Origin of the sequence: Paenibacillus sp. FSL H8-0260, from assembly GCF_045040625.1 — a bacterium.
GTDB lineage: Bacteria > Bacillota > Bacilli > Paenibacillales > Paenibacillaceae > Paenibacillus_AQ > Paenibacillus_AQ odorifer.
The window spans coordinates 692,056-922,741 of the sequence record NZ_CP150298.1 but is presented as its reverse complement, the minus strand read 5'-3'; the positions used below and the strand labels follow the sequence as shown (position 1 = coordinate 922,741).

General features: G+C 44.6%; 183 protein-coding genes, 3 rRNA genes, 5 pseudogenes and 4 riboswitches (2 of these 195 running past the window's edge). Of the genes and pseudogenes, 48 read left to right on the top strand and 143 right to left on the bottom strand.

What is annotated here, in order from left to right; all coding sequences use genetic code 11:
* Together MHI51_RS04000 and MHI51_RS03995 are read right to left on the bottom strand one after the other, a co-directional pair.
* A protein-coding gene (locus MHI51_RS04000; protein ID WP_076276979.1) for a hypothetical protein crosses the window boundary here: on the bottom strand, positions 1-146 show its 5' portion. 1,552 nt of this gene lie to the left of the window's left edge; the window shows 146 of its 1,698 coding nt (coding positions 1-146); the start codon lies at positions 144-146; its stop codon lies beyond the left edge, outside the window.
* Positions 147-386: 240 nt separating this feature from the next.
* Positions 387-836 carry a VOC family protein gene (locus MHI51_RS03995; protein ID WP_076128596.1) on the bottom strand — a complete coding sequence of 150 codons (450 nt, stop codon included), beginning with the start codon at positions 834-836 and terminating at the stop codon, positions 387-389.
* Between the two features lie 99 nt (positions 837-935).
* Between MHI51_RS03995 and MHI51_RS03990 the strand changes: the two genes are divergently transcribed.
* Positions 936-1,874: a YafY family protein gene (locus MHI51_RS03990; protein ID WP_076220760.1), complete on the top strand. Its 939-nt coding sequence runs from the start codon at positions 936-938 to the stop codon at positions 1,872-1,874.
* 2 nt (positions 1,875-1,876) lie between these two features.
* On the opposite strand, the gene MHI51_RS03985 is transcribed toward MHI51_RS03990, so the two are convergent.
* The gene (locus MHI51_RS03985) at positions 1,877-2,170 is read right to left on the bottom strand and encodes a hypothetical protein (protein ID WP_143763932.1); all 294 of its coding nucleotides are present in this window, start codon (positions 2,168-2,170) and stop codon (positions 1,877-1,879) included.
* 110 nt (positions 2,171-2,280) lie between these two features.
* Here MHI51_RS03985 and MHI51_RS03980 point away from each other — a divergent pair, with 110 nt between their 5' ends.
* Entirely contained in the window at positions 2,281-2,733 is a 453-nt protein-coding gene (locus MHI51_RS03980) for an NAD(P)H-dependent oxidoreductase (RefSeq protein WP_081387515.1), read from the top strand.
* Between the two features lie 20 nt (positions 2,734-2,753).
* Here MHI51_RS03980 and MHI51_RS03975 read toward each other — a convergent pair whose 3' ends face one another.
* The 3 genes from MHI51_RS03975 to lpdA are packed head-to-tail and all read right to left on the bottom strand — an operon-like array spanning position 2,754 to position 5,909.
* Positions 2,754-3,905: an ABC transporter permease gene (locus MHI51_RS03975; protein WP_076276978.1), complete on the bottom strand. Its 1,152-nt coding sequence runs from the start codon at positions 3,903-3,905 to the stop codon at positions 2,754-2,756.
* The gene (locus MHI51_RS03970) at positions 3,889-4,518 is read right to left on the bottom strand and encodes an HlyD family efflux transporter periplasmic adaptor subunit (protein ID WP_076276977.1); all 630 of its coding nucleotides are present in this window, start codon (positions 4,516-4,518) and stop codon (positions 3,889-3,891) included. The genes MHI51_RS03975 and MHI51_RS03970 overlap by 17 nt, the downstream gene beginning before the upstream one ends.
* The gene (lpdA, locus tag MHI51_RS03965; protein ID WP_342410409.1) at positions 4,515-5,909 is read right to left on the bottom strand and encodes a dihydrolipoyl dehydrogenase; all 1,395 of its coding nucleotides are present in this window, start codon (positions 5,907-5,909) and stop codon (positions 4,515-4,517) included. Before lpdA ends, MHI51_RS03970 begins: the two co-directional genes overlap by 4 nt.
* A 194-nt stretch (positions 5,910-6,103) precedes the next feature.
* On the opposite strand from lpdA, the gene MHI51_RS03960 reads away from it, so the two are divergent.
* Positions 6,104-6,670, top strand: a complete 567-nt coding sequence (locus tag MHI51_RS03960) for a TetR/AcrR family transcriptional regulator (protein ID WP_076128582.1) — start codon at positions 6,104-6,106, stop codon at positions 6,668-6,670.
* A 44-nt stretch (positions 6,671-6,714) separates the two neighbouring features.
* On the opposite strand, the pseudogene MHI51_RS03955 reads toward MHI51_RS03960, so the two are convergent.
* Positions 6,715-7,561, bottom strand: a pseudogene (locus MHI51_RS03955) (aldo/keto reductase).
* A gap of 223 nt (positions 7,562-7,784) precedes the next feature.
* On the opposite strand from MHI51_RS03955, the gene MHI51_RS03950 reads away from it, so the two are divergent.
* Positions 7,785-8,774: a DUF4003 family protein gene (locus MHI51_RS03950; protein ID WP_076276974.1), complete on the top strand. Its 990-nt coding sequence runs from the start codon at positions 7,785-7,787 to the stop codon at positions 8,772-8,774.
* A 21-nt stretch (positions 8,775-8,795) separates the two neighbouring features.
* Positions 8,796-9,242: a GNAT family N-acetyltransferase gene (locus tag MHI51_RS03945; protein ID WP_076190108.1), complete on the top strand. Its 447-nt coding sequence runs from the start codon at positions 8,796-8,798 to the stop codon at positions 9,240-9,242.
* A 1,481-nt stretch (positions 9,243-10,723) separates the two neighbouring features.
* Here MHI51_RS03945 and MHI51_RS03940 read toward each other — a convergent pair.
* Together MHI51_RS03940 and MHI51_RS03935 are read right to left on the bottom strand one after the other, a co-directional pair.
* On the bottom strand, positions 10,724-13,369 hold the full coding sequence (locus tag MHI51_RS03940) for an FtsX-like permease family protein (RefSeq protein ID WP_405173616.1): 2,646 nt from the start codon (positions 13,367-13,369) through the stop codon (positions 10,724-10,726).
* A 13-nt stretch (positions 13,370-13,382) separates the two neighbouring features.
* On the bottom strand, positions 13,383-14,084 hold the full coding sequence (locus tag MHI51_RS03935) for an ABC transporter ATP-binding protein (protein WP_076279445.1): 702 nt from the start codon (positions 14,082-14,084) through the stop codon (positions 13,383-13,385).
* 274 nt (positions 14,085-14,358) lie between these two features.
* Here MHI51_RS03935 and MHI51_RS03930 point away from each other — a divergent pair, with 274 nt between their 5' ends.
* Together MHI51_RS03930 and MHI51_RS03925 are read left to right on the top strand one after the other, a co-directional pair.
* Positions 14,359-16,134, top strand: a complete 1,776-nt coding sequence (locus MHI51_RS03930) for an ABC transporter ATP-binding protein (protein ID WP_076098706.1) — start codon at positions 14,359-14,361, stop codon at positions 16,132-16,134.
* Positions 16,121-17,896, top strand: coding sequence for an ABC transporter ATP-binding protein (locus MHI51_RS03925; RefSeq protein WP_405168958.1), 1,776 nt, complete (start codon positions 16,121-16,123; stop codon positions 17,894-17,896). Before MHI51_RS03930 ends, MHI51_RS03925 begins: the two co-directional genes overlap by 14 nt.
* An 81-nt stretch (positions 17,897-17,977) precedes the next feature.
* Here the strand turns inward: MHI51_RS03925 and MHI51_RS03920 are convergent, their stop codons facing one another.
* The 4 genes from MHI51_RS03920 to MHI51_RS03905 form a co-directional block, all read right to left on the bottom strand.
* On the bottom strand, positions 17,978-21,343 hold the full coding sequence (locus tag MHI51_RS03920; protein WP_405173615.1) for a HEAT repeat domain-containing protein: 3,366 nt from the start codon (positions 21,341-21,343) through the stop codon (positions 17,978-17,980).
* Between the two features lie 175 nt (positions 21,344-21,518).
* On the bottom strand, positions 21,519-22,271 hold the full coding sequence (gene yaaA / locus MHI51_RS03915; RefSeq protein ID WP_076185122.1) for a peroxide stress protein YaaA: 753 nt from the start codon (positions 22,269-22,271) through the stop codon (positions 21,519-21,521).
* Between the two features lie 96 nt (positions 22,272-22,367).
* Positions 22,368-22,616, bottom strand: coding sequence for a hypothetical protein (locus tag MHI51_RS03910; protein WP_076190102.1), 249 nt, complete (start codon positions 22,614-22,616; stop codon positions 22,368-22,370).
* A gap of 31 nt (positions 22,617-22,647) precedes the next feature.
* Positions 22,648-24,204 (bottom strand): glycosyltransferase family 39 protein, encoded by a 1,557-nt coding sequence (locus MHI51_RS03905; RefSeq protein WP_405168956.1) that lies wholly within the window; start codon positions 24,202-24,204, stop codon positions 22,648-22,650.
* 365 nt (positions 24,205-24,569) lie between these two features.
* On the opposite strand from MHI51_RS03905, the gene MHI51_RS03900 reads away from it, so the two are divergent.
* The gene (locus tag MHI51_RS03900; protein WP_367946913.1) at positions 24,570-24,650 is read left to right on the top strand and encodes a putative holin-like toxin; all 81 of its coding nucleotides are present in this window, start codon (positions 24,570-24,572) and stop codon (positions 24,648-24,650) included.
* A gap of 226 nt (positions 24,651-24,876) precedes the next feature.
* On the opposite strand, the gene MHI51_RS03895 is transcribed toward MHI51_RS03900, so the two are convergent.
* Positions 24,877-25,746: an aminoglycoside phosphotransferase family protein gene (locus MHI51_RS03895; RefSeq protein ID WP_076190100.1), complete on the bottom strand. Its 870-nt coding sequence runs from the start codon at positions 25,744-25,746 to the stop codon at positions 24,877-24,879.
* Positions 25,747-25,797: 51 nt separating this feature from the next.
* On the bottom strand, positions 25,798-26,685 hold the full coding sequence (locus tag MHI51_RS03890; protein ID WP_254857080.1) for a hypothetical protein: 888 nt from the start codon (positions 26,683-26,685) through the stop codon (positions 25,798-25,800).
* 483 nt (positions 26,686-27,168) lie between these two features.
* Here MHI51_RS03890 and MHI51_RS03885 point away from each other — a divergent pair, with 483 nt between their 5' ends.
* Positions 27,169-28,692 carry a flavocytochrome c gene (locus MHI51_RS03885; RefSeq protein ID WP_340916459.1) on the top strand — a complete coding sequence of 508 codons (1,524 nt, stop codon included), beginning with the start codon at positions 27,169-27,171 and terminating at the stop codon, positions 28,690-28,692.
* 83 nt (positions 28,693-28,775) lie between these two features.
* Here MHI51_RS03885 and gnpA read toward each other — a convergent pair whose 3' ends face one another.
* Entirely contained in the window at positions 28,776-30,938 is a 2,163-nt protein-coding gene (gene gnpA / locus MHI51_RS03880) for a 1,3-beta-galactosyl-N-acetylhexosamine phosphorylase (RefSeq protein ID WP_076276968.1), read from the bottom strand.
* 12 nt (positions 30,939-30,950) lie between these two features.
* The gene (locus tag MHI51_RS03875; protein WP_076128555.1) at positions 30,951-31,970 is read right to left on the bottom strand and encodes a glycoside hydrolase family 88 protein; all 1,020 of its coding nucleotides are present in this window, start codon (positions 31,968-31,970) and stop codon (positions 30,951-30,953) included.
* Positions 31,971-32,395: 425 nt separating this feature from the next.
* On the opposite strand from MHI51_RS03875, the gene MHI51_RS03870 reads away from it, so the two are divergent.
* Positions 32,396-33,337: an AraC family transcriptional regulator gene (locus MHI51_RS03870; RefSeq protein WP_076276967.1), complete on the top strand. Its 942-nt coding sequence runs from the start codon at positions 32,396-32,398 to the stop codon at positions 33,335-33,337.
* A gap of 22 nt (positions 33,338-33,359) precedes the next feature.
* Here MHI51_RS03870 and MHI51_RS03865 read toward each other — a convergent pair whose 3' ends face one another.
* From MHI51_RS03865 to MHI51_RS03850, 4 genes are all read right to left on the bottom strand, one after another.
* On the bottom strand, positions 33,360-34,118 hold the full coding sequence (locus MHI51_RS03865) for a hypothetical protein (RefSeq protein ID WP_076276966.1): 759 nt from the start codon (positions 34,116-34,118) through the stop codon (positions 33,360-33,362).
* A 253-nt stretch (positions 34,119-34,371) separates the two neighbouring features.
* Positions 34,372-35,094, bottom strand: a complete 723-nt coding sequence (locus tag MHI51_RS03860; protein ID WP_076276965.1) for an MBL fold metallo-hydrolase — start codon at positions 35,092-35,094, stop codon at positions 34,372-34,374.
* Positions 35,095-35,207: 113 nt separating this feature from the next.
* A complete protein-coding gene (locus MHI51_RS03855) occupies positions 35,208-35,777 on the bottom strand; it encodes a hypothetical protein (RefSeq protein WP_076276964.1) in 570 nt (189 codons plus the stop codon).
* Positions 35,759-36,124, bottom strand: coding sequence for a helix-turn-helix domain-containing protein (locus tag MHI51_RS03850; RefSeq protein WP_076128545.1), 366 nt, complete (start codon positions 36,122-36,124; stop codon positions 35,759-35,761). Before MHI51_RS03850 ends, MHI51_RS03855 begins: the two co-directional genes overlap by 19 nt.
* A 191-nt stretch (positions 36,125-36,315) precedes the next feature.
* On the opposite strand from MHI51_RS03850, the gene MHI51_RS03845 reads away from it, so the two are divergent.
* Positions 36,316-36,849 carry an NAD(P)H-dependent oxidoreductase gene (locus tag MHI51_RS03845; RefSeq protein ID WP_405173614.1) on the top strand — a complete coding sequence of 178 codons (534 nt, stop codon included), beginning with the start codon at positions 36,316-36,318 and terminating at the stop codon, positions 36,847-36,849.
* Positions 36,850-36,922: 73 nt separating this feature from the next.
* Here MHI51_RS03845 and MHI51_RS03840 read toward each other — a convergent pair whose 3' ends face one another.
* Both MHI51_RS03840 and MHI51_RS03835 read right to left on the bottom strand, forming a co-directional pair.
* A complete protein-coding gene (locus tag MHI51_RS03840) occupies positions 36,923-38,089 on the bottom strand; it encodes a DUF4317 domain-containing protein (RefSeq protein ID WP_076185135.1) in 1,167 nt (388 codons plus the stop codon).
* Positions 38,090-38,305: 216 nt separating this feature from the next.
* Complete coding sequence (locus tag MHI51_RS03835) at positions 38,306-39,436, bottom strand: NAD(P)/FAD-dependent oxidoreductase (protein ID WP_405173613.1); 1,131 nt, start codon at positions 39,434-39,436, stop codon at positions 38,306-38,308.
* Between the two features lie 169 nt (positions 39,437-39,605).
* Between MHI51_RS03835 and MHI51_RS03830 the strand changes: the two genes are divergently transcribed.
* Both MHI51_RS03830 and MHI51_RS03825 read left to right on the top strand, forming a co-directional pair.
* Positions 39,606-40,793, top strand: coding sequence for a YhgE/Pip domain-containing protein (locus MHI51_RS03830; RefSeq protein ID WP_405173612.1), 1,188 nt, complete (start codon positions 39,606-39,608; stop codon positions 40,791-40,793).
* A gap of 46 nt (positions 40,794-40,839) precedes the next feature.
* Entirely contained in the window at positions 40,840-41,379 is a 540-nt protein-coding gene (locus tag MHI51_RS03825) for a PadR family transcriptional regulator (protein ID WP_076128531.1), read from the top strand.
* Positions 41,380-41,459: 80 nt separating this feature from the next.
* Here MHI51_RS03825 and MHI51_RS03820 read toward each other — a convergent pair whose 3' ends face one another.
* From MHI51_RS03820 to MHI51_RS03735, 18 genes are all read right to left on the bottom strand, one after another.
* Positions 41,460-42,446 (bottom strand): iron ABC transporter permease, encoded by a 987-nt coding sequence (locus MHI51_RS03820; protein ID WP_170914305.1) that lies wholly within the window; start codon positions 42,444-42,446, stop codon positions 41,460-41,462.
* Positions 42,446-43,486, bottom strand: a complete 1,041-nt coding sequence (locus MHI51_RS03815; RefSeq protein WP_036684813.1) for an iron ABC transporter permease — start codon at positions 43,484-43,486, stop codon at positions 42,446-42,448. Before MHI51_RS03815 ends, MHI51_RS03820 begins: the two co-directional genes overlap by 1 nt.
* Before the next feature lie 70 nt (positions 43,487-43,556).
* Positions 43,557-44,378, bottom strand: a complete 822-nt coding sequence (locus MHI51_RS03810) for an alpha/beta hydrolase-fold protein (RefSeq protein ID WP_341001162.1) — start codon at positions 44,376-44,378, stop codon at positions 43,557-43,559.
* A complete protein-coding gene (locus MHI51_RS03805; protein ID WP_076219492.1) occupies positions 44,375-45,391 on the bottom strand; it encodes an ABC transporter substrate-binding protein in 1,017 nt (338 codons plus the stop codon). The genes MHI51_RS03810 and MHI51_RS03805 overlap by 4 nt, the downstream gene beginning before the upstream one ends.
* A 112-nt stretch (positions 45,392-45,503) precedes the next feature.
* Entirely contained in the window at positions 45,504-46,616 is a 1,113-nt protein-coding gene (locus MHI51_RS03800) for a helix-turn-helix domain-containing protein (RefSeq protein ID WP_405173611.1), read from the bottom strand.
* Between the two features lie 213 nt (positions 46,617-46,829).
* Positions 46,830-47,693, bottom strand: a complete 864-nt coding sequence (locus MHI51_RS03795) for a hypothetical protein (protein ID WP_405173610.1) — start codon at positions 47,691-47,693, stop codon at positions 46,830-46,832.
* Positions 47,686-48,264, bottom strand: coding sequence for a sigma-70 family RNA polymerase sigma factor (locus tag MHI51_RS03790; RefSeq protein ID WP_081383426.1), 579 nt, complete (start codon positions 48,262-48,264; stop codon positions 47,686-47,688). Before MHI51_RS03790 ends, MHI51_RS03795 begins: the two co-directional genes overlap by 8 nt.
* Before the next feature lie 283 nt (positions 48,265-48,547).
* Positions 48,548-49,081 carry an NADPH-dependent FMN reductase gene (gene ssuE, locus MHI51_RS03785; protein WP_076185145.1) on the bottom strand — a complete coding sequence of 178 codons (534 nt, stop codon included), beginning with the start codon at positions 49,079-49,081 and terminating at the stop codon, positions 48,548-48,550.
* Complete coding sequence (locus MHI51_RS03780; RefSeq protein ID WP_076128519.1) at positions 49,081-50,439, bottom strand: LLM class flavin-dependent oxidoreductase; 1,359 nt, start codon at positions 50,437-50,439, stop codon at positions 49,081-49,083. The genes ssuE and MHI51_RS03780 overlap by 1 nt, the downstream gene beginning before the upstream one ends.
* 137 nt (positions 50,440-50,576) lie before the next feature.
* Positions 50,577-51,584 carry an ABC transporter substrate-binding protein gene (locus tag MHI51_RS03775; protein ID WP_076128516.1) on the bottom strand — a complete coding sequence of 336 codons (1,008 nt, stop codon included), beginning with the start codon at positions 51,582-51,584 and terminating at the stop codon, positions 50,577-50,579.
* Between the two features lie 153 nt (positions 51,585-51,737).
* Entirely contained in the window at positions 51,738-52,508 is a 771-nt protein-coding gene (locus MHI51_RS03770; protein ID WP_254857081.1) for an ABC transporter permease, read from the bottom strand.
* A 75-nt stretch (positions 52,509-52,583) separates the two neighbouring features.
* Positions 52,584-53,393 (bottom strand): ABC transporter ATP-binding protein, encoded by an 810-nt coding sequence (locus MHI51_RS03765; protein WP_081387204.1) that lies wholly within the window; start codon positions 53,391-53,393, stop codon positions 52,584-52,586.
* 263 nt (positions 53,394-53,656) lie between these two features.
* A complete protein-coding gene (locus MHI51_RS03760) occupies positions 53,657-56,071 on the bottom strand; it encodes a DUF2357 domain-containing protein (protein WP_405173609.1) in 2,415 nt (804 codons plus the stop codon).
* Positions 56,043-58,283, bottom strand: a complete 2,241-nt coding sequence (locus MHI51_RS03755) for an MrcB family domain-containing protein (RefSeq protein WP_405173608.1) — start codon at positions 58,281-58,283, stop codon at positions 56,043-56,045. The genes MHI51_RS03760 and MHI51_RS03755 overlap by 29 nt, the downstream gene beginning before the upstream one ends.
* Before the next feature lie 98 nt (positions 58,284-58,381).
* Positions 58,382-58,501, bottom strand: a complete 120-nt coding sequence (locus MHI51_RS03750) for an NERD domain-containing protein (RefSeq protein WP_081387522.1) — start codon at positions 58,499-58,501, stop codon at positions 58,382-58,384.
* Between the two features lie 400 nt (positions 58,502-58,901).
* Positions 58,902-59,924, bottom strand: a complete 1,023-nt coding sequence (locus MHI51_RS03745) for a restriction endonuclease (RefSeq protein ID WP_076098730.1) — start codon at positions 59,922-59,924, stop codon at positions 58,902-58,904.
* Positions 59,921-60,610, bottom strand: coding sequence for a nuclease-related domain-containing protein (locus MHI51_RS03740; protein WP_076302883.1), 690 nt, complete (start codon positions 60,608-60,610; stop codon positions 59,921-59,923). Before MHI51_RS03740 ends, MHI51_RS03745 begins: the two co-directional genes overlap by 4 nt.
* A gap of 246 nt (positions 60,611-60,856) precedes the next feature.
* Positions 60,857-61,354 carry a hypothetical protein gene (locus tag MHI51_RS03735; protein ID WP_076302882.1) on the bottom strand — a complete coding sequence of 166 codons (498 nt, stop codon included), beginning with the start codon at positions 61,352-61,354 and terminating at the stop codon, positions 60,857-60,859.
* A 151-nt stretch (positions 61,355-61,505) separates the two neighbouring features.
* On the opposite strand from MHI51_RS03735, the gene MHI51_RS03730 reads away from it, so the two are divergent.
* Positions 61,506-61,751 carry a helix-turn-helix domain-containing protein gene (locus MHI51_RS03730; protein ID WP_076185152.1) on the top strand — a complete coding sequence of 82 codons (246 nt, stop codon included), beginning with the start codon at positions 61,506-61,508 and terminating at the stop codon, positions 61,749-61,751.
* 454 nt (positions 61,752-62,205) lie between these two features.
* Here MHI51_RS03730 and scfB read toward each other — a convergent pair whose 3' ends face one another.
* The 5 genes and pseudogenes from scfB to MHI51_RS03705 form a co-directional block, all read right to left on the bottom strand.
* Positions 62,206-63,600 (bottom strand): thioether cross-link-forming SCIFF peptide maturase, encoded by a 1,395-nt coding sequence (scfB, locus tag MHI51_RS03725; protein WP_076302881.1) that lies wholly within the window; start codon positions 63,598-63,600, stop codon positions 62,206-62,208.
* Between the two features lie 122 nt (positions 63,601-63,722).
* Entirely contained in the window at positions 63,723-63,872 is a 150-nt protein-coding gene (gene scfA, locus MHI51_RS03720; protein WP_076098734.1) for a six-cysteine ranthipeptide SCIFF, read from the bottom strand.
* Between the two features lie 390 nt (positions 63,873-64,262).
* Positions 64,263-64,637 (bottom strand): annotated as a pseudogene (locus tag MHI51_RS03715) (hypothetical protein); the annotation flags it as partial.
* Positions 64,638-64,692: 55 nt separating this feature from the next.
* Complete coding sequence (locus MHI51_RS03710) at positions 64,693-65,475, bottom strand: response regulator (protein ID WP_341160484.1); 783 nt, start codon at positions 65,473-65,475, stop codon at positions 64,693-64,695.
* On the bottom strand, positions 65,450-67,036 hold the full coding sequence (locus tag MHI51_RS03705) for a histidine kinase (protein WP_339171260.1): 1,587 nt from the start codon (positions 67,034-67,036) through the stop codon (positions 65,450-65,452). Before MHI51_RS03705 ends, MHI51_RS03710 begins: the two co-directional genes overlap by 26 nt.
* A gap of 272 nt (positions 67,037-67,308) precedes the next feature.
* Here MHI51_RS03705 and MHI51_RS03700 point away from each other — a divergent pair, with 272 nt between their 5' ends.
* From MHI51_RS03700 to MHI51_RS03685, 4 genes and pseudogenes are all read left to right on the top strand, one after another.
* Entirely contained in the window at positions 67,309-69,099 is a 1,791-nt protein-coding gene (locus MHI51_RS03700; protein WP_405173607.1) for a flavocytochrome c, read from the top strand.
* 191 nt (positions 69,100-69,290) lie between these two features.
* Positions 69,291-70,646 (top strand): annotated as a pseudogene (locus MHI51_RS03695) (IS3 family transposase).
* Between the two features lie 1,382 nt (positions 70,647-72,028).
* Positions 72,029-74,602 (top strand): SNF2-related protein, encoded by a 2,574-nt coding sequence (locus tag MHI51_RS03690; RefSeq protein WP_405173606.1) that lies wholly within the window; start codon positions 72,029-72,031, stop codon positions 74,600-74,602.
* Positions 74,599-77,937, top strand: a complete 3,339-nt coding sequence (locus MHI51_RS03685; protein ID WP_405173605.1) for a hypothetical protein — start codon at positions 74,599-74,601, stop codon at positions 77,935-77,937. The genes MHI51_RS03690 and MHI51_RS03685 overlap by 4 nt, the downstream gene beginning before the upstream one ends.
* Positions 77,938-78,238: 301 nt before the next feature.
* Here the strand turns inward: MHI51_RS03685 and MHI51_RS03680 are convergent, their stop codons facing one another.
* The 6 genes from MHI51_RS03680 to MHI51_RS03655 form a co-directional block, all read right to left on the bottom strand.
* The gene (locus tag MHI51_RS03680; RefSeq protein WP_405173604.1) at positions 78,239-79,993 is read right to left on the bottom strand and encodes a UvrD-helicase domain-containing protein; all 1,755 of its coding nucleotides are present in this window, start codon (positions 79,991-79,993) and stop codon (positions 78,239-78,241) included.
* On the bottom strand, positions 79,986-81,995 hold the full coding sequence (locus MHI51_RS03675; protein ID WP_405173603.1) for an ATP-dependent nuclease: 2,010 nt from the start codon (positions 81,993-81,995) through the stop codon (positions 79,986-79,988). Before MHI51_RS03675 ends, MHI51_RS03680 begins: the two co-directional genes overlap by 8 nt.
* Positions 81,996-82,709: 714 nt before the next feature.
* Entirely contained in the window at positions 82,710-83,195 is a 486-nt protein-coding gene (locus MHI51_RS03670) for a hypothetical protein (protein WP_405173602.1), read from the bottom strand.
* 491 nt (positions 83,196-83,686) lie between these two features.
* Complete coding sequence (locus MHI51_RS03665) at positions 83,687-84,823, bottom strand: PIN domain-containing protein (RefSeq protein ID WP_405173601.1); 1,137 nt, start codon at positions 84,821-84,823, stop codon at positions 83,687-83,689.
* 797 nt (positions 84,824-85,620) lie between these two features.
* On the bottom strand, positions 85,621-86,172 hold the full coding sequence (locus tag MHI51_RS03660) for a hypothetical protein (protein WP_405173600.1): 552 nt from the start codon (positions 86,170-86,172) through the stop codon (positions 85,621-85,623).
* Between the two features lie 182 nt (positions 86,173-86,354).
* Complete coding sequence (locus MHI51_RS03655; RefSeq protein ID WP_405174037.1) at positions 86,355-86,528, bottom strand: excisionase family DNA-binding protein; 174 nt, start codon at positions 86,526-86,528, stop codon at positions 86,355-86,357.
* Positions 86,529-87,137: 609 nt separating this feature from the next.
* Between MHI51_RS03655 and MHI51_RS03650 the strand changes: the two genes are divergently transcribed.
* The 6 genes from MHI51_RS03650 to MHI51_RS03625 all read left to right on the top strand — a co-directional run bounded on the left by MHI51_RS03650 (position 87,138) and on the right by MHI51_RS03625 (position 92,940).
* Positions 87,138-87,995, top strand: coding sequence for a hypothetical protein (locus MHI51_RS03650; protein WP_405173599.1), 858 nt, complete (start codon positions 87,138-87,140; stop codon positions 87,993-87,995).
* Between the two features lie 114 nt (positions 87,996-88,109).
* Positions 88,110-89,156, top strand: coding sequence for a hypothetical protein (locus MHI51_RS03645; protein ID WP_405173598.1), 1,047 nt, complete (start codon positions 88,110-88,112; stop codon positions 89,154-89,156).
* Positions 89,156-89,599, top strand: coding sequence for a tyrosine-type recombinase/integrase (locus tag MHI51_RS03640; RefSeq protein WP_405174036.1), 444 nt, complete (start codon positions 89,156-89,158; stop codon positions 89,597-89,599). Before MHI51_RS03645 ends, MHI51_RS03640 begins: the two co-directional genes overlap by 1 nt.
* A 14-nt stretch (positions 89,600-89,613) precedes the next feature.
* On the top strand, positions 89,614-90,714 hold the full coding sequence (locus MHI51_RS03635; RefSeq protein ID WP_405173597.1) for a tyrosine-type recombinase/integrase: 1,101 nt from the start codon (positions 89,614-89,616) through the stop codon (positions 90,712-90,714).
* 17 nt (positions 90,715-90,731) lie between these two features.
* Positions 90,732-91,661, top strand: coding sequence for a tyrosine-type recombinase/integrase (locus tag MHI51_RS03630; protein ID WP_405173596.1), 930 nt, complete (start codon positions 90,732-90,734; stop codon positions 91,659-91,661).
* A 100-nt stretch (positions 91,662-91,761) separates the two neighbouring features.
* Positions 91,762-92,940, top strand: a complete 1,179-nt coding sequence (locus MHI51_RS03625) for a tyrosine-type recombinase/integrase (RefSeq protein ID WP_405173595.1) — start codon at positions 91,762-91,764, stop codon at positions 92,938-92,940.
* Positions 92,941-93,182: 242 nt separating this feature from the next.
* Here the strand turns inward: MHI51_RS03625 and MHI51_RS03620 are convergent, their stop codons facing one another.
* The 8 genes from MHI51_RS03620 to MHI51_RS03585 form a co-directional block, all read right to left on the bottom strand.
* Positions 93,183-96,533, bottom strand: coding sequence for a DEAD/DEAH box helicase family protein (locus MHI51_RS03620; RefSeq protein ID WP_405173594.1), 3,351 nt, complete (start codon positions 96,531-96,533; stop codon positions 93,183-93,185).
* Between the two features lie 13 nt (positions 96,534-96,546).
* Complete coding sequence (locus tag MHI51_RS03615) at positions 96,547-97,725, bottom strand: restriction endonuclease subunit S (protein ID WP_405173593.1); 1,179 nt, start codon at positions 97,723-97,725, stop codon at positions 96,547-96,549.
* Positions 97,722-99,236 carry an N-6 DNA methylase gene (locus MHI51_RS03610; RefSeq protein WP_405173592.1) on the bottom strand — a complete coding sequence of 505 codons (1,515 nt, stop codon included), beginning with the start codon at positions 99,234-99,236 and terminating at the stop codon, positions 97,722-97,724. Before MHI51_RS03610 ends, MHI51_RS03615 begins: the two co-directional genes overlap by 4 nt.
* A 70-nt stretch (positions 99,237-99,306) precedes the next feature.
* Positions 99,307-101,241 (bottom strand): N-6 DNA methylase, encoded by a 1,935-nt coding sequence (locus MHI51_RS03605; RefSeq protein WP_405173591.1) that lies wholly within the window; start codon positions 101,239-101,241, stop codon positions 99,307-99,309.
* A gap of 481 nt (positions 101,242-101,722) precedes the next feature.
* The gene (gene rlmD, locus MHI51_RS03600) at positions 101,723-103,282 is read right to left on the bottom strand and encodes a 23S rRNA (uracil(1939)-C(5))-methyltransferase RlmD (RefSeq protein WP_405173590.1); all 1,560 of its coding nucleotides are present in this window, start codon (positions 103,280-103,282) and stop codon (positions 101,723-101,725) included.
* A 65-nt stretch (positions 103,283-103,347) separates the two neighbouring features.
* Positions 103,348-104,238 carry a diacylglycerol kinase gene (locus MHI51_RS03595; RefSeq protein ID WP_036680719.1) on the bottom strand — a complete coding sequence of 297 codons (891 nt, stop codon included), beginning with the start codon at positions 104,236-104,238 and terminating at the stop codon, positions 103,348-103,350.
* A gap of 230 nt (positions 104,239-104,468) precedes the next feature.
* Entirely contained in the window at positions 104,469-105,239 is a 771-nt protein-coding gene (locus MHI51_RS03590; protein ID WP_405173589.1) for a sirohydrochlorin chelatase, read from the bottom strand.
* A 3-nt stretch (positions 105,240-105,242) separates the two neighbouring features.
* Positions 105,243-105,533 carry a YerC/YecD family TrpR-related protein gene (locus MHI51_RS03585; RefSeq protein WP_019913624.1) on the bottom strand — a complete coding sequence of 97 codons (291 nt, stop codon included), beginning with the start codon at positions 105,531-105,533 and terminating at the stop codon, positions 105,243-105,245.
* A gap of 429 nt (positions 105,534-105,962) precedes the next feature.
* On the opposite strand from MHI51_RS03585, the gene MHI51_RS03580 reads away from it, so the two are divergent.
* A complete protein-coding gene (locus tag MHI51_RS03580; protein ID WP_038568686.1) occupies positions 105,963-106,523 on the top strand; it encodes a hypothetical protein in 561 nt (186 codons plus the stop codon).
* A gap of 82 nt (positions 106,524-106,605) precedes the next feature.
* Here MHI51_RS03580 and corA read toward each other — a convergent pair whose 3' ends face one another.
* Entirely contained in the window at positions 106,606-107,565 is a 960-nt protein-coding gene (gene corA, locus MHI51_RS03575; protein ID WP_076136897.1) for a magnesium/cobalt transporter CorA, read from the bottom strand.
* A 429-nt stretch (positions 107,566-107,994) separates the two neighbouring features.
* Here corA and MHI51_RS03570 point away from each other — a divergent pair, with 429 nt between their 5' ends.
* Complete coding sequence (locus tag MHI51_RS03570; protein WP_405173588.1) at positions 107,995-108,258, top strand: hypothetical protein; 264 nt, start codon at positions 107,995-107,997, stop codon at positions 108,256-108,258.
* 129 nt (positions 108,259-108,387) lie between these two features.
* On the opposite strand, the gene MHI51_RS03565 is transcribed toward MHI51_RS03570, so the two are convergent.
* The 7 genes and pseudogenes from MHI51_RS03565 to MHI51_RS03535 form a co-directional block, all read right to left on the bottom strand.
* Positions 108,388-108,831 carry a hypothetical protein gene (locus MHI51_RS03565; RefSeq protein WP_405173587.1) on the bottom strand — a complete coding sequence of 148 codons (444 nt, stop codon included), beginning with the start codon at positions 108,829-108,831 and terminating at the stop codon, positions 108,388-108,390.
* A gap of 81 nt (positions 108,832-108,912) precedes the next feature.
* On the bottom strand, positions 108,913-109,905 hold the full coding sequence (locus MHI51_RS03560; RefSeq protein ID WP_076220322.1) for an inorganic phosphate transporter: 993 nt from the start codon (positions 109,903-109,905) through the stop codon (positions 108,913-108,915).
* 13 nt (positions 109,906-109,918) lie between these two features.
* Positions 109,919-110,536 (bottom strand): DUF47 domain-containing protein, encoded by a 618-nt coding sequence (locus tag MHI51_RS03555; RefSeq protein WP_036686871.1) that lies wholly within the window; start codon positions 110,534-110,536, stop codon positions 109,919-109,921.
* A 202-nt stretch (positions 110,537-110,738) separates the two neighbouring features.
* Positions 110,739-111,836: a DUF3048 domain-containing protein gene (locus MHI51_RS03550; protein ID WP_076220323.1), complete on the bottom strand. Its 1,098-nt coding sequence runs from the start codon at positions 111,834-111,836 to the stop codon at positions 110,739-110,741.
* Between the two features lie 204 nt (positions 111,837-112,040).
* A complete protein-coding gene (locus MHI51_RS03545; RefSeq protein WP_076220324.1) occupies positions 112,041-112,817 on the bottom strand; it encodes a class III extradiol ring-cleavage dioxygenase in 777 nt (258 codons plus the stop codon).
* 85 nt (positions 112,818-112,902) lie between these two features.
* A pseudogene (locus MHI51_RS03540) lies at positions 112,903-113,732 on the bottom strand (alpha/beta hydrolase family protein).
* A gap of 108 nt (positions 113,733-113,840) precedes the next feature.
* Positions 113,841-114,233 carry a hypothetical protein gene (locus MHI51_RS03535; protein ID WP_405173586.1) on the bottom strand — a complete coding sequence of 131 codons (393 nt, stop codon included), beginning with the start codon at positions 114,231-114,233 and terminating at the stop codon, positions 113,841-113,843.
* Positions 114,234-114,416: 183 nt separating this feature from the next.
* Here MHI51_RS03535 and MHI51_RS03530 point away from each other — a divergent pair, with 183 nt between their 5' ends.
* Complete coding sequence (locus tag MHI51_RS03530) at positions 114,417-114,707, top strand: hypothetical protein (RefSeq protein ID WP_405173585.1); 291 nt, start codon at positions 114,417-114,419, stop codon at positions 114,705-114,707.
* Between the two features lie 17 nt (positions 114,708-114,724).
* Here MHI51_RS03530 and MHI51_RS03525 read toward each other — a convergent pair whose 3' ends face one another.
* Both MHI51_RS03525 and MHI51_RS03520 read right to left on the bottom strand, forming a co-directional pair.
* Positions 114,725-114,964 (bottom strand): hypothetical protein, encoded by a 240-nt coding sequence (locus MHI51_RS03525; RefSeq protein ID WP_405173584.1) that lies wholly within the window; start codon positions 114,962-114,964, stop codon positions 114,725-114,727.
* Positions 114,965-115,615: 651 nt separating this feature from the next.
* Positions 115,616-115,816: a hypothetical protein gene (locus MHI51_RS03520; RefSeq protein WP_036680885.1), complete on the bottom strand. Its 201-nt coding sequence runs from the start codon at positions 115,814-115,816 to the stop codon at positions 115,616-115,618.
* A 183-nt stretch (positions 115,817-115,999) separates the two neighbouring features.
* Between MHI51_RS03520 and MHI51_RS03515 the strand changes: the two genes are divergently transcribed.
* Together MHI51_RS03515 and MHI51_RS03510 are read left to right on the top strand one after the other, a co-directional pair.
* Entirely contained in the window at positions 116,000-116,662 is a 663-nt protein-coding gene (locus MHI51_RS03515) for a DUF1129 family protein (RefSeq protein ID WP_405173583.1), read from the top strand.
* Between the two features lie 50 nt (positions 116,663-116,712).
* The gene (locus MHI51_RS03510; RefSeq protein WP_405173582.1) at positions 116,713-117,651 is read left to right on the top strand and encodes a hypothetical protein; all 939 of its coding nucleotides are present in this window, start codon (positions 116,713-116,715) and stop codon (positions 117,649-117,651) included.
* Between the two features lie 87 nt (positions 117,652-117,738).
* Here MHI51_RS03510 and ilvA read toward each other — a convergent pair whose 3' ends face one another.
* The 18 genes from ilvA to MHI51_RS03420 all read right to left on the bottom strand — a co-directional run bounded on the left by ilvA (position 117,739) and on the right by MHI51_RS03420 (position 139,949).
* Entirely contained in the window at positions 117,739-119,001 is a 1,263-nt protein-coding gene (gene ilvA / locus MHI51_RS03505) for a threonine ammonia-lyase IlvA (protein ID WP_076104158.1), read from the bottom strand.
* A gap of 158 nt (positions 119,002-119,159) precedes the next feature.
* Complete coding sequence (locus MHI51_RS03500) at positions 119,160-120,455, bottom strand: SEC-C metal-binding domain-containing protein (protein ID WP_076128473.1); 1,296 nt, start codon at positions 120,453-120,455, stop codon at positions 119,160-119,162.
* Positions 120,456-120,742: 287 nt separating this feature from the next.
* Positions 120,743-122,008 carry a phosphoribosylamine--glycine ligase gene (gene purD, locus MHI51_RS03495; RefSeq protein WP_076220676.1) on the bottom strand — a complete coding sequence of 422 codons (1,266 nt, stop codon included), beginning with the start codon at positions 122,006-122,008 and terminating at the stop codon, positions 120,743-120,745.
* Positions 122,009-122,031: 23 nt separating this feature from the next.
* A complete protein-coding gene (gene purH / locus MHI51_RS03490) occupies positions 122,032-123,579 on the bottom strand; it encodes a bifunctional phosphoribosylaminoimidazolecarboxamide formyltransferase/IMP cyclohydrolase (protein ID WP_076279485.1) in 1,548 nt (515 codons plus the stop codon).
* Positions 123,580-123,785: 206 nt separating this feature from the next.
* Positions 123,786-124,403 (bottom strand): phosphoribosylglycinamide formyltransferase, encoded by a 618-nt coding sequence (gene purN, locus MHI51_RS03485; RefSeq protein ID WP_341001126.1) that lies wholly within the window; start codon positions 124,401-124,403, stop codon positions 123,786-123,788.
* Positions 124,403-125,443, bottom strand: a complete 1,041-nt coding sequence (gene purM, locus MHI51_RS03480; protein WP_341001124.1) for a phosphoribosylformylglycinamidine cyclo-ligase — start codon at positions 125,441-125,443, stop codon at positions 124,403-124,405. Before purM ends, purN begins: the two co-directional genes overlap by 1 nt.
* Before the next feature lie 562 nt (positions 125,444-126,005).
* A complete protein-coding gene (gene purF / locus MHI51_RS03475; RefSeq protein WP_036680905.1) occupies positions 126,006-127,502 on the bottom strand; it encodes an amidophosphoribosyltransferase in 1,497 nt (498 codons plus the stop codon).
* A complete protein-coding gene (purL, locus tag MHI51_RS03470) occupies positions 127,487-129,733 on the bottom strand; it encodes a phosphoribosylformylglycinamidine synthase subunit PurL (protein ID WP_038568661.1) in 2,247 nt (748 codons plus the stop codon). Before purL ends, purF begins: the two co-directional genes overlap by 16 nt.
* Complete coding sequence (purQ, locus tag MHI51_RS03465; RefSeq protein WP_036680909.1) at positions 129,711-130,400, bottom strand: phosphoribosylformylglycinamidine synthase subunit PurQ; 690 nt, start codon at positions 130,398-130,400, stop codon at positions 129,711-129,713. Before purQ ends, purL begins: the two co-directional genes overlap by 23 nt.
* Positions 130,401-130,405: 5 nt before the next feature.
* Positions 130,406-130,651, bottom strand: a complete 246-nt coding sequence (gene purS / locus MHI51_RS03460; protein WP_036680912.1) for a phosphoribosylformylglycinamidine synthase subunit PurS — start codon at positions 130,649-130,651, stop codon at positions 130,406-130,408.
* Positions 130,652-130,775: 124 nt separating this feature from the next.
* On the bottom strand, positions 130,776-131,666 hold the full coding sequence (locus MHI51_RS03455; protein WP_076279486.1) for a phosphoribosylaminoimidazolesuccinocarboxamide synthase: 891 nt from the start codon (positions 131,664-131,666) through the stop codon (positions 130,776-130,778).
* Between the two features lie 276 nt (positions 131,667-131,942).
* Positions 131,943-133,238, bottom strand: a complete 1,296-nt coding sequence (gene purB / locus MHI51_RS03450) for an adenylosuccinate lyase (RefSeq protein ID WP_036680917.1) — start codon at positions 133,236-133,238, stop codon at positions 131,943-131,945.
* A 5-nt stretch (positions 133,239-133,243) separates the two neighbouring features.
* The gene (gene purK, locus MHI51_RS03445) at positions 133,244-134,476 is read right to left on the bottom strand and encodes a 5-(carboxyamino)imidazole ribonucleotide synthase (RefSeq protein ID WP_405173581.1); all 1,233 of its coding nucleotides are present in this window, start codon (positions 134,474-134,476) and stop codon (positions 133,244-133,246) included.
* Positions 134,473-134,958 (bottom strand): 5-(carboxyamino)imidazole ribonucleotide mutase, encoded by a 486-nt coding sequence (purE, locus tag MHI51_RS03440; RefSeq protein ID WP_036680920.1) that lies wholly within the window; start codon positions 134,956-134,958, stop codon positions 134,473-134,475. Before purE ends, purK begins: the two co-directional genes overlap by 4 nt.
* A 305-nt stretch (positions 134,959-135,263) precedes the next feature.
* A riboswitch (purine riboswitch) is annotated at positions 135,264-135,365 on the bottom strand.
* A 233-nt stretch (positions 135,366-135,598) separates the two neighbouring features.
* Positions 135,599-136,033 carry a universal stress protein gene (locus MHI51_RS03435; RefSeq protein WP_036680923.1) on the bottom strand — a complete coding sequence of 145 codons (435 nt, stop codon included), beginning with the start codon at positions 136,031-136,033 and terminating at the stop codon, positions 135,599-135,601.
* Between the two features lie 40 nt (positions 136,034-136,073).
* On the bottom strand, positions 136,074-136,337 hold the full coding sequence (locus tag MHI51_RS03430; RefSeq protein ID WP_036680925.1) for a DUF1294 domain-containing protein: 264 nt from the start codon (positions 136,335-136,337) through the stop codon (positions 136,074-136,076).
* Between the two features lie 91 nt (positions 136,338-136,428).
* A complete protein-coding gene (locus MHI51_RS03425) occupies positions 136,429-137,652 on the bottom strand; it encodes an MFS transporter (protein ID WP_341143807.1) in 1,224 nt (407 codons plus the stop codon).
* A 161-nt stretch (positions 137,653-137,813) separates the two neighbouring features.
* Positions 137,814-139,949: a DNA topoisomerase III gene (locus tag MHI51_RS03420; RefSeq protein ID WP_405173580.1), complete on the bottom strand. Its 2,136-nt coding sequence runs from the start codon at positions 139,947-139,949 to the stop codon at positions 137,814-137,816.
* 127 nt (positions 139,950-140,076) lie between these two features.
* On the opposite strand from MHI51_RS03420, the gene tsaA reads away from it, so the two are divergent.
* Both tsaA and MHI51_RS03410 read left to right on the top strand, forming a co-directional pair.
* Positions 140,077-140,523, top strand: a complete 447-nt coding sequence (gene tsaA, locus MHI51_RS03415) for a tRNA (N6-threonylcarbamoyladenosine(37)-N6)-methyltransferase TrmO (protein ID WP_076128454.1) — start codon at positions 140,077-140,079, stop codon at positions 140,521-140,523.
* Between the two features lie 50 nt (positions 140,524-140,573).
* On the top strand, positions 140,574-141,491 hold the full coding sequence (locus MHI51_RS03410; RefSeq protein ID WP_405173579.1) for an AraC family transcriptional regulator: 918 nt from the start codon (positions 140,574-140,576) through the stop codon (positions 141,489-141,491).
* A 105-nt stretch (positions 141,492-141,596) separates the two neighbouring features.
* Here MHI51_RS03410 and MHI51_RS03405 read toward each other — a convergent pair whose 3' ends face one another.
* The 18 genes from MHI51_RS03405 to MHI51_RS03320 all read right to left on the bottom strand — a co-directional run bounded on the left by MHI51_RS03405 (position 141,597) and on the right by MHI51_RS03320 (position 167,035).
* Positions 141,597-142,784 (bottom strand): DUF4179 domain-containing protein, encoded by a 1,188-nt coding sequence (locus tag MHI51_RS03405; protein ID WP_076128451.1) that lies wholly within the window; start codon positions 142,782-142,784, stop codon positions 141,597-141,599.
* Positions 142,759-143,346 (bottom strand): RNA polymerase sigma factor, encoded by a 588-nt coding sequence (locus MHI51_RS03400; protein WP_076128449.1) that lies wholly within the window; start codon positions 143,344-143,346, stop codon positions 142,759-142,761. The genes MHI51_RS03405 and MHI51_RS03400 overlap by 26 nt, the downstream gene beginning before the upstream one ends.
* Positions 143,347-143,542: 196 nt before the next feature.
* Positions 143,543-144,295 (bottom strand): acyl-[acyl-carrier-protein] thioesterase, encoded by a 753-nt coding sequence (locus MHI51_RS03395; protein WP_405173578.1) that lies wholly within the window; start codon positions 144,293-144,295, stop codon positions 143,543-143,545.
* A gap of 238 nt (positions 144,296-144,533) precedes the next feature.
* Positions 144,534-144,650: ribosomal RNA gene (gene rrf / locus MHI51_RS03390) — 5S ribosomal RNA — on the bottom strand.
* Positions 144,651-144,778: 128 nt separating this feature from the next.
* A 23S ribosomal RNA gene (locus tag MHI51_RS03385) occupies positions 144,779-147,705 on the bottom strand.
* A 262-nt stretch (positions 147,706-147,967) separates the two neighbouring features.
* Positions 147,968-149,525: ribosomal RNA gene (locus MHI51_RS03380) — 16S ribosomal RNA — on the bottom strand.
* Together the 16S, 23S and 5S rRNA genes form the textbook arrangement of a ribosomal RNA operon.
* Positions 149,526-149,892: 367 nt before the next feature.
* A complete protein-coding gene (locus MHI51_RS03375; protein WP_038568647.1) occupies positions 149,893-150,702 on the bottom strand; it encodes a transglutaminase family protein in 810 nt (269 codons plus the stop codon).
* A gap of 13 nt (positions 150,703-150,715) precedes the next feature.
* Positions 150,716-150,796: riboswitch (cyclic di-GMP riboswitch) on the bottom strand.
* Positions 150,797-150,870: 74 nt separating this feature from the next.
* Positions 150,871-150,953, bottom strand: a riboswitch (cyclic di-GMP riboswitch).
* A 115-nt stretch (positions 150,954-151,068) separates the two neighbouring features.
* Positions 151,069-151,728 (bottom strand): class D sortase, encoded by a 660-nt coding sequence (locus MHI51_RS03370; protein ID WP_256716649.1) that lies wholly within the window; start codon positions 151,726-151,728, stop codon positions 151,069-151,071.
* A gap of 102 nt (positions 151,729-151,830) precedes the next feature.
* Positions 151,831-152,238 (bottom strand): GtrA family protein, encoded by a 408-nt coding sequence (locus MHI51_RS03365; RefSeq protein WP_339281643.1) that lies wholly within the window; start codon positions 152,236-152,238, stop codon positions 151,831-151,833.
* Positions 152,225-153,205 (bottom strand): glycosyltransferase family 2 protein, encoded by a 981-nt coding sequence (locus MHI51_RS03360; RefSeq protein ID WP_038568643.1) that lies wholly within the window; start codon positions 153,203-153,205, stop codon positions 152,225-152,227. The genes MHI51_RS03365 and MHI51_RS03360 overlap by 14 nt, the downstream gene beginning before the upstream one ends.
* A 97-nt stretch (positions 153,206-153,302) precedes the next feature.
* Positions 153,303-155,081 carry a phospholipid carrier-dependent glycosyltransferase gene (locus MHI51_RS03355; RefSeq protein WP_076195064.1) on the bottom strand — a complete coding sequence of 593 codons (1,779 nt, stop codon included), beginning with the start codon at positions 155,079-155,081 and terminating at the stop codon, positions 153,303-153,305.
* On the bottom strand, positions 155,071-157,326 hold the full coding sequence (locus MHI51_RS03350; protein ID WP_405173577.1) for a glycosyltransferase 87 family protein: 2,256 nt from the start codon (positions 157,324-157,326) through the stop codon (positions 155,071-155,073). The genes MHI51_RS03355 and MHI51_RS03350 overlap by 11 nt, the downstream gene beginning before the upstream one ends.
* Before the next feature lie 400 nt (positions 157,327-157,726).
* The gene (locus MHI51_RS03345) at positions 157,727-159,127 is read right to left on the bottom strand and encodes an NCS2 family permease (protein ID WP_036679893.1); all 1,401 of its coding nucleotides are present in this window, start codon (positions 159,125-159,127) and stop codon (positions 157,727-157,729) included.
* Positions 159,128-159,249: 122 nt separating this feature from the next.
* A riboswitch (purine riboswitch) is annotated at positions 159,250-159,349 on the bottom strand.
* A 202-nt stretch (positions 159,350-159,551) separates the two neighbouring features.
* On the bottom strand, positions 159,552-160,016 hold the full coding sequence (locus tag MHI51_RS03340; protein WP_076130535.1) for a hypothetical protein: 465 nt from the start codon (positions 160,014-160,016) through the stop codon (positions 159,552-159,554).
* Positions 160,017-160,161: 145 nt separating this feature from the next.
* Entirely contained in the window at positions 160,162-161,700 is a 1,539-nt protein-coding gene (guaA, locus tag MHI51_RS03335; RefSeq protein WP_036679874.1) for a glutamine-hydrolyzing GMP synthase, read from the bottom strand.
* Between the two features lie 162 nt (positions 161,701-161,862).
* Positions 161,863-164,202 (bottom strand): transglutaminase domain-containing protein, encoded by a 2,340-nt coding sequence (locus MHI51_RS03330; protein WP_405173576.1) that lies wholly within the window; start codon positions 164,200-164,202, stop codon positions 161,863-161,865.
* Positions 164,171-165,529, bottom strand: coding sequence for a DUF58 domain-containing protein (locus tag MHI51_RS03325; RefSeq protein ID WP_076305524.1), 1,359 nt, complete (start codon positions 165,527-165,529; stop codon positions 164,171-164,173). Before MHI51_RS03325 ends, MHI51_RS03330 begins: the two co-directional genes overlap by 32 nt.
* A 132-nt stretch (positions 165,530-165,661) precedes the next feature.
* Positions 165,662-167,035 carry a polysaccharide deacetylase family protein gene (locus tag MHI51_RS03320; protein ID WP_341001102.1) on the bottom strand — a complete coding sequence of 458 codons (1,374 nt, stop codon included), beginning with the start codon at positions 167,033-167,035 and terminating at the stop codon, positions 165,662-165,664.
* 107 nt (positions 167,036-167,142) lie between these two features.
* On the opposite strand from MHI51_RS03320, the gene MHI51_RS03315 reads away from it, so the two are divergent.
* Positions 167,143-167,811: a DedA family protein gene (locus tag MHI51_RS03315; protein ID WP_076106058.1), complete on the top strand. Its 669-nt coding sequence runs from the start codon at positions 167,143-167,145 to the stop codon at positions 167,809-167,811.
* A gap of 14 nt (positions 167,812-167,825) precedes the next feature.
* Here MHI51_RS03315 and MHI51_RS03310 read toward each other — a convergent pair whose 3' ends face one another.
* On the bottom strand, positions 167,826-169,088 hold the full coding sequence (locus tag MHI51_RS03310; protein ID WP_405173575.1) for an MFS transporter: 1,263 nt from the start codon (positions 169,086-169,088) through the stop codon (positions 167,826-167,828).
* A gap of 150 nt (positions 169,089-169,238) precedes the next feature.
* Here MHI51_RS03310 and MHI51_RS03305 point away from each other — a divergent pair, with 150 nt between their 5' ends.
* On the top strand, positions 169,239-170,180 hold the full coding sequence (locus tag MHI51_RS03305; RefSeq protein ID WP_405173574.1) for a helix-turn-helix transcriptional regulator: 942 nt from the start codon (positions 169,239-169,241) through the stop codon (positions 170,178-170,180).
* 95 nt (positions 170,181-170,275) lie between these two features.
* A complete protein-coding gene (locus MHI51_RS03300; protein ID WP_052096752.1) occupies positions 170,276-170,581 on the top strand; it encodes a zinc ribbon domain-containing protein in 306 nt (101 codons plus the stop codon).
* An 84-nt stretch (positions 170,582-170,665) separates the two neighbouring features.
* Here the strand turns inward: MHI51_RS03300 and MHI51_RS03295 are convergent, their stop codons facing one another.
* The 4 genes from MHI51_RS03295 to bcp form a co-directional block, all read right to left on the bottom strand.
* Positions 170,666-172,177 (bottom strand): DHA2 family efflux MFS transporter permease subunit, encoded by a 1,512-nt coding sequence (locus tag MHI51_RS03295; RefSeq protein WP_076106051.1) that lies wholly within the window; start codon positions 172,175-172,177, stop codon positions 170,666-170,668.
* Positions 172,174-172,626: a MarR family winged helix-turn-helix transcriptional regulator gene (locus tag MHI51_RS03290; RefSeq protein WP_076130529.1), complete on the bottom strand. Its 453-nt coding sequence runs from the start codon at positions 172,624-172,626 to the stop codon at positions 172,174-172,176. Before MHI51_RS03290 ends, MHI51_RS03295 begins: the two co-directional genes overlap by 4 nt.
* Before the next feature lie 216 nt (positions 172,627-172,842).
* Positions 172,843-177,126 carry an acyl-CoA dehydratase activase-related protein gene (locus tag MHI51_RS03285; RefSeq protein ID WP_405174035.1) on the bottom strand — a complete coding sequence of 1,428 codons (4,284 nt, stop codon included), beginning with the start codon at positions 177,124-177,126 and terminating at the stop codon, positions 172,843-172,845.
* A gap of 123 nt (positions 177,127-177,249) precedes the next feature.
* Positions 177,250-177,717, bottom strand: coding sequence for a thioredoxin-dependent thiol peroxidase (gene bcp / locus MHI51_RS03280; RefSeq protein ID WP_341001098.1), 468 nt, complete (start codon positions 177,715-177,717; stop codon positions 177,250-177,252).
* A 105-nt stretch (positions 177,718-177,822) separates the two neighbouring features.
* Between bcp and MHI51_RS03275 the strand changes: the two genes are divergently transcribed.
* Both MHI51_RS03275 and MHI51_RS03270 read left to right on the top strand, forming a co-directional pair.
* A complete protein-coding gene (locus MHI51_RS03275; RefSeq protein WP_076220096.1) occupies positions 177,823-178,869 on the top strand; it encodes an LCP family protein in 1,047 nt (348 codons plus the stop codon).
* Between the two features lie 124 nt (positions 178,870-178,993).
* Complete coding sequence (locus MHI51_RS03270) at positions 178,994-180,310, top strand: glutamate-1-semialdehyde 2,1-aminomutase (RefSeq protein ID WP_076207520.1); 1,317 nt, start codon at positions 178,994-178,996, stop codon at positions 180,308-180,310.
* Between the two features lie 363 nt (positions 180,311-180,673).
* Here the strand turns inward: MHI51_RS03270 and MHI51_RS03265 are convergent, their stop codons facing one another.
* From MHI51_RS03265 to MHI51_RS03225, 9 genes are all read right to left on the bottom strand, one after another.
* Positions 180,674-181,294, bottom strand: coding sequence for a hypothetical protein (locus MHI51_RS03265; protein ID WP_076220196.1), 621 nt, complete (start codon positions 181,292-181,294; stop codon positions 180,674-180,676).
* Positions 181,295-181,463: 169 nt separating this feature from the next.
* Positions 181,464-182,015, bottom strand: coding sequence for a peptide deformylase (def, locus tag MHI51_RS03260; RefSeq protein WP_036679906.1), 552 nt, complete (start codon positions 182,013-182,015; stop codon positions 181,464-181,466).
* 101 nt (positions 182,016-182,116) lie between these two features.
* Complete coding sequence (locus MHI51_RS03255; protein ID WP_405173573.1) at positions 182,117-183,409, bottom strand: stalk domain-containing protein; 1,293 nt, start codon at positions 183,407-183,409, stop codon at positions 182,117-182,119.
* A 95-nt stretch (positions 183,410-183,504) separates the two neighbouring features.
* Positions 183,505-183,771, bottom strand: a complete 267-nt coding sequence (locus tag MHI51_RS03250) for a hypothetical protein (RefSeq protein ID WP_076220195.1) — start codon at positions 183,769-183,771, stop codon at positions 183,505-183,507.
* A gap of 15 nt (positions 183,772-183,786) precedes the next feature.
* The gene (locus MHI51_RS03245; protein ID WP_036679857.1) at positions 183,787-184,671 is read right to left on the bottom strand and encodes an inositol monophosphatase family protein; all 885 of its coding nucleotides are present in this window, start codon (positions 184,669-184,671) and stop codon (positions 183,787-183,789) included.
* Positions 184,672-184,939: 268 nt separating this feature from the next.
* Positions 184,940-185,947 carry a UV DNA damage repair endonuclease UvsE gene (uvsE, locus tag MHI51_RS03240; protein WP_036679855.1) on the bottom strand — a complete coding sequence of 336 codons (1,008 nt, stop codon included), beginning with the start codon at positions 185,945-185,947 and terminating at the stop codon, positions 184,940-184,942.
* Positions 185,944-186,261, bottom strand: a complete 318-nt coding sequence (locus MHI51_RS03235) for a hypothetical protein (RefSeq protein ID WP_036679853.1) — start codon at positions 186,259-186,261, stop codon at positions 185,944-185,946. The genes uvsE and MHI51_RS03235 overlap by 4 nt, the downstream gene beginning before the upstream one ends.
* Positions 186,262-186,306: 45 nt before the next feature.
* Complete coding sequence (locus tag MHI51_RS03230; protein ID WP_076220194.1) at positions 186,307-187,398, bottom strand: D-alanine--D-alanine ligase; 1,092 nt, start codon at positions 187,396-187,398, stop codon at positions 186,307-186,309.
* 20 nt (positions 187,399-187,418) lie between these two features.
* Positions 187,419-188,450: an amidase domain-containing protein gene (locus tag MHI51_RS03225; RefSeq protein ID WP_405173572.1), complete on the bottom strand. Its 1,032-nt coding sequence runs from the start codon at positions 188,448-188,450 to the stop codon at positions 187,419-187,421.
* A gap of 452 nt (positions 188,451-188,902) precedes the next feature.
* Here MHI51_RS03225 and acnA point away from each other — a divergent pair, with 452 nt between their 5' ends.
* A complete protein-coding gene (gene acnA, locus MHI51_RS03220; protein ID WP_038568617.1) occupies positions 188,903-191,644 on the top strand; it encodes an aconitate hydratase AcnA in 2,742 nt (913 codons plus the stop codon).
* Between the two features lie 1,544 nt (positions 191,645-193,188).
* Here the strand turns inward: acnA and MHI51_RS03215 are convergent.
* Positions 193,189-193,932 (bottom strand): IclR family transcriptional regulator, encoded by a 744-nt coding sequence (locus MHI51_RS03215; protein ID WP_036676839.1) that lies wholly within the window; start codon positions 193,930-193,932, stop codon positions 193,189-193,191.
* A 295-nt stretch (positions 193,933-194,227) separates the two neighbouring features.
* Here MHI51_RS03215 and MHI51_RS03210 point away from each other — a divergent pair, with 295 nt between their 5' ends.
* On the top strand, positions 194,228-195,268 hold the full coding sequence (locus MHI51_RS03210) for an alpha/beta hydrolase (protein WP_139329954.1): 1,041 nt from the start codon (positions 194,228-194,230) through the stop codon (positions 195,266-195,268).
* On the opposite strand, the gene MHI51_RS03205 is transcribed toward MHI51_RS03210, so the two are convergent.
* Positions 195,269-196,645: an MATE family efflux transporter gene (locus MHI51_RS03205; RefSeq protein WP_341001086.1), complete on the bottom strand. Its 1,377-nt coding sequence runs from the start codon at positions 196,643-196,645 to the stop codon at positions 195,269-195,271.
* A 256-nt stretch (positions 196,646-196,901) separates the two neighbouring features.
* On the opposite strand from MHI51_RS03205, the gene MHI51_RS03200 reads away from it, so the two are divergent.
* Entirely contained in the window at positions 196,902-198,080 is a 1,179-nt protein-coding gene (locus MHI51_RS03200; RefSeq protein WP_076105973.1) for a Fe-Mn family superoxide dismutase, read from the top strand.
* Between the two features lie 118 nt (positions 198,081-198,198).
* Here the strand turns inward: MHI51_RS03200 and folE are convergent, their stop codons facing one another.
* From folE to MHI51_RS03175, 5 genes and pseudogenes are all read right to left on the bottom strand, one after another.
* Positions 198,199-198,792, bottom strand: a complete 594-nt coding sequence (gene folE, locus MHI51_RS03195; RefSeq protein ID WP_036676830.1) for a GTP cyclohydrolase I FolE — start codon at positions 198,790-198,792, stop codon at positions 198,199-198,201.
* A gap of 45 nt (positions 198,793-198,837) precedes the next feature.
* The gene (locus tag MHI51_RS03190; RefSeq protein WP_036676828.1) at positions 198,838-199,089 is read right to left on the bottom strand and encodes a YneF family protein; all 252 of its coding nucleotides are present in this window, start codon (positions 199,087-199,089) and stop codon (positions 198,838-198,840) included.
* Between the two features lie 129 nt (positions 199,090-199,218).
* A pseudogene (queG, locus tag MHI51_RS03185) lies at positions 199,219-200,415 on the bottom strand (tRNA epoxyqueuosine(34) reductase QueG); the annotation flags it as partial.
* A 35-nt stretch (positions 200,416-200,450) separates the two neighbouring features.
* On the bottom strand, positions 200,451-201,059 hold the full coding sequence (lepB, locus tag MHI51_RS03180; RefSeq protein WP_076220026.1) for a signal peptidase I: 609 nt from the start codon (positions 201,057-201,059) through the stop codon (positions 200,451-200,453).
* Between the two features lie 190 nt (positions 201,060-201,249).
* Positions 201,250-201,669 carry a GNAT family N-acetyltransferase gene (locus MHI51_RS03175; RefSeq protein WP_036676822.1) on the bottom strand — a complete coding sequence of 140 codons (420 nt, stop codon included), beginning with the start codon at positions 201,667-201,669 and terminating at the stop codon, positions 201,250-201,252.
* A gap of 482 nt (positions 201,670-202,151) precedes the next feature.
* On the opposite strand from MHI51_RS03175, the gene MHI51_RS03170 reads away from it, so the two are divergent.
* Positions 202,152-202,760 carry a superoxide dismutase gene (locus MHI51_RS03170; RefSeq protein ID WP_036676820.1) on the top strand — a complete coding sequence of 203 codons (609 nt, stop codon included), beginning with the start codon at positions 202,152-202,154 and terminating at the stop codon, positions 202,758-202,760.
* 871 nt (positions 202,761-203,631) lie between these two features.
* Here MHI51_RS03170 and mutY read toward each other — a convergent pair.
* Both mutY and acpS read right to left on the bottom strand, forming a co-directional pair.
* Positions 203,632-204,915, bottom strand: a complete 1,284-nt coding sequence (gene mutY, locus MHI51_RS03165) for an A/G-specific adenine glycosylase (protein ID WP_405173571.1) — start codon at positions 204,913-204,915, stop codon at positions 203,632-203,634.
* Positions 204,916-204,952: 37 nt separating this feature from the next.
* The gene (gene acpS, locus MHI51_RS03160) at positions 204,953-205,351 is read right to left on the bottom strand and encodes a holo-ACP synthase (protein WP_076124398.1); all 399 of its coding nucleotides are present in this window, start codon (positions 205,349-205,351) and stop codon (positions 204,953-204,955) included.
* 209 nt (positions 205,352-205,560) lie between these two features.
* Between acpS and MHI51_RS03155 the strand changes: the two genes are divergently transcribed.
* Positions 205,561-206,388 carry an alpha/beta hydrolase gene (locus MHI51_RS03155; protein ID WP_076124399.1) on the top strand — a complete coding sequence of 276 codons (828 nt, stop codon included), beginning with the start codon at positions 205,561-205,563 and terminating at the stop codon, positions 206,386-206,388.
* Between the two features lie 95 nt (positions 206,389-206,483).
* Here MHI51_RS03155 and nadE read toward each other — a convergent pair whose 3' ends face one another.
* The 3 genes from nadE to MHI51_RS03140 all read right to left on the bottom strand — a co-directional run bounded on the left by nadE (position 206,484) and on the right by MHI51_RS03140 (position 209,519).
* Positions 206,484-207,293 carry an ammonia-dependent NAD(+) synthetase gene (nadE, locus tag MHI51_RS03150; protein ID WP_076124401.1) on the bottom strand — a complete coding sequence of 270 codons (810 nt, stop codon included), beginning with the start codon at positions 207,291-207,293 and terminating at the stop codon, positions 206,484-206,486.
* 168 nt (positions 207,294-207,461) lie between these two features.
* Positions 207,462-207,896: a BrxA/BrxB family bacilliredoxin gene (locus tag MHI51_RS03145; RefSeq protein WP_036676813.1), complete on the bottom strand. Its 435-nt coding sequence runs from the start codon at positions 207,894-207,896 to the stop codon at positions 207,462-207,464.
* Positions 207,897-208,016: 120 nt separating this feature from the next.
* Positions 208,017-209,519: an ATP-binding protein gene (locus MHI51_RS03140; protein ID WP_081393520.1), complete on the bottom strand. Its 1,503-nt coding sequence runs from the start codon at positions 209,517-209,519 to the stop codon at positions 208,017-208,019.
* 394 nt (positions 209,520-209,913) lie between these two features.
* Between MHI51_RS03140 and MHI51_RS03135 the strand changes: the two genes are divergently transcribed.
* The gene (locus tag MHI51_RS03135; protein ID WP_076219358.1) at positions 209,914-211,182 is read left to right on the top strand and encodes an NAD(P)/FAD-dependent oxidoreductase; all 1,269 of its coding nucleotides are present in this window, start codon (positions 209,914-209,916) and stop codon (positions 211,180-211,182) included.
* 449 nt (positions 211,183-211,631) lie between these two features.
* Here the strand turns inward: MHI51_RS03135 and MHI51_RS03130 are convergent, their stop codons facing one another.
* The 3 genes from MHI51_RS03130 to MHI51_RS03120 all read right to left on the bottom strand — a co-directional run bounded on the left by MHI51_RS03130 (position 211,632) and on the right by MHI51_RS03120 (position 215,132).
* Positions 211,632-212,909 (bottom strand): ABC transporter permease, encoded by a 1,278-nt coding sequence (locus tag MHI51_RS03130; RefSeq protein ID WP_139329953.1) that lies wholly within the window; start codon positions 212,907-212,909, stop codon positions 211,632-211,634.
* Entirely contained in the window at positions 212,888-213,628 is a 741-nt protein-coding gene (locus MHI51_RS03125; RefSeq protein ID WP_036676805.1) for an ABC transporter ATP-binding protein, read from the bottom strand. The genes MHI51_RS03130 and MHI51_RS03125 overlap by 22 nt, the downstream gene beginning before the upstream one ends.
* Positions 213,629-213,788: 160 nt before the next feature.
* Positions 213,789-215,132, bottom strand: coding sequence for an MFS transporter (locus MHI51_RS03120; protein WP_076278143.1), 1,344 nt, complete (start codon positions 215,130-215,132; stop codon positions 213,789-213,791).
* Positions 215,133-215,481: 349 nt separating this feature from the next.
* Between MHI51_RS03120 and MHI51_RS03115 the strand changes: the two genes are divergently transcribed.
* The gene (locus MHI51_RS03115; protein ID WP_036676802.1) at positions 215,482-215,949 is read left to right on the top strand and encodes a MarR family winged helix-turn-helix transcriptional regulator; all 468 of its coding nucleotides are present in this window, start codon (positions 215,482-215,484) and stop codon (positions 215,947-215,949) included.
* A gap of 243 nt (positions 215,950-216,192) precedes the next feature.
* Positions 216,193-216,504: a hypothetical protein gene (locus MHI51_RS03110; protein WP_144024664.1), complete on the top strand. Its 312-nt coding sequence runs from the start codon at positions 216,193-216,195 to the stop codon at positions 216,502-216,504.
* A gap of 634 nt (positions 216,505-217,138) precedes the next feature.
* Here MHI51_RS03110 and MHI51_RS03105 read toward each other — a convergent pair.
* From MHI51_RS03105 to MHI51_RS03095, 3 genes are all read right to left on the bottom strand, one after another.
* Complete coding sequence (locus MHI51_RS03105) at positions 217,139-218,647, bottom strand: MDR family MFS transporter (protein WP_076219361.1); 1,509 nt, start codon at positions 218,645-218,647, stop codon at positions 217,139-217,141.
* Between the two features lie 30 nt (positions 218,648-218,677).
* The gene (locus MHI51_RS03100; RefSeq protein ID WP_076219362.1) at positions 218,678-219,232 is read right to left on the bottom strand and encodes a GNAT family N-acetyltransferase; all 555 of its coding nucleotides are present in this window, start codon (positions 219,230-219,232) and stop codon (positions 218,678-218,680) included.
* Positions 219,233-219,416: 184 nt separating this feature from the next.
* On the bottom strand, positions 219,417-219,698 hold the full coding sequence (locus MHI51_RS03095; RefSeq protein WP_036676794.1) for a hypothetical protein: 282 nt from the start codon (positions 219,696-219,698) through the stop codon (positions 219,417-219,419).
* A 228-nt stretch (positions 219,699-219,926) separates the two neighbouring features.
* Between MHI51_RS03095 and MHI51_RS03090 the strand changes: the two genes are divergently transcribed.
* Positions 219,927-220,406: a GAF domain-containing protein gene (locus MHI51_RS03090; protein WP_036676791.1), complete on the top strand. Its 480-nt coding sequence runs from the start codon at positions 219,927-219,929 to the stop codon at positions 220,404-220,406.
* A gap of 79 nt (positions 220,407-220,485) precedes the next feature.
* Here the strand turns inward: MHI51_RS03090 and MHI51_RS03085 are convergent, their stop codons facing one another.
* The 3 genes from MHI51_RS03085 to MHI51_RS03075 form a co-directional block, all read right to left on the bottom strand.
* A complete protein-coding gene (locus MHI51_RS03085; RefSeq protein ID WP_036676789.1) occupies positions 220,486-222,918 on the bottom strand; it encodes a glycogen/starch/alpha-glucan phosphorylase in 2,433 nt (810 codons plus the stop codon).
* A 99-nt stretch (positions 222,919-223,017) separates the two neighbouring features.
* Complete coding sequence (gene glgD / locus MHI51_RS03080; protein ID WP_036676786.1) at positions 223,018-224,121, bottom strand: glucose-1-phosphate adenylyltransferase subunit GlgD; 1,104 nt, start codon at positions 224,119-224,121, stop codon at positions 223,018-223,020.
* A gap of 122 nt (positions 224,122-224,243) precedes the next feature.
* Complete coding sequence (locus MHI51_RS03075) at positions 224,244-225,407, bottom strand: glucose-1-phosphate adenylyltransferase (protein ID WP_076278140.1); 1,164 nt, start codon at positions 225,405-225,407, stop codon at positions 224,244-224,246.
* Between the two features lie 475 nt (positions 225,408-225,882).
* Between MHI51_RS03075 and MHI51_RS03070 the strand changes: the two genes are divergently transcribed.
* The 3 genes from MHI51_RS03070 (at position 225,883) to MHI51_RS03060 (ending at position 228,880) form a co-directional block, all read left to right on the top strand.
* On the top strand, positions 225,883-226,566 hold the full coding sequence (locus tag MHI51_RS03070) for a response regulator transcription factor (RefSeq protein WP_076220407.1): 684 nt from the start codon (positions 225,883-225,885) through the stop codon (positions 226,564-226,566).
* The gene (locus MHI51_RS03065) at positions 226,563-228,146 is read left to right on the top strand and encodes a cell wall metabolism sensor histidine kinase WalK (protein WP_076278139.1); all 1,584 of its coding nucleotides are present in this window, start codon (positions 226,563-226,565) and stop codon (positions 228,144-228,146) included. Before MHI51_RS03070 ends, MHI51_RS03065 begins: the two co-directional genes overlap by 4 nt.
* A 167-nt stretch (positions 228,147-228,313) precedes the next feature.
* Positions 228,314-228,880 (top strand): FAD-dependent oxidoreductase, encoded by a 567-nt coding sequence (locus MHI51_RS03060; RefSeq protein ID WP_076278138.1) that lies wholly within the window; start codon positions 228,314-228,316, stop codon positions 228,878-228,880.
* A gap of 389 nt (positions 228,881-229,269) precedes the next feature.
* Here the strand turns inward: MHI51_RS03060 and galU are convergent, their stop codons facing one another.
* Together galU and MHI51_RS03050 are read right to left on the bottom strand one after the other, a co-directional pair.
* The gene (gene galU / locus MHI51_RS03055) at positions 229,270-230,190 is read right to left on the bottom strand and encodes a UTP--glucose-1-phosphate uridylyltransferase GalU (RefSeq protein ID WP_341001067.1); all 921 of its coding nucleotides are present in this window, start codon (positions 230,188-230,190) and stop codon (positions 229,270-229,272) included.
* A gap of 18 nt (positions 230,191-230,208) precedes the next feature.
* On the bottom strand, positions 230,209-230,686 hold the end of the coding sequence (locus tag MHI51_RS03050; protein ID WP_076138397.1) for a glycosyltransferase family 2 protein. The gene runs 509 nt beyond the window's last position; the window shows 478 of its 987 coding nt (coding positions 510-987); the start codon falls outside the window, past its right edge; the stop codon is at positions 230,209-230,211.

Here is a 230,686-nt window from a genome sequence, read left to right as displayed (position 1 = left end):
AACCCATTCAGGTTCCGCTGTTCTCCATCAAAATATGTACTGCTCTCGGTTACCTTAGCCTTCACCGTATTGCTCGCAAAGGTTGTAGTGCCGAGTGCTGGTGTAACCAGTAATAACATCAGCAATATACTAAAAATCCTCTTCATCCGTCTTTCCTCCATTAGATATAATCATTAGCTATTATATTTATCGGTAATTTGCTGTGCCGCCTTAATTTTGAAATGAACGTAAAAAGCACAATCTGCACAGTCTCGCGATCTGCGTTCTATCGTTTGGTTGGGACAACCCGTCTCTCAAGAAAAAAGCCGGCCAAACTCAGGACAATACACCTGAAATTTAGTCGGCTGAATATTAAACTAAGTTTGTTTTAGAAGCAGGAAGCTTTTTTAATGTAATCTTTCATCAAACATGAGTTGGATTTGAATACCAAAGGGATCTTCAATGATACCGTAGGCTTTGCTAAACACATTGCTGGATAAAGGAGCAATAATTTTCACGCGCTCGTCTGTGATTAAGCTTTTATAAAAACCTTCAATCCCCTCTAAGTCAGCACTTTGAATACATAATGAGGTGTTATTGCCCACTGTATATTTCTCATTCGTATTCATTGTATCTTCTGCTATCATTATTTTTGTTTTTCCGATTAACAGGACAGAGTGAGTAATATAATCCTTATTTTCATCCGTAAGCTGTATGGAGCTGTCACGCTCTGCTAGTTGTTGATAGGTGACACGTAGCAATTCCTCTGCGTTAAAATGTTCTTTGTAAAATTCTATAGCTTCCTTAGCTCTTCCATTCATCGATAAAAAAATAGCTACTTCTAGTGTTGTACTCATAGTATAACTCTCTCCTTTTATATATTTGATATCTGGCCTTAAACTTATTATCCTATATAAAGGTATCAAAACATGACACCTTTATAAGGAGTTTTATATATGAAAAAATCAGAACGATTAAATGACATGATGAGGTACTTAAACAGTCGAGAATTCTTTAATTTAAGTGATCTCATGGATAAATACGCTATTTCAAAAAGCACAGCTCTACGCGATATTAGTTCATTAGAACAATTAGGTATGCCTATTTTCGCAGAACATGGAAGACACGGACGTTATGGTATTCTAAAAAACAGATTGTTATCCCCTATTATTTTCACGATAGATGAAGTCTATGCGCTGTATTTTGCCATGCTGACGTTAGAATCTTATCAATCTACACCCTTTCATCTGAGTGTTAACAAGCTAAACGAAAAGTTCGAGCACTGTCTTTCGAGTACACAAATCAACCAAATTCACAAAATGAAAAAGGTCCTGCAATTCGAAATGTATCAGCATAAGCATGTCAGCCGTTTTTTAGATAAAATCCTAGCAAGTATTCTAAATGAGAGTGCCTGTAACATTGCATATACAAAAGAAAACCAAACAAAAAGCTACCCTGTTCAATTCTTTAGGATTTCCGCTAAGTTTGGTCAATGGTATGCCACTGGAATAGAGCTTACGACGAATACATATAGAGTTTTTAGATGTGATCGAATAACCTTCATTGAAGAAGAGGAAAGCAAAGCTCGTTATTCTATAGAAGAACTTCTTAGTCGTTCATTAGAAATCTATCAGTCTGCGAAGAGTATTGACTTTGAAGTTGAGATTGCGGAACAAGCAAAGGATATTTTTTATAAAGAGCATTATCCTTCTATGAAAATAGAAGTTGGTCCGAAAACAGTCATTAAGGGATTCTATAATCCAGGTGAAGAGGATTTCTTGGCTAATTATTTTATGCGATATGGTCATGCTGTTACATCCGTGAAACCTGAAGCCTTAAAACAAATAATCAAAGATAAATTAGAGCAACTCGTAAATCACTATCAAAAAATATAAAGCTAAGCAAAAGGGGTGAAAAACATAGCTTGGAGAACTGCCTTAGCCTTTTTGAGGTTGCGCGTATCCAGTTGGTTCAGCATGTCTACGATTTGACTCATTTCATCGTTTTCCACTGGCTCAAGAGATGCTCCGGCAGTTAATGGTTCTTTTTCAGCAACCGATTCCGAATGAACCCATGACGCTTCCAAAGTATCCTCGAAGGCTTGGATTATAAATAACAATTCATCTGGGTTATATCTCTGTAGAAACCGGTTTATCCCTTTATTCATCTGCTTATGTAGGGCTAAATGCAAATCGAATATTTCTTTCCCTAGAGGTGTTGTAAGAAAAAGCACTTCTTTTTTATTATCGGGGAGAAACTCCGTGCGAATACGATCTGCATGCCGATGGATTTGATCCCGTCATGTCGCACGAAGAACTCACTGCTTGGCGGCAAAAGAGAACCCCCGACCCGCTAGTCGCCAATTATCAGCAGCGTCTTATAGCAGCGGATCATATTGTCTTCATTTTCCCTATATGGTGGGAAGCCATGCCCGCTCTTACCAAAGGTTTTCTTGATAAGGTTTTCGCAAAAGGCATTGTCTACGAAGAAACTAAACCTGGGCGGCCCTTCAAATGCTTGCTCCCGAATATTAAAGGAGTGTCCCTGCTGACCGTAATGAACACGCCCGACTTCTTTTATCGCTGGATTTTTGGCAACCCCATCACCAAAATTCTATTTAGAGGCACCTTCCGCAAAATGGGAATACGAAAGAACCTCCGTTGGTATAATTATGCCGGGATGTCAGATCGCAGCTTAGAAGAGCGGGTGAAGCATCTTGATAAAACAGAACAACGGTTTGCACGACTGGACTAAACTAGACTAGATCAAATTACTCAAGCGCTGACTGATTCTGAGAACTGAATCTCTGGTTTCTTCATTTCCCTAAGCACCAGCAATCCAATGAATAAGGATACAACGCCGATAATAATCAGCAGCGCCCCCAGCTCCTGACTGTAGGCTGTTAGCGCCCCATCCCGAAAAGCCATTCCACGTATGAGGCGATTAAGCCAGTTCATAGGTAATACCCATGCGGAAATTTGAAAGAACTCTGGAAAGGCAAGTGGACTCAGCTGGATTCCAGTAGCAAGAAACGACGGATACAACACGAAATTGGTTCGTAAATTAACTTTGGATACGTCTTTGGCAGTATAACCAATCAACAGGCCCATAAGCGACAAGGCAAAGGCATATACAAACAGCGGAATAATAAACAGATAAGGCTCCGCTTCAAAGCGCATTCCCCCCACCTGCTTTAATAAGCCGTAACATAGGAGCAGCGAAATAGTGGTCAAAACAGCGTAAGGTACACTGCGAACCCAAATCTGCCAAGGAGACTTCCCGTTTGCAAAGAGTTTCCCCTCCTGTCGCAACCGAGGGACAATTGAACCCGCTGCGCTTGTTGTAATCATCAGCACCACAATATTCACAAATCCAATGACCATAAAGCCCACATAACTTGTGGTAGGGTTAAATAACATCCGCTGCTGGAGAGATAACGGAGAAGCAAGCCCTTTAGAGGTTTCGGCGTCCATCCCCTTTTGGAGGAGCCGGGTCATAGAAAGAGTCACATTTTCCGTCTGGATGACTTCCTGAATCGCAGTCCGGATGCCGGTTAACCCTGATGGCATTGTATTATCCATTAAGATGCCAATATTCGTTGATATCCCCTGCTGCTGATGTTGCCCCAGCTCTTTGGGAAGCATGATGACCGCTACAGCCTGCTCATTTGCCAGTAACGTCTCTGGGTTCAAGCGGCTGGAGTACACATTTGTTACGTTCATATATGGAGAGGCATTTATCTTAGAGATCAGCTGTCGTGAATACGAACTGTGATCCTCATCAATGACAATAACATGCGATTCGCTGATTTGGTTCTTCGAGAACATTAAGCCAAAAAACAGGGCCGCAATAAGCGGACCTATAAAAATCAGGCGTAAATACTTACTACCCGCCACGTACTTCCATTCGTCAATCAGTGACTTCATCGAGCTTCACCTCCGCTGTCATCCCCGGAAGCAAATCAGCATTCCCATCCATAGTTACACGGACAAGAAACATGCTTAAATCGGCTTGCCCTTTTTCACGTGACATACGTAAGCTCGCAAATTGAGGGGCGGCTGCGATAGATGTAATTACACCTGTCACCTCCGTTGGGTGCTCCAAATATGGAAAATGAACGCCAATACTTTGATTCACCTCTAGCTTTTGGATTTCACTTTCTTGTATGTAGAGATCTGTATAAAAGCTGTTTTTTTGCAAAACCGCCATTGGCATTCCTAGCTGGACTAGATCCCCCGGCTTTACAATAATCTTGTTGACTGATCCGTCCTCCGGCGCAACTACATCTGTTTCTCCTTCAGCAGATTTAACCTTAAACAGCACCTCTCCCTGTTTTATAGAATCACCTACAGCCACACCGACCTCGACAATTGACCCTGGACTATTCTGATAAAATATTGTCTTCTGCTCCGCATCCAGAATCCCTTGTTTCCTGCTCTCAGCCTGACTGACTGCATCCTTTCCTTTTACAGCAAGAAGCGCCCCACCAACAATCAGCACAATCGCAATTCCTATATATAGCCCTGCTTTTATCTTCATTTTCCACTCTCTTTCATCACCATTTTTTTAACTGCATTTTCAGCAGCCTCCATAATTACTTCTCCCAATGTGGGATGAGGGTGAATGGTCATCGCCAAGTCCTCCACAGTGGCTCCCATCTCAATAGCAAGAGCAAGCTCCGACACGAGTGTGGATGCCTCTACTCCAACGATTTGTGCCCCCATCACGACTCCTGAATTTAGGTCCGCTACAAGCTTGACGAAACCTTCCGTCTCCCTCAAGGCCAAGGCTCTCCCGTTAATCCCAAAGGAGGATTTGCCAATAACCAGCAAAATGCCTCTTGCCTTTGCTTCTGTTTCACTTAAGCCTACACTGGCCAGCTCTGGGTGCGAAAAAACAACGAGCGGGATGGCTCGATAATCAACTTCGGAGGAGAGACCTGCAATGACCTCTGCCGCAATCTTGGCTTCGTAGGATGCCTTATGAGCGAGAGTCGGGCCTGCCGTAATATCTCCAATTGCAAAAATATGCGGGATAGCCGTTCTGCACTGTTCGTCCGTCGCAATCAATCCCCTACTCGTCACTGGCAAGCCTATGCGATCTAGTCCTAAATTGCCGTCTGTATTTGGTTTTCTGCCCACAGTAACTAACACATATTCCGCTGTAACATGCTGCTGTTCCTGATTTTTTAAATAATGCAGGGTAATGGTATCTGCACTCTCCACTACGTTCACAGCTGTCGCTCCGGTAATAATTTTCATGCCATCGGCTTTCAGCTGCTTTCCAACAGGGCTCACAAGCTCCGCCTCAAATCCAGGCAGCACTTGTTCTCCCCCTTCCAGAATCGTTACCTTTGTTCCGAATTTGGCATACATCTGCCCCAGCTCGACACCAATATAGCCCCCACCTATAACTACTAGGCTAGTTGGAATCTCAGGGAGCGACAGCGCTTCTGTGGAAGACAAAATACGTCCGCCAACAGGAAAGGCTGGCAGCTCAATCGGACGAGATCCTGTAGCCAGGATAGCGTTTTTAAAGGATAAGGTTTGCTCCTGTCCAGACTGACTGATGATAACTGTATGTTCATCAACCAAGCTAGCCTCTCCTTCGAAAATGCTCACCCCAGCAGTCTTTAATAAATAACTGACTCCACCTGCCTGCTTATTCACAACTCCTTGTTTAAAATCCTGAGCATTTTTAAAAGATGCTGACGCATCTACAAAATTGAAAGGACTGAGCAAATCATAGCGATGTGATTCAGCAATTAATGCTTTGGATGGGATACATCCAACATGCGTGCAGACTCCGCCAAGCTGGTTGCGTTCAACAATTGCTGTTTTCATCCCAAGCTGTGCAGATCGCAGCGCCGCCACATAACCTCCCGGACCTGATCCAATGACCAATGTTTCTACGGCTTCAAGCTTACTCATCTCCTGATACCTCCTGTTGAACTTTTTTAAAATATGATGATCGTAATATATTATTACCATCATATTTTAAAACAGTCAATAACCTTGCCTCGCCTTTCACAAGCTAACTTTCTCAGAATCGCTAAATTGACAGGCTTTATTATGACGCATATAATATTTTAAAAGTAGAACTATGAAGCTGTGGAGTGATTACAATGCCATATCCCAAAGGTCATAAAATAAAAGTTCGAAATAAAATCGTTGAAAGTGCTGCTCAGGCTTTTCGCACCAACGGTATTCACGATGTAAGCGTTCCGTTCATTATGAAGGGGGCCGGATTAACTCATGGCGGGTTTTATTCCCATTTTGACAACAAAGAACAGCTTGTCGCGGAAGCCTGCCGGTATGCCATCAGCGATACCATCGCACTTCTGCAGAAGGTCGCTGACCAGGAAGAGCAGAACCCCAAAATCAATGCTGTCATTGATTATTATTTAAGTCCGTATCACCGCGACAAAATGGAGATGGGCTGCATTATTCCTGCCCTTTCTAGCGAAATATCCCGTTCCTCAGAAGAAGTTCGGCAGGTATTCACGCAGGAACTGGAGCGGATGATTGCTTTTATCTCTAATCTGGCGGGAATTGACGCGTCCAAAGGTAGTGCACTGTTCAGTACTATGGTTGGCTCCCTTGTTCTTGCACGGACGGTTAAAGATCCTGAACTAAGCGACAACCTACTCTCGTCTGGCAAACAGTATGCCAAAGCGCTAGTAAGAGCCTAATATAAAAAAACACGCCAATAAATGGCGTGTTGTAGTTAAATTTATTAAAATTCTTCATACGATGCGGGATCTTGATCAGCTATGCGACCTGTTGGCGAGGTTAATGCGGAAATAACGGTCATCTCCGCTTCCGATAATTCAAAATCAAAAATATTCAGATTATCACGCTGATGCTCTAGAGAAGAAGCCTTTGGAATGGGAATAGCCCCAAGCTGTATATGCCAACGTAAGATAACTTGCGATATCGATTTATTATGAACCTTGCCTATTTCCGCTATTTCCTCATTTTCCAGTACACTGCTAGCCCGTCCCAATGGACTCCACGATTCAATCACTATCCCATGCTCTTTGTTCCATGCACGTTGCTCTTCCTGATTAAAATGAGGATGCAGCTCAATCTGATTCATACTCGGCGCTACACCAGTTTCTTGTATCAAACGTTCAATATGCTCCGGCAAAAAGTTACATACACCGATGGAGCGAATCAAACCTTGCTTACGTGCCTCGATCATCGCCTGCCAGGCCTCAACATATAAATTCACTCTAGGGTTAGGCCAGTGGATGAGATAGAAAGAAATCATAATAATCCAATCCGGCTCTGAATAAAGACTCCTGTATAGTAGACAACGCTTCTTTATAAGAGTGATGGCGTCCTGGCAGTTTGGAAGTAATGAGTAGCTCTTCCCTAGGCACAGAACTTTGCCGAACAGCCTGGCCTACAGCACCTTCGTTCTCATAATTAAACGCAGTGTCGATCAGACGATAGCCAACATCAATCGCCTTAGTGATGTTTTGTGCTCCCTCAGTTCCGTTTAACGCGTAGGTACCAAAACCAATCGCAGGCACCTTCACTCCATCGTTCAATACGATTTCAGGTATTCTCTCAGTCATCGTCGCTCTTCTCCTTTGTTGTCATTTAAACCCCAGTCGATCCATCTTATAATTATTATAACATCCTCATAGTAAACTCAATCATCGGGTCACCTGAACAACCTCTAGCCTATTAGTAAGCCGCTTTCGTGGGCATCCGATTTATTTTTTATAGTAAAATGAATCTACAACACAGGATTTTCGTAATGTTATGAATTAAAAGTAGAGATAAGAGGTGTATCCAATGAAGGAGCAATATCCTGCTAGGCTTGAATTGTTCGCAGACAACGCTCAGAGGATCAAAAAAGCTTTCCCATGGCAAAATGCAATGGTTAATCGGTTAGCGGCACTATTGTATGCTGTAGAAGACAAAGTTGCAGATGACGAAGCCATCCGTGCCAGCTATGAGCTAATTAAGGAGAGTACCGGGATTTTCTCTCAATTTAGAGGGACTTCGGTGATCAGCATTGCTGCCCTGCTCTCTCTTTCTGACGAGAAGGAAACTCTGCTTGCAAACACACTTGCCGTGTATGATTTAATGAAGGAAGCCAAATTCAGAGCCTCTGATTATCTCGTCGTTGCTGCCTATCAAATCGCTGCTAATGAAACATCGGATCAATATCAGCGTACGGTAGAACGGGCAAAGCTATTTTACGATAGTATGAAGGCAAAACATCGTTTCCTTACCGGACAGGACGATTATATCTTCTCCGCGATGCTTGGTCTTTCCGATATCGATGTTGAGAGTGGCGTGGACCGCATGGAGCAGCTCTATGTAACGCTTAAGCCCGAGTTTATGTCAGGCAACAGTGTGCAAGCCCTGACCCAGGTATTGGTTCTTGGGGAAGAAGCCCCTCAAGCAGCGGACCGTGTATTGGCATTAAGAGAGGCATTTCGTGCACAGGGTATCCGGCTAGACAAGGAATATACCCTCTCCTCACTGGGCGTGTTATCCCTGCTCCCTTGCAACAAGGAGGACATCGTTACTGATGTCTCGGAGACTTACGAATTTTTGCGTACAAAAAAGGGCTTCGGGAACTGGTCTATTGGCAAGCAGGAATTACTGCTCTTGTCTTCTGCACTGGTAGCCTTCAGATCTGTGGAGGATGTGCAAAACGGCGTATTAACTACGATGCTTTCTACCAACATTACCAATATTATAATTGCGCAACAGGCTGCTCTTGCCGGGGCAGCGGCTGCATCAGCTGCGGCTGCAGCTTCTTCTTCGAATTAGATTGAATCGTGAGGGAAAGATATGGACTCAATAAAAATCTTCACAACTAGAAATGAAGAATTGTTAAACCGTCTACTGAACATTTGGGAATCATCCGTGCGGCATACTCATCTTTTTCTATCCGAGCAGGATATTGATGCTTTGCGGCCGCTGGTCACGCAGGCGCTTGAGGGCATAAGCGATTTGTTTGCTTTTACAGATGATGAGGAACAGTTGCTTGGCTTCATAGGGGTTCAGAATAAAAAGATTGAAATGCTGTTCGTAGAACCTGCTGCAATGGGAAAAGGGGTTGGAAAAGCGCTAGTAGCTTATGTCATGCAGAAACTCGCCGTACACCTCGTGGATGTGAATGAGCAAAATCCCCAAGCTTTAGGTTTCTATGAGCATATGGGATTTCAGGTTTTTGAGCGTTCAGCACTCGACGAACAAGGTAATCCTTTTCCTATCCTGCACATGTCGCTTAAGTAGCTTTTTCCTATGCAGGAGACAGTTCAATGCATTTTAATATTGTAAAAAAGACAACAGAGCAGCGATTCTCTCGTTTGAGAACGCAGCTCTGTTGTTTAGTTGTCTGCAGTTTAGGTTGGCGAAGCTAGGAGCGGATAGGAGAAGCTAGGCGTAGATAGGCGTAGCGGCTCCGAGTATTCGGTTCAGCTGTATCTACTTCTACTTCCACTTCTACTTCTACTTCTACTTCTAAATTCACTTCTAAATCTACGCATATACCCTCATGCACATCGCCAAATCAAAGCTCTCTGTTGCTTCCGGACTCAGATGACGCTATTTGCTCATTTATCACCTTTGAGGCATAGTTTCGGACTCCAGTGTCGCTATTCTATAGAAAAAGCATCATTTCTGGCGTTTTTTATGCCAATAGCTGCTATGGAGTCCGATATCATTCCAAATGGCGGATAATCCGGCGTTTAAGGTCATCTGGGTCCGTTAGCGTACAATATCGTCAGAAATCGTCCAATAGCGTCCGATAGCTTCGGGTCCTAACCATCCCCTGTTCCTTACGGACTCAGATGACGCTATTTGCTCATTTATCGCCTTTGAGGCATAGTTTCGGACTCCAGTGTCGCTATTCTATAGAAAGAGCCTCACATCTGGCATTTTTTATGCCAATAGCTGCTGTGGAGTCCGATAACATTCCAAATGGCGGATAATCCGGCGTTTAAGGTCATCTGGGTCCGATAGCGTCAGGCATAGTTTCAGATAGCATCCAATATCGTTAGAAATCATCGGATGGCAGCGATAACGAACGATAGCGTCGGGTCCTAACTATCCCCTGTTCCTTACGGACCCAGAGGACGCTATTTGCTCATTTATCGCCTTTGAGGCATAGTTTCGGACTCCAGTGTCGCTATTCTATAGAAGGAGCCTCATTTCTGGCGTTTTTTATGCCAATAGCTGCTATGGAGTCCGATAACATTCCAAATGGCGGATAATCCGGCGTTTAAGGTCATCTGGGTCCGATAGCGTCAGGCATAGTTTCAGATAGCATCCAATATCGTCAGAAATCATCGGATGGCATCGATAGCGTCGTTTCCTAACCATCCCCAGTTACTTACGGACCCAGATGACGCTATTTGCTCATTTATCACCTTTGAGGCATAGTTTCGGACTCCAGTGTCGCTATTCTATAGAAAGTGCATCATTTCTGGCGTTTTTTATGCCAATAGCTGCCATGGAGTCCGATAACATTGAAATTGGCGGATAATCCGGCGTTTAAGGTCATCTGGGTCCGTTAGGGTCCGATAGCGTCCAATAGCGTCCAATATCGTCCGATATCGTCGGTTGGCATCTGATAGCGTCAGTTCCTAACCATCCCCAGTTACTTACGGACCCAGATGGCGCTATTTGCTCATTTATCGCCTTTGAGGCATACTTTCGGACTCCAGTGAAGCTATATTCCATAGAAAGAGCCGTAGCTCTGGCATTTTTAGATGCTATTCCACCGACTTCAAAGCCTCTATCATATGGATTCGTTTGAGCTTAATATGCATGAACGCCATGACTATACCGGAGAACAATAGGGTTAGGAGCGCCGCATAAATATAACTTGGCCACTTGATGATCGGAGCGAACATCGTCGCATCCAGCTCGGCCGTCTTCAGGACGAAGCTATGCAGCACTATGCCGAGACCCGATCCAGCCACAATACCGAGTAGGCTAAGCAGCATATTTTCGCGGTAAATATACATGGTTACTTCCTTGTCGTAGAAGCCCAGTACCTTAATGGTTGACAGCTCCCGGATCCGCTCGGACACATTGATATTGGTCAAATTGTAGAGGACGACAAAAGCCAACGCCGCCGCTGAAACAATGAGCACCAAAGTTACAACGTCCATACTCTTCATAGTCTCATCGAAGGCGGAACCTACACTGCTGGAAAAGCTGATAGCAGCGACGCCCTCATTAGCCGTCAGCTTCTCACCAAATTTGTCTTCCCATGTTTTATCATGTGCGGTGTAGTTCAGAAGTTCTGTGTTGAATACTGGTTTTTCTCCGAACACAGAAGCATAATATGCCGGTGTCATATAAACATAGTGCATTACATAATTCTCTGTAATCGCCGCGACCTCAATCTCGAATGTTTCATTATCTTTGTCCACCACGGTCAATTTATCGCCAGACTCCAGCCCATACAGCTTAGCCAGCTTCTCTGAGATAATAGCCCCATCATCCGTAAGCATCCGTCCTTCTCCACTTTTTCGATCACGCAACTCCACGAAATCGGATAAAGAGTTAACGGAGGTAGGAACGAACAGATGAACCTCTTGGTCATTTACACCACTAGCATGTGCGGTCATCCGTTCTTGCGCCACACTCAGCGTCCCAGTTACTGCAGATTCACCAGTGATTAGTTGGTCGTAGGCTTTTAGCACATCGGCAGACACATCTTCATGCAGCGCCACAAGTGCATCATATTTCATAATCGTGCCGAACTGCGACCCGGCGATGCTGCCAATTGAATCCTTGAGACCAAATCCCGTCAGGATCAGCGCTGTACAGCCAGCCACGCCGAATACAGTCATGAACATCCGCTGCTTATAGCGGAATAGATTCCGTGCGGTAACCTTTTGGACAAAGCTCAATCTCTTCCATATAAAAGTGATCCGCTCCAGTAAAATACGCTGGCCACTCTTCGGTGCCTTCGGACGCATCAATACGGAAGCATTGCTGCGTAATTCTACCCGTGAAGCAATCCACGCCGTCAACGTAGTACATATTAACGCTACGATAACGGATATGATCGAATACGAAAGATAGAAGTTCTTCGTGATATCCGGTAAATTATAGATTGCACTATACGCATCGTAGATAATACCCGGAAACAGGGTAAAACCAACCGCAAGACCCGCAATTGAAGCCGCCAGACTGGCAAGCGTACCATAGACCAGAAATTTGGCCATAATGTCGCGGTTGCCATAACCAAGTGCTTTCAGTGTCCCAATCTGCAGGCGATGCTCCTCAACCATCCGTGTCATGGTCGTCAAGCTGACCAGCGCAGCTATCAGGAAAAAGAACACAGGAAACGCACTGGCAATCGCCGATAACCGATCAGCGTTATCTTTATATTCGGCATATCCCGGATTAGCGCTTCGGTCAGTAACGTAGACCTTAAGCTGCTCCAGCTCTGCAAGCTTTTGCTCCCCTGCCGCCAATTCCTCCTTGGCAGAAGCAAGTCCGGCAGCAATTGCCGTCATACTTGCAGCCTGTTCCTGCTGCACTTCCTCCGGCTGGCGCTGCAAATCCGCAAGCTGCTGCTCGGCGGCGGCCACCTTTGCGCGGCCACCAGAAAGCTCTTTCTCGCCTTCCGCACGCAGTTCAGCAAGCCGTGCTTCCGGCACGCCGGACATCGCCTGCTCTACAGCATGGGTATGCTGTTCGATCAGATCTTCATACTCCGGCGAATAAGCCTTCACTCCGGCTGTATCCTTAAAGGACAGATAGGCTTCCGTATACACCGGAAGCTTGAAATCTGACTCCGGGATCGCGGCGAACGCATCCGCCGTACCTTTGCCGATCCCACTGGTGCCCCGGGTACTTTGCTCAATAAACTGTGGACTTCTAACAAAGCCAACTACAGTATACTCCAGTCTTTCGAAGCTGTTCGACAGCTCCGCATCCGTACCGTTTCCACTAAAAGATACCTTGTCACCCAACGCATATTCTTCCGCTAGCTTATCGTCCAGCACGATTTCACCGGAATGCTCCGGTAGATGGCCTTCAATAATACGGTATTGATTAAGTGGTTTATCCGTGTTGTAAGAATTGACTTTAAGTATTAAGGCATTATCACCTATGAATACATCTGCACTATAGCTCGGCTGAATCTCATCGATCCCCTGTACATTTCTGAGTAACCCGATGTTGTCTTCGGTCAGGCCGTAGTTAGTCTGCACCTTCAGATCCATCAAGCGCTGCTCTTTGTAAAAGGTTCCAGCTGTATTCAACATATCTGGCCCAGTAGCCTTGATTCCGGCAAAAAAGCTGACGCCTAACATAATAATTGCAAAAATCGAAATAAACCGGGCTTTGGTATGCCCAATTTCACGAAAAATATCTTTCCACAATGCTCGCTTTTTCATAGATGCCTTCTCCTTACCATTCAATATCGTCAACGGATACCGGCGAAGGATTGATCACCATCTTCCGTACCTTAGCGTTGTTAATCTCTATAACCCTGTCAGCCATCGGAGCGATCGCCAGATTATGTGTAATTACGATGACCGTTGTCCCGGTGTTACGACAAGTATCCTGCAGCAGCTTCAGCACCTGCTTGCCGGTGTTATAATCAAGCGCCCCTGTCGGCTCGTCGCAGAGCAGCAGCTTCGGCTGTTTAGCCAACGCTCTGGCGATAGCGACACGTTGTTGCTCACCACCGGACAACTGAGCCGGGAAATTATCTAACCGCGCGCCCAGACCCACATCCTCCAGCACCTTACGTGCATCTAGTGCACGCGGGGAAATCTGCGAAGCAAGCTCAACATTTTCCAGTGTGGTCAGATTAGGTACTAGATTATAGAACTGAAATACAAAACCTACGTCATTTCGGCGGTAGCCTGTCAGCTCCATGGCACTAAACTTGGCGATATCAATGCCATCCACAATGACCTGACCTTCATCGGCGGAATCCATGCCACCCAGAATATTAAGCACCGTAGATTTACCCGCACCACTTGGGCCGACGATCACGGCAAATTCACCTTTTTTTATCTCAAAATCAATCCCGTCATTCGCGACAATTACATTCTCGCCCATCTTGTAACGCTTGTACTCCCCTTTTACAGCAACAAAACTCATTCCTCTTCCTCCTGTCCCTATCCGAACTAAGTCTAATTACTCTACATTGTCTCAGTTTATCATAATTAGAACGCCCAAGCCCGAATGGCAAACCCTCATTACACAAGGTGAAATTCACATCATTAATAAGTTCATTTTTTTGTAACAATAATGTAACAAGGAAATTTTACCGTAAACGATACTTAGTCATTTGATAATGTTATAATCACTTTGTTTTATTTACTCTTTTCAGGCAAGAGTGAAAGAACAAGAACAATCAGAAACAGGTGATCAGATGTTCGAACTGAAATGGCTATGGCAGAACCTAGAGGGAAACCGGACGCGATATATTCTGGCACTCTGCCTTTCGGTGGTGGGCTCAAGTCTTACAATCGTGAATCCGTACATCAGTCAGCGCATTGTCGATACGTTTATAGCCGGTGACAACGCCCTGCAGAATCTTACACAAGAACGGCAATTATTGATTATGCTCTGTCTGGGCATGATCGGATTTTCTCTACTGCGCACAGGTCTCGCATATTTCACGACCATGCAGTACGAGATATCCTCGCAAAATATGATGTACAATGTCCGCATTTATTTGTACAACAAAATTCAGGGACAGGACAGAAAATACTACGATCATAATCGCACCGGCGATCTCATGACCAAGATGACAGGCGATCTGGACATGGTCCGTCACTCTATGGCCTGGATTTTTAAGACGATCATTGAATCGCTAACGATCTTCCTTGCCGCCGTTATCTATTTTTTCACCATAGATGCGGAACTGACGCTGTGGATGCTTATCCTGTCACCGCCCATTTTTATCGTGGCTTACATATTCGCTAAACGCGTCCGTCCTATGTATATTGACCTGCGTGAACGGCTGTCCCAGCTTAACACGACTACACAGGAGAATATCTCAGGCAACCGTGTGGTCAAGGCTTTTGCCCGTGAGGAATTCGAGGTCGAAAAATTCACAGAGAAGAATGTCAACTATTCTACAGCGAACAAAAAGGCCGCCCTTGTATGGCTTGATTATTTTCCTTATCTGGAATCCTTCGCTCAGGGCTTCAACGTAATCCTTATGTTGGTTGGTGGTTTGTTCCTTATGAACGGCCGGATCACCTTCGGTGAGTTTATGGCCTTCTCTTCGCTTATTTGGGCTATATCCAACCCTATGCGCAACATCGGTATCATTATCAACGACATTCAGCGCTTTTTTGCGAGCTTGTCCAAAATCGTAGATATCTATTATGCCCGGCCAAATATTGTTAATGAGCATACTGTCACTGACAAACGCCGTTATGAAGGCCGTATTGAATTCGATCATGTCCGCTTCAAATATGATAGCGCTATCGTACTGGACGATATTAGCTTTACCGTTGAACCCGGTGAAACTGTAGCAATCATGGGCGCGACAGGATCAGGCAAAACAACAATCATCAACCTCATCCCTCGCTTCTACGATGTAGCTGAAGGGCGCGTACTCGTAGACGGTGTTGATGTTCGGCAGCTGGAGCTTGATGAACTTCGTGGAAATATCGGCATGGCGACCCAAGATGTACTCTTGTTCTCTGATACCATTGATGGAAACATCGCCTATGGCGATCCTGATCTTCCGGAAGAAGATGCAATGGGTTATGCAGAGCTCGCAGCCGCACACGACTTCATTACCAAAATGCCTGAAGGTTATGATACCGTTGTCGGGGAACGCGGAGTCGGACTGTCGGGGGGGCAAAAGCAGCGTATTGCCTTAGCGCGTGCTTTGGCGGTACACCGTCCTATCCTGATTCTCGATGATACGACCTCTGCGGTCGACCTTGAGACGGAGGAGCATATCCAAAAAAGTCTACGTGAACTGGACTATCCTTGTACGAAAATTATTATTGCGCAGCGTGTATCTACTACCTCGCAAGCCGACCGTATTCTCATTCTGGATGGCGGGAAGCTAGTTGAGGAAGGGACACACACTGAACTGCTGGCGAAACGTGGTTACTATTACGAAGTGTTTAAACTGCAGAACGAGGGTATTGGAAGGCAGGTGACCGCAAGTGGCAAGGAATAAATTTGACGTCGATGAAAATCTTGAATCGCCGTTTAATATAAAACACTTCCGGCGTGCGATGGTATATATCAAACGAAAGAAAACCCCAATGATTGTTGCGTTCGTGCTCAGTGCACTTTCAGCAGCCATTTCACTGTCGGCTCCGCTGATCATGCAACATGTCATCGACGTGACCATTCCGGCAAAAGAGAAGCTTGCACTGCTGGGTTGGGCTGCACTGATGCTTGTGACCATCGTGGTCAGCGTTTATCTGGCTACGATACGCTCGCGCATCATGACGAGTGTTGGGCAGGATATTATTTTTGACATCCGAACGGATTTGTTTAAGCATCTGCAAGAATTGCCTTTCAAATATTATGACGACCGCCCACAGGGCAAGATCCTTATCCGGGTCGTAAACTACGTCAACGCCGTTTCAGATGTGTTGTCCAACGGGATTATCAACTTTATTCTAGAAATCGTGAATTTGCTCTTTATCGCAGCCTTCATGTTCGCTGTCGATGTACGACTCTCATTTGTCATCCTTGCCGGACTGCCAGTCTTCCTTGGCATCATGCTGCTGATCAAAACCCGGCAACGCCGGGCATGGCAAGCAGTGTCCAACAAAAGCTCCAACCTGAACGCCTATCTGCAAGAGAGCATTAGCGGTATTGGTGTGACACAAATGTTCTCCCGGGAACAACGTAACGAAGGAATCTTCACACGTCTCGCGGGTAATTTCCGTAAAGAATGGATGAAGGCTCAACGTTACAACTTACTTATTCCGTTCTCTGTAGACAACTTGTCTACGATCGTTACATCATTAATTTTCCTTGTAGGCCTACTAACACTGAGTCCTCAAGACATGACCCTCGGTGTCATTCTGGCGATGAGCAGCTACGCTGCCCGCTTCTGGCAGCCGATTCTGAATCTTTCGAACCTGTACAATAACTTCATCAACGCCGTTGCCTATCTTGAGCGTATCTTCGAAACGCTGGATGAACCGGTTACCGTCAGTGATATCCCGGATGCAAAAACACTGCCATCTGTACAGGGCCATGTCACCTTCGACGATGTAACTTTCGCCTATGACCCGGGGCTTAATATTCTGGAGAATATCTCCTTCAAGGTCAAAGCGGGAGATAGCATCGCGCTGGTAGGACCCACAGGTGCGGGCAAAACAACCGTCGTCAATCTGATCTCACGCTTTTATAACATTTCCAGTGGTCAGATTCTGATCGACGGCCAGGATATCTCGCAGGTGACGTTAAAATCTCTTCGCAGCCAGATGGGGATTATGTTACAGGATAGCTTCATCTTCTCCGGTACCATTCTGGACAATATTCGGTACGGCCGACTGGATGCGACCGAAGAAGAAGTAATCGCCGCTGCAAAGGCCGTTTGCGCCGACGAATTCATCCGTGAATTCGATCAAGGCTACATGACAGAGGTCAATGAACGTGGCTCCAAGCTGTCTCAAGGACAGCGGCAGCTCATTTCGTTCGCAAGAACACTTTTGGCAGATCCGCGCATTCTCATCTTGGATGAAGCCACTTCTTCCATTGATGCGAAGACTGAGCGCTTATTGCAAAAAGGGCTGAATGAACTGCTTAAGGGACGCACCTCGTTCATTATCGCGCATCGCCTCTCCACCGTAAAAAACTGCGATCGTATTATGTACGTATCTAACAAAGGCATCGCGGAAAGCGGCTCACATGATGAGCTTATCGCACAGCGGGGCCTTTACTACCGCCTCTACACAGCACAGAAGATGGAAGCTTAATTGAATAAACACCATAAGAGCTCAGGCCGATTTGCAGCCTGAGCTCTTATGGTGCTTTATATTTTCAAAAAATATCAAAAACTAATCTATCGCCGTCCAAATATTTAGCGCAAGTGAGCGAACCGCAAGGTTCGTGTGATTTCTGTACAACCGCAGACGCTCTGCAGGCTCTGGACTCCACAATAGAGCACTTCCGGCAACTTCAAGCAACGAAAGTCCAATATACTGAGATTCATAACGGCTCTCAGACCCTAGAACATCTACAATTTCCAATAAAATTTCCGGACTCCAGTATCCCGTGCTCACTTCTAAATTATACGCGACCTGCTTATAGACATCGCTTAATAGCTGGGGTTGATTTGAAATAGTGGTAACGATCCGATTCAGATAATTGGCGGATTCCTCCACGTTATTCCAGTCTATTGCTGCTATATACAATTTCATCACAGTTTGCTGTAAGGTCTCATCAGATGCCAGACAGTCAATCAGGTCCGTATACAAAGGGATAAGGTGCATCCGGGTGATTTTTGGCAAAGCTATCAGCTGGTTGACTAATTTCAGTAGACGTTGCCGATGAGGCAAATCTCTTTTGGCAGTGGCGTTCCATTCATCACTTATCGCTGCACTAACCAGTCTCTGACATACACCAACTACAACCTCATTGATCTTACCATCGCGACAGGTTTCTACCAGCGTGTTCATAGCAGTTTCCCATCTAGTGCTGTCTTCCAAATCCGTAATAGACCGAGCGGTGGCAGCTGCAACAATCCCTTCATTTCCATTTGTCCACCGCATCATAGAAATGAAAGCATATCTGCCAATATACGCATCTTGGTGCCTTACAATTTCAAGGATTAATCCTAGATAACGTGGTCTAAAGTCTAGCGGAAGAGCATTAGGCTGTTGAGATAATAAACTTCCTGCGATGTCATTTTCTGATGAAGAAGCCATTGTACTTAACATATCCCAAGCGCGTTCATCATCTAAAAGCTGTTTGGCAGCATGCCCTATGGCTATGATTACATCCTTGTGTGCATTGGGTTTCTCGAACTCATTCATCAATAGCGGAAGGCTGTCATCGCTTCTATAAGCGCCCAGTAAGCGGATGGCTTCTTTTCTGACAGTGATCTTCAGCTTATCCCGATTCAGAAGCTCTTTCAGCATGGTAACCAGTAACACCGGATTCACCCTGCGGATGCATCTGGGTATCGAGTACATGGCTACACGGGCCCGGTCCCCATCCAGATTCTCCAGCAGAACGGGAAGTGCCTTCTCCGGTTCTTCCATAAGCGAAAAGGCATGAAGTGCAGCTTCTACTACAGTTACTTCCTTATCCTGCATAAGCCCAAGTAACCTATCCGAACCGAGATCAGGCATGCTTGCCATGATCTTAATAACGCTTGCACGCTCCCAAAGATTACGTTTGGCATCGTATGCAATTTTTTCTAATAAGGCACTTAAAGCTTGTTGCTGACGTGGCAGCCATCTGTAGAATCCATCCGCGGCCGGCACAAGATAGATAGTTTTGCCTGATAGGAACTTGCCCTTAATGACAGCTCCTGAAATAAAAGGATCGAGCCATTCCTGACGCTTCAGATGCAGATGCTGGAACACTTCATGGATCGTAATATACGATTTATCTAAAACTAATAATTCCTTAACTCTGGCATCACGCGTTGTACGAGGCGCAAGCCAGTATCTGGCCGCTTGTATGGCTGTAGAATCCGCCTTTGCCCTCGTTGCTTCCTTTAACAGATTCTGAAGTTTTATGATGCCGTAACCTCTTTTACCGAAAGAGCTAGCTAGGCTTAACACCAGATTGTAATCTTCTCTTTTGTTGGCCTGTACAGCTAATGTATAAATTTCGTCGAAGATAATCTCTTCTACTCCCCGGGGTAAATTCTTCTCCAAGGATGGAAGGGAAAGCTGCCCATTCTGCTTGGCCAATTTCTGAATCGTATTTAAAGAAAACTTAAACAGCTCACCGTGAGGATGTAATGCGTTATGCCGGAGAATAGCAAACGCCAGTTGTTGAACGGAAAATTTTGTACCATATGAAGTATCTCTGGCCTCTATAACACTATCAACAAGCAAAGTAAGCTCTTGTACATGGGCATCCGTGAACACAGACGCAGGACTTTCCGATAGCTCTTTAAACACAGCGCCCCGGACAGGATCCTGATCATTTTTAATCCGGCCCAGGTACACCAAAGTTTCATTCATGTCCTGTCTCGACAGAACGGTACTTCTGATCAGCTGCATAAGCGCCGTGGCACGTTCGTCTGCACTGGATACCTGTGTTGCTTGTTCAAGTCCCGCTCTTGAATGAAGAATAGAACGGCAAGCAGTAAATCTGACTGTTCTCTCCCGGTCATCATTGATTTCACGAAGGCCAAGCATCCGGGTGGCTTCCTTGTCACGCAAGACATGTGGTAATACATATAGTAATCTTTCCGGAAAAATGCGTTCATTGCGTTTATCTTCTTCATACACAGCATCGAAAATGACCTTGCGGTTAGAGGGTGCAATATTCTGAAGCAGCTTTGCTATGTGCATAGGGTGATCTGCGAGTAGTTTCGCTATCTCCATCCATTGATCCATGGATAAATATTTTTTCCTTTTAAGAACAGCTTCAGGAACACCATAAGAAATCAGATCGCTCCGCGACTCCGTTCGTGTTAACAGTTGATATACCTTATTAGGATTTTGGCGTACAAGCGTGCCAAGCTGTTCTTTTAACGCAGGATGTATGATGCCCATAGGTCCATGGTTCAGCGCACACTCCAGCACCAAATCTGCCTGCAGATTGCATAGGATCTCCAGAGCTGATGAGAATCTCCACCAGACATAGCCTTTTTCCCTAAGTGGTGTGCTTTCCAGTGTTGTTGCAAAGTATTCTGCTACTACGTCAATATGTCGGCTGGATAATTTCTTCCAGTCTTTTATGGCATATCCGATATCAGCAAGCCATTTACTTACCGTTGCCGAATAACAGGCCGGCAATATAATCGCGGCTTCCTCCGCCCCCCACCGGGCGTACACCATAGGCAATAAACGTTCCGCCAATTCCTGACGGTTAATCTGTGAAATACTGTGCAGCAGCTTACGGCGGCAATCATGGGATAAATGAGGGAGCTCATGTTCAATATCAGCATCCAAAGCCACCTTTGCCAAAAGACCCGCAGCCGTATTTCTGATACTTGCCTTGGGATGCCGCAGTGCTGATAGAATAATAGCAGCATCTTGTGTTGCAATGGCGCCGATTAAGGCAAGTCGTGCTTCATAAACGCCATCCTCCAGCAAAGAGGCTAGTAATTGGGAGTACTGGACAGATCCGAGATGATCACGGCCTAGGATTGCTACTTTCTTGATTCTGTCGGAATAACCTAGCGAATCCAATTCTTTAAGTAAGCTCTGTTTATCCAATGGATCTCTTTTGAAAATCATAAGTCCTCCTCGTTAACCTGTTCTTATTCCACCCGAACTTTATTCTCTATACCCTAATCTATCCCCTTTAAAAAAACTAGAATTCAGCATCTGGTTTCGTTGACCAAAAAATAAAGGTAACCCTGAAGCAGGTTATTCAACCCCCTTCAGAATTACCCATCATGTACTGCTTGCTCTAGTCATTCTTTTTCTGAATAAACACATACGTACGCTCATCCGACAGCTCATCAGCAAAGCTGAAATCAAATCCGTCGAAGCCTTTGATATCCTCCACACAGCTGATTTGCCGCTCAGCCATGAAGCGTACCATTTCACCTCTGGCCATCTTGACCAGGGTCGCTCTCTCTACTACCTTACCGCCGATCTCCTGCCCGAATACACAACTAACCATTCGAACATTCCCGCCAATGTAAGGGGAGATGCACTTGCTGTATTCCTTAGAGGCCAGATTCAGAATGATGTCAGTCTCCGAAAACAGCTGATCTGCCAGCTTCCTGTTCCAGAACTCGTAGATAGACTTGAAACCAGGTCCGCTAAGCTTTGCCTGCATCTCCAGCCTGTACGGCACAACGCCGTCAAATGGCCGGACGATTCCATAGAATCCGGATAATATCCGTAAATGCTGCTGAAGATATTCCAGCTCCTCCATTTGAAGTACCCCTGGTGCCATGTACTGGTACTGGATACCCTCATAAGAAAAGATAGCCGGTGTAAGATCCCGTGTTACATCCATATCCCGAATCCGCTCCACATTCAGCGTGGCGATGGCATCATTGCATTTCCATAACGATTTGGCTTCTTCATAATTCAACTTTTGTAATAAGGCCAGAAGAGTCTGCGACTCGCTTATGAATTGCGGCATCTGGCGGCAATCCAAGAAATCCGTATCCATCTTCATCTTCTTGGCAGGCGATATAATGATTCTCATGGTGCTCCCTTTTCTTACCCCCGCGGGGAATTTAAATGTAACCTTATCCTATCACACTTAATCTTCGTAGGCTTGGGGCAAGTTCATGAAATTTGTTCACTGCCGCCCACCTTGTGCGCCACCGCCATCTGTACCTGGGTTGCCGTTTCTCCTTGTCCCACCATTCATGTTGGGAGATCCGCCCCCATCTTTCCCCCGCCCGCCGGTGAAGCCCTGTCCCCCGTTCGCTCTTGACCCGGAGTCAGTACTCGTTATCTTCTGTGCGGTAATAGCATCGCAGGAGACGAGCACCATGGAACAACTTAGCACTGCTATGAGCAAAGCGAAATACCGCTTGGTCCGCATCTTTGAATCCCCTCTTTCCGAGCGAACATAGTTAACGTGGAAAACATCTTTTTAACATATAATCGTATACGTCCTTAAAACCCATGTAGGATAATACGATCAGCAGCGGATACACCGGGTAAATATACCGGGACTTGATCTCCCATAAAAGATAGAATCCGATAAAGCCCAGCACCACAAGAATCAAAGAGGTCTCTTCAAATCTTTTGGCTCTTATTCCACCCATTAAGCGAACGAGTATAAATACATACATCAGAAAATTCAGAACATACAGCAGCCATAACATTCCACTTCTATAATTGGAGTCTGCCTTAAACAAATCCGTAGCAGCATTAGTGTAGCTATAACGGTCCATGACAAAGCCCATTCTTCCCCCGTTACTGGATGATCCGTCATTTCCGAGCCCATATCGTTCCATCTGGTAGGTTCCTTCCGTCCAGGTCCAAACGATTTTTTTATAATACATCTTCACTAAGTCACTTAGGCCCGCCTCGGAGAGTTTATTACTGATTTCTTCTTTAAATAACTCCGTACTTTCTACCTTATTATAATTTGCATCCTGCTGATAGATAGCGTAGCTCTCCCGGTTGTCCCAGAACCCAAACGTCTCCAGATTGATCCCCATATTCAGCCACATGTAGACAGGTGCGGAATTTTCGTTCATCGGTTCATCTACAACATTCGTCGCCTGCAGCACAGCATTTTGCGTCCAGCCGGGAACATTAAACAATATGGCCGTGATAAACAAAGCGCTAAAAACCTTTTTCACCCCGATAGAACGTATGTTAAATAAAAGACCCGCCACCACGGTAATCAGAAAAATAACACCGATACTGCGGAAATAGTTGCCTATTGCCAGTAAGAGAGCTGCGAAGAGAATATCCTTAATGGACCTTCTTTTAATAAATCTTATGGCAAAATATAAAGCACTTGTCAGAAAGGCGGTAGCGATCACATCGTTATAGATAAAATTACTCATAAACAATGAAGGGATATAGGTTGCAGCAAACACGAGGATGCCATAATCCTTATCCTTGGACTTATAATTGAGCTCTTTATACAGCATGTAAATCATTAATGAGGTTAAGAGTGTAAACAGAATATTAAATATTTTGATTACCAGATAATTATCCGGAAAGATCAACAACAACGTCTTTAAATATAAAACGATCGAAAAATTAAACGGAAACATATGCAGATAGCCGTTCGTGTCAAACGACGAATAATCATTCCTGTACAGCATGTCGAGTGCCAATGAAAGCACTGTCTGCGAATCATCCGTCGGCAAGCGTGGAAACAGAAAGATAATCACCATCTGGATTGCAAAAGAAAACAGCAGTATGGCTGGAATGACTATTTTCCAACTGTACTTATTAAGCTTCAGGCACATTTTATACAAAATAACGCTTAATGCCAGCACCACTGCGATCACTAGAATAAAAAGACCCAGCTGTTGTCTCTCCAAAATTGGCGTGTCCCCATATACGAAATAATTATATTTCGCCCTAATAAAAAAGGAGGATGCGATAAAAAGACCGATAAAGAATGCAAGTATGAGATACAATGTTTTTTGAATTCCTCTTATCATGGAAAACCTCCTTTGCGCAATCGAAAGCCCTTTACAATCCGCTGCCCCGATTCATAAAAAGCATTATAAACACCCAAACTGAAAATCCAATGAAAATCGGAAGTTTGGGAATTCGCAAAGAAGAGATTTAGAAAGAGAGGGACGTCCTACAATTGGGAATCAAAAAATCGCAAATGTGATACGGAAGTTTCAAAATGGAGAGAGTTGCGGAGACAAAGAGAGGAAATGGAAAACTACTCCAATCCTAGGGAGTATTATGACAAGAGTCTTAATTCTCTTTCAAACGATTATGCTATACTGGTGGAGCAAATAGAATAGGCTTAAAGGGTCGGTCGGCTACCTCTCACCGAAGGGAGGGATGCCTTGTGACAGTGTTTGAAGCAATGATGCTTATGCTAACCTTTGGTTCGCTTATCGTAGCGCTGCTGTCCAATAAACGCAAATAGACCGCCCACTCACAAAGGCATGCGGTCTATCTGTCGTGTCCTATTTGCTGAAGCCTACCGCCCTTAAAAGCGGCTATTGCCTTGGGAGTCGTGTTACAGCACGGCTCTCTTTGCATTTTACGTCTTTTCTACCTTTAATATACCACAAATAATTTAATAACGTAATAATGTACGGTGTTACATTACATTTCCAATCTCCCAGAAAATCCATCCATCCTTGCGTACATCAGAACAATTTACTATCCATCTTTTTTAAAAACCGATTATTAGCGATTAAGCCTTTCACTCTCTTCGTTGTATTAGGCCCTTTCGGTGTGCTACCTCTTCTATTCAGCAAAATCCACCGTAGACATGCCCAAGCTTCAAAGATCTCAAGTTCTTCCTGATCCATATCATTTTCCAATAGATAAGCAGTTCGGAACACATCAGCATAACGCTCAGAGATATATATTTTCAGCAGAATAAGTGACCAGGCAAAATCATATCTAGAGTCTCCCAACTGGCCGTTCGTCCAATCGATTATGGTATATCGCTCTTTATCCTCCACTATATTTCCGATATGAAAATCCCCATGAATGATACAGTCTTGCTTCATTGGAGTTTGCTCAACAAGAGCAGTCAACACATTATAAATATCAGATTGTTCTTTGGCTTCAGGGAAAAAATAGCCGATGAAATCGTATTTTGGCAGTTGTATATTTCCAATCTCTTCAACGCGAATTTTATGTATTTTTGCTAATAGGCTTGCGAGTTCCTTCATTTTCCTGGTATTCATTTTATGAATAGGGGTTCCGTCAAAACTTGTTAACAACACCTTATGTCCCTCCGGATTGATTCCCCAGCCCACTGGTTTAGAGACGGCTACTCCTCGTTCGGATAGAACATCCAATAAACGATATTGAAACTGGACATCCGGTCTGGATTCCTTATTCCATGTTTTCAGTACATAGCTCTCTTGATCAGAATTAATCCTCATGACCTCAGCTTCAAATCCTTGATCCATTGTATGCGCAGTTAAGCTGTCTTCCTGATTTAATAAGTCGTTTATGATTTCGTTGTGCTCTAGCCAATTTATGATAGATATAGGAGTTTTCAAAAATGGGTCTTCCTTTCGGAGTCAGCTACAACAGATTAACGCAACTCAAAATTACAAATAACATAAAATAGATTGTTCTATCCAGTACATAAATACAGTATCCGGGCTTTTCTTTTCAAACTTTTTCATTTTTAAATACATGTCCATTCCATCAGAAACATCATGCCATAAATCCGTAAATACAAAATCATATTTTTCCTTAGACATATGTTGTTCTGCATATTCGAAAGCATCTGCTTGGATAAGCCTGATCTTGTGAGCATTACTGAATTGTGGCAGTACATATTTATTAAATAAATCAATGACATCTTGATTTTTTTCAACAACCGTTATGCTTTCAACATTAACTTTTTCAGAAACCATATAAGCATAATAGCCAAGTCCAAGCCCAAATGTAAGAACATTCCCAAACGCTTTATCAACAGCTTCTTTCATTGTTTCTATTTCATTTGGTGTGATCGTCATCCAGATTCTTTCATTCTCCAAGACAGCCGGGAACATGAATTCAGTTTGAAAAAAACCAACCTGAGGAATTTGTCTTCCCTCTTCTGTCCGGATGATATCATTGCAAACAAAACCTTCAAAAGGTTTATATTTTTCATATTTTAATTCACTATTATTAATCTTTATAGTTGGTATCTTGATATTTTTATAATATGGATTGTCATAATATTCATTTGCATCAAGCTTATGAAGCATATTGCTAAAATATTGGTTGAACAATTCCTTATCATCAACATTATCAACCGTATCCATCCCAAAAGCAGCAGCCAGCATTAAACCAAAAGCGTATTCATAAGATACACCACAGTTTACGATTTCTTCAATTTCTTCTTTGTTAATAAAGTCGGGGGTATTATTCAAATAGCGGCTTAGTAAAGCAAACACTTTATAGTTATCTTCTTTTACTTTTTCTTTTATTACATTATTAAATTCCATATTCTCACCTATTAATTAGAATTTGTTTCTATGTCTCATGTTAGTCTTTCCAGATTGACTAGTAGGCAATACTCTCATTTTACCATTTAAAAATCCAGAAGAACAAAAACCGCTTTACTAATCCGTGACAGTTACCACTTCTACAGTGAGAAAATCTCACGCCAAATCTTCTAGTTATATGGTTTATGGTCCATTTTCCGCCTAATCCGCTCAATATTTCGTTACCCTATGTTAGAATAGACGACTTGTATAATTTGTGAAAACTTTCACTAATAGTCATGATTGATGGTATACTTAATAAGAAGATGAACTAAAGAGAATAACGATGGAAACTGTGGACGTAACCGTAGAAGATTTGAAGTTAGGAGAATAACAGCGACGCGCGCGCTTCTCCACTTCCAACTCCCTCTGATACTTCCTTTCTTTTTTGTCGGGTTCTTTTGGTACATCTTAATAGAGAAATATAAAAGTGGAGGGTTAACAATGAAAAAGAAAGCAGCTGGTGCTCTGAGTCTCGTCCTCTCTGTCATGCTCGTTATCGCAGGTTGCGGTAATGGAAACGACAAGGTGAACGAGAGCAAGAGTAATAACAACGAGAAAAAAGAAGTTGAAGCCGTCTCCGGGGCATCTGAAGCAAGCTACACACCATTCGATCAATTAAAAGATAAATATGATATCATCATTGTCGGTGCGGGTGGTGCGGGAATGTCCGCGGCGCTTGAGGCCAAAGAGAAAGGCATGAACCCTGTTATTTTGGAAAAAATGCCGGTTGCCGGCGGGAACACAACCAAATCCTCTTCGGGGATGAACGCTTCTGAAACGAAATTCCAAAAAGAACAAAACATTGAAGACAGCAATGATTTATTTTATGAAGAGTCATTAAAAGGTGGCCATGACACTAACGACAAAGAAATGCTTCGTTTCTTCGTTGATAATTCCGCGAGTGCGATCGATTGGCTGGATTCCATCGGAATCCGCTTGAACAATATCACCATTACAGGCGGCATGAACGAAAAACGTACACACCGTCCTGAAGATGGCTCTGCTGTGGGACAATACCTTGTCAAAGGTTTAGTGAAAAACGTACAAGAGAAAGAAATCCCTCTTTTCGTGAATGCTGATGTCAAAGAAATCACTGAAAAAGATGGCAAAGTAAATGGCGTCAAAGTCCTCTTTAACCAAACAGAGGAAAAAACAATTACGGCAGATGCTGTCGTTGTAACCACTGGCGGATTCGGTGCCAATATGGATTTGATCTCCGAAGTAAGACCTGACTTGGAAGGCTACGTTACTACTAACCAAATCGGCAGTACCGGGGACGGCATCAAGATGATTGAGAAACTCGGCGGCACAACCGTCGATATGGATCAAATCCAAGTTCACCCGACTGTGCAGCAAGAAAAATCCTACCTCATCGGCGAAGCTGTTCGTGGGGAAGGCGCTATCCTTGTTTCCAGTGAAGGTACACGGTTCACCAATGAATTGGATACCCGTGATAAAGTAACAGCTTCCATCAATACACTGCCTAATAAAGCAGCTACGCTGGTCTTTGATTCCGGTGTTAAATCCCGTGTGAAGGCTATTGAACAATATGACAAAATGGGCTTCGTGATTCAGGCGGATTCCATCGAAGCTTTGGCCAAAGAAATCGGTGTTCCAGAGGATAAGCTGGCAACAACGCTTGATACTTGGAACAGCGCCGTTAAGAATAAAAAGGATGCCGAATTTGGCAGAACTACAGGAATGGACAATGACCTGTCCACTGGTCCTTTCTACGCTATTAAAATTGCTCCTGGGATTCACTACACCATGGGTGGCGTGAAGATCAATACGAACACAGAGGTTCTAAATAAAGATGGTGAAGCTATCCCTGGTCTGTTTGCGGCAGGCGAAGTTACAGGCGGCTTACACGGACAAAACCGGATTGGCGGCAACTCTGTTGCAGAAATCATTATTTTTGGTCGTCAAGCCGGGATCAAATCTGCTGAATTCATAAAAGCAAAATAAGTAGATAACAGATACTATAGGCCTCACAGCAAAAAGCTCAAGCATCGGCAAGTTAGCCGCTGGCTTGAGCTTTTTTAATGGGATTAATCGCCAATAGTTCGGATAATAGTATCAAACGGATCTAATTCCAGGGTTTGTTGTCCATATTCCGTATCGATCGTAGTTTTTTGAAGCTGGTCGCTATTGTTAATCACGACGAGTATTTTACTTTCTGGATAATAAGCACACTCTGTATATAAATTATCCGTAATATACTTTGTTTCCTTTAACTCATTGCCGGCAAAACGGATCACATTTAACAGCAATCTTGTATTTTCAAAGCTTAAGGTGAAAGAAGGCAGGTAGATCCCCGTTCCTTTACCAAAGGCATGGGTGGACAATGTTATCATCCCACTCTTTTCACACAATACCGCTGCTGAGCCATCCGTAAGATAAATGTTATTTTTAGGTGTTATGCTGGCTCCTTCAGGCACTAAACCTTGCTCATCTCTAGCCTCAAATGTCCATCTTCCATGAGCTACCTTGGAGCCTGTATCCTCATCCAGACCAAGCACATGTGCCATTCTGAAAAAGCTGTCATAACCATCAAGCGCCGAAGGCTGATTGATACCTATAAAAGTACCGCCCTCATAAACCCATTCTGTCAGTAAGTCCACGCACTTATGGTCACTCCAATATTCTCCACCACTCCATGCTGAACCTGCCGAGCCGGCATTGATCACTACATCACACTCTTGTAATACTCCCTTACGGATATCTTCAAAATCAATGAACTGCACCTCAACCGGCAACCCGGACAAAGCCTCGTTGATATGAATCAGATCATGCATATACGTTTCATGGAAATGCCCGGACAAGGTCCACGATCTCAATTTGCCCCAAGCGTGCAAAATGGCTACCTTCGTCTTAATGTGATACGGTTTGCCTTTATGATGCAGCTCTTTAATTTCTCTGAATTCATCCGCGATCTTTTCGATATAATCACAAAAATCCGGATAAGGCTCTACAAGATGCAAATATCCGCCCAGTCCAATCCGATCTATAGGCTCTCTGAGCAAGGCGCGCCGGATATTAATCCAATACTTTTTGGCATCGAGCGTAGGGTTACCTCCCTCCATAAACGTAGGAAGCCCTCCCAATCCAACCGGAAATAAATAGGGATGCAGCCGAATCTCATGGGTATCTACTTTTACACCAGAACAAAGCCTTGCCTCATACCCTGAGAACACACATTTAATCATCCCGTCAAAACCAAACTCCTCAAAACGGTCATTGTAAGGCTCCATGCCAACCCAACTATCATCATAGAAGACATACGCCAGCTTATCGTGCTTATGCACAATATCAATTAATTGCTTACCAAATTCGATGACAAAATCATTGATAAATGCCATATAGTCCAGCTTCCGCTGCTGCGCCGGGATATGACTGACCCGATATTTCCCACCATTCACAAAATCCTCGGCCGTGAGCGAATACCCATATTTCTTGGCAAACAGATCAAGCGCCCTTGAGCTTACCGTAAAATCATATGAACCCCAGTCCGAGAACAAATGGCGATTGCGCTCATCACTGCCCCAGATCCAGGCGAAATTATAAAAGAGGGAGGTGAACCGAACCACTGTTGTTTCCTTATGCTTACGACACCAATCTTCAATCCAATGGAGTAAATATTTTTGCGTTTCTACATAGATGGGATCAATCTGCATCAGATGCTCTTTTTCCCAGTGATTCGTGGTGTGATTGTACATGGAGATCTCTTCCCAAATCCGGTAGACCATGAAGCTGACTGTGTATTTATGCCAAGGCGTTATTCCAGTAATGACTACATTTCCCGATTCCCGCTCATAATTCCACAGTTCTCTTGGAACCTCTTCGCCCGTCGTTCGGTCAAAAACCTGCCAGTACTTAAACGCCTCTTTGGAATCATTCACTCGGAATTGTTCAGCAAAAAAATCCTCCATCAGATAGATGGATAAATAATCTTGTACCGCTACCTTCGGATTTGTTATTAAAAAGCTCTGCTGCAGCTTGTCTGAATTCTGGGACGCCCATTCGTTATGATCTCTGATGATGCAGATTGTTGAATAAATGCCGTATCCTGCGTTGATAATCTCATCGGACAACTGTGTGCCGTCACTGTCACGGATGACATCGGCACCCCAACGTTCAGCTAATTCCAGGGTCAATGCCTCATAACCGGATTCTCCCGGCAGTGTAAAGGCCCCCGTTGTTTGTTTGGACAACTTGGATCCCTCCTATTTAAGCATATCGGATAGAAAAGCTAATGCTAAGCCTTGCCCCCAGCCTTGAATCCAGTCTTTTGGAATATTGCGGTATCCTTCCCGATCCTTCATAACCGCTGTTCCGCCAGAGACACCCAGTACCCGTCCATCTTCGCTGATATTGTTCAAAATACCTTTCAGGGCTTTTTGCACATATTTGGTATGCAGCGGATTGCCGTTATTGATCATAGCAGCCGCAATACCGCAAGACGCGGATACTTCTTCATAAGACTCCTCGTCATCGAGTACTGTCCGCCACAGGCCGTTCTCCGTTTGCACCAGCTTGAGTGCGGCCAGCTGATCGCGCAGCGAACACTCCACGTCCATACACTGCGGATACAGATACCATTCTTTCAAAAGCTTTTTAACTTGCGACATGGTGTATGCGCCCCAAGCATTCGCTCTGCCCCAGAATAGTCCAGACATGTGATCCTGCTTCACATTATTGTAGCCATGGTACCAAAACCCGCTGCTAGGATCTTGCAGGTATTTGATATGCCAATAATATTGATTCAAGGCATCTTGGATCATTTCCTGATCCTTTAATTTGCTTCCTACACGGAGCAGGAAAAATGCCGCCATAAACAGGGTATCCGCCCATGCCTGTTCTGGAAAATCATTAGAAATAGAGACGGTATGCTGCAACACATGATCTCCGAATCTAAGCGCATTGTTCTGTAGATAATCTACTTTGCTCATCACAATATCCCAATATTTCTGATTGCCTGTTTCCTCATACAAAGTGATCAGCATATGGCCCATGGCACAGGTATTTACCGTCCAATCCGGCAGACCCAGCTCGATATATTCATCTGCCCACTGGACAAGCATATCCAAATACTCTTTATTTCCTGTAGTTTCATAAGCTCTGGTTACCCCATAATAAGCCACACCACAAGGCCAGTCCCATGTTAAATCCATCGCCATTGTTTTTCTGACCACTTTGTCAATGACCCTTAAAATCTCTTCTCTGTCATAAGTTAATTGAAGCATCTTGTTTCTCCTCTCTTTCGCACACGCCCCCAAAGGCGCTTGAGAGCTGTCCGTCCATATTGTAAACGCTTTACTAACTCTATTGTAAGTAGTAAAATGGTCTGATTCTAAGCATATTCATAACTAAACTGTGCAATTTCAACCATTAACTAGTAGTTCTTATATTTCGGGATTGGCCGTGACTACAGAGAATGTTTGGACTTCCGGCCGCTGTTGTCGTAAGAATTTCTTGATTTTATACCGCTCTTCGCGGTGGAAATCTGCTGACAAAGGCGGACGCTAACGCTCCTACAGTTCCAAACTTCACCTCCGCCACTTTTTTCCCAAATTGTATAATATCAAGTTCTCTTTATATAGTTGAATTTGATATAACGTTAACCTATAATCTACTCAACCTACGTAATAAGAATGGGAGTATTGAGAATATGCCCAGAAAAAAGAAGCCCGTCATTGAATACCGCCACTACAGCTTACCGATAAACTTTCCTATCTTGCTGTTAAGCGGTGAACGTTGGAAGATTTCTGATATTAAAAGTGAACATCTGCATTTCCATAATCATTTGGAGATTGGCATTTGCCATTCGGATAGCGGCATCATGGAGATCAAAGGAGAATCTGTACCTTTTAAAGCCGGAGATGTGACCTTCATCCCTAGGTATCTCCCTCATACAACTTATAGTTCGCCGAATGAAGCCAGTCTGTGGTCTTATATCTTTTTTTCGCCTGAGGATCTTTTTCAGCAATCCTTCAAGAGCGCTTACAGCAACTTTGAGCCGAATCTGTGGGCAATAAAGGGAATAAACTGTATTTTGAACAAAGAGGAACATCCCAAGGTTTATACCCTTGCGACATCGGTCGTGGAGGAATTGAAACAAAAAAATCCTTACTATCAAGAAAGTGCCTACGGCTTATTGTTATCGCTTTATATAGAGCTCCTTAGAATTCATTCCCGGAATGAACCCTTGGTTGATCAAGACACAGAGCATAGCCTGAAGGGCGATTTTGTCATTTCACCTGTTCTGGAATACATCACTAAAAACTACATGATGCCAGTTACCATCGATTTTTTAGCTGATCTGTGCCACCTAAGTACCACTCATTTCCGCAGGAAATTCCATGAGATTATGGGGTCCGCACCTCTCGACTTCCTAAACAGTACCCGTATTGAAGAGGCCTGTAAGCAGTTAAAAAGTACGGATGATTCCATTCTCTCCATCTCTGAGCAAGTCGGTTTTCAGTCCATATCCAGCTTCAACCGATGTTTCTCCAAGCTTATGGGTGAGTCACCTAAACAATGGCGTAAAGGCGCACAATCCGAAGCACAATCCGCTAAAGCGTCTATATTGGAGTTTACGGGGTGGGTATGATCCATTGATCCATTGATCTATTCTAGATCATCTTTCTCCCGATTGTTTTATATAACATGGTTCTTATCTTCTTTAACTGCGCAAAGTTTTCTTCAAATGAAATGCTGTGGGTCAGTGCCAGCCCTTTTGAGAAATCTTTTTTATATAGAAAAATTGATTCCAAATACAAACCTATGACATGAATCTGGTTCCAAGTAGGATAACTTGAATGATGATAGAAGACAGTCAGCGTTTCTAATGCATAAAAATTATGACACCATCTCGCTTCCTCCATTACGTACTTCATTGCCGGTCCATTATTGTTAATCATTATGTCTCGGAATTCATCTAAATGATTAGGCTGAACATCGACATATTCAATTGCATAAAAGGGCTTTACATGCCGTTTTCGCGCGCCTTCCCCTGGTGTAGGGTACGTGCTGTTTGGTGTGGTTACAAGTAACTCCATACGGATTGTTTCGAGCACGAAAGGTATATTCACATTTTTTAAGTTAGGTAAAATGAATTCGGCATCTTCTTTTTCCTTGATCTGCATTAGGATAAGATAATCCCATATAATGAATTCTCCATGTTTTTCGGCTGTTTTGTTATGACTGTAAACTGAAATATCCTCCACAGCATTATTTTGAGTCATGGATCCTAGAACGTCTGTGAGTTGGCTCTTTATTTCTTTTTTCATATGCTTTTTATACTTCTTATCGACTCCGATACTCCAAGCAATATAATAAGTATCATTTTGTGGTGTCAGTTTTAGATTCTCTACGCTTATTTTCTTATCCATTTCTGTTTCCCTTTCTGTACAAGTCCCCAGCCATCGATGTATAATTCGTCTAAGATTTCTAATAGCTCGGAAGGGGTCTGAAGCAAGGCTGCTTATGGTTAATCGTAACGCTGCTTCCCAATAAACGCAAATAAGCCCCCCCCTCTGAACTGCCCCATCAGGCACAACAAAAAGGCATGCGTCCGGTACACTACCGAATTCATACCTAACAAGTCGCCTAATAAAATAAGCTGTTATGTGGTAAGGCTAGCCTTTACTTTACCTCACAAAATCTATTTAACAAGGGAATGATTTGTTCCTTGCTCATAGGGGCGTCGTGCCCCGGGATATACGTAGTAAATGAAAGAGTCGATAAAAGCTCAATATATTCTTTCATTTTTATCGGATCAATTTTACCTTCTCCATGATAATAATCCCCGCTATGTGCATCGCCTGCGAATAATACTCCCGCTTCTTTTATATATACAACACAAGAATCGTCTTCATGTGGCCCTCCTACCTTTATAATCTGGCAAGTGGTGCCCCCTAAATCCAGCGTTAAAGCATTCTCGAACATAATATTTCCTGTGCTAACCTTAATCTTATCAAACGTATCATATTCTTTTTTCATACAGTTATAGGCGAATTCTATTTCTTCTTTGGTCTCTAAGCGTTTTACAACAGCTTCTTCATCCCATTCCCATTCTTTCAGGCGCTTTAGTGCCTCATTCGTTGCTGAAGAGACTATAGTTTCCCCGTCAAAAGCATGCATACCAAAGGTATGATCCCAATGCCAGTGCGTGATCAAAGCATATTTGGGACGTGGCAGATTGTTATCATCTAAACACTTTATAAAGGTATCTAAATGCGATTTTGAATTACCACAATCAATCATAATTGAAAAGCTGTCACCTACAACATATCCCAAAACAGGTCTGTCTGTTTCTCTGACACTTTCCAAATAATAAATAGAGTCATTTATTTTTTTGAGTTCCATCCTATTTTCTCTCCTTTATGGATACAGGTAAAGATACGCTCTATGGGGGAGATGATTACCTATTTATAATGGATGAAGCAGGTGCCATTGAGCAAGGGAGAGTTTAGTTATATTCACAATGTACTACGACGTAGTTCATAAAAATATTGCACAATCGGATGCTTTAACTGCATCTTCTCGCTCATGTTTAAAATCCGCTTTTTCCCAACCCGTCTATCCACTAAAGCCAGAATATTCAATAAGATATCATCGCTCTCTATGCATTCCTCTATAGAAGTAGATAGAAACTTATTAGCTATAACGATAAAATTCGATTTACTTAATGAGGTCTGTGCTGACAAAAGCTCCTTTGCAACTTCTGATATCTTTCTGCTTCTTGCAATGACTATTAGACGATCCTCCGGGATGATCCCTTTACTATCTTTTCTAACCGCTTCAATGTCTTCAGGGTGGATTGGAATTTGGAGTTCTGAATCATTCTTAATCTCCTGCTCCGTCTGATACCATCTGATTGAGTTAGTTCTATCATTCATATTGAGTACGTTCTTTTTATCTACCGAAATATAACAGCTCCCTGATTTATCAGGTAAATAACGGTAGCTGCTTGCGCGATATTCAACCTTGCCGGATAACGCGGGACATAGAAAACTCTCCAGTTGTTGCTTTAATTTGCTCCAGGACATGTATCCTCCAACAAGACGATCTCTTCTCCTCGTCTTTGTCTTATTTTTATATTTTCTTTTCCCCAAGAACACATAACATCCACGATCTTATTGGCTGTAACGCCATATTCCGTGAGGCTGTATTCAACTTTTGGCGGCATCTGCTGGTACACGAATCTTTTGACAAGCCCATCCCTCTCAAGTTCACGAAGCTGCTGGATCAGAACCTTTTGTGAGATGCCTTGAATATTACGCTGTAATTCACTTGTTCTTTTGGCACCGGACATCAAAAAGCAAATGATCAAAGCTTTCCACTTTCCGCCGATGATTTCTAGTGTTGCCTCTATCCCTAAATGATATTGTTTCATAGAATAACACCTCGTTCATGCTGATCAAATTAAGCTTACTCAAAACTTCATTGTTGCATATATTTTTTTCGGAGTCCAGTACACACAATAAAGTAACCATCTTACTTTATTGTGTGTATTTTCTTTTTTTACAACCTGCAAGATAATAATAATATTCATAAATAATATAGGCCTGAGAATGGAGATTCATCATGAAAACACTAGTGATTTTGGCGCATCCGAACCTTGAGAATTCGAGGGTCAACCAGCGCTGGAAAGAGGAACTGCTATTATATCCCAACGATATTACCCTTCATGAGATTTATAAGGAGTACCCTGACTGGAATATTGATGTTTCTAGAGAGCAGAATCTAATGGAAACATATGACCATGCGATCTTTCAATTCCCGTTGTATTGGTACAGTTATCCGCCGCTATTAAAAAAATGGTTTGACGATGTGTTGGCTTACGGATGGGCTTATGGATCAAACGGGAACAAGCTTAACGGGAAAAAGTTAGGGCTGGCCCTGTCCATCGGTGATAAAAAAGAAAATTATCAGCCAGCGGGCTCTGTTTCTTTTACCGTAGACGAAGTGATCGCACCCTTTAAAGCCAGTGCCAAACATGTAGGCGCAGAAGCCCTACCGTACTTTGCTGTTTTTGGAGCTTCATTTCAAGCCAGCGATGAAGAAATTAATACTAGCGCAAAAGAATATATCGAATATATCTTTAATCACCGTATTTGATACAAAACAAATTGGGCTATCCTTAGTCTTGTTCAAAGACTTTAAGGATAGCCCATAGCATTGTTGAAGCGGTCTAAAGATTCTCTGTAGTAAGTGTGAAGCCTTCGATCACGGCATCTTCGTCAACCTCAATCAAAATGCAGCGTCTCCCATGATAATTCACTTGCTTCACATATTTTAAATCCTGCGGGCTGACCGAAATCGTAGCTACCTTTGTATCGATCTTAATCGATTTGGTAGTGAATTTCGGCATCACGCTGCTCGCCTTCATCTCATAATGCTTATCGTCAACGATCGTTTCAAACGCCCGTTCCACTTTTTCCATTGTCACGTTCTCTACGCCACTTACCGTCAGTACACGTTCCAGGTCTCTATAATCGAGCTTTGGAGGTTCTTCCTTATCGTCGTTGGTTTCGATGACCTGATGGATCTCCTCGTACACCTGTGCGAGAGTGGTTGCATCAAGCTGTTCGCCCGCCACTTCCTTCACGATGTCTTCGAATATAGCTCTCTCTTCCAGTGCTGTCATGGATCTTTCGGCATTCAAGACCTCTCCGACAAAATGCGGATCTGGAAAGTTCGATTTCCCCGTACAATACAGAATGCGGTTCACATCGGAATAATTGTCCGTCACGCTTGGGTAAAAGAAACCTTGCTCCGGCGTACTTAATTTGACTATCGGATCTACAATGACATTGTACTTGAACTCCCGCTCCACGTAATCAAACAAGAGAGCTTTCCGTTGTTTCTCCGTGGAATTCACGCTGCATAGGATAAAAGGATGCGCGAATAGTTCGTTTTTCTCACTTTCCTCGGCTTCATCGTTTCTATCTTTAGTCGGGCGGAAATACTGTCCGCGAACGAAAGTGATCACCGTATCCCGTTCATAATGAGTATCCGCCATCATTCTGTCCACCAACAGTAGCATCAGGTCCTGCCATTCATCCGGATCCCCTGTCACCAAAGCTTGATGAAGCATCACCTGCGCTGGCTCCTCCGCTTCCGCTTGAAATTTCAACTCGAACAATTTCTGATCCAGTTCACCGGTCAGAAGTTTTTTGAAATTGCCCATATACAGCTCCTGCTTCTCTCTGTCCACCATTCCAAATGGCTGGCGCTCCCAATGATAGATCTCGTTGCTTTCCTTCATAATATACACGTTGAGAATATCGTAAATACTCATTAAATCGTGATCCAGCTTAAATTGCTTGCGTATATGCGCGACTTCTTTCTTTATCATGATTCGTTAGACAACTCCTAGGAAGATTAATTGGTCTTTTCAGTATAAAGGATAAAAAAAAGCTTCGCTATACTAGTTGAACTTAAGATTTTTCTATTAAGGTAAGTTCGTGACTCCCGTGAATGTTTGGACTTCCGGCCGCTGTTGTCACCAGATTTCTCGAATATTACCATGTTTCATGGTTGAAATCCGGTGACAAAGGCGGACACTACGTTCCTACAGTTCCAAACTTATCGCATGCTCTAATGCATAGTCTTCAAGCTGAATATCTACCTGTTGATTCATGGCCAGCTTGGCTAGCTGTTCACCAAGAAAGGGCCCCATCGTTAATCCGGATGATCCTAGTCCATTAGCAACAATTAGTTTATTCCATCCTTGAACCCTGCCCAACACGGGAAGAAAATCTGCTGTAAATGGACGGAACCCTACTCTTATCTCATTTAGGCTACAATCCGCAAGACCGGAAGCCGTTTGCAGACCTTTATTTAGAATTTCTTGCATTCCTCCTGCGGTTACAGCAGTATCATAACCTACGACATCATTTTCGTGAGTAGCACCTACCACGATATTTTGATCCGCAAATGCGAGTATATATTGATCTGTAGGCGGCATTACCACCGGCCATTGCTCTGTACTCGCTTGTTGAGCAAGCTTCAAATGCATAATTTGAGCTTTTTGATAACGCACCTGAAGCATGATCCCAAGCGGATGAAGCAAAGCGTTAGACCAAGCCCCTGCGCACACAATCACTTCATCCGCTGTGAATGTCTGTTCTCCTACGCTAACCCCTTTAATTTCATGATCAGCATGCTCTAAAATAGCATCGCCCTCAATCATTTGCGCACCATTACGCTGAGCAGCCCTTAGCAAAGCATCACGTAATTCACGTCCGTTCACTCTTGCTGCACCGGATACATGCAGCGCATGGTAACCTTCCGACAATAATGGAAACTTCTCTTGCGCTTCAAGATCCGTCAGCATCGTAAGTTCCCCTATTTCAGGGGCGTCCTCTCTGCGCAGCTCCGCTCTTTCTTTCATCGCGAGTAACTTTTTCAAATCCTCATGGATACATATCGCTCCAACTTTTGCGTATCCAGTCTCGGTTTCTCCAGCCTCTTCCAACTCTTGAATAAGTGCCGGATAAAAGCTTGCTCCCGCTTTAGCAAGACGATACCATGCTTTGTTTCTGCGTTGAGACAACCATGGACAAATAATCCCTGCTGCTGCATCCGTTGCTTGTCCAACATCCTTACGATCTATAATGATGACCTCAGCACCTAACTTACTTAGCTGATAAGCTGCTGAAGCCCCTAATATGCCTGCACCAATTACAATAACCTTGTTCATATTCGAAGTCCCTTCAGTTATTCATTTTTTTAATCATTCACTACTTACCCATTGTATCTTAAATTTGACATTTCTAATGAATTATCGTACTATAAATTCCACTCAGTTAAAAGTACTTTAATTTAAGTACTAAAATAAAAGTGTTATTCAGAAGAAAGAAGGAATACAGTTGAAGTTTTCACAGTTTTTGAAGTCCAAAGGGGCCATCGGTTCTATTTTTATGGGTGTGTTCTATGCCATTGCGATGCTTGGTATTTTCTTACCAGGGTATACAGCACTTCCAGGGAACATGGATGATTTAAAAATTGCTATTGTCAATGATGATGCAGGTCAATATGGGGCTCAGATTTCGAGTCAGTTCTCGAAGAGTTTACCATTCAAAACGATAAAAACCGATGTATCGAATAAAAAAGCGATGGATGAATTAGAACATAATAAGTTAGCTCTAGTTGTCCATATTCCAGAAGAATTTTCTGCCAACGTCCAAAGCGGTAAGGTATCCGCAAGTATTGATTTCACAGTCAACGAAGCTTCTGCCACCATGGTATCTTCAGCCATGTCTTCCGTTGTAGGAGAAATTAACAAACAATTAAGCGCGAACTTCTCAGAGCAAACCGCAAAAGGTGTGTTAATGAACTTTAACGTACCAGAAGAACAAGCCACCGCAATGGCTACACAAATTGAAAATAGTTATGTCGGGAATTATGTTGTCATCAATGATGTTCCGGACGGCATGCACAACAACATGTTACCTATGTTCTTAACTATGGCTGGTTATGTTGGGGCAATGATTGCCTCCATGCAATTAGTTGCTTCTTTTAAAGCGAACCGCGGGAAAGCAAGCAAGACAAAACTGTTTATGTTCGTTCAATTGACAGCTTTATTAATCGCTGTATTATCAACAGTCGTTGCTTTAACCATTGCCTTCTCTGTTGCAGATGTAGACCTATCTTTACTGTTACCAGTTGCTGCTCAGCAAATTCTAATGTATATGGCTGCATTTAACGTGTGTGCGATTATGGTCTTCCTAGTTGGCGAAGGCGGTATGGTCTTAAATATTCCAATCCTGCTCATGCAAACCATCGCCAATGGTGCTACCATGCCTCGTGATATGATGTATACACCATACGATTGGTTCGGCCGCATCACCCCGATGTATTATTCTGTGCAAGCTTATTTGGCACAAATGTTTGGTTCTATTAGTCCAGCACCCTTCTTATGGGGATTAGCAGGCGTATTTGCCGGGGCTATGATGATTAACATTGTAATCGTCCGGTTTGTTCATAAACCTGTACCTGTGACTAAAGAAACTATACTGCCCGTTGAAGTTAAAAATACAGCTGAAATAACCGCCTAGGTTTGGTAAGATAGAGTTTAGCCAACAATTAGGAGTGGGTTCTGTGATGTCAATTCAAATTTATATCTTAAGTAAGTTAATGGATGAAAATAATTATCCTTATAAATTAAAAAAAGAACTATCCACCCCTATTCCTTTTGATAAATTGCTCAATCTATCTGAAAGCAAACTATATTATCACTTTGAATCTCTTACGAAACAGGGCTTAGTTGAACAGGTAGAGATTATCAAAGAAGAACATCGTCCAGACAAACAGGTGTTTTCCATTACCGATAAAGGGCGCAAGCAGCTCCCGCTCAAAATTTATAAGGTAATAGAAGATGCAGAATCTATTTCAGATATGATTGTCGCTCTTGTGAATCTTCGTTTTGTAGAGACTGATAAAGTGATCCCGATTATCGAGAAGAAAATTGAACAGTCACTTATAAAAAAAGATCAATTAAATCAAATCTACCAGCAAATAGATGTAGATAGCTCCACTCGTGAAAGTGTAGATTTCATGGAAAGCTACTACGCTTCTCAACTTGAGCAATCTATACACTGGTGGAAAGTTCTTTTAGAAAAGCTGAAAACGAAAACGATATAAAAAAGAATGCCTTGGATTATTGCATAATCAAGGCATTCTTTTTTTATTTCCAGCATCAATCACACAATAGCTTTTTTCAGTTATTCACTTTTAATTAATAAATATAAAAAGTATGGAGCACCGATTAAAGCCACGATTACTCCTGCTGGTATTTCAGTATTGGCTACTACCATTTTACCAAGCGCATCTGCAATAACAACTAATCCGCCACCGATTAATAAACATGCGGGAATCATTATTTTATGGCCACGAAAGAGTCGTCTAACTAAATGTGGAACTACTAAACCTACGAATCCAATACTTCCACTAACGGCAACCGCTGGTGCCGCCAATAAGACACTACACACTAAAAACCAAACACGATACTTATTTAGAGATACCCCTAAACTAATGACTACAGGATCGTTAAGCCTTAGTACATCCAATATAAGATGATTCCGAATTAATAAAGGCACAATAAGAAGTAACCAAGGCAGCATAGCATACACGTGGCTCCAATTACTATTCCCTATGTTCCCTGCCAGCCACACCTTAATCATCTGATATTGCGAAGGATCTAGTACGAAGGTTAACACAATCATAAATGCACTAATCGCAGCCGCAACAGCAATACCAGTATAAATTAATCGAATGGGAATAATGCCTTGATTGCGATCATAGGAAAGCATAAATAATAGAGCGACAACGATAAATCCGCCCAATAAAGCATACAGTGGCTGAACATAAGTATGTAAGCCGGTTGAGCTATTTTGTAACAGCAAAAATAACATCATGGATAATCCGGCACCAGCATTTATCCCCAATATGCCCGGGTCTGCTAAAGCATTTCGGCTTATGGCTTGCAGCAGCATTCCTGCTATTGCCAACGCGCCACCTACTAGAAAACCCAAGATCATACGTGGAATACGAAACTGAAAAAGTACAAGCTCCTGCCTCGGTGTTCCCTTTCCTAATACGGTTTGCCATAACTCTTGTAAGCTTAAGCTGCTTTGACCAGTAGATACACTATATATAAAGCCTAGCAGTAAAATGATTGCTATAATTATAAACTTCCATCTTAGCTTCACTATAGCTCCCGCCTTTCTTTACGAGCCAAATATAGAAAGAACGGAACACCAATAACCGCAATTACAGCACCTACAGGGATTTCATAAGGGGCATTTACGATACGTGCCACTAAATCAGCAAGCACAACAAGGGTGGCTCCCAGAATTGCGGATAATGGAATAATATAACGATAATCCACACCCACTATGTAACGTACCAAATGAGGAGCAATTAAGCCCACAAAGCTTACAGATCCGGCTAAAGCACATGAGATCCCAGCTAACATGAATGCGGCTAAAAGCGAGAGATTTTTGATAAGTTTTATATTAACGCCTAACCCTTCCGCTGTCTCATCCCCTACAGAAAGTATAGTAATCGACTTTGAAATTACGATGGCAAGTAATAGCGCAAGAAGCATCCAAGGCAACATTTGCTGTAGATGGGCCATGCTAATGCCACTTAAACCTCCTCCATACCAAAAAGCCACCTGCTGTGCCACTGAAAAAAAGATACTTATTCCTTCACTTAGGGCAGTTAGCATAGCAGAGATGGCAGCACCCGCCAATACAAGCCGAATAGGCGTCATGCCTCGTTTACTTAATAAGCCCACACTAAAGACTAAACCTGCGCCCAATCCCGCACCTAGAATACAGAGCCAAAGTGTACCTGTGAATGAAATCGTCGGCAGGAAAACCATAGCAATAACTAACGTGACCCCGGCCCCAGCATTTAATCCAAGAATCCCCGAATCGGCTAAAGGATTGCGACTAATCCCTTGAATAATTGCTCCACTTACTGCAAATCCAGCGCCCGTTGCCATAGCGGCAAGTACCCGGGGTAAACGAATCGACTGGATCACCTGATGAGTAGACGCCTTATCATCAAAAGCGATGATCGACATGAATACATCTGCGAAGGGTATTTTTTTCGCGCCAAGGGCCATAGCAAGCACTAATACGCCTATTAATAGGAGGAGCATGAGGATTAGCAATAATAAAAAGGAGAACTTTTTTTCTCCTGCTAGTGATGATTTCTGAACATTTGCGGCCAATGTTTCCAACCCTTTCCCTTCACTTTACAAAAAGAGCCAGCCAAGGGCCAGCTCAGATGCAAACGAATATGATTTCTATCTAACTTAAGTCAGAGGATGTGGTAAGCAAAAATTTGACGGCCCGACTAATCGCACCCGAGATTACGCTCACATGCTCCTCTTGCTCAAGCAATGCCCAGCTTACTTCGAAGCTTGGAAGGTGTAAGGCCATCATGCTGTTACATAAATCCAAGCTATCCTTGACCATATAATCCAGCTCTTCTCCACCGGCAATCATAAGCGTTTTAGGTAACTGACTTAGCGTATTGCTGTGTAAATCAGCTTTAAAATTCTCATACTCCTTTAAAAGTGCGTAATCATTCCACCAGATGGAAGCACTACTCGCAATATAATGTGAGAACAACGTGGGTTGTGTAAACAAAGCATGCAGAACAAATAATCCGCCAAAGGAATGACCAAACAATGCTTGCTTCTGCTTATTGATAACGAACCGCTGGGCAATGGCTGGCATTAACTCTTTTTCAAAAAAAGCTAGCAGCTCATCTGCCCCGCCAAATTCAGGCCAAGGCTCCCCGTTGGGACGTTTCGGTAAATTCGCGAGCTCAGCTGGCATGGTTAAATCATAGGTTCGACGCACGGTATCAAACGCCTCACCTCCAGGATAACCAATGCCAACAACAATCGCGGGTGGATAGCCTTTAGGCTTACGCGTCAGCAATCGGGTGATTTCAGCAGCGGTTTCAAAAAGCCCATTGCCGTCAAGAACATAAATGGCGCCGTAGCCATCTTTTGCAGGCTCATCCAAAGGTTTGGCAATAAAAATTTCATAGTCCTTATTGTTAGCTTTACTCGTGATCAGCATCGTTTCATAGTTTGGTTTTACGTACGGTTTGATAATCATGGCAGCAGGAACGCTACAATATCGTCCATCGTTTTTTGATAAGCAATTAATCCACTGGATCTCCAGTGATCGCCATCCACCTCGAACACTTTACCTGCTTGAACTGCAGGCAGCGCCTTCCATAAAGGACTAGCTTTAATGTCTGCCAGGAAAGCATCTCCCAGACCATCATTATCGTTAATAAAGATATAATCCGCGTCTAAATCAGACAACATTTCCAGCGAAATATCAGCGGACATTTCACCTTCTACAAGAGCACTTTGAGCAAAGCCTAGCTCACTCAGCACATAACCCCCGTAATGGAAGTTACCCACTAAAAAGATTGCACGGGCATTCGCATTAATATAAATTGCTTTTTTACCGGCAGAAACGCTGGCTAACTGTGCTTTAGTTGCTTCTAGCTTTGTATTGTAAGCAGCAATAGCTTCTGTTGCTTTATCCTCTAAACCTAGCAATTTCGCAATCGTTTCTGTGGCCTCCACTACATTGCCGAGTGCATTCTTAAACACGTAAGTTGGAGCAATTTGCGAGTAGTTTTCATAAACACCATTTTGTGCATAAAAAGCAGTGGGGAATATAATTAATTCCGGCTCCAAATCTACTACAGATTCTGGAGAGGGAACACCATTAGCGAAGCTGATTTCTTTTACACCACTTAACGTATCCTGTAGATACTGCTGCGGTCTTTCACCCGTGGACCATTGGGCTACTGGGGTTACACCAAGGGTAACTAAGTAATCCTCTAGACCAGGGGCATACACCTTTTGTACAGTCCCCGGAATGTTTACTGTATTGCCTACTTGGTCAGTTACTACAAACGCTTCTCTAGCCGCTACTTCCGGTTCTTGTACAGCGGGTTCCTCCGTTGCAGTTGCACTCGCTTCACTGGTTGTTACTGGAGTATCTGTTGCTTGCTGATCAGCTGTATTATTGCCGCCGCAAGCTGTCAGTAGAATGGATAATAAACCAACCATTACAACATAACTTATTGTTTTTGTATTAAACCCCTTCATGATAGACCTTCCCTCTTTCCTATATTCTCAATAATAATCATTCTCAGTATTGAGTGTATAAGAGATAGGACGCATTGACCATGTAACATCTTATGATTAGACATGTACATTTTCAAGGTATCATCATTACTGCAACTTCCTCTAGCATCCGCTTTAAAGCTACAGGCGAATATTCAAACCAAGGATCGGAGTGAATAACATAGATTTGTTGCTGCTTAATAGCCTCTAACTGTCTGAACCCAACCTCTCTCTGCAAATGATGCCATGTTGCTCGTGACTCATCATCGGGGCAGATAATCGTAAACAGCTTATCTACCTTCAATTTACCTAATTCATCAAAAGTAATCTCAGTATTATATAGACCGGGCTGCTCATAACTAGATTCCGCTCCCAAATCCTGAAATAAAAGATGCTGAATGCCTGTATTACAATAAGCAAAGATTTGCTGCTGATAGATACGTATAACTAGAACTTTAGGTGGTGTAGAGGTCCAGTCTAACCTGCGCCGAACGTCTTCCAATCTTGCCCTATACTGTGTGATCCACTGTTTCGCTTCTTCTTGTTTATTTAGTCGGGCAGCAAGTTCAGTTAAGGCTACTAAACAATCTTGCTTATCATCCAGCCAATAGATTGGAAAATGATCCTCTATCCGTTTTACCAGCTCTGACGACAAATCTTTGGGAGAAATAAGAAGATCAATTGGCAAATGCAATAGCTCATTGGGGCTGCAATAATTTTTGTTTTGCGTCAAGGTTACCTTATGCTCGATTTCTTGCGCCCACAAATTATAGTAGTACGGTGTCCACTTTGCACTTAAAGGTGCAGCAAACGGGATGATCCCTGCCGCGTGTAGATACCCCATCATGTTCCCAGTTACAACACCGATATTTGATTTTTGCTGGCTGGAATACATCGTTGGCGAGATCCCTTCAACCTTTTTGAACACTCGGCTAAAATAAAACTCATCACTATATCCAACCGCTTCTGCTATAAACTTCAAGCGAACGTCTTCCTTTTGCAATAATTGTTTAGCCTTTTGAATCCGCAGCTGGGTAACATACTCCATTGGACTTTGTATATATTCCTGTTTAAACGCCGAGGAAAAATAACTGGAACTAAGACCAGAAAGATTAGCTAAATGTGCTAAAGACAGGTGCTTCGTGAAATTCTCTTCTATATATTTTCTAACCTCGCTTAAATCCGTCTTTTGCGATTGTTTTTGCATTCTGTCACCTCTTTACTGCTTATATAAATGCACTTAACTCTTTATTCATTCATCAATTGATAATCATTATCAATTATACTTTTGTTTTTGGGGGGTGGCAATGGTTGGGGAACGTTCTATAAAAGTGTGCTCAAAAAAGAAGACGCTCAGGGGACTAATCCCCTCGCGTCTTCTGTCTGTAACTATAGGCTGCTGCTGCCCAGAGTAAGTCTTTTATTTTGAATCTACAGCCGGAGCCGGAGCCGGAGCCGGAGCTGCAACTGCTGCGCCATTCTTTTGCGAGTTCTCCTTCACTTGACCTTGCTCTAAAGGCTGAACAGGCGCACCAATGTTAAAGCTATCAATGATTTTCCCTAGTGTAGCTTGGTCAAAGTCTACTTGGGAATACAACTCTACTGTATAGCCATCCTCTTCCCAAATCACAATTCCATTTGCATAATAAACCTTAGTCCCGTTAATTACTTCTGTCTTCACTTCTTCCGTAGTGCTGATCCCATTGTCCCCGCCCTTGGAGATTAGAAAATTCACAGCATTCTCACCGGAATTATACTGCACTTCAACCATGCTGGTCCCCTGAAGAACACAATTCACAAACTCATAGTCTCCCATCCAATCGGGTGCCGGGAAGTTCATGCCAAGTGCTGCACGTGCTTCATCTAGGCTCAACTTAGCTGCAACCGGCAATTCAATGACCGCATTCTCCCCACCTTGGGCATCTTCAGATGGAGTCATTGACTGTGCAGCCGATGGGATTTCCTTATCGTATTGTGTGATTTCGAGATTTCCCACTTCAAACTTTGCCATGATCGACTGGAACATATCCTGTGCATAGGAGGTTGCAGAGAATGCTCCACCCAGACAAATTACTGCACTGCCAATCACTATTGCATTTCTCCAGCTGCTTTTTTTCATCGTTATCCCGTCCTTTATCTCTGATTGGGGGTTAAGTGCCCCATGGTCCAATTTGTATATCAAGCGGTTATAGATTCTTTCTTTGGCGGTAGTGCTGCCCTGTTCGGCATTCTCAAGCAGTTCTATGGTCTTGTTGAATTTGGTGAGATCATCTTTCTTATTCATTTTTGAACCCTCCTGCCTTTAAGGAAATATGCAGTTTTTTCAAGCTTCTATATACTACGACACCGATATTGGACTCACTAACTCCCATGATCTGTGCAATTTCGGAATTTTTCAGCCCAGCCCCATATTTCATTGCAATGATATTGCGTTCCTTCTCACGCAGCTTGGAGAGCGCCTTGAACAGTGCTTGATTATTATCCTCACGGATCGCCAGCTCCTCAGGAGACGGCTTGGGAAATATAAGTTCCAGCAACGAATCCAGTGAGGTATAGCTTCTTTTCTTCTGCGCCCGAAAGTAATCCGTCACAGCATTTCTTACAATGGCAAACAGCCACACCTCAAAATTGGATTTTTCTTGTGAAAAACTATAATACTTACACATCACAGTCTCAAACACCTGACTGCATATGTCCTCTGCCGCGTGGTGGTTATTAATCCGATAACAGATATATTTGTAAACACGTTGGTAGTACGTATCATACATCCGGGTAAATTCCTCTTTGGACATGATAGCTTCACGTGATCTTTCGGTATTCATGTAACGCTCCACTTTACCCTGGATAACCTCCATCTCCACCCTCCTTCCACCTCACCTTCATCGAAAAGCTAAACAAATTGCGCAATTTGTTGTGAAGAAACTTACATATGTTAATACGGAGAAACGCCCAAACCATTAACAAATGTTTTGATGTAATCGTGGAATGGCAAAAAACCATCATACAACTTATAGTTCACCAAATGGAGACTAGGGACCTTTTTCAACGTTGGTTCATGAGATTAACAATCACAACACAAAAAACGCAACCCCGAAAGGCTGCGTTAACGTTAACCCCTAACTTCCTGTTCTCCCTAGTCTAATTAGTTATTTTTGCAGGTGCAAGCTTTAGTAATTCCACGGTTAGCCGCTGCTCCGCTTCCTCATCAATACGATACCCATCAGCTTCTAAACGTTCAATTTGCCGATCCAAGAAATAAACCGTATTTAAAATCTCAGTAGCACCCAGTACAGATAAGACGGGTTTTAATGCATATTCAATCGCTAGAAGATGGCCTAACGAACCCCCAATAGCAATAGGTACAATTCGCTTACCAACCAGCGCTTTTTGCGGAAGGAGATCTAAATAGGTCTTCAAGATTCCCGTATAGGAGGCTTTATAGATAGGCGTTAATACGGCGACAATATCCGCTTCTTCCACTAGCGCATTGGCCCGCAGAATCGCCTCACTGGCGAAATTGGCCGTAAGCAAATCGTCCGCTGGTAACTCATGTACATAGATCGAATGATGCCAAATCCCCTCTTGCGTTAGAAATCTTTCAACCTGCTGATGAATAGCAGTTAATCGAGATTTTCTAGTATTTCCTCCATTAATAATGACTGCTTTGCTCATTACACATTCCCTCCTATACTCGCACTTGTTAGTGCTTTTTCAAGTGTTGTTACAACAGGTACAGATAGCCCTAAATTTCCTCGAAGCGTATAACTCTCATATTCAGTACGGAATAAGCCTCTACGCTGCAATTCAGGAATCACTAATTCAACAATATCGTTAAAGCCCTCCGGGAAATGGGGAGGCATCACATTAAATCCATCTGCACCATCGTTTAAGAACCATTCTTCTAATTGATCTACGATTTGTTCAGGGGTTCCAACGATTTCCCGGTGTCCGCGTGCTCCAGCGATACGCTCATAGATTGCACGAATAGATTGCAGATTCTCACGTTTAGCGATATCACGAATAATGTTGTAGCGGATCCGCGGATTGGTGTCATCTTCAATTGAACTGAATTCCGGAAGTGGTTCTTCGACATCATACCCTGACAGATCAATATTAGTGAAAGACGACAAATACGATAGTCCTACTTCAGGTAAAATATAGCTGTTTAATTGCTGCTGCTTCAGCAAAGCTTCTTCCTCTGTTTTCGCTACAGTAATAAACACACCCGGCATAATCTTCAAGTCCTCCGGTTTACGTCCATGTTTAGCCAACCGCCCTTTCACATCACGATAAAAGGTTTGCGCTTCTTCAAGCGTCTGCCATGCTGTAAAAATAACCTCTGCGGTCTTCGCGGCTAACTCTTTTCCAGATTCAGACGATCCGGCCTGAACAATCACGGGATGCCCTTGTGGTGTGGTTGATGAATCCAGTGAACCCTGTACCTTAAACCAAGCTCCCTGATGATCAACAGGATGTACCTTTTCTACATCTAAATACCGACCTTGCTCCTTGTCGATAACAAGCGCCTCAGACTCAATAGACAACCAGAGCTGTTTGACAACCTCCACAAATTCCTCAGCACGTTCATAGCGGGACGCATGCTGCAAATGTTTATCCTTACCAAACAGGAGAGCTTCACCCTCATTGGCTGATGTTACTACATTCCAGGCGGCACGCCCCTTGGACAAATGATCAATCGCTGCGAATTTACGTGCTACATGGTATGGATCGTTATAGGTAGTAGTCAAGGTCGCCGTTAACCCGATATTCTTAGTCACTGCTGCAAGTGCGGAGATAATAATAACGGGATCTAGCTTTAATGATGATTGTGCATTTCCGGACAGCTTTTGACCTAATACATCTGCAAAAAATATCATATCGAACTTGCCACGCTCAGCCGTTTGTGCAATCTCCGTTAAATACTCCAAATCAAATGCCCGACTTGCCCCTGAAGAAGGATGACGCCAGCTTGCTACATGATGACCGGGTAGATTAATGAATGCCCCTAATTTCATTTGTTTTTTTGTCATGTTAACCACTCCTATTGTTTGATTTTCTATTAAGGAAATCCGTACACAAAGGCGGATGCTCACGCTCCTACAGTTCCAAACTTCCCCTCTGCCACTCTCCCTTTTTAGATTGTTGTAGAGTCAACTTATATAAAAAATTATTTAGCAAATGGATTAAATTCGTTCGTATATAACTCTTCCGGTTTCACTTGGCCTTCCTTTAGCTCCCCATTTGCCACAAGCCAATCAATCCAGACATCGTATTCCGAGGGTGTGATCACACCGCCTTTTTCAGAGATGCCCGTACTCTTCCAAAACTTAAGATTATCTGTGGTTTCCTTGCGTTCACGCTTATTAATAATTTCCTCGAATCGTTTAATTACTTCCTCCCTAGGTGTCGTTCGGGCCCATTCAATGGCTTTTGCAACTCCATCTACAAATTGCCTGACGGTATTCGGATTATCCTTGATATACTGATCTGTAAAGAAATAATCACCCGCAGTAAACTCTGTGCCAAACACATCAATATCCTTAAAAATTTCTGCGACCCCACCTGTTGTTAAAGCCCGATCCCGGGCAATCCCGCTTAACATAACCACATCGATCTGATGATTTCGCAGAATCTGTTCTGCACTAGAACTTGGAACTGTCACTAAGGTTACTTGTTCAATTTCCTTTTCGGTCAAGTTACCTTGGCGTAAATAATCTTTAATGACGAATTCCGAATGGGCACCGAGAATATTCACCCCTACTTTTTTACCAATAAAATCTTTAGCCGACTTTATAGCTCCCCCCTCGAGGGCATATGCACCTACATACGTATTTTGATCACTGCCGTAGGAGCCAATGACCGACTTTATTTTTACATTCTTGGCGTAGGATTTAATAATGGCTCCATTGAATGCTGCACCAAAGTCAATTTGTTTCGTCGCGGTTAATTGAATACTTTCCGGACCACCCACGCTGTCACCTATAGACTCTAACTTCAAATCTCCTAGGTAACCTAAATCGGCGGCCAACTCTGGGAAAGAGACACTTCCAGGTGCAGACTGATATTGCAGGATCTGATCTTCTCCACTTTTGGCGGAGGACTTCCCCTCTGAGCAGCCAGATAAAATACCACTAACCAAGCCTACAAGTATAAGCAGTGCTACTGTTTTGTTCATCTCGCTTCTCCTTTTCCAAATGAATTGTATTTTTCTGAGCTACAGTTCCAAACTTCCCTCCGCCACTCTTCCTTTTTAGATTATTTTAAGTACAATTAATTCAATTTGTTTAGTTGGTATTATTCATAAAAAATATCATTCAAAATCATCCTTCTATTCATTCACCGGTTGCTTCCATTTAGAAAATTTACGCTCGAGCATGGTCAAGCCTTGGTTGATTAGCAAACCCAACAAAGCAATGGTTAATATACCGGCGTACATTTGAGGGATCTGAAAGTTATATTGAGAATAAGTGATTAAATAGCCTAAGCCTTCTTTTGCCCCTACCATTTCTGCAGCAATCAATACTAATATCGCCCCTGTTCCTGCCATTCGAATCCCTGTAAAAATAGTTGGCACGGATGCCGGCAAAATCACCTTTAGAAATAACTTGAACGACTTAATATTCATGGATTTAGCCGCTTTAATAAGTAAGGGATCGACGTTACCTACAGCAGCAATCGTGTTTAGAAGAATAGGCCATGTGCAAGCAAATAAGACGATTGTAATCTTAGAGGTTTCACCAATCCCTAACAGCAGCATAAATACCGGAAGTAAAGCGAGCGCAGCTGTATTTCGGAACAATTCCAACACTGGATTTAATAGCTCCCTAGCTAAGGGATACCAGCCAATTAATAAACCTAATGGGATCGCAATCACTAACGCTAATGCAAATCCACTGAACGAGCGAATGATACTCGCTAAGAAATGAGTGAATAGCTCACCTGAAGCTATCAAATTCCATAAGGCGGTGATTACCTCAGAAATAGGCGGGAAAAATGCTGCGTCAACTAAGCCGGTCCGTGGTGCGACTTCCCATAGTAAGAACAATAAGACTAAGACAATGGACTGTTTGAACACCTTAAGCACGCCGGAAAAAGAAATAGGATTTCGTTTCTTTAGCTGTAACGTTGAATGAACAGACTTAACGGATTCGATGGGAATCCCCCCCTTTATAGATTAAATATATGCACCTTTGTATTCAGGTTCATGCAAATAACCCCATACCTCATGTCGAGCCTTCACAAAATCAGGATGTGAGCGAATATCCGCATCTTCCAATCGTGATTGAAGCGGAATATCTACAATCTTCCTCACCGTCCCGGGCCCTGGTGTCAGGACGACTACCCGCTCCCCAAGATAAACGGCCTCATCAATGCCATGCGTAATAAATATGATGGTTTTTTGGGTCTTCTGCCAAATCCGTAAAAGCTCACTTTGCAGGGATTCACGTGTTTGGGCGTCCAGTGCGGCAAAAGGCTCATCCATTAACAAGACGTCCGGGTTAAAGGCAAGACTTCTGGCAATGGCTACACGCTGCTTCATCCCTCCGGAAAGCTCATGTGGATAACGGTCTCCGAAATCACTAAGCCCAACTAACGAAAGAAAATGCCCAACCTGCTCGCTACGTTCATGCTTCGGAATCCCCTTTGCCTCTAACCCAAATTCAATATTGCCACGCGCCGTCTTCCAAGGAAATAAAGCATACTGCTGAAACACAATACCTCGATCAAGCCCTGGACCTGTTATTGGGTGACCATCTATTAAAATGCGACCCTGTGTGGGGGATGATAAACCACTAATCAAATCAAGCAAAGTTGACTTACCGCACCCGCTTGGCCCCACTATCGTTATGAATTCACCTTTTCTTACGGAAAAGTCCAACTCTTTTACCGCCGTGAATTGCTGCGTTCCCTCCTTTTGCTTAGAATCTCGGACACTGAACGTTTTGGTGACACTCTCAAATCTGATTTTTTCAGCAGCAGCCATTGACTTCACCTCTTTTAGTTATTATTACGGGAAAGTGATTGTTCACCAAAAAGGCTCAGATGACAACGACTAGCGTTTGTCCCCTGAGCCTCTGGTGGAACCAGTCAGCATATTCCGTTTCGTACTCACAATCACTAAAATTTAAACATCAATAATTTGTATTAATCTGATGGGATTACTATATTTTAATCCGCTGGGGTTGTCAACAATAAATTCATAATTATGGAATTAACTAAACAAACCTTACTTCATGTTCACTAACCTTAAATATTCCGAACTTCAACAACCTTTCCCAAGTCCACATACTGCTCATGATCCAACTTCACCTTCACTCTGCCCCTTCGGCGTTTCTCACGCCATTCACGAAGATCTCCCTCCGTTTCTAAGCGAAGCTCCGCGATTTCCAAGGCACGATCCAGAATATATTTACTCGTATAGAGCACCGTTTGTATTCTTTGACCACCTAGCATGATAGGAGACGTAATTGCTTTCCATTCCTCGACCGTAAATCGTACATACAGATCTTCTTCAGTACCCGGGCGACAAGGAACCTCTTTAATCTCATTACGCCGCAGCACCTTCCAATCCGCTACTTTCCCTACCCAGTGAATCCCCGTTTTTGCAGGATCAATGAACTTTTTACGGGATTGGCACATCGCTACGTATTCAATTTGCGTTAGGATCTTCTGGTTTGCAAGATTCCTTAACGGCATATGATAAAAAGCTTTCCGCAGCGCCACCTCCACTTGCTCGGGTCCCCGGACAGAACCAACAAGCACATTTTTGCCCGCGAGTTGGTTGGTATAGTATTCTTTCGTGCCGCGTGGACGAGTCGAGCGTTCATAAGCTTTTTCCGGACTATCCTGAATAATCTCATCCAAGAATCGCTCCACTAGGCTTGTAGAATTCGGTAGGAATGGCAAAGCGCCAATATTCAATAGCTCGATGCTTTTGTAGAATCGGTGGGTCTTATACCGCTCCTCATCCGGGTAGGGGAATAAAACATAGGCGCCAAACATGCTTCGTTCGTATTCTCCCGAATCTTTCTCCTGATATACTATGGCGTCCCGATAGCGGTGCATGGTGTTGATGTCATCCTCTTCAGGACCAGGCTGCCTATAAGTGCGGTGATAGGAAGTCCCTTCATAAGCCGGATTTAATCGGTATTTCGCATCAAAAACATACTTATACTCTTTGATTTTGCCAGCATCCTTCTTCTTCAGTGTCAGCACATTATCCGGACGCTGATTGAGCGTCGGTGCCTTATCCGAGCTAGGAATCGCATTATAATACAGGATGAACTGCTCTCCGTTAACTGGATTCTCGTACACCATCTTAGCGCTCTGCGAGCGGTCAAGTGTAACAAAAATACCATTCCGATTCACCTTAATAATATCCTGCTTCACCAGCTTATACTTCTGACCCAGAAGCTGATTCAACTTGAGGAAGCACCAGTATTCATAGAGCTGCGCGACATCCTTCATAGACAGGCGCAGCAGATCACCTTGGATCGACAAGCCTTTGAGCAGCATCAGATAACAGCGATAAACTTCGCGGTATCCTGGAGCCATCTGCAGTACAAGCGTAACAGACATCTGCTTCAGCACTCCAGCCTCACGCAAGAAATCCATCTTAAGCACGCGTTCGAGCTGAGTCAGCATGGTGTCTAACCTTTTTATAAGTAATGGATCTGGGGTTCGACCTTTCGTCTTCCAGTGAGCCTTGAGCTCCTTTAACTTCCCGTGAATACGTTCCAACATCCAGCGGATGAATCGGTTCTCATTAGTATCATAGGCGAGGCGTCTTCGTGTCTCCATTAAATGTGTAGCTGTGTAATTTCGGCTGCCGATGGTCAGGAATCCATGGTCCATGTCTTCTCTTAATCGTTCGGGATGCTTCGCGAGCTCGCGGATGTTCTCTCTTCCTGCCTTTTTGACCCGATTGGCGTCCACTAGTCGGCGATCCTGGAGCAGAGCATAATTAGGATTCTTGTTAATCCGCTCAACGGCATCCAGAAGCTGTCTAAATACATGCTGAAGTATAGTGAAAAACTCCGTCAAGCTCTGATGCTGCGTTTCCCGCAGGCCTGTTAATTGGTAGGTTTTACGCAAAAAATCAAAGGCCAAATTATAAATCTTCTCATTCACTTCATTTAAAATATTCTGGTAATCCAGCTTGTAATCCATTTTAGAGGGAAAGATCTCCATCTCTACCCGCAGCAAAGCCTGTCCTGAACTACAGATCTCCCACTCCGTCAAACCTACCTCATTCCCAAAGTTCAGCACACCCGCAAGAATAGACTCACCTAGGGGCTTAATCGCCTGCCGAAGCAGCACATTTTCATGATAAAAAGATAGGTTAGCAGCGGTCTTCTTCTGAATCACCAGCTCATACGACTGTGTCTCATAAAAACAAGGAAAAACTGACTCCCCCGGCTGCCAGTCCACCATCCCGTTAGCTTCAGGAGAAAACACTTTAATCTGAACATTACCAAGCCGTTCGGAGCATGTAATCCCAAACTGAGCATTTACCCACTCCTGACTAGAAGAACGATGAAGCTGCAAGGTCTCCACAGTAGGATGATATGGCCTTCCTTGAAGAAAAAGCGTAAAAAGCTCCGTTTCTACACGGAGCAATTCTACCGCCTGATTAAGAGAGCCAGTATGAGGTGAATCCATCTTCCTCCAGCCTCCTAAGCATAAAAGCCAATTTACGCGCACTTTGTGGATGTTTGGCTGTAGGGGGAGTTTGTCCAGCAGCCCATCTCAGGTAGAGTGGAGAAGCATCATTGTCCATAAGATCTTCAATATTTACCGTCACACCAGATCCTGTACCAAGAGCCCCTTTCATCAAGTTCAACAATACCCGGCGAACCGAAGAATGGCTCCCTTGAATGCGCGGCAGTATCTTTTGCAGCAGTTGCCAGTCAAAAGCTTCTTCCTCACTCATCAGCTTGTACCGTTCGTTATAGATCATATAGAAGCAAATCGCATCGCGTACCCGGAAACCTACATGAGCATGGACATCCTCAAGCAAAGCATTGATCTTAACCAATCTCTCTGTCGTCCGGACAACTAGCTCTTTGTTGGCATCATAGGCATCCACTAGCTGCAAATAATCGGAGCGCAGAAAAAGATGGTTCAGTTCGGCAAGATCAGCGGGATCATCCGTCTCTTCCTGCTCACTCATGTCCGGATACTGCTGCAGATTGATGTAATTGAACTCCAGTGTGTTAGCTCGGTCCAGTACCTTTTTGCTAAAAGGATGTGTCGTTTCGTCCATGTTCACAGTCCCGATCAAGAACACATTCTCCGGGACACCTAGGCTGCCAAACTTCACTTGATCCTCAGACGTATCCAGCATGGTAGAAGATATGAGATCCTGAGTCTGGATCTTCCCCTCCCGCCAGTCCTGCGTTTCCAGCACACTTAACAGGTCACTGAAGTAATGCTCTACCCGCGCCAGATTCATCTCATCCATACAGATAAAATATGGCTTATGTCCATTCTCCGGCTTCCGCGCCTCTACTAATACTCCCGTAAGCGGACCCGGTTTGAACCTGCCCGAAAGATCCTTGTACCCCAGCAGATCCGCAGGATCACTCCAATCCGGCCGCACTGGGATCAAGGTAAACTGTCCGTTATTCCCCGTTGCACCAAGAGCTTCTGCAAACAGCTTCACCAACCGAGTCTTCCCTGTTCCGGATATGCCTGCCAGAATGACAAAAGGCTTAGTCTTTAGCGAGAGGTAAAAGTTTTCAATAAGGTGCTCAGGGAAGAAGAAACCTTTGCGACGGATGTGGGATTGGATTTGGTGGAGGATACCTGTTACTTGTTCATCCTGTAAGGGCTCCGCTTCTTGCGTCACTACTTCCACTTCCTCATTATCAGCTACATTACCTGTAGAAGTCACAGTGTCCACATATAGACGGTAATCCTCCATCACATTCTCGAGATCTTGGATTAGTTGCTCGTCATTCGGAACGGCTCCTCTTTCATACTTGATGTAAGCGACAGTAGACACCTGATAATCTTGGCCTAGACCGCTGTCTACCAGGTGAATATTATCATCCTTATTCATATGGTTCAGTGAAAGGAGCCCTTGTATTTCTTGTGTTCGAGTTCGCAGATAGGCATAGCCATCTCTGCGCCCCTTCTCTTGAATAGGCGCCGTCACTCCTTGGTTAAAAGTAAGATAGACAGCACTCATATCCTCAGCAAACAAATACACAACATACTCCCCTCGTTGAGTCGTTTCCGTGATCCGCTTATCCAGTATTGCAAGCCAAGGAACCGTTGCCCAATTCCCTTGTCCAACAGAACCCTGAATTTTATATTGATCATCTAAGAATGGTAACGCTTTGAGCTCAGAAGGAAGTGTCTGACGAAATAACGCACCTAGTGCATGACTTGCAAAGGTTTCTTTTTTGGCAGAAATGTACTCCGCCATGATCTTCTCCAGATAACCTTGCAAAGAGAAATGCTGCAAAGCGGCATTATAAGACTGGAGTTCGTCATTAGCTAGTCTCTCTAATTGCGATAGCTCCTCTTCCCCTAGCTGTCTTTGAATTTGGCTATGAAAACCTATGGTGTTATCCTCCGAGTTCACAAACAAAATATGCGAGAGCGCATTAACTGGACTGTTAATAATATCTTTAAGCTGACTTTTAGGTGCATCACTCCATAGTTCTCGACCTGGTGGCAGATCTACCCGGTTTCCACTATTCTGTTCAGCTATAAAATAGTTAAGAAACCGCTGCTTCACGTGATCGTACGATACGCGCTCCTGATGAAAGGCTCTCAGCTCTTCGATTAAGGATAGGATGAGGACCATTTTGTATGATTTTTGCTTACGCTTGAAAATCTGCGTGACTGATTCCGGTAATGGCATGTTGACCTCCAAGACTAGTTAACGATTTCTAGTAGTCATATTTTTTTACATGAAGTTTGCGAATCTTTGAGTCTGTAATATTTGCTTGGCTCAGTTGGTCATAGATCGATTTTACCTGTAATTGAGGCCTTAATATAGCCATAGTTTTGCTTTAGTGGATTATACATCTTGTAACGGTTACCTACTAACCATTGTTGATCCGTCCGCTTACCTTTAATTTCTCCATTGTAGTTTTTCGTCTTTCAATGACAAATAAGCAATACGGAGTCATCTGGATTTACAATATATTTGGTAATTCGACAATATGGGAATGTATTCCTTCCAATCATGCATATAAGAAAAAGGACTGTCGCATGGACAGCCCCAACATATAGTTAACGTATACCTTTTAATTCCGTCTTAATCCGAGAGAACAGATGGAGCAAATGCATTAGCAAGCTGCATGCCATCCTTAAGCCCCTGTAGATATAAAAGTTCATAAACAACAGATTACTTTAAAGAAACTTTATCCTCCCAATTTTCAAACTCTGGCTTACGTGCAATATCCATGGAGACAAATAACGCTTGGAAGGCCTTGCTCTTCTTCAAAAGAATGTCTATATAGAAAAACATTCAAATTTATAACGGCCAATATATTTTTCTTAACGGTATTAATGTCCGTGTCTCTGAATCAAATTGATCATAGTATTGTGTTACTAACTCCGCGAGCAAATCCAAGTCTATTAACGATAAAGGAATATTCGATCTTTCCGCTTCATATTTTGCTTCCTTTGTGAATCCACCACTAGATACATAAATCCCCCGATCTCCTACTCTTAATCCTCCGGTAAAACTACGTATTTGATTAGATCCCATACTGCCTGAACGGTGCTTTACTTCCACTATAATTCTGGGTTCTTCAAGCCCTAGACCATCTGGGGATGCAAAAATATCTCTTCCCCGGTCCGGCCCTTTGGGTGATATTCGTGTCTTGTAGCCCATTCCTCTAAGGATGCCCGCAACAAGTTCCTGCATTTGCTCCCAGTCTAACTTAGCAATCTTATCTTTGATAAATTCATTGGACTTCTCAATGACGTCTTCCTTAATTAGCTCTAATTCTTCGGCTTCTTCCTCCGTCTCAGCTTGCACAGACTCTATGGGTTGACTTGGTTGATTACCATCGGTCTGTCCGATTACCATTTGTTTGAGCAATTCCTTCTGAACATCATTCGGGATAGATATAATAGTCATTATGGAACCAAGAGTATTCCGGGCGCTTGCCGTCAAAACATCTCTAGATACAGTCCCCTCCCAATCTATTCTGCGAATATGAGGCTTATCCGTAATATAATTTGGCTTAAATTCATAATTCGACTTGATTCTTCCTATGTAATAGAGTCGCTCTTCAGGATTATATGTGATTACTTGGTCGTCTATTTTAAATTCACTTACAAAACGAAAAATCTGACCAGCAGTAATATTGATCTTACCCTCTTTATATCCAGGATACCGTACCTTCAAAAGCCTCTTCATCTCTTGCAGTGTATTTACCCCACCGATATCTCCCAATGGAGCCCAACCAATCGCTACAGCTTGCTTATCTTTAAATTCATTAATAAGATATGCCCTTTCTCCTGCTCGAACAAGCCACATACTTTTCATAGTGGACCTCCCTTTATTCTCTGTACATGAAGTTTGCGAATCTCCGCATCGGTTATATTAGCCTGAAGCAAATGCTCATAAATCGTTTGTATTTGCGCCGGAGAGATAGAAGGTTCAGGAGTTCCTGTTTTTAAACTGATCAGCTTCCTAGAGATAAACTCACTTAGTTCCACATCATAGACAACCAGTTCGTCCGAGTGGATTTTCCGAAGCTCCGGATCAATACTAAACCGACATCTCATCGTGAATGAAACCATAGAGATAAATTTCACTGCAGCTATACCTTGTATCAGACTCTCGATGGCCTTGATATGTCCATAGTTTTGCTTCAGCGGATTATACATCTTGTAACGGTTGCTCACTGACCATTGTTGATCCGTTCGCCCACCTTTAATTTCTCCATTGTAGTTTTTCGTCTCAATGACAAATAAGCAATACGGGGAAATAATGATATGATCAATCTGGGTGTAACCTGTTCGAGACTTGGGATTAAGAAGCATTAGATCGCTTAATGATTTACACTCCTTAGGTAGCTGGTCAAGTTGGATATTGATTTTATGCTCACCTAACTCTCCAATTCGTGTGGAAGCAACCTTCGGTTTCGACTTGGGAGTTTGTGCCTTACGCACTGCCTGTGGTGGCTTAGTGTCGGATTTTTTAAAGAGAGACAATAGCGCTTTAAACATATCAAAACCTCATCTGATATAGATTTACAATATGTATGGTTATTCGACAATATGGGAAGTTATCCCTTTATTCATATCATGAATGGAGGTCTGCCCTCTTTTTGGATGAACAGCATCTAAAAAAACAAAAATTCCAAACATATATACAAAAAAAGACTATCGCATGGACAGTCCGAAAATAAAGTATGCGTTTATCCTCTTCGGTTCCGATCCCTATGTGCTTTTCCGGCAGCAACAGGACATGTCTTAGTCCGTGAGAACTGAAGGGGCAGTAAGGGCATGTTCAAGCTGCATGCCATCCTTTAGTCCTTGTAGATATAGACGTTCATAAAGAACGGCTTGCTTCAATTGAAGCTTATCCTCCCAGTACTCAAACTCTGGTATACCTGCAATGTCCATGGAGTCAAACAACGCTTGAAAAGCTTTGCGCTCTTCTTCAAAAACATCCCTAGGCTCGGATTGATGTTCAATCTGTGCGGTCACCTCATCCAATCGACCTTGAATCGTCTGTAAAAACCATGCAGGAAAGCTCAACATATCCCCTCCAAGATAGAAACTCAAACGAAATGACACTGCATGTCCGTTTTTTTCTTGGTACATCCGATTAATCAGTTCGTCCACCTTACGACTCTGGGCCTGAACCGCTTCATTGCTGCTTAACGGAATTCCCTGCTCCAGTGATTGCTGTCCGAGTTCATTCAGCTTGCGCTTTTCCTCCTCATATTTGCACATCAGATGTTGCATTGCACCCCCACCTTCCGGGAAAAGCTATATCTGTAGACGATGTATGGAAATTTTAATGCGTTTATCGGTTTATTTCATTTTAATTCGATATTCGCATTAAAACAATACTTACCTCGCATACAATTTGGTTAAATTGTGAGGTGACACCAAAATGAGGCATCGCAAAGAGCCCCCGGGTGACAAAAATATCATTGGAACCCGAGTTGTAGCTATTCGAAAAGCTAAGCGAATGAAGCAAAAGGATTTCCTTGCCAGGTTGCAAACCTTCGGTTTAGACATCAGTCCAACCAGTTTATCGCGCTTGGAAGGTCAATATAGACTTGTGCAGGATTATGAGGTGGTTGCCATTGCGAAAGCGCTGGATGTTTCTGTTGGGGAGTTGTTGGGGGAAGGTTAGTGAAGTGATAGTGGGAGATAACTCTCTGTTTTTGGAATAGATCGTTATTTTCATTTAAATAGATACTACATAGATCTGCAAATTTTTTATGCAGAATCCCTGAAGGGATTTATTATTCAGATTTAGACACGTACCTACGTCGTCCAATAAAATGGAGGCCTGAGGCAATATCTGACCCCCAGCTTTTTATCCTACGGTCCGCTTTCAGGTAACATTCATCATGCTATGTATGTAGACATCAAATAATACATAGCTATAACAACGATATACCAACCTATGGCACGGAATTCATTCCATAGATTCAGATTAAAAGACGATCAGTGACCTGCCCTTTGCAGAAACTGATCGTCTCTCTTGTCTTACAGTCCTTCTTCTCCGTACAAAAAAACCGAGAAAGGCACTTTATTTAAAAGTGTCTATTTCTCGGTTATAGTTTATTCATCCGTTACGTTAACTAGCTAGATTGCCCTTCCATCGCTCTAATGGATTCATCCACCTTTACCATCATGGAACATTCGACTCTTTTGCGGAAGACGTCACAGCTGAAGTCATAGGTTCCGACCAGGGAACCCGTCGCGTGCAGCGCATTGGCAGGACAACCGCCGCTGCAGTAGAGCTTCGCCCAGCAGTCCTTGCATTCCGGCTTCGAGTAGCAGTTGCTCTCTTTAAATTGACATTGCAACCCAGGTTGTGTGATGCCATCCCAGAGGTTTCCCATGCTGTACTCTTCATCCCCGACGAACTGGTGGCAAGGAAAAAGCTCTCCCCCGGGGGTGACAGCAAGATATTCTGTTCCTGAACCACAGCCAGTGATTCTCTTCTGGATGCAGGGTCCTTCCGAGAGGTCAAGCATGTAATGATAAAAGGTAAACCCCTTGCCTTCTTCGCCGCGCCCAATCATTTCTTTTGCGAGAATTTCGTACTGGTTATATATCTCCGGAAGGTCCTCCTCGGTAAGTGCATAGGGTTCCCTTGGATCACAGATGACCGGTTCCATCGAGATTTTGTCAAAACCAAGATCTGCGATATGAAATATATCATTGGTGAAATCGACATTGTTACGAGTGTAAGTTCCCCGTACATAGTACTCTTGGTCTCCGCGCTTACGAACGAATTCCTGAAACTTCGGAAGAATATGATCGTAGCTGCCTTTTCCGTTTACCGTTTGGCGAAGACGGTCATGAACCTCTTTTCTTCCATCCAGGCTTAATACGACATTGTACATTTCCTGATTTAAAAACTCGGTGACCTCATCGTTCAGCAGCATCCCGTTCGTCGTGAAGGTGAAGCGGAACTTCTTTTTGTATTCTTGTTCTTTGCTTCTTGCATAAGCTACGATCTGTTTAACCACTTTCCAAGCCAAGAGCGGTTCCCCGCCGAAAAAGTCGATGTCAAGATTACGATGATGACCCGAATTTTCAAGCAGGTAATCGATAGCTTTTTGTCCAACCTCATAGCTCATGATTGCTCGATCTCCGTTGTATTTCCCCTGGCTAGCGAAGCAATAGTCGCATGACAAATTACAGGTATGCGCAACATTGAGGCAGAGTGCCTTAACATAAGTTTTCCGTTTTTTTAAATCGAGCGAGAGGTTCTCATACTCATCTTTTGTAAAGAGCTGTCCATCATTTATAAGCTCCTCGATATCCGCGATGGTTTCTCGAATGTCGCTCTCGGAAATGCTGGAATCATCTTTATATTTATCCAACAGCGTTGTCACGATTTTGTCGACAGAAGTTTTCTCATAAAGCGCTATAATTTCATATGCTAGGTCATCAACAACATGCACCGAGCCACTATAGGTATCGAGCACGATATTGTATCCGTTTAGTTTATATTGATGAATCATACTTACTAATCAAGCTCCTTTTGCACACAAGTAGAAACGGCTTCGCCATCCTTTAGGGATAGTATCCATTTCTTAAAAATAGCCGCCCATCAGCAGAGCAATGGGCGGTAAAATTCCGAATCCTATCTGTTCATTGCATTTTCACACTTCTGGTTTGCAACGCCGCAGGAAGTTTTACAAGCGGACTGGCAAGAGGTCTGGCATGCGCCGCATCCGCCGTGTTTTGCGGTATCCATCAGTTTGCGGGTGCTCAGTGTTACGATTCTTTTCACGATAAATAACTCCTTCTGTAATTTCTTGTGATCACTTTCACTTAATTTCCATGGAACATCGTAGCAACATCACGCAGGCACGTCTATGATGCCTGTCACCTAGCAGAGCAGAGAGGGGTTAAACATAAGCATCAACACTAATTTTCGTGCAGTCTTTCATGCTTGTGATCGTAGGATGCCGTAGTGGGAACCAGAGTCAGAGCAATGCTAAAAAAGTGAAACAAAAAAGAGACGGCAATGATGCCATCTCTTTAACAACATTTTTTCTCATACTTGTCCGTAAAGTCCAATAAATATAAGGATCTCATAGCACTGTATCCTTCCTTACCAGTAGAGCGACACTCTCCACATACGTGGGTGGACAATGTGAACAAGCTTATATGAGGAGCCCTAAGACACTTCCGGACAGTTTATCTGCTCTTGACGCCTTAGTTCATAAAAATATTGCACAATTGGATGCTTTAACTTCATCTTCTCGCTCATGTTTAAAATACGCTTTTTTCCAACTCGTCTGTCCACTAAAGCTAGAATATTCAATAAGATATCGTCGCTTTCTAAGCTCTCCTCTATGGAAATAGATAAATGCTTAGTAGCTATAACAATAAAGTTCGATTTACTTAATGATGTCTGAGCTGACAAAAGCTCCTTTGCAAGTTCTGATATTTTTCTGCTTCTTGCAATGACTATTAGCCGATCCTCCGGGATGATCCCCTTACTATCTTTTCTAACCGCTTCAATTTCTTCATGGTTGATAGGAATTTGAAGATCTGAACCGAGCATAGCATCTATGGCGTGCTGCAGAGGGACGAGAATGGCCCTCCTATCCATAACCGAACGGATGCTTTTTGTACTCTAAGGGGCTTGAGCCGACTCTATTTTTGAACACACGACTAAAATAGTACTGGCTCTTATACCCTACCTTCACGGCCAGATCCCCGATTTTGATATTCGGCATTACGTCATCCAGAATCTCCTTCGCCTTCGATATCCGAAGCTCAGTGACATAGTCAAGGAATGAAGCACCGATTTCTTGCTTCATACGCTTGCTAAGATAGGTTTGGTTGATATGAAATAGTGCTGCTACTCGAGTAATAGACAGCTCCGGATCCTGATAATGACTGTCAATATACTCGGTCACTTTTTGGATAAGCACTGTTCCATCCCCTGTATACCCGGGAAGCTCCCGCTCCTTATCCACCCTGCCTTCATGTGAATGCAAAGGATATTTTACCTGAAGATGCTCATCGATCCGATGAAGCAGCTTGTTCAGATCACTCTTCGGCACAGGTTTCAATACATAATCGAATGCTTGCAGTTGCACGGCTTGACGCGCATATTCAAAGTTATCGTACCCGCTGATGATGACAACCAGAACCGACGGGCAGCGTTCGCGCAATATATTCATCAGATCGAGCCCATTCATATTCGGCATGTTGATGTCCACAAGACATACATGTGGTAGGGCTTCCTCCACCATATTCAATGCTTCGTTTGCACTTTTCGCTTCTCCTGCAACCTCAAAAAGATACGGACTCTCCTCAATGTATTGTCGCAAGCCTTTGCGAATGATCGTTTCATCATCGACGATGACAATCTTCCACATCTTCATTCCACTCCCCGTCCAAAGGTATTCGAATGACCATAACGGTAATGCCATCTTCGCTCTTCACTGCAAGGCCATATGGCACTCCGTAAGCTAGTCGAATGCGATGGTTTACACTGTATAGCCCAAAGCCTGTGGCAGAACGATCATATGTATCATCAAGAAGGGCTTGATTTATCTGCACAAGCTTCTCTTCCGGAATCATAACCCCATTATTTTCAACCTTAATGACCAAATAATCGGCCTGTTTATATGCTGTAATCGAAATTTTGCACTTTTGATCCCCAAGTGGCTTAATCCCGTGATAAATCGCATTTTCCACCAAAGGCTGCAGTATGAAGCGAACGACTTGGCACTGAGCAAGCTTTTCATCATATCGAAGCTCGTAGTCCAGAATCTCCTCATATCGCACACCTTGAATATGAAGATAACTCTCGACATGGTACAACTCCTGATCAAGCAGAATGTAGGGACTGCCTGTGCCAAGCCCTAATCGGAAATACGCGCTAAGCGCTTCCACCATCTCCACCACATTGTCTGCTCCATGTTCCGTTGCCATCCACTGGATCGTATCCAATGTGTTGTATAAAAAGTGCGGCTTGATCTGCTCATGAATCAGTCTGAGTTCCATCTCCTTTCGGTCCTGCTCCACAGCGTATAATTGAACAAGCATGTCATTGAAGCTTCGTCCAAGATCGCCGATCTCATCCGAGCGCGTAACATCTGCTCGTATGGTTTGGTTGCCGTTCTGCACATTTTCCATTACCTGGCGAAGCGACTGAATTGGACGAATAATGGAAGAAGCAAGCAGCACCAGAAAGACGATAAACGCACTACCGATAAGAACGCCTACCAGCAATGCAGTCCGCTGGGTTTTGATCACCGCTAACGATAGACTTGAATTCGGTACTTTGAGTACTAACTTCCAGCCTTCCACATTTTGAATTGGAGCCTCAAATACACTCATGTTCTTCTTATCTGCTGTATCCTCCGCTCCATCTTCTTCACCCAGCTCTCTGCAATCGACGATAAGCTGGCCTGACTGGTCATATAGCATTACATCTTGAGCAATCTCCCTCATCTTCTTGACGGAGACGGCTGCGGCAATATAAGCTACCTCATCATTCACCGATGGATTCACGCGATAAAGAATGACGACGATTTCGGCTGCATTCGCTTTGGATACGATCGGATTGCTTACCACATAATTGGAATCTGAATTCAGCAGTTTTCGATAGTAGGGTCGGTTTAGTATCGAAAAAGGCTTGTCCCTTGCTGACCAGGAATTTCCGTGAATATCCACCACGCGTATGGATTCGTACTCTACTTTCTTCTTCGCCTCGAACTTATCGAACTCTTGCAGCAATTCATCTCGTGTCCACTGATGGTCCGAAGCTAGAGAAGCAAGCATGTCTATCTCTCCAATGCGCTGATTAAACCAATAATCAATCTGGTCGCTGCGTGCAGTAACCACTTGCTGCGTTAAGTTCTTATTCAAAGGGACAACCGTATGGTTCATCTCCAAATATATTGTTACAAGCAATGCAACGAACAGCAGCAAGAAGCAGCCTCCTGCGATTAACGTAATTTTTAAGTGAATTGATTTCATTGTAATCATAGCCCTTCACAATATCCGTTTCTTACATGCCCGAAAAAGACAAAAAAACACTAATCTGTGCAAATACATAATGCTGTACTAAATCTATAATAGGTCTTGTGCATATTTTCACATGAAATAACATTCATGTCTAGGCTAGAGATAAAGGATTTGCCTAGCAAATCTTCCTCTCCCTAGTGTATGTAACCAATCCACAACAGAATGAAGGAGATATTATGCGAACTCACACGAAAAAGCTGTTATCTATTCTACTAGTCCTCAGTCTTATGTTCACGCTTGCTGCTTGCGGCAGTAAAGATGCAGAGCCCGCTGCAGATGCAAACGGAGTTCAAGTCTTTGAAGGAGTTGGGCAAGGTAAACATGGCGATATTAAAGTACAAGTCTCCTTATTAGATAACAAGATCACTGACATTAAAGTGACAGAGCATAAGGAAAATGAAGTACTTGCAGAACCTGTTTATACGCAGCTCAAGCAAGAGGTCATGGCAACTAACAGCGCAAAAGTTGATGCCATTAGCGGATCTACAGTTACAAGCAAAGGATATCTCGAAGCCATTCAAGATGCAATTACGAAGTCTGGACTTACCCTTGTCGCTGGCGCTGCAGTCAGTGGAAGCAAAGACAAAGAAGAAGTCGAGCAAACCTATGATGTTGTCGTCATCGGTGCCGGGGGTGCTGGCTTTAGTGCGGCTATCGAAGCGAAGAGCGCTGGAGCTAATGTAGTTCTGCTCGAGAAAATGCCAGCTGTTGGCGGCAACACATTGATCTCCGGTGGTGAGATGAATGCGCCGGACAACTGGGTTGAACGTGCTCTTGGCATCACTGATGACACGGCTGACTTGTTCTATAATGATACGATGAAAGGCGGAGACAACCTCGGGGATCCAAAGATGGTTCGTATTCTTGCCGACAATGCTCTAGCATCTGCCGAATGGCTGCGCGATGATATCAAGGTAGAGTTCTTACCTGATCATCTGTTCCAATTTGGAGGCCATTCCAGAAAACGTGCGTTGATTCCTGTAGGTCATACAGGTGTTGAATTGATTACTAAGTTAAAAGCCAAAACAGACGCTGATCAAATCACGATCAAAACGAATATGAAAGCCGAAACCTTGCTGAAGGACGAAAGCGGCAAAGTAACAGGTGTAACTGCGACTTCGGGTACTGGCGACAAGATCACATTCCATGCGAACAAAGGCGTCATCATCGCTACCGGTGGTTTTGGATCCAATGTAGAGATGCGTAAAAAGTATAACCCTAAAATGGATGAGAAATATATGTCTACCGATACACCAGGATCTACAGGTGACGGTATCGTTATGGCAGAAACGATTGGCGCCAAACTGACAAACATGGAGAGTATTCAAACGTATCCAATCTGTAATCCTGAGACAGGTGTTATTTCTCTGGTTGCAGACTCCCGCTTCGATGGTGCAATCCTGATTAACCAAGAAGGCAAGCGCTTCGTTGAGGAATTAGAACGTCGTGACGTTATTTCTAAAGCAATTCTTGCCCAAACGGGCGGATATACGTATCAATTATGGAATCAAGGCATTGAGGATATCGGTAAAACGATAGAAGTTCATCAAGACGAATACGATCAACTCGTTAAACAAGGCTTGCTCTTTAAAGCCGATACGATTGAAGAGGCCGCTGATTTCTTTAAAATTGACGTGAACACTTTGAAAGAAACGATTAATAAAGTAAATGATTATGCGAAAACAGGTAAAGACCTTGATTTCAAACATCGCGGTGGATTGAAATCTCTTGAAAAAGGCCCTTACTACATCGAAAAAGCTGTACCCTCCGTTCACCATACAATGGGCGGCTTGGTGATCGACGAGAAGACTCGCGTTTTGAATGAAAAAGGCGAAGTCATCCCTGGGTTGTTCGCTGCAGGTGAAGTAACAGGGGTCATTCATGGTACAAACCGTCTTGGCGGTAATGCCATCGCTGATATCTTCACATTCGGCCGGATTGCAGGCAAACAAGTTGTAGCAGAGTAATCTTATTTTTGCGTAACTGCTCTATTAATAAGTTAGCCTTAAAAACGTGCAAGATAACTTGTAGAGTGCCGGTTGACTGCTAACTTTCAAGCTGCCCTCTATGACATAGCAAACCGCCCTGTTAGCAACATTGCGAATGAACTGCACCCCAATTGTTAGACACAACTAACATTTGGAGGTGCAGTTTTTTTATGACCAGGTACAGTACAAACGAAAAAATCCAAGCCGTTATGCGTTATAAAAAGGGATCCGAGAGCTTGAAAGCCATTGCAAAATCAATCGGGATTCACCATTCTGTCTTTTTAAACTGGATTAGTCAATATGAGCATCATGGTGAAGAAGCTTTTAAAAAGGGCTATACATCATATCCTGCACAGATTAAACTAGACGTACTTAATTATATGAACGAATTCGGGACGTCTGTTAGAGAAACGGCTGCGATATTTAATATTGCGAGTCATAGTACCATTTTAAGCTGGCATAGAAGCTTAGAGTTACATGGAATGGACGCCCTACAACCAAAGAAGAAGGGGCGTCCATCCATGAAAAAAGAACCTAATAAACGAAAGATTCAAACGTTAAAAGAAGGGTCTGTTGAGGCATTACAAGCAGAGGTAGAGCGTTTGAGAATGGAAAATGCATATTTAAAAAAGTTGAATGCCTTAGTTCAAAACAAGGAAAAATCACCAAACAAGACAAAGCACGAGTAGTCTATGAACTTAGGAACCGATTTTCGGTGAAAGCACTCCTACAGCTAGCAGATATCCCTCGTAGTACGTATTATTTCGTGGTAAAAACGTTTGGTATGCCCGATAGAGATAAGGAGCTAAAAGACGTTATTCAAGCGATTTACGAGGAGCATGAGGGGCGTTATGGTTATCGTCGTATTCGTGACGAGTTAGTGAATCGAGGACACCATGTGAATCATAAAAAGGTACAACGCTTGATGAAGGTAATGGGTTTAAAGTGTGTGGTACGTATGAAGAAATATCGTTCCTATAAAGGGACGATTGGCAAACTCGCACCGAACATATTAGAACGTAACTTCCACGCTGAGAATCCAAATGAGAAGTGGGTTACGGATATTACAGAGTTTAAATTATTTGGAGAAAAGCTGTACTTATCCAATCCTAGATCTATATAATGGTGAGATTATTACGTATACAATCGGTTCAAGACCGGTCTACTCGCTTGTTTCAACGATGTTAGATCAAGCATTCCATCGATTAACCGATGAAGATAACCTCCTTATTCATTCTGACCAAGGCTGGCACTATCAGATGAAGCAGTATCGTCATGCCCTTGAAGAACGCGATATCAAGCAAAGTATGTCCCGTAAAGGTAATTGCTACGACAACGCCGTCATTGTGAACTTCTTTGGTATCATGAAATCTGAATTTCTATATTTAAAGAAATTCGAAAGTATCACACATTTCAAACAAGAGCTATCAAAATACATCGATTATTACAACAACAAGCGAATTAAGGCAAAACTAAAAGGCCTGAGTCCGGTACAGTACCGAACTCAGGCCCAACAAGTCGCTTAATTATATACCTGTCTAACTTTAAGGGGTCACTTCATTAGCAACATTGCGAACAGGGCGGTTTTTTATGGTGGAGTCTAGGGCGCTCGTCTAACTCGCTGCTCTTTTATCGTTCTCCGTTAGTGGAATTAAAATTGCCCAATTATTTAGGGTCTAATTGGCAAGGGTTCCTCACCAACAAAGCCACCGACTCCACATGCACCGTATGCGGGAACATATAACACTAGGATGTGAGCTGTTGCAATCCGCAGAAACCTTGATTTGACAGGCTTTTCTACAATGCTCATCCGTTCTGCAATGCTGATTTAGGTGCGTTTCTGTTGATGTTTTACATCAATTTTACATCATTTTATTCTCGGTGCTCTTCTTAGTTCCCCACGAAGAATGCTGCGGTGTATGGGCTCGGATCACTTCGTGAGAGTGGTCGAGCATGCCGTACAGATTTTTTCAAAAAGCGTTTTTAGTCGCTTCGATGTCGGCTTGCTCCTACAGCGATTGTTCGCGTTCTTCCTTTCTTTTGCATCCGCGCTTTTTTCAACCGTCGGCTCTGGCGGTGTTAAATCCGGTGGGAGATTGAATGGCTAACTCCATCTGGACTGCCGATTGTGCTGCTTTAGGGTTCTCCTTGCGGGAATGCACAGACATGAGACGTCCGTGGCTTCAACATGTGTTGCATTTATGGCTACTTTTGAACCCTGGATACCCCCTTCCTTATAGGCTTCTTCAATGAGCTTGTTATGTAGCTCTTAAAACAAAGGTAATCCTTTAAGGTCAGCAAATAGTCGAGAATAAGCGGCTTCGCTTGGGGTTGCATCCGATCCTGTAAATCGGCAAAATGATACTGAAATTCCTCACTGGTCCTCAGACGAAGAACCATATCTTTCACAAAGGGCATCCGTTCAATCATGCGGATGAACAACGAATACACCATTGCTCGAAAGTTTAGCGATTCCGGTGCGCCTAAGTCCGTCTTCTTACCTAGCACTCGTATGATGGCGTGACGTCGATCATTTTAACGAACAAGCAGTATTTTTCCTCCGGACATCTTTTCAGCAATTGCTCCAAGGATAACATGCTTTCTTGCCGAATAATATAAATAAGGAGTCCAAGCTTTCTCTGTGTGATGTAGCGATACTTAACACTTCGAAATTTGGTGAGGCACTCCTTTTTTCAAGATTAAAAAACTCAGTTACAGCAAGGTTTTTGAATTATGAAATTCACTCAAATATTTGATATATTGTTTCAGATCATCCCGACATTCTTCCAGGCTTTCTTCATCCAGTTATCGCCAAGCTAACGATAGAAGGTATACGAGGATGCTGCTAAATGTCTTTTTACGCTAGGTGAGCATTTCCACTATGCATAAAATTAGAAGGAGCGACATCATGCCAGTCTTAAACTACGAGACTTACCAGAATGAACTCAAGGAACATGTTAATAATCCCATCGTTTGTTTGTTCTATGCCATTATGTGCAGAAGATGGGACGAGGTATGTACGGAGGCGAAGCTACAAAACCTGAAATGGGATGAGATTAAGGGAAAAACCTTCAAAGATACCCAAGTTACAATTGAAAAATGCCTCTCCAAAAATATGCAGTTCTTAAGATCAAATAAAAAGAAAGTGTATTATGAAAACTTGATCGCCATACTGGGAAATGGGGTTGAAGGTATAAGTGTCGATAAAAATATTGACTACGATAGTAAGGACTTCTATGAGGGCAAGAGTGTATTTGAGGTGTTCTTTGATGGAAATCAACCTGTCTTGGATGTGAAATACTTCGGAAAACAAACATTAGCGGCACAACAATTGCAACATAACCGTGCCACAATGGTACTGGATGAGGTCGGAACCGGTAAAACTGTAGCAGGTATTTATGCTATACAGCATGCCATTCAGAATAGATTGAAAGCAACCAATCCAAATGATAGATTCCCTTCTGCAGCTATAATCCTTATCTGCCCCTATCTTAAAAGAGAAGATTGGCATAACGACATTAAACGACAGCTAGGAAGAAACTCTACTATTATTAGCCAAAGCGACAATGGATATATAATCAAACAAAAGTCCGCCAATCCAAATAAACCATTGATCTATATAATGGGATGCTCTAATGGGACTAGTGATGACAGCCATTCGGCACTAAAAAAATCATTCAAAGCATTCCTACCAGACAGAAACTGGGATCTAGTCATTATTGATGAGTGTCATAATTGCTTTGATAATTACAAAAACATTCGAGCCGATCAAGTAATGCTCTTAACAGCAACACCTATCATTGTTAAGGGAGGTAACGTTAGAGACTTCAGTCATTATAAATCGTTAATGAAGAGTGTACTAGGGCTAGATTATTATGCTTGGAATCACTTAACTATTAATCCTATTGAAACTACAAATCCAACTGAGCAAGATATTTTTGTGTGCAATTATAAAGAGGATATTTTCAATGTGAATATTAAGCGGAAAATCACCTTTATTCCTTGTGAGAGAACCAAAGAACGCCAGGCTTGGTTTAGTAAGTTGCGTGATGAAAAGGACTTTTTCACCGCGATGTATGCGGATCAAGATGATAATCGACTTGCAGCTAAGATGCAGGAGTGCTTTCATGATGATCTTCAAGACTACTCCATAGATAAGAATGCTAAGCTACAGAAGCTAAAAGAGATTGTTAGTGGAGATGGAGATTACTCCTCATATAAAGAAAAGTCCATCCTTATATTTTGCGAATTGCAAGCCACAGTAGAGATGATTTACGACCAATTATCATACTTATCCAACGAAACCGTGTTGATAGCCAAGAAGTACAGCAGCATAGGCGAGATCAAGAATATTACTCGTAATCCAGAGATAGTGATTGAACAAGTGAAAACGCATATCAGAGCTAAGCATGGTAATCGATCCATACTTGTCACTACGGGGAAAAGTGGGGGTACAGGCCTTAATATGGGCGAATTTCATACCGTTGTTCACTATGAGCTCCCCTATACGAATAACGAATTAGAGCAACGATTTGGTCGTATAGAACGAGCTGATGACTTAATCGTGAAGTCTTCTGATAGTGACACTGCTATTAAGATTGAAAACGAAATGATTTTTCTAGTTAACAAACCTAATGAAGCTCAAGATAATAGTAGGGAAAGCGACTTCATCACGAACAGAATGCTCTATTATGCCGTGAATAAAATTAACAAAGCCTGTGAATATATGCCGATAAGGAATACTGTATTATTTCATCCAGACTTTACTTCAACAGTAACTAGCGCTGCACAAAATTACTTTACACAATTTAATCAAATATGTGATAGCGATACTGGCCAGGAGCTTATTTCAGCTTTTATAAACTATAAGAAACAAGAACAAAATGTGGAACGCATATTAGCTGAGATCAAGAAATCACTGTCTTCAGAGGATCAAGCTAAGGTAAACGATGCTAATCATTTATGCGATAAAATCACAACAATACTGACCCACGTTACCAATAACGATACAATAAGCCAGCACTCCAATATATTAACTACATTTAGAGATATCGATAACAGCCGGTACATAGCATTTGAGAAGATTATAGATGAGATCCTGGAGTATTACATTTGGCTGCACAAAACACTAAAGTTGTGGGGAGTAAATCTAACTACTTCTATTGTAGTTGAGAGCGAGGATACCTATAGCATAACCAATGATCATATGGATATCGAAATGGATGATAGTAACTATAATATGCAGGATACCCCCATTTTCGAACATGACACAGAAAAGTTATTCAGAACTATCCTCAGCATGAGAAAAGCCATTATTGACGAAACCTATTCTTTAGCCCAAATATGTGAAGCCATTCTGATTAGCTTGCCCAAAGACAACATCAATCAAGATGCAGCCGGAATCTTTTTTTGGGCAAATGGTAAATTTCAGAACAAGTCAGTTGCTACCTTTAGAATGCAAGAGGGAGGATTGTTGGTGTGAATTACACTTCCATAGCTAGAAACATTGCGAATGCAATTCAGCGCGAGGAAATCACAGAGGATATACAACATCACATTGCTCATCTAAATCGCTACTTGTTGGAAGCAAACACTGAGCTCCCTGAACCAGAGGCCATAAGTGAATTTTGGGACATAACTCGTGATATGCTGCAAGTAACTGTGAATAGCTGTATCAAGGCTAGGAATAATCCCAGAAAGAAAGATGACTTAAAAAAATACAAAGAAGGATATTTCAATGAAATTATCCAAAATGCTAACGATGTAGTTGCAGCCTCAGGCTGTATAAACCCTATTGTCCAAGTCATATGCAATAAAGAAGATCACGTGTATACAGTACAATGTAGTTACCCCGATAAAGGATTTTCAATAACCGATATTTATGGATTTTGCTCTAGGGGGAACTCTAATAAATCAACCGAAAAAGGACAAGAAGGAATTTATGGCATAGGTATAAAATCCTTGTTCTGCTTCGCTAACTATCTATCCATAGAAAATAATATTAAGATCGAATTGTCCTCCCGTACAAACCTCCTTGACACGATACACATTAGTAACCTGAAGGAATTGCCGGGGACAACCAAGTTCACCTTTAAGTTCGAATATGATAAGGAGAATGATGACAACAATAAGCATGCAAGCTTTAATGTAAAGAAGCTTGCAGATTTTATTGATGCTTTATGTAGTCATGAGGATCCTAGCTCTTATTTTTACAGCACAAATGATAACGAACTCCTTTTCGATCCTCGTTCGCTAATTTTCACAGAATTAAGAAATGGTAGAAAGCTAGAAAACAGCATCAAAACGATACAGTTTTCTACCGGTGATCATTCTTATGCCATAGGGGTTCAAGATGAGTTGTATCATGTAGGTGCAGAATGTAGTATCATTAAAATTTCTAAAATCAAGCATGACCTGTCCTATCTAGTTTTTCACTATAATAATACAAATGAGGATAACTCATTATCTTTCGCCTATGCTATTAATCATGACGGGGCTAGCCTAAGCGATAGGATTTACGCAACCTATTTCGTGGATACCTATAGTGCTTTATTAGAAGTGAGCACAGGCTGCCTCGTAAATACTAGAGCCATTAATTCCTCGCGCTCTGGATTAGAGAGAGAAAACGAAAAAGAACCGGCAATTTTGAAAACCATCAAGCACATGGGAAAGAAAACCATAGATGATTTAATAGCAATACTAAATGATAGCAGCTCTAGTGAAGCTTTCAAAAGAAGTGCCAGTGATGTGCTGTGTCACCTGCTATGCGCATATAGCAGTGTTCAATATGATGATGAAGATGATTTATTGCCTAAAGGCATTTTTGAAGGAACTGCGGATGCTTTAACGACATTATGCAGCAATAATAAGCTGTACTTAGATCAAGATAAACGATATATCTTTCTTAAAGATGTTGGCGATAACATTGATGACGCTGAAAAAAAGATTAATATCAATAGGCCTGCAATAGCAGACGATAATAATTGCCAAGCTTTATATGACTGTTATAATCGGATTTTCGTGGGGTGCGACTTAATTGTTTACGGTGAAGAGGATTATAAGCAATTACCCGCAGGGATACGCATGCTGTCGAGTAAGGTGCTTAATACGCAGGGTAACAAAAACGAGGTAGTTAAAAGTTGGCTTATCAGGATCCAATTACCATTCATAACCCGTGCTCAAGAGTTAATTACAAAACGTATTGGCGGAGATAGCTTTGATCCAATCATGACCTTCATATCCAACCAAGCTGTACAGGATCAAATTCTTATTAAGCAACTTATAGCACGGTTTGGCATTGATAAAAGCTTTGATTATATGGGCAACTATTCTAACCACAATGTAACAAATTGGTTGTTCTTCTCGAAGGATAAAACTAACGATAAAGCTTTTCAAGAGGCTTGCAAGGAATACGACAAATCTTATAGTGACTTAAAAGAATTATTAAAAGAGCGTATTTATACTTTGCATTCCTACGAATCCTATCATTGGAATGCTTACGCTGACCTTTGGTATTCGGAATTTCATGTTGATACTTACTCAGGAATAACTATAAACGAAAACCATATCATGCAATTTTTGAGTTTGTTGTCAAAGGGATTATTACAAGTCGGATTCAATAATGATTACGGTGCTTTATTTATACACGATGCTACACGTGAAATAACATTACGTAACTATAACCGAAACAGAGCTACATCAGGTTGGAATGGAAAGCTAAGATACTTCACAATCCACTTTTTGAACTGCATTATTTTAAATTTTAATTTATTTAAATCTATCAGGCAGACCATCGATGAATACAACAGTAAATGTTCACCCAAATATCAAATAAATGATCTACGAAGATGTAATATTCAAGAAACAAACCTAAGTCTAGTTTCAGACATATTCAAATGGTTATCTGGTTACACCGAAAGTGTAAGCATTAATATTAAGTCTAAAATTAAATGTGAATTTCAAAATACGGATATTGTTAAGTTTGTTCAATCTATCCTTGGAGATATCCATATTAGATTGGAGAGAATAGATTCAGGAGGAAATCGAGCTCATTTTCTGGGGTACGTATTAACTAGTTCGAACAACTTTTATACAATAAAGGTTATGAAGTCAGCTGAAGCTAAATTCCTACGTATTAGTACAGAGGATCTGGAAATCTCACCAGGAGATCATACAAAAGTGAGAGAGCTTATAGTATTTTATAGCAACCAAGATGAACAATCAGCGCTATCTGCTGTTTTACATGATATGCAGTTCGGTGATGAGATTCCATATTATATTAATCATTTTATTAATACTTCTAATTATAAACAGCTTTCCTCTTACGATTACGATAAGTATTTGAAGAGACCTGAAATGAAGTACAAGTACCCTTTTGAAATAGAAGAACCGTTATCATTTATGAGCGACGCGAATAAGTTGAAAATGGAAGATATTTATACCATTTTATCTAGCGAAATGTCCTATGACGACCACTGCCCGATCTGTAATGATGTCCCTACGCTCAACATTCAAGGAACCAAAATAGCTTCAGCCAATACAAACACTTTAGTTGTGATCATTCCAGCGCAATATGAAGGAGAAACCGTATATGTCAAAACCATCTGCTGTAAATCATGTTTTGAGGAGCACAAGGCTTCACTAACATCAGCACAAATCACTAAAGGTGACCATAAATTGTTCTACACTCTGGAGCTTAAGAATACGATTAGTGATGCTAGTAGATCGTATGATTTCGTGACGAAACTCCTCCTGTCTCCTGATAATTGGAGAATCATATCGGATTCAATATCACACAAGCCCCCAATCATTACTTGACTTCCGGCTAAGTGCATAATATTTTAATTATACAGAAATAATACGGTTGAGTTTAGCTTACTCCGTTTCGCTTGTAGAGCTGGCTGTCCTCAAGAAAAACCCTTCTCAATCGTATATTGACTGTGACCCGAAGGGTGGACACTTTAAAAAAGCGCCCACCCTCCGGGTCATTTGTATTTATAATGATTTATAACTACAAAGGAGCGAGGTCTTAAATGACAGATAGCACAAAGACAACAGCGAACAGACATCGTTTTACGGAGCACGAATTAAGCCGGATTACGGTGTAAAATACAAAATTTTAAGTTATATCTTTAATAGTCCAATTATCCTGTAGTTTGTTTCTCACATCATCATTCCAATTATCTATATGCAGAGCATATACAAATAAGTGAGTAACTCTACTCATAGCTACATAAAGTAAATTATGATCTGTGTAAATATAATCAGCATCATCTTTTATTTCATATTTGTGGAACATAATCTTCGTTAACGGACCTCCGTTAAAATTTACAACTAACACAGAACGCAAAGTTTCCCCTTTAACTGAATGAATGGTAAAGATATCATCACTTGACTCATAATCAATTATTTTCGGATCGAATGTATTCGTGTTGGTAAGAATGTCCTTAATATTTTTAAAAATATGATTACTTGCGATTATTACACCTCCTCCCTTTTCACCTAATAACCGGTTGATGAGAATCTTAAGGTTTTCCTTATGAGGATTAATGACTCCATTTTTTATGATTTCTACTAATATACCGTTAAGCTCTATCATTGCTGGGTGATCATGAATCCATTTTTTCAATATGGAATGATTTTCATCAGTACTTTTTATCTTTTCACAAATGAACTCAATAATTAGGTGTTTGATTTGATGATTTTTAGTTTCAAAACTTTTTCTCTTCTTGTTAGAATAAGCTTTCCCCTCTTTCAAAAGAGAAGTCCATCCTCTACTCCATACAAGAACTTTATCTTCCTTTTCACAGTTTTTGTAAAAATCATGTTCTTCTTCGTGTTCACTTATAATTGACCTATAAGACGTATAAATGTCTTTATCTTCTTTGTAAAGTAGAATAATAGGTTTAAATGATTTCTTATTTTCAACAGCTTGGATATTGGCTTCTGGCATAATTATATTTAAATGATCTGATATCTCTTTTCCAAATCTGTTGCTTATATTTAATCGAAATACAGTTCCTTCATCGACTCTGGGCATCGGTTGATCATAAATAATCGTTTGAAAAGGGTCCCCTATCATTTGCATAATATTATTTTCAACATCAAACAATTTGCGTAATAACGCCAATCCGGATACAGATGTATCTTGAAACTCATCTATAAAGCAATATTTAAATCGTTTTCTTATAATTTCTAAAAAACGAGTATCAGATAAAAAAAACTGTGAAAACAAGAATGTGTCATCATATTCCAAATAACCATTTTTTCTACGAAGGATTTTTGCATTAAGCATTTTAGCTTTATGGTTGGTGAATAACCTGTCTTCCCAAGCTGTAGTATTCTCTAATTCCAAATTTTTTGTTGTTTCGTTATATATCAATTTACTACCACAAATCCTTTGTGCTATTGCTGTCTTTGTTTTATCTTGCATCCAATGATGATTTCTAGTAAGGAATTTTATATAAAATTCTTTACTTAGCAAATCATCATCAGAAAAAAACAGGGAATTATGTTTATATTCCTTTTTAAAGTGCGGGATAACACAGAATTTATTAAAAAACTCATGAATGGTGCCAATAAAATGTGGATGTGTAAGCAGTCCAATACCTGCCTTTAACAAAGTATCGTTGATTTCTTTTACAGCAACATTTGTATAGGTAATTATACATAAACCATCTGAACTACCCGTTCTTTTTAAGTGCTGTAGTAATAAAATAATTTTCGCAGCTAAAGCGGTTGTTTTTCCTGCGCCTGGACCCGCTACAATCGTTTTTGATTCAAACAACTCAATAAAGCTTTTCTGCTGTTCATTAAAATTGGATTCACCTAATAAAATTTTCTCAACTACTCGGTAATCTATTTCTTCAAACACCACCTGTTTCTCCTCCAGTTACGTGTTTAATTGCATCGATTAAATGCTTCAACGAATCATCAGCTAGTAGTTGCTCCTTTAATAAACTCTTGTTGTCAATTAGATACTTAGCAAATCGTTGAGCCACTATGGATTTAGAAACTTCTTTTTCTAATAAAAATGAGTATACTTCTGTACCTCTTTTATTCTTATCTGCAATACCACTCCATTCACTTTTCTGAGTGTTTTGGTTCTCTATTTTAATATAATGTGATTGTAATAGAACATCCTCAAATTGCTCCCCTAAACTGCTACATGCTATGGAGTGTTCTAATGTCCATGGATGAGAGATATACACTCTAGTTTGTTCGTTGTTATCAAAATATCTTGTTTTTAATGTGCTTATTTTTTCCGTTTTATATTTTTCATAATAAGTTCCCTCTGTATTACTCACTGTATAAGCAGCCTCTTCAGTTATAACCTTAGCTATTTCACTACTTAATCTTTTCTTTTCCTCTTTAGACTTAACAGCCTGACCACCATATAGTGTATTTGCCTTAGTGATAAGGTCTTTCAATTGAACAAAAATCTCATCTTCAAGAGCTGGATCAAGAACTGCATCTTTATAAAGATTTGATATTTGTTCATTTGATTTCCTTGTAATCATAAAGTAGCAAGGTTCATCTTCGTAGTAATCGACGGGTTTAAGGTCCAAATCTGTGATTAAGGAGATAGGGAAATTCATAGGTTTATTTTCGTTTGATCTTAACAAGATATTAGAGTATCTTTTAAAAGCTAGACTACCAATATTGATAATAGAGACTCCATACCTATACAATGGGCGCTCTATTATTTCAGCTACAGCTGGTAAGAGTAAATTTTCCGCATCACCTTCTACAAATATCACACTTCTAGCGAAGAATAGGTTAGCCTTAGTTGCATCTAAGAATCTATCTAAAAACTCATAATCATCTTCTTCTAATTTTGTCTGACCTGGCTTCATTGAGAAGGATTTATTGTTATATATAAATATGATATGCTTCAAATCTATTGAAGCCGCTAGTATTGGACTATGAGAAGTAAAGATGTACTGCATTCCTGTTTCTAAAGCATTCTTTTCAAAGTGCTTTATAACTCTTAATTGTGCCTGTGGATGAATATGAGCTTCAATCTCTTCAATTAGTGCTATTTTAGGCCCAATTTCAGTCTCACTTAATAATAAAAGCTCCACAGCCATAAATAACAAATTTGAGCTTCCCAACCCAGTTCCTGTTTCACCTAAATTCAACTCTAACTTCTTTAAAATTTCTGGAAAATCCATTTTTTTGTTATTAATAATCGGTGACTTTTTATTATTCTTTTCAAAAAAATCATCAATAGTTGATTCGATCTTTTTTAAAACCGGAGTATCTAAAACCCTTTTCAATCCATCAAATGCGTCTGAGAAGCTTTTAATGACATCTTCTTTATCCTGACTGTCGTCTGCAAAATCTTTAAGACTCTTTATGACCTGCGCAATGCGGGAATATTTGCCTGGACTTAGTTCACTTGCAGCATCTCGTAAAGGCTTTAAATATGTAATGGCAAGCAATTGTCGAGTAGTGTCTTCCATAACACTTTCTAAGTTTTCTGGACCAGCCTTTATACTTTTTTTAATTTTTTTCTGCTTATTGATATCTTCATAAATGTCTGCTTCTAATAATATACGGAGTTCCGAGGTTTGTGACTGAATAGTTAGCCATTCATAAAAAAAGGCCTCTTCCTGTGGGCTCAACTTTTGAAAAATGCATTCAATCTTTAATGATTTACTTCCCTCATAAAAATCTTGTTCTGTCAGCCAGTTCATATCATGGCTGTTTGTATTAAGAGTTAGCTTTATAGCATCAATTATCGCTGTTTTACCTGAATCATTTTCACCCACTATTACATTAAGACCCTCACTAAATTCAACTTCAATCCCCGGATTCTCATCCACACTCGAGAATTTACGCCAATTCCATAATCTCAAACTGTTCAGATACATTTTCTAAGACTCCACTCCATTAAGAATTTTTTATCAACAGATATAATAATAAATTCAACGTACTTGTAAACCTTTTATATTAATTCAAGTAGAATATCTAGTTTTTACATCCCGGTCGTTCTGTATGAGTAGTCGCTTTCGGAGTTTGTTTGGGATCAAGGGGTTTATATAATAGATCTAAGCATGCCCTGACCATTGTATTCATGGCAGGTTGGTTATTCGTATTAAAATGAAATTGTATTTCAAGTATGATATTAATATTCTGATAAGTACATTTTCGACTATCTCTAAGTTGAGCTAACACTTGCTTTTGAAAATCAATTTTTTCATTTAATCTTAAAGACTTTTTACTTTTCGTCTGATATTTTATGAATAAACGAGTACGATAAAATTACTGATAAAGATGACGCGAAGCTTGTCCTTTTCGTGTATTAAAATAATCACCTATATTCAAGCCCTCACCTCCACAAGTACCCTGACATATACTTTTACCTTTCCATTTTTCATTATAAATTAATACTTATTTATAATATTTAATAAGAGCCAGTGCAGGGTTGTCTGCTGACACCGCTTCTCCGAAAATCTTCAGTAGACCAAGGACCGTCAGACATGCCGCGTTAATACGGTATTAGCTAAAGTAGCTTGCTTCCTGGAATACTACATAGATCTGAAATAATCAGTACAATAGTGACAAAAATGAGCATCATCATATCTTCAATAAACAAAGATCCCATTACAAATCGGGCCATCGCAGGTTGCTAATTCATCTTCGGTTGGAGTTATTCCACAAGACAAACAGATATATTGATCCTCATCAAGATTAATAAATGTCTCAAGGCCACACTCTGGGCACTCAAGTAAAGGTGCCTCTCCACCATCTTTTATGTAACTGTATGTATCCAAGATATTATTGATATATTTTTCAGCAAAATCCTCTATTTTCTCGTCACAAAAGTGACAGAAGACATCTGACTCATCATTAAATTCCACACTTACCTGGTAGCATACAGGACATTGTAAAACAATATCAAGTTTATCCAGTGAACCTGCCAGCAGAACTAAACGCACCTTGACATAGTCCTCAAAATCATTCAAATAAAATAGTCTTGAATCATCTTCACTTATATAACCTGGCGTGACTAATTCCTTCTTAACAAATGGAATAAACAATGAAAGAAGCTTTACAATATTTGACTTCAAGGTATCAACTGAGACCTCAAGATGGTAATGTTCAGTTTTGTTTCGTTCTTTTCTAAGCTATTCTAATTTATCTAATAAGCGCTTATCAAATTTGATATGGTTGATATTGGTTTAGATTTCATACTAAATGCTTTAAAAACAATAAATAATTCTGATAAAGAGTTAAAGTATTGTGTTATTAATTTACACGCGGGTATTCAATTAATCTTAAAGGAGCTACTATACCAAGAACACTGGTCATTAATTTTCCAAAAAATAGAGACCGCTGAATATGACAAGTTAAATTCTGGAGTCTTTATAAGTGTTAGCTATGACGCTGAGCGTAGCGAACCAGTCATAAGACTTAGCCGGTGCAGGGTTGTCCGCTGAATCCGCCTCCCCGAAAAATTCTACCTGCGGACCGAAGGCCTTATGGCCCAATGCGTGTATGTTGTGTTAGGTGAAGTATGACACTTCCTTGATTAAACTTAAAAATCGTTAAAAAGCTAGGACTATTTATGTCCTAGCTTTTCCATGTCATAACTTCTATGGCAGTTTGGACAAAGAACAATTACATTGTCAATAGTATCCTCTCCACCTCGAGAAATTGGCATAACATGTGATATTTCAAGATACTCATATTCAATTCCACACATTTGACATTGCCCATTTGCCTTTTTTAAAGCTTGGGATCGCAGCAACATTGATCTGTTTCTTATTTTCCCAATGTTTACATACTTTTCTGGCTGTTGAGATTTTGGTTCACTCTCTATAGTTTGTACCTCTTCAATAACATTCTCGTTTGCACCTACCAAAGTTAATAGTCCAGAAAAACTTATAAATCTAACAGTTGCTCCTTCTGCTGACCTTCTATATTCATCAACTAACTCGTACCTAGGGTATAATGGCTGTTTCATTGATTGATGATACCAATCATTTTTTTCATCACCTGTTACAAATAATAAATCCTTCTTGTACAACGCCCCTAGTTGTAATATGGTTTTCCATATCAAGAAATCCCCAATTCCCCCATCAGGTTTGCCTTTATCCTTGAAACCAGGAGGTATATTAGACTGGCTTTTAAATTCAAATTCTTTTATACACTCTTCTCTCGTTGCAACTAAATTAACTATCTGATCACTTGTAAATAATTCGCTATACAATTTACTCACATGATCATCCCAATTCAAACTTTTAATATAATCAAGAACTTTACCGAGTTCTGAATGATACTGCAAAATTAATGTGTTTATCTCTTCTTGCTTTTTCAGAGCTTCATTGTATTCAGGTAATGACTCAAATAGTGGATATCTTGGAGTATTTAACTTGGTTACTTTACTCTTTATATCTGAAATTTGTTGAAAGAGCTCCGATAGTTTATTAGGCCTGTTTTTAATATATTCACGAACAACTTGTGCTGGCACGAACAACCTCGATTGTGATATAAGTCTACGAAAAGCATTTTTTATTTCATCCAGGCTCTTGCTACCAACGGTATAAGGAATTAATAACACATTGGTATCTAAAACGACAAGGCATTCGTTTTTAATCTCATTAATTGGTTTAGTTTTAAATTGAAATAGTATGTCAGCATCTGGATACATATCTTCATGTGAAAAATAATTACTTTTTTCTTTATCGTTACTCATGTGACTCCTCCGATCTATGAGACTATAATTCTAGATGATTGTTAGAATTCCTTTTCTTTATATATATTTTGTCATATTTTACCTAACGTTGTTGTATTCATGACGCCCCACCACCTTAAGGACCTTTAGGTCCGGCCGCGATGCGGTTAGTCGGTGCAGGGTTGTCGCCTAAATCAGCATCTTTGAAACCCCTCTCAGCGACCAAGAGACAGCGAATGCCAACTCGCAGCGTGAATGCATTGTCACTCAGACTCACATCCATCATTATGAAGTATCTTAAAGTTTTTCTAATGTTCCCCGATAACGTCATATTTAAGAACTTTGTAAATAAGACGTTATATAGAGTATTCGCGAAATCATTAGGCTATCCTGCCCGTTCGCTTAATCACCTCACCAACTATTCTGAACTTATGGCAATAATGAAAAGTAGGCGAATAACTCAGTTATTCGCCTACTACTCCTATAAGTTAATGTAATATCTATTCACGACATTCTCCGTTCGTTTTGTTAACATTTGGGTAATGATTTCTTCTACGTTCTTTTAGTGTTCTGTTTCTTTGGTTATCAAAGTCTACATGCACGATTCGAGTAAAAAGTTCCATTACACTTCCCATCATGAGTCATTTCCCTCTACTATGAACTATTAAAACCCATAGAGCACCCTAGCCGATGAACGCTGGGTGCTCTAATATAATTATTATAGGTTATAAGCTTAAAATTATCGTAATGATGTCGAAGAGCTACCGTTCTGAACAACGTTAGGAAGTGTGGAAGCAAACAAAAAGAGTTTCGATGGTTCAAAACGTATTAATTTTTTTAACATATTCATCGATAAGTAACAACTTCTCTTCCGGTAAACTCATTATTAGCTTAATCAACTTTTCCCTGTTGATAGAGGTCCCTTTCGGGACAAAGGTTTCTGAATTTACTTCTGTACCTATCGGATTAGCAATTTCATCGATTTTCTGAATCTTTTCGGCGAATTCTTCGACATTTGGTTCTATTCCCCAATTCTTGTAAACGGGACGATAGTATTTTTCAAAAAGCTGTTTGGCCTTGGGTTCATCCAAACCCTTAATTTGTTGCAACTTTTTAATTACCGCCTTCATATATATTTCACCCATCGTACGTTGAGTTTCACTCCGGGTCATATACGTTCCACTCCTCATAAAAGAATCGAAATGAGCAATGAAATGAATTCCTTGGCTTGTCCAGATTATCCATTTCAATATAGAGTTCTTATTAGAATTTTCATCTATAGCTTTACCTTCCTCAATACCCAACATACCATGAAACCTACAATAAGTATTATCCACTGAAATAGTTTTATTGACGATATAGTCATTCATCAGAACCCTTAAAAAGGCAGGAATTATTTACCGCTTGTTTTGAATGTTAATTCTACTGTACTCTTAAAATAATCAACCACCACAAGAAATTTCATCCATATAGGATGAGATAATTTGTGGTGGTTTTTTTTCTAATTAAACATTTTTAGAAGCAAATAAGCTAATTAACGGTCAACTGTTATTTAAAGATATGAGGTGTTAGTGTGAATCCATGAATTGATTGAGTCTCTGTAAAATAATATTCTTCTTCGTACTTTTATAAAGGGAATTTGATTTTCACGTACCATTGTATAGATACAGTCTGTTGAAACACCAAGATAATCAGACAACTCCGATACAGAAAATACAGCTTTCATTTGAAGTTCAGCTTGTTGTAAGGTTGAATTTCCATCACTACTGTCCGCAGTTGTATTAGATTGAACCTTTTCTTTCCCGATACTGATTAGCAGCTGTTCTTCCATTTGTACTAGTGTTTTTAATAACTGAATTCGTAATATTTCATATTCGCCCGTAAAGATCACCTCCAAGAGTATTATTCAAATCAACACTTTACATAAAGTAACCGTCACAGTGATTGATGCTCTTGATATGAGCTTTAAGATTACAGATCTCACTTGATATGATTTCTTATGGATATCTTATTGCCAGAATTGCCTTTACGCTTTAGAGTTTCAACATCTTTGAATATCTAATTACGGTTTCAGTAATGTTATGCATCAGTTATTAACTCAATCCGGCATGCCTAAGTTGTACCTGGGACTTACAGATGTACTAGTCAAGCAAATACCATTGTACTACAGAACTGCAATTCCCTCCCATTGAATCAAGAATATTTCACCAACAAGACTTCGGAGGTGTCTTAATATCAGTTTCCCCAATTTAACGCATTGGTTCAATTTTCTCAGTTCAACTGAGAGTTTCTATAATGCCCCCCAATATGCATTAATATGGTTAGTGGTGATGCTATGAACACTACCATCAAATATGATGGCGTCTATCAAAGTCATGTTCGTTCCCTTGTAGATGAGTATTTTGCAGTAATGCATAAGCTGGAAAATACAAGTAATTTAAAACAGCTACAAGCAAAATTAAAATCAATAAAACGCAAGATATGTCGGTTGGATTATGTGGATGTGCTGGCGTTGCAAAACTCCTTTGAGCTTTGGCATTTACTTATGAATGATCCAGACCTTTATTTTAGACGCACGCTCTGCAGAAGATTATTTAATCTTTCAGAGCCGGACGTAGCAGAAGCACTTGGGTATTCTGCTACAAGAGCAGGCGCGGCACATAACTTATTTAATTCATCTGGCATGCCACATTGGCCCAGACCATTCCAACTTTCCATTTTGCTCAATCATCCTTGGCAATTGGTTAACAAAAATGACCCAGAGGTATACTCATACTCTTCACCAACAGAGTACTTCGACCCCGGAGTTGCAAAAAAGATACACATTAAGGATCTTTCTAAGGAGAGAACCCAAGTAAAAAGTATTGCGGGTTTTGTCATTTTAGACCCCCAAGAACTTTTCCCACTAGAACTGCCTCCTGTGACCGGACGCTGGGTTACTACTTATCCTGAAATGGATTACTTCGAGTTCCATCTCTACCATGAGCCCGTACTGGATAAAGCTTTACAGAAACGTATCCTTAACATATTTCCATTTGCTAACGATGCGATAACAACCTATGTCCCCTTTAGATCGAAAATGAGATCCCTTTGGGTCATGATGCCGAAAGTGGGACGGGAGCAGGACTATAAAGGACTCATTACAGAATTCAAGGGATTTAGGGATGCTACAGTCCACTGTCATCTTAGGTAATCCCACTAAGCCGTCTCCATCTGGAGACGGCTTTCTCAGTTAGACTGAGAAATTTCAAAGTCCATGTTAACCATGGCCATCCTAAAGGTAAGACAAAACAGGGAGGGCTAAACAGTGGATCACGATAACCATTTAATCACTAAGAACGAGCATTTGAAAAATGACGAAACCCGAGAATCTTTTCGGCAGAATTTTTCTTTTGCCGAAAAGATTCTTGACGTTCAGGGTATGTTTCCCACCCTCAGTGACGATCATGATATTAGAAAAGTCACGCGTGAGAAGGTGGAACATATGCTGTATGCCAAACAACTGATACCGGAAATTCAACCTATTGAAGATAAGGCCTATCTAGGTGCAAAAGGTATTAATCAATGGATCTGGGAGAACAAAGTACAAACTGAAATATCTCAAAGCTTGTTACAAGAGTATTTAAGTCGTGGTATGCACAATACACCTCATAACTTTTTCAGGAAATTCCAAATCACTCGTAATCTGCTGTTTCAGATTGCGAAGCTTTATGAGATCGACCCTTTTCAAATTCAAGATAGGCACTTGCTTGATCCAAAGTCTCTTCATCAGGGTTTCGAAGGTTTAGCTAAAGATGGATTCACATCAACTCTATTCCACTTCCTAATGCGAAAATCCATTCAAAACGGAATGTTAGATGAAGGCTTCACATTCCCTAAAGCATCAGACAAACAGCCACGTATGCATCCTAGAGTCCTCAGCTTCCAAATACATATGGAAGAAAAAGGGTTATCCCGTAAATATATACGGAATACAGCTACCCACGTACACCAACTCTTGGTTTGGCTTTGTGCAAATGTCCAGATGTTTAGGACAACAAGTCCAGATACGATCTCAATTTTCCAAATTAAAAATGAACATTTGCTGATGTACCGCACCTACAAACTAAGGCTTGTAAGGGATGATGGCAACAGCCGAATCTCATTTGCACACAGTATATATGCCATACGCTCATTCTATCGCTATTTGCATGAGAGGTTTGGCTATGAGGCCCCCTTACAGCGCTTCTACTCCGTGAAGGCCCCCCGATACAGCCCTCGTGAACTTCCAACGGATCAGCAAATCGAAGCATTTTTCATGTGGTGGCGCAGTACGCAAGAAATCCTGTCCGTGAAGAGATTGGGTACCGATTGATGTTCCATCTAGGGTTACGCTTATCGGAAGTAGCGCATATCAAGTGGAGTGATATTAATTTAGGAACAAGAACGATCCTCATCCACAGTAAAGGCAAAAAGAGTCACGTTTTACCTCTCGTTGGAAAGCTCCATTCCCTTTTACAAGAGCTTCACACCCAGCCGAGGACAACCTACCTCATGGGACAAAAAATTTCTACGATTAAACACGAGGTATATGAATATTTCATTCTTTATGCGATGATCACCGGTTGGCCGTTTCCAGGTGGCGTTCATATCTTCCGCCATATGTTTATTACGCGTCTTGCATACAAAGGCGTTCTTCCGCAAGCGATTAAAGAATTAGCCCGTGTAAGTATGCTGGATACGGTAGGTCTATACATGCATATGGCGCACCGAGACAAGCACATGATTAGTCAAATTGATCTGCTCAAATATGAGTAAGGAGGAGGTACGTTATGCCTATATATGATGATACGATAGCCAATGATATTGCTTTTGAAGAAAACCTACTCCAACTGGCGGATCAATACGGACCGGATGCGTTTAAACGGATGTTGCAGCGCCTCTCTCCTCAAAACAATGCTGAAGCGATAAAAATGAAGGAATCGGTTCTATTGGATGATGCAGTTCTTCATTATTACGAGAGTGATGCGTTTCAGAGCTTAGCACAAACCTCACAACAAGCATATCGCTGTGAAATGAATTTGTTCATACGTTATTGCGAACGCCTAAAAGGAACTCACCCAAACATCAAGGAGATTTCATCTACTGCCTTTTTAAACGAATACTTAGCCCCCGTTCAAAGCCTTAATACACGCAACAAAAAAAATGCTTTTTTGAAAAGTTTTCTAGGAGAGGTTTTTGCTCATTTCTTCAACCAGGATATCCGGAAACTCAAACGAACCCTTTCTGTAAAAATAGATCAAAACCGTGAGCCACGTGCGTTTACCAAAGAACAGCTGGATGAACTTCTGTGCCTTGTTAGACTTGGGCGCGAGGCTCACCGAAACTTCACCATTTTATGGACCTTTTTAGGATCGGGTATTCGGCTGAGCGAATTGTTACATCTACAGATTGGTGATATTGTTTCTTCCCGGCAAGAGATCCTTGTACGCGGAAAAGGGAAAAAGGGATATAAGCAACCTAGCAAAATAACCAAATCCTCCCTTGAAATACTGAGCAAATATGTGAGCTTTCGTTATCACGGTGTTAAAGACGCTCACGATTATCTAGAACGATATATTTTTTCGGATGATAGAGGAACATCTCCTCTACACGAAAGCACTATTCAGAAGATGTTTGCCGCCTTGATTGATCAAGCAACAACTATACCCGAATCCGACAAAAAACCATATAAGCTTTCCGTGCACTCTTTACGGCATTCCTTTGCTCTATATCTGCTTGAGTCCGGTGTAAATCTATACACGATTAAGGAGCTCATGAGGCATTCGTGGCTAAGTTCAACGGAGGTTTATCTAAAGTTATTTGATGGCATGCTGGTCAAAGCAATCGACCAGCATCCACTCGCTCAGCTTAAAGCAAGCGATCTCTTTTGAATCAGGAGGTAAACCTTATGGCTTTTTTACTTCAGTCCGCCTACTTCCAATTCTGGAGCAATCAATGCACATTAAAAAATTCAACCAAAGAAAAATATATAAGTATACTTAAGAAACTCGAAGCTTTCTTACTTCACAACGGTTTTGAAGGCGAACTTGATTTTGATCGATTTCATGCCAGTCGCGAGCACCCCGGCAGATTTCTCCCGATTCAGCGACAGGTCTTTGATCGTTTTTTTATGGACTTAAAACAACATGAGCGTATGTCGAATATGAATTTGGCAGCGACCATTACCGTGTTAAGATGTTTCTTTGAATTCCTGTATGAAGCGGATCTGATTCAACATAACCCACTACTCGGATATCCTAGGCCAAAATTCGAGTCCCCCATTCAAAACACAGCCTTGTCAAAAGCAGAGTGTCTCGCCCTTCTTCAAGCTGCACTGCATAGAAGCCCATTCTACCGGCAAGAGTTTGTGTTTCTCTGGTTCATGCTGATCACGGGTCTTCGACTCTCAGAGGTCCGCTTTCTAAGGCGGAAACGGGTACACTTGGATACACGGATCGTCCATGTTTTTGATGCACAAAAAACCGAGAAACGACCTGTCGCCCTCCCTAAAGATCTCACAGCAGAACTTGAACGGTACATCCAACATCCTGAATATCTTAAGTATGCTAATCAGGGGGATGAGTACCTATTCCATCAACAAGGAAAAATCATGACCATCGATAAGATTAAACGGATACTATCTGAGTTAGCTCAAGATGCAGGCCTTGGCAGACATATTCGGCCACATGATCTTAGACGAACAGCAGGATATTTGATGCAGACAGGTGGTATGAGCATCATCGATATTCAGCATCAGCTGCGACATAAAAATGTAGGAACAACGTTGCGATATGTACCACCTTTGAATGATTTGACTAAGATTCTTGAGGATACCTGAGGTGATACCAATCAATATTAATCTATTAAGGTAAGGTCTCACTTCTTCATGAATGGACATAATGACTAATATAAAAATCCATTGTAGAAGGTGTTTTAACTTGGCAAATATCCAAAAACGTGGTGATAATTCATGGTTCTTAACAGTTAATGCTGGTAAAGACGCTAGAGGAAAATACGTTCGTTTCACAAAAACCGTTCATTGCCGAACAAAACGAGAAGTGGAAAGCGAATATGCTAAATTTCGGATGGAAGTCGAGGCGGATGAATATGTATCGCCTCAAAAACTAACATTTGGAGCGTTCGTCAAAGAATGGAGAGATAAGTATGCCGTAAAGCATCTGGGATTCAAGACCTTATACACATATGACTCTAATCTTAAGACCCGAATTCTTCCGTACTTTCAGCATCTAAGACTGGAGGAAATTAAACCACTTCACATTTTAAATTATCTGAATCAGCTCGAAAAGGCAGGTAGCCGTGGAGATAAAAAAGCAGGAGGCTTAGCTTCTGGAACAATCGAAATTCAACACCGTATCTTAAAAAACATACTCAAACGTGCAGTGGAATGGAGAATTATTAAGCGAAACCCGGTTATCGATGTGCAGAAACCAAAGGTCAATGCAAAAGTGATCGTCCCCTATAATGAAACAGAAGTTGAACAAATGCTTCGAGCATTGCAACGAGAGCCATATCACTGGAAGGTCATGGTTACTTTGGCTCTTACAACCGGATTGCGGCGGGGCGAATTACTCGGGCTGGAATGGAAGCATCTTGATTTCAGCAATGGGATTTTGGATGTGTCACAATCACTGATTCATGCTCTTAAAGGTGAGGTCATTGTCAAATCTCCCAAAACAAAAAAATCTATTCGGAAAGTAGCGTTACCAAGTTCTATGTTAAAGGAGCTGAAAGAATACTACGCTTACAGAATGCAAGAACGAAATGACGTTGGCGATTCATGGTATAGCGGAGATTGGTTTTTTATGTTCTCACATCCCAATGGACAACCTTTTCATCATGAGCGCCCTTACCTTTGGTTCCGACAATTCATAAAGAAAAATGGCTTTCGGTACATTCGATTTCATGATCTCCGGCATACCTCAGCTACGATTCTGATTAACCAAGGCGTTCATGCTAAGATTATCTCAGAGCGACTAGGACACGGGAGCATCGCAACCACTATGAACATATATGGGCACGCTCTGCAAACTGCTGATCAGGCTGCTGCTGATAAGTTCGAATCGTTTTTTACATCTAATGCTACACAAGGACAATAAAGAAGACGTACAGGAATTTTCCTGGCGTCTTCTTTTCTCATTGGATTTAAGAAAAATCCCCTTCTGGAGTGATTCATCGAACCATGACTAGTTACCCAATCCCAGTATCTTCTCCCTACAGTAATCATTGCTTGGACGATGTCTTCAAATCTACAATCTAAGATATTTACTCAAGCCATACTACACTTCAAAAAAAGGGCTGCCTATGGATTTAACATCCTAACCCAGCCCTCTTATATTATTTAACTAATCTTGATTCTAACACCTTCTTTTAATGACTGAACGACATTCACAATATCATCGACTGTGTCTTCATCGAACAATCCGTATACACCTTCATGGTGCAGTGAAACAAACGGCTGATCAAGCAATTTACCGGGTTCTAATATGCCGTTTACCGTTAGATAATCGATAATCATATTGATAAAATTGATTTGATTTGCGTTCAAATTTGCCCGTTGAAGCAATGTAGCAAATGCATCTTGGGCTGCAGATCGTTCCAGTCCAAGTAAGCTTCGGACAAAAATACCAAAGGAGTTTTCATTCTCCGAGACAAAAAGCTTATTAAATTGCTCTTTGGTCCCTCCTTGTTCTTTCTCAAGCATTTCCGCAAACGATTCCACGTCCGTCAGCGTAATTTCCCGATTGCGCCGGATTCTTTGAATGGCAATGTGATCTTGATGTTTACGTATATAATCGCTGATATGGCTCTTATAATCCGTAAAGTCACCGAACGAAGGGAGTTCACCATCAAAATCAATATCCCTGATCAGCTCATCCTGAAAATCGGTATATACGATCTTCTTTTCTTGTTTATCCAAAACCCTGATAAATTCACGAATCACCTTACGATAATCATGAAGTTCAATTGCTGAAGTTCTTTCAAAAAAACGAACATCCATGATTGATTTTATCATCTCCAGATGCTGAACTAACTGTGGAATTTCTATTCGTTTACGATATAATTTTTCAGCAATCTCCTGCAGTTTCTTTATATTGAAGTTCGTTCCTGGTATCTCGGAAATCCCAAGTACAGCACGTTGTAGTCTGACATGCAGCAGATCTACCCGTTTTTTATCCTCTGGCTCTGAATCGTAAACCAGTTTGGCAAATTCGCTTGTTAACTGGTGAACATCAATATCCTCAAGCCATTCCCAGCTTTCCTTTTTTCGAAACTTAATCAAAGTTGGGATATGTGGACGGATGGAAAAATGTTGCTCATCCATACCGTTCAACTGGCGTGTCAGTGTTTCAATGAGTTCATGCCGAATGGTATCGTAAGTATCCCCTGATCCGAACAATTCCCTAACCAAGTGGACACGTTCTTGGAATAGCTGCCCTGTAATGTGGAGCGGTGTCGGATTGGGGATTTCCTTTTTAGAAAATTTGAAATACTCTACGTTTCCACATAAATCAAACAACAAGGCATGGGTTTTATGCTGCCCTGGTCCAAATAAATTCTCACAAAGACGTGTACCCCGCCCAATCATCTGCCAAAACTTCGATAAAGATAACACTGGCTTAAAAATCACCAAATTCACAACTTCCGGAACGTCTATTCCCGTGTCTAGCATATCGACGGATACCGCAATATGCGGATCTTTGTCACTCTGTTTAAAATTTAAAATGAGCGTGCTCGCATATGAAATTCCGTAATGAATCTCCGCAGCAAACTTCCCTTTCAAATGAGGGATCATTGAATCGAAGACTTCCACGATCAGCTCCGCATGAGCCTTGTTACGAGCAAAAATAATGGTCTTTCCAAGCCGATCTCCACCTTCGACTTTGATTCCATGCTCCAATACAAGCCCTAGCGCTTTCCTAATGGTATCCCTATTATAGAGAAATTTATTAAGCTCTTCAGATTTTACTTTATTTTCTTTTTTATGAGGCAAGATCTTGGCGTCATATTCTTCTTGTTCTTCAGGAGAAAGCTCCGTGCGATCAACTCCCTCATGGAGAAACTTAAAGAACATCGAAACTGGCTTTACTGGGACCAAGTTTTCGTCTTCAATTGCTTGAGTGTATTCGTAAGCAAATGTCGGGATATTATCCGGCAAATCAAAAAATTTATAGGTATCATGATCCACGTCACTTTTTGGAGTCGCCGTGAGTCCCAAAAACAACGCATCAAAATACTGGAACACAAGTCCGTGCTTATTGTAGATCGAACGATGCGCTTCATCGATAATGATGAGGTCAAAATAACCTGGAGAAAATTTCGGTCTTCTTCCTGGCTCAATGAACCCCATCATGGTTTGGTAAGTCGAGAAGTAAATACGAGCTGAGGGATCATCTTTGTCTTCAAGAAGATTGCATGTGGTAGCACTCGGAAGGTGCTTTTTAAACTCTCCACATGCCTGACCTACAAGTTCTGTACGATCAGCAAGGAACAATACGTTCTTTGCCCACCCTGCCCGCTTAAGGAAGTCCACTAAGGCAATGGCCGTCCGTGTTTTACCTGTTCCTGTTGCCATCACTAGAAGCGCACGACGGTAACAATTTTCATACTTCTCCGCCACCCTGGTGATCGCCTCAATTTGATAAACACGCCCTGCAATCAGTGCATTAGGCTTATATTCAGCCGTGTTTTTGCGCTCTGTCCGCTTTTGAATTGCCCACTCAAGGTCAGATTTGGAGAACAATGACGATACCCGACGTTCCGGATAAAATGTATCGTCCCACATCCACGTCTGGTACCCATTGGTATAAAACATAATAGGACGCTGGCTGTATTTTTCTTGAAGGAGATCTGCGTATTTTGCAGCTTGGTTTTTCCCTTCTTTCGCGCTACGCGTCGTCTTCTTTACTTCAATGACGGCAAGCGGCAGTCCAGTATCTGACCACAGAACATAGTCGCAATATCCAAAACCCGAGCGATTTGGCATACCCTCTACTTCAAACTCTCGTACATATTCTCCAAAAGGATTCCAGCCGGCATCACGCAGCATTACGTCGATGATCAGCTTGCGAGTACGCGCTTCGTTTTCCGGTGTGATTTCAAAAAGCAAATTGCTGCTTCTGGCTGATAGCTCAACGATTTTTTCCTTTAACTTAGCGTTTTCTTCTTCTATCACTTGAATTTGCGTATCTTTTTCTTCAATTTGTTTCTCTAGCCACTGCAAATCATCTGTTGATTCCGCCAATTTTCTAGCATTTACCGGAACGAGCTCCCTATTGAAAGTTAAATTATGACTCGGCGTCTCTAGGTAATAGTCTTGTAGCCAATTAAGGAAGAAAAAGAGATGTTCAAAAATAAGTAATGACTGCTCTTGTGAGATTGGTGCATCATCATGAACCGCCATGTTGCCAAGCTTAATAATGAGCTTCATTGGCTGAAATAAATTCGAATGGAGAGTCTCCTGAAAAGATTTTGTATGTACAAGATCACTTAGAGTGAATCTCTCTTTTGCCGGATATTCTAAGTAACCGTCCTCACTGTACATCCACCGAACCGCGCGCTCCAGCGACGCGCGGCAGTAGAAAAGGGACGTACGAGGGTTGGCGAAAACGTTAGTTTCCGCCTCTGATGCATATTCATATAGGACATTCCACTGTGGGTACTCTTTTAGAAAATCAACGTTTAATGGCATAGTCATCCACCTTCTATTCGCAGAATTGGAGTCGTCCGGTAAAAGCCTGGTGTAAGAGAGATTGGAAATTTCCTTCGAGTTTGGTGAGCTGTAGAAACATTTGAGCTTCCTGTTCACGGGCTTCTTTTATGAATAAAGCATACTCTTGTTGTATATGGATTGGCGGAAGTAGAACCTCCATCTCTAAAAGCTTGGTTTTGGATATATTAGGCATCGAACCAGCGCTACCTTCCGCTAATTTTTGAATAACTGTTTTTTTGTACATTTTGTTGTTAAATAAACCCCAGATGAAAAGTTTATTAACGCTTGCATCTTGATTAAATTGAAAGCGAAAGACTGTATCCGGCATCATCAAATGACAAGGAGTGTCAAAAACATATGCACAGGCGCCTACAAGTTCTTTTGTATTTTTTCTAGTGAACAGAAGATCACCACTCTGCACTTCAATCGTACTATCTGAAGCTGTGCCTGTGAGAGTTTTCTTATTTTCCTGGGACATATATATTCCTTTAGTGACAGAACTTAATTTCAATACTCCCCATTCTTTATTTAGTGCTGGTATATTGCTACATATTGGACTCCGACCACTGTCAATGTTTTGGAGAAGTTCACCGAACTTAACAATATCCCACTTTTTAGGATTGGATATCGGATCCCCGAACATCTCTATAAACACCGATTGCACCAATTCATCCAGCTTGGCAATCACTTCTTTTCGCTTTTGAATCAGGGAGTCTGCTTCCGCCAAAGCGGAAGCTATTTTCCGTTGTTCTTTTTTTTCTGGAAATGGAATTTCAATATTCTCTATATCTTTTTTTGATAAATGTTTCACTGTAGTAAAACCAGTTTTATTTTCTATATTTTTCAATTCATTATTGATAAGGTAACAAATATATACAAGATCAGCGCAATCGTCTCTGACTGAAATTTTTGAGACCCTCTGATTCAATAATGATGACGGACCATCCCAGAGATATGCCCTGAACTCACCGTCCATGCTCACAAGTAGATCTCCATCATTTACAATGTACTCTTCACTGTAATCTCCTGAAAAAAATGTCTTAGGGTTACGTAATTTTAAATCCCTTATCCTTATTAAGGGCATTCCTAGATTTTTATCGTTAAAGAACTCAGATTTAAAGGCAAATCCAGATAGAACATCACAGCTTTCTTTAAGTTTGGAATATTTCACCGCAACATCTCCTCCAGTTTACGCAGTCCTGCTGCAATTTCTTCTTCCAATGCACCGATTTCCTGAAGGATTTGCTTTGGTAAAGCGTAAGTCATCTCTTCGTGAACCTGTTCTTTATATCGGTTAATGCTCAAATCGTACTTATTAGACCGAATATCATCGACGGACACGAAGAAAGATTGCTCGGTCTTTGCACGTGATTCCTCCGCTTCAGGGTTGTTAAAACGACTAATAATATCTGGAATGTTATTATCCTCATGGTTACTTAAATCCAGTTCTCGGCGGTTATCGTCAAGTGAATAACCATCCGCATGCATATCGTAGAACCACACTTGATCGGTACCACCGATGCTGGTTTTACGGAAAATCATAATAGCTGTCGATACCCCAGCATACGGCTTGAATACGCCGGAAGGCATGGAGATAATCGCTTCGAGTTTATGGTTATCAATAATCTCTTTGCGAATCGCCACGTGTGCAGTTGATGCCCCAAATAAAACGCCCTCTGGTACGATCACTGCGCACCGACCACCGTTCTTCAATAAACGAAGCATAAGCGCCAAGAATAAAAGTTCTGTTTTCTTCGTTTTCACCTTGGCGAGCAAGTTATCTGCTACATCGCTGTAATCAAGCGAACCCTTAAAAGGAGGATTTGCCAGAACCATTGAATACCGTTCCATTTCTATATTCCCCTTTGAGAGCGAGTCCTTATATACCATATTCGGATCCTCGATGCCATGGAGAACTAAATTCATACTGGCAATACGCAACATGGTTTGATCGGTGTCAAAACCATGAAACATTTCGTTCTTGAAGTGATCCTTCAGTTGCTCATTACCTGCTTTGACGAATAACTCTTCGCGGTAATGATTAAGCACATACTCCGCCGCTGCGACGAGAAAACCCGCCGTTCCACTTGCCGGGTCCACGATTGTATCCCCAGGTGTGGGTTGCATAAGTTCGACCATCATTTTAATGATGTGGCGAGGCGTGCGGAACTGTCCGTTCGTACCGGAAGTCGCTATTTTCGAAAGGAGATACTCGTACAAATCTCCCATCGTATCCTTTTGACTATCTTCCTTGCCTGCATTCTTCTCATCCATGGTGGTGAGAAGATCGTCAATCCCTGATACAACGCGTTGTAATAATGAGCCTGGTGGAAGAATAAAAACGGCATTTTCTAGATGCTTAGCAAACTTCGAATCCTCTCCCCCGAGCTTTTTCATATGTGCAAAGGCTTTGTCTTTCACAATGTTAAACATCTCGTCAGAATCCGTTTTGTTTTTAAACTGTGACCACCGAATATCGTTTTCATCTTTAGTAAAGATGGATTTAGCGATAACTGCACCGAGCCGTGTCTGCCGATCTATCTTTTTCTGCTGTTCATCAAGCTGCCGCATAAATAGCAAATATGTAAACTGCTCGATTACGGAAAGGGGATTCGCAATCCCACCCGTCCAAAACATTTCCCAAATCGTATCCACTTTATTTCGAATTTCACCTGTAATCATTGTTTAGCCTCCGTATATGTCTAGTGGTATATATCTACTATTTTATCAGATTAGGGGAGTGATGCCTCCCCTATTTAATAATTTGAAACGATTCAGAGATGCCCATCATGCGACAGCCTTCCATATAGTTTTCTTCCTTTTTCCTGTCAGCTTTTTCAATGGCTTCTCTGTACGATTGATCTGCTTCTCTCATATATTCCGCAATCTTATATTGCTGTTGTAATGGTAGCTTCGGAATTGGAATTATCCCCACATCTTTATGGCTCAACACGGTAACAGTTGTCCCTTTCTGATACATTGCCAAATAATACTGACCAACAGGGCTTTCCAAGAAAGATTTGACGAAATACGGATCACATAGCTTTGTATTCACTCGGATTCGTAAGAAGTTCTGAGAATATATCATGGGCTTGTCCCAAATATCAGATTGCGATATCACTATAATCTTTAGTGCAGTTCCTCGACTAGAAAGAAGTACGTCTCCAGGTTGAAGTTCATAATCCCCTGTTTTTTTTTCGTATACATTCACTCTTGATAATGTCTGAATATATCCATCTTGAACATCGCTCAAATTAACGAGATAATGCGAGAAATCCTCCCCCTCAGCCACTTCTTTTACAGGTCCATAGCCCCGAGCAACATCGGCTAGTTCATTAAGCATGACGAGCTCCGATTGTTCGTACGCTTTGCGATTAATTTCGATTTTGCCGATTTTCGTTACAACCTCTACTCTTTCAAGGTACCGCACTGGTAGTAAGCTCCAATCATTCTCCATGATCTCATAGATATCCACTACTCTGCTGTACTGCTCAACTTCTTTGTGATGATGGTACGTATCTACAATTTTTTCAATATCACTGTCCCGAAGCACGTTCTGTACACGACTGCTCTTCTCGAATCCTTCTTCGGCATTAATAATGAGAATTTTATCCTTCAATGAATGAGGTTTATTCTTATTCAAGACAAGTGCAGCGACAGCGATTCCCGTGCCCGAAAAAAGATTAGCCGGAAGTCCTATGACAGCTTCAATGAAGCTCTCACGAATTAATGCTTCACGAATTTTACCTTCTGATCCTCCTCTGAAAAGAACACCAGGAGGAATGATAATCACTGCTTTTCCATCCGGTTTAAGTGAGGCTAAGGAATGTAACACGAATGCCATATCTCCATTAGATTTACTCGGTATCCCATATTTGAAGCGTCCATATGGATCCTTTTCAGCTGTTTCATATCCCCACCGGCTAAGTGCAAATGGCGGCGCGGTAAGTATACTATCGAACTTCTGCAATTGCCCATCTTCTTCAATCCATTTTGGGTCCTTAATTGTATTACCTAAATAAACATGAGTATGCTCCGAATATAACCCGTGGAGAATGAGGTTCATTATTCCCAATGATCTCGTTTGAGGATTCACCTCTTGTCCAAATAAAGAGACATCACCACCATGTTGAACGGCTAAATTATGAGCCTCAATAAGCGAACCATTGATTCCAGATGCCCCATCATAAATCGTACCACTGAAAATATTGATAAGCTGAGCCATAAGCCTTGAAATACATAGAGGGGACACGAATTCGCCGCCTTTAACCCCTTCTCGATCAACGAGTATTTCCCATAGACGATCTATAAATTCAATTGCCATTCCACCACCATCAGGACTCTTCTTCGCAAATGAGTAGCGATTCAAAATGGAATCCGCCACTTTAAACAAACTCATTTGGTCAAAAACACGTGTGAAATCAGTAAGTGTAAAAACGCCATTTAATGATGGATTAACTTCTTCTAATTCTTGAAACGCCATGTTCATTCTTTTTCCATACTCCAATCCATTTGAAGTAACACGTTCCCATTGTGAGTTCATTGGAATCAAATAGTCATGATCTGAATTTTCACTTATGTACTTTAAAGTCATCATAGGTATTACGTAGTTTTTTATGTTTACGGTATCCATGCTGTCACGCAAAATGTCGTACATCATCCCAATATCCTTAGTCAGTCCGTTCATTTCCAAGCCCCCTGTATGATCAATTATCTAATGTAATTACTATAATAAACAAATAGTGTATTGTAAATACACTATTTGTTTATCTCCAATTCACTTTTAGTTTATAGTCATTATAAATATGTGTTTTGATTTTCTATAAAGCAATTGACTTCTGGTACTTTTTGGATAGATTTAGTTTCTCCTTTCTGATAGATCCAGCATAACTTGACGGTTTAGCAATTCAGAAATTCGTATAGGGCCAAAAATTCCAGACTAATACTTTATTCACTTTGAATATTCACCCCTCAAATTGATATTTACATCTGATTCTGCACAAGCACAAAAAAAAGAAGACGCACAGGAGTTCCTGGTGTCTTCTGTTCATTTAGGCTCAAATTCGATGGATTTTCACATCAATTTTACATCAAGTATGATCCCCTCTATCTGTACCACCAATATTTTCAATCTGTACCACATGGAGAATCCAACTAAGTAAAGGGTTTTATTTCACTGTTCCACTCTTCACCAAAAACGCCACCGACTCCACATGCACCGTATGCGGGAACATGTCCACCGGAGTTACCTCCACTGTCTTGTACCCTCCATCTTCGAGCACCCGCAAGTCTCTTGCCAGTGTCGATGGATTACACGACACATACACCACACGCTCTGGCTTCATCGCCAGAATCGTCTCTAACAACCGCGGATCGCAACCCTTACGCGGTGGATCGACAACGATAACATCTGCCGTAATCCCCTGCTCTTTCCAGTTAGGGATTACATCCTCAGAGGCACCAACCTCGAACACTACATTCTTCATCTCATTTAACTTCGCATTCGCCCGGGCATCCTCAATAGCTTCCGGTACAATTTCGACACCGTATACCTTAGCCGCATGCTGCGCCAGGAAAAGGGAGATCGTACCGATGCCGCAATAGGCATCGATAACCGTTTCATTGCCAGTCAGTCCGGCATATTCAACGGTTTTACCGTACAACACCTCAGTCTGTGCCGGGTTCACTTGATAGAACGAACGCGCTGAGATAGCGAACTGTACATCGCCGATGTAGTCATAGATAACATCTCTGCCCCACAGGACGCGGGTTTCGCCACCGAAGATGACATTCGTACGCTGAGTGTTGACGTTCTGGCAGATGCTGACTACATCCGGCAGCTGTTCGCGGATGCTGCCGAGCCAGGCGTCCAGGTGTGGGATGTCGCGGCCGTTGGTTACGAGGACGACCATCATTTCACCGGTGCGGAAAGCTTTCTTCACGACGACATGGCGCAGCAGGCCACGACCGGTTTCTTCACTATAAGCAGAGATGCCAAGTTCTCTGCCGATGTCTTTCACCTTGCGCACAACGTCATCATTATCTTCGTGCTGGATTAAGCACGTCTCCATATCGATGATACGGTGACTTCCCCGTGCGTAAAAACCGCCTACAAGGCCACCTTCGGTTACGCCAATTGGTACCTGAGCCTTGTTGCGGTAACGCCAAGGCTCGTCCATGCCGAGTGTAGGGCGGACAAGAATGCCATCTGTCTGAGCTACTCCAGCGCTATCAGTCGCACCATCCACGATGCCACCATCGTTGGCACTATCCGTCTGACTCTCAACAGCTTCATTCTCTTTGCTCTTTCCGCTATCCCCGCCACCACTCACCCGGAGCTTCCCAATCCGCTCCAGGTTGTCCACCACCAGCTGCCGTTTCCACGCCAGCTGAGCAGTGTAGTCCATATGCTGCAGTTGGCAGCCGCCGCATTGGTCATAGATCTCGCAAGGCGCCGCGATGCGGGCGCTGCTCGCTTCTACTATATTCAGCAGCTTGGCGTAGCCATACTGTTTTTTGGTCTTGAGCACCCTTGCCCGGACTTTCTCTCCGGGAAGGGCTCCCTGCACAAAAAGGGTAAAGCCTTCTACGCGGCCTACCCCTTCGCCTTCATGGGTCATGCCGATAATATCGAGCATAACCTCATCATTTTTATTCACAGGCAGTCCGGCGACAGGCGCCTTGCCGGCTGGGCGGCTGGTGCTGCGTCCACTGCGGTGTTTACTCATTATTTATTGTTCACTTCTTTCATTATCATCGCTGTATAATCCCACACTCTTACTTTCAATCAACCCTAATTATTCTGAGCAAAAATCCGCAGATGCTGCGGTAAAATCCGAAAACGACCCGGCAGCTCTCCGCCAAGTTCTCCATCCAAGTTCAATTGGACATGCCCTGGAGAGATTACATCCATTGCATCCGTACGGAAATACACAACCTTTTTATCCTGCAAATGCTCGCCACGAAGGGCCAATCTAACCAACCGGACAAACTCTGCCAGGTTGCATTTTTTAACCGCAATAACATCTAACAGACCATCATCGATTCGAGCGCCTGGGGCAAGTTTTTCAAAGCCGCCGACAGAATTCGTATTTGCAATCAGGAACAGCATGAACTCATCATGAATAACCTCCTGCCCATTGGCACGAATGATTAGTTCCTGAGGAGATAGGCTGACCATTTTTTCAATACCTTTTAAATAGTACGCAAGCTGCCCTATCATGGTCTTCAGCTTACTTGGAACTTCATAGGTCAGTTCGGTTAGACTGCCACCGCCTGCTATATTAATGAAATAACGATCATTGGCTTTACCGATATCAATCGGACGCGACTCTTGACGAAGGATCAAATCAACGGAATCTTCCCAATTCTTCGGGATCCCCATCGCACGTGCAAAATCATTGGTAGTCCCAAGTGGCAATACGCCAAGCGGGGGGAGATTAGGTTTCTCCGCCATACCATTGATAACCTCATTTAAAGTGCCATCCCCACCGGCTGCTATGATTAGATCATAACCGCGCTCTACTGCATCCGCAGCAGCTAACATAGCATCGCCTTCTCCGGTCGTTGCATGGCAGGAGGCTTCAATGCCACCCGTATCCAGCCGGTCCAAAATGTCGGCGAGCCGCTTCTTCATTTCTTCCCGTCCAGAAGTGGGATTATAAATCAATCTCGCAGTTTTCATTACCGGAACGCCACCTGTTTTTTATAATAGAATAACCTAATTGATTATACCTAATTCGGACCACTACAATCAATGTCAGAGGACATTTATCGTAAATATTCCATTATACAACAATTCACGACACCTTATTAGGCAAAAATAACTATATATATGTCTATGCAGCAAATCCCGTATTATCCACGGAAATGGGCACTATTTTTCATGATTAAGTGGGCTAAAAAGGAAGCTTTTTAACTCTTTTTTCGAATCTGTTCGAGGAGTGTCTCTACCTGTCTCTCAATCCAATGCGGAAGAAGCGGGTGCGGCAAAAGCGTCTGGCCAGAATACTTATAGGTTAACCCTTTAAGTCTGTTCGGAACCACATGTTTAGTGAAATAACCTTCACTCAAAAAAAGCGGCGCCACCAAAACCTCGTGACCCTGCTCCTGCCAATACTCCATTTTGCTTCTTACACTGTCCGGATTCAGCAGACCGTAATCGGCAGCTGCTACGCCGCTCACCTCACGTACACGTCCTGCCAGTGAAGAGATGCCCTGCTGCCAACGCTGGCGGAAGCCCTCATAGATGCTGCCGTGACCCACTAGCAGAATTGTCTCACGTTCCGGTTCCGTAGACAGCTTACGGAGCTTGTCCCAGATCATCACAGCGATGTCCGGGTCATCGTCGACAGGATAACCATAGTGAACCTTAGCCTTCACGTGGAACGGCTCTAAATCGGTCTCACGTTCAGGTGCAGGTTTAGCCCCTAGTGCATATTCTATTTCATCGACATGTGTGCTACCCGAGGAAACGAACAATGGGATCACAATTATATCTGTGACCCCTGCATGTTCCAGTTCATTTATTCCATCTTGAATCAGACGGCCCTCTACCAGCTCTAAAAAAGAGACCACCACTGGCATCTCTTCATCTAGCGATAATTCGCTTACGGCCTCTTCCACGATCGACACCCAAACCTCGTCGCGGGAGCCGTGACTGATAATAAGTACGCCCGGTACCATAAATTAGCGTCCCAAACGTTCCAGCGTTAATTTATAACCATCATTTCCGTAGTTCAGGCAACGTTTTACACGGGAAATAGTAGCTGTACTTGCTCCTGTCTCTGCTTCGATCTGATTGTAGGTCGAGCCTTTGCCGAGCATACGTGCTACTTCCAGTCGTTGCGACAGCGATTGAATCTCGTTCACGGTGCACAAATCATCAAAGAAAACATAACATTCTTCCATATTCTTTAATGTTAAAATGGCTTCAAATAATTGGTCTATACTTTTATCATTTAACTTCTTAAGTTGCATCAATTTTTCATCCCCTAAAAGTTCTATCAGCATTAGTTTCTCTGATTAAGCTCCGTACAAAACTAGCTCCGGAAACATCAACCTAATGTCACTATCCTGCCTTTACTATATTGCACTGGAGCGCATTTTTCAAGCATTAACGATTTCACGCTGTAAAGAACGAAAATGATGGACAAACGTCCACCCCACGCGCACACCATTTATGTACCCCAATACAAGTATTTTTCTCTACATAAGAATTATCGCCTACACTATAGTACTACAAAAGCGCCGAAAATCAAGCTCGTACACGGTTTCTTCACTACTTTAACCTGTTTATAGGCATACGCCCTTTTCCGCTCCTATCCCTATTACCCGGGCATTCGTCTATACCGTATGTTCGCCCATGACATACAGTATAGCAGACCACTAACAAAGGAATGTGATATTATGCCTGATCATTACTATAATCATTCCCGCCGGAATCAGCGTTCACTGAGCGATTCGTATAATGCCTCTGCCTACCCCGGCCTCAGTTCATATGCGCCTTCAGCTCTCCCAGGTGAGACCGGAATCCTTCCTGCTTTAGGAGCAGAAGCTGCCACCGAAACTGCGTTAGCGCTCCCTGCAGCTGAAGCTGCAACAAAGGCAAGCGGCGGGCTTGCCGGACTGCTCAGCGGCTTAGGCGGCGGTGGCGGAATTGGTGGGAATATGGAGCAAATCAAAGGTATCATCGATCGTATGGGCGGCATTGACGGGATCGTAAACTCTATGGGTAAAGTACAAAAGGTGATGTCCGGCTTCCAGCAGATGGCTCCAATGGTTAAGCTGTTCATGGGTAGCTTCGGTAAAAACAAAGGCGCAGCAGGCGCACTAGCCGCCGAAGAGGATGCCGCCCTGTACAGTCCTAATCGCCGCAAAAAAAAGCGTTCCACCTCACCCCGTCGCAAATCTACTACAACTACTCGCCGGCGCTCTACTTCTTCCACCGGAAAACGTCGCCGCAAATAGCGGTGACGTTTTCTAGCTATGTATCAGAAAAACAGCAATTCTCGCAGAAAAGAGATTTGCTGTTGGCGCTTCTGCTCTATTTTCACTTAAACCAGCCACTCCGTCGAAACCATCGGAACATCCCAAAACCAACTACCAGCATAAACAGCAGCACACCAAAATAACCATACTTCCACTCTAGTTCAGGCATCTTCACAAAGTTCATCCCGTAGATCCCGGCGATAAGCGTCAGCGGCATGAATACGGTGGTGATTACCGTTAGTGTTTTCATAATCGAATTCATCCGGTTGGAATTGAGTGAAATGTAGCTGTCACGCAAATCCGCTGTCATTTCCCGATCAGCCTCAATCATATCGGAGAGTTTTAGGAGATGGTCATAAATATCGCCAAAATAAATCCGTTCCTCGCCATTGCTCTGGACATGCTGTGAATTCACGATCCGGTACATCAAGTCGCGCATCGGCACAATCGTCCGCCGCATTTTGAGGAGTCTTCCGCGCACGCCAAACACCTGGCTCATCAATTCCTCCACCGACTCACTGCTGCCGCTGCTCTCCAGATCCGCAAGCTCGTCCTCTAAACTGTAGAGACATGGAAAATATTTATCCACCAGCTTGTCCATCACCGTATATGCAGCTGCCATCGGCCCACCCGACCAGCCTTTTCGACTATGTATTTCGCTTTTCACTTGTTCCCACGCTTCATTCATCTCTGCTTTTTCCTGATGGTGATAGGAGACAAGAAAGTTCGCGCTTAAAAATAGGTCAACCTCCTCAGCATCCAACGTCCGCTCATTCAGCGCATGCAGCACAAAAAACTGCACATTCTCATAATGATCCAGCTTCGGCCGCTGCAACACATGCATACAGTCCTCTATCGCTAAGGGGTGAAAATGAAAATATTGATCCAGCAAAAGCGTTTCTTCTGGCGTAGGCGTAGCAAAATCTGCCCATATCCAAGCATAATCCTCCAGCCGGATATTTTGCAGAGGGATCTCTGTCAGCACCTCACCTTTATGTGTGACAACAAGTGTACGTATCATAAATGTTCCTCCGCTTCATCTTCTTCCACGCCTCTATTGTACAGCAAGAAGACAACTCTTCCAAAAAGCAAAAAACATAGCCAGCAGCACCGCTCAAGCTAGACTAAGAAACATTTGGTGCTTCGTCGTTCGTTAATGCTCGATTCATTTGTGTAAGGTTGGTTGCGCTGGGGGCGAGCTGTCCTTATTCTCTGCTGTCGGTATCGGGTTTATGAGTGAGATGAATTCATAGCTGTGAATTACTATCGCTATTTTTACTAATTAGTTGGTGAAAAGGTGCTCATAAGGGATAGTAAACAACCCTTCGATCGTAAGCAAGCTGAACTTGAATTCGTAAAAGATTAAGTTCATCGCCTCGCGTTCATTTACCGTAAGTAACATATGTTTTACTTTGGGCTGGTAGTGATTTGTGGGATTGGGATGCAATTCTTGCATCTTACCTGTAAAGTTCCGGGCAGAAAGGATAATGGAAATAAGGCGATATTCTTCGACGGCAGAAAAGCATGGAGAAAGGTAAGGGTTGGGTTGGGTTGGGTTGGGTTGGGTTGGGTTGGGTTGGGTTGGGTTGGGTTGGGTTGGGTTGGGTTGGGTTGGGTTGGGTTGGGTTGGGTTGTACTAGTTACTTTGCGCAAGATCGGACTGTGGTGCGGTGGATTCCGTTGGAATGTGTTACGTCGGACTGGGCTGAGTTAATTTGGGCTGGTCCACCTTCATTCAAGTCAGGTTACGTCATTCTAAGACATTTATGCCTTTATTTCTGCTTCTTCGACGTTAGTTCACCAATTCTAAGGCATTTATGCCTTTATTTCTGCTTCTTCGACGTTAGTTCACCAATTCTAAGGCATTTATGCCTTTATTTCTGCTTCTTCGACGAAGTGTCTCCAATTCTAGGGCAATAATGCTCTTCTTTTTGTCACCATCCCCGAATTTGGTAAATTCAGCGGGATTTATACCGTACATTCTCCCTCCAACACCAGACTTTGTCACTTCTACGGGATTTGTACCGTACATTCCCCATCCATCGCTAAACTCCGTCATTTCTACGGGATTTATACCGTACATTCCCCCTCCAGCGCCAAACTTCGTCACTTCTGCGGGATTTATACCGTACATTCCCCCTCCAACGCCAAACTTCGTCATTTCTACGGGATTTATACCGTACATTCCCCCTCCAACGCCAAACTTCGTCATTTCTACGGGATTTATACCGTACATTCCCCCTCCATCGCCGATTTCCGCCATTTCTACGGGATTTATACCGTACATTCTTCACTCATCCTCCTGTCCAAACATCAAAAAAAGATGTCCGCAGCCCAATGGCTAACTGACATCTTTATTAAAGGGTGTTTAAAAAATGATTTTGAAAATCAGACCTGATAACACCGCACTGATTGGAATCGTGATGAACCAAGTGACCACAATACGTCCGGCTACTCCCCATTTCACTGCAGAGAAACGTTTGGCAGAGCCTACCCCAAGGATCGCTGATGTGATCGCATGCGTTGAGCTTACTGGCAAATGCAGCAGCGTTGCTGAGAAAATAACAGATGCCGCGGAAATATCAGCCGCGAAACCGTTAATAGGTTCGATTTTGAAAATCTTCGTACCCATAGTCTTAATAATCTTCCAACCACCGATGGAGGTACCGAGCGCCATAGCCGTAGCTGCAGCTATCTTAACCCACAAAGGGATAACATCCATAGTTTCTTGACGTCCTGAGGTAACGAGTGCAAAAGTAATGATCCCCATCGCTTTTTGCGCATCATTCGTACCATGTGTGAACGACTGTAACGCTGCCGTAAGGACCTGCATAGAGCGGAAGCCCTTGTTGACCGTATGTGGACTACGCTTAGCAAAGATCCATTTCAGGATGGTCATGATAATATAACCGATAACAAACGCAATGATTGGGGAGAAAATCAGTCCTTCGACAATTTCCACAAACCCGCCCCAATTGATGTGTGCTGAGCCTGCCCCCACGTATACTGCACCCGCTAAAGCGCCGATCAGTGCATGAGACGATGAGGATGGAATCCCGAGCCACCAAGTAATCAAATTCCAAATAATCGAAGCAATCAGCGTCGCTATTATGATATCCAACCCATTTTCAAGCAAGGTCGGGTCGGTGATACTTCCGCCGATTTTTTTGGCCACACCTGTAAACATCAAGGCCCCAACAAAGTTCATCAGTGCTGCCATAATAATTGCTGTTCGCGGTTTTAAGGCACGTGTTGAGACAGAGGTAGCAATTGCGTTGGCCGTATCATGGAATCCATTGATAAAGTCAAACGCAAGCGCGAGAAATATAACAATTCCAAGAATCCATATAGATGTTTCCATATTCTAGTACCCCTTATGAGTTGCGCATGATGATCGATTCCAACATGTTGGCTACATCTTCACATTTGTCTGTAGTGGTCTCGAGCCGCTCATACAGTTCCTTGCGTTTAATCAGCTCAATCGGGTCTTTTACAGTTTCGAACAGGACCTTAGTACAAATACGCAGCACTTCGTCCCCTTGATTCTCAAGGTCATTCAGACGGATTGTATATTCACGGATCGCCAACAATTTCTTCTGGGAGAGCAAATGAACCGCTTTTTGGATTTCATAAGCACACTGGCGAAGGATTTCGGCGAATTGTACAATGTATTCATCCGGGTCAAGAAGGTTGTACATATAGAAACGTGAGGCGGATGCCTCCAGACCATCGATGACATCATCCATGCTTGTGATCAAGTCCATAATGTCGTCACGTTCAAGCGGCGTAATAAACGTCTTGTTCAATTCTTTGATGACGGTGTGCGTGTAAGTATCACATTGGGATTCGTACTTTTTCATCTCTGCAGCGAAATTATCGACATTATTCCGGAGATCAGTGATATTCTGAGCAAAATAATCTGCAGCTTGGACAATAGTATCGGCCATATTTTCCAGCGTCTCAAAGAATATGTCCTTTTTTCTCAACTTCATTGTTTTAAACCCCTTTACATAAAATTACCGTGAATACAGAGCCATTCATATGTAAAAAGCATGAAAATGAATGACAACCCTTGTTATCTTATCATATCCGTTCAAGGTATAGAAGCTATAGAAATGAACTTTTTTACACTCTATTAACACATACCCATTATTCCGAACACAAATCTGTATAACACTGGATATTCCGACTTTCTTATGTTGTACCATCCGCCCCGCCATATACCACATGACTGCTAAATGAAGGCGCATTAGGGACCACCAAAATATGGGTAATTCCTGGATACATCAGCTCTTCTTTTCCATCCCTCACAAAACGGATCACATCCCCTGGTTCACGCGACCATCTGCCTTTGGTGACCTGTCCCCGCTGAAAAAGCAACGCTTCCCCGCCAAGCTCCACATCAATCTGAAGTCTTCCGACATCATCAAGCACTTTGTGATCGGCTCCTATAACCATCACATTGGCCGCTTCCACCGGATTATCGTTATTTAGATCCAAATGAGGTTTGTCATTCACATAACGCTGATAGGTCTGACGTTTAGGATCATATTTATAGTCAACTTTATAACTTTTGAGCAGATAGTTTATGCTAAATTCAGCGGCTTTCTCTCCGTCCGCCGGTATGTAATCTGGATTGTTAAAAAGATACCCGGGCACCTTCACACTTTGCGCAAATCCAAGCTTCTCGGCACCTTCCCGCAGTTTGGCTGCATTGCTGTACAGGTTATGTGGTGCTTTTCGCGCTTTATCCCGCCAAAAATAAGCTCCGGCACGGCCGATCTCGTCCATATCTTCTTTTTTCTCTTTTTGCAAAATGGCATAAGCCGCCGGACTCCCTCCTGCATGCACCGTCACACCGCCGTAGCTCTCGCCAATATCCAGCAGATAGGGGCGGATGCTGCGAATCGGTCCGATTTTCACCACACCTGTATGGCTCTGAAAAATACCAATCAAACGTGTGATACCACCTTCGGCAAGAATCTCATACAAAATATCTGCTTCACTAACCCCCGATTGCGGCCGGGCGGCAGGAGCATTATTTATCATTACGGCCAAGGGACGTGGAAGACTGTCTTCAGAAACTGGAAGACCTGTTAATCCGGATACGAGCTCAGCAGCGGGATCAATAGTAGGTGAGGGTTGAATCGTTTCGATAGGCGTGGGCTCTGCGGTAGGCTGCTGTGTCGGGGTGATCACATTATTTGCACTCTGTGTTCCGCAAGCGGAGAGCAATAGGGTGGTCAATACAATGGCAGATAACAGACGGGAAGAAGAGCAATTTACTTTCATAAGCTTGTAGTTCCTCCTAAACGTTTTATGAAACTCACTGATTCCTTCCATTTAATCACAGTCAGTCCCATTTGTCTTGATCACCTTCTCCCTTTTTTCATAGCAAGCATAAGGAAATTTTATAGCATGGAATAGATAAATTCTTATATTAAAAAAAGGGTACAGCCATTGCGGCTGCACCCTGCGGGTCTCTTATTCATTCAGTTAGTCTAGCTTCCAGCAATTAAGACTTAATGTCCCATACTGATAAGCCTGAAAAATCCGCTCTGCCTTCCTGCTGCCATCCGCTGTTCCCATCGCGTAAAAGAGAGGTGCAAAATGCTCTCTTCCATAAGAAGGAACCGCATCGCGTACATGTGGAGCTTTTTTCTCATACGCAAAAAGTGAAGGCAAATCCCAGGCTTCTAGTCCCTTGGCAATCCAGGCATCGAATTCAAGTGCCCAATCCTCAGGCTGCTCACTTTCACTTAGCATCCGCAAATTGTGAACAAGTCCACCGCTTCCAATCAGCAGTATGCCTTCGTCACGAAGCGGTGCTAACATCCGCCCGATATTGTACTGCTCCTTGGGAGAGCGCAGGGAATCGACGGATAAAGCAACTACCGGAATGTCGGCGTTGGGGAACATTTTTTTCAGTATCACCCAGACTCCATGATCGAGTCCTCGCCCCAGAACGGGCTGATGTGATAGATTGTTATCCTTGAAGAGCTCAGAAATCCGTCTTGTTAGGGCCGGATCGCCCGGGGCCGGATAGGTCAGCGTGTAAACTTCTTCAGGGAATCCGTAGAAGTCATGCTGTGTCTCGTGCAGTTCATCAACGGTAAGTAGCTGTTCAGGGCTATCCCAATGCGCTGAGAAAACTACTATACCGCGTGGCGCTTCAAGTTCTTGACCAAGCCGCTCCAGAAAACGGGTATAATCGTTATCCTCCAGTGCGAGGAGCGGAGAACCGTGCGCAATAAAAAATGACGGTAATTTCATAGGATGCCAACCTCCATAACCCAGTATATGGTGTGCATCTTTATTTTACCGCTTATTGCAAGTTAATGCGAATAAAAACCTTCTCCTAAATCATCCAATTCTGCCACTCTGTCTGCAGATGCTCTTGTTCGTTCATCCATTCTATAGTCCGCTTAAGCAGCTGCTGCTGCGCCGGTCCAGAAGAAAGGTGTGATCCCCTTGAAAAATGATCTCTTTATCGCAACGTCCTTCGGGACGTGTCCAGAACAGCTTCTGGTAAAGAAAAGCGTAATCCACCGGAATGACATCATCAGAGGTGCCATGAATGACCAGTACATCGCCGCTAAATTTGCTCGCTTCTTGGAAGGGCTGAAAAGCCGCCAAAGAATTAAAATATACCGGAGTAAACGAGTAGCCCACATAATCGGCTGATCCATTCTTCACAGCACGATCATACGCCTCCCGCCCTACAATTTTCACAATATCATTGAAAGGATAACCAACAGAGGCCCATAACACGAGATTCTTCACGCGGCGATCGCGAATACTTGTCAGCAGCGCCACCGCGCCACCCAGGCTATGGCCAATCAGCGTCACGCGCTGTGGGTCCACATCAGCAGAGCTAATTCCGTAATCAAGCACCGCTCTAGTCTGAGCGATCATCGATTCCATGTCTTCGCCGCCATAATTCCCGCTGCTCTCGCCGCAGCCCACATAATCAAAACGAATAACCATATATCCCTCTTGTGCCAGCTCACGAGCAGCCTTCACAAAAATCCGGTCTACGCCAATCCGATTCCCCACAAATCCGTGGCAGATCACGGCTAATGGCAGTCTATCCTTGCAACGCGAAGAGGTTCCCTTCTCTTTGTTCGGGTAATGTATGCTCGCCGTCAATTCTTCTCCGTTATGCCGGATTACAATATTCCGTTCCATTGCCGCATCCTCCTATAATTATATTTATATTTATAATTTAATTTATTTTAATTTATTAGAATTCCGATTAACTTAGTATGAATTATAATCTAATTATAAAGATTTCGTTCATATTGTCAACAGCAAGGGGACAATTCTTAATAAACGCACGGAGTATTTGGGCATTAGAGTCTGCGCGACAAACAGGGTGTCCTGTAAGTCATGAGGATGCTCTGGGGCACCCACGTCGAGTGGATTGGAACCGCCAATCCGGGATTCAGCAGCTCTATCGGATTCAGTAGCTCCTTCGGACTCGGTGGCTTCATCGAACTCAGTAGCTTCAGCGGATTCAGCTGCTCTATCGGGCTCACCTGCTCCAGCGGACTCAGTAGCTCCTTCGGACTCACCGGCTCTATCGGATTCACCTGCTCCAGCGGACTCAGTAGCTCCAGCGGACTCAGTAGCTCCTTCGGACTCAGCGGCTTCATCGGACTCAGAAGACCCTATTCGCAGATTTAGCACACTTTTTGAATTCTATCGGACCCCATAGTCGCTATCACCCTGTAAAACAGCAAATAAGAGCTACTTTTCGAGCAATAGACTCACTGGGGTCCGAAACTGTGCTGAAAAGGCGATAATTTGGCTAATAACGTCATCTGAGTCTGAAAAATGGTGGATGCTACGACAACCGGGGGTCTGGGGTGCTTGAGGTTTGGGTTTGGGTTTGGGTTTGGGTTTGGGTTTGGGTTTGGGTTTGGGTTTGGGTTTGGGTTTGGGTTTGGGTTTGGGTTTGGGTTTGGGTTTGGGTTTGGGTTTGGGTTTGGGTTTGGGTTTGGGTTTGGGTTTGGGTTTGGGTTTGGGTTTGGGTTTGGGTTTGGGTTTGGGTTTGGGTTTGGGTTTGGGTTTGGGTTTGGGTTTGGGTTTGAGAACCCCACCAAAAAACACACAGCGATCCCAGTATCGGAGGATCGCTGCTCTATTGTTTTTTCGAGATGAATGACCAGGGTTGTTAATCAATCGTAGCTGTCGTTAAACATCTCATGGGTTTCATGGGTTTCATGGGTTTCATGGGTTTCATGGGTTTCATGGGTTTCATGGGTTTCATGGGTTTCATGGGTTTCATGGGTTTCATGGGTTCCATGCCAATCCTTAAGCAGGCCCTCGGGGGGATCTTCCGCGGAAATCCCGCTGCTGAATCCATCGGATTCAGCAGCTCTATAGGACTCAGAAGACCCTATTCGCAGATTTAGCACACTTTTTGAATTCTATCGGACCCCATAGCCGCTATCACCCTGTAAAACAGCAAATAAGAGCTACTTTTCGAGCAATAGCCTCACTGGGGTCCGAAACTGTGTTGAAAAGGCGATAATTTGGCTAATAACGTCATCTGAGTCCGAAAGATGGTGGATACTACGACAACCGGGGGTCTGGGGGGTCTGGGGGGTCTGGGAGCTCTGGAGTTCCCGGGGTTCCGGGGTTCTGGGGTTCTGGGGTTCTGGGGTTCTGCGGTTCCGGGGTTCCGGGGTTCCCGGGGTTCCGGGGTTCCCGGGGTTCCCGGAGTTCCGGGGTTCCGGGGTTCCGGGGTTCCGGGGTTCCGGGGTTCTGGGGTCCTGGGGTTCTGGGGTTCTGGGGTTCCGGGGTTCCGGGGTTCCGGGGTTCCGGGGTTCCGGGGTTCCGGGGTTCCGGGGTTCCGGGGTTCCGGGGTTCCGGGGTTCCGGGGTTCCGGGGTTCCGGGGTTCCGGGGTTCCGGGGTTCCGGGGTTCCGGGGTTCCGGGGTTCCGGGGTTCCGGGGTTCCGGGGTTTCGGGGTTTCAGAACCCCACCAAAAAACAAAGAGCAGCGATCCCCAGTATCGGAGGATCGCTGCTCTATTGTTTTTTCGAGATGAATGACCAGGGTTGTTAATCAATCGTAGCTGTCGTTAAACATCTCATGGGTTTCATGGCTGCCTTCCCAATCCTTAAGCAAGCCCTCGGGAGCATCTTCTGCGGAATCCCACATGCTGAATCCATCGGAGCCGCCCCAATCCCCCATTGAATTATTGGGCGTAGGCTCGAAACCGTTGCCCATGGATCTTCCCTGTTCCTTCTTGTTCTCATGTTCCATAAAGCTCCCAACCTTTCCCAATGCTATATTGATCAAGCAACAACATTATCAGTGTTCACTCTTCTAAAAGGATTATGCATATCGCCATAGAAATGGTTGTCCTTGCGTAGACCTGTCATGCAAACGTATACTCTAGGTTAAAGACTATACCGATTAACAACACTGGAGGTTTACATCCAAATTATGAAAGTGAAAGATATGATTAAGGAAAATAACGCCCTGCGTGAGCAGTTGACGCCCTTCAATCGCTCCTATTTAGAAGATATGATTCTTGCGGTGCGGGCCAGTCGAATTGAACCCCTGCGCGGAGAAGAACTTTTGCTGGATGCGGCCAAGCTGCTGTTGAAGGAACAACGTAAAGGGAAAAATGCCAAGCAGGTTTTTGGCGAGAATCCGCACGATTATTTTAAAGAAATCATAGACAGTGTTCCCGGGCGCCCGGTGCGCAGTAAATGGAACTATTACTTGATGATTCCCTGCGCAGCTCTGACCTGTCTTTTTGGGATATTAGCAATCGGTGGACTCTTCTTCCAATGGACTGACAATTCACCTGGAATGTTCGGACAGATCAGCCTTTTCACCCTGCTCGCTGTGGGAGTAGGCTCCATTATCTTGATTGAACTCATTATGAAATGGATGTCCTCCTTGTCGGAGAGCGACGCACCCAGTGCCAAACCTTTTGATATAAAAAGCCTTGGCATCTATATTGGCATCGCAGTAGCTGCTGTATTTATCGGCATGTTCCTCGATCGGTTATTTCCCGTCATTACAATATCCCCGTGGGTAAGCTTAATTCTGTGCATCATTGGGGGGTTGGGACTGAAGTTTATATTTTTCAAAAAATAAAGTTCTAGGCTGAAAATTTTATTCCATCCGATAGATAGGGGGAAACTTCCATGATTAAGAAGCATTATATTCTCTACTCCGTTCTAGCTATAGCCTTAGGGCTAGGCATAGTGCCCAGTGCTATTCACGCCGAAGGTGCTACCAGCCCTCCTGAGGAAGGCGCTAAGGCAATAACCCAAGCAGCTAGCAATAATCATGCAGAGGCTGTCTATAAAGCTGCGTTACCGCTCTTATCTACCTCTGACAAGTTACCCGAAGCCATAAAATATTTGAACTCCAATATGTATGCGGTAGGTTCGTATCGTGCAACAATGATGACGCTGAAGCTTGAGAATCTGCATAAAGCTGCGCTGCAAGCCTGGGAGAGTAAATTCAGTACCAGCACTGTCCAGCGGAAGCTCACCGCCATTTATAAAGCAGGCGCCAGCATGTCTTCTCTTGCCGCTATTACTGATGATCTCCAGCTACGTACACTGCTGAAAAGTGCCAGCGAAAGCGGATATAAGCTGGAGACAGCAGAGGGTACTTTTTTCCCGGTGATCGATTATGGGGCTTACCGCAAGTACAAGCTATACGTCACCAATGATATCGGCGCTTATATTACCATTATGGCCACCGAATCGGACCTGCCCTCTTCCAAGGACAATGGGCTAGTTATCGCCTGGACTGAGGTAGCAGCCAGAGCTTTATCTCAAGAGCAATTCATTCAAAATCATCCGAAATCAAACCGAATTTCTGCTGTAAAAGCCTTGTATACTATGTATGTGAATAATACGTTTTACGGCCAGAATAACACTCCTCTCTTCCATTATGACAATCTGGAAATGGATTTGGAGGCGCAAAAGGCTTATTCCAGTATTCTGACCAAAAATAATGACAACAGCCCATTTCTACAAAAGCTGGATAGCTTCATGAAATTAATGAAAGACAATAGCTATAAATTGACCGATGAGGTCGAGCAATATCGTAAGACTTCGTTACCTCTCTAATAAAGAAATCACAAAAGCCCGTCCCTGAGTTGAATTGGGACGGGCTTATTTATGTTCATTAACGTGATTATGAAGTGGATGCGAGAATTAAATAAGGATGTTAAAGAGATTAGAATCCTTATTGATCTCTACATAATCGACGCCCTTCTGCTGCATCCGTTCGATGAGAGGTTCGTAGGCATCCGTTGACAATAATTCAATGCCAACAAGCGCGGGACCATTTTCTTTATCATGCTTCTTGATATACTCGAAACGGGTAATATCATCGTGAGGTCCAAGGATTTCGCCCAAGAACTCACGCAGCGCACCTGCACGTTGCGGGAAGTTCACCATGAAATAGTGTTTTAAGCCTTCGTAAATCAATGAACGCTCTTTGATCTCCTGCATCCGGTCAATATCGTTGTTGCCGCCGCTTATGATACAGACAACTGTTTTGCCGCGGATTTGATCACGATATTGATCAAGCGCTGCGATAGGCAGCGAACCTGCTGGCTCAACCACTATGGCATTCTCGTTATATAGTTCCAGAATCGTGGTACAAGCTTTACCTTCAGGCACCATCACGATGTCATCCAGATGACGGGAGCAAATATCGTACGTCAATCCGCCAACACGTTTTACAGCCGCTCCGTCCACGAACTTATTAATTTCCTTTAGAGTCACCACTTCTCCAAGCTTAATCGCTTCCGTCATAGAAGCTGCTCCGAGTGGCTCCACACCAATCAACTTGGTAGAAGGACTAACTGTCTTCACATAGGTGGCTATGCCCGCTGCCAGGCCGCCTCCACCAATGGTTACGAACATAAAGTCTGCAGGGTTGTCCAGACTCTCCATCACTTCCATTGCAATGGTGCCGTTGCCCGCAATGATTCGTGGCTCATCAAAGGGGTGGATCAACGTCATCCCATGATCTATACAAGCTTGCAGTGCTTCATCATAAGCGTCATCAAAGGTATCGCCCTTCAGAATGACCTCAACAAACTCACCGCCGAACCGCCGAACCTGCTTAACCTTCTGGTTAGGCGTAGTGCTTGGCATATAGACCTTGCCTTTAATTCCAAGCGCCTTACAGGAATAGGCTACGCCTTGTGCATGGTTGCCCGCACTCGCACAGACAATGCCTTTCGCTCTATCTTCTGCTGACAAACTACGAATCATATTATAAGCTCCGCGGATTTTGAAAGAACGTACAATCTGCAAATCCTCGCGCTTCAAATACACATCACAATCATACTTGGCTGACAGCACAGCATCACGTTGTAGGGGTGTCCGGATTATGACTTCACGCAGTACGTGATGAGCCCGCACAATATCTTCCATTCCTACGATTCGGTCTTCCTCTTCTCTCATAACCCTCTCGCCTCACTATCTATCTGTTATTCTACTTCTTGTAACATACTCTCCCGAGGACATTTTTTCAAGCATCCTAATCAGTGATAAAGAAAAAGAGACTAAAGGAACCCTATAGTCTCTTACTAATATTTGCTATCCCTACGCTATGAAACCTACTAGTCCTGTTGCTTCAGCATCCACTTCACCAGGTCTGGTAAGCTTGTCCACAAACGTGAATGTACAATAACATATTCGATAGCCTCGTTAGCGTCACCCACGCCTACAAAATCAGGCAGGTTATGCGGCAATCTTTTGATACCTAACAGATAATCTGGCACATGCTTGTTCACATTCTTCGCCACGCGGTAAAGCATTTTGAGCTGGGAAGTAATCCCGTTCTTCTTATATTCTAAAACCATACGGTCATATGCTACTGTTGCTGCTGCATCCTTGCCGAACTTCTCCAGTACCTTCTCGGTCTTCTTAAGCTTATTAGTGTAAAGGTACGTTGCCGTTAGAAGGTAACGTGCACCTGTGTTATCTTCTGGGTTCAATTCTAGAATGTGCTCCAGCGTCTTTTGTGCTTCTTCTGCATTTCCGCTAAACCAGCAGGAGTCAGCGTAGCTTTTGCAGATTCGAATGTACGAACGTGTCTCGTAAAGACCCCAGAAATGTCCTTTGTTCTCAGTGAAAAAGGCTTCTCCAAGCTCACGCGCACCCGCTTCCATCCCTGCTTTCAGATAAGCACGGGCATCTGCTTCATTCTCGGCTTCCTCAGCCAAAATGAGATAGGCGTCCGGACTGTCCGGATAAACTTCCAATGCCGCTTCTGCTAGCTGTATCCGGCGATTGGAAGCTTTAGTTTCCATTGCTTTTTGCAGCAAAGCCTGTTCCTGATCCTTCGGAGTGCCTGAAACGTTGAGCAAAAGTAATTCTTCCTCTGCCCCGCCCATGCCGTACTGTTCGATATAATTAAGCATCTCTTTAACTTTTCTGGAGATGGTAGGTGCAGTAACCTCATGTTTGATCGCTAGATCAGCTTGAGTTTGAAGGAATCCATATTCCTCAGACAAGATAAATTCGATAGCCGCGCAGAAGGAGCCCATTTTCTTCACTGCAGGCTTGATGTGACGGGAATAACCATTCCATAGAACCAGACCTTCCCAGATTAGCTCCCGGTCATAGCTGTCTCTCATGGTCTCAATAAGATGCAGAGCCAATTGCTCATGCGCCGGATGCTCCCATTTCAGATCACGTGACACCTTTTTTTTGAGCGTAGTTAGGGTAAGCTTAGCTTCAGGAATTGCTGCCGCTTCTGGTTTCTCGGCCACAGCCACAGTAGCAGCGGATTCTTCCGTTGTTACCAGTCGCATGATGGATTCCACTGCAGAAGTTTCTTTCCCTAGGCAGCATTTCTTATATTTTTTCCCGCTTCCGCAAGGACACATATCATTTCTTCCAATCTTACTCAAAACGAATTCCCCCTTAAATCTGTGAGTAGCCATTCGCCATAAGCGTATCGCTAGTATGCACTATAAGTATCAACATTTTCAGGCACGAGGCATCCTTTATAAGGTTACTGCACAAAGTCTGAAGGACTCCGATTTAAAAGGGCCTTCCCATGATCGGAAAGGCCCTTATCTGTATATATCCGCACATTTTCCCCCGTACGTGTAGTATTATAGCACTTCTTCTATCACTTGTCAGTCCTTTTTTAGGACTTAAAGCGCAAAAAATTGCTAGATACAGTGCTTTATCCTTATACCAGAGCCTTCATAGCGATGTCGCTGCGATTCTGTTTCCCGGAAAAAGAGATTCCTTCAGCCCTAGCATAGGCTGCTGAACGAGCTTCGGCAATCGTAGCACCCAGGCCTACCACGCCTAAGACCCGTCCGCCGTTCGTTACCCAGCTGCCATCTGCCCCCCGTGCTGTACCGGCATGGAAGATCAGCCCTCCTTGGCTGTCCTCAAGCCCTTCGATCGGCACTCCCTTAGGATAAGAGCCTGGATATCCTCCAGAAGCGAGAACCACGCACACCGCTGCTTCGCCGCTCCATTCAATATCGATATCCGCAAGTCTACCCTCGGTTACTGCCAAAAAGATTTCTAACAAGTCGCTCTTCAATCTAGGCAGCACGACCTGTGTCTCCGGATCCCCAAACCGGGCATTAAATTCGATGGTCTTTGGTTTACCTTCTGGAGAAATCATCAGCCCTGCGAACAAAACGCCGCTGAAAGAACGGCCTTCAGCTACCATAGCCTTTGCTGTTGGCTTAATGATGGTCTCAATCGCTTCTTGGATAATCGCCTCGTCGATATGCGGCAGAGGCGAATAGGTGCCCATTCCACCGGTATTAGGACCTTTATCTCCATCGTAAGCGGGCTTATGATCCTGAGCGGCAGCCATCGGACGAACTGTCTCTCCATCAACAAAAGCCAAAATCGACATTTCCTGACCCGCTAGGAACTCTTCAATGACAACCTGAGCGCCAGCCTCACCAAACACTTTGGTTACCATAATATCAGCTAGTGCCTGCTCTGCCTCTTCCCGTGAATAGGCAACGGTCACGCCTTTTCCTGCGGCAAGCCCATCTGCCTTGATTACGATCGGCAGCGGTTGCTCGCGTAAGTAAGCCAGTGCAGCTTCATAGCCATCAAATTTTTCATAGGCTGCTGTCGGAATATTATATTTGTGCAAAAGATCCTTCATAAAGGTTTTGCTGCCTTCGATCTCAGCTGCATTCTTACGTGGACCAAACACTGGAATAGCCTGTGCTTCAAAAGCATCCACAATGCCCCCTGCTAACGGATCATCCGGTCCGATTACGACAAGGCCAACTTCCTTCTCTTTGGCAAAAGCCGTCAGACGATCGAACTCGAACACACCGATAGGCACACATTCTGCTAGCTGCGCGATTCCGGCGTTGCCGGGTGCGCAATAGATTTTACCAACCTTGGGGCTTTGGGACAGGCTCCAAATAATCGCATGCTCCCGGCCGCCGCCGCCAACCACTAAAATATCCATTAGAATAAAATCCTCCCAGCGTTCTAGTGTTTGAAATGACGGACGCCTGTGAAGACCATAGCAATTCCATACTCATTCGCGACCTTGATCGATTCTTCGTCTTTAATGGAGCCGCCTGGCTGAATAACTGCGGTAATACCTGCTTTAGCTGCCATTTCAAGTGTATCTCCCATTGGGAAGAAGGCGTCAGAGGCAAGGACTGATCCTTTGGACTTCTCGCCAGCTTGTTCAATCGCAATTTTTGCCGCGCCAACGCGGTTCATTTGCCCTGCACCTACGCCAACTGTCATATCATCCGCCGCTAATACAATCGCATTAGATTTCACATGCTTAACTACCTTCCAGCCGAACAACAGCTGTTTCAATTCTTCTTCGGTTGGCTTACGGTCCGTAACAACTTGCAGATCATCCGGGTTCACAGAATGCACATCGCTCTCCTGTACAACCATTCCTCCATCAATAGAGGTGACTACGAAGCTGCTCTTACGCGCGCTAGCCGTGCTAAGATTGCCGATTTTGAGCAAACGCAGGTTCTTTTTCTTCGTAAGGATTTCCAGTGCTTCATCCGTAAACCCTGGCGCCAATACGATTTCGAGGAAAATCTCTTTCAGCAGATTAGCAGTGTCTGCATCGATAATCCGGTTAGCGGCTACAATTCCGCCAAAGATAGAGGTTGGGTCTGCGTTGTAAGCTTTTTGATAAGCTTCGTATACACTTTCACCGACACCTACACCACAAGGATTCATATGTTTAATGGCTACGACAGCAGGTTCCTCAAATTCTTTCACGATTTGCAGCGCTGCGTTAGCATCGTTGATATTGTTGTAGGATAATTCTTTGCCATGCAATTGCTCAGCTGCTGTAAGAGTATCCCCCGCAGCCAAAGGCTTGCGATAGAAAGCCGCTTTTTGATGCGGATTCTCGCCATAGCGCAGATCCTGAATTTTCTCATAAGTCACGGTGTAGCGCTCAGGAAGCGGTTCGCCAGTAACATTAGCCAAATAATCGGAAATTAAGGCATCGTAAGCCGCCGTATGACGGAACACTTTTGCCGCAAGACGTTTGCGTGTTTCCAGCGTTGTATCTCCACCTGCGCGAACCTCTTCAAGCACTGTAGCATAGTCGTTAGCATCTACCACTACACTTACAAAAGCATGATTCTTCGCCGCAGAACGCAGCATCGTCGGTCCGCCGATATCGATATTCTCGATGGCTTCTTCATACGATACATCCGGTTTAGCAATGGTTTCCGCGAACGGATACAGATTTACTACTACCAGATCAATGTAGTCCAGACCAAGCTCTTTCATTTGACGCGTGTGTTCCTCATTGTCACGAACCGCTAGCAATCCGCTGTGTACAGCCGGGTGCAAGGTTTTGACACGTCCATCCATGATTTCCGGGAATCCTGTAACATCGGAAATACCGATGACTGGAACACCTTCCTTAGCCAAAAGCGTGCTTGTTCCACCTGTGGAAATAATCTCTACGCCTAATGCAGACAACTCGCGGCAAAAATCCACGATACCTTGTTTATCCGATACGCTAACTAGCGCTCTTTTGATACTCACTTTGAATAGTCCTCCTTCGGGTTGTACGTGCGATTTAATGTGATGACATCTAAAAGCTTGGGAAATTACTATAAGAAAGAATCTGACTCTATTACCTACTACACGACACATAATGCCGCTTATGCAATATTTCCCGAGAAATACCCTAAAATCTCTCCGCCTGTCACCAAATGTCGATCCAAAACTTCGAATGGCTACAGTGTGGCTTACTTTTCGCGGATAATCGTCTTTCTTCCACTCAGTTCCACTTTCCCGCTGGCAAAAGCGCCAACCACTTCAGGATACAACTCATACTCAACCTTATGAATCCGTTCCGCCAATGAATCTGCCGTGTCGTTATCCAACACAACTACGCTACGCTGAGCAATAACCGGCCCGGTATCCATACCTCCATCGACAAAATGCACAGTGACTCCCGTCAGCTTCACGCCATAATCCAGCGCTTGTCCGATCGCATCCTTTCCAGCAAAAGCAGGCAGCAGCGATGGGTGAATGTTAATAATCCGACCCGCATACGGCGTTAAAAGCACTGGTGTAATGAGGCGCATATACCCTGCCAACACAACCAGCCCGATTTCCCGCCGCTGAAGCTCTGCTACAATCTCTGTTTCGTAGAGTTCACGGCTGGCGAAGTCTTTTGGCCGCAGCAGGAGGGCGGGAATTCCCGCATCCTCCGCACGTTGTGCTACAGGCGCTTCCGGCTTGTCCGAGACAAGCAATTCAATCCTGCCGTCTCCAAGCAAACCTGCTTTCTGTGCCTCGATCAGTGCTGCAAAATTGCTGCCCTGCCCCGAAGCAAAAACAGCGATTCGACTTGATTGCATCACACTTCAGCTCCAGTAAAGGTTACTTTGCGTTCCCCTTCTGTTACTTTCCCAATGATATACGCCTCTTCTCCGCTAGCTTTAAGCAGTTCAAGAGCGCGTTCTCCATCAGCAGCGCTAACTACCAGAACAAGACCAATTCCCATATTAAAAGTAGTGAACATATCACGGTTGCTTACGTTACCTTTGTTCTGCATCAACCTGAAGATTGGCAGAATCGGCCACGATCCGTAATTGATCTCCACATCTACATTATCAGGCAATACGCGTGGGATATTCTCGATGAATCCGCCACCCGTAATGTGAGCCATACCTTTTACCGGAAGCTGCTCCAGCAGTGCCAGCAAAGGCTTCACATAAATCTTAGTTGGTGCAAGGAGTACATCCGCGAGCGGAGCGCCAAGCTCAGGAAGCACATCATTCAGGCCATAACCCTCTTGCTCAAGCAAAAGCTTGCGCACCAGCGAGAAGCCATTGCTGTGCACACCACTGGAAGCCAGACCAATCACTGTGTCTCCAGCAGCGATGTTAGCGCCTGTTACCAGCTTCGCTTTGTCAGCTACGCCCACTGTGAATCCAGCAATATCATATTCACCTGCTGAATACATACCCGGCATCTCAGCCGTTTCACCGCCAATCAGTGCACAACCCGCTTGGTGACAGCCTTCAGCGATTCCGGCTACGATAGCCTCAATTTTCTCCGGCACCACTTTGTCGCAAGCCAGATAGTCGAGGAAAAAGAGTGGCTCTGCACCTTGCACTACAATGTCGTTCACGCACATAGCTACAGCGTCGATGCCAATCGTATCATGGCGATCCGCCGCGAACGCGATTTTGAGCTTTGTGCCTACACCATCGGTTCCCGATACAAGCACTGGCTCTTCATATTTATCTTTATTGAGGCCAAACAGCGCTCCGAACCCACCAAGATCCGTCATTACTTCTGGACGGTAAGTACGTTTTACGTGCTTTTTCATGCGTTCTACCGCTTCATTACCAGCCGCAATATCCACTCCGGCGTTTTTATAAGCTTCCGACACTATTGGACACCTCATCTTTTAATAGTTTAGAGCGCGTTTGGGCGCATTCGGCTTTTGGGTGGTTGTAGGGGAGTTATTGCGAGGAATGTTTGGACTTCCGATCGCTGTTATGGTTGGATTTCCTGATTCGAACCGCTCTTCGCGGTAGAAATCCAACCATAAAGGCGAACGCTACGCTTCTACAGTTCCAAACTTCCTCTCCATAACTCCCTCCAACCACCGGTTTGTCCCTACTGCAAGCCGCAGTGCGCGCCTTGCACACGGACCTCAAGACCTCGGTGCATGAGCTGCGCCATGCACCTCCTTAAGCGAGACAAGCGGCCCTCGTATTTGCGAAGCAAACAGAGGGAAGCTTGGCGAGCCAGTCCCGGCGGCGGATGCAGCCGGGGGGCGGAGCGCCGTAAAGCGTGTCCCGTCCGTGCGCAGCACACAGGGACAAAGCGAGCACTCGTACCCAAGTCTTCTTAGCAAGTTATAACCCAATTCCTACCGCCGAGCTTTCGGGTGGCCGGAGGGCAGAGCCCTTCGGAATCCCCCTTTGAAAGGGGGACTTAGGGGGATGTCAACACGAGCAGCCATCTTTCTCTGCCCCGCCAAAATCCACCTGCGTCGGGTAATCATTATCAAAGCAAGAAAGGCAAAGTCCGCCTTTGTAGTCGTCTTTGTTGTGTCCACCAATGGAAGAGATTAAGCCTTCCGGCGACAAAAATGCCAAGGAATCGGCGTTGATCTCTTCGCACATTTCCTCAATGGTCTTGTAGGACGCGATGAGGTCGCGGCGGTCTGGTGTATCAATGCCGTAGAAGCAAGGATTCTTGAACGGTGGCGAAGTAATCCGCACATGCACTTCAACAGCTCCCGCTTCCCGAAGCAGATTGACGATTCGGCGTGAGGTCGTGCCACGAACGATGGAATCATCGATCATAACGACACGTTTGCCATCAACTACACTGCGCACGGCGCTCAGCTTCATCTTCACACCTTGCTCACGCAGTTCTTGGCTCGGCTGGATGAAGGTCCGTCCAGTGTACTTATTCTTAATGAGCCCAAGCTCATAAGGAATTCCCGTTTGCTCGGCATACCCGATGGCTGCTGAAATACTGGAATCCGGCACACCGGTTACGAGATCAGCATCGACAAAAGCTTCCAGTGCCATGCGGCTACCCATCCGCTTACGGGCGGAGTGCAGGTTAGAGCCGTTCATATCACTGTCTGGGCGTGAGAAGTAAATATACTCCATCGCGCACAGCGCTTTACGTTTGGGTTCGGTAAAACGGTCCTCCAAGAGACCGTTTTTGTCGAGGACTAGCAGTTCGCCCGGCTCAATATCACGAACCAGCTGTGCCCCAATGACCTCTAATGCGCAGGACTCGGAAGCAAAAATATACGCTTCACCAATCCGTCCCATCACTAGCGGACGCAAGCCATGGGAATCTGAAGCGACAATTAACTTATCATTTGTCATAAGCAGAAAAGCAAACCCGCCAACGAGCTGCTGCAGCGCATCTTTTGCCGCCTCAACAAAATCCTTTGGCGAACGGGCAATCAGATGCGCCAGCACTTCTGTATCACTCGTAGTTTGAAAGATCGATCCGCTTTGCTCCAGCTGTTTGCGGATCAACGGTTCATTTACTATGTTGCCGTTCGTAGCAATTGCCAAATCGCCGTCACGATATTTAAATACCAGTGGCTGCGCATTGGTTAAACGGCTGTCTCCACTAGTGGAATAACGTACATGCCCAATGGACATGTCTCCAACCAATGAGGCAATTTTGTCCTTGTCGAATACTTCTTTTACTAACCCCATCCCGCGGTGATAGTTGAAATCGCGACCGTCTGCTACGCAGATTCCCGCACTTTCTTCTCCACGGTGTTGTAAGGCGTGTAAGCCGTAATAAGACATGGACGCCGCTTCCGGGTGTCCGAAGACCCCGAAAACGCCGCATTCTTCTTTTAATGTGTCAAAAATATCTCCCGAGCCCGTTCCTTCATTGTAAAAGTCACCAGTCCACAGGATAGGAGTCTCCTGCTCTTTCCCGGTCTTTATTTCATAAGACATGGAATAGCATCCTCCCAAACGAATTTCAATTCTGCTACAGCTTCATCTAGTGCGGACACACCGTCCAGATTTACGCGCAGTCTGTCTCCACCTACAGTTCCGATGATCTCCACGGGAACACCGCTGGCTGCAATCGCTGCTTTCAGCTCTTCCGCACGTTCAGGAGCGGCTGTCAGCACAATGCGTGATTGGCTTTCGCTAAACAATGCTACATCAGATCTAAGACCGTTAGCTGAAAGTTCAACGTTCGCTCCGATTCCGCCGCTGATACAGCTCTCTGCAAGCGCTACGGCAAGTCCACCTTCGGACAAGTCATGTGCGGAACGCACCAGACCGCCACGAATTGAGGTAAGGACTGCGTTCAGCAGTTTTTTCTCAGTAGCCAAATCCAAAGCCGGAGGACGACCTTCGGTCACACCATGAACAGCATATTGGAATTCACTGCCGCCCAGCTCAGCCTTGGTCACTCCCAGCAGAAGAATGGAATCGCCTTCTTGCTTGAACCCTTGAGTCGTAATATGATCCGTGTCCGCTACTAAACCAACCATGCCGACAACCGGCGTTGGATAGATGGAACCCGTAGTATTTTCGTTATAAAGACTGACATTACCACCGATCACCGGAGTATCCAGCACACGACATGCTTCAGCCATACCATCAACCGCACGCTCCATTTGCCAGAACACATCAGGCTTCTCAGGATTTCCAAAGTTCAGATTATCCGTTATAGCCAGCGGTTCAGCACCGGAACAAACGATGTTACGTGCCGCTTCGCTGACTGCAATACGTCCGCCCACTTCAGGATCAAGATGAACATAACGGCCATTACAGTCTGTAGTCATCGCAAGTCCTTTACGAGTACCATGAATGGTAACTACAGCCGCGTCAGATCCAGGGCGTACAGCTGTGCTCGTCCGCACCATGTAATCGTATTGATTGTATACCCATGCTTTACTTGCTACGGTTGGTGATCCAAGTACTGTACGCAATGCACCGCCCAGATCCGTAACTTCCTCGTAACGAAGGGTATCTACCTTTTCATTCGCAATATAATAAGCAGGAACCTCAGAAGGTTTGTTATATACTGGGCACTCATCCACGAGCGCCGTTACTGGCATGTCACCAACAACCTCGCCGTGATGATACAATTTCAAGCGGCCATCATCCGTAACTTTACCGACTTTACAGCAGATAACACCCCAGCGGTCAAAAATCTCTTGTGCCTGGGCCTCATCCTTCGGCTCAACGACGAACAACATCCGTTCTTGTGATTCTGAAAGCATCATTTCGTAAGGCGTCATGCCCTCTTCACGTTGTGGCACCTGATCAAGATACAGCTCCAGACCATTGCCTGCTTTACTTGCCATCTCCGCACTAGAGCATGTAAGGCCAGCTGCACCCATATCCTGAATCCCGATAACGATGCCGCTGTCGATCAGTTCTAGACAAGATTCCATAACGAGCTTTTCCATAAATGGATCGCCGACTTGTACTGCGGTACGTTTAGCTTCTGATTCCTCACTAAGCTCTACCGATGCAAAAGTAGCACCATGAATTCCATCACGTCCTGTAGGAGGACCTACATAGAAGACTGGGTTGCCAACACCCTTAGCTACACCACGTTGGATTTTGTCATGATCGATCAGACCCACACACATTGCGTTAACAAGCGGGTTACCGTCATAGCTATCATCGAACATGATTTCGCCGCCAACCGTTGGAATCCCGATACAGTTACCATAACCGGCAATACCAGACACAACATGCTCGAACAAATACTTCACTCGATCACTTTCCAGCTTCCCGAAACGTAGTGAATTGAGGATTGCGATAGGTCTGGAGCCCATGGAGAAAATATCACGGATAATCCCGCCGACACCCGTTGCCGCACCTTGGAAAGGTTCTACCGCTGAAGGGTGGTTATGACTTTCGATTTTGAAAACAACCGCTTGGTTGTCACCGATATCTACAATCCCTGCGCCCTCGCCAGGTCCCATCAGGACACGTGGTCCGGAAATTGGGAAACGTTTCAGGAGGGGTTTGGAGTTCTTATAGGCACAGTGCTCGGACCACATTACGCTGAATACGCCGATTTCAGTGTAGTTCGGCAAACGTCCCATAAAAGACTTGATCAGCTCATATTCGCTGTCCGACACACCGAACTGGCTGTAAATTTTCTGCTCCGCAATCTGTTCTGCGGTCGGTTCCTTAACGGATACTTGCTGCGTCATGACGATCCCTCCAAGTCTTCAGTATGGATGTAAACATTCTTTTGCCGTCTTCTGAACCAAGTAAACTATTAGCCGCGCGCTCAGGGTGAGGCATCATGCCAACCACATTCCCTTGTACGTTACTAACACCCGCAATATCGGCTACGGAGCCGTTAGGATTATCGCTATAGGTAAACACGATCTGATTGTTAGCTTTCAGCTCTGCCAAAGTCTCGTCATCACAGTAGTAGTTTCCTTCACCGTGTGCGATTGGGATGATGATTTCTTCATCTTTAGCATAGTCAATAGTAAATGGGGTTTCATTATTAACAACCTTAAGCACTGTATCGTGACAGCGGAACTTCATCGACATGTTGCGGCGAAGCGCACCTGGCAGCAAACCAGCCTCAGTAAGAATTTGGAACCCATTGCAAATGCCTAGCACATATTTCCCTTGCTCTGCTGCTTTAGCAACTTCCGCCATAACAGGAGCAAATCTCGAAATCGCGCCACAGCGCAGGTAATCACCATATGAGAATCCGCCTGGAACCAAAATGCAATCATACGCCGACAAATCCGTCGCTGTATGCCACACATAATCGACTGGTTCGCCGAGACTGTCCTCTACCGCCTTGTAGCAATCAATATCACAGTTGGAGCCTGGGAAGACAAGTACAGCAAATTTCATGTCGTTTAGTCCTCCAATTCGTAGCGGTAATCCTCGATCACCGTGTTGGCAAGTAGCTTTTCGCACATTTCCTTGAGACGAACTTCCGCTTCAGCACGGTTATCCGTATCCAAAGTCAGCTCCATATATTTCCCGATACGCAAGCTTTCAACTTCTTGGAAGCCTACCGAATGAAGTGCTCCTTGTACTGCTACCCCTTGTGGATCAAGAACGCTTTTCTTTATGGTGACATATACCGTCGCTTTTAACATATGCTTGTAGTTCCTCCTAAATTTTAATGAGCATACCCTCTGAAACTGAAATTCTACAATGAGTACATTTAGCTTCAAAAATATATACTGAATTTATTCCCATGAGTGCACACACTATGTTGAACTATAAAGACTTGCCAGTAAGACGATGATAAATGTCCAGATAACGCCGTGTAGTTTCTTCTACTACTTCCAGTGGGAGCGGATCAGGTTTACTATTCTTGTCCCAGGAAGATGCAGATAGATACGTACGAACAGGCTCTTTATCCATACTATCAATTTCAATATCAAGCGCGTATTTATCCTTAGCCCAGAAGCGGGAAGCATCCGGTGTAAAAATCTCATCGATCAGAATCACCTTACCGTCCAACAAGCCGAATTCGAATTTGCAGTCCGCAAGAATGATCCCACGCTCAGCACAATACTCTCTAGCAAAAGCGAACAGCTTTAAGCTCTTTTCCTGCAGCTCAAGCGCCAGATCAGCTCCGATTAATTCCTGCATTTTCTCAAACGGAATATCCTCATCGTGACCTACATCATTTTTAGCCGCAGGAGTAAAAATCGGTTCTGCCAGCAGCGCGTTTTTGCGGAGGTTAGCAGGAAGTTCAATACCATTTACCTTGCCGGTTTCTTGATACTGTCTCCAGCCGCCGCCAGTGATGCATCCACGCACTACGCATTCGATATCAATACGCTCAGCTTTACGTACCACCATGACACGGTTTCTGAGAGCCTCTTTGTCCTTAACTACGTCGCCGAGCAGATCCACATCGATATGAACGACATGATTCTCCATCAGCTCTTTAGTCTGTCCGAACCAGAACGCGCTCAGACGGTTAAGCACATTGCCCTTTTCAGGGACTGCCGGGTCCAGCACATAGTCAAAAGCAGATATCCGATCTGTAACTACGATCAGTACATTTTCCCCTAAATCGTATAGCTCACGAACCTTCCCTTTGTAGAGCAGCGGCGCATTGATGAGTTCCACGGCTGTGGATACGGCCGATGATGTCATGACCTTTCCTCCCTTGAACTAATGATCTCCCTAATAACTATCTGGTCTCAAAGGCGTAACTCCGAGGAATGTTTGGACTTCCGATCGCTGTTATCCTCAGATTTCCTGATTGAACCGCTGCTGCGGTAGAAATCCGAGGATAAAGGCGAACGCTAACGCTTCTACAGTTCCAAAATTTCTCTCCGTTCCTTATCGACCAGTTGCATTTCAATTCTGCACAACCTTAACCGCTCGTACTATTCCTAGCTCCTTAGTTCACCACTAACTTATCTTTTCTTAGATAAGTTCTAGCTTGCGGAAGATGGTATCCACATGCTTAAGGTGCCAAGAAGGGTTAAATGCATCTTCAATCTCTTCTGGGGTGAGGACATTAGTGATTTCAGGTGTAGCTTCCACGATATCACGGAACTGCTTTTGCTCTTCCCAAGCTTGCATCGCACGTGGTTGAACGGTATCGTACGCTTGCTCGCGGCTGAAGCCTTTATCAATCAGCTTGGTTAAGATCCGGCCAGAGAAAGGAACGCCGAAGGTACGGTTCATGTTACGCTTCATATTCTCTGGGAATACAGTCAGGTTCTTCACGATGTTTCCGAAACGGTTCAGCATGTAGTTCAACAGCATTGTTGCATCCGGAAGGATGATACGCTCCACTGAAGAGTGCGAGATATCGCGTTCATGCCAGAGCGGCACGTTCTCGTAAGCTGTAACCATATGTCCGCGAATCACGCGGGATAGACCGGAAATATTCTCGCAGCCAATAGGATTCCGTTTATGCGGCATAGCAGATGAACCCTTTTGACCTTTGGCAAAAGCTTCTTCTACTTCGCGAATCTCACTCTTTTGCAGAGCGCGGATTTCGGTAGCGAATTTGTCTAGCGAGGTTGCTACCAGAGCAAGAGCTGCCATATATTCAGCGTGACGGTCGCGCTGTAGAGTCTGTGTCGAGATCGGTGCAGGGCTTGTACCCAGCTTACGGCAGACAAATTCTTCTACGAATGGATCGATGTTGGCATACGTACCCACGGCTCCGGAGATTTTGCCAAATTGCACACCGTTCGCAGCATGGCGGAAACGCTCCAGGTTACGTTTCATTTCTTCGTACCACAATGCCATTTTCAGACCAAAAGTAGTTGGCTCAGCATGAACCCCATGTGTACGGCCCATCATCGGTGTATCTTTATAAGCAATAGCTTTATCTTTAAGGATCTCAATAAAGTTAATAATATCCTTCTCTAGAATCTCATTCGCTTGACGCAGCAAGTAACCCAGTGCTGTATCCACCACATCTGTGGACGTAAGGCCGTAGTGTACCCATTTGCGTTCTGCGCCAAGGCTTTCGGAAACCGCACGTGTAAAGGCGATTACGTCATGACGTGTTTCCTGTTCGATTTCATCAATACGTGCGATGTCGAATTTAGCATCCTTACGCAGCTTAGCAGCGTCTTCGTGTGGGATTACTCCCAGCTCCGCCCATGCTTCACAAGCGCATATTTCCACTTCCAGCCACGCTTTGAATTTATTCTCCTCAGTCCAAATGGCCCGCATCTCGGGTCTGCTGTAACGTTCGATCATATTCTTTAGTTCCTCCAAAGTTTAGATTGCTCCACCCAGGATAGGCCGTCTCCGGTATCCTTGCACAGCAGATTGATATGACCCATCTTACGACCAGTCTTACTCTCAGTCTTGCCATATATATGAAGCTTAGGTACAATACCCAGCTTATTATCTTTTTCCTCATGTGTACAGGTCGCTTTAATCGCACCATCCAAATGCTGACCTAATACATTTACCATAACTACAGGTGTCAAAAGCGTTGTATCGCCCAGCGGCAGATTACAAATCGCCCGGACATGCTGCTCGAACTGTGAGGTCACGCAAGCATCCATGGTGTAATGGCCGGAATTATGCGGTCTTGGTGCCAGCTCATTGACGAACAATTCACCGTCCGCTGTGACGAACATTTCCACGGCAAGCAGTCCAACCGCATTCAGGCCTGCGATTAAAGTCTCAGCCAGCTCGCAAGCTCTGCGCTGAATGTCCGCTGACACTCTTGCAGGCACAATGGACAGATGCAAAATATTGTTTACATGAATGTTCTCAGAAGGCGGGAAGCTTTTGACCTCCCCAGATGCACTACGTGCAGCAACAACGGATATTTCGCATTGAAAAGCTACAAACTTCTCAAGCACCAGCTCCGGAATCACCTCACCGGGTGCAACCTGCCAGAAAGCTTTTTCCAGCTCTTCTTCCTGACGAATCACAGCTTGACCCTTGCCGTCATAACCGCCTGTGGCTGTCTTGAGCACACAAGGTAGTCCAAGTTCAGCCGCCGCCTCTTTTAGCTCCGCAAGGCTGTCCACCTTCCGGTACGGGGCGACCGGAACGCCCGCCGCCTCGATGGCGGCTTTTTCGCGCAGCCGATGCTGCGTGGTATACAGCAACTCGCTGCCCTGCGGCACGTACGATTCTTCCGCCAGCAGCGCTGCTACGCCCGCGTCGACGTTCTCGAACTCGTACGTGATGACGTCCGAGCGGCGGGCCAGCTCCCGCGCCGCGTCCCGGTCGTTATACGCCGCCGTAATCTGCGGCGTAACTTGACCGCTAGGCGCATCCGGCGCAGGATCCAGCGCCACGAAGCGGTACCCCATGGCGCTGCCGGCCAGCGCCATCATGCGCCCGAGCTGCCCGCCGCCGAGCACGCCGACGGTCGAGCCGGGCAGCAGCGTCCGGACGGTGTCCGCACCGGACGCTTGTGCAGCTGGCGAAGCTGCGCCGCCAGCCTCCTGCAGCTTCAGCTCCTCCGGCCTCATAAGCTGTCGCTGCTTTCCAATACTTCATCGCGGATCGCATCCCGACGCAGCTGCACACGCTGCTGCACTTCAGGGTCGAACGCTCCGATGATCTGTGCGGCCAGCAGGCCTGCATTTACAGCGCCTGCCTTACCAATAGCTACCGTTGCTACCGGTATGCCTCCAGGCATCTGCACGATAGAGAGCAGCGAATCCAGCCCATTAAGTGCTTTCGACTGCACGGGCACTCCAATCACTGGCAGGATCGTCTTTGCAGCCACCATACCCGGCAAATGTGCGGCGCCGCCTGCTCCTGCAATAATCACACGAATACCGCGGCCAGCGGCTTCCTCCGCATAGCGGAACATCAAGTCCGGTGTACGGTGCGCGGATACTACCTTCTTCTCATAAGACAAACCCAGCTCTTCCAGCACCCCACAAGCGTGCTCCATCGTATCCCAATCCGACTTACTACCCATGATGACAGCTACCTGCACAGACATGATTCGACCTACCTTCCAATCACTAGTATGAGATATCTTTATCTTGTAAATCCGAACAAGCAGAGACTACATTCTCGTCCTTCAGGGATGACTATCGTTTTCCTTAATAATATAAGGTTGATGTATTACGTGTAACTTATTCCTTATATTAAAAAAGCCCGATGTCCAGACGCATTTTGCTGCGGGAGGATCGGACTAGTAAAGGAATTAGGAAAAAACACTCCCGCTTGCCTCTCACCAAACTGGCATTAAGCGCGGAAAGCTGCACAATGCATCACTCCATTATCTGGACTGCATTATCGCATTCTAGCATCCTATTTCCTCGTAGTCCGGTAATTTACGGTTCCCGGGTAGAAACTTCCGGGCCATATTCCCGGTTTTATACGAGCTCTTCATGACATCAGTTTAACAATCCCCTACACATGATGTCAACTCAAACACGAACATTGGTAAAATCACCATAATAAATGTTCGCTTTTGGGCGAATTTAAATTCTCAATAACCTTATATTTTGTGAAGAAGTACTTCTTTCCGTACGCTCCTACCTCTAGCGCTCTATGGTGTTTAAGCTCCAGATTAAGACCTGTACAGCCTTAAATTGAAAAAAAGGAACGCTATCAGCGTCCCTTTGAACTCTATATTATTTTACAACCAGCACTGGAATACGAGCGCTTTGTACTACATTATGGCTGACACTGCCCAGAACAAATTCACGTATACCGCCAAGCCCGCGGCTGCCGATAACTATGATGTCTATAGCATTTTCCTTAGCATATTTCAAAATCACTTCCGCAGGAGATCCTTGTAAAAGCTCAACCTCAGCATTCAGGCCTTCAGCCTCAAGGCGTCCCTTCACTTCCTCGGTTGTCTGCACTGCCAAATCATAATATTCTTTATTTACTGAAGCTGGTAGTGGTGCAAGAGCTTCTCCGATAAAAAATCTTGGGAATTCAAATGCGTGTACGACATGCAATATAGAACCTGGTGTGACTTTAGCGAGTTCAATTGCGCGCTCCAATGCTTGATTAGAAGCCTTTGAACCGTCATAGGCTAGCAAAATTTTAGAGAATAACATGTACGCCACCTCTTTTTCTAGTTTGTAATCCTAAAGACTATTATCTTAAAAAATAGCTGTACAAAAAAATATTCAGCAGCAGCAGAAGCGGAATTCCGATCCTGAAGGATGTATGACGCGTCTTGTGGCGCTTACGGTACATGGCAATCAGCACACCTAGTGCGCCGCCCATGGCTGCCAGCAGAAAAAGTGTTTTCTCAGGTACACGTTCCCGCCTTTTGCGGGCTTTGTTCTTGTCCTCGGACATCACTACATACCCGATTATATTAATTACCACAAACCACAACATTACAACCTTGACCATTCTCCCGGGCTCCTCCTCCTTGCTTCCTATCTCTATTATATTCCCCTTTTGCACAAAAAACCAATCATCCTTACACGCTCTGCCAAGTCTGTTAAGTTTCTTTTAGCTGCTTCTGCTTCGTATCCTTCATCCATACCCAGGATAAAATTGTAGCCAACACCGCCGCAATTCCACCTAACCAGAATCCTCCGGTCAAGCCATATACAGAGCTCATCCAACCTGCTACGAATGGCCCTGCTGACATCCCTATCGCATAAACGGCCTGATAGAAGCCCATAGCTGTAGCCCGTTTAAAGGGATCTATTTCTGATACGGATTTACTCAACAGCAGCGGAAAAATAAGTCCCTGCATAAAACCATTCCCCACCTGAGTCAGACAAAGCGCCGCTAACGTCGGCATAGAAGGAATGAGCAGCGTAAACAGTGCGCTTCCCGCAAAGCCTAGCATAAGCTTCCCTCTATCACCCAGCAGCCCTCCAAACAGACGTGAGCCGTAGAGCGTTGCGATGGCATGCGGAATCATAAAAGCGAGTGTTAGCCAGCCCAAGCTTTCTTTGCTTGCTCCGATATTCAGCGCCTGGTTCGGAGTATATCCGAACATCGTTATAAATAGCACACAGTGCGCCAGCACAGACAACAGTGATACTTTTACCAGCAGAGGTTCCTTTACGACACCAGCCAGTTCCTTGATCTGTATGGCATTTTGCCGTTTTTCCTGCTTTTGTTCCGGTAACCGAAGCGCAAGTATTAGTGCCGCAATAGCTACAATTCCACCAATCAGGAAGGGGGCATTCCAGCCCCAATGCTCTACCATATAGCCGCTGATCATCATGCTGGTCAATTGGGCGATTACTGTAGTGAATTGCAGCATGCCCATCGCTTTTCCAGCTTCCTCTTTTGGAAAATATCCTGCGAACATCACAGAGTACACAACCCATGCCGATGCTGCTATCCCGGATACCGCACGTGCTGCCAACGCCCAACCCGGCTGTGCTCCCCACATAAAAAGAAAACAGCTGACTCCACTCGCAATCAATCCCAGATAGATAAACGGCCGCCGCCTATTTAAATAATCTGAACCGATGCCAATGGGTATACGGAATAGGATCTGCATTAACCCATATATCCCAAGCACCATGCCCACCATAAAATACGATGCTCCCAAATGCTCAACATATGGTGAAAGCACCGGCACATAAATATAAGAAGAGAACCAAAACATAAATACAATAACCAAAAAGAAAAACCTGCTGCTTCCTTGCCCCTGTGGGCGATCTGCCGCTTTCAACGGCTTCGCCTGCTGCTCAGCTGCCACCTAATCACCTGCTCCACTCATTTGCTTTCCATTCTAATTCAAAGCCTATCCGTAGACCACATAAACTTACTAGGATAGAAAAAAGACTACTGAGCACACTCAGCAGCCTTCATTATTCTAATCATTCGTTTTAATTGAAGCTAACCATCCGATGATTCCTACTACTTATCCTTCTTTTGTCCTTCAAGCGCTGCTTTCAGCAGTTCCCCAAGGTTAGAACCAATGCTTTCCTGCTTACTGTATTGCTGCACCAGCTTTTGCTGTTCACGTTTATTAACATGCTTGTGATCCTTATCTAAGGTCTCTGTGATTCCACAGCCTAGACATTGTACGAACATGCCTGCTTTACCCTCTTTAAGCTCCATTTTCTTATGGCACTGTGGGCAGCGGCGATTCGATAGTCTTTTCTCACCTGCACGGGTGTAACCACAGTTATCTGCAGGACACACCAGCAGCTTCCCTCGTTTGCTCTTCTTCTCGAGCAGTCTTGTACCGCATTCCGGACAGTGGCTGTTAGAGACATTATGCGGCTTATATTCTGCTCCGCTAGTTTTCACACCTGTTACCAATTCCTGTGCCATACTGCGGATACCTTGTAAAAAGAGCTCCGGTTTGCCTTGACCACGCGCTATTTTCTCCAGCTCAGCTTCCCAACGTGCGGTTAGATCCGGGGTTCGTAGCTGAGTGGATACCAGCTCGATTAACTGCTTACCTTTTCCTGTCGGATGCAGGAGATTACCTTGCCGCTCAATCGTATCAGAGCTTACCAGCTTCTCAATAATATCCGCGCGTGTAGCCGGGGTTCCGAGGCCGTGCTTCTCCATTTGCGTCAACAGCGAAGCTTCATTATAACGCTTCGGTGGCTGTGTTCGGCCAGCACGCACCATACAGCGGCCAATCGTGACAGCAGCCCCTTCGCGCAGCTCAGGCAGCTTTACACTGCCCGCTGCCGGCTCGTCCGCAGATTCCTCCTCGTCATCACTACTCATATCTCCGCCGTATACTTCGCGCCAGCCGGCATCTTTTACTGTCGTCCCTTTGACATGGAAGCTTTCGCCTTCCACATTGACGGTTACAGCTACCGCATCATAACGAGCTGGCGGATAGAACAAGCTTATAAAACGCCGCACAATCAGATCATACAACTTACGTTCTTCAGTACTCAGACCATTTAACAATACGGTCTGTTCTGTAGGAATAATAGCGTGGTGATCACTGACTTTACTGTCATCCACGATTCGCTTCGTAATCGGCAGCTGCTTGCGCAGCAATGGACGTGCTAACGCTGCATATGGACCGACCGCAACACTATCCAGTCTTTCCTTGAGTGTGCCCGTCATATCTGAAGTTAAGTAACGACTGTCCGTACGCGGGTATGTGACAAGTTTATGCTGCTCATATAACCGCTGCAGCACACTGGAGGTCTGCTTCGCGGAGAAGCCGAACTTCCGGTTCGCATCACGCTGCAGTTCAGTCAGATCATAAGCCAGTGGATGAGGTTCACTTTTCTCACTCTTCTGTACCTTAATAATACGGCCGCTGCGTCCTGTAAGCTTATCCTTTAAGCTGGCTGTCTTATCCTTTTCGAATATTCGACCATCACCGTTACTGGCCCGCCATGCCGCTTGGAAATCCCCAAAATCAGCAGTCAGCGTCTCAAAATCGACGGAACGGAAACCCGTAATCTCCTGTTCACGATCCATGATCATCCCTAATGTCGGCGTTTGTACCCGTCCTGCTGAGAGCGGCGAACCGAACTTACAGGTCAAAGCTCTTGTGACATTCAGTCCAATCATCCAATCCGCCTCTGCGCGGCAACGTGCAGATTCATACAACCGATCAAATTCCCGGCCCGGACGGAGTTTTGCAAATCCCTCTTTAATTGCCTTATCAGTCTGCGAGGATATCCATAACCGTTGGAATGGCTTTTTCCACCCTGCCATATTCATAATCCAGCGAGCCAGCAGCTCCCCTTCACGGGCAGCATCTGTAGCAACAATAAGCTCCTCAATGTCCTGACGCTTCATTAGATGCTGGACAGCTTTATATTGCTGGCTGGTCTCCCGCAGCACCTTCAGCTTGGTCTTCTCCGGCAAAATCGGCAGATCCTCCAAGGCCCAAGTTGCAAACTTTTTATTATAATCCTCTGGTTCTGCCAGGCCGACCAAATGACCCAGCGCCCAGGTAACCACATATTTTGGACCTTCAATATAACTCTTCTGTTTATTATTACATCCCATGACCCGTGCAATCTCGCGTGCAACAGACGGCTTCTCCGCCAATACTAATGTCTTCATAATGCTCCCCTTTCCACATCAAATTTCATTATAGCATTAAATGAATGTTAGCAAATATCGTCAGGCTTTACCGTATGCCTCTGTTATACACTAGATCATATCTGATACCCGAAAGGAGTCATAGTCAATGAATGAACAAGAAAGCTATAATATATTATCTATAGGATCGGTTAGAGGTACAGCACATAATTTGCGGCTTGAAATCAACCCGGAATTCAGACCAGCGCTTAAAGGTTTATCTCAGTTTAGTCATTGCCAAGTGCTTTGGTGGCTGCATGAGTTTGCAGAGGATCATTTCCGGCAGACTACACAGATTCAGCCTCCTTATGATGCGACCTTAACTGGAGTATTCGCTTCCCGTTCCCCTATTCGCCCTAATCCGATTGGGCTAAGTGTAGCAGCAATCCTGTCTGTCGATGTAGACTCTGGAATAGTAGAGGTGGCCGGGCTTGATGCCTATCCGGGCACACCGGTTCTCGACATCAAAGCCTATTTTCCTAGTGCAGATCGCGTAATGGAAGTGACTGTTCCCGATTGGGCTGCTGCTTGGGGCGACTGGACAGCAAATCATTGAAGTAATCGTGCTAGACACCATTTCTATTAACTGTTATGGGAGGACATCTCTTGAACAATCGCCAACTAATCATTCAAGCCTTAGATCTCATTGAGGGTCGCTTAACTACGTTTCTTCCTGTAGCTGTCCTCTCCAAAGAAATGGGATACTCCCTTTATCATTTCACCCGTCTATTTCAAGCAGTCACTGGGATAGCACCCGGCGACTATATAGCCAGACGCAAAATCACTGAAGCAGCCTTAGACATTCATCGAATGCCAGAACGTTCACTCCAGGACATCTCCTTAGACTATAACTTTAGTAACTATGAGACCTTTACGCGTGCCTTCAAAAGAATGCTGCACACGACTCCCTCTCTTGTTCGAAAAAGACTTACTGAAACGAAACTCCCTTTGCTCCCTAGACTATATGAACAGGATCTACTTCAAGTCCTTTCTGATAGTGATCTCTCCCCCCAGCTCGTTGATTTCGGAGAAATTATACTTCAAGGACCCATAGTTAAAGTAGACCATGATTTCTCCGTCATTTCTGATACTTGGCCTTTGCTTTTCAATAAGGTAGCCACTATATCGGATAGAATACAGCCTGAAAAATATTATCAGCTTGGCTTCTGGCCAGATGACTATGAGAGTAATGGGTTTTCGATCATGTGTGCCTGCGAACTCAGTCCTATAAAAGCAGACCACAATCAGACTTTCCCCCTTCAGATCTTACCACCCATACGTTATCTGAAATTCATCCATAAAGGCCGCTCTTGTGATATCCCTTCTACCTATAAATATATCTACGGAATCTGGCTGCCGAAAACAGAATACAGGATGTCCATTCCATTTGAATTGGAATATTATGGTGAATTTTACCTTGGACCAGATAACGAAAACTCGGTGAGTGAAATCTACATTCCATTAGAATTTTTACAAGAAGAGACTACGTTGTCGTCTTTTATAGATGACAACCGTTACTCTTAGAAATATAAAGATATTATAGTTTTGTAGCTTATAAATTCTCATTTTTTAACAAAAAGCCCGTATCTGCTATGCAGACACGGGCTTTTTTGCTTATGGGATTAATAGTTACTTTTGCTCCACCTGAATCGTTTGTTCAAGCTCCGGATAATAATGTTTAACTTGTTTTCCTTCTTCATCCCTTAATGCTTTATGATTTTCATCAATGGAGTAAGTAAACGGCTTAACTGTAATTGTCTTTGGTGTTTGCGCGAACGGTATGAAATCTTTGTCTACCAAAGGATAGACTATAGCTGGCAAGTTAAATGACCCACCCGATGAGAACGCATTACCTAGTTCATCAACAATTTCATAGAACATTTCAGAGGTTGTGTATCCATCCTTTTCTTTCACAGTTGGCGCTTTACCTTCTTCGCTGAGCTGTAATCTGCTTGTGGCTGGAGTTAATTCCAGCTTGGTAATCGTATAACTGAATTCTTCTGCCTCTTTTGTTTGGTTCAGATCAAGCTTGATAATTCCTTCCGTTACTTTTTTCACCGGCACCTTGATTACAAAAGGCTCTGCAATTTGTGTAACCGGCACACTGATGCTTAATTCAAATTCATCCCCCAAAGCCTCTATATTATTTAGATTTCTGTAATCGTATAAAATAGCATTCTTTTTTCCCTCAACATCACCAAAAGATGACATTTGGCTCTCCAGTTTTTTCCCATTCGGCAATTTCACTTCTGCTGAACCCAACAACCCTTTTTCGGACTGGTTCATTGTCACTTTCGCATGTTGTTCTGTTAGCGATGGATCGAACTCAATCGGTTCAATAATCATCTCAGCCATCATCTTATCATTATCAATGCCTTCCCGTTCAATCGCAAAAGCCAACCGCGAGCCGTCATAATAGGCATCGGTAACCTTTAAGGTCACTCCATCATGGGTAACGCTTTGGTTAGGGGCAGTAGATAATCCTTTTTCCTCAGCAGCATTTAGACCTTTATCGTCAATCCCCTTAAAAATACTTCCTACAACAGGAATCTGCTTCAATGTTTCAGCCATGACCGGGGATACAAATCCGCTACCGATTATCCCCGCACCCAACACTGCTGCTGCCGAGGCAGCCACCAATGATTTTTTCAGAAACTTATTTCCATTCTTTCTTGACGCTCGTTTTTCCATTCCCTCGTCTCCTATTCGCTTCATAATTGAATCGCTGAAACTGTCTACCGGCATTTCATGATTTTGGAATGTTTGACGAATGTGCTCCATCTTCTGACTTTCAGTTCGATCTTGCCATTTCTCCATGAGGGCTGCCTCCTTCATTCATTCTTTGCCGGACTAACTTTTTGCGTAGACGTTCAAATTTCTTGCGTAAAGTAGCTGAATTACAATCCATAATCTGACCCATTTCTTCAAAGCTGTACTGCTCAACCACCTTAAGAATCAGGAGATTGCTCTCTTCGGCTGTCAGGTCATCCATAAATAACTTCTGCAATGGCTCCTCATCGTTAGGATTATAATAGGCTTTGGGCTGCTGCTCTTTATATAGCGACAACAGACGGTTTCTTCGCTTGCGTTTGCGAACCTGATCCAGACAATGATGATAGGCCACTTTATACAGCCATGCACTAAAAGAGACTCGTTTCTCATAACGTCTGAGTTCCTGATACACTTTTACAAATATATCTTGCACAGCATCCTCTGCTTCTTCATGACTTCTCAAAATATAATAGCAATACGTATAAATCTTTCTTTCATAGGCTTGTATTATAGTTCTATAGGCTTCGCGGTTACCCGCAAGTACCTGATCGATAGCCTCTTCAATTATTGTTTGATTCACTTGGACCCCGGGGCTGCGACGTTCCAAAGAATCACCTCCTTGTTATTGACTACAACTATATAACGAATGTGATCCCTTTAATTGTGACAGGCTCAAAAAAATTTTCCAAATATGTTAGAAACATCATCCGTTTTCAATAAAAAAAGCGATTGCCCCGATTGATGTTCGGAGAAATCGCTTTTATAATAATATTCCATATTTATAAATTACTTACTTATTCGTACTATTGGACACTTTTTAACGCTATACATGCTTCATAATATACAGTATCACTATTCTGACCGCGTACATATATACCATCATCCGTTACAGCTGAACGTAAAATAGTCAGTTCATCCCCAAACTTAGCTTCTTGTAGATAAGTAATCCGGAAGCGTGTGAACTCTGCATTATCCCATTCCGCTAAAGTGAGCGCATCACAACATAAATCCCCGTATCGGGCATTATTCAAATGTCCGTTGCTGTCAAGCCCACTATATCTTACCTGATACCGATAAGCTTCTTCCATAGTAATATCAGAAGGGATCGTTACCTTAACAGGCATATCGCCTACTGAATCGCCATTATAGTGCCTAACCTGAACCGGAAGGGCATTCGGTCTAAGTATCCTTCTCTTCTCAATATCTACTAAAGCCCATATGGATCGTGCTGTGGCGATTTCTATATGATCTGCATCGAAAATACGATAATCCCGTTGCCACAGTGCCCCTTTAGTTCCTTTACTCCAGGTATGTACGCTAAGCACATCATTCGGGCGGGGAATACGCTTAAAATCAAGATCTAACGTAATCATCATCCAGCCCATTCCTGCATTCAGAATTTCTTCCACACTTATCCCCAAATTACCCACTGCGAAGTCTGCCGCACATTGCATGATATCCAGAATAAAGGATAACTTACCCTGCGAACGATAATCCGTGTCGCTCGCATGTACAGAAAAATCTTCTATCCACACAAGATTGCTACTGTTGTCCATTGTTTATCCTCCTGCCATGCAAAATATCCTTGCATTTACTTGAAGTATCCACATATACCACTGCTCTATCCACATAAATTGGGGACTACTTTCATTTTTGAATATATTTTATTATTTCATCCACATGTTAGTAACTTTTATAATTTCGTTAATTCCCCATAACTTATCCACATTATTTAAATTAAGCGATAAAGGGAACAAAAAAGCCATTGTTGATAAATCAACAATGGCTTCGTGTGCTTGGCAACGTCCTACTCTCCCAGGACCCTTCGGTCCAAGTACCATCGGCGCTGGAGGGCTTAACGGTCGTGTTCGGGATGGGTACGCGTGGAACCCCTCCGCTATCGCCACCAAACATGCGTCTGTGAAACAGACGCTGCCGCGTGAAATTCGGTTCATCACCAGAAGTGAGAATGAATTTCTAAGCGTGTTACAGGCTTGATGCCTGAAAACTGAATCCGAAACAAATTTGCATTCTACGTATAGGATAAGCCCTCGACCGATTAGTATTGGTCAGCTCCATGCATTACTGCACTTCCACCTCCAACCTATCTACCTCGTCGTCTTCAAGGGGTCTTACTAATTGGGAAATCTCATCTTGAGGGGGGCTTCACGCTTAGATGCTTTCAGCGCTTATCCCGTCCGTACGTAGCTACCCAGCCATGCTCCTGGCGGAACAACTGGTGCACCAGCGGTACGTCCATCCCGGTCCTCTCGTACTAAGGACAGCTCCTCTCAAATTTCCTGCGCCCACGACAGATAGGGACCGAACTGTCTCACGACGTTCTGAACCCAGCTCGCGTACCGCTTTAATGGGCGAACAGCCCAACCCTTGGGACCTACTTCAGCCCCAGGATGCGATGAGCCGACATCGAGGTGCCAAACCTCCCCGTCGATGTGGACTCTTGGGGGAGATAAGCCTGTTATCCCCAGGGTAGCTTTTATCCGTTGAGCGATGGCCCTTCCATGCGGTACCACCGGATCACTAAGTCCGACTTTCGTCCCTGCTCGACTTGTAGGTCTCGCAGTCAAGCTCCCTTATGCCTTTGCACTCTGCGAATGATTTCCAACCATTCTGAGGGAACCTTGGAACGCCTCCGTTACTCTTTAGGAGGCGACCGCCCCAGTCAAACTGCCCGCCTGACACGGTCCCCGTACCCGATAAGGGCACTAGGTTAGAACCTAGATACGATCAGGGTGGTATCCCAACGGCGCCTCCACCGAAGCTTGCGCTCCGATTTCTACGGCTCCCACCTATCCTGTACAGATCGTACCCAAATTCAATATCAAGCTGCAGTAAAGCTCCATGGGGTCTTTCCGTCTTGTCGCGGGTAACCTGCATCTTCACAGGTATTAAAATTTCACCGGATCTCTCGTTGAGACAGCGCCCAAGTCGTTACGCCATTCGTGCGGGTCAGAATTTACCTGACAAGGAATTTCGCTACCTTAGGACCGTTATAGTTACGGCCGCCGTTTACTGGGGCTTCGGTTCATAGCTTCGGGTTACCCCTAACCACTCCCCTTAACCTTCCAGCACCGGGCAGGCGTCAGCCCGTATACTTCGCCTTGCGGCTTCGCACAGACCTGTGTTTTTGCTAAACAGTCGCTTGGGCCTTTTCACTGCGGCCCCCTCGTGCTATTCACACTACCGGGGCACCCCTTCTCCCGAAGTTACGGGGTCATTTTGCCGAGTTCCTTAACGAGAGTTCTTCCGCGCGCCTTAGAATTCTCTTCTCGCCTACCTGTGTCGGTTTGCGGTACGGGCACCTTCTCCTGGCTAGAGGCTTTTCTTGGCAGTGTGAGATCATGACCTTCGCTACTATAATTTTCGCTCCCCATCACAGCCCAGCCTTAACGATGTGCGGATTTGCCTACACATCAGCCTCACTGCTTAGACGGACATCCATCAGTCCGCGTCACTACCCTCCTGCGTCACCCCATCGCTCATAGCGGATTACGGTGGTACAGTAATTTCAAACTGTTGTCCTTCGACTACGCCTTTCGGCCTCGCCTTAGGTCCCGACTTACCCTGAGCGGACGAGCCTTCCTCAGGAAACCTTGGGCTTTCGGCGGATCAGATTCTCACTGATCTTTTCGTTACTCATACCGGCATTCTCACTTGTGTAGTGTCCAGCGCTCTTTTCAGTACACCTTCAACCCCTACACAACGCTCCCCTACCCCAGATACATACGTATCTAGCCATAGCTTCGGTGGTGTGTTTAGCCCCGTTACATTTTCGGCGCAGAGTCACTCGACCAGTGAGCTATTACGCACTCTTTCAATGGTGGCTGCTTCTAAGCCAACATCCTGGTTGTCTGTGCAACTCCACATCCTTTCCCACTTAACACACACTTGGGGACCTTAGCTGATGGTCTGGGCTGTTTCCCTTTTGACAATGGATCTTAGCACTCACTGTCTGACTCCCGGCAATAAGTATATGGCATTCGGAGTTTGACTGAGCTTGGTAATCCTTGCGGACCCCGCACCCAATCAGTGCTCTACCTCCACTACTCTTATACCGAGGCTAGCCCTAAAGCTATTTCGGGGAGAACCAGCTATCTCCGAGTTCGATTGGAATTTCTCCGCTACCCCCACCTCATCCCCGCACTTTTCAACGTACGTGGGTTCGGGCCTCCAGTGCGTGTTACCGCACCTTCACCCTGGACAGGGGTAGATCACACGGTTTCGGGTCTACGTCCACATACTAATTCGCCCTATTCAGACTCGCTTTCGCTGCGGCTCCACCTTCTCGGCTTAACCTTGCATGTTAAACGTAACTCGCCGGTTCATTCTACAAAAGGCACGCCATCACCCATTAATAGGGCTCTGACTTTTTGTAAGCACACGGTTTCAGGTTCTATTTCACTCCCCTTCCGGGGTGCTTTTCACCTTTCCCTCACGGTACTGTTTCACTATCGGTCGCCAGGTAGTATTTAGCCTTAGCAGATGGTCCTGCTGGATTCATACGGGGTTTCACGTGCCCCGCACTACTCGGGATCCGTCTCGGAGAGAATACAGTTTAGGTTACAGGGCTTTTACCTCTATCGCGGGCCTTTCCAGACCTCTTCACCTACCATATTCCTTTGTAACTCCATGTGAGACGTCCCACAACCCCTAAGAGCAAGCTCTTAGGTTTAGGCTGTTCCGCGTTCGCTCGCCGCTACTGACGGAATCACTATTGTTTTCTCTTCCTCAGGGTACTTAGATGTTTCAGTTCCCCTGGTCTGCCTCTACACACCCTATGTATTCAGGTATGAGTAACTGCGAATTACCACAGCTGGGTTTCCCCATTCGGACACCCCCGGATCAAAGCTTGCTTACAGCTCCCCGAGGCAGTTTCGTTGTTCGCCACGTCCTTCGTCGGCTCCTGGCGCCTAGGCATCCTCCGTGTGCTCTTATTAGCTTAACCTTGATTCTTCCGCAGGAAAATATCATACGATGACATTCTCTTTGGAATCATCTCACTAATAACATTTACTTGTTTGCACAAGTTGCTAAAAGATGTTCTAAAACGCAAATTCGTTTCGGTATCCAGTTTTCAAGGATCAAGTCTTACTTGAGAGCTTAAACTCTCAAAACTGAGCAACGAGTGAGTAACAGGCCTAAACCTGAGTTTTGGAAGCTTAGCTTCCGATTTGAATGTTCTCATTGCAGAGAACGATTCTCCATAGAAAGGAGGTGATCCAGCCGCACCTTCCGATACGGCTACCTTGTTACGACTTCACCCCAATCATCTACCCCACCTTCGGCGGCTGGCTCCCTTGCGGGTTACCCCACCGACTTCGGGTGTTGTAAACTCTCGTGGTGTGACGGGCGGTGTGTACAAGACCCGGGAACGTATTCACCGCGGCATGCTGATCCGCGATTACTAGCAATTCCGACTTCATGCAGGCGAGTTGCAGCCTGCAATCCGAACTGAGACCGGCTTTGATGGGATTGGCTCCACCTCGCGGCTTCGCTTCCCGTTGTACCGGCCATTGTAGTACGTGTGTAGCCCAGGTCATAAGGGGCATGATGATTTGACGTCATCCCCACCTTCCTCCGGTTTGTCACCGGCAGTCACTCTAGAGTGCCCAGCATTACCTGCTGGCAACTAAAGTTAAGGGTTGCGCTCGTTGCGGGACTTAACCCAACATCTCACGACACGAGCTGACGACAACCATGCACCACCTGTCTCCTCTGTCCCGAAGGCCGCTGCTATCTCTAGCAGATTCAGAGGGATGTCAAGACCTGGTAAGGTTCTTCGCGTTGCTTCGAATTAAACCACATACTCCACTGCTTGTGCGGGTCCCCGTCAATTCCTTTGAGTTTCAGTCTTGCGACCGTACTCCCCAGGCGGAGTGCTTACTGTGTTAACTTCGGCACCAAGGGTATCGAAACCCCTAACACCTAGCACTCATCGTTTACGGCGTGGACTACCAGGGTATCTAATCCTGTTTGCTCCCCACGCTTTCGCGCCTCAGCGTCAGTTACAGCCCAGAAAGTCGCCTTCGCCACTGGTGTTCCTCCACATATCTACGCATTTCACCGCTACACGTGGAATTCCACTTTCCTCTTCTGTACTCAAGCCACCCAGTTTCCAGTGCGACCTCAGGTTGAGCCCAAGGTTTAAACACCAGACTTAAATAGCCGCCTGCGCGCGCTTTACGCCCAATAATTCCGGACAACGCTTGCCCCCTACGTATTACCGCGGCTGCTGGCACGTAGTTAGCCGGGGCTTTCTTCTCAGGTACCGTCACTCCGGTAGCAGTTACTCTACCGGACGTTCTTCCCTGGCAACAGAGCTTTACGATCCGAAAACCTTCATCACTCACGCGGCGTTGCTCCGTCAGGCTTTCGCCCATTGCGGAAGATTCCCTACTGCTGCCTCCCGTAGGAGTCTGGGCCGTGTCTCAGTCCCAGTGTGGCCGTTCACCCTCTCAGGTCGGCTACGCATCGTCGCCTTGGTGGGCCGTTACCCCACCAACTAGCTAATGCGCCGCAGGCCCATCCCTCAGTGACAGATTGCTCCGTCTTTCATTCTTCTCTCAGGAGAAAAAAGAAATTATCCGGTATTAGCTACCGTTTCCGGTAGTTATCCCAGTCTGAAGGGCAGGTTGCCTACGTGTTACTCACCCGTCCGCCGCTAAGTTACTTTGAAAGCAAGCTTTCAAAGTAACTCCGCTCGACTTGCATGTATTAGGCACGCCGCCAGCGTTCGTCCTGAGCCAGGATCAAACTCTCCAATTAGTATTGAAAAGAGCGATATGCTCATTTTGAAACATCTGACGAGAAAATTAATTCTCTAATTTTGGATTTCACTTACGTGATTTCCTACTCACTCGTTGTTCAGTTTTCAAAGATCAAGTTCTCGTTGGCGCCGTTTAATGTCTCAGCAGCAACTCTTATAATATATCATGTTGTTTTCAGAAATGCAAGCTTTATTTTTCGAAGCTTTTTATCAGCCTCGTCTATATCGCCTGTACGCTGTCTAACAACGCTTACCTATAATACCCCAACTATTAATAGAAAAGCAACCCCTAATATAAAAATAAACAACTAGCTTAATAATTAAGCTAGTTGTTTATTTAATAGAGTTATCTTTCTAGCGACGAACTTAATAGTATTTTGCCGCAGTATATTTGCTTGAGGCTTTAATTAAATCGGTTTTCTTATCACTCTTTGCAAGTCCTGCATCCACTGTAGTATCAATGGTAACCCACTTCCCATTAAGCAACACTTCGTTCCAGGCATGATATTGCGTAACGTAGCTTGTATTCCCCATTACCAACTTAGCAGGAACATCTACACTCCGCAGCATTGCGGCAAAAAGAGAAGCGTAATCATAGCAAATTCCTTTTTTAGTAGTCAATGTCTTATCGATGCTTGGAATATAATCAGTAGTTACACTATTAGCAAGAGAGTAATCATATTGTACATTCGCAACTACATAGTTATAGATCGCTTTAACTTTCTCTTCGTCTGTTGTTTTGCCTTGTACTAATTGTTTAGCTTTGACAATCGCTTTATCAGAAGAACTCCATTTCACATTCTGTACGGAGCCCAAATATACGGAATTCGAGTCACTCATGGTTACGTCTACTACTTCGGAATATAATGCTTTGTATTTATTGCCGGTTGTGTTCTCCAGAACAGAAACCTTATAAGTCCCATTTCCTTGTTGCAAAGGGAAGTCCTCAGCTTGTCCAGAAGCATACAAGTTATATGTATAACTGCTGTTATCTTTGGTGATCATGAGTTTGATTCTTTTATCTTTCGGAATATCATAGTTAATACCAATCACACCTTGAGCCACTTTGGATGTAATCAACCAGCTGGCATCTGCACTTGCAGCTTGAGCTGTACTTACTGGAACTGAAGTCATTAGGACGAACAACGCCACCAGCATAAAATAAACCTTTTTCACGGATAAAACTCCTTTCGGTAGCTGGCTGCCATCCTTTCGGGAAGGCCCTTTAGCTTTGCGTCCCTACCTTTCGATAGGTTTGCCGTTATCGTATAAGTTCTATCTGTTCTAGCTTTACTAGATATAATTGATAGAATCCATTTGAAACAAACAAAAAAAGCCTCTTCATTCGGTAGCTGGCTGCCATCCTTTTGGGAAAAGGCCCTTTAGCTTTGCGTCCCTACCTTTCGGAAGGTTTGCCGTTATCGTGTTTAGCTTTCATAGTATAATACTATCATATTTATAGTTGTGAACAAGACCTAATTTACTAGATTACCCATTATTTTATAAATATCTCCCGGTATTTGTTCTTGTCATTCACTATTCTCATTTTGTTAATTTGGCATGAACAATCAGCCGATGCGTTGGATTCACTAGCGGATCACATGTAATCAGAGTAAGAATCTTATCCTTGTCATTCCCGTCAAGAACGGAGACGTCACTCGGATCTACTACAGAAATATCATACACCTCATAGTTAAACACCTGATCACTAGTCTTTATCGTGATAACATCCCCCACAACAACCTCATTCAATCTGTTAAACAAACGACCCGTAGTTCTAGCCCGATGCGCCGCGATTGCAGCATTCCCGATCTCTCCAAGGGGTGCCGTTTCTTTCATATGGGCTGCAGCATGTTTCATATTAGCTTTTGTAGCCCCTTCTAATACAGGCAGCTTCAAATCAATCTTATCGATTTCAATTAGTGCGATTACTTTGCCACCGACTGCAATCTCCGGTTCAGGCTTTTCTGTCTCTTGGGGTTGGGGCTGTGCCTGAGCATCCAGAACCGATTCCTCTGCTAACAGCTGAGTAACTTCAGCATACCTGCTCTTTAGATCTGGCTGGGGAGTACTATCGGCAGTGCTTAGTTCAGCCGTTTCTAATAACTTCTCCTGCTGCCTGTCGTTGTACCACTCGTTAGCTGTCGGATATAACATGATAAGTATCCCAGCCAGTATGAGTAGATAGGAGAATTTACGCAATGTTATTCACCTCCGTATATTGTTTCTATGGTTATATACAAATCAAGCAGAAACAGCTACTTGCCTTTAAGCATAGCAACTCCTTCTGCCTGAAATTAATGTTTAAAATACCCATTTACGACTTCCAAAGAAATTGATGATCACCGTGATAAAGGTAACCAGCACCTTGGAGATCAAGACTTGAATGCCTAGTTTGTCTGTCAACAGATGCATTAGCAGCAGTGATATTCCGAGCACTACCAGATTCAGCACGATAAACTTGACCAGCTGCACGCGGTCGAAGCCTTCTTTATTCCCCCGGTTGCGATCACGAAAGGTTACTTTTTTATTCAAAATAAAGCTATTCGCCGTGCCTGCACTATAGGAGATCACCTGCGCCAATGCGTATACCATCCCTAGTGAATTCAACAATGTAAAAATCACAAAATCAATAAGCGTATTGAGCAAACCTACGGCATTAAATTTGAGGAACTGTATGAATGCAGCGCGCAAGTTCTTATCTAACATCATTGTGGTCCTTCCGGCGGTCCAGTTGTTCTTCGTTCTGGTAGCCTTTAGTCTCACTAACAATATATAGCGGTCTATCTTTAGACTCGTCATAAATCCGTCCGATATACTCCCCAATCACACCCAACAGCATCAGAACGATACCGTTAAAGAGCAGATTAACGCCTACAATGGAAGCCCAGCCCGGAACCGTCCAGGAGGTAAAAAATATCTTTTGAAACAAGACGAAAAATAAATAGAGAAAGCTAGAGAATGAAAGGAAGAATCCAATATACGTAGCAATCTTAAGCGGCTTATGTGAAAAAGAGGTGATGCCATCTAACGCAAAACGAATCATTTTCTTCAGCGGATATTTGGTTTCTCCGGCAAAACGTTCTTCCCGTTCATATTCCACCATAGTCTGCTTGAAGCCAACCCAGCTCACCAAACCTCTGACATAGCGGTTCTTTTCTTTAAGTCCCCGCAGGACATCACATACCTTACGGTCAATAAGACGGAAATCGCCTGTATCCGTAGGAATATCCACACTTGTCATACTGCTGAGCAGGCGGTAAAAAAGCTTCGCGGTGACCTTTTTGAACATCGTTTCTCCGTGGCGCTTCAGGCGTTTCGCATATACAACGTCGTAGCCCTCTTTCCACTTCTCGATCATTTGCAAAATGACCTCCGGAGGATCCTGAAGATCAGCGTCAATAACAACAACCGCTTGACCTTCGGCATAGTCCATGCCAGCTGTAATCGCTACCTGATGTCCGAAATTACGCGAGAAGTCAATCAGCTTGACATGCTCGTCTCGTTCACAGATCTCCCGAATCATCTGGGCGGAACGATCACGACTGCCGTCATTGACGAAGACCAGCTCATAAGTATCGCCGCACTCGTCCATTACTTTTTTCAAACGTTCATAAGTATGGCTAATTACTTGCTCCTCATTGAACATGGGTACAATCACACTATATCTGGCTTTCACCTTTATTCCTCCTACAAGCTTTTTGGAGCGTTACATCCATCTACACTTCATAATAACGCTGCATTCATAAACTTATTTTATAGATTTTTATTAAATCCTAGAAAACCCAAGTTGGGAACCAACGCAGCATATCTTTCACGTAATCTCCACTGACCTGCATCCCTGACAGTACCGGGTAGAAAGCGATAAAGAGCAGCAAAGCAACGGCTACATAGACATACTGTACGTAACGGGCCTCAGGGAATTTACTATCCAGCAACTTCATTATATATACAATACCAAGAATCATAAATGGTACCATAGCAAAATAATGGTAAATAAATGTTTCTCTTGGGACAAGCATCCACGGAACATATTGCGAGAAGAAGGCGATCCAGATCATGTAGAGGTTCTTATCTTTACGTTTCAGCGTAATCCACAGCGTTGCCAGCATCGCAAAAATACCCGTCCACCAGATAAGAGGATTCCCCATAGTCACTATACTGCTGACCTGACCTTCCGGCAAACCTTCACCGCCGCTAAAGAACCAGACCGGTCTCTTCATAAACGGCCATTGCCACCATGAGGAAGCAAAAGGATGTGTAGCTACAAGCTGGCTGTGGTAGTTGTACATATTCTTTTGGGAATCAATCAAACCTTTTATAGTGAAGCCCTCTGCTGATGCAGATAACCCCGGCACAAAAGATAAGCTATAAATAATTACTGGAATAATTACAAAGAACCCGATACAACTAGCCAACGTAATAATAGTCTTTTTCCAAAAAGAATCTACTGCTTCACGACAGGTGCCCAGCAATTCCTTATCTTTAATCTTCCCCTCTGCCAGCAGGCGTCCGGAGGCTTGGTATTCTCTGTAGCGTTCAAAAAGGGAGATAGCCAGCATAATGGCCAGCCCTGCTCCTCCATAGAGCACAATCCATTTCGAAGCTACGCCGATTCCGAAGAATAAGCCAGACCAGAATAACGGAATTAATGTTTTTCTTAAAGGCTGCTTGTAGAAATTCATTGTGTAATACCGCTGCATAAAATAGAACATCAACATAATGAAGAATACTCCGTATACGTCAATCGTGGAGATTCTTGTCTGTGTGAAATGCATGAAATCCAGCGCAAACAATCCTGCCGCGAGGGCGGCGTATTTGCTTTTCTTAAACAAACGCAGCGCCATTACATATATAAGAGGTAACATGGCAACTCCGAACAAGGTTCCGATAATACGCCAGCCGAATGGATTGACTCCGAACAGCTCCATACCTATGGCAATCAACAGCTTGCCAAGCGGTGGATGCGTATTCTCGTAAGGCACTATCCCGTGTGTATATTCATAAGCTGTTCGCGCATGATAGATCTCGTCAAAATAAGTGCTATTCATAAAGTTAGAATATTCCGGAATGAGCGCCTGCTCGTCAAAAAGATTGGCCGCTGCTCCTCTTTTAGGTACTGCGTTAGCATCTGGTGTCACACCGGCAATAGGAAGGGGGATTCTTTCTCCCCCCTGCTCATAAAAGGCCATTTCGTTCAAAGTGAACCCTGGAGAGGTAACTGTTAACTTCACATATCTCGCTGTAACGTTCAGGGGTTGGCTTTTCCAGATGAAGACATTCCCGACATCCTCACTGACATCCATCGGACTGCTCCAGACCTCAGGATTGTCGCTGAATTCCAGCTTGAACTTACCCGTTCCCACGCCACCAAAGATATTGACCCGTTCCAATGGTTTACTCTGCCCCAAATCTACATAGAAGCTTTCACCACTGGCAGCAGGCTCCCATAAGGTCTCTGGAGATTTAGTAGAGCCAAGATTATATAAAGCAAGCGCTGCGTAAACGGCCGTGATAGCTATTATGCATATCCAATCTATACGCTTAAACTTCATCGTTAAATCGCCCTCCCTTCTGATGCGGTTTAATTTGCCCGACAACTCTCAAATCTTCTTCATACTGTTCTTCCGGTGTAATTGGCGCTGGAAGAGGTTTTATTCCCTTGCGGACATACACATCGTATCCGATATTCAGCATATAAAGCAGCAATGCTAGATTAGCTATAGCAGTCACTAATACGATTCCGTCTGCACCCGGGCTAACATCTGCATTCAGGTGGGATAAGGTGTACGCCACATTGATGTATTGCGTTAAGCTGAATCCGAGAAATAGCGATAAAAAGCGGCGGTCCCGACTTTCTATATAAGTAAACAAACAAAGAATAAGAGCAGGGAACATATAACGTTCATGCATTTTGGTGCCAAGCACAAAGACCACTACTATAAGCACCATCCCGATAAAATAGGATTTGGTCAGATCCAAGCGATCCTTTTTAAAGGAATAAAATGCCGCAACAGCTACAGCCACTAAAATAAATATGAAGCCCCATACACGGTATGGAATGCCAAGCCAGGTTAGATCAAGGGATGACCACATCGGATCAGTCAGTGCATACAGATTAAATGCATTCACTGAAGAATACGGATAGGAAGATAACGTACTCTTGTAAAGATCAATAATCCCTACCAGACCTCCGTTATTCCAGAAAAACGGTGCCGCAAGCAATCCGAAGATCCCTAATCCATACAAAGCTCCGAATCCAAGCTGCTTCCAAGCGCGGTGATGATAAAAAGCAAACAACAATACCGGCGTGAATATCAACGCTTGCGGTTTAATTAGCGTCGCTAAGGCAAACAAAATTGCGGAGCGGACAAACTTTTTGTTCGCAGCGCCATGGATACTGAGCAGCAGGAAGATCAAAAAGAATGAATCTGCTTGTCCCCAAGCCGCTGAATTAATAAGTACCGCTGGGTTAAACAGAAACAACAACATTAAGCCGAAAGCTATTCCTGTGCCGAGTTTTTTGCGTGACATTTGATAAATGAAGTAGCCGAGCACCAAATCAGAAAGGATCGCAGGGAGCTTGAAGAGCAAATTCTCTCCACCTGAGCCCTGAGTGAATCCTAAAACGCCACGAATGGCGCTAAGCACGTACAATATGTACAAATAGCCAGGAGGATAATCGGCAAAATAACCTTCTTCATAAAATTTGCCTGGACCTAAATCCACCATACGCTGTCCCCAAGAAATAAAGGTATTCATATCATTCTGATATCCTTGCGCGGTAAGACCAATCCACACTCTCAGGATAAAAGCAATTCCGATGGCAATGCTCAGCCATTTGGAATAAATATTCTCAGGCTGCTTCATAAGCTTCTCACTACGGAATGCCTTAGTATAAAGCACTGCAAAAAACATGCTAAACAGCGCTGAGATCAGCAACATCTTAGTTGGAGATACTTTATGTGGAGTGTCTGCCTTTTTATCGCCGGCATCTGGACTAACCGCTGAACTATCCAGCGAAATGACGTTAGCCCCTTCGGGAGTCGCGTCTAATTTTTCTACAGCAAAATCATCAAAATAAGCCTTACCTTGAATCAAGCTAGAGTAGCCGCCCAGACTTGCGCCTATGCCAAATGACTTCTGCTCCGGTCCTGTCTGGCCGATATATTCAAGATACTGCCATTCACCTGCCGTATCAGTTACGCTGGGATACCCCCCGCCTACTCCAACGGCAAGAATGTTGGCGCCCATTCCCTCGCCTGCTGTACTTACTACTTTGATCCATCCAGAGATTTTATAATAACTATTCGGCGTAGCCTCAATCGTCTGCACCCATTTCGAATGATTGGGCTCGATATTCTCAATGACTGCCGCCTTGCTGCCGGAATGAACTTCCTCCGATTGGATTGAAAGTAGAGCTGAGTTGTCTCCTGAAATCCACATATCCTTAGTCCAGTTAGAAGGCGCATTATCTCCCCCCTCCTCAAAGCCAGGGTTCTGCAATAGATTCCCCTCTGCATAAATGCTTGTTACAGGAAGCACAAACAATAACAGCATCAATACAGTCATTACGGCCGCACGTGTACTCTTGATCATCGTCCCAACCTCACCTCGTCCTATATTCATCTTAGTCCAGCCAAAAGCATATCCCTTCTGAAAAACAGCTCCCGAATTAGTGTATTTCACCGTTGCTAAGAAATCATTTGGATTAATTTTCTCATAAAAGAGCATATAAATATAGGGTATGTTAACCTTATCTGGATCGCAGACCCTTCCATCCACAATATTCCATTCCATAGGATCGCCCTAAGCCTCAAGGCTCTTATATAGACTCTTATATAGAATAGAAGAATCGCAGTGGCTAAAGCAAATACCGGAGCAAAAAAACAGGCCATTCTATCAGCATAAAGCGAGAGAACTAACAAAATGGTAAGACCATAGGACCACCTAGGGGTTTGAAGTATTTTCAGTACAAAATAAACAGAGATCAGGATCAAGGAGGGAACAAATTGGACTCTAACGCCAAGGCTGCCTCGTCCTGAACATCACCTCTTCAACAATATAATCTAAATCATAGATGATGAAAAGCTAGAAACATAGACTAGGCTGAATGGTTAAGTGCCAACAAAAATATAAAAAAAGGGCCCCCTCAGTTATGAAGGAGCCGTTGAATGCACATCTGTATGCTATATATGAGTTAGCCCGCACTACCAAGAAATACATAACGGAGAATAATCAGAATAGCAAGTACCCACATCATCCAGTGAATATCGTATTTTTTCTTGCCAGCAAGGTTAGCTACACAAGCAAGGATTACATAAGTTACGATACCAAAGGAAATACCATTAGCAATATTATAAGTGAAAGGCATGATTACTAGAGTAAGGAACGCTGGAATCGCAACAACCATATCTTGAAAATCAATTTCGCGAATCGATTGTGCCATGAGCACGCCTACGACAATCAATGCTGCGGCTGTAGCAGATCCAGGGATCAGAGCTACTATTGGTGCAAGGAACAACGCAAGCAAGAAGCACACACCCGTTGTTACAGCTGTAAGACCTGTACGTCCACCTTCAGCAACACCTGCCGCGCTTTCTACAAAAGCAGTAGTAGTGGAAGTACCCAATGCCGCACCACCAGCAACAGCAATGGCATCGACAAACATTGCATTACCTACACGTTTGTTACCTTCTTCAGGGTTGTCCATAATACCAGCGCGTTGAGCAGTACCTACAAGTGTACCAAATGTATCGAACAATTCTACAAAAGTGAATGTTGCGATTGCTGAAACAATACCGGTGTGCAGGATACCATCCCAGTCAAATTCGAAAAAGTTCAATTGCGTCAGGTCAGGCACCCAAGGGGTTGTCGGACTGGACAATGAGCCAAAATCAACTACACCCATCAGTATACCCGCGAGGGTTGTACCCAAGATACCGAATAAAATCGCACCTTTAACTTGCAGTACCATCAGGATGGAAATAAGAAGCAATCCGATAATTACCAATTGTACATCAGTGTTCTCTAGGCTACCCATATGAATAATTGTTTCAAAGGATAGGACATCTGTGAATGTATTGGCGGAAATATCTTTACCAGCTTCGACACCAATCGTCATCAAACCACTGTTCTTAAGCCCAAGGATTGTAATGAACATCCCGATACCTACGGTAATGGCATGCTTCAAGCTGTCAGGAATGGCTGTCAGTAAGATCTGCCGCACTCGGGTAACCGTGAGCAGGATGAAGATCAAACCGGAAATAAATACTGCGGTCAGACCCATTTGCCAAGTGAATGGATGTTCTGAGGTTGCAGAAGACAAAATTACGGAAGCAAAGTATGCATTAAGTCCCATACCTGGTGCCAATGCTACTGGAAAGTTTATAAACACGCCCATTGCAATGGTGAAAATACCTGCTGCCAGCGCAGTCGCTAGAAATACAGAGTACCAGCCCATATCGATGCGGCCAAATGCTGTTAATGTGCTCGGATTAACCGACAGGATGTAAGCCATAGCCATGAACGTAGTCAAGCCGGCCATTATCTCTGTACGTACTGTAGTGCCGTTCTCTTTCAACTTGAAAAACCGATTCAAATTGTTCTCCCCCTAAGGTATGTTGTGGCTGACAGCAACAAAAAGCCGGTATCTGATCGACACCGGCTCGAAAAAAAGAGTAGCACCCATGACTATAGCCCTAGATTCAGGACAATACGGGTTGCTCAGCTCTTCTTAATCGTAGCCAGGTCATTACGGTGACCTCGTAGAAACTTCCAGGCCTATTCCCGGAAATATACGAAAGAATTATGTTGTTGTGCTTTATCATTTTAGGTGGACATCACATAAGTTGTCAATGAAAAAAGCGAACATTTTCGACTTTATTTTTTCTATTGTTCGTAATTCATACATTTTTATCTTTAACTTCAACCCCAAAATCCTTTAAATCATGCAGCTTATTAACTATCAAAAGCCTTATCAAATGGGTATTTTTCCCTATAAAACAATTTCGATGTTCCCTGGCTTATTGCCCTTTGGAATACTGATAGCTATGCCAAGAATTAGCAAAATGCCCTATAGCTAAACAAATCACTGCAATACCCAACCAGAAAGATCTGCCCCATATAGCCGCAAATCCAAATGCACAAACAGGGAGAACTGCCATGGGAATCGGAAGAAACAATAATGGAGCCCATAATAATCTGAATTGCTGTCCCTTAACCATATAACGAATCCATAAACCGTAATAAATCGTGATAAACACAAAGATAAGTGCAGCCCAGATCCCGAATTCTACATTTTCAAAGTCATCCTTTGAAATCGCAAGAATGGCTATACACCCCAACTGCCCTACTCTCTCCAAAAGAGTGTAAAAGATGCCGGCATCTTTTAAACCGCTGGGAACATGATCGGGCGGAAACTTAATCATCAGTAAACTTGGGGCAAGAATAACCATAGCTATTAGTGTTCCAATAAGTGAGAATCCCATTCTAATGGCTCCTGTAAGTTTATTTTTCCCAGTTTATCACATTCTCTAAAGTTGCTATATAGGGTCCGTCACAAGCTTCACGGTTAATAAAAAAACCTGCAGTCCCTTAATAAATAAGGAGCTACAGGTTTCTTATTGCTATATGCTATTCCCACTCAATCGTTGCAGGTGGTTTCGAAGTAATGTCATACACTACGCGGTTTACATTCTCAACTTCGTTGACAATACGTACAGAGATTTTCTCAAGAACATCCCATGGGATACGTGCCCAGTCAGCGGTCATGCCATCGATGGAAGTTACTGCACGAACACCTACTGTGTAGGAATACGTACGAGCATCACCCATAACTCCGACACTCTTCATGTTAGGCAGGGCAGTGAAGTATTGCCAAATTTCACGGTCTAATCCCGCTTTAGCAATTTCTTCTTGCAGAATGTAGTCAGAATCACGAACGATGGTAAGCTTGTCCTCTGTTACTTCACCCAAGACACGAATAGCAAGACCTGGACCTGGGAAAGGCTGACGCCATACGATCGCACGTGGCATACCCAGTTCTTCACCGAGTTTACGAACTTCATCCTTAAACAAGGTGTTTAGCGGCTCGATCAAGCTGAATTTCATATCTTCTGGCAGGCCGCCCACATTGTGGTGGGATTTAATGGTTTGCGCTGTAGCTGTTCCACTCTCAACGATATCCGTATAAAGCGTACCTTGTGCAAGGAATGAAAAATCTCCGAGCTTAGCTGACTCTTCGTCGAAGCAGTAGATAAACTCGTTACCAATGATTTTACGTTTTTGCTCAGGGTCTTCAACACCTGCAAGTTTGCTCATGAAGCGATCGCGTGCATCGATTTTCACTACATGAATATCGAATTTGCCTACGAAAGTCTCCATAACGCTTTCTGCTTCACCTTTACGCAGAAGGCCGTGGTCAATAAACATACAGGTCAATTGATCTCCGATTGCACGGTGGATAAGCATAGCCACAACGGAAGAATCCACTCCGCCACTAAGAGCGCAGAGTACTTTTTTATCTCCGACTTGATTGCGAATATCTTGAACGGCTTCATCGATAAACGATTCCATTGTCCATTTGCCGTCGCAACCACAAACTTGGTATAAGAAGTTCGAGATCATCTCGTTACCTTGAACGGAGTGACGTACTTCTGGGTGGAATTGCACAGCGAACAGTTTGCGCTCCGCGTTGCTCATTGCTGCAATTGGAGCACTTTCTGTACCTGCATCCAGCTTGAAGCCTGTTGGAAGCTCAACTACATGGTCACCGTGGCTCATCCATACAGTCTGGCGGTTCTCCAATCCTGCAACTAAAGCAGTTCCTTCTGCAAAGTCAACATCAGCTTTACCATATTCCCGTTTAGCCGAACGTTCTACTTTACCATCAAGCTGATGAGCCATCAGCTGCATACCATAACAAATACCGAAGATCGGCACTCCTAGATCATAAATAGCCGGATCTACGTGTGGTGCATCTTCAGCGTATACACTGCTAGGTCCGCCGGAGAAGACAATTCCTTTAGGCGAAAGTGCTTTAATCTTGTCAACTGGCGTATTGTACGGCAAAAGTTCGCTGTATACTCCCAGGTCCCGAATTCTGCGCGCGATAAGTTGGTTGTATTGTCCCCCAAAATCGAGAACGACGATAATTTCATTTGGCTTGTTCATTACGTGCCTCCCTTGATTATTGGATTCATTATACTCATGGTTAATTCTCATCGTCAAGGAAAGGAGGACACGCCTCTCATAATCAGAGAGTGATAAAACTTCATGCAGAACCTTCCTTGCTATGGCATAAATTAGATAGCGGATCTAAGCGTTATTAGCCGTTTATGTTAAACGGAAGGTAATGAGCAGACATTCGCGAATAAACGCGGCCGCATCAGAAGCCGCAGGTTCGCCGCCAAGGGCGGGAGCGGAGTCTACGGGATTGTCGCGGGCAGAGATCACGGCTGTGGAGGCCGAAGCTGGCGCGTACGCCAGGGTCTCCCACTGGCGGACAAACTGCCGGACGGCTACATCTAGTCCGGCATCGTAAATCCGCAGGGAGTCCACATACTCCCTGCCAGTAACGCCGGGCGGCGGCGGTCCAAACCGCTCCGCCAACCCGTGCCAAGCCATAGAGGCCGCGCGCAGCTGCCTCTCCCGGCTCAAGCTGCTGCCGCGACGCGCGGCCAGCAGCAGAGCCAGGCTGCGCCGCCAGCGCCAAGCGGCGGCGGGAAGCAGCGCCGCGGCAGCGAGCGGCGCTGAAAAGGGCCCGCCCGCCAGCGGCAGGGCGGGCAGTTCCGCGCTGCGCGTTGCTTGCGGTGCGACTGCTGCGGCCGCAGGCCGTGCCGGCGCAGGGAAGCCAGCCGCAAGCGCAGGACCCGGCGTCGGATCGAAAGGAACCCAACCTGCGCCGGCAAAATAAACCTCTACCCAAGCATGCGCATCCCCTTGGGTGACTAAATACTTCGCCGGCATGGCTTCCTCCTGCTGGGTTCCAGGTCCATAACCTTGAACATACCGCGCTGGAATACCTGTGCTTCGCAGCAATACGGTCATCGCTGTGGCAAAATGCACACAGTAACCCTGTTTGGTCTCAAACAGGAAATGATCCACAAAATCAGCCCCAGCTGGCGGAACCATGGTATCCAGCGTGTAAGAATACCCGTTTTGCAAATAATCCCGAATGGCGGTTGCGGAATCATATCGGTTGCCCGAGGAAGCTGTGAGCTTCTCTGCCAGAGCTTTCACTCGCTCAGGTAATAAATCAGGCAGCTGCAAGTATTTATTCTTTATTTCTTGTGGATCAGCGTCACCCAACCCGCGCAGCAGTACTGGATTACTCTCGGGAAGTATAGAATCAACTATATACTCAGTGATCCGAGTTGACCCCACCGAATCTGGCAGACGAAAGGTATCCCTGTCCTTATTCGCCAGAACATAACCAAGCTGGCTGCCATTGGATAGTTGAACTGTCTCAACATCTGTTAGGGTACCCGCATTGAATACAGGAATTCCACCGGAAGAGGGAATAGCGAATTGTATCCGCTGTTGCAAAGTCCGCCCCCCATTAGTGGTGGTTACCGTCGCCGGAATCTGAGGCAGGCTGGACAAGTTAAGCGGAGTAAACTCCTCACCACCTCTGATCCAACGGCGACCGTCATAGTAGGCAATGCTCTCCCCGCGCCAATAGGTACGCTGACTGGTCAACGCTGTGAAGACTGGCTCGGTATTGCGTGATAATGGAGCACCCAGTTCTCCATCATTTGTACTATACCCTGTTGTTCCTGCAGGTATAGCCTCATTATCTTCGGGCATATGGCCCGAAGCCCATTCCTGCAGCTTTTCAAAGGTTGACTGGAGTGTAGTTTGGTTAGGCGGTCGTACTTCATATACCTGCCCACCAAACCATGCTGTCATCATGACGAATATAGCAGCCGCTAATGCCAAAACTCCCCATCGGGCATACGGCAGGTGAATGCTGCCCACCCGTTCCCGCAGACGGAGCAAACCACTCATTGCTTGCATCCATACAATAAGCCCCACTGATATTACAACATCCGTTGTCGTATTAACGCCAAAGCCAATATCCAGAACTAATAGATAAATGAGGGTCACCGCTGTAAACAGCAGCGTACTACCTCTGAAAAGTGCAAGCTGCTGCACCGAAGATACCAGCAGCCCCCAGCCAACAATCAAAATCAAAAGTCTGCTGATCTCGCTTAGCTGAGAAACATGCCCGGAAAAGAGCAAAATCAGATCATTTGGAATTTCTACTGCATAAATGCCCAGCCATCCTGTCCCTACGCTCTCGCTGCATAGATATAGCCAAGCTGTTCCGATCATCAAACATTGGATACTTAGCAATAGCCACCCGGGAATCTGAAGGATTCCCCACATCAACAGCACGGCAGCAGAAATCATCAGAATCTGCAGCAATCTAGCAGTATCTTCCAATGAAGTCGTTCTATATAAAGGGAGCAGCCATTCTAAAAACAGCCCCAAAATAGCCAAAGAGAACAGCATGCGATAATACAGAGGTATCTTTCTCTGTTTACCGGCATGACTGTTCTCCAGTTTTTCCAAATGGAGCTGCTTTGGTTCCTTCCCACTGTGCTCATTCATAGAGAAGCTTGTGTCACCCGGTATCCGCTTACCGTAGCGTTGGTTTTCCGGATGATTCATGGTACTCTACCTCCCTGAGCCTGTAAGCTGGCAATGCATCATCCAGACAAAACATCCGTGCTCCCAGACGACCCAGACTATCCCCGACCGTTCCCCGCACAGGCTGGCGGATCTCCTGCAGCATTACCTCAGCAGGCAGCGGAGCTGGCTGATCCCAAGCATAATAGAGCTCAACTTTTACACCTTGCACTAAGAATTTAGCGATAACCTTAGCGGATTGTTCCTCTAATCTTCCGGTCACTATAGCAACGGTCATTCCCGGAATCCAGCCTCTAGAAGCATCCTCCAACAGCTCGGACAGGGTTCTTGTTCCATTCGGAGAAATATCAGTTAGAATATCCAGCACTCTCCCTGGGATTTTACCCAGTCCTTCATGCCTAGCCATTCCTTCCGGCCAGCCTCCGCTAAATAACTGGACATAAGCACCTGACTGCTCAGCAAAGAGCATCAGCCCCATCGCCGTTGACACCGCCTTCTCAAATACCGGAGGCTGCTCCTCCCGACTGCCACGAGGTGTAAGTGCATTGGCTGGAATCTCATAGCTTTTGGGATCATTAGCCAACACGATACAGCTCATTCTTGCCTTTTCACGCTCCGGAACTTTGCTCTGCAGATTTCCTAGCCGGGCGCTGTTCTTCCAATGAATTCGGCTAAGCGGATCACCGGGCTCATATTCCCGCGATTCCATGGTCTCATCATTGCTGCTTCTTCCCCTTCTGGAATAGCGCGAATCACCGCTAATAAAGCCGCTGTCCGGGACTGCCCCGCCATAATATAGGGGGGCTGGCAGCACTTTAACGCTATGCTCTTCAGCAGGCTCAGATCGGCCTGTGAACCAGCCGGGCAAATCTCCCCAGGTTACTCTACAGCCCTGCAAATGATGATGTCCCCGCGGCATATTCTCAAGAAGGTAGGTGTATTCAAAAGAGCGTCTGAATCCCGGAAACAGTAGCTTGTGATGTCCTCTGTCCCCCCAAAAATCAGCGATAGTCAGCCATGGCAGTGGAAGCCGGGCAGAGAAATTCACCCGCACCTTCACAAGCAATGTACTTCCAGCTATCGGTCTTACTGGAGTGATTGTCCGTTCAATCTTTATCGCCCGTGGACCTGAAAGTTGAACAATCAGTCCGCCAACCATGATAACGCCTACAGCGATCAGCAGAAATAAGAGTGATGCGCCTCCGCGCCATGCATATAAAACACCTATAATTCCAGCCACAGCCAGCATCCGCAGCCATTCACCCAACGCACTACGGCTACGCGGATAGCTTCTAACTCTTTCAGTCTTGTTATTTAATTTGTGTTCTACTTTTTTTGAAGAGGACAATGGAACGAACACCCTTCCTTTGGGTCTAGACTTGTTCCCAGCTGAGGAACTTATTACTATCTATTCTTCCCATGAAAAAGGGTGCCCAGACATTGTTTTTTTCTTTTAAAAAAACTGCCTGAGCGCTAAATCTCAGAAGGCTATTACCCGGCGCTCACCTTCCGTCACGCTTATATTTAAAGGAGGATGATCGGCTGTCTCCAGCAGCTCACGCAGCGATACCCAGATAGAACCGCCAATCATCTCCACACTGGCACCGTTTATCTTTTGAACATGATCAGGAAGATTTAACAGGAGTTCCTTGTTCGCCACATCCGCGATGATATCTTTGCCGTTCCAGGCAATCTTCCCACTGCGACTGCCCGCATCCCAACTAATCTGCCCTCCCAACCGTTCGATCACAGCGCGAAGTGGCACCATATATTTCCCTTTTTGCAGAGCATATTCACCTGGCGCCAGCTTCGTCTCCAGCTTTCCAACCTCCAGCACCAAAGGTTTGCCGGGCGCAAACAGCTCTGCATTCGGTATGATATTCGAGGTGATCCAAGCTTCCGAAGGTTTCACTCTGCCCAAGCTATTTGCTTTTGAGGAGACTCTGAATTGTACAGGCTCCACCGTCTCATCTAAAAGGCCAAAGCTGTACCCAGCAGCCTTATAACGCGCAATAATATCAGGCAGTGCTTTAACACTCTCCTGATGGCCGCCGCCATCATGCAGCAGAAGAATAACCCGAGAGGACTTCAGATCTGCAGTTGACTCTTTTAAGATTTCTGACGCCGGTACCCCTTTGCGTTTAGAATCCCCGCTGTCCACCGTCCAATCCGTAACGATATAACCGGCTTGCTTCAACAAATTGAAGTAGGTATTATCAAAGTGATCAAAGGTTCCGCCCGGGGCGCGGATAAGTTGTGGGCGAACCCCTGTAATGCCCCGAACAATTTCTTCGGTCTTTTTAATCTGGCTCCAAAATTCAGTGAATCCACTATATAAATCATGGTAATTATGATTATAGGTATGATTGCCAATAGCATGTCCTTGTTCCCATATGGCATTAATTAGCTCTGGATGGCTTTTCGCTTGATTACCAAGGACAAAAAAGGTCGCCTTCACACCTTGCTGCTGTAAAATTTTTAGAACGTTGAAGGTATTGTCACTCGGTCCGTCGTCAAATGTAATATAGACCGTTTTTGAAGCTTTCTTTGCGGCCGTAATTGCTGAATATGTTGTCGACACTTTGGATACTTGTGCCGTACTGGAATTCAATTTAACTTCTGGAGAAGCAGTCACAATGGACTCTGCTTTAGGAGGCAATTCTTGCATCGCCACTAACGGGAGATTATTCTTAACAGAGACAGACTCCGCACTTGCGGACTGTAATGAACGATTCATCCAAGAATCTACACTCTCCCCTGCGTTCCATCCCAGCATTACGATGACGATTACAACCATAACAAGCAATCCGCTTATCAAGTTTCGGCGGCCGTGAGTGTTTTTGTTACCTTTCATCTTCTCTACCTCCAGCATTCTATTGGCTCAAAAGCCATTTGGTAGATTGTATGAAGACAAGCTTCAAAATAGAATAAGGCAACTGCCCCTTGGAGAGTGAGAATCTTATGGAAATGCTGAACTTTATACAAGAATTATTCAGCAAATATGGATATAGCGTATTGTTTTTTGGATTGCTGCTCGAATTCGTTGCCTTGCCGTTTCCCGGAGAAACTACCATGGCTTTTGCAGGTTTTCTTTCCTATACGGGAAGACTTGATTTCATAACGTTGATTCTAGTGGCGTTTGCTGGGACCACAGCCGGGATGACCCTCACCTATTTTGTCGGCTTAAAAGCCGGAATGCCCTTCATCCAGCGATACGGAAAGTGGTTGCTGTTCTCCCCTGCCAAGCTGGATAAAACGCAAAAATGGTTCGAGAAATACGGCAGTATCCTTATTTCCATCGGATATTTTATTCCAGGCGTTCGTCACTTTACCGGCTATTTTGCTGGTATAGTTGCGCTGCCCTTCCGTAAATTCGCCCTCTACGCTTATAGTGGAGCGTTATTCTGGGTAGTGCTGTTTCTTGGCATAGGACGGGTATTTGGTCCGCAGTGGATGGGTATTTTCCATTTATTCGAGTTATATGCACTATGGATTATCTCTGGCGGTGTAGCTATAGCTGCCCTTGTAATCCTGTATCGCTACCGCAAAAAGATAAGCATCCGCCTGTTCCCGCGCAAAGCTGCCATAAAGCTACAGACTCAGGTTAAAAAAACTTCCAAGGGACGGTGAAGCCACCGCCCTTTTTAAGTACGTTTTTTCTTGCTGCGTACCCCCGCGTATCCTGCGAGTAAAAGCGCAACTATGGCAAATCCCGCTCCCCCAGCAAACCCTACCATTCTTGGTTCCACCCCTTCTAATAGCCACCCGGCGAACAGCATAGATAATCCCAGCAGCGTATTTCCTACTGCAGACAGGAGTCCAAACACAAAGGGCTGCATAGCAGATGGGGTTTCCTGCATAACGAGCGTATCCAGACAGGCATTCCCCGTCCCCCCGGCAAATGACAGCAGGATGTATAACATAAATGCTGCCGCAAAATGATTGCTGACACTGATGCCCATGAGTAACACACCTTCTAGTAAAAGCCCTCCGATGGCTACAATCAGCAGCCCCTTTTTTAAATAACGTGAGGTAAAAAAACTAAGGCTAAGACCGATGCCAAGCGCCGCATAAAATGCCCCCACTCCAATATCCCCCGCGTGAAATACCTGTATCGCATAGACACTGATCAGTACATTATCCAGACCATTTAGCAACGGCACCAACAGCTCATAACCGAAAATGACCTGCAACGTTAAGCTTCCGCCAATTACCATTCCCAGAGCACGCAGCCGACCGTATTGTGCTTCTTTATCGGATTTTTCTAAGTCCCCCTCAGGAGAATATGTAGCCTTCTTAGCCACCGTCACCATTTCCGTATGTTGTGGAAAATCGATACCGTAAATGAACATCGCTGCGATTAAAAAAGACACTGCATTCATAATGAACGCTGCCTCCGGACCAAACCACATCGACACCACCCCTCCACTGAACGCTCCAAGGATCAGCACGCAGCCGCTCATTAACTGCTCTAGTCCGTTGACGGTCAGCAGAGAAGCTTTGGTGACGAGCAAGGGGATAGTGGACCTACGAACAGGGCTGTAAATGGCTTCACCCGCTGCCAGCAAAAAACTTGCCATATATAACAACCACAGCTTCTCCTCCCCATCCACCCATAAAAAGGCTAAGGCTACTGGGACCCTCAGCATATCTGTAGCTATCATGATATATTTGCGTGGAATTTTGCTGCTAAGTATGCCTCCAAGCGGGGCCAGAAATAAATAAGGAAACAGTCTCACACCTAACGAAATCCCTACCGCCATGCCTGATCCCGTCAACTGCAGAACCAGCGCCAGTACTGCAACGCTAGTAAAACGATCACCAATTCCATTGATCAAGCCGGCTGTGAACAATCGTGAATATCCCTTATGACTCCTAAACATCGCAACAGCTGAGTGATTATTCATAAAATAAACCTCATTTCATCTATTTACACATATATCTAATTAGATATTAATCGAATCAATAATTTATGACAATGCTTTATTTTTAAGGATTTGCTAAGATGAAATACAGCATTACTTCACGGAAATCTCCGGGAAAGAAGGAATTGTCTTTTGAAAATAGATCGATTGCTCTCTATCGTTATCCTGCTAATGAACCGCCGCCTAATTCAGGCGAAGGAGCTAGCCGATATGTTCGAGGTATCTGTGCGCACGATTTATCGTGATATTGAAAGCATTAATGGGGCCGGAATTCCTATCGTTACCTATCAGGGAGCGAACGGTGGGATCGGGCTTATGGAAGGATACCGGCTGGACCGCAATGTTTTGACGGATCGTGAGCTGGCGGATATTTTCACGGCTCTGCAGAGCGTCTCGTCTTATGGAGGAAGTGAACATACTCTGCTCATGGAAAAAATCAGCAGCGTAATCCCGCCCTCCCAATCCGCCGCCTTCCGCAGCAAAACGACTCAGCTCATCATCGACTTCTCCCCATGGGGTCTTCAACGTATTCTGGAAGAAAAGCTTGCCACTCTAAAAGAAGCACTTGAGGAAAGCGTGACCGTAAACTTTGATTATGTGGATGCTGCGGGTCAGACAACCCAGCGTTCGGTAGAGCCCTATACTTTAGTGCTGAAGGGGCAAGCATGGTACTTATATGGATTTTGTCTCAATCGTCAGGATTTCCGTCTATTTAAGCTGTTGCGCATGAAAGAGCTCGTTAAGAATACCCAAGTTTTTATTGCAAAAGATGTGGATGCAAGCGAGCTGCCTTGGAGCAACGAGTATCAGAGATCAACCGTAACAACAGCAACACCCATCGTTTTGCAGTTTAAGGCTGAAAGCAAACATCTAGCGGAAGAGCGGTTTGATTCTACCGAGCTACTGCCCGACGGTAATGGAGGTTACAAGGTTACCATCAACTATCCTGAGGATGGATGGCTGTATGGATTCCTGCTAAGCTTCGGGATGCATGTAGAAATCTTAGAGCCACCGCATATTCGGCAAAAGCTGGGGCAGATTGCAGCAGGCATAGCAGCAAAATATATAACCTAACAATAAACCTGACGGAATGCCGTCAGGTTTATTGTTCTATACTGAACTTAAAGCGGGCGCTCGAGAGCTTGCATACCTTTAAAGGAGTGTTAAATATGGGACATGAACATGTAGAGCAAGGAGATCTTAAAATTTGTCAAAGCTGTGGGATGCCAATGCCTACGGCGGAATTGCTTGGAACGGACCAGAATGGCAACAAGATCGAAGATTACTGCGTGTACTGCTATGAGAATGGCGCATTCAAACAGCCTAACATCACGTTGCAAGAAATGGCTGACATTTGTACAGGCTATATGGTCGAAGAAGGAATGGATGAGAATGTTGCCCGTAAACTTCTCGCGGAGCAGCTGCCACATCTGAAACGTTGGAGCGATCCTGCAGCTGTGTCTCCAGCTAACTAATAGCATCACAACAAAAGAAGCGCCCTACGGAACCATAACAGTTCGTAGGACGCTCCTTTTTCCATTCTTTGTTAACCCAGTTTTTTATTGATTGTCCTGCTGTGGCTGCACTTCTTCCGTCTTCAGGAAGTCTGGCTGCGGTGAAGTCTTTTTAATAAAGAAAGCCAATACCAAAGCAACTACAGTGATCCAGGTAGCAATGTTAAAGGCATGCGTAACCCCGCTAATTGTAGCCTCTTGCGTAAGCTTAAGCATCGCTGCTTTATCGTTTAACGAAACCGTTCCGCTCATAAGTGTATCAGTGATTGTGCTCTTCGTCTTATTGGTCATTAGACTGACGAACAACGCCATTCCCAACGCGCCTCCGACCGTCCGCAACGTATTCGACATTGCTGTACCATGCGAGCTTAAACGCTGTGGAAGCTGGTTAAGTCCAGCCGTTACAATCGGCATCGATAACATCGACATGCCTAACATCCGAACCGTATAAGTAATAATCATATGCGTATACGTCGTACTGTCTGTAAGCTGGCTGAATTGCCAGGTCGTAATTACTGTAATAATCAGGCCTACCACAGACAGCCATCTTGCCCCGATTTTATCAAATATAATCCCCGTGATTGGAGACATAATTCCCATTAGAATGGCTCCCGGCAACAGCATAAGACCGGACTCCATTGGCGTAAAGCCACGGATCGTCTGCAAATAAATCGGCAGCAAAATCATACCCGAATATAAAGCCATCGTAATGATGATATTGATTAATGTCGTGAGTGAATACATATTGTATCTGAAAATCCGGAACTCAAGCAGTGGTGTCTCAGCCTTAAGCTCTCTCCATACGAATAAAGCCAGTGCAATCACACCCACAATGAGGCAGGTAATGACTGTTGCACTTCCCCAACCATCGGTTCCAGCATCACTAAAGCCGTACAACAATCCCCCAAAACCAATGGTAGACAGGATAACACCCGTTTTATCCAGCTTCGGAGAAGTTGTTTGCCCTACATTTTGCATTGTTTTCATACCTAGCAAGGTAGAAAGAATAGCCAGCGGAAGAACGATAAAGAACAATACGCGCCAAGAATAGTTCTGAACTACCCACCCTGACAACGTTGGACCTACAGCTGGAGCAAAAATCATGGCTACCGCCATTAGCCCCATCGCTTTTCCCCGCTCTTCAATTGGGAAGATGCGAAGAAACACAATATTCATTAACGGCATCAAAATCCCTGCGCCAACCGCCTGAATGACTCTGCCGACCATGATCATTTCAAAGCCTGTTCCGATTCCACAGACAAGTGTACCTAACGAAAAAAGTGACATCGCGGTGATGAATAGCTGGCGGGTCGTAAACTTTTCCACCAGAAACGCACTAATCGGTATCAGCACACCGTTCACGAGCATAAATCCCGTTGTTAGCCACTGTGCCGTATTCGTTGCGATTTTTAGATCGTCCATTATGCTCGGCAATGCCACATTAAGAAGTGTTTGGTTCAAAAGTGCGACAAATGCACCTATTAAGAGCGCTGCAATAATCGGTCCTCTACGTATTCCCTTAGTTGCCGCTGCAGCGTTACCTGTAATTGTACTCATAAATTCTGTTTGTCTCTCCCCTGCTCTAAGATCTGAATGATTTCGGTATGAATCCTAAGTAATTCGCCTGCATCCTCGGCAGGTATATTGGATAGTGGAAGTAAGTGTCTTCTGAGCGATTGCTTACTTCTTTCCCTGATCTCTCTGCCCTTTTCAGTAATCGCCAAGTTGTATATACGCCGATCTACCTCAGAGCGCTGTCTTGTGATCAAATCGGCTTTCACCATCCGGTCCACTACTCCGCTCGCTGCACTGTTCCCCAAATGTAATAGCTCGGCAAGATCTGTAATGCCAATATCGGGATTTGCAGATATTTTGCGGAGAACCATCAACTGTGTTGGTGTGATGTCCAGCTCTTCGGCATCCTTCCACAGCAGCTGCTGGAATGCATGGCTAATCCGGCGAAAAGAGGAGAAAATATCATCTAATTGCTGCTCCTTATCTTCCAAATCTTCACCTCCAAAGAATTAATTAGTTAGACCATCTAATAGTTCGCATGCGTACTATTTTACACCTTAACTAAATTTCGGTCAATATTTTGCTGTAACTTTCTGAAAGGTAATTTTATATTGCAGGAAAAACATGAAAATCATACATAAGTGCACAAAGCATAAAAAAAGCGAACCAAGGTAGATCCTTGGCCCGCTTTTTCGTCTGAACAATGCTCAGGTTAAGCTGTATGAACTTTCAGGTAAAGTCTGCTGCTGAGGCTTATCCTGCAGTTTTAAATTAGATGGCTTAGTCTCTTCCTGGCTGCTGGCAATTGACATCATCAGCTTAATCCGATTCGCTTGGTTGACTACGCTAACTCCAGCATCATAGTCAATCGCCACGATATTTGCACCCGGATATAATTCCTTAAGGCCTTTAATCATCCCACGCCCGGTGATATGGTTGGGCAGGCACGCGAACGGTTGAATACAGGCGATGTTGTTCACACCATTATCCATCAAATCCATCATTTCTGCGGTTAAAAACCAGCCCTCACCCATCTGATTCCCTACGGACACCAGTCGGCTGGCCTTCTCGGCAAGACCATAAATATTCTCCCGTCCTTTAGCCAGCCCCGCATCCTCAAGGGCAACCTTAATCGGCTTACGGTAAATTTCCAGATAAGAGATCAGCATGGGATTGATATAGCCGAGCCGTTTGCTTTTGCCGAATTGCTCAGCTTTGTAGATCGGATTATATACACAATAGAAAATGAAATCCAGGAAGTCCGGCATTACCGCTTCCCCGCCCTCTGCCTCGATCATCTCTATAATGCGGTTATTGGCATCCGGATGGAATTTGATCAGGATCTCACCGACAATGCCTACTCTTGGTTTAGTAATACCTGTAACGGGCAGCTTGCAGAACTCTGCAACAATCTCACGAATCAGGCGTTTGTATTCTCGGAATGAAAAGTTGGATAAGCTTGCCTTGCAACGCTCCATCCCTTTGCGGAATAGAACTTCCGCACTTCCTGAAACAACCTCATGCGGCCTAAAGTGATTTAACATCCGCATCATAAGATCACCGTAACAAGCGGCAGCTATCAACCGATTCGCCAGCTTAAGACTGATACGGAAACCCGGCTGATTCTCCATCCCTGAAGCATTGAGTGAAATCACCGGAATTTGTTCAAGGTCTGAATCCTTTAAGGCTTTGCGCAGCAAAGAAATATAATTCGTAGCCCGGCAGCCGCCACCCGTCTGTGACATAATCACAGCAGTACGATCCGGATCGTATTCCCCACTTTTCAGCGCCGACAGAATCTGGCCAATCGTCACAATTGCCGGATAACACGCATCATTATTAACGTATCTCAGACCTTCTTCTGTCTCTTCGGGTCCGGTCGTCTCAAGTATCTTCAGGCGGTATCCGGCATCGCGAAACACCTGCTCAAACAATTCAAAATGAATAGGCGACATCTGTGGCGCAAGAATGGTATAGGTCTCTTTCATTTCCTTTGTAAATAACACATTAGCCTGCACTTTTGGCGGCTTTTGCGGCACTACCTTACCTTTTTCACGCTCACGCATTGCCGCCAGCAATGAACGAAGCCGAATGCGCGCTGCACCAAGATTGCTGATCTCATCGATTTTGATCAATGTATATACCTTGTTATGTCTTTCCATAATATCCTGTACGGCATCACAAGTGATCGCATCGATCCCACAGCCGAAGGAAGTCAATTGAACAAGCTCCAGATCCGAGCGGACTGCAGCAAGGCGGGCTGCACGGTACATCCGGGCATGGTAGGTCCACTGATTAACAACAGCCACATCCCCTTCGCTGTGGTCCAGATGGCAGACAGAATCTTCTGTCAGCACGGCGAGTCCCATCCCGGTTATCATATCCGCTATCCCGTGATTAATCTCAGGATCGGCATGATAAGGATGTCCACAGAGCAGGATTCCTTTGGTTCCAGTATCAGCTAGGTACACAAGGGTCTCTTCCCCTTTGGTACGCACATCACCTTTGGCGTTATCAGCCTCTGTAAGTCCCGCTTGCACCGCGGACGCAATCTCTTCTCGCGGAATGCTGGTAAATGTCTTCACCAGCCCTTTGGTCAGCGCAGAAATATCATCGAAGGTCAGGAATGGACTGACAAGCTTGATTCCATTGTCCTTTAACCCATCCATATTGTTGCGAATGACTTCGGGATAAGAGGCGACCACTGGACAATTGAAGTGATTATCCGCAGCTTCATCTTCTTTTTTCTCATACACCACCGCTGGATAAAAAATAAAATCGACACCTTTACCGATCAGGCTTTGCACATGTCCATGGGCCATTTTCGCAGGATAACATATCGATTCTGAAGGAATCGTATCCATGCCGCTTTCGAAGAGCTTCTTGCTTGATTTAGGGGAGAGAATCACCCTATAGCCCAGTTTGGTGAAAAAAGTGTGCCAGAACGGGTAATTCTCAAACATATTCATGGTACGCGGAATCCCGACGGTCCCCCGCCATGCCCCTGTTTCCGGTAAACTCTCGTACTCAAAAAACCGTTCATATTTATACTGCATCAGATTCGGCAGGACATTTTTCTCTTTTTTGACTCCTGCGCCGCGTTCGCAGCGATTGCCGGTCACATAAAAGCTCTTATCCGGAAACCGACTGATCGTCAGCGCACAGTTATTCCCACAGCGGCCACAGCGGCCTGAGGAGACCTCATATTTAAAGCTGGCAAGCTCCTCTGGTCCAAGCAGCGTACTGGATCCGTTAACCCCTGCTTGCTCACGCGCAATCAGTGCACAGCCGTAAGCTCCCATTACGCCAGCTATATCCGGTCTAACCACCGTCCGCCCCGTCAAGGACTCAAAGGCGCGCAATACAGCTTCATTATAGAAGGTACCGCCCTGAACGATGATATTTCGCCCTAAGTCCTCCGGATTGCGGATTTTAATTACCTTTTGCAGAGCATTCTTGATCACAGAGTAGGCAAGACCCGCCGATAAATCCGCTAATGATGCGCCCTCCTTCTGAACCTGCTTGACCTTAGAGTTCATGAACACCGTGCAGCGCGAGCCCAAATTAACAGGCTGAGTCGCTTCGAGTGCAGTTTTGGCAAATTCCTCGATCCCAAGTCCGAGGGCAGAGGCAAAGCTCTCCAGAAAAGAGCCACAACCGGCTGAACAAGCTTCATTGAGCATAAGGCTGTCGATAGCACCGCCACGGATTTTGATGCACTTCATGTCCTGACCACCGATATCCAGTATGAAATCTACTTCTGGCATGAACTTGGAAGCTGCCTTGTAGTGTGCAACAGTCTCTACTTCTCCGCCATCTGTCCGCAGAGCGGCCTTGATTAACCCCTCACCGTACCCTGTCACATATGATCCTGCGATATGGCAGCCTTCAGGCAGAACCCGGTAGATCTCCTTCAGTGCATCGCTGACCGAATGCAGCGGGTTGCCTTTGTTGCTGCCATAAAAGGTATAGAGAATTTCGTCAGCCGAACCGGTTAACACGAGTTTAGTTGTGGTTGATCCGGCATCAATTCCTAGATAACAAGGTCCACGATATAAGGCTAAATCTGATCTCGCTGCAGAGGCTTTGCCGTGACGAAGCCGAAATTCTGCAAGCTCAGCGGCATTCTCAAAAAGCGGAGGCAATTCAGCATCCGCAGCTCGATCCGCAGTAAAATCAACCGCCGCAATTCGCGTGATCCAGCTTGAAAGTGGCAATACGACTGGATCAGCTTCGGAGAGCGCAGCTCCAATCGCCACGAAATACTGTGAGCGTTCCGGGAACAGGATATCCTCCTCCGCCAGCTCCAGCGTTTCCGAAAAACGCTGCCGCAAGGCAGGCAGGAAGGTCAGCGGGCCGCCAAGAAAAGCCACCCGTCCTCGAATCGGACGTCCACAAGCAAGACCGCTAATCGTCTGATTAACGATACTCTGAAAGATCGAAGCCGCCACATCCTCCCGGCGCGCTCCTTCATTAAGCAGCGGCTGTACATCGCTTTTGGCAAATACACCACAGCGTGAAGCTATGGGATAGATTCGCTCATGCTTCTCCGCCAAAACATTTAAGCCTGCCGGATCGGTCTGCAGCAGCGCTGCCATCTGATCGATGAACGCTCCCGTTCCGCCCGCGCAGGCTGTATTCATACGCTGCTCAATACCGCCCCGAAGATATATTATCTTAGCGTCCTCTCCACCCAGTTCAATCGCCGTGTCACATTCCGGGATCAGCGCACTGATCGCCTTCGTACAGGCAATCACCTCCTGAATAAAGGGAACTCCACCTAATTTGGATAAAGACAACCCCGAGGAACCGCTTACAGTAAGCCTAGCTCCCCTCTCTGGGAATCTGTCACGTACATCAGACAGAAGAGAGAGGGCCGCTTTTTTAATATCGCTATAATGTCTTACATAGTCTTGATAAACAATGATGTCCCGCTCTATGACAACTAATTTAGCAGTAGTTGATCCGATATCAAGCCCAATATGCAGCATTATCACTCCACCACCTCTTCTTGCTCCAAATTTGAAGCAATTATGAGGAAACTATATCATGACAACACCTTATATAAGCTGTTAAAAATGTAATAGACATCTATAAAAAGTAATTAGTAAAATTTATGATTCGCTTATTCCTGCTATCGTGTTTGCGACATGCCCTTTTACCCGTACCTTCCGCCATTCTTCCACTAATATCCCCTGCTCATCAATCAGAAAAGTAGATCGCACAATTCCCATAAATTCTTTGCCGTAAAGTTTCTTGAGCTGCCATACGCCGAACATTTCACTTACCTTATGATCCTCATCAGACAGCAGTGGAAAGGGCAAACTATGCTTCTCTGTAAATTTAGCGTGTGAGGCCAAAGAGTCCGGACTAATACCCAGAACAACCGCACCCACCGCCGTGATTTGATCAAAAGCATCACGAAATTCGCAGGCCTCCTGCGTGCAGGCTGGTGTCATATTTTTAGGGTAAAAATATAAGATGACCTTTCGGCCCAAGAAATCACTCAAACTAACCTCATACCCATTGGAAGAGGGAAGAGTGAAATTGGGTACTTTTTGTCCAATAGCTACTTCGATCAAGATATATCCACTCCTTCTTAAGATTGGGGAATTATTCCTAAATTGCACGTATCCCCAAAAGAAATTATAATGTAGTCAACGTGAATGCGAAAGGAAGAACGAGAAATGCCACCTAGAAAGAAAAGGCACGCAAAGACTGGTAAGTCAAAAAAGAAACCGCTGCTTTGGACGCTGGCCATTATACTCCTCCTTATTATCGGTGGGGCCATTTTCTACATTACAACCATTTACAATGAGCTTGGTAGCATGTCGAATACTGAAGATTCACCTTTTCAAAATGCAGAGACCGTTGATGTCGATACCCCTGAGCCTCCTAAGTGGGAGGGTACAGAGCCTGTTAATATCCTATTAATGGGTGTAGATGCCCGAGGTGTGAAGAAAGGGGAAATCCCCCGTTCAGATACAATGCTCGTCGCTTCTCTTGACCCTGTGAAGAAGAAAATCAGTGTATTTTCAATACTGAGAGATACGTACGTTCCGATTCCAGATCATGGCGAGAAACGTATTAATACAGCGATTATTTATGGACCTAATACTGCGATGCAGACCGTCAGCGATCTGCTCGGTATCCCAATTCAATATTATGTCTACACGGACTTCCAAGGATTCATCAAGCTGGTTGATGCCGTTGGGGGTGTGGATTATGAAGTCGAAAAAGATATGGTCTACAAAACCGTTGCAGACGGTCCGGAATATGATATTGATCTAAAAAAAGGATATCAGCATCTTGACGGCAACATGGCGCTACAATATGTTCGCTTTCGGCATGACGCTACCTCCGATTTCACTCGAACCGAGCGCCAACGCGGTTTTCTCAAGGCTGTGGCTGATAAGCTGATCAGCACCACCTCCATTGTCAAGCTGCCAAATATCCTGTCGCAGGTTACGCCTTATATTGAAACCAATATGTCAGTTAATGATATGTGGAAGCTGGCAAGCGTAGGGTATAATAGCAGTATGGGTGGCAGTGAGCAAATTCCGCCAATGGATCTGCTCACTGAGGAGACTACAAGTGACGGATCACAGGTTATCGGAATTCGTAGCGAAAAGAAGCTAAAAGAATTTATACAGGATACCATAAATGGTCCTGAGCCAACACCAACCCCTACACCGGAGAACACCTCCAATAGCAGTTCTGGCGGGACCCATTAAGGGCCTGACAAGCAAAGTTCACATGTACACAAAGCAGTGACTTGGTATAATACGGGCGGACAACGGAAAACACCGTTGTTCGCCCGTTCCCTTGAGCACCAACAATCGAAAGGATGATCACATTATGAATCGCTCCACATCTGAACAACTTTATCACGAAGCCCTCCAGCATATCGTTGGGGGTGTAAATAGCCCTTCCCGCTCCTTCAAAGCCGTTGGCGGCGGAGCACCTGTATTTATGAAACGCGCCAGTGGATCTCACTTCTGGGATGAAGACGGCAATGAATATATCGATTATCTCCAAGCCTATGGACCGATCATTACCGGCCATGCCCACCCTCATATTACCAAAGCAATTACGACAGCAGCAGAAAATGGTGTTCTTTACGGAACCCCAACCCAGCTCGAAATTAAACTTGCTAAAATGCTAAAAGAAGCCATTCCTTCTATGGATAAAGTACGTTTCGTCAATTCTGGAACCGAAGCGGTTATGACAACGATCCGTGTAGCCCGTGCCTATACAAAACGCAGCAAAATCGTAAAATTCGCTGGCTGTTACCACGGCCACTCTGATCTGGTGCTTGTAGCAGCAGGATCCGGACCTTCTACACTTGGCATTCCAGATAGTGCCGGTGTTCCAAGCAGTATCGCCCAGGAGGTAATCACCGTTCCCTTTAATGATCTGGACAGCCTGAAAGAGGCGCTGGAGAAATGGGGCGAAGATGTCGCAGCTGTTATGGTTGAACCGATTGTGGGGAATTTCGGCATGGTGATGCCTAAGCCTGGTTTCCTCGAAGGACTTTGCAAGCTGGCTCACGATAATGGCTCCCTTGTTATTTATGACGAAGTCATTACTGCCTTCCGCTTCCATTATGGTTCTACACAAACCTATGCGGGGCTGGATAATCATGAGGACATTACTCCTGACCTTACTGCACTTGGCAAAATCATCGGTGGCGGCCTGCCTATCGGCGCTTACGGCGGCCGCAAGCATGTTATGGAACAGGTAGCTCCACTTGGACCGGCATATCAAGCCGGCACAATGGCGGGCAATCCTGCGTCTATCTCTGCAGGGATTGCTTGTTTAGAGGTTCTGAGTGCAGAGGGTGTATACGAAGAAATGGATCGGCTTGCAATCCGTCTCGCTGATGGACTTCAAGCATCTGCAGACCGTCATGGCATTCCACTGACAATCAACCGCATCCGTGGTTCGTTCTCCACTCATTTCTGTAATCATCCGGTTACGAATTATGACGAGGCTCAGGATACAGACGGCGAATTGTTCGCCAGCTTCTTCCGGCATATGCTGAACCGTGGCATTAACCTTGCCCCTTCGAAATACGAAGCTTGGTTCCTGACCACAGCACATACTGATGCAGATATTGATGCTACACTTATCGCAGCTGAAGAATCCTTCCGCGCTATGGCGGCTGAGAAATAAGAATGGATTATGAAACGCAGTGCTCTATAAGCTGAATAATAGCTGCATAGATTAAGGGGCTGTCCCAGTCCCATAAACCGCAAATGTTAAAAGAGCAGCGATTCTCCTATATTGGAGGATCGCTGCTCTACATTTTTACTCATCCACGGTCCTAATTCTGTTCATTTACAGAGAATATAGGTTATTTTCAGGGAGTTTTCCCTAATAACTCTGTAGCTCACACCGCAAAAAGCAGAAACACACCGTATATAGTCTAGGGGTTAAACAAAGAATCGTTTTGTAAGAGTGTGAGCGATAGTGACCACCTTTATCTACGGATTTCATCCGCTAACAGCGTTTGGAAGTCCAAATATTCTACTGCTCTCATGTAAAATCCACCTGCTTGTCCAACGTAATCTCAGTCATTAACGGTCTTAACATTTGCTCGCTCCCAGGTACTAGTGAAAACTCTACACCCTCCAGATGCTCCGGCAGCGTTGGGGCGACCAAGAATTGCATTTGTGTATGCGCTCCACCTCCATGACCACCATGCGGCTGCACTTCATATTCATTCTCACCCGCCACTTCAAGCGTTAAAGCCGTTCGAAGATGGATATGTCCTACAGCTTCTTTTAAATATTTGATTTCCACAGTAACTATGCTGAAGGCTTCATACTGCATAGCATGCGTAAGTATATACTCGCATTCTTCAACGACCGTCCGCTTCACAATCGGAAGCACTCCCAGCAATAAACCAGGCTCTTCCCAATATTGTCTTCTGGGTACAGTTTCATTCATAAGGTGCAAATGCTGCACAATCTGAGTAGTATTCATCTCGAATCTAGTTGCCCATTCCTCAAGTAGCTTACTATCAGGGGATAATCGTTTCTTGCCTGTTATAGCTTTACGTTCCTGAATCAGACTCAAAATCTGCTCATCAATCTTTTTAACCTCATCATTGTATTCGTTGGCGAATCCTCTAATTGGCATTCTGCTCCAGTTCATTTAACGCCCTCCTCTTATTACTAATTTAAATCCATTAATTGTAAGGGTACATCCTTCCGATTGATTTGTAAAATATTTGAAATATTATAATCTTGCCGATAGGTAAAAAAAAAGCGACCATCAGCTTTACGCTGTAAGGTCGCCCGCTTTTTAATTCAGAGTTACTCTCCTACTCATATAAGTTCCTGATCTCCACGCCCTGAGGCAGCTTAAACGGATTCTCCTTGTTAATTCGGTCATAGAACATAATCCCATCGAGATGGTCTATTTCATGCTGGATGATGATAGCTTGGTAGCCCTTAAATTTAAGGACAACCTCCTTGCCCTCCAGATCATAACCCTTCACCTTCACGGTTTCATACCGAGGTACAAAGCCATGCACGGGACGATCAACGGACAGACAGCCCTCGCTTTCTGGTAAGTACACCATAGACAAGGAGTGGCTTATGATCTTAGGGTTAACCCAAGCATGCTCTACAGCCCGCCCTCTCTCGTCTGTAAGATACATCGCGAACATACGCTTCTCCAGTCCGATTTGATTCGCCGACAGACCTACGCCAGAGCGCAGCTTATATTCTTCGGAAATCTCCGGGTCCTGACTGTTCTTCAGAAATTGAAGCATACATTGCAAAGCCTCACGATCTTCCGCCTGTAATGGAAGCTCCACTGGTTGTGCTACGGTACGAAGTACGGGATGACCCTCCCGCACTATATCATCCATGGTGATGATATATTCAGCATTATATTTTGAACTAGACAATATTCCATCCACCTTTTCCTTACGGGCTTAATTTAATTTCTTATGATGTATAGTATGCAGCTTTATGGATTTATGAAAGCAGTTCGCAGTTTGCTGCTGTAATTAACATCGAATCCAAGTCCTGTCGCCAAAGCGGCAAGGGGTAAGTAGGTTTTGTCCTCCTTGCCTACCTTTTGCAGAAAAGCTGGAGTATCAATAGCCACGTTCTCTCCATTCACCTTAATAAATTTCGAGCCAATGGTGATCACAACGGTTCTTCCACCATACACGATGGTAGCGCTGGAGGTTTTGTTATCCCACTTCCCGCTTGCGCCCACGGCATTTAGAATATCTTTTAGCGCCAAAAAGTTCTGCCCATTTTTAAGGATAGGCTTATTGGGTGTATTCAACTCCACGCCCTTCACTACAATCGACATCGGTACCGATGCAGTAGCCATTGTAGCTACAGTAGGAACGCGATACTCTCCCCATTGTAACTCCGCAAAGACCTTAGCAATAGTCTCGTATCCAAGCTGCGTCGGGTGAAAATCAGTTTGCCCTGCTCCAATAATATGTGTCAGCGAGCCTTCTACCCCGGCAAACTTTTCCGCAACATGAGCTACAAGCACCTTCGCTCCCTCTTGGTTCACGCTTGCAGCTACACTATCCGCTGCTTCCGTAAATTTGCCCGCTGCCGTCATTAATCTGTTGTACATTTGACCAAGCGTAACCTTAGGGGCAGGCTGATATTGATCGGCCAGTATAATCGTCGTTTGCGGACTTACCGCACGAATATTCTCCAGCACTGCCTTCACATTTGTTTGATAATCCGCTAGCCGCTGGTCCAGCTGTGTTTGGAAATCCGCATCCGTCAGCTCCTTGAACTGCAAGAACAGACTGCTTACATCATTCCCACCAATCGTAATGGTAATCAGATCAGCCTCCTTAAGCTCTGCTGCGATCTGCGGAGTTAGCTTCACGAACTGCTCTATTCGTGGATCTGGGAGACCTGCCTGAACTCCTTCAGCAGTAATCACTGAACCATCCTTGATCGCTCCTGTGTAATTACGTAATCCGGCCGTAGTCAGCCCTAGAATACCATAATTAGTAAGTGCACTTCTGCCATGATACCAGCCCTGCTCAAGCAATCTCTCCGCATAGCCGTATGGCTTAGTATTCACGTCCGTCATTCCTGGCTCGTAGCCAGCAGTAATGGAATCACCTAGAGCTACGATGCGAAAGACATCTTGCCCAGAGTCTTGTATCGCAGTCGTGTCAGCCGCATTTGCCGTGCCTGCTCCTACGCTAATCAGCGCAGATAACAAAAGCAGGCTGCTTATGCCAGCTGCCCAAATTTTTTTCCAATTGCCTAGCATCGTATCCCTCCCAAATTGTTCTAATTCCATTCTACCATCCAGGATAGCAACGCAAAAGAGCGGCCTCCTATATTCAGGAAACCGCCCCTCGCAAATCACTGGCTATTATTGTCTGACTCTTCATCTGACTCTAACTTCTGCCCTGCACGCTCCAGATATTTATCATAACGGTCATCCAGCTCATATCCAATCTTACGATAACGTAATGTTTCTTCCACAATAGGATCGAGCGTAGTCTGAATACGAATTTCATATTTAGGTGAGATTTCCCGGATTTCCTTAGCCGTACGATCGCCTTGTTCCATCTCACCATCTACCAACATTTCGCTCAGCTTGCGTTCCAAATCATCCTTCTCACTCATGCTGTATCGTCCTCCCTAAAGCTTATATCCTGTTGCTTCAGCATTCTTCAGTGACGAAACCAAATATTCGTGAATGTGGCCATTACTTGCTACTACATGGCGTGTACCAATATCATATGAACGTCCTAGGGTATCCGTAATCTTGCCTCCTGATTCAAGTACAAGCAGTACTCCTGCTGCACAGTCCCAAGGGCTTAAGCCCACTTCCCAATAGCCATCTACACGGCCTGCCGCCACATAAGCTAAATGTAGAGCAGCCGCGCCTCCGGCACGAATACCACGAATCTGCGGAAGAATACTTTGCAGTCCGGCCATATTCACAGGTTGTGCAAACTCACGATCCGGAGGAAAGCCCATAGCAATCAGGCTGTCTCCAAAATCAGTCTCCGTAGAGACCGAGGTAGGGACACCGTGCATGTAAGCTCCCTTTCCTTTTTCAGCGACGAACATTTCATCACGAGTCGGATCATAAATAACGCCTACTGTTAGTTCACCGCGAATCACCAATGCTATGGAGACACAGTAAAAAGGAAATCCGTGTACGAAATTAGTCGTACCATCTACAGGATCTACAATCCACAAATATTCATGCTCACGAGCTTCTTCCAATGCAGCGGTAGCCGCTGCTGCTCCCGGCGAAACCCCCTCTTCCCCGAGAATGGCATGGTCGGGAAAATGTGTCAGGATCAGCCTGCGGATCATTTGCTCAACGCCTTTATCAACTTCCGTAACCAGATCTTGTGCTGAAGTTTTTGTATTCAGCTCCTTCACGAGACCCTGTCTGCTCTTTATCCATTCTCCTGCTTTGGCAGCCGCATTAATGGCCACCGCCGTATGTCCCTTGCTTGTTACTACATAGGGTTCACGTTCATTCTTACCCTCTGGATTTAAAGGACTCATATCTTCACTCCACTTTCTTGAACATAATCGCCAATGGCTTTAATTCTAAAGCAATCCTATTCACAATACCGTGCAATACGTCAAAACGTTCCCCAAGTTCCCAAAGTTCCGCCAAAAGAGGACCCAATTCTCACCTGCGAGCATAAATGCCCCAGGTCCATATAAAGACGATAAGCGATTAAAGTTTCATTCAACGTACCCTATTTCAAGTTACATATCAAGTCATGATAGGACCCGTATTCGGGACCTATCTCCTTATTTTCATTGTTTAAGGTTCAATATTCACGCTTGCCCCATTTAATAAGGAAATTCCGTTACCGGCCTCAGCCAGCTCCTTCATAGCCTCCATCAATCCAAATAACGCGCCATCTTTTAGTTTCGCCTCAATCATAACATCGACAGCAGGCGTATCTGCGGCAATACGTTTCAGAAAAGCCAGCAAAGGCGCAGGTTCCACGCCATCCGCATGGCTGCGCGGATCAGACGGGCTGCGCGGACTGGATACATGAATCTTAGGCGGCAAAAGCTCTCCAGAAGGAACGTCCTTCTGTGCTAGCTCGCTTCGCCATGTCTGCAAAATGTCAGGCCACAGCTCCCAAGGGAGCTCTCCTTCATTATTCACCCATTGGTGGTGAATATCCAGCACCATCGGTAATCCTACGCTCTGACTGACTGCCAGTGTCTCCGGAGCTGTAAATGTCTTATCGTCATTCTCCAGCGTTATACGCTCCTGCAGCGCTGCCGGCAGCGCGCGGAAATGCTCCTCGAATCGCTTCGCCGCTACAGGCTTGTCCCCATAAGCTCCGCCAATATGGATATTGTTCTTCGCCATGGCAGGAAGCCCCATAGCAACCAGCATGTCCACATGGTACTGCAAATCCCGTACGGAGTTTATCAGCACCTCCGGACGGGGTGTACTAAGTACTGTAAAGTGATCTGGATGAAAAGAAACACGCAGCCCGTGCTTTTTCACATATTGGCCCACTTCCGCAAATTCCTCGGCGAGCGCCGCAAACGGATTCCAGTCCTGCAAATCCGGATGCGTCGCCAGAGGAATGATTTTGGAAGTGAGGCGGTACACCATGATGTCCGAAGCCACATTATGCTTCATCAACCGCAGCGTATTATGCAGATTCATTCTAGCGATGTTCTCCAAACGCCGAAGTGCCGCTTCACGGTCATCCAGCTTCTTAAAAGAGGCCATCGTCATTGTCTTAGATGGGGAGCAGTCTTTGATAACGGTGGACATCGCTACATATCCGAAGCGGACAATCATCCCTGTGCTCCAAAAAACATTTCCTCAGCCAAAGCCGTCTGCACTCTGGACTCTTCTTCATTCAGCTTACGCACAAGCTCCATCTCTACCGCGGTAACCTCATGCCCTTGAAAATTAATCTCTGCAATCGAGGCTGAAATTTTGACAATGGCTACAGCTACGTTCTCAGGGGTGTAAGCAATAACCTTTTGACCCGTCGGATACACACGAAAGCCTTGCTTCACCATTTTGGTGCGCCCATATTCCAGCAGCTCGTACAGCTCTTGTTCACTCTTGAATTTGCAGACGGAGTTGAATTCTGTTTGAAAACCCATGTTTCTTCTCTCCTTCCAGTCGGGATCTTCCCGCTATAGCTTCTATTACTCGTTGTCGTACTTAAGGCCTTGTTTAAAATTATAGCGCTCCAAGGCTAACTCAATCATTCGGTCTAACAGAGCTCTATAAGATACACCCGTCTCACGCCACAATAGCGGATACATGCTGTAAGGAGTGAAACCAGGCATCGTGTTCACTTCGTTAATTAGAATTTTACCATCCGATTTTCGCAAGAAGAAGTCTGCCCGGGTAATTCCACTGCCCTCAATCGCTCGAAAAGCAACTATCGCGGACTCCCGTAAACGATCGGCCACTTCAGAATCCACTGGTGCAGGAATCATCATTTGCGATTTGCCGTCCGTATATTTGGCTGCGTAATCATAATATTCACCAGAAGAAACGATTTCACCCGGAACAGAGGCTTCTGGTTCATCATTTCCAAGCACGCCAACCTCTACCTCACGCGCATCCACAAACTCCTCAATAATAACTTTGGTATCATAGCGGAAAGCAAAATCAATAGCTTTTACAAGACTATCCTTATCGGCAGCCTTAGAAATACCTACACTTGAGCCTAGATTGGCAGGCTTCACGAATACCGGATACCCCAGTTTATCCTCTACACCAACAATCAACTCATGACGTTTTCTTTTCCAAGCGCTGATGTTGAAATAACAAAACTCGCATTGATCCAGACCGGCATCAGCGAACAGCTTCTTCATGACCACCTTATCCATACCTGCCGAAGAGGCAAGAACACCAGCACCGATGTAAGGAATATTCGCCATTTCGAACAACCCTTGAATCGTTCCGTCCTCACCATACGTGCCGTGCAGCAGCGGGAACATTACGTCCACTGTTTTGTCCGCACCGGATAATCCACTAAATACCACGTTCAGGGCTGTGCCCATATCTTCGGTCGCTTCTGCAAGCTTGAGCTGCTCCACTTGGCTGTAAGGCGCTGATAACTTCTCTCCAACCTTCCACAATCCCTGTTTTGAAATGTAAAAAGGTATAATCTCATATTTATCATAATCAAATGAGTTCATCACGGCAAAAGCCGTCTGTAGCGATACCTCATGTTCTCCTGATTTGCCCCCGTACACCAGCCCTACGGTTAGTTTTGCGTTCCCCATTCCCTTAACCTCTTTCTGTACTATAAGTAGTCGTTAATATGAAAAAAACGGTATTTCGTTTGATCAGTCCATGCGTAGGAATCACGATAATCCCAATAGCGATGACGGCTGCTAACGGTACGTGCATTCACAAGCGGCATGCCTCCTGCATCAAAAGCTGTGACGATTGTGCTGTGCTGATACTGCCCGTTGCCATCCCAGTCATATTGAATGATATCGCCCAGCATCAATTGCTCCGGCCGCTCCATGACTTCCGCACGCAAGCCACTGCTCCGACTTCCGCTCAAATAGCGTTGCAGACTGTCTGACACAGCCCAGCTATAGCTCCACCATTCTTGTTTGCCTTGGTAACCTTTGTACCACCAGCCCGTTTCTCTTTTACCAGTATAGTTGATAGGTGCTCCCCCTGCAAAGAGACATTGGGAGACATAATTTGTGCAATCCACCTCGAAGGTTTCGAACTCCGGATTGCCGTCTTTCCACCAGCGGTCGGCATACGCCACAGCTTCTTCACGGTTATACCGAACCTCTCGTGAACCTGCAATTTCTCCGAGAACATTCCGGTTTAGCAGGGGCTGTGATGGCAGCGGTGCCGGCAAAGCCTCTCCCCATTTGGATAGTCTGCCCGATAGCTCTACCTCTCCCCGATGAACCGTATTTCTTTCAGGGACACTTCGTTCCACACCAGCAATCTCCCAGCCCCCGCCGTCCCGTACAAAGGTCAGCCGCTCCAGCTCGATAATATCCTCGCGGTGGTTAACACCGCCTTTTTCATAATAAAGCGCACTATGCAGTGTAACCTCTGCTACTACCTCGGTCGGAGTCTGCCGGACGGTCCGCAAAGTCTTAACCCCTGTCTCTCCGCGCAAAGGAGTTATCCCACGTTCTTTATACCACTCCGCAAGACGTCTTGAACGCTCCCCTTGTTCTACCAGAAAACGCGGATCTTTAACGGATACGGAAACGGTATGCGATGATGACTTAGGCTCCACCCTGGCCTTATTCACTTGATCAACATATACATAAAGACTTTGCTTCCACTGTTGTTCCATTATACTCGCGCCCCTTCTTTCCCTTTTAACTGCTGTTCTATGTATATGAAAGGAAACAGGCCGCTATACAGATCGGTTGAATAGTTAAGGATGTTTCAAGCAAAAACTCTAACCCCAAGTCCGACATCTCAATCCAACATCGACAACGAGGACCCTATCACCTAATGACTGAGGAAGAGAAATTCAGTGTGTATTTTGCCTAATAATTAAGTAAAACCAAGGATTCCGGTGAATTCTTTCGTATTATCTCCTTTAAATGGCTCTTTTTGAGGTAAAAAGAATATCCCGAAACGATACAATGTAACAATGGAAGGGTGCTTGGCATTTTCTCAGGCATAATTCGGGCTTTAGATGTAGGAAAAAAAACTTTACTCCCCACTTTGTAACCGTTATAATTAAGCTAGAAGCAATTTGAAATTGGGTTTCATTAGACGAAACAAGGAGGCGCATATATGCCAAGCAAGGATCATTTTTCATTGGCTCGGACCCTGGAATCAGGCGGCAAATCTTATCGCTATTATGATCTGAAGTCCCTTGAGGAACAAGGATTGGGCTCTATTTCTTCCCTGCCTTTTTCGATCAAAGTCCTACTAGAGGCTGCTGTACGTCAGTTTGACGGACGGGCAATTACTGAAGAACATGTGAAACAACTGGCCGATTGGTCAGGTGACATTGACCGTAATAAAGAAATTCCATTTATCCCTGCTCGTATCGTGCTTCAGGATTTCACCGGAGTTCCGGTAGTCGTGGATCTCGCAGCTATGCGTGATACTGTAAAAAAAGCCGGAGGAGATCCTAAACAGATCAATCCGCTTGTCCCGGTTGACCTTGTAATTGACCACTCTGTCATGGTTGATGCTTTCGGTACAGCAGACGCCTTGGAATACAATATGAACGTTGAGTTCGAACGCAACGAGGAGCGTTACCGTTTCCTTCGTTGGGCACAGACAGCTTTTAACAACTTCCGTGCAGTTCCACCAGCAACAGGTATCGTGCACCAGGTAAATCTAGAGTATTTAGCTTCCGTTGCCACTACTAAAACTATCGATGGTGAAACTGTCGTTTATCCAGATTCCCTTGTAGGAACGGATTCCCATACCACGATGATCAATGGTCTGGGTGTTGTGGGCTGGGGTGTAGGCGGTATTGAGGCTGAAGCAGGAATGCTTGGACAACCGCTCTATTTTGTTACACCTGATGTAGTGGGCTTCAAGCTTACAGGCAGCCTTATCGAAGGAGCTACAGCAACGGATTTGGCACTGACAGTAACTGAAATGTTGCGTAAAAAGGGTGTAGTCGGCAAATTCGTCGAATTCTACGGACCTGGCCTTGCTAACATCAGTCTGGCTGACCGGGCAACTGTTGCCAACATGGCGCCAGAATACGGAGCAACTATCGGTTTCTTCCCTGTAGATGACGAGACACTCGCTTATCTTCGCAGCACGGGCCGTCCGGATGATCTGGTGGCGTTGGTTGAATCTTATTACAAAGCACAAGGGATGTTCCGTACCTCGGATACGCCAGACCCTGAGTTCAGCGATGTGATTGAGCTTGACTTAGCTTCTGTCGTTCCTAGCTTGGCTGGACCAAAACGTCCACAAGACCGGATCGAACTTACGCATATGAAGGAAAATTTCGAAGGTATTATCCGTACACCTGTAGACAAAGGCGGTTATGGTCTCAGCGATGAGAAAATCGCTCAAGTCGTAGAAGTACAGCACAAAAATGATACTACCAGCAAGCTCAGCACAGGCGCAGTCGTAATCGCAGCTATTACTAGCTGTACGAATACTTCCAACCCTAGCGTTATGCTTGGAGCAGGTCTTTTGGCGAAAAAAGCTGTGGAACGTGGTCTGACCAAACCAGCTTATGTTAAGAGCAGCTTGACTCCAGGATCCTTGGTGGTTACTGAATACCTGCAAAAAGCAGACTTGCTGAAACCACTCGAAGCACTGGGCTTCTACTTGGCTGGTTATGGCTGTGCCACTTGTATCGGTAACTCCGGTCCATTGCCTGAAGAAGTTAGTCAAGCCATTACTGACAATGACATGACCGTAGCCGCAGTCATCTCCGGTAACCGGAACTTTGAAGGCCGCGTACATGCTCAGGTAAAAGCAAACTACTTGGCTTCACCGCCGCTCGTAGTTGCTTACGCCTTGGCTGGTACAGTAAATATCGATTTGCAAACTGAGCCACTTGGATTTGATCCGCAAGGTGAGCCAGTATTCCTGAAAGATATCTGGCCAACCACTGCTGAAATTCGTGAAGCCATTGGTCTCTCCCTTAGTCCGGAGATGTTCCGTAGCAAATACGAAAATGTATTCACCGCTAACGAACGTTGGAATTCGATTCCTGTTCCGCAAGGCGAGCTGTATGAGTGGGATGATAATTCCACGTACATCCAGAATCCGCCATTCTTCGAACATCTGGCAGACGGTCTGGGAGACATTAAGGATATCAAAGATGCACGCGTTCTAGCGCTGCTTGCTGATTCCGTAACAACCGACCATATCTCACCAGCGGGTAATATCTCTACCTCTGGTCCTGCTGGCGAATATTTGCGCGATCATGGTGTAGAACGTGCAGACTTCAACTCCTACGGCTCACGCCGCGGAAACCACGAAGTCATGATGCGCGGTACGTTCGCTAACATTCGGATTCGTAACGCAGTAGCTCCTGGTACAGAAGGCGGCGTTACTACCTTCTTGCCAAGCGACGAGGTTATGTCCATCTATGATGCTTCCATGCTCTATCAGGATGCTGGACAAAATCTGATCGTCATCGCTGGTAAGGAGTATGGTACAGGAAGCTCACGTGACTGGGCAGCTAAGGGTACGCTTCTGCTTGGCGTTAAAGCAGTTATCGCTGAGAGCTTTGAGCGGATTCACCGCAGCAATCTGGTCGGTATGGGTGTACTCCCACTTCAATTCCAAGAAGGCCACGGCTGGAGCAGCTTGGGACTGACAGGACGCGAGACCTTCAACATTACTGGTCTCGATAACAACGTGGCACCAAGTCAAGAGCTAACTGTCACGGCTACCCGTGAAGACGGCACACAATTCGATTTCCCTGTCATTGCAAGACTCGACAGCACAGTCGATATTGATTACTATCGCAACGGCGGTATCCTGCAGACTGTTCTTCGCCAGATGCTGGCAGATGCTACAGACTCTTCCGCGGTGTCGGTAGAATAGATTTAAAGTAACTTAAAAAGGGACTGTTTCACGGCCATGAGTGGCTGTGAGCAGTCCCTTTTTTATGGGGTGGTTTCAGTAGCCAATTTGCGGCGGGTAGGGTGCCTCTGTCTGTTGTCTTTGGGATCTTCACCATTGCTGCGTGAGGCTCAGGGGACATTTAGGATTCCGCGCGCCTCAGGGGACGCCTAGGATTCCATGCTATCGGACTCAGATGACTCTATTCGCTCGATTATCCGACTTTTGGCGCGCGATCGGACTCAGATGACTCTATATGCTGGATTATCCGACTTTTGGCGTGCGATCGGACTCCATAGTCGCTATTGGCATAAAAAACACGCTACAGGAGCCCATTTTTGTCGAATAGCTGCACTGGGGTCCGAAACTACGACAAACTGGCTGTCAATTCGCAAATAGCGTCCCCTGAGTCCGAAAGCCTCAGGGGACGCCTAGGATTCAATGCTATCGGACTCAGATGACTCTAGTCGCTCGATTATCCGACTTTTGGCGCGCGATCGGACTCCATAGTCGCTATTGGCATGAAAAACATACTAAAGGTTCCTGTTTTGGTCGAATAGCTGCACTGGAGTCCGAAACTATGCCAAACTGGCTGTCAATTCGCAAATAGCGTCCCCTGAGTCCGCACGCCCCAGGGGACGCTTAGGATTCCGCGCGATCGGACTCAGATGACTCTATACGCTCGATTATCCGACTTTTGGCGTGCGATCGGACTCCATAGTCGCTATTGGCATAAAAAACACGCTACAGGAGCCCATTTTTGCCGAATAGCTGCACTGGGGTCCGAAACTATGCCCAAAAGGCTTTAAATGGGCAAATAGCGTCTTCTAAGTCCGGAAGCCTCAGGGAATATCTAAATAACAACCCGGGATTACTTGTGTACGAGTTATGAGATACGTGGGTTCGTTGGTTCGTTGGCTTGTTGGCTCGTAGGTTCGTGGGTTCGTTGGCTCGTAGGTTCGTAGGTTCGTTGGCTCGTGGGTTCGTTGGCTTGTTGGCTCGTGGGTTCGTGGGCTCGTAGGTTCGTTGGCTCGTAGGTTCGTTGGTTCGTTGGTTCGTGGGTTCGTTGGTTGGTGGGTTCGTTGGCTCGTAGGTTCGTTGGCTCGTAGGTTCGTTGGCTCATAGGTTCATAGCGGGTTCTCTACCTTCCCGTCCTTCCATCCTCCCGCCCCTCCGTCCCTCTGCCTATCTAGACCCGGGGTTCAAACGCTCGAGCCTCAGATTACGAGTTACTGAGGCTTCCAAAGGAACGTGTATATTCACTGAAGCTCACCAAACCAACGCAAGGTAGGGGAGCCGTTAGCCATTAGCTAGCCGTCAGTTAGCTGTTGATTACCCATCAGTTAGCCGTTAATTACCCATCAGTCGTCAGCCGTCAGTTACCCATCAGGCTGTCAGTTACCCATCGTTTCCTGCCACTTACCCACAATCGGCTAAGTCCCTCCCCAAAACAGCAAAGCAGCGATCCTCCAGTAACGGAGAGATCGCTGCTTTGCTGTTTAACAAGGTATGTCTCAGCCAGCGAATTAAGGAATCATCATGCCCATTTCACTAGCCGCTTCCTTCAGTACCGCGGCATATTCCACTAGCGTATCTCGGGATAAGCGACTAACTGGGCCGGACAGTGATAACGCCGCAATCACATTTCCACTGCGGCCCGTAACAGGCACCGCCACCGCGGCCGCACCGGGCTCGCGTTCCTCGAAACTAGTGGCATATCCGAGCCGGATAATGTCATTAAGCTGCTCTTGATAGACATCCTTCTCAACGTAGTCCGGCCATCCCGAACTCTCCAGCAATTCTTTCAGCACCTCTGGAGGAGCATAGGCTGCCAGCACTTTGCTTGATGCCCCCACAGATAAAGGCAATCTCGCACCGATCTGCGCCACTCGCCGGATGGCCTGCTGGCTCTGAACCGCCTGAATCCGCACACGTTCTATGCCGTCGCGTAAGTATAAACTAACAGTCTCCCCTAGCCGATCCCGCAGCCGTTCCATTGACGGCAATAATACCGCGGCTGACTCATCAAAAGCAGGCAAATGCGTAGATAATTCCCAAATTCGTATACCCAAACTGTATTTCTCAGTGGCCGGATTACGAATGAGAAAGCCCTTTTCCTCCAAGGTTGCCAGCAGCCGATGGACGGTACTTTTATGTAAATCAATCTTTGAAGCGATCTCCGTCAACCCTAAATCTCTGTCCTGCGTAAAACAAAGCAATATATCAAGCGCACGTTCTACCGCACGCACTGTAAGCTTTCGGTCCTCCATGACAATCTCCCCCTCGTGTTTCATCAAATGAAACTCGGTTACATTATAACTAACTCTATCTTAGTGCAAAACTCTATGGAAAGTCCAGTATATTCACTCCGCCGGAGTTGTGCCAAAAATGTGCCGGAAAAGGTTGGGCCGCACTTTACAGTTACATTACAAAAGCGTCTAATTCATTGACTTTGTAAGGGCTTTTTCATACGATTAACATATTAAATTATCTACTGATGCTTTAGAATCATTTTTACAAATTCTTCTAGGCACTAGTACTCACATCATTCTAGGAGGGGACCATATGGATCTGGCAACTCGCCAAACCGGCACAACCGTCTCCCGTCGACCTAAACTACCTAAACAAGGCAGTTCGTCCCGGCTATCGCTGCGGATGATTCGTGTGAAGCATATTATCGTTGCACTGCTATTATCTATTTTTTTCTTCTTAGCCTTCTGCTTTGTCTCACTTCATGGCTATATCGCCTGGGTATTATCTAATCCAACGGTCGCACCTCTGTATTCCAATCCCATGCAGGCCAAAGGTCTCGCATACGAGGATGTGACGTTTCCAGCTAAAGATGGAAGTCGGATGATGAGCGGCTGGTATATTCCCTCCGAAGGGGCTACCAAAACTATCGTGTTCAGCCATGGCTATGGCGCCAACCGGGAAGAATCTTGGGTACCTATGTACGATCTCGCTCACTATGCACACAGTCTGAATTTCAATGTCGTGATGTTTGATTACGGCTTTGCTGCCCAAGGCAACAAGGATATTGCAACCGGAGGTAAAAAAGAATCCCAGCAGCTTCTAGGCGCTATTGATTTTGCTAAGGAACGTGGAGCTGAGGAGTTAGTGGTATGGGGCTTCTCCATGGGAGCAGGCACAGCACTGCAAACAGGATTAGTATCAGAGGACATTGACGCGATGATTCTGGACAGCACCTTTTTGTTAGAGCCAGATACGCTGTATCATAATATTAAGCAAAATATTGATCTGCCCCGCCAGCCTTCCCTGGCGATTATGGAAATGCTGTTCCCAGTTCTGAACGGTACGGGGCTGAATCAAATTCCTTATGCGAAGGTCAAATCCGAAGATTATCCTTTCCCTATTCTACTCATGCATGGAACCGAAGATGATAAAGCTCCTTATCCTATTGCCGAAAAGCTGGCCGCGAACCAAAGCAATCCGTTCTCAGATTCCTGGGTCGTAGAGGGCAGCCATCATGAATTGCTATTCCGTGAGCACCCGCGTGAGTATTTGCGGCGAGTCTCTGCTTTCTTAGGAAATGTTCAACTAGCCAAAACCTACAATGGCAACCAGCCGGCGATGGCAAGTAACTAGTTAAGCACTACAATCCGCCTCTGTCCCCTGATGGGTCAGTTGCTTCAACCATTTACCACGGCGAAAACGCACGTAACCTATAACCAATCGAACAGCCTCTTCCAGGGACAGAAAGAAGTATACCCAGGGAAGAGGCTGTTTCCATCCCCATGACAACAGTAGCCCTAGAGGCACCCCAAGCAACCAAGTTGTCGAGCCTTCCATAATAAAGACGAATTTACTATCGCCACCACTCTGCAGGATCCCTCCCGCAATCATCATATTGCCCACCTTTATCCATAAAAAAAGAGCAAAAAAGCAGATAACGGAAGTGGCCATTCGGCGTTCTTCCAATGTTAAGTTAAAGGCTGAGACGTAGAGCGGGGCAAGAACAGCAATAAGCACACCAAGCAGCAATGAAATCCCTACTCCTATTCGAACAAAAAAACGAGCATACTGAAAAGCACCTGCATTATTATTTTCTCCCAGCTTATGTCCGACCATAATGCCAGCTGCACCAGAAAGCCCTGCCAGAAGTCCAATCGTCAACCCCTGCAGCGGAAAGGTCACTGTCATAGCGGTCATCTCCGCTGTGCCCATACGGCTATATATTACGGAATAACAAGCCTCCCCTAAGACCCAAACCAATTCCGTTAAAACAATAGGCGCTATCGTTCTTAAAAAAGGTATGCACAGCGCTTTCGAAAACGAACTGAGATCCTTAATACCTCCGGCACCCGGCAGCTTTCCACGATATACAGCTCCGACAATCAAGGCACTTTCGACTATACGTGAGATTAACGTTGCATATGCCGCACCTGCAAGTCCAAGCTCTGGAAATCCCCAATGCCCAAAAATAAGCGCATAGTTTAAAATAATATTCATTCCTACAGCAGCTATGCTAACAATCATTGGATACTTTACATGTCCTGAACTTCGTAGAACCGCCGAATAGAGCATCGTCAACATCGTTGGAATATAACTGAGGGCAACGATTTTCAGAAAAATGTACCCATTCTCCAACACTTCTTTATCCGTTGTAAAAATAGACAGACATAGCCGAGGGTTGAAAAAAACAAATATCGTAAATGAACCCGACAAGATCAGGCCAATTCCAAGACTTAATCCCAGTAGTGGTGTGATGCTCTTTCGGTCTTTACTCCCCCAATATTGAGCCGCGTATATAGCAAGACCCGTAGCAAGACCCGCCAGTACCACTGAAATCACGCTATAGATTTTACTAGCCATCCCAACCGAAGCGATTGCTACACCCCCAAGCTGCCCTACCATCAATTGATCTACTAAATACAGCACCGCCATGACTAGACTTTGGAGGGATATCGGTACCGCTAATTTTAAAAGCTGATTATAAAATTGCTTCTTCTCAAGCTTGTTCATACCCTCATCTCATTTCTCAAAGTTTTTCTACTACCCCATAGGATTTCATTAATCGGTCCACACGACAAAAAAAAGGTACACCCTCCTTTTCGCGAGGTTGTACCTTTCGGTATCATTGCCTTTATTTTCCTGTATTATTTCACCATATCAAACGGTTGTCAACGATATTATTATCGCGTTCTTATGCTCTTCATAAGCTATCATGAGCACACATATAATGGACTAATGAAGACATATCACGGGAGGTTTTCTTGGAATGTTATATGTATACGGGCCGATGCTGCCAGTACGTATTTTAGAAGAAATCGTATTCTGGAAAACACAAGAGAAAGAGCATACCGAGGTTATCAAAGCAATCGTACCTAACCTGGAGGAACCCTATGTTAAACTGCTGGATGAATGGGCAGTGGTCTTCGGTGCCACAGAGATGGCCGCTCAGCAGTTATTGAATTCTGCCCTCTCTGCTTCTCCACCAAGTCAGGCTGAACTCACTGCGGAAACAGAAAAGCTGCTGCATATCTCCTGTACCCAATCACAAGAATTTGTTCGGCAGCTTTTTGCCATTATGGAAAGTAGCGCAGCCGTCAAAGCCGTCCCCCTTGCTACCACTGTGATCCTGCATATTATTCGCGAATCAGAGTATTTCCTTGCCGTACTGCACACTCTGAGCTCGCCCGGACAGCTCACGCAAATTATGAGAGATTATACAGCAGCCGACTATGTCGTAAGAACAGAAGAGGACAATGTCACGCGGAATGAGGGACTTATTCCTTCTACAGATACTATCCTTGATATTCGTGAAATGAGTGCTGTGCCAATTGGCGGACATACGCTGCCTCCATTGCCTTATGCTTATAATGCGCTGGAACCATACATCGATGAGAAAACCATGCGGATTCATCACGATAAACACCATCAAAGTTATGTAGATGGACTAAATAAAGCGGAGAACAAGCTAGCTGAGGCTCGCAAGAAAGGAGATTTCGATCTCGTTAAGCATTGGGAGCGGGAGCTAGCCTTTAATGGGGCAGGCCACTATCTCCATACAATCTTCTGGAACGTAATGTCTCCACAAGGTGGCGGGCGTCCAACTGGAGCCTTACTGGAAGCCATTGAACAAAGCTTTGGCAGCTATGACAACTTCAAGAAACAGTTCACAGAAGCTGCGAATAAGGTTGAAGGTGGCGGCTGGGCTATTCTCGTCTGGAGTCCACGCAGTCATAGACTGGAGATTTTGACTGCGGAGAAACATCAGAACCTGTCACAATGGGACGTGGTTCCGTTACTGGCTCTGGATGTATGGGAGCATGCCTATTACCTTAAACATCAGAATAATCGGGCCGATTATATTGAGGATTGGTGGAAGGTCGTTAACTGGCCTTACGTCTCAGAACGTTATGCTGCTGCCAGTAAACTGGCCTGGAAGCCTTTTTGATATTATTTCAATTCACAGTGAACATCACTCTTATTCCCACACCCTGACCAAAAAGGACCCATCATTCACATTACGTGAACGATGGGTCCTTCCAATTTCGAGGTATGCACCCCGATATTTATTCCTTAATCAAGCTTAGAAACTCCGCACGAGCGGCGGCATCCTCACGGAAGACCCCTCTAGTAGCCATAGTTACCGTTTTGCTGCCTGGCTTCTTCACTCCGCGTGCACACATACACAGATGTTCTCCCTCCACAACAACCATAACACCGTGGGGGCCTAGCACCTCCGTCATAATATCAGCAATTTGCGCCGTAATGCGTTCTTGAACCTGTAGACGCCGGCTTACTGCTTCAACAAGCCGAGCTAATTTGCTGAGTCCAGCAATACGTCCGCTCGGAATGTATCCTATATGCACTTTACCAAAGAAAGGAGCCATGTGGTGTTCACATTGGCTGTAATAGACGATATCCTTAACGATCACTAGCTCTTCATGAGACTCATCAAAAGTAACGCCGAGCGCCTCGCGGGGATCTATCGAATAACCGCCGAATATCTCCTCGTACATCCGCGTAACACGTGCCGGTGTTTCCAGCAGTCCCTCGCGGCCGGTATCTTCACCGATTAATTCTAATATTTTCTCAACGTGATACTCGATTTGCTCACGGTTCTCTGCAACTTTACCGTTCACATATTCCTTGATGTTCCCCATGATGTCTCCCCCTTCCGCACCCGTATACATGTTATCCGGACCCGGTTACTTACTTCTACGTTTATTCCCTTTAGCTGCTCCTGGGCGCGCACCTGGCTGTCCCTGAGTCTTCATCATTTGCTGGGCACGCTGCATTTGCTTCCCGTTCAGGTTATAACCCATTTGCTTTGCAACCTTTTGCAGCATTTCAGGATCATTCTGCATGTTTGTCATTTGTTTGCGCAGATAATATACACCGATGAAAAAACCACCGATGAGACCTACGACCAATGTAATAATAGGTAATGCGATACTCATCTAAAGCCCACCTCTACACTCTATTGTCTGCATCGCCATATGGCACGCGAATCTATCATAGCATTTCGGGAACTGGACAGCAATTGGCAATATGCAACCTGTCTATGAACTTTTTCCTCCCTTAATATCGCTGTCCTCTCGTGCCTTCTTCCCAGTAAGGAGCACATCCTGCGCCCGGCTTAGCATTTCCCTCACCGTGCTATCCTCCTCGCGCTCTAAACCCGCTTCTACAGCCGCTAGAGCCTCATCACCGCCAATACGTCCAAGCGCCCAAGCAGCAGTGCCCCGCATCTCTGGCCGCGGCTCTTTCAGAACAATCTCTGATAGCTTTGGCACAGCCCCGGCTTCCTTAAAATTGCCTAGGGCAATGATCGCATTTCGCTGCATCGGCTTTTTGCCTCTCCAGGCTGCTGAGCTATTGCCGAATTTCTCTTTGAACTCACGATTGCTAAGATCAAGGATCGGCAGCAGCAGCGGCTTCACAATTTCAGGATCAGGTTGCATCTGAGGGCGATGATTCCAGTTCTTACCCCTATTCTTGGGACATACAATCTGGCAAGTATCACAGCCGTATAGACGATTGCCGATCTTGGTCATATACTCCTCGCTGAGGAACCCTTTAGTCTGCGTCAAAAAAGAAATACAAGCCTGTGCGTTAAGCTGACCCGGACCCACCAGCGCTCCGGTCGGACAAGCATCAATGCACTTAGTACACTCCCCGCAGCCTTCTTCAACAGGTTCATCCGGAGCAAAAGGAATGTTCGTAACCATTTCCCCAAGATAAATCCATGATCCCCATTTGGGCGAGATGATAGAACAGTTTTTGCCGCTGAAGCCTATTCCCGCTCTTTCCGCTACCGCTCTATCTACTAGAACACCAGTGTCCACCATACTTTCCAGCACAGCCTCCGGTACACGCTCGTGAATAAATTCCTCTAGCTTACTTAAGGCTTCCCTCAGCACATGGTGATAGTCCCTGCCCCAAGATGCCCGGGCGAGGATGCCTCTACGTGCACCCGGCTCAGATTTAGGAGGGTTCTCCATTTTAGAAGGGTAAGCCACTGCAATCGAAATAATAGATAACGGCTTGTCTCCAGAAGACAATGCTGGAACTGTCCTTTTATCCAGATCGGGTTCCTCGAAGCCAGATTCATATCCTTTGTCCCGGTGGTCTTGCAGTATATTTTTTAAATATAAAAAAGGTTCTGCTGTTGTAAATCCGATATCATCAATACCGAGTGATGTCGCAGCCTCCTGAATCTCTGCTTTAAGCTGTGCCCACTTGGAAGGCGGGGGAGCATACGATGACTGAAATGTATTGGTCATTTCCGCCTTCTCCTTTCATATCTTCGCTGACTTTCTTATAATCTATTCAGTTTTGACAGAGGCCACCATATATAATCAGCCCTGCCGACAATCATATCCTGTGAAATAGAGCCGAAGTAACGGCTGTCCTTGCTGGCTGAAGCATGACGGTTATCGCCCATTACAAAATAATTGCCACTTTCCACGGTTAACGCTGCAAAATCCGGATCTTCAATCTCAGTATCGATATAGGGCTCATTCACTATTTTTCCATTCACGTATAACTGATGATTCCATACCTCTATGATATCTCCAGGTATGCCAATCACTCGCTTCACTAAATACTCCTTATGACTAGGTCCGGTACTTGGATCATGAAGAATGACAACATCACCATGTTTTGGATTTACGAAGAGCAATGAAATTTTATTAATGAAGAGCCTCTCACCCTCCCAGAGCGTTGGCTGCATAGACTGACCTTTAACCGTTGATATATTGAACACAAAAACATTAAGAACAGACATCACAGCAAAAACAATCACAGCTGTAAGCAGCCAATCCTTCATTTCCGAGACCAAACGACCGCCCAGGGTAGTCTTGGATCTGGAGGATCTATGTCTTTGTTTCCTATTTCTCGTGTAATCTACTTGGGGCTCCTGATTCAATATGTCACCTCTGTTCTCAATAATTGAAGTCTATACTTGCAGATATTATAACAATAAAAAAGCATATCTCCCAGCCATTAGCAATGGACTTCTGGAAAATACGCTCGAGTATGAATGAAACAGACTATATCGTCAGCTATAGTTCTTTTTTCTAGAAAATGTTTCCGCTTTCGCAGCTGAGTGATCAAAATTACCCAACAATGCTCAGCTTCCGGACAGATTTAAAGATTTGATTCTCGCTATATCCCATAGCTTCATACAATGGCAAAGCAAAAGAATTATGCTCATCGACGGCTACATAGATACCACTGACTTTACGAGCTTGAAACCTGGATTCCATAGCTGATACCAGACTTCTACCGACTCCTCTGCGGCGATAATCAGGATGTACAGCAATCCGGAAATAACAACCGTGGTTTTTCTCAATTGTACCAATCAGTGCTCCAACAATTTCTTCTTCATCTTCCGCAACTACAATGAGATCTGAATCCCAAGAAAGCTGCCTGGAGAAAGGCTCGATAGTGTTCTCGAAACACTCTTCCGATAATGCGGTTTGCAGCAAATCAGTCACAGGGCTAACGTCGCTTAATTGAAAGGAACGAACGTGCATTCTTTAAAATCTCCCTTGTCTATGGCTTATGAATTTAACAAAAAGAAGGGGTTCCCTTAACATAGAGAAAATAAAAAAAAGCATCAAATATCGAGGAATACCTGCTTTTAAATCTATTAAAGCACACTTTTCTCGTGATATCATCATTTTTCTTTTGAAAGCGCTTAATATCAAGCGTTTACATTTCGGATGGGGTTCATTTCTTCATTAAAAGGGTATTAATAAGGATATATGTCTATAGGTTAGGGACTATTTATTTTAACATTCTAAATACAATTGTAAAACCCTTTCCCTCTCCAATTATACTTTATAAACATTTATGTTTGTTTAGTGTTGCATTATTGGTCTAGATACGGTTTAATTAAAGTATCCTATTGGGCGAAACCCTATAGTACATATTTACAATAAAGGATTTTGACGTTAGTTCGCCAGAATTCTTTATCTATAACAAAATTCTAATATAACTCAGGAGGGATTTTTCCATGGCATTTCAATTACCGGCACTTCCTTATCCGAACAACGCACTCGAACCACACATCGACGCATTGACGATGGAAATTCACCATGACAGACACCATAACACATATGTAACTAATCTGAATGCAGCTTTGGAAAAAGCACCTGAATTGCAAAGCAAAAGCATTGAAGAGCTTCTTACAGATCTGAACGCTGTACCTGAAGCTATCCGTACTGCTGTTCGCAACAATGGTGGCGGACACGCTAACCACACTTTGTTCTGGGAAGTTATCGGACCAAACGGCGGCGGCGCACCAACTGGCGCATTGGCTGAAGCTATCGATAAAGAACTGGGCGGATTCGAAAAATTCAAAGAAGATTTCGCAGCAGCAGCAACTACTCGTTTCGGCAGCGGCTGGGCTTGGCTAGTTGTTAAAGATGGCAAACTGGCAGTAACAAGCACACCTAACCAAGACAACCCAATCAGCGAAGGCGCTACTCCAATCCTCGGACTGGATGTATGGGAGCACGCTTACTACCTGAACTACCAAAACAAACGCCCTGATTACATCAAAGCGTTCTGGAACGTAGTAAACTGGGAAGAAGTTGGCAAACGTTACGAAAGCGCAAAATAAGAAATTCCATTTGGCTTATGCCATTTAACTAAAAAAGAAGGTATCTCAGAGCCGAATAGGCTAAGGGATACCTTCTTTGTTTAGGTTGGAGATAAAGATAAAGAGAAAGAGAAAGATGAAGATGAAGACAGAGATTGATTGATTGATTGATTGATTGATTGATTGATTGATTGAGATCCTCCCAGACACCGCATTTCACGCCCCTTGCGTCGCTTAAATGGATGCACTGGATCGGTATAGATGAGAATAGATCGGAATAAATCGCAATAAATCTATACTCGGCTTACGAGAATCTGCGTTTGGAGTCGCTGAGCAATAGATTAGGGAATAACTCCCTAAAATTCTGCGATATACTCCATAAACACGAGTAATTAGGGAAATACTCCCTAAAAATCATCCGTTTTGGGCATAAAACCGATATTTCCCCAATTATTAGGGAGGTTTTCCCTAAAATGATCAATTACAAGCCAAATCGACCTATTTTTAGGGAAGAATTCCCTAATTAAATCTTTACCACTCTCGTAGCCATAGAACACCAGAAGAATTTAGTTGGAACAAGACTGAACTAATCTGAGCCAAATAAATGAATATTTGCTACGATGAGACTGAAGCATACGACCATACCTAGGTGCATACGACCCTACTTAGGTGCATACGACCCTACTTAGGTGCATACGACCCTACTTAGGTGCATACGACCCTACTTAGGTGCATATGACCATACTTAGGTGCATACTACTCTAGTTAGGCGCATATGACCATACTTAGGTGCATTTGACCATACTTAGGTGCATACGACCCTACTTAGGTGCATACATCAAACTCAGGTTTTGTACATTTAGCACTTTAGCAACACAACACAGCGAATCCCCTACTGCTCTAGCTTCGCCCGCTCTTCCTGCTCATCAAAATAAAGGTTCAATAGCTTCAGAAAAACGTTAGGGAACGCATAGTTAGCCATGTCTTCGCGGCTGATCCAGCGCACAGCTCCGCCGTCCTCTGGACTAGCGGTCCCGTCCTCAAATCTCTCGATAGGCATGCTGCTGTCGATTCCTGAGAACAAGTCCGCATCCGCGTTGTACACCGCCCGTCCTTCTGCCGCTATCGGCAGCGGAAGGGCGTCCTCTTCGCTGCAGCGGTACACCTGCAGCGTCCACACGATATGGCTGAAGATATGCTCAGCAGCCATCCAGTGCTTCTCAGGCCGGGCAGAGATCCCAGCCTCCCGCAGTGACCGGCGCAGCCGGTCCAGCGCCGCGACTTCCGGCAGCCGCGCGCCTTTGGCGCCGCCTTCCACAGGCGGCGCCGGCCAGTGCGGCAGCTCCCACATGCGGGCTAACAGCCCGCTTTGTGGCCGCTGCCGGATGAGCACTTGGCCCGCGTGGGCACCGCGGCCCTCGATTAAGGCCGCCAGCCGCTCCTCAGGGCGCGGCGGCTTGGCCTTGGTCTTGACGGGCAGCGAGGTCTCGCAGCCCGCCAGGCGCGCGGCGCAATGCTCCATCACCGGGCAGGTTAAACAGCGCGGTGATTTAGGAGTGCATACGAGCGCCCCAAGCTCCATCAGCGCCTGATTAAAAGATGCCGCTTCCCCCTCCGGGATCAGTTCAGCTGCCAGGCGCTCCATTTTTACGCGGGTGGGTCCCTTGGCGATATCATCCTCTATCAGGAAGTATCGGGACAACACCCGCATCACATTGCCGTCGACCGCTGGCTCCGGCCGATTGAACGCAATGCTAAGGATAGCCCCTGCCGTATAAGGTCCCACTCCCTTTAAACTGAACACAGCCTCGCGATCATTCGGCACCTGCCCGCCATACAGCTCTTTGACCTGTTTGGCCGCATGCTGTATATTGCGAGCACGAGAATAATAACCTAAGCCTTCCCAGCACTTAAGCACGTCCTCTTCTGGTGCATCGGCGAGCGACTCCACGGTAGGAAACCTTTCGATAAACCGATTGAAATACGGGATTACCGTATCCACCCTTGTCTGCTGCAGCATTATTTCAGAAATCCAAATATAATAAGGATTGCGGTGCCGACGCCAAGGCAAATCCCGTTTCTGCCCTTGATACCACTCCAGCAAATGATAGCTGAAATATTTCTTAGCCTCCCGCAGCTCCTGTCCGTCTTGAACTTGTATATCTTGTTGTGTCATTATAACGCTCCTTGCCCTTCTATAATCAGGGTTCAATTTATGAACCTGGCCCTTCCACGACAGCAAAAGCCGAAGCCAAATCACGGCCATGTGTTATCGTAAGATGAATGGTGTACCTCTGTCCATTTGGCAGATCTAGTCTGCTCCAAGCTTCACACGATAAAGTTACCTCTGGTTTTCCTTTAGCATCAGGCAATATCTCAATATCCTGAAACCCAACTACATTGCCGATGCCACAGCCTAAAGCCTTCACAACTGCTTCCTTGGCAGCAAAACGTCCGGCTACGAACTCAGCCAACCTCCCGCTTCGCTCTTCAGCAAGTTGATATTCTTGCTCTGTTAAGACCCGCTGGTTAAATTTCTTACCCAGTCCTCTATTTATTACCTCTGAGATTCGTTCAATTTCTAACACATCATGTCCGATTCCGTAAATCAACACTTCACGCTCCTTATGGACGTGTATCCCATTTTGCTTCAATAATGGTATGATCAATCATATGAAGTATTATTAAAAGTAATAGTCCTGCAAGATTCTTTCTGCTATCTTAAAAGAAAATGCGCTCTAAGTCTAATAAGACTATCCAGCGACTTCACGATAGACTAGCTGATTTACTTCATTTTTATATATGGAGAGGGGATTACCCTATGAATCATCGTAATTTTGAAATACCTGCCGGAGACGGAGCTGTTCTCCGCTGCTCACACTTCCCAGCCCAAGGCAAAGCCAAAAGCGTTATAGTTATAGCCCATGGCTACAAAGGTTTTAAAGATTGGGGAATGTTTCCTTACATAGCCACAACTCTCAGCCAAGAGCATGAAGTAATTACTTTTAACTTCTCTCATGCTGGCATCGGGGAAGATCTGCTGCATTTCACTGAACTTGAGAAGTTCGCCCGCAACACCTATCGCCGCAGCTTGAAGGACATGGAAATCCTGTTGTCCTATCTTAGTCAACACCCGAAATTCGGCAGCCTGCCGTTATTCCTTCTCGGCCACAGTCTCGGAGGGGGAATTTGTTTGGTCTACACGCTTGATCATCCCAATGAGATCAGCGGAGTAATCTCCTGGAACGGGGTTACGAAACTCGATTTGCTGACGGAAGAACAAAAGCAGCAGATGAAGGAAACAGGAAGAACCTATGTCCTTAATGGACGTACTGGCCAACAAATGCCGCTGGATGCTGTAATTTTAGAAGATATGGAGAACAACAAAGAACGCTATAACATCCTTGAACGCATACAGAAAGCGTCCTTCCCAGTTGTCCTTATTCAAGGCAGTCAAGATGGAGTACATCTCCGCCAAGGATCTGAGCATCTCATCAAACTTCGGCCAGATATTAGCTGGGTGCAGGTTCCTGAGGGTAATCATACGTTCAACACTGTGCATCCTTTTGCTGGCACGACTCCGCAATTAGAGTTCGCGATTGCTGCGACAACTAATTTTATCGATCAGACACTTACGCTTACAGAATAATTATTCTTCTTAGTCTATCCAGCTATCCAACTCACAAAAACCGCCACGAGCTCTGCTGCTACGCAGACCCGTGGCGATTTCTAGTTCAACCTATTCTAAATCCCCGGAATAACATTACGCTTATGTGCCGTTCTCCGGTAATAATTCTCAAGCTTCTCAGCTACTTCAGGGTTAACCTGTTTACCTTCCAGATAGTCGCTGTTATCGTCATAAGTAATGCCCAGCTCGGTTTCATCCGTCTGACCCGGCCATAAGCCCGCCGTAGGTGCTTTTGTGACAATATCCGCAGGCACACCGATATGTGCAGCCAATTGACGTACCTGACGTTTATTAAGTGTGGATAGTGGTGTAATATCTACAGCGCCATCGCCCCACTTCGTGTAGAAGCCGGTAATCGCTTCAGAAGCATGATCCGTTCCTACTACAATTAGATTGTTCTCAAAAGCGAGTGCATATTGCATAACCATACGTGTTCTGGCTTTAACATTTCCTTTGCCTTGATGCGTCATATGGCGGTGTTGGCCTATTGATTTCAGACCATGCTCAACTTCAAGGGCAATTTCATTTACCGCTTCCTCAATGTTGGTCTCCACAGTATGAGTCAGATTAAAAGCTTTGGCAACATCGTAGCTGTGCTGAATATCTTCCTGAACCCCATAAGGCTGGAATACGCCAAGCGTCATATACTCTGTGCCTTTTTCTGCCGACAGCTCGTCCGTAGCCTGTTTACAAAGACCCGCGGCTACCGCACTGTCCACTCCACCACTAATGGCGATCAATAATCCTTTAGCCCCTGCGTTCAGCACGTACGACTTTAAGAAATCAACCCGTTTTCGTGCCTCAACCTCTACATCAATCGTTGGCTTCACGCCAAGATCAGCAATAATTTCTTTCTGTAAACTCACCAAACACACCTCGTTCCATCAGAAATGGTTCCATATCCATCAAAATATCCACCCAAACGAAGCTCATGCTTCTAAGCATATTCTATCCCATTATTGCTCTTATATTTTGAAAAATCCCGCATGCAGCCGATTTGCCGGCTGATGCGAGATTATATGGAATAACTGTTTTTACTGGCACAAACGATTGAAGACTTCTTTCAATTCAGCAGCAATTTCAGCAGCCGAACGATCTTCTACACCATGACGTTCAATAAAGTGAACGAGTTCTCCATCCTTCATCAGTGCGATGGAAGGTGAGGATGGCGGATAAGGAGCAAAATATTCACGTGCTTTAGCAGTAGCTTCTTTCTCTTGACCTGCAAACACTGTGAACAAGTGATCCGGAGTGATTTCATTTTGCAAAGCCTGAGCTACACCTGGACGACATTGTCCAGCAGCACAACCACAGACCGAATTTACGACTACAAGCGATGTTCCTTTTGCGGTTGGAAGAGTTGCTTCCACCTCTTCTGGAGTCATAAGCTCCTGAAACCCGATACTTGTCAGGTCATCACGCATAGGCTGAATTGAATCTCTCATATATTGATTAAAAGACATGGACATTTCTCTGCACTCTCCTTCACTTTTCAACTGTTTGTCAGATAATATTACAGCAGTACTTACTAACTTTATTATACATTCATACTCTGTGAAAGCAAGAGATGCTGTAGAGGGTGATTCAATCTAAGAGCGAACCCCGCTGGGTTCCTCCTTATCCAATGGGAAGGAGATCGTAAAAACCGTGCCCTCTCCTTCTACAGACTCTACATTTATTTTACCGTTATGCCGCTCCACAATACTAAGACACAAGGATAAGCCTAGACCTGTTCCCTGAATTTTCGTCGTAAAAAAGGGTAAAAACAGCTTCTCGCGTTGACTTTCTGACATACCAACACCGCTATCGGTGACAATCAACTCCACTTTATCATGAGTACTGCGTGTCTCCAGCGTCAGCACCCCCTTGGGTCCCATAGCCTCCATACCATTACGTCCTAAATTGAGAATAAGCTGCTTGATTTCCCGGACATTTAGCTCCAATTCATGCAGTGATGGGCTCAGCTTCAGTTCCACACTTTGACCGCGAAGATTAGCATCAGCCCACAGCAATGGACTAACTTCTTCTATAATATGGTGCAGCAGCACCTTCTCTTTATCAGAAACCCGGCTCTGTGCCAAGGATAAAAAATCATTAATAATACTATTAGCGCGGTCCAGCTCTTCCATCACAATCTGATAATAAGAATCCAATTCTTGAGCACTCTTTTCTCTCATCAGCTGCAAAAAACCCCGAACTACCGCCATAGGATTACGAATCTCATGGGTAATTCCAGCAGCCATCTGCCCGACCAAGCTCAAACGTTCCACATGATCCAGCTCTACACGTAGTTTTTCCTCATTGGTCATATCCTGCACAATAATTACAGCACCACTTGTTACCCCTGAGCTCTTATGCATTAACGGCGCTGAATAAATCTGATAGATGCGCGACTCATGAATCATTTTTTCACTGGAACGCCGTTTAGAGCGGATATTATCACTTACCCGCATATAGGCCTGTGTATCCACTGAGCTGTGAAAAAACTTTTTTACCGGTTCGTCAATAATATCCTCTTTTCGCAAATTGGGATAATGAGTCCTCATCATTCCTAACATACAATCATTAAGATCAGTTACAACTCCGTGTTCATCCAGAGACATAATACTCAGAGGGACTACATTGGTAATCTGCTGCAGCTTCTCGGACTCCCACTGGAAACTTTCACTGATACTCTCCATTTGTACTTTATCCCGCAATCTACTTCTAACCATCTCAACAAAATATACAAAAACACCACCTAAAGCGATGGTGAAAAACAGATATACCGTAATCAGAAATGCTTGCACGGAATTTGATTCATATATATTTTCCCCGCCTATAATCGGGACTAACGCAATAAATAGCATGCTTGGACAAAGAATCATCCATAACATACCGATCTTCTCAACTACTGTACCTTTCTTAAAAGGTTTGGCCAGTCCAAACAGTAGCGGATATAATAAAACCCCTGAATTCAATATCACGTTACTGATTCCTGTAGGCTCCGCAATGATTACATTGCAGATAAGCAAAAAAATGGACAGTAAAATGCCCGAACGGGTAGTTCCATATAAAATACCAATATACGCAGGGATTAATCCTAAATTCAAATAGGCTACACCAAACAGAGTTGTCGAAAGAAGAGAGCACAGGATAAGACTAAACGTACACGCCAAAATTAAAAAGGTCTGATCATTTGGGAGCTTCCCCTTTTTCCGAGTCACAAATCTACGGTCCACCCACCATTGAAAAAGAAAAAGAAAGGAGCATGCTGCCGATATTTGCAATAAGATATCCTTAACCGCACCAATAATTACAATCACACCCCAAAATGGACAAATTACCCTACATGCTTAGATTAAAGCACAGGATTACTCTCCTGACAACGATAATCACCTAATGATTGGACAAGACTGGTTACATGTGAATCAGAATGGTATGATTCCGTTAGGAATACCCGCGGAAATCGCTTCCGTGTCTTAACATGTAAAGGAGTAAAATTTCATGAGCAATTACGATGTGATCGTCATTGGAGGCGGCCCTTCGGGTCTAATGGCAAGCGTGGCCGCTGCAGAACACGGGGCATCCGTTCTGCTAATCGACAAGGGAGCAAAACTAGGCCGAAAGCTCGGAATATCTGGTGGCGGACGCTGCAATGTTACCAACGTCAAGGAAAGAGACGAGCTAATCGCCCATATTCCAGGAAACGGGCGTTTTTTGTATAGTGCCTTCGACCATTTTAATAACCAGGATATCATCGCCTTTTTTGAAGGTTTAGGCATTGCATTAAAAGAAGAAGATAACGGGCGGATGTTTCCCGTTTCCGATAAGGCCTCTAGTGTCGTATCTGCCTTAATCAGCAAAGTACGGAGTCTAGGCGTGCAGATTATGACCGACAGTCCCGTCTCAAGAATAATCTATGACGAAGGGGCTGTTAAGGGAGTCCAGCTGAACTCAGGCAAGACGATCGCCTGCACTGCTGTTATCATCGCCACCGGAGGCAAGTCTGTACCACAGACCGGCTCCACTGGAGATGGCTACCCTTGGGCAGAAGCCGCAGGGCACACGATCACCGAGCTGTTTCCGACAGAGGTGCCGATTCTTTCACGGGAAGAATGGATTAAGTCCGGCGAGCTGCAAGGCCTGTCACTACGTGATGTAGCCCTCACTGTGTGGAATCCTAAAGGGAAGAAGGTCATCTCTCATCGAGGAGATATGATATTCACCCATTTTGGATTATCAGGGCCCATTGCACTGCGGTGCAGCCAATTTCTGAGACAAGTCCAACGTAAATCCGGCACAGATACGGTGGAGATGTCCATTGATCTCTTCCCTGATCTGAACACACAGGAAGTAGAATCTATGTTGCAGGATAAGCTGGATCAGGAACCTAAGAAAGCGATCCGCAATTCGCTGAAAGGACTGTTGCCAGAACGTCTCATCCCCCTCTTGCTGACTAAAGCTGACTTAGATGGGGATACAACTGGCCATCACGTCTCCAAGAATGGGTTGCTTCTATTAGCTGGGATTTTGAAACGCATGCCGGTTTATGTGCATGGCACCCGTTCCCTATCCGAGGCCTTTGTTACCGGGGGCGGGGTAAACCTGAAGGAGATCGATCCCAAAAGAATGGAATCGAAGCTTATGCCGGGGTTATTCTTCTGCGGCGAGGTACTCGATATCCATGGCTATACAGGAGGCTACAATATAACAGCGGCCTTCTCAACAGGATATACAGCAGGCAAGCACGCTGCTGACATTCGACTGGGATAATCTCTAATGCAACGTGAATATCCTCCAAGCAGCTTACTACTTTGAAAATGGCGGTCTGCGCGATTCTCTCATTAATTGGAGAATCGCTCCTCTGTTTTGGGTTCCTCAGCTGCTATGTGGAGCGTCTGTCCTAATCAGCTACTGCGGCTTCGGACCCAGATGACGTTATTTGCGAATTTATCACCTTATGGGCAGTGTTTCGGACTCCAACGACGCTATTCCTTATAACGAGGCTCATATATGGTGTTTTTCATGGCAATAGCAACTATGGAGTCCGTTAGCATCCCAAAAGTGGAAAAATAGTATGTTTAGGGGCAGCTGTGTCCGATAGGCTAGCTAGGTACCTCGTACATACGTGCGTGCAATAGATCGAATCAAGACAAAAAAAGAAGAGTGCCCCAGCAGCCTTTTCACGGCTTATAGGGCACTCTTCCGTTCTATTTATATCTTTATTTCGCTAAGCGAAATGTTCCAAATATTCTAGAGCTAAACAGTGCAACGATATAACCTAGCGGGATGAACAGGATAATCCCAAACCATCCATATAAGGAAATACAGATCAGCGCAGAACAAATGATTGAAAAAGGAAGCAGTAAGATAGGGACCGCACGCAGCCCCGCTTCGGCTTTTTGTTCCTTCGTAAACGGCAGAATTCCGATGTAATCATCTCCCACGAATAACGACCAGAACGACAACAGCCAATTGGTCATGAGAGAAACTAAAACTATAAAGCCCAGCCATTTGAACCCTGATGGAATGATAAATATCGCTAAAAGGGACACAGCAGTAAACGATAAGTAGAGCTTTAAATGAGCCGGATTCCGTACAAGTGCCTTAATCGCTGCCGCAGAGAAACGGCTCTCGGCAGTTTTTGATTTTAGCAAAGGCTGTGATTTCCGGAAAATCCACGGCTTATGGCGGGTCGGACGTGGCTTATCCAGTACGCCGCGGAGTAATAGGGCCGCTATTTTCATCCGCTGCTTATAATCTTCACGCACATCGTTCATGAACGTCCCACGCATCACTATACGCCGCTGAAGAGCGATTACCGCTACGACTGCAAAGAGTGCTGCAATCAGCAGCATAAAAACTGGACTGTTGTTCCAAAACGTAGCTGCACGGAAATAAATCCCACAAGGAACGGAGATGGCCAGAATCAGCCACAGCCAGCGCCGCCAGCCTTGCTTTTGTACTTTTACAATATGCCCAAGTAATTTAACGCACCAGCTACATGCCAGAGTCAGAGCGAACAGCGCCCATACCTCGGATGACAGCATTCCATATCCCCGAACCAGAAAAGGTAATAACAGCACAAAAGCTACACAGAACTTCAACGATGTTACGATCAGGCTATACAGCAACCCGCGAAACATAATCGTATTTATCCATCGCTGCCGTTGTCTTAGAAATAATAGATCGCCTTCCTGCAATAATAGCACCAGTCCCCCTCTACAGAGCAGGAGCACTAATAATGAAGGAATGAGCATAAACGGCAAATCTCCACTCCAAGCTGGCAATGCCTCGTTCCAGAACCCGTAATATAACCGTCCTCCCAGAAATCCCCCGGGAATCAGTATATATAACAGCACAGTCCAATCGGCAGCCGTACGAATAATAGCAGATTGCTCACGCCAATGAGAAAATAATCGCCGCCAGAATAGCTTTTTGGAGGTAGGAAAAGCAAACCCTCGCTGCTTCTGCTTACTCATGTCAGTTCGTCGAAGCAATCAAACAACGACGCCTCCGGCAGCCCAGCATAATCACGTATATCTTCGAGCGTTCCTGCAGCGGCAACCCTGCCACCCGAGATCAGCACAAAATCATCGCAAATTTTCTCAGCAGTATCCAATACATGCGTAGACATTAATACACCAGCTCCGCGCTGCCGCTCCGCTTCCAGCAGCCGCAGGAAATCTTTAGTGGCCCGAGGATCCAAGCCGATAAAAGGCTCGTCCACAATATAAACATCCGGCTGCACCAAAAAGCCAAGCATCAGCATCATTTTCTGTTTCATACCCTTAGAGAATCCAGCTGGAAGATCATCACGGACATGATTCATGCCGAACTGCTTCAGTAACCTCTCCGCCGTTTCTTGAAACTGCTCATATTTTAGTCCATAAGCAGCAGCAGCCAAATCTAAGTGCTCCCATAAGGTCAGGTCCTCATAAAACACCGGTTGCTCCGGTACATAAGCATAGGATTTATTAACTCCATTAAAGGAGACCTTAGCTTTGGTATTCTTAAGCAAACCGAGCAGTGTTTTGATTGTAGTACTTTTTCCCGCACCGTTTGGTCCGATCAGTCCGAGCAGCTGTCCACGCCGCACCTGAAATGAAATATCGAATATGCACGGGGCACCTGCTTCATAGCCTGCTTCATCGATCTCAACATCGAGTACAATCTCTTCGTCGCTCTCGGTATCCCCTGTTATTTCTACATTCTCCATATTCGCCAACTCCTAAATATTTCTAATGAATATTATTATCAAAATTCCAATCCAGAAAGATAGCTTCTCTAATCGTACTATATATACTTTCTCCAAGGAAGCAAACTGATTTTTTCACAGCTCAGAGAACTACTCTCCTATTTAAAAAAGAAACCTCCCTTTAAAGAGAGGTCTGTCCGAGAAGCTCTAGGTTATTTGTTGCTGAAATTTCTTCTTCACGTTTAATTGCCGCTTCATCTCTACGCTCGATTTTACCCCGCAGCATTAACAGTAACACTCCGAGCAGGGCTGTAAGCAAACCAGAGAGAATGAAAGCCGGGACAGGTCCTGACGCTGTAACTAAAGCCCCACCGGCTACAGGTCCCAAGATAACAGCCGCACTTGTTAGACTGCCTATAGTCCCAAATACACGGCCCGTGTATTCCGCAGGGGTCCGCTGTTGCAGCATTGAATTGAAGGGAATGAACGCAAGGCCTGCCCCCACACCAGCAAACATAAAAGAACCAAACAAAGCGATGTTCATCCATAATCCAGCCTGACCGTGGGCAGTTACAATTCCTGCACTTGAGAAAACAACCCCCATAATTACAGCTCCCAATCCCATGAAGACGAGCGTATGTTTACCACTGCCTATACGGCTTACAAGCAGGGCTGACAGTAAGGTGCCAAGACCACTGGCTGCCACACACCAACCCAGCAGATCACCGTTCACACCCGGAATTTCCCGGAATAACGTTACAATCTGCGAATCACCAATTTGCAGCATTAGCAGCACTAACACCAGCATAGCAATCCCGCAAAGTACTACAGGCATTCCCACGATCACCTGCAGACCCGCCGACATTTCTTGGCGAAAAGACTTCCGAGCACCATTCTCCCCTGTGTTATCCTCTGCTGCATCTTTCTTCAGTGCAGCCGCACGCGGCAGTCCTATTAAGATGACCGCCGATAAAATGAAGGTAGCCGAGTCAATCACATAACAAGCGGCAATACCAAATGCGGCAACCAGCAGTCCACCTAGAGCAGGACCTACAATTTTGGTTATTTGTTCGATAGATGAGCTAAGCGCCATGGCTTTATCCATCTGGGCCGCAGGGACAAGCTCCTTGAGCTTTCCGCTTTTGGCTGGTGAAAAGAGTACATCCATGATCCCTTTAGCCACCAGCAGGACATATACCTGCCAGAGAGAACCTGCAAATACCAAACAAACAACGATTCCGGCACGAGCTAGATCCGAACCAATCATCAGCGCCTTGCGGTTAAAACGATCACTTAAATAACCTGCGAACGGTCCTCCTAAGAGCAACGGCACAGCCATACATAAAGATATAGCCGTAATTTCCCACGGTGTCGCATTCCATTTAAAACCTACCATTGTCAGTAGCGCTAGGATATGCAACCAGTCTCCCACATTCGATACAAGCTGTGCGGCAATAAGCAGCATAAAGGGCTTATTCGCCGTTAGCTTTCCTTCTTTTGAATCATGAGCCAGTTGTTCCTCCATCTTACTTCACTCCCCGTTACTATTTCTCGATGAAGTAATAGTAAAATATTGGAGAACATCAATCATCCGTCTGGAGGCGTAAATAGCGCTTGAACCTAAGACTGAAATTCTTATCCTTTCAAAGACTGAAATCAAAAAAACCTTTGTTTTTATCGTATTCAAAAAATTGTTTGATTTTTAATAATTAAAAGTGTGCTCATTGTGACAAATCACATGTTCTTCATTCGCTCTTTCACGTATTCTAAGGTTATCTCAAGGTTCGTTGCACAGGTAACCCGTGCACTAATGACTATTGATTGCAAACTGTGCGATGAGTTCACACATGATTAACGATAGAGGGTGGAGAAGCATGATACAATCTTACGAACGTGATACGCAATTAACACTACATTTGTACCGGGTATTTGCCAAGTCTTTTAAGAGCATTAATGAACATGCTGTTACCGGCAGCAAAATTGAAGGTTTTAATCCGACTGCCTTTGCCGTTATGGAAGTGTTGTATTATAAGGGACCACAACCCATTCAACAAATTGGCGCCAAGCTGCTGCTGCAAAGCGGCAACGTTACTTACGTAATCGATAAGCTTGAGGAACGCGGCTATTTGCAGCGTAAGCCTTGTCCGAGCGACCGCCGTGTGATTTTTGCGGAGCTGACTACGGAAGGTGAACGTCTCATGAATGAGATGTATCCGAAATATTCAGAACGCCTGCATCTTGCTTTCAGCGGTCTGAATGATGATGAGAAGGAACAAATGATTGTTCTGCTCAAAAAGATGGGTCTACAAGCTGAGAAGCTATCCCCTCTTCCTCGTAAGTAAGAGTCGCTTATTTATGTGTTTTAGACAAGCTGTTATTGATTTCTGTTAATGGTAAAAAGAAAACCAATAGGCGATTCTCCGATTTATTTGAGAATCGCCTATTGGTTTTCTTTGTTCTGCGGCAGTTTACTTGAGCAGATGATATAAGTCCTTATGACCCCTCTGAGCAAAATTTGAGTGCCTTTTTACAGCCTCCGTTAGCCGAACATTAGTTGGGAACTGATCAGTTAGGGCAGTAAGTCGATGCCGAAGACGGACTTTGAGGTCCGCTTTTGGCAAACCTCGGATCATCATCATCCTTATTCGGCAGGACTTGCGTGCACGCTTCCGACTGGATTTGGCGTAGCACGCTTCCGATTGGACTTGGCGAACACACTTCCGATTGGACTTGGCGTGCACGCTTCCGATTGGATTTGGCGTAGCACACTTCCGATTGGACTTGGCGTGCACGCTTCCGATTGGACTTGGAGTAGCACACTTCCGATTGGACTTGGCGTGCACGCTTCCGATTGGACTTGGCGAACACACTTCCGATTGGACGTCCCTTCTAGCTGACCGTAACTATCACTCTCAGTAAAACCCACTTTTGATATAACCCGCTATATTTTCAGCGCCCGATCTTGATGAACCTGAGCAGTAACTTAGGGAATAACTGCATTCTGTACAGCTATTTCGTATGCAAATCGGATTATTCTAACTTTAAGTGTATTCTGTACAATTAAAAACAGAAAAAGTACCCCTAGGCGAGTAAAACAAGAAAATAGGTGTACTAAATACAGTTATATCCATTGAAGAGTTAACGGCAGGATTATAGTTGTACAAAATACAACTAAATTTGCCTAACGATTGCTTCCACTGCTTCCATCGACGCTCTACTCTAGAGGTTACATCAATCTGGCGTGCCACCCATCCGTTATTCCATGTGTCATTCCATGTATCACTCCGTGCGTCACTCCGTGCGTCACTCTGTGCGTCATTCCATGCATCACTCCGTGCGTCACTCTGTGCGTCATTCTATGTATCACTCCGTGCGTCACTCTGTGCGTCATTCCGTGCGTCATTCCGTGCGTCACTCCATGCGTCTTTCCGTGCGTCTTTCCGTACGCCACTCCGTCCGTTAGTCCGTACGCCACTCCAGGAAGTCAATTCGTATGGATCAAGCACATTTAAACGCTATCTACCTAATAAGTTATGCCTTTTTCAAGGACGATGAAGCATCCTCTACTGAAGGCACACCCTTGCGCAAACCCCAGGAAATTATCAGCGACAAAACAGCGAAAACTGCCATTACGATAAATAATGAATGAAGACCACCTTCAAGGGCATCACGCAGACTGTTTGATACTTCCCCAGACAGGTTGGTTCCTGCATGTGATCCAAGCAGCTTATTAATATCATCTCCTGAGATGTTCGAATCTGGTTTTTTTCTTAACAGCTTATCAATATTCAAGTTCAGCCAGGAACCAAAAATAGCCACCCCAACAGTCTGTCCTAAAGAACGCGTGAACGCATTAAGCGCTGTAGATGCTCCCCGTTGCTCATACGCAACAGAGGACTGCGCGATAATCGTAAAGACTGTAGAAGAATACCCAAAGCCAACTCCACAGACCAGCATCAAGCATAAGAGCAGCAGCTGTGAAGACTCCCCTGTTAAGAAAGCCAGACCAATAGCCCCGGCAGCGATCATAATCAACCCAAGCATTGCGGTTCGACGCGAACCTGCTTTTAGAATCATCCGCCCTCCGGCGATCGAACCAAACATCCAGCCTACCGACATCGGCGCCAGTAGCAAACCTGAGATGGCGGCGCTTTTTCCGGATACACCCTGCACCCATAATGGCACATACGTAGAAAGCCCAATAATTAATGTGCTTACCAGCAGGTTAGCGCCTGTAGATACTGCGATATTGCGGTTCGAGAATAGACCCAGCGGCAACATAGGTTCAGGAGCACGACGCTCCACAAAGAAAAATAAGACTAGCAGGATAACAGCCACACTTAGAGTTGCAATTAGCAGTGGGGATGTCCACTCCAGATTCTGTCCTCCTGTGGAGAGACCGAAGAGTAATGCGCCCATACCAGCAGCGAATAGCAGCACCCCTGCCACATCAATTTGTGCTTTCCGGCGTACCTTCTCTTCCTTCAAATAACGGGCAATAAATACCATTGCTAGTAAACCAAATGGCAGATTAAAGACAAATACCCAGCGCCAGCTTAGGTAATCTACAACATATCCTCCAAGAAGAGGGCCTACCAAAGAGGAAATCCCCCATACAGAGCTAAGTAATCCTTGTGTCTTCGCTCTCTCTTCAATACTGTAAATATCCCCGATAATGGTAAAGGTCATTGGAATGAGCGCACCCGCGCCAATCCCCTGTATTGCCCGGAACAGGATCAGCTGTTCCATACTTTGCGAAATACCGCATAATAATGAGCCTAATAAAAAAACAGCTGCCCCCCACATGAACACCGGCTTGCGTCCAAAGAGGTCACTGATTTTGCCGAAAATAGGAGTAGTAATAGCCATTGCCAGCAAATAAGAAGTGAAAATCCAGCTAAGCCACTGCATTCCCTGAAATTCACCTACGATAGCTGGACCCGCTGGTCCTGTTACCGTTCCTTCAATCGCAGCCAAAAAGGTAGCTAGCAGCACCCCTATCAGTATTAATTTACGTTCTAAATCCCCTGTTGACTTCAATGTTCCAAACCCTCTCTTTATGTAATAAAATCATTGCCATTCCCCACGCAGAAGCGCATGCAGAGTCACATCCTGAAAGCCGGAAGGTGTCTGACGATATTGACGCAGTATACCTTCCTTCTGAAAGCCGAGCGTTTGAACCAGCCTCTCCGCACGATTATTATCAGGATGACACAGCGCTTCTATCCGATTCAGCCCCATCCTATTGAAGCCGAAGTTGAGCACTAAACCAAGCGCTTCTTTCATATATCCAAGCCCCCATAAGGCAGGCGCCAGATCGCAGCCAATTTCCCCGCGGTAAGCTCCCTGTAACTGCCAATAGTTATACCCGCAGCTCCCTATAACTTCACCTCCGGGTCCTACAATACTCCAGCGTAAGCTGTCCTCTTCCTGAGCCATCTGTGATAAAAATGCAATCAGTTGCTCAGTCTCTTCGATAGAGGATAATGCTGGAACCCCCAGCCAGCGGGTGACCTCTGGATGAGACCAGATCTGATACAATGCTGAAGCATGTTCAGTAGTCATAGCACACAGCTTCACTCTACTGCCGACCAGTGTGGGTATCACTCCATTGCAGATGTACAAGTCTCTGCCCCCCTTCAACTTATCAATTATACATCATTCAAGAGTATATCCTTAAGATAAAAGTTCTAAATTCTTTAACATTGAAAAGAACAAATTCTACGCGTTAACGTAAAAAGACGTCTGCAACAGGGAGCAAACACTCCCTAAATACAGACGCTTTTTATTAAACTTAACTACAATGATTTCATTCCGCTTCATGAATAACTTCACTGCATAACACCTGAAGTTTGGCTCGAATATCCTTGAACTCTTCAATTCCAGTCCCCGTAATACTGTACCCTTCGGTATGGGCAGTCAGAAAGTTGTCCAGTGTCAGCTTTTCCAATTCCTGTTTCACTTCGCGTTCTCCTACACGATACCCCAGATCTTCAAGTCCGAGCAGCATCTCTGAGATCGTCACATCTTTATCCCGTGCACAATAAAGCATATGAATTCCTATGAACAAGTTCTGTACATCAGCGCGCATATTCCACCTCTTCCGGCTATATAGCCTTCGGTATTTATACTAGCATTACCCTCTGACCGATCCCCGGAAACATTATTGTGGCTGTTCCGCATTTCATGGACTTCAAGGAAGATTCCATATTGTTACAGATTGGTATTGTCGCTTGACGTATCATGTCTAGCTGTACTATGTTGATAATTACAGTTATGAGTTGATATTTGAATTTAAAGTACAGGAAGGTGATGCTTCATGTTTCAAGCTATGCCTTACGATGGAACACGCAACGAGCAGTTTGAAGCGGTTCTAATCCAACTAGAAGCATTAGTAAAGGACGAACCAAGTGCAACGGCCAACCTGGCCAATGCTTCGGCACTGCTTAAACACGCTATGCCGGATACGAATTGGGCCGGTTTTTATTTATTTGATGGCAAGGAGCTTGTGCTCGGGCCTTTCCAAGGTCTTCCTGCCTGCATCCGCATCCCGTTATCTCGTGGAGTCTGCGGAACGGCTGCTGCGGAACGACGCACGTTAGTAGTAGGAGATGTGCATGCATTCCCGGGACATATCGCCTGTGACGCCGCTTCAAACAGCGAAATTGTCGTCCCGCTGATCAAGGATGATCGTTTGCTTGGCGTACTCGATATCGACAGTCCGCTGAAAGATCGTTTTGATGATGAGGAACGCCGGTTCCTGGAGCGATTCGCAGCCCTGGTATCGGAAGTTATCTAAAGCAACTCTATAGAGCAAGAAATAGGCTGTCTCATTTGTAGGAATCTCCTACTTATAAGACAGCCTATTCTTGTTGAGCCTATAGCCGTACCGGACTGATATTCCAAATCTCCGCCGCGTAGCGGCTAATCGTGTTATCACTTGAGAATTTACCGGAATGACCAATATTTATAATAGACTTTTTCAGCCACTCCTGACGGTTGCGGTATGCCCGGTCAATCTCGACATGAGTCTCGACATAACTTGCGAAATCCTTAAGCACAAAGAATTCATCGTTATTATCCAAAAGAGAATGGAAAATGGTCTCAAACTCCGCACCATGACAGCATATAGGTCCCGGATTAACCAACTGATCCAATACTTCCTTCACACGGCTATCCCCATTGTAGATATCACGTGCGTGATAGCCGCCATGCTGATAATAATCCATTACCTGCTCAGCACGAAGACCGAACAGGAACATATTGTTGTCCCCTACCATCTCATGCATTTCCACGTTAGCGCCGTCCATCGTACCTACGGTTAATGCACCGTTCATCATAAACTTCATATTCCCCGTACCGGAAGCCTCTTTACTCGCTGTAGAAATCTGTTCACTAATATCCGCAGCAGGAATGATCTTCTCGGCCAAAGATACCGAATAATTCTCAAGGAAAAAGATACGAATCTTGCCTTTAACATCCGGATCTTTGTTGACAGCCTCCGCCACAGTATTGATCAGCTTGATAATTCGTTTCGCCAAATGATAGCTTGGCGCCGCCTTTGCTCCGAATATAAACGTGCGCGGTACCATATCCATCGAAGGATTATCTTTGATTTGGTTGTACATATGCAGAATATGCAAAATATTTAGCAGCTGCCGCTTATAAGCATGCAGGCGCTTCACCTGAACATCAAAAATAGAGTCGGGGTCTACATGTACCGAATGCTTGCTGTAGATGTATTCAGCCAACTTGAGCTTATTCCGCCGTTTAATGCTGGCCACTTGTTCCTGGAAGGATGCATCCTCACAATATTTAATCAAGCCAATCATCTCTTGCGGATGGCTCATCCAGCGGGTTCCTATCGATTGATTGATAAGATTAGCCAGATCTGGATTGGCATGCATCAGCCAGCGCCGGTGAGTAATCCCATTCGTCTTATTATTGAAGCGGTGCGGGTACATTTCATTAAAGAGCCGCATTTCGCGTTTCATCAATATTTCTGTATGCAGCGCCGCTACCCCATTGACACTATGGCTCGCCACAATCGCCAGATGGGCCATGCGAACCTGATCGTCATGAATAATTGCCATCTGTGAAATCCGGTCCTGATCACCGGGATAACGACTCATCAGCTCGCCGCAGAAGCGGGCATTGATCTCTTCAATAATAAGAAAAATACGTGGAAGCAAGTCCCTGACCATTTGAATAGGCCATTTCTCCAGGGCTTCGCTCAAGATCGTATGATTTGTATAGGACACCATACGAGTTGTAATACTCCACGCTTCATCCCATCCTAATCCATGTACATCCATCAGAATCCGCAGCAATTCAGGAATTACAAGCGTCGGATGTGTATCATTGATATGAAGTGCAACCTTGTCGGGCAGCGATTGTATAGGGAGTCCAAGCTTTCCAAAGGTTCGCAGAATACTTTGCAGGCCAGCGCTGCAGAGGAAGTATTGCTGCTTCAACCGCAACAGCTTGCCTTCGTATTGAGAGTCATCCGGATACAGGAACTCCGAGATGGATTCTACGGAACGCTTATATTCCAGGAATTTATGATAGTCTGATCCGGCAAAAGAGCCAAAGGTTCTGGTAGGCTGGGTGATGGACTCCGCACTCCAGTTGCGCAGTGTATTCACATGCCGCCGATCTGCACCAATGATAGGCACATCATACGGAACTGCACGAACGGCCTCATATTGACTATGCTCAAAGATAAGCCGCCCGTTCTCCTCCCGAGTCTCAATCACGCCCCAGAACCTTACTTCTACCTGTTTGTCTTCACGACGCACTTCCCATACATTATCATTTTGCAGCCAGTAATCGGGCAGTTCCACCTGATACCCGTCAACGATTTTCTGCTCGAACAGGCCGTATTTATAACGTATACCGCAACCATGCCCCGCATATTGCAGGGAGGCCAGTGAATCCAAGAAACAAGCAGCTAGACGTCCAAGTCCTCCATTGCCAAGCCCAGCGTCGGCTTCTACCTCCTCAATATCCTGCAGCGAGAAACCAAGATCGGCCAATCCCTCACGCACGACCTCCAGCACGCCCATATTCAGCAGATTGTTCCCCAGAAGTCTTCCGATCAGAAACTCCATAGAAAAATAGTATACCTGCTTATCCTTATCCGTCTTGTACTTTTGATTGGTATCCGCCCAATTTTTCCCGGCATTCTCGCGAATCATGTTGCCTAATATTTTATAGACATCAGCATTCGAGGCTTCCTCCAAAGGTTTGCCCAATTTACTGATGAGCGTCTCGCGAAACACCTGTTTGAAAGTTTCTTTATCGTTAAACAACAGCAGGTTCCTCCTGACAAAAGCTTTTTTAGGGATGCATTAGACTATGCCTGTAGATCAGATAGGTTATACTGTTTCGTTTCATCTAATCCAGTTGGTTTATATTTTGCTGCTCTTGGCGATCACAAATGGACGTTTACTATCCCCGACGAGAATTCGATTCTTACTTAAATGTACGTCCTTATCCATGATCACATTCTCAATAACAGCATCTTCCTCTATAATGCACTTCTGCATAATTACAGAGTTGATGATCTTCGCTCCTTTACGTACCTGAACCCCACGAAAGATCACGCTGTTCTCCACCGTTCCAGCTATAATGCAGCCGTTAGCCACCAGTGAATTGCTGACATTTGCGCTCTCTAAATATCGGGTAGGAGCCTCATATTTAATCTTCGTCTGCACTGGACTTTCTTTGAACAGACTAAAGTAATTCTCCTGCTGAAGCAGTTCCAGACTATTCTTATAATAGCTTTCCAATGAATTAATTACGGCATGATAGCCATGATACTCATAAGCAGCGATTTTGAATTTATGGCGGTTTTTCTGAATCACATCACGGAAAAAGTAACTCTCCCCATGTGCAATGCAATGTTCCACCTGCTCCAGGAACAGTTTTTTCTCCATAATGAAGATATCGAGATATAAATTGGGATGATCCTTCTCATGATGGATATTGGTCACATTATTCTCTTCGTCCACTTCAATACGCTGGCATAACTCATGCTCTGGCTGCAATTGCTCTATTTTTTTGTATACTACTGTAACATCGGCACCCTTCTCCAAATGGTAGCTGTACAAGTCCTGGAGATCGATAGTATTAATATGCTGGCTGCCGGAAAACACAATATATTTTGCAGATCCCCGTTTAAAAAGATCCAGATTATTATGATAATGCTGAAGGTCGCCAAGAGAAGTATCGGTGGGATCATTCCAGTCCGGAGGCAAAATAAATAGTCCCCCATGCTTGCGATTCATATCCCAAGATTTCCCGTCACCCAAATGATCCATTAAAGAACGATATTTACGGCGAACAAACAGGCCCACGCTCTCCAGATCCGCACGCATCATATTGGAAAGCACGAAATCTATCAACCGATAACGACTGGCAAAAGGTACGGCTGCACCACAGCGGAAATAAGTGAGTTCATTTAGTTTATCGAGTTCATGATCCAGATTAATTACACCCATGAGTTGCTTCATCGGAATCCACCGTCCTCTTATAATTTATAAGAAAGTATAAGTTTCACTATATACTTTATCCTTATAAATCTCGCATAAACGCTTACCGTCCCTAGAAGGACGCCGAAGGCGTTTTAGCTTGATTATATGGTTTTGGCCACAGCTGATTTACGTTTTTTGCTTTTATTGTCGATCAGCAGAATTTCGTTCTCGTTCTCCCGCTCGATGCCTATTTCCATATAATCGTCGATTACCGTATTTTCACTAATAATCGCTTTATGAATGCGTACGTTCTTACCAATCTTAACCTTAGGCATAATTACGGAGTCCGTAATCACGCTGCCTTCACCTACTTCTACGCCATAAAAAAGAACCGAGTGCTTCACTTCACCATGCACAATGCACCCTTCATTAATAATGCATCCTGACACTTTCGCCCCAGGTGCGACATATTGAGCAGGTTGATTCGGATTGCGTGTAAATATGCGCCAGTTGGGATCATTTAGATTAAGCGGTGGATTATCGCTCAGTAAATCCATGTTCGCTTCCCACAGGCTTGCTACCGTACCAACGTCTCTCCAATACCCTTCAAAAGGGTACGCAAATAAAGAGTTTCCGTCTTCCAGCATCAAAGGAATGATATCCTTACCAAAATCGTGAGATGACCCTATATTCTCTCCGTCCTCCAGTAAATGCTTGCGGAGAATTTCCCATTTAAAGATGTACACACCCATAGAAGCTAGCGTGCTTTTTGGCTGTGCAGGCTTCTCTTCAAATTCGTAAATTTTCAGATCGTCCTCCGTATTTAAGATTCCAAATCGACTTGCTTCCTCCAGCGGAACGTCAATCACAGAAATTGTGCAATCTGCATTTCTCTCCTTGTGGTATTGCAGCATAGCATGATAATCCATTTTATAAATGTGATCACCGGATAGAATAAGAACATGCTCAGGGTCGAACTGATCTACAAATTTAAGATTTCGATAAATCGCATCGGCTGTTCCCCGATACCAGCTGCTTCCATTCTCACGTTCATGCGGTGGCAATACGAATACTCCACCATTCTTACGGTTCAAATCCCAATCACTGCCTACTCCGATGTAAGAATGTAGTATAAGTGGCTCATACTGTGTCAATACACCGACAGTATCAATACCCGAGTTGGAGCAGTTACTTAAAGGAAAGTCGATGATCCGATAAGTGCCCCCAAAATAGACAGCGGGCTTGGCAAGCGATTTGGTTAAACCTTTCAATCTTTTGCCTTGGCCTCCAGCCAATAGCATGGCTACCATTTCTTTTTTCTTCATGGAAAAGCCTCCCTTGACTTATGGGTAATATAAAGTTCAGCAAACCTAGGATGAATGAACAGAATTCCAAAAAGAAGTGAATTAGAAAAGAAATACACCAGAAAGAAATGAGCCTTGATAGGAAGATGACAAAGTTGAAAAAACGAGGAAGGAAATTTTACACGTTCGGATGATCTAACCTAAAATAGGGAGAGCATTCTCCAAAATCAGGAGCCTGAATCAGGAGATTATCCTTATTGTAAAGTGTTCTATATTCTTCGTCAAAACCCTTTATCGCAATTCCGAAAATCCGGAATTTTTAACCCTGTTTGTCATTAAACACGTTAATATTCCTTATAACTAGATTAACCAATTTAAAGCCATGTGAAAGAAATTCACTCATTTATTCTAGAAAAAGAATCATTCGGTCTTCAGCAAACATTCAACCGGATATGGCATAATGAAGCTATCTATCACCGATTTGGAGGAACCTATAATGAAAGCAGTACAAGGAGTTCGACTTCTGCTCGTAGATGATGAGCCTCATATATTACAGTTCCTGGAGCTGGGTCTCCTTAACGAAGGTTTTGATGTACGAACCGCGTCGGACGGGCTAAGCGCCATTTCGATTGCAGCTGAATTCAAGCCCCATGTAGCTATCCTGGATGTTATGATGCCGGGTATGGATGGATTCGAGGTATGTCACTATCTGCGCTCAGAAGAGACAGAGGTAGCTGTCATCATGCTTACTGCAAAAGACGAAGTGGATGATCGCGTAAAAGGACTATCTATTGGTGCTGACGACTATATGGTCAAGCCCTTCAGCTTTGATGAATTACTAGCGCGGATCCAAGCGCGGCTGCGGAATCAGTTTCCGGGGCTGCTAGGTGAGGTCCGCTGCGGTCCTTTCCGAATTGACAGTCGGCGAAAGGAAATTCGCTTCAGGGAGGAAGTACTTGAACTCTCCCCTACGGAATACGAGTTATTACAGTATCTCGTTATCAATCACGGCCTTGTACTCAGCAAGCCTATGATTCTTGATAAAGTGTGGGGCTATGATTTTGGCGGTGAGGAAAATATTGTTGAGGTCTATATCCGTTCGCTTCGTGAGAAGCTCGGAGATAAGGAGCACCGTATTATCCGTACCCTGCGGGGCGCAGGCTACCGGGTGGATCTATGAGCACTCCCATCTTCAGATGGCTTCGCAGACTGCCTGCACCACGTTCCTTGCGTAAACAGCTGCTTGCCACATCGCTGCTTATTCTATCAGGATTGCTGCTGCTAATTGGAGTCTTACAATATATCCTTATGCGAGATTTTATATACAGCAATAGAGCCGAGTCTATGGAAGCGCAAATACGTTCTGTCCCCCGTGAGATGTTTTTTAACTTTTTAAATTCCTATGACGAGGACAGCACAGGTATAAATGACACGAACAACGAGTTTAACAGCAATTTCCCGTTGGAAAGAGAAGACATGAATAAAATGCCAAGTGGGCTGCGAACTGGCGAGAACCGGCGCCCGCTTCTGCTTGATGCCCATACAACTCTCGCCATGTACAGCTCGGATGGCACCTTCAGGGATTTACAGCAATTAACCCTCTCAGATATAGCAGCACCCAGGCTGACCAATGAGCAATACGATGCGCTGCTAATTCACACCACGGATAGGGCAACAGGAAATTACAAGCTCATCCAAGCTGAAGACGGAACTGAACATCTAGCTATATTCATGAATCTTTATAGACCTGGAAATACTAGATTGCTGCTGCAAATGAGTGTGAGCACGGGGCCATTGACGGATGTGATAATGCAGCAGCTGCTGATCTACGCAGGTTTGTCAGTGATTGCTTTATTGACTGGATTATTCCTATACTTACCGGCCCTGCGAAAGACGTTAGTTCCTCTATCTAATATGGGAGAATCGGCTGAGATCATTAATGCCGGTAATTTGGACATTCGGTTTCCAGTTGACCAAGGACAAGCCGAGATCGACAAGCTTGCTCATTCATTCAATGGTATGCTCGAACGTCTCGAAATATCCTTTCATAATGAACGGGAGGCCAAGGAGCAGATGCGCAGGTTCGCTGCCGATGCTTCCCACGAGCTTAGAACTCCGCTTACCTCAATACACGGTTTTCTTGAGGTCTTGCTGCGGGGCGCCGCCGATAATAAAGAACAGTTATATAACTCGTTGCGAAGCATGCATGGTGAATCGAAACGAATCAATAAGCTAGTCGAGGATCTGCTACTGCTCGCTCGAATGGATGGAGCTCCACAGCTGCAGATGACTGATCTGATTCTCAGCGAGGTGATTCACGAAATGAAGCCGCATCTGCTTTTGCTCGCAGATCAACGGAAAGTTACATTTGATATTTCCTATGGCATCCGTGGTAAATATGATCCCTATAAGCTCAAGCAGGTGATTCTGAATCTGTTCCACAATGCAGTTCAGCATACCGATGCCACGACAGGGAGCATTCATCTCTCTTTACAAGCGGAAGGAAATCAAGCTCTATTAAGCGTGCGGGATAATGGCTACGGAATTGCCGCGGAGCATATCCCACATATCTTTGATCGATTCTACCGCAGTGATTCCTCTCGCACACGTAAATACGGCGGATCAGGGTTGGGTCTCTCCATCACAAAATCTATTGTCGAGGCACATCACGGCAAGATTAGTGTAAATAGCACCGTTGGCGAGGGGACAACGTTTACGGTTAGCCTGCCTTGCGAGGAAGGATTAGCCAAGGAAGAGTAACAACCGTTATAATTAAGAGGAACTGGAGCGTCGCTCCACAAAACTTAAGCGTATGCTTTCGAAGCGAGTTTTGCTCCACAAAACCAAGCGTATGCTTTCGTTACCAGTTTTGCTATGTAGTCCATTCTAAGGAGCATCGCTCCACAAAACTTTTAGGAGGTAAATACATGTACGAAATCGCCGTAATTGGCGCCGGTCCTGCCGGTGCAAGCGCAGCCCTGTTCGCCGCCAAGGCGGGCAAAAAAACGCTGCTGATCGACAACGATAAGGGCATGACCCGCAGAGGTTGGTTTGAGAACTTTTATGGAATTTCCGAAGTAGGTGGTCCTGAGCTGGTCGAAACCGGGCATAAGCAAGCCGTTAAATTTGGCGCTGAGCTGGTTTCCGAACAGGCTATCAACCTCACCTCCAGCGGCAATGGTTTTGTCATTGAAACTGAAGATGGAATTATCTATGAAGCAAAACATGTCATTCTCGCCACAGGCGCCCTTACAGATCTAGCTGCCAAAGCTGGCGTAGAGACTAAGGATGGTACAGAGCCAAGAATCAAAACTGTAGTAGCCGTAGATCCTGAAGGCAAAACGAATATCGCAGGCATTTGGGCTGCTGGTACTGTTGCTGGAGTAAGTGTACATGCCATTATTACCGCAGGCGATGGTGCGAAGGTAGCTATTAATGTAATTAGCGAGTTAAATGGTACGCGTTACGTTGATCATGATGTGCTGAAAGCTTAATCTATACTCAAAACATAAATCCGGAGGATGATTCTTAGGAATCGGTCTTTCGGATTTTTTCGTCACCCAGGAGAACCAAGTTACGAAATTTAAAAATAACTGCACTTGATGCAGCTATTTCATACAATAACACCCACACGGCTGTTTTAAGTGTATTTTATGCAACTAAAAACAAACTAAATGAGCATTCTAGTTAAAATGTGAAGATATAGATGTATCAAGTGCAACTAAATCGAGTTGCAGCTGTCCCCCATACTTTTAATTGTATAAAGTACACTTATTTGCTCGTCCCTCACCGTCCTTTGAACACCACACGCAAAAAAACTGCTTCAAAACCTCATCCCACCGCCGAAGCCGATGTTATGATCGTTTGAAACAGTTCCTCTCCCTCAACTGTGTATACTCCAATGCAAGGAATCCACTTCTTTTTCTCTTCCCTTAAGACTAGCAGCCAGCTCCTGCAAATACGGAACCAATAATGGGCGCAAATCCTCCCGCATCAAACCTACCTCCAGCGTGGCTTTAATGTAACCAAATTTATCACCAATATCATAACGTTTGCCGATTAAATCCAGCGCCAGCAATCCTTCTTGCCGGCATACCTCGTGCAAAGCATCCGTCAGTTGATATTCACCGCCCGCTCCACGTTTGAGGTTAGCCAGCACTGAGAATATCGAAGGCTCCAAAATGTATCGCCCCATAATGGCGTATTCTGAAGGAGCTGTTTCAGGCGAGGGCTTCTCTACCAATCCTTTTACTTCATGAACTCCATTTAGTGAGCCGCTGGAGGCTATAATCCCATATTTGTTAACCTCCTGCCGTGGCACCTGCTGCACACCGACGATAGTCTGCTCTTCTTGCTCATACAATCTCATCATCTGCAGCAGCGCCGGGTCCTCCGAAACCATAATATCGTCACCAAGCAAAACAGCAAAAGGTTCATCACCGATAAATTGTTCCGCACAAAGGATGGCATGGCCTAGTCCCAGCGGCTCTTTTTGCCTAATGTAGTGGATGCTCGCTAGCTCACTAATTAGCTGGACTTCACGAAGTAGTTCCTCTTTCCCTTTTTCCAAAAGCGTCTGCTCCAGCTCCACCGATTTATCAAAATGATCTTCAATCGACTTCTTATTGCGGCCGGTCACGATGATAATACTTTCAATACCAGAGCGGACGGCTTCTTCTACGATATATTGAATCGCTGGTTTATCCACAATGGGCAGCATTTCTTTTGGCTGAGCCTTAGTGGCAGGCAGGAAACGAGTGCCTAAGCCCGCGGCGGGAATGACAGCTTTTCTAATCTTCATCATGAATCCCTCCCTTGCAGTTTATTTACGGAGATGGGTCACAGGGTGCTCACGAATGTTCTTTTGCTGCCCCTTACCTTCATAGAACTCTTGGACAATATAAAGCGGACGTCCTTTAGTTTCGTCATAAATCCGGCCGACATATTCACCTAGTATTCCTAGCATAATGAGTACAAATCCGTTGAAGGTCAGCGTAATTCCAATCATCGAAGCCCAGCCCTTAACAACTGAGTCTGTAAAAATCACCAGGTACAAAACATACATAAGGTACAGAAAACCAGAAGCCGACAGCAGTGCGCCCAAATATCCTGCCAGCTTCAGCGGCTTATAGGAAAAGGAGGTAATTCCGTCCAAAGAGAGCTTGATCATACGTTTTAGTGGATATTTAGTTTCCCCCGCCAGACGTTCATCCCGTTCATATTCAATCGCCTTCTGACGGAAACCAACCCAGCTGACCAGTCCGCGCACGAAACGGTTTTTCTCCGGTAGACGTTTGAGC

Excerpts from the sequence above, each read along its gene's own strand:
- MHI51_RS03995 (WP_076128596.1), bottom strand. The coding sequence starts at position 836 with ATGAGTACAACACTAGAAGTAGCTATTTTTTTATCGATGAATGGAAGA.
- MHI51_RS03990 (WP_076220760.1), top strand. The coding sequence starts at position 936 with ATGAAAAAATCAGAACGATTAAATGACATGATGAGGTACTTAAACAGT.
- MHI51_RS03980 (WP_081387515.1), top strand. The coding sequence starts at position 2,281 with ATGTCGCACGAAGAACTCACTGCTTGGCGGCAAAAGAGAACCCCCGAC.
- MHI51_RS03975 (WP_076276978.1), bottom strand. The coding sequence starts at position 3,905 with ATGAAGTCACTGATTGACGAATGGAAGTACGTGGCGGGTAGTAAGTAT.
- MHI51_RS03970 (WP_076276977.1), bottom strand. The coding sequence starts at position 4,518 with ATGAAGATAAAAGCAGGGCTATATATAGGAATTGCGATTGTGCTGATT.
- lpdA (WP_342410409.1), bottom strand. The coding sequence starts at position 5,909 with ATGAGTAAGCTTGAAGCCGTAGAAACATTGGTCATTGGATCAGGTCCG.
- MHI51_RS03960 (WP_076128582.1), top strand. The coding sequence starts at position 6,104 with ATGCCATATCCCAAAGGTCATAAAATAAAAGTTCGAAATAAAATCGTT.
- MHI51_RS03950 (WP_076276974.1), top strand. The coding sequence starts at position 7,785 with ATGAAGGAGCAATATCCTGCTAGGCTTGAATTGTTCGCAGACAACGCT.
- MHI51_RS03945 (WP_076190108.1), top strand. The coding sequence starts at position 8,796 with ATGGACTCAATAAAAATCTTCACAACTAGAAATGAAGAATTGTTAAAC.
- MHI51_RS03940 (WP_405173616.1), bottom strand. The coding sequence starts at position 13,369 with ATGAAAAAGCGAGCATTGTGGAAAGATATTTTTCGTGAAATTGGGCAT.
- MHI51_RS03935 (WP_076279445.1), bottom strand. The coding sequence starts at position 14,084 with ATGAGTTTTGTTGCTGTAAAAGGGGAGTACAAGCGTTACAAGATGGGC.
- MHI51_RS03930 (WP_076098706.1), top strand. The coding sequence starts at position 14,359 with ATGTTCGAACTGAAATGGCTATGGCAGAACCTAGAGGGAAACCGGACG.
- MHI51_RS03920 (WP_405173615.1), bottom strand. The coding sequence starts at position 21,343 with ATGATTTTCAAAAGAGATCCATTGGATAAACAGAGCTTACTTAAAGAA.
- yaaA (WP_076185122.1), bottom strand. The coding sequence starts at position 22,271 with ATGAGAATCATTATATCGCCTGCCAAGAAGATGAAGATGGATACGGAT.
- MHI51_RS03910 (WP_076190102.1), bottom strand. The coding sequence starts at position 22,616 with ATGCGGACCAAGCGGTATTTCGCTTTGCTCATAGCAGTGCTAAGTTGT.
- MHI51_RS03905 (WP_405168956.1), bottom strand. The coding sequence starts at position 24,204 with ATGATAAGAGGAATTCAAAAAACATTGTATCTCATACTTGCATTCTTT.
- MHI51_RS03890 (WP_254857080.1), bottom strand. The coding sequence starts at position 26,685 with ATGGAATTTAATAATGTAATAAAAGAAAAAGTAAAAGAAGATAACTAT.
- MHI51_RS03885 (WP_340916459.1), top strand. The coding sequence starts at position 27,169 with ATGAAAAAGAAAGCAGCTGGTGCTCTGAGTCTCGTCCTCTCTGTCATG.
- MHI51_RS03875 (WP_076128555.1), bottom strand. The coding sequence starts at position 31,970 with ATGCTTCAATTAACTTATGACAGAGAAGAGATTTTAAGGGTCATTGAC.
- MHI51_RS03870 (WP_076276967.1), top strand. The coding sequence starts at position 32,396 with ATGCCCAGAAAAAAGAAGCCCGTCATTGAATACCGCCACTACAGCTTA.
- MHI51_RS03865 (WP_076276966.1), bottom strand. The coding sequence starts at position 34,118 with ATGGATAAGAAAATAAGCGTAGAGAATCTAAAACTGACACCACAAAAT.
- MHI51_RS03860 (WP_076276965.1), bottom strand. The coding sequence starts at position 35,094 with ATGGAACTCAAAAAAATAAATGACTCTATTTATTATTTGGAAAGTGTC.
- MHI51_RS03855 (WP_076276964.1), bottom strand. The coding sequence starts at position 35,777 with ATGTCCTGGAGCAAATTAAAGCAACAACTGGAGAGTTTTCTATGTCCC.
- MHI51_RS03850 (WP_076128545.1), bottom strand. The coding sequence starts at position 36,124 with ATGAAACAATATCATTTAGGGATAGAGGCAACACTAGAAATCATCGGC.
- MHI51_RS03845 (WP_405173614.1), top strand. The coding sequence starts at position 36,316 with ATGAAAACACTAGTGATTTTGGCGCATCCGAACCTTGAGAATTCGAGG.
- MHI51_RS03840 (WP_076185135.1), bottom strand. The coding sequence starts at position 38,089 with ATGATAAAGAAAGAAGTCGCGCATATACGCAAGCAATTTAAGCTGGAT.
- MHI51_RS03835 (WP_405173613.1), bottom strand. The coding sequence starts at position 39,436 with ATGAACAAGGTTATTGTAATTGGTGCAGGCATATTAGGGGCTTCAGCA.
- MHI51_RS03825 (WP_076128531.1), top strand. The coding sequence starts at position 40,840 with ATGTCAATTCAAATTTATATCTTAAGTAAGTTAATGGATGAAAATAAT.
- MHI51_RS03810 (WP_341001162.1), bottom strand. The coding sequence starts at position 44,378 with ATGATTATCAAACCGTACGTAAAACCAAACTATGAAACGATGCTGATC.
- MHI51_RS03805 (WP_076219492.1), bottom strand. The coding sequence starts at position 45,391 with ATGAAGGGGTTTAATACAAAAACAATAAGTTATGTTGTAATGGTTGGT.
- MHI51_RS03800 (WP_405173611.1), bottom strand. The coding sequence starts at position 46,616 with ATGCAAAAACAATCGCAAAAGACGGATTTAAGCGAGGTTAGAAAATAT.
- MHI51_RS03795 (WP_405173610.1), bottom strand. The coding sequence starts at position 47,693 with ATGAATAAGAAAGATGATCTCACCAAATTCAACAAGACCATAGAACTG.
- MHI51_RS03790 (WP_081383426.1), bottom strand. The coding sequence starts at position 48,264 with ATGGAGGTTATCCAGGGTAAAGTGGAGCGTTACATGAATACCGAAAGA.
- ssuE (WP_076185145.1), bottom strand. The coding sequence starts at position 49,081 with ATGAGCAAAGCAGTCATTATTAATGGAGGAAATACTAGAAAATCTCGA.
- MHI51_RS03780 (WP_076128519.1), bottom strand. The coding sequence starts at position 50,439 with ATGACAAAAAAACAAATGAAATTAGGGGCATTCATTAATCTACCCGGT.
- MHI51_RS03775 (WP_076128516.1), bottom strand. The coding sequence starts at position 51,584 with ATGAACAAAACAGTAGCACTGCTTATACTTGTAGGCTTGGTTAGTGGT.
- MHI51_RS03765 (WP_081387204.1), bottom strand. The coding sequence starts at position 53,393 with ATGGCTGCTGCTGAAAAAATCAGATTTGAGAGTGTCACCAAAACGTTC.
- MHI51_RS03760 (WP_405173609.1), bottom strand. The coding sequence starts at position 56,071 with ATGGATTCACCTCATACTGGCTCTCTTAATCAGGCGGTAGAATTGCTC.
- MHI51_RS03755 (WP_405173608.1), bottom strand. The coding sequence starts at position 58,283 with ATGCCATTACCGGAATCAGTCACGCAGATTTTCAAGCGTAAGCAAAAA.
- MHI51_RS03745 (WP_076098730.1), bottom strand. The coding sequence starts at position 59,924 with ATGAAAAGTATGTGGCTTGTTCGAGCAGGAGAAAGGGCATATCTTATT.
- MHI51_RS03740 (WP_076302883.1), bottom strand. The coding sequence starts at position 60,610 with ATGTTTAAAGCGCTATTGTCTCTCTTTAAAAAATCCGACACTAAGCCA.
- MHI51_RS03735 (WP_076302882.1), bottom strand. The coding sequence starts at position 61,354 with ATGCAACATCTGATGTGCAAATATGAGGAGGAAAAGCGCAAGCTGAAT.
- MHI51_RS03730 (WP_076185152.1), top strand. The coding sequence starts at position 61,506 with ATGAGGCATCGCAAAGAGCCCCCGGGTGACAAAAATATCATTGGAACC.
- scfB (WP_076302881.1), bottom strand. The coding sequence starts at position 63,600 with ATGATTCATCAATATAAACTAAACGGATACAATATCGTGCTCGATACC.
- MHI51_RS03710 (WP_341160484.1), bottom strand. The coding sequence starts at position 65,475 with ATGTGGAAGATTGTCATCGTCGATGATGAAACGATCATTCGCAAAGGC.
- MHI51_RS03700 (WP_405173607.1), top strand. The coding sequence starts at position 67,309 with ATGCGAACTCACACGAAAAAGCTGTTATCTATTCTACTAGTCCTCAGT.
- MHI51_RS03690 (WP_405173606.1), top strand. The coding sequence starts at position 72,029 with ATGCCAGTCTTAAACTACGAGACTTACCAGAATGAACTCAAGGAACAT.
- MHI51_RS03675 (WP_405173603.1), bottom strand. The coding sequence starts at position 81,995 with ATGTATCTGAACAGTTTGAGATTATGGAATTGGCGTAAATTCTCGAGT.
- MHI51_RS03665 (WP_405173601.1), bottom strand. The coding sequence starts at position 84,823 with ATGAGTAACGATAAAGAAAAAAGTAATTATTTTTCACATGAAGATATG.
- MHI51_RS03660 (WP_405173600.1), bottom strand. The coding sequence starts at position 86,172 with ATGAATGACTATATCGTCAATAAAACTATTTCAGTGGATAATACTTAT.
- MHI51_RS03655 (WP_405174037.1), bottom strand. The coding sequence starts at position 86,528 with ATGAAAGCTGTATTTTCTGTATCGGAGTTGTCTGATTATCTTGGTGTT.
- MHI51_RS03650 (WP_405173599.1), top strand. The coding sequence starts at position 87,138 with ATGAACACTACCATCAAATATGATGGCGTCTATCAAAGTCATGTTCGT.
- MHI51_RS03640 (WP_405174036.1), top strand. The coding sequence starts at position 89,156 with ATGTTCCATCTAGGGTTACGCTTATCGGAAGTAGCGCATATCAAGTGG.
- MHI51_RS03635 (WP_405173597.1), top strand. The coding sequence starts at position 89,614 with ATGCCTATATATGATGATACGATAGCCAATGATATTGCTTTTGAAGAA.
- MHI51_RS03630 (WP_405173596.1), top strand. The coding sequence starts at position 90,732 with ATGGCTTTTTTACTTCAGTCCGCCTACTTCCAATTCTGGAGCAATCAA.
- MHI51_RS03620 (WP_405173594.1), bottom strand. The coding sequence starts at position 96,533 with ATGCCATTAAACGTTGATTTTCTAAAAGAGTACCCACAGTGGAATGTC.
- MHI51_RS03610 (WP_405173592.1), bottom strand. The coding sequence starts at position 99,236 with ATGATTACAGGTGAAATTCGAAATAAAGTGGATACGATTTGGGAAATG.
- MHI51_RS03605 (WP_405173591.1), bottom strand. The coding sequence starts at position 101,241 with ATGAACGGACTGACTAAGGATATTGGGATGATGTACGACATTTTGCGT.
- rlmD (WP_405173590.1), bottom strand. The coding sequence starts at position 103,282 with ATGAGTAAACACCGCAGTGGACGCAGCACCAGCCGCCCAGCCGGCAAG.
- MHI51_RS03595 (WP_036680719.1), bottom strand. The coding sequence starts at position 104,238 with ATGAAAACTGCGAGATTGATTTATAATCCCACTTCTGGACGGGAAGAA.
- MHI51_RS03590 (WP_405173589.1), bottom strand. The coding sequence starts at position 105,239 with ATGGTACCGGGCGTACTTATTATCAGTCACGGCTCCCGCGACGAGGTT.
- MHI51_RS03585 (WP_019913624.1), bottom strand. The coding sequence starts at position 105,533 with ATGCAACTTAAGAAGTTAAATGATAAAAGTATAGACCAATTATTTGAA.
- MHI51_RS03580 (WP_038568686.1), top strand. The coding sequence starts at position 105,963 with ATGCCTGATCATTACTATAATCATTCCCGCCGGAATCAGCGTTCACTG.
- corA (WP_076136897.1), bottom strand. The coding sequence starts at position 107,565 with ATGATACGTACACTTGTTGTCACACATAAAGGTGAGGTGCTGACAGAG.
- MHI51_RS03565 (WP_405173587.1), bottom strand. The coding sequence starts at position 108,831 with ATGTACGGTATAAATCCCGTAGAAATGGCGGAAATCGGCGATGGAGGG.
- MHI51_RS03560 (WP_076220322.1), bottom strand. The coding sequence starts at position 109,905 with ATGGAAACATCTATATGGATTCTTGGAATTGTTATATTTCTCGCGCTT.
- MHI51_RS03555 (WP_036686871.1), bottom strand. The coding sequence starts at position 110,536 with ATGAAGTTGAGAAAAAAGGACATATTCTTTGAGACGCTGGAAAATATG.
- MHI51_RS03550 (WP_076220323.1), bottom strand. The coding sequence starts at position 111,836 with ATGAAAGTAAATTGCTCTTCTTCCCGTCTGTTATCTGCCATTGTATTG.
- MHI51_RS03545 (WP_076220324.1), bottom strand. The coding sequence starts at position 112,817 with ATGAAATTACCGTCATTTTTTATTGCGCACGGTTCTCCGCTCCTCGCA.
- MHI51_RS03520 (WP_036680885.1), bottom strand. The coding sequence starts at position 115,816 with ATGGAACATGAGAACAAGAAGGAACAGGGAAGATCCATGGGCAACGGT.
- MHI51_RS03515 (WP_405173583.1), top strand. The coding sequence starts at position 116,000 with ATGAAAGTGAAAGATATGATTAAGGAAAATAACGCCCTGCGTGAGCAG.
- MHI51_RS03510 (WP_405173582.1), top strand. The coding sequence starts at position 116,713 with ATGATTAAGAAGCATTATATTCTCTACTCCGTTCTAGCTATAGCCTTA.
- ilvA (WP_076104158.1), bottom strand. The coding sequence starts at position 119,001 with ATGAGAGAAGAGGAAGACCGAATCGTAGGAATGGAAGATATTGTGCGG.
- purD (WP_076220676.1), bottom strand. The coding sequence starts at position 122,008 with ATGGATATTTTAGTGGTTGGCGGCGGCGGCCGGGAGCATGCGATTATT.
- purN (WP_341001126.1), bottom strand. The coding sequence starts at position 124,403 with ATGCAATCAAGTCGAATCGCTGTTTTTGCTTCGGGGCAGGGCAGCAAT.
- purF (WP_036680905.1), bottom strand. The coding sequence starts at position 127,502 with ATGTCTTATGAAATAAAGACCGGGAAAGAGCAGGAGACTCCTATCCTG.
- purL (WP_038568661.1), bottom strand. The coding sequence starts at position 129,733 with ATGACGCAGCAAGTATCCGTTAAGGAACCGACCGCAGAACAGATTGCG.
- purQ (WP_036680909.1), bottom strand. The coding sequence starts at position 130,400 with ATGAAATTTGCTGTACTTGTCTTCCCAGGCTCCAACTGTGATATTGAT.
- purS (WP_036680912.1), bottom strand. The coding sequence starts at position 130,651 with ATGTTAAAAGCGACGGTATATGTCACCATAAAGAAAAGCGTTCTTGAT.
- MHI51_RS03455 (WP_076279486.1), bottom strand. The coding sequence starts at position 131,666 with ATGACATCATCGGCCGTATCCACAGCCGTGGAACTCATCAATGCGCCG.
- purB (WP_036680917.1), bottom strand. The coding sequence starts at position 133,238 with ATGATCGAACGTTACAGCAGACCCGAGATGCGGGCCATTTGGACTGAG.
- purK (WP_405173581.1), bottom strand. The coding sequence starts at position 134,476 with ATGAGGCCGGAGGAGCTGAAGCTGCAGGAGGCTGGCGGCGCAGCTTCG.
- purE (WP_036680920.1), bottom strand. The coding sequence starts at position 134,958 with ATGTCTGTGCAGGTAGCTGTCATCATGGGTAGTAAGTCGGATTGGGAT.
- MHI51_RS03435 (WP_036680923.1), bottom strand. The coding sequence starts at position 136,033 with ATGTTATTCTCTAAAATTTTGCTAGCCTATGACGGTTCAAAGGCTTCT.
- MHI51_RS03430 (WP_036680925.1), bottom strand. The coding sequence starts at position 136,337 with ATGGTCAAGGTTGTAATGTTGTGGTTTGTGGTAATTAATATAATCGGG.
- MHI51_RS03420 (WP_405173580.1), bottom strand. The coding sequence starts at position 139,949 with ATGAAGACATTAGTATTGGCGGAGAAGCCGTCTGTTGCACGCGAGATT.
- tsaA (WP_076128454.1), top strand. The coding sequence starts at position 140,077 with ATGAATGAACAAGAAAGCTATAATATATTATCTATAGGATCGGTTAGA.
- MHI51_RS03405 (WP_076128451.1), bottom strand. The coding sequence starts at position 142,784 with ATGGAGAAATGGCAAGATCGAACTGAAAGTCAGAAGATGGAGCACATT.
- MHI51_RS03395 (WP_405173578.1), bottom strand. The coding sequence starts at position 144,295 with ATGGACAACAGTAGCAATCTTGTGTGGATAGAAGATTTTTCTGTACAT.
- MHI51_RS03365 (WP_339281643.1), bottom strand. The coding sequence starts at position 152,238 with ATGATGTTAGATAAGAACTTGCGCGCTGCATTCATACAGTTCCTCAAA.
- MHI51_RS03355 (WP_076195064.1), bottom strand. The coding sequence starts at position 155,081 with ATGAAGTTTAAGCGTATAGATTGGATATGCATAATAGCTATCACGGCC.
- MHI51_RS03350 (WP_405173577.1), bottom strand. The coding sequence starts at position 157,326 with ATGGAATGGAATATTGTGGATGGAAGGGTCTGCGATCCAGATAAGGTT.
- MHI51_RS03340 (WP_076130535.1), bottom strand. The coding sequence starts at position 160,016 with ATGGGATTCTCACTTATTGGAACACTAATAGCTATGGTTATTCTTGCC.
- guaA (WP_036679874.1), bottom strand. The coding sequence starts at position 161,700 with ATGAACAAGCCAAATGAAATTATCGTCGTTCTCGATTTTGGGGGACAA.
- MHI51_RS03330 (WP_405173576.1), bottom strand. The coding sequence starts at position 164,202 with ATGAATCATCCGGAAAACCAACGCTACGGTAAGCGGATACCGGGTGAC.
- MHI51_RS03320 (WP_341001102.1), bottom strand. The coding sequence starts at position 167,035 with ATGAAAGGTAACAAAAACACTCACGGCCGCCGAAACTTGATAAGCGGA.
- MHI51_RS03315 (WP_076106058.1), top strand. The coding sequence starts at position 167,143 with ATGGAAATGCTGAACTTTATACAAGAATTATTCAGCAAATATGGATAT.
- MHI51_RS03310 (WP_405173575.1), bottom strand. The coding sequence starts at position 169,088 with ATGAATAATCACTCAGCTGTTGCGATGTTTAGGAGTCATAAGGGATAT.
- MHI51_RS03300 (WP_052096752.1), top strand. The coding sequence starts at position 170,276 with ATGGGACATGAACATGTAGAGCAAGGAGATCTTAAAATTTGTCAAAGC.
- MHI51_RS03295 (WP_076106051.1), bottom strand. The coding sequence starts at position 172,177 with ATGAGTACAATTACAGGTAACGCTGCAGCGGCAACTAAGGGAATACGT.
- MHI51_RS03285 (WP_405174035.1), bottom strand. The coding sequence starts at position 177,126 with ATGCTGCATATTGGGCTTGATATCGGATCAACTACTGCTAAATTAGTT.
- MHI51_RS03275 (WP_076220096.1), top strand. The coding sequence starts at position 177,823 with ATGCCACCTAGAAAGAAAAGGCACGCAAAGACTGGTAAGTCAAAAAAG.
- MHI51_RS03270 (WP_076207520.1), top strand. The coding sequence starts at position 178,994 with ATGAATCGCTCCACATCTGAACAACTTTATCACGAAGCCCTCCAGCAT.
- MHI51_RS03265 (WP_076220196.1), bottom strand. The coding sequence starts at position 181,294 with ATGAACTGGAGCAGAATGCCAATTAGAGGATTCGCCAACGAATACAAT.
- def (WP_036679906.1), bottom strand. The coding sequence starts at position 182,015 with ATGGATGATATAGTGCGGGAGGGTCATCCCGTACTTCGTACCGTAGCA.
- MHI51_RS03255 (WP_405173573.1), bottom strand. The coding sequence starts at position 183,409 with ATGCTAGGCAATTGGAAAAAAATTTGGGCAGCTGGCATAAGCAGCCTG.
- MHI51_RS03250 (WP_076220195.1), bottom strand. The coding sequence starts at position 183,771 with ATGAGTGAGAAGGATGATTTGGAACGCAAGCTGAGCGAAATGTTGGTA.
- MHI51_RS03245 (WP_036679857.1), bottom strand. The coding sequence starts at position 184,671 with ATGAGTCCTTTAAATCCAGAGGGTAAGAATGAACGTGAACCCTATGTA.
- uvsE (WP_036679855.1), bottom strand. The coding sequence starts at position 185,947 with ATGATTGTCCGCTTCGGATATGTAGCGATGTCCACCGTTATCAAAGAC.
- MHI51_RS03235 (WP_036679853.1), bottom strand. The coding sequence starts at position 186,261 with ATGGGTTTTCAAACAGAATTCAACTCCGTCTGCAAATTCAAGAGTGAA.
- MHI51_RS03230 (WP_076220194.1), bottom strand. The coding sequence starts at position 187,398 with ATGGGGAACGCAAAACTAACCGTAGGGCTGGTGTACGGGGGCAAATCA.
- MHI51_RS03225 (WP_405173572.1), bottom strand. The coding sequence starts at position 188,450 with ATGGAACAACAGTGGAAGCAAAGTCTTTATGTATATGTTGATCAAGTG.
- acnA (WP_038568617.1), top strand. The coding sequence starts at position 188,903 with ATGCCAAGCAAGGATCATTTTTCATTGGCTCGGACCCTGGAATCAGGC.
- MHI51_RS03215 (WP_036676839.1), bottom strand. The coding sequence starts at position 193,932 with ATGGAGGACCGAAAGCTTACAGTGCGTGCGGTAGAACGTGCGCTTGAT.
- MHI51_RS03210 (WP_139329954.1), top strand. The coding sequence starts at position 194,228 with ATGGATCTGGCAACTCGCCAAACCGGCACAACCGTCTCCCGTCGACCT.
- MHI51_RS03205 (WP_341001086.1), bottom strand. The coding sequence starts at position 196,645 with ATGAACAAGCTTGAGAAGAAGCAATTTTATAATCAGCTTTTAAAATTA.
- MHI51_RS03200 (WP_076105973.1), top strand. The coding sequence starts at position 196,902 with ATGTTATATGTATACGGGCCGATGCTGCCAGTACGTATTTTAGAAGAA.
- folE (WP_036676830.1), bottom strand. The coding sequence starts at position 198,792 with ATGGGGAACATCAAGGAATATGTGAACGGTAAAGTTGCAGAGAACCGT.
- MHI51_RS03190 (WP_036676828.1), bottom strand. The coding sequence starts at position 199,089 with ATGAGTATCGCATTACCTATTATTACATTGGTCGTAGGTCTCATCGGT.
- MHI51_RS03175 (WP_036676822.1), bottom strand. The coding sequence starts at position 201,669 with ATGCACGTTCGTTCCTTTCAATTAAGCGACGTTAGCCCTGTGACTGAT.
- MHI51_RS03170 (WP_036676820.1), top strand. The coding sequence starts at position 202,152 with ATGGCATTTCAATTACCGGCACTTCCTTATCCGAACAACGCACTCGAA.
- mutY (WP_405173571.1), bottom strand. The coding sequence starts at position 204,915 with ATGACACAACAAGATATACAAGTTCAAGACGGACAGGAGCTGCGGGAG.
- MHI51_RS03155 (WP_076124399.1), top strand. The coding sequence starts at position 205,561 with ATGAATCATCGTAATTTTGAAATACCTGCCGGAGACGGAGCTGTTCTC.
- MHI51_RS03145 (WP_036676813.1), bottom strand. The coding sequence starts at position 207,896 with ATGTCCATGTCTTTTAATCAATATATGAGAGATTCAATTCAGCCTATG.
- MHI51_RS03135 (WP_076219358.1), top strand. The coding sequence starts at position 209,914 with ATGAGCAATTACGATGTGATCGTCATTGGAGGCGGCCCTTCGGGTCTA.
- MHI51_RS03125 (WP_036676805.1), bottom strand. The coding sequence starts at position 213,628 with ATGGAGAATGTAGAAATAACAGGGGATACCGAGAGCGACGAAGAGATT.
- MHI51_RS03120 (WP_076278143.1), bottom strand. The coding sequence starts at position 215,132 with ATGGAGGAACAACTGGCTCATGATTCAAAAGAAGGAAAGCTAACGGCG.
- MHI51_RS03115 (WP_036676802.1), top strand. The coding sequence starts at position 215,482 with ATGATACAATCTTACGAACGTGATACGCAATTAACACTACATTTGTAC.
- MHI51_RS03110 (WP_144024664.1), top strand. The coding sequence starts at position 216,193 with ATGCCGAAGACGGACTTTGAGGTCCGCTTTTGGCAAACCTCGGATCAT.
- MHI51_RS03095 (WP_036676794.1), bottom strand. The coding sequence starts at position 219,698 with ATGCGCGCTGATGTACAGAACTTGTTCATAGGAATTCATATGCTTTAT.
- MHI51_RS03090 (WP_036676791.1), top strand. The coding sequence starts at position 219,927 with ATGTTTCAAGCTATGCCTTACGATGGAACACGCAACGAGCAGTTTGAA.
- glgD (WP_036676786.1), bottom strand. The coding sequence starts at position 224,121 with ATGAAGCAACTCATGGGTGTAATTAATCTGGATCATGAACTCGATAAA.
- MHI51_RS03075 (WP_076278140.1), bottom strand. The coding sequence starts at position 225,407 with ATGAAGAAAAAAGAAATGGTAGCCATGCTATTGGCTGGAGGCCAAGGC.
- MHI51_RS03070 (WP_076220407.1), top strand. The coding sequence starts at position 225,883 with ATGAAAGCAGTACAAGGAGTTCGACTTCTGCTCGTAGATGATGAGCCT.
- MHI51_RS03065 (WP_076278139.1), top strand. The coding sequence starts at position 226,563 with ATGAGCACTCCCATCTTCAGATGGCTTCGCAGACTGCCTGCACCACGT.
- MHI51_RS03060 (WP_076278138.1), top strand. The coding sequence starts at position 228,314 with ATGTACGAAATCGCCGTAATTGGCGCCGGTCCTGCCGGTGCAAGCGCA.
- galU (WP_341001067.1), bottom strand. The coding sequence starts at position 230,190 with ATGATGAAGATTAGAAAAGCTGTCATTCCCGCCGCGGGCTTAGGCACT.